The organism is Parahoeflea olei (assembly GCF_001703635.1).
Classification (GTDB): domain Bacteria; phylum Pseudomonadota; class Alphaproteobacteria; order Rhizobiales; family Rhizobiaceae; genus Hoeflea; species Hoeflea olei.
In genome coordinates this window covers 1-224,704 of sequence record NZ_LQZT01000012.1, presented here as the reverse complement: position 1 = coordinate 224,704, position 224,704 = coordinate 1, and the positions used below count along the sequence as shown (strand labels likewise).

The following is a 224,704-nucleotide window of genomic DNA, read 5'->3' as shown; positions in this document are numbered from 1 at the left end:
TCTGACCGAGCTGCATGTCACCCGCGACATGCACGAACGCAAGCACATGATGTTTCAGCGCTCCGACGCCTTCGTCACCCTGCCCGGCGGCATCGGCACGCTCGAGGAAATCATCGAGATCATGACCTGGGCGCAACTCGGCCGGCACACCAAGCCGATGGTGTTCGCCAATATCGAAGGCTTCTGGAATCCGCTCAACGCCCTGATCGGCCACATGACCGGCGAAGGCTTCATCCACACAGCCCATCTCGTGCGGCCGATGGTGATCGAGGACCCGCACCAGATCGTGCCGGCGATCGTCGCGCACACCGACGGCCGGGCCGGCGGCGACGAGGCCGTGATCCGGAAACTGTAGGCCGCGGCGCCGAAAGGCCGCCGCCCGCACAAAATCAGACGCAGCGTCTTGCATCCGGGCCGGCCGCGTTAACCCTTCGCTAATCCGCGCGGCCCTAGTCTGGTTTTCGCGACCCCCGCTGCCCGATCGCAAATGGCGACGACATTTCAAGGCACTCGGCCGGTCCGCTCTGGACATGATGTTCAGGCTGCGCCCCATTTCCGGTCCACCTCCTTTCCTCAGATATTGCGAACATGGCCATGTCAGTTTCATCGGTTTCGACCGCAACCAGCCTTTTGTCGTCCTCCTCCTCCGGCTCCACGGTCGCAGCGCTCGAATCGCAGCTTGCCGCCAAGGAAAAGGCGCTCGCCTCCGCCGGGACCGATGAAGAAAAGAAGAGCCTCAAGCAGGAGATCGCCGCGCTCGAGGCGAAGATCGCCGCAGCCAGGCTGGAGGAAGCCAGCCAGACGCAAAGCGCCGCTGCCGCACCCCAGCCGCAATCCTCAAGCTCGCAGAGCCAGCTTTCGGGCGAAAGCAGCCGCATCGGTACCGTCAATTTCGACGAGAACACGCCGTTCGGTGCGCGCGAAGCCTATGTCTGAGATGAACCGGCGCTGAGCCGGGCGCACCCGGCCTCAGCACGAAACCGCGTGGATTGGCAGAAGATGCGCCCGTTTCAACGGTGCGGAGCGCTCTTTGTGCGCACGATCGCAGGCACGGCGCCCTAGCCGGCGGCAGCCAGGGCCGCTGCCCTCCGCGCCCTGTGGCTGCGCAGGAGCGAGACCGTATAGGTCGCAAGCGCCATCCAGATCAGCACGAAGGCCGCAAGCTTCGACAGCCCGAAGGGCTCCTTGAAGACGAACACCGCGATGATGAAAATCAGCGTCGGTGCGATGTACTGCATGATGCCGATGGTGGAGAGCCGGAGCAGCTTGGCGCCATTGGCATAGATCATCAGCGGCACCGCGGTGACCACGCCGCAGCCGAGCAGCAGCAGCACATCGGTGATGCCGGTGCCGCCGAAATGGCCGGTGCCTGTTGTTTGCACATAGGCGATGTAGCCGAGCGCGGGCACCGTCAGGATCAGCACTTCGAGAAAGAAGCCCTGGTTGGGGCCGACCGGCAGCGATTTCTTGAAATAGGCATAGAAGCCCCAGGAGCCGGCAAGCCCGAGCGACACCCAGGGAAGCCCGCCCGATTCCCAGGCAAGCAGCGCCACCGCCGCCACCGCGAGCGCGATCGCCGTCTTCTGCAGCCCGTCGAGCTTCTCCTTGAGCAGCACCGCGGCCAGGAACACCGAAAACAGCGGGTTGATGTAATAGCCAAGGGCTGCCTCGACCGTCCGGCCCGCGCCGATCGACCAGACATAGAGGCCCCAGTTGAAGGTGATGATGGAGGCCGTCAGCATGCCCATCAACATCGTGCGCGGGGTCCTGAGCGCCACGCGGATGTCGTTGGTCCGCCCGAGCAGGAGCAGCACCACGGCGGCGATCGGCACCGACCACAGCACGCGGTGCGCCACCACTTCGACCGCGGGAATATGCGCCACCGCCTTCATGTAGAACGGCAGGAACCCCCACAACAGATAAGCCACCAGCGCGAAGGCGAAACCGCGCGCGGTGTCTTCATCCTGGGCGAGCGGGACCGGTGTCCCCGGGGCTGCGGTATTCTCCGCCATGTCTTTGGCCTGTCATCCTGATTTCGGATGAGAGCCCTACCCCATGCACGACGAATGGGCAAATTCATTCGGCTGAAGTGTCAGGGAGGGTGGCGCGGTTGCGGACCGCTGCCCCGCACCGCTTCGCGCAATCCGGGCCGGCCTCAGCCCTGCCGGTAGATCGCCACCGCTGCTTCCACCAGCGCCGCATTGCCGGGTGCCGGGCTTCCATCCGGCATGTGCCTGCAATCCTCAAGCCCGATGCGGGTCGACCAGGTCCGCCGCCGGGCCTCGCGCACGAAATCCCAGGCCGTGTCGTCGATCCCGTGCAGCAGGATCGGCCGCCTGACGCCGGCGCGCGCAAGAACCGAAGCGATCCCGTCCGCGACCGCAAGGGCTTCAGGCAGCGCCTGCTCCTCGATCTCGATCAGGATGCGCAGCACCTTGTGATGGCTTGTGAGCGAGACGAAGCGCCCCGCATCGGCCACGGTCGCAAGCCCGGCCTCGATGCCCACGCCCATCTTGCTCAAAAGCTCCATGACGGCCGGTGCATCCGGCTCGGAGAGATTGACCGAGGCATGGTCGGGAAGCTCCGACCAGGCGGAAATCGCCGCCCGGGTCCCTGCCGCATCCCCTTCGATCCAGGCCCCTGTGGAGACGCCGACCAGGCTTCCCGGACAGGCCGTGCGCACGGCAGCGATCGTTGCATCCACCGCCGCGAGGCTTTCGGCAAGGTCCGGTCCGCGCGGATGAATGTGGAACTCGGCCGCGCCCGCCCTTATGCAGGCCAGGGCATCGGCCGCCATGGCGTCGGGCGTGAGCGGCAGGGCCGGATGATAATCCGGCGTCCGCGCACCGTTGAGACAGGCCTGCACGATCATGAGTCCACTCCCGGTTGTCGCCCCTATTCCGCGGCCACCTGCCCTGCCAGGTCGCGGTTCTTCATCAGCTTGAAGACGATCGAATCCATCAGCGCCTGGAACGAGGCATCGATGATGTTGTCGGACACGCCCACCGTCCACCAGCGCGCGCCGGTGCCGTCGGTGGATTCGATCAGCACCCGGGTGATCGCCTCGGTACCGCCATTGAGGATACGCACCTTGTAGTCGGAGAGCTCCAGATCCCCGATTTCGTCCTGGTAGACGCCGAGATCCTTGCGCATGGCGATGTCGAGCGCGTTGACGGGACCGTGGCCCTCGGCCACCGACATCATCTCCTGGCCGTCGACCACCAGCTTGACCACGGCTTCGGAGACTGTCCGGATCCGGCCCATCGCATCGAAGCGGCGCTCGACCATCACCCGGAAGCTGGTGACCGAGAAGAATTCCGGCACCCGGCCGAGCGTGCGGTGGGCGAGCAGTTCGAAGCTCGCATCCGCCCCTTCATAGGCATAGCCGGTGGCCTCGCGCTCCTTGACGAGCGAAATCAGCTTGTCGAGCTTCGGATCGTCCTTGGCGACCGTGATCCCGCGCTGCTTGAGCGCATTGATGAAATTCGACTTGCCACCCTGGTCGGAGACCATCACCTTGCGGAAATTGCCGACGCTTTCGGGCGGCACATGCTCATAGGTGCGCGGGTCCTTGAGCAGTGCGGACGCATGAATGCCGGCCTTGGTGGCGAAGGCCGAGGCCCCGACGTAAGGCGCCTGCGTGGCGGGCGAGCGGTTGAGCAATTCGTCGAAGGAATGGCTGAGCGAGGTGAGCCCGGTGAGCTTGTCCTGGCTGACGCCGGTCACGAACCGGTCGGCGTAGACCGGTTTGAGCGCCAGCGTGGCGGCGAGCGTGATCAGGTTGGCATTGCCGCAGCGCTCGCCGATGCCGTTGAGCGTGCCCTGCACCTGCCTGACGCCGGCCTCGACGGCGGCCAATGAATTGGCGACCGCCTGGCCGGTGTCGTTGTGGGCGTGGATGCCGAGCCGGTCGCCGGGGATGCCACCCGCGATCAAAGTTGAGACGATCTCGGCGATCTCGGTGGGCTGCGTGCCGCCATTGGTGTCGCACAGCACCACCCAGCGCGCGCCGGCCTCATAGGCTGCCCTGGCGCAGGCCGTCGCATAGGCGCGGTTGGCCTTGTAGCCGTCGAAGAAATGCTCGCAATCGACCATCGCCTCCTTGCCCGAGGCGATGACGGCGGTCACCGACTCGCGGATCGAATCGAGGTTCTCCTCATTGCTGCAACCGAGCGCCACCTTGACGTGATAATCCCAGCTTTTCGCGACCAGGCAGACACTGTCGCCGGCTGCCTGGATCAGGCCAGCGAGCCCCGGATCGTTGGAAGCCGAAACACCCGCGCGCTTGGTCATGCCGAAGGCCACGAAGGAGGCCCTCCCCGTGCGCTTCTTCGAGAAGAACGCCGTGTCGGTCGGGTTCGCGCCCGGATAGCCGCCCTCGACATAGTCGAAGCCGAATTCGTCGAGCAGCTTCGCGATCGCGATCTTGTCCTCGAGCGAGAAATCGATGCCGGGCGTCTGCTGGCCGTCGCGCAGGGTGGTGTCGAAGAGATAGAGGCGTTCGCGTGTCATGGTCATTCCGGTCTGTGGCAGACGGCTTCGATATTGTTGCCGTCGGGATCGCGCACGAAGGCGCCGTAATAATTGGGGTGGTAATGCGGCCGGAGCCCCGGCGCACCGTTGTCGCTGCCGCCGGCGGCCATCGCCGCCTGATAAAAGGCGTCGACCTCGGCCCGCGACCCTGCCGCCAGGGCGACATGGACAGGCGGCGTCTGCGGCGCGCCCTCGGTGATCCAGAAGTAAGGCTTTTCGCGGCCATAGCCCGCGGTCTGGACGCCGCCCGTATACTCCTTGGGCACCGTCATCACCATCGAGCTGCCGAGCGCCGCGAAGGCGGCGTCGTAGAACCGGCTGGCAGCGGCAAAATCACGGACATGCACGCCAATATGGTCGATCATTGCATCAGTTCCCCTGTTTTCCGGCGAAGCGGTCGGTGGCGCGGATCAGCTGGTCGAGAATGCCGGGCTCGGAGAAGGCGTGGCCGGCGCCCTCGATCAGGTGGAACTCCGCCCGCGGCCAGGCCTTGCTGAGCTGCCAGGCAATCCGCGCCGGGCATGGCATGTCGTAGCGGCCATGCACGATCACGCCGTCGATATCCGCAAGCTTGGACGCGTCGCGCAGCAGCTGGCCTTCCTCGAGCCAGCCGCCATGGACGAAGAAGTGGTTCTCGATCCGCGCGAAGGCGAGTGCGAACTGGTCCTCGTGGAACTTGTCGCTGGTCGAGGGTTCGGGCAGCAGCGTGATGGTCTCGCCTTCCCAGCCGCTCCAGGCCTTGGCGGCCGCAATCTGCGCCGCCCTGTCCTCGCCGATGAGCCGCTTGCGGTAGGCCGCCATCAGGTCGCCGCGCTCGGCTTCGGGGATCGGCGCCAGGAACCGCTCCCATTTGTCCGGGAACATCTCGGAGACGCCGAACTGATAGTACCAGTCGAGCTCGGCCTTGGTGAGCGTGTAGATCCCACGCAGCACCAGTTCGCTCACCGCCTCGGGATGGGTCTCGGCATAGGCGAGCGCCAGCGTCGAGCCCCAGGAGCCACCGAACACCAGCCACTTGTCGAAGCCCGCCATCTCGCGAAGCCGCTCGATATCGGCCACCAGGTGCCAGGTGGTGTTGTTGTCGAGCGAGGCAAAGGGCGTGGAGCGGCCGCAGCCGCGCTGGTCGAACAGGATCACGTCATAAAGCGCCGGATCGAACAGCCGGCGGTGCACCGGACCGCACCCGCCGCCCGGTCCCCCATGCAGGAACACCGCGGGCTTCGCGCCCCGGGTGCCGACCCGCTCCCAATAGACCCGGTGGCCGTCGCCGGTGTCGAGAAAGCCGGTCTCGAACGGTTCGATCTCGGGGTAAAGCTTACGCAAATCGGTCATGTCCGGATCTCCGGGGGCCAGGTTTCGGTGTCGTGATCGGGGTGCTGGAACGAGGTGAGGCTCGCGTTCCAGGCGTCGTTTTCGGCCGCGTTTTCCGCGGTCACCTCCGGCAGCGCGCACAGCCCGTCGAAAAACGGTCGCCTATGGGCCGCATTGACCTGGGCCACGGGGGCCGCGATCTCCGGCCTGTCGAGCGTGCCGATGGCGATTTCCAGTCCGTCCGCGGCCTCGTAGCTGAGCGGCGTGCCGCAATCCGCGCAGAAACCGCGGCGGATCTTGTCGGAACTTTGGAAATGCGACGGCGCACCGCGCGTCCACTCGGTGCCGTGCGCGGTGACGAGCGGCGCGAAGAAGCCGCCGAAGGCCTTCTGGCACATCCGGCAATGGCAGATGGTCGGCCGGCCCAGCCGCTCGATGCGATAGCGCACCGCACCGCATTGGCATCCGCCGGTGATGCTGGTCGTGCTCATCGGTCTATCTCCCACCGAGCCAGATCACCACGCCGAGCGTGATCGCCACCACCAGCACGCCCTTGCCGATCAGCCCGTAGAGCAGCCATTTCGGCATTTCCGTGCCGGGCTTTCGGCCGGGCGCCGGTTCGCGATTGTCGTTCATTGCCCGACCTCCGGTGGCCAGGCTTCAGTGTCCCGGTCGGGATGCTGGTAGCTCACGAGCGTTTTCAGGAACGCGATCGCTTCCTCGTCCTCGAGCGTGTGGCGCTCGGGCAGATCCGGCAGCGCGTCGCACCAGATCCGCTTGCCCTCGATCCCGTAGGCCATCGTCGGCGGAACCCGGTCGGGGTCGTCGAAGGTGAGTACCGTGAGCGCCAGGCCGTCCGGTGCGTCATAGGCGAGCGGCGTGCCGCAGGCCGCGCAGAAGCCGCGCCGGGCCACGTTCGAGCTCTGGAACCAGGACGGCGCGCCGCGGGTCCATTCGAATGTGGCGTCGCCCACGGAGACCAGCGCCAGCGCCTGGGAGGCCGAGGCCTTCTGGCACATCCGGCAATAGCACACCGACGAGGTGCCCGGCGTTCCGGTCAAGCGGAACCTGACGGCGCCGCACTGGCAACCGCCCGAAAGCTGACCCGCGCTCATCTCGCCTCGCTTGCCGGCCAGTGGGCCGTGTCATGATCGGGATGCTGGTGATTGCTCGACGCGATGCTTTCAAGACCGCCCGGCAGGTCCGACCGGTCGACCGCCTTGCCGGCGAGCCCCGCCAGCGCTTCGAAGAACGGCACCCGCGTTTCCACCCCGTCATTGGAGACCGGCACCACGGCCGAGGGCTCGTCGAGGCTGCCCAGCGTCACCGCGACGCCGTCCGATTGCAGCGTGTCGAAGAACAAGGGCGTGCCACAGTCCCGGCAGAACCCACGCCGCACCGGATCGGAGGACTGGAACCAGGAGGCCTCGCCGCGGGTCAGCGTGAGACGGTCGCCCGGCGAGAAACCGAGCGGCATGAAATAATTCCCCGCCGCCTTCTGGCACATCCGGCAATGGCACAGATGCGGATAGTCGAGCCCGCCCTCGACACGGTAGCGAACGGCGCCGCACTGGCAGCCGCCGGCAAGGATTTTGGTCACGGTCATGCCCTCCCTATGACACGCAGGATATGCGTGCAGACATTGTCCATATCGTGAAGAATGTCATCGTTCCAGAAGCGGAGAACCCGCCAGCCCTGTTCTTCGAGAAACGCGGTTCGTTGAGCGTCACGCGACTGGTTCGCGGCGTGCTGGCTGCCATCGACTTCAACGATCAGTTTGTATTCCGGACATGCAAAATCAACGATATAGCCCCCGATCGGCATCTGCCGCCGGAAACCCAGACCCATCAGCCGATGCGCCCTCAACTCGTTCCACAGCTTGAGTTCCGCGTCCGTCATGCCACTGCGCATCCGGCGGGCATGGCGCCTGAGATGCGGCGGCACCTTGCTGTGTGGCAAGTTACCCCCCTCTGTCACTGCGTGACATCTCCCCCGCAAGGGGGGAGATCGGCGGGCCGACAGACCCTGCCTCGGCAACTTCACTTCATCGACGACCAATCTGCAACCGCAAACCGGTTGGAATTCGAAAGCCGCGGCGGCATGCGCAGCCCCCAATCTTCCCCCTTGCGGGGGAGATCGGTGGACCGATAGACCCTGCCCCGTCAACTTCACTTCATCAGCGACCAATCTAGAACCGCAGACCTGGTGGAATTCGAAAGCCGCGGCGGCATGCGCAGCCCCCAATCTCCCCCCTTGCGGGGGAGATGTCGGCGCAGCCGACAGAGGGGGGTGAAACCCAGAGGTCAACGCTTGACCTCCCAGGTCGTCACCCGCTCGCCGGTCTCGGGGTCCTTGCCATCCTTCAGCTGGATGCCCTTGGCGAGCAACTCGTCGCGGATGCGATCGGCTTCGGGCCAGTTCTTGGCCTTGATCATTTCGAGCCGCATGTCGACAAGCGCGCCAACCGCTTTGGCGAGGTCGTCGGCAAGCTCGACCTCCGCCTTGGTCACGCCGAGCAAGGCAGCACTTGCGGCGAATTCCGGCGCTCCGGCAGCGGCGAGCTGGTGCAGCGCCTGCACCGCGGCAACCGTGTTCAGATCGTCGGCAAGGGCCGCCACCACGCTTGCATGCGGCGTGCCGGTCGCCTCGCCGCCCGCAGGCCACTTCGCGAGCATCCGCTCGGCTTCCTCGAGCCGCTTCACGGAAAAATCGATCGGCTCGCGGTAATGCGTCATCAGCATGGCGAGCCTGAGCACTTCGCCCGGCCATTTCCGACCGCCGAATTTGTCGGTTTCGAGCAGTTCGGCGATGGTGATGAAATTGCCCTCGGACTTCGACATCTTGCGGCCTTCGACCTGCAGGAAGCCGTTGTGCATCCAGAGATTCGCCATCCGGTCGTTGCCGTGAGCGCAGCAGGATTGCGCGAGTTCGTTCTCGTGGTGCGGGAAGATCAGATCGAGCCCGCCGCCGTGAATGTCGAAGGTCTCGCCCAGGTGATGCGCGCTCATCACCGAGCATTCGATGTGCCAGCCCGGGCGGCCGTGGATGGTGACGGCGCCGTCGGGACCGGTGAATGCCGCATCCCAGCCAGGTTCGTCCGCGGCCGATTCCTTCCAGAGCACGAAATCCGCCGGGTTGCGCTTGTGCGCTTCGACCGCCACGCGGGCCCCGGCCTGCTGGTCCTCGAGCCTGCGGTTGGACAGCCGCCCGTAATCGGGCATCGAGCCGACGGAAAACAGCACTTCGCGCCCCTCGCGGCCCGTGGTCAGATAGGCATTGCCGCGGTCGATCAGTTGCTGGATCATGGCCACCATGCCGCCGATATGGGCGGTCGCGCGCGGCTCGTGCGTGGGCGTGAGGCAGCCGAGCGCGGCGACGTCCTGATGGTAGCGCACGGCTGTCTTTTCCGTGACCTTGGCGATCGCCTCGTTGAGCGGCAGGTCAGGATAGTCCCTCAGCGCCCGGGCGTTGATCTTGTCATCGACGTCGGCAGCCGGAACAGCACGTCGAGCACGATCGCCGGCCGGGCATTGCCGATATGGGCATAGTCGTAGACCGTCGGCCCGCACACATACATGCGCACGTTCTTGTCGTCGATCGGCCGAAACTCTTCCTTGGCCCGCGTCAGCGTGTTCCAGAACCTGAGTTCGCTCATGTCTGCTCCCCGATGCCGGCGCCCGGCCCGGGTCGTTTGTCCTGTGTGGTGAGAAGACGAAAACGGCCGAGCCAGCGGGACGCTAGCGAATAATAATGCCGCAAATGCAGATGGCGCGTGCGCCGTTTGCCGTTTTCATGCTGGTCTTATCCCCGATTGCATGCGTCCGGTCAAGATGATTGCGTGCCGCCTCAGCCATGGAAGAACCGCACCACGAGCGAGGCCGAAAGCGCCGCCATCACCAGCGCGATCAGCCCGTCGAGCACCCGCCAGGCCGCGGGCCGCGCAAACAGCGGCGCCAGCACGCGCGCGCCGTAACCGAGCCCGAAGAACCAGATGAACGAGGCCGCCATCGCCCCGAGCGCGAAGGCGAGCCGGCCCGCGCCCTCGTAGCGGCCGCTGAGCCCGCCCACCAGAAGCACCGTGTCGAGATAGACATGCGGATTGAGAAAGGTGAAGGCGAGGCAGGTGGCGACCGCCGCCCTGAGCGAGCCCGGACCGGCGCTCGCAGCCTTGAGCGCCGAGGGCGAGAGCGCGCGCTTGAGGGCCAGCAGCGCATATCCCGCAAGAAACACCGCGCCGCCGAGCGTCACCACAGCAATCAGGAGCTCCGAGCCGGCGATGATCGCGCCGAGCCCCGCCACGCCGAGACCGATCAGAAGCGCATCCGACAGCGCACAGATCAGGCACAGCACGAACACATGCTGCCGGATCAGCCCCTGGCGCAGGATGAAGGCATTCTGCGCGCCGATGGCCACGATCAGCGAGCCGCCGAGCAGAAGCCCGGAGAGGGCGGGAGCGAGCAAGGGCGTCATGGGGTCAGAACAGTTTCATCTGGTCGGGAGCACTATCGGCGGGTTTGGCTTTCTTCGGCTTTTGCGCGGCCCTTGCCGGGATGGCGTCAGGTTCGGGACCGGTCGCAGGCTTCTGCACCTCCGGCCCGGTATTGGCAACCTTGTTGACAAGGTCGGAGACGCGGACCGCCTCGAAACAGCCGTCCGCGGCAGGCACCATCAGATCGGCCACATGCCTGGGCTCCTGGTTGAGGCAGTCGAGCCAGCGCGCGAAATCCTCGGGCGCGATCACCACCGGCATGCGGTCGTGGATCGGCGCCATCTCCCGGTTGGGTCCGACGGTCAGGATCGCCGCGGTGTCGATCTCCGCCCCGTCCGGGCTCATATAGGTTTCCATCAGCCCCGCGAAGGCAACGATGCCGCCACCCGTCGGCCTGATCCAGTACGGGGTCGATTTCTGCTTCGAGACCTTGGGCGGCCTATGCCACTCATAGAAGCCGGAGGCCGGAATCAGCACCCGCCGGTGGCGCATCGCGGTGCGGAACGAGGCCTTCTCGGCGGCGGTCTCGGCGCGGGCATTGATCAGCAGCGGAAAGTCTGCCGGGTCCTTGACCCAGCCCGGAAGCAGGCCCCAGCGCGCGAGCAGTGCCCGCCGGTCGGTGCGGTTGTCGCCCTCGGCGCGCGGCCGGTCGGCGGCCACGATCAGGATCGGCTGGGTCGGCGCAATGTTGTAGCGCGCCGGGAAATCCTCGATCTCCTCGAGCCCGAACGGCTCCTGCACCTCCCGAGGGGTTGCGGTCAGGGAAAAACGTCCACACATTGCCCATCCATGACCGAGGACACAGGCAGGGTCAAGAATGACGCGCACGGCCAATACACCCTCCCCGCAACCGGCGCTCGCGGTTTCGGTGGCAGTCGAGCGCGACGGCCGCTTCCTTCTGGTGTTGCGCGCCAATCCGCCGGCCCAGCACATGTATGCCTTTCCCGGCGGCCGGGTCGATCCGGGCGAATCGCTCGAGCACGCGGCACTGCGCGAACTCGAGGAAGAGACGGGGCTCAGGGCTTCCAATCCACGCGCGTTCGCGCGGTTCGATCTCGGCGGCAGCGCCTCAGGCGGCTCCGCCTCCCAGCCTTTCCTGTTGACCGTCTTCCTGGCCGATGATCCCGGGGGCGAGGCGGTCGCGCACGACGACGCCCGCGAAGTGGGCTGGTTCAGCCCCGAGGAGGTGCGCTCCCTGCCCGTGCCCGAGAGCATGGTGACCTGTATGGAGATGCTGGCGCAGGGCGTCGACAAGCTGCGTTAGCCATCTCTCAATCACGTCGCGCGGCCGCGCCAGGCCGGGATTACATCGGGCCGGTTCTTGGTGTATGCAACGCACATGTTCCGCACCCTCGCGCCGATCCTGACCGTTGCGTTGACCGCTCTCCTCGTCAGCGGCGGCGTGCCCGTGCGCGCCCAGGAAACGGAGCAGGAGGCGACTGTGGCGGTGCCGAACCTCCCACCGCCGGCCTACGAGCCGCGGCTCCTGCGACTCGCCGAAATCCTGGGCTCGGTCCAGTACCTGCGCAACCTGTGCAATTCGGAAGGCGAAAGCGACTGGCGCGACAGCATGCAGGCGCTGCTCGACAGCGAGACGGCGGGCGAAGCCGACCGGCGCGAGCAGCTGACCGCCGGCTACAACCGCGGCTACCGCGCCTTTGCCTCCGTTTATACCAGTTGTACCGACGCCGCGGTCGTGGCGGAGGAGCGCTACCGTCGCGAAGGCGCAACACTTGTGGCGGAAATCGTTTCCCGCTATGGAAATTAGGGCTTTGTTAACCGATTTCGACGCAGCCCCGTGCCGGAACGGCTCAACCCGTGCTAGGCTCGTTAATGCCCTGGTAAGCAAGAGTTGGATTGAATGACCTATCCCACACCGCATACGCCCGAAGAACTCGACGACATGATCGTCCAGGAAAAGCTTCAGGTGGCGCTTGAGTTTCAGCACGATGCCTGGGCCGAAAGCACGGCCGACGGCATCGAGCCGGAGATCATCGCCGATGCCGCCATGATCACCGCCATCCGCGAAACGGTGCGGGTGCTCGGCGAGGATCAGGCCGAAGCGCTGCTGGAATCGCTCAGGGAACGCATCCTCGCCGGTGAATTCTCCCCCGAACGTGTGCTACAGTAAGGCCGGAAATCATCACGACCAGCCACGGGGAACAGACGTGATCAACAGGCGCAAGCGCGACGGGCGTACCGGCCGAAACGCGATCGCGGGCGCCCTTGTGCTTGTTCTGGCAGCCAGCTTTCAGCTCACCGCCGCCCAGGCGCTGAGTGACTTGAAGGAAGTGGCGCCGCCTGCCGCCGAAGAGGCCCCCAAGGACACCCGCCCGCCGCTCGATGAGCCCCTGACCGGCAGTGACGGCGGCCTGCCCGCGCCTGCCCCGATCATTCGCCCCCAGCCCGAGCCGACCCCGGCCGTGACCGAACCCGCGGACGCTGCCGACGCAGCCCCGGTCGAGATCCTCACCGATCCCACCCAATTGCCCGAACCCGCGCGGCGGATGCGCGAACTCATCATCGAAGCGGCCTCCAGCGGCGAGATCGAAAACCTGCGCGCCCTGCTCGGCTCCGGCCCCACCGCCACGCAACTGGCCCTGAGCGACATCGATTCCGACCCGGTCGACTATCTGCGCTCGATCTCCGGCGACGGGGCGGGCCAGGAGATCCTGGCGATCCTGATCGACCTTCTCAACACCGGCTTCGTGCGGGTCGATGCCGATGAACCGGGCGAAACCTATCTGTGGCCCTATTTCGCCGCCATGCCGCTCGATTCGCTCACCCCGCCGCAACAGGTGGAGCTGCTCCGGCTCGTCACCGCCGGCGATGTCGAGGACATGAAGGCCTATGGCGCCTATAATTTCTACCGGGTCGGCATTTCGCCCGAGGGTGAGTGGCGCTTTTTCATGGCCGGAGACTGACGCCAGCGCCCGCCAGGCGGTGCCGCCCCGGCGCGTCTGCGGCATCACCCTGCCCTTGCCCGCTGCGGTGCGACAGCCTACCTATCAGGAAACATCCTGCCCTGACTGATCCGGAGTGCCCCATCGTGCCAGCCATAGTCCTTTCCGACCGGAAAATCCTGCGTGTGGACGGCGCCGACGCCCAGCATTTCCTGCAGAACCTGATCACCGCGAATGTGGAAACGCTGCCGCCCGAGGAGGCCCGCCCTGCAGCGCTGCTGACCCCGCAGGGCAAGATCCTGTTCGATTTCCTGATCTCGCGGTCGGGCGAGGCCGCCTATGTCTGCGATGTCCGCGCCGACTGCGCAGACGATTTCGTCCGCAGGCTCACGCTCTACAAGCTGCGCGCGGCAGTCACCATCGCACAGGACACCGAGACACAGGTGATTGCCGGCTGGGACGGCGGAGCGCCCGAAGGCGCGCTCGCCGACAGGCGCTTTCCCGAAGAGGCCCATGTCTGGCGGCTTTACGGCAGCGGCGCCGTGATCGATGCCGCGCGCGCCGATTGGGAGACGCTGCGAGTAACCCATGGCGTTGCCGAATCGGGGACCGATTTCACGCTCTCGGACGTGTTTCCCCATGACGTGCTCATGGACAAGACCGGCGGCGTCGACTTCAAGAAGGGCTGCTATGTCGGCCAGGAAGTGGTCTCGCGCATGCACCATCGCGGCACCGCGAGGCGCCGCGTCGCAATGGTGAGCGCCGAGACCGCGCTGCCCGCGGATGCGAGTTCGCAGACCAGCGTGCTTGCCGGCGACAAGCCGGTCGGAACACTCGGAACGGTCGTCGGCAAGGCGGGGCTTGCGATCGTGCGCACCGACCGGGTCGCCGATGCGCTGGCGGAAGGCACGGAGCTCACGGTCGCGGGCATTCCGGTCGAACTGGCACTGCCGGCCTGGAGCGGATTGAGCTTCGACAGCGCCGAGGCCGGCGCCCGGGACGCCTGACCCGTGCCGCCCGCACAGAAGGCCGCGCGGGCCTGGCAGCGCATGCTCTCGGGCCGGCGGCTCGATCTGCTCGACCCGTCGCCCCTGGACGTGGAGATTTCCGACATCGCCCACGGGCTCGCGCGCGTGGCGCGCTGGAACGGCCAGACCCGCGGCGACCATGCCTACTCGGTGGCCCAGCATTCGCTGATCGTCGAGACGGTGGCGGGCCGGCTTACCACCGCCACCCCCGACACGCTGATGCTCGCGCTGCTGCACGATGCGCCCGAATATGTGATCGGCGACATGATTTCGCCGTTCAAGGCGGTGGTCGGCGGCGGCTACAAGACGGTGGAGGCGCGGCTGGAGGCCGCCATTCATTTGCGCTTCGGGCTGCCGCCCGCCCTTCCCGCCCCGCTCAAGGCGCTGATCAAGCGCGCCGACCGGATCGCCGCCTATTTCGAAGCCACCGAACTCGCGGGCTTTTCCGACCGTGAAGCCCGTTCCTTCTTCGGCGCGCCGCGCGGCATCTCGCCCGACATGCTCGATATCGCGCCGCGGCCGGCCTCGGAGGTGCAGGCGCTGTTCCTGCGCCGGTTCGAGGAACTGGAGATGTCTCAACCAGATCGCCCAGGCCGCCGTCATCCACAAGGCGCGGGAAATGGTGAGCCTTCTTGCGGAGCACCAGGATTTTCACCGGCCCGGCGTGATCGACCCGGGGCGCCACCTGAAGCTCGGCGTCAACGACATTTCCGAATTGCGCGAGGGGCTGACGGCGCCCGACGAGGCGCATGTCGACCGCCTGATCCGATTCGCCCGCTCCTGGGACCGGCGCGCGCCGCTGCTGGTGCATTGCTGGCTGGGGATTTCGCGCTCTCCCGCCGCCGCCGCCATCGCAGCCTTGGCGGTCGAGCCGGATCAGGACGAGATGGCGCTGGCCGAGCGGCTGCGCCTTGCCTCGCCCTTCATTTCACCCAATCGCCGGCTGGTCGAGATCGGCGACGCGCTGCTCGGCCGCGACGGGCGGTTCATCCGGGCGATCCACGCCATCGGCCGCGGCGCCGATGCCTTCGAGGGCGACTGCTTTGCCTTCGCCATCAAGCCCGGCGACGAGCTTCCTGTCCGCCCGCTGCCGGCCGGCACGGATTGAGCACGATGGAGCCCGGCCGCCTTCCGCCCCTGCGCATCGGACTCGATGCCGCGATCGTCGCGGTCACGCATCGCACCCCGAGCATTCTCGCGGTGCCGGAGGTGCCGGGCGCGGGACCGGCCGACGGATTGCCGTTCGGCCCGTTCGATCCGGTGCGCCACCGCACTTTCGAGGCGAGCCTGCGCGACAGTGTGGAAAGCCAGACCGCGCTCAATCTGGGCTATGTCGAGCAGCTCTACACCTTCGGCGACCGCGGCCGGCACATGCCCGGCGACGATCTGCACGGCGGGGAAAAGCCGCATCTGGTCTCGGTGGGCTACCTGGCCCTGACCCGGGCGGACGCGGAAAACCCGGAGGCGCTCGCTGCCACCGGCGCGCGCTGGCGCGACTGGTACGAGCTGTTTCCCTGGGAGGACTGGCGCGAGGGGCGCCCGGCGATGCTCGACACCGCGATTCTGCCGCGGCTGCTGCCCTGGGCCGAGGAACCGGTCGCCCGGCCGCGCAACCCGAGCCGCATGGCCCGCATCCGGCTCGCCTTCGGCCTCAACGACTTTCCCTGGGACGAGGAACGGGTGCTCGACCGCTACGAGCTGCTGTATGAGGCGGGACTTCTGGCCGAGGCCGTCGCCGACCAGCGCGTGGCCACCACCGGGCTCGAGTCGCCGCTCGGTCGGGCCATGCGCTTCGACCACCGCCGCATCGCCGCCACCGCGGTGCAGCGCCTGCGCGCCAAGATCAAGTACCGCCCGGTGATCTTCGAGCTGATGCAGCCGGAATTCACGCTGACGGATCTTCAGACCACCGTCGAGGCGATCTCCGGCCGGCATCTGCACAAGCAGAACTTCCGCCGCCTGGTCGAGGGCGCCGAGCTGGTCGAGCCCACCGGCGCCACGAGTTCGGCCACCGGCGGCCGCCCCGCCGCGCTCTACCGCTTCCGCGCCAAGATCCTGGAAGAGCGCCCCGCCCCCGGCCTGAGGCTCGGTGGCCGCGGCTAGCCGCCGCCGCACCTCCCGGTTTCCCGACACGTCCTTGCGACCCGATCTCGCCGGCCCTGCATGCAGCCGCCGGTGCGCCTTCGGCCGGCCAAGTGTTTCCAGTGCCCTGCGTTGAAGATCCCATCCGGGATTCTGCATGCCGTTCGTATTGATCAAGAGCTTCCCCGCGCTAGTTCATGTTCAGGCCAGACAGACAGTCCTCCTGCCTCAGCGCAATTGCTTCGCGGCGACGGGATGTGGATTGGAGACGGCCGCCCGATCTTGCAGCCGGCACTTTGACCGGCATCTTGAATTGAGAGGTTGATGAAAACGCGCCCCAAGGCCCGGGAAAATCATGGGGGAGCGGTTTGCATTCGGGACACCGTCAGGCTAGGTTCCTGTCGCTTTCAGGATGGCGTCGCCTGTTTGCGACATATCCTGGGCAGACCGGACTGACGGACGGAGGCGGAACGCGGGGGACCAGCGAACCGCCTTCATCGCCAAGGCGCGCCCCGGTCATGACCCGGGTCGAACGGCATAGCGGGTGATCCGGCCCGGTGCCGGGCCATCAGGAAGCGCAAGGGGGATCACGGCAAAAGCCGGCCCCGTCTGCGCCGAACTTTAAAACCAAGAGGGACATTTCATGACAGACGTAAGCGACCAGGGCATTCCTGCCCCAGAGGGGCCGGCCAATCTCATCGACACAGAGTATGAGATCGGCCAGGACAACTATTCCACATCCATCGGGCCGTTCGGCCTCGACATCCACAATCCGGTCTTTGCCATTTCCGGACTGACCATCATCGCCTTCGTGCTGTTGACGCTCGCCTTCCAGGAAAGTGCCGGCACGGCCTTCGGCGACCTGCGCGACTGGCTCACGGGAACCTTCGACTGGTTCTTCCTCAGCGCCGCGAACATTTTCGTGCTGCTGTGCCTGTTCCTGATCGTCTCGCCCTACGGCAAGGTGCGCATCGGCGGCAAGGAAGCGACACCGGATTATTCCTATTCCGGCTGGTTCGCCATGCTGTTCGCCGCCGGGATGGGCATCGGGCTGATGTTCTACGGCGTGTCAGAGCCGATCTCGCATTTCTCCAGTTCGGTGGCCGAAGGCGCGGGCACGGCAGACAGCTGGGCGCCGCTCGGCGGCGCCGCCGGCAACAATGCCGAAGCGCGCGATCTCGGCATGGCCGCGACCATCTTTCACTGGGGCCTGCACCCCTGGGCGATCTATGCCGTGGTCGCGCTGGCGCTGGCGCTGTTTGCCTACAACAAGGGCCTGCCGCTGACGATGCGTTCGGTGTTCTACCCGATCTTCGGGGAACGCGTCTGGGGCTGGACCGGCCATGTGATCGATACGCTGGCGGTGTTTGCCACGCTGTTTGGCCTGGCCACCTCGCTCGGCTTCGGCGCCGAGCAGGCCAATGCCGGCCTCAACCACATTTTCGGCATTCCCGTCACCGACGTTTCCAAGGTGGTGCTGATCGTCTGCATCACCGGCGTGGCGCTCCTGTCGGTCGTGGCCGGCCTCGATGCCGGCGTCAAGCGGCTCTCGGAGATCAACATGGTGCTTGCCGCCCTGCTGCTCGTCTTCGTGCTGCTGGTCGGTCCGACCATGGCGATCTTCACGGGCTTCTTCCACAATCTCTATGAATATGCCCGCTATCTCCCGGAACTCTCCAACCCCTTCGGCCGCACGGATGACAATTTCCGCCAGGGCTGGACGGCCTTCTACTGGGCCTGGTGGATTTCCTGGTCGCCGTTCGTGGGCATGTTCATCGCCCGCGTCAGCCGCGGCCGCACGGTGCGCGAATTCATCACCTGCGTGCTGATCATCCCCTCGCTGGTCTCGGTGTTCTGGATGACCGTGTTCGGCGGCACCGCCATCGACCAGCTCGTCAACGAGGGCTACCAGGTCGTCGTCGACTCGCCGCTCGAACTCAAGCTGTTCGCCATGCTCGAGGCGCTGCCGCTGCAGCAGATCACCTCCTTCATCGCCATCGTGCTGGTGATCGTGTTCTTCGTCACCTCCTCGGATTCGGGCTCGCTGGTGATCGACACGATCACCGCCGGCGGCAAGGTCGATGCGCCCGTGCCGCAGCGCGTGTTCTGGGCAAGCTTCGAGGGCCTGGTGGCAATCGCCCTGCTTTTGGGCGGCGGTCTCGGCGCGCTTCAGGCGATGGCGGTGTCGACGGGCTTCCCGTTCACCATCGTGCTCTTGCTCGCCTGCTTCGCGATCCTCAAGGGCCTGCACAGCGAGCCGCGCTGACAGGCGATCCAACGAGCAATGCAAACCAAGAGGCCGCCCGATCCCTCGGGCGGCCTCTTTTCTATCCATCTGCGGGCAGTTTCGCGGCCCGGATCAGCGGTTGGCTGGTTCGCCTCAGAGCGGCCAGACCAGCAGCAGCAGCGGCAGGCTGACCGCCACCACCAGCGCCTCGAGCGGCAGCCCGAGCTTCCAGTAATCGCTGAAGCGGAAGCCGCCGGGACCGAGGATCAGCGTGTTGTTCTGGTGCCCGATCGGGGTCAGGAACGCGCAGGACGCACCGATCGCCACCGCCATCAGGAAACTGTCGGGATTGACGTCGAGCGTCGCCGCGATGCCGATCGCGATCGGGCACAGCACCGCCGCCGTCGCCGCATTGTTCATCACGTCGGACAGGAACATGGTGGTGATGAGCACCACCGCCAGCGCCGCCACCGGGTTGCCCTGGGCGATGCTGTCGACCAGAAACCGCGCAAGCAGATCGGCGGCGCCGGTCGATTGCATCGCCTCCGCCACCGGGATCAGCGCCGCCAGCAGCACGATCACCGGCCAGTCGATGGCGGTGTAGATCTGCTGCAGCGGCACGGTGCGGAACAGCATGGTCGCCAGCACGCCGAGCGCGAAGGCGGGGGCGGCCGGCAGCACGCCGAACGTGACCAGCAGCACCGAGCACAGCATGATCGCCGCGGCAATCAGCGCCATGCGCTTGTCGGGGATGCGCAATTCGCGCTCGCCCAGCGGCACGCATCCGGTTTCGTTGACAAATTCCGAGACCACCACCTGCGGCCCCTGCATCAGGAGCAGGTCGCCGGAGCGGAGTTTGAGCGTGCGCAGCCGCGCCTTCGGGGCCATGCCGTTGCGCGAGACGGCCAGGAGATTGAGCCCATACCGGGTGCGCAGCCGCAGGTCGCTCGCCGATCGGCCGACGATGGAGGAGCCGGGCAGCACCGCAAGCTCGCGCAACACCAGATCGTCATCCGGCCCGAGCTCGGTGTCGGGGCCGGTCTCGGCGGCGGCGTCATCTTTCGCCTCGCCCTCTGCCGCCGCTGCGGCCTGTTTGCGAAGCGCGGAGGATTTGCCGGCGGATGGCGATGCCTCCGCCTCCGACGCCTCGGCTTCCCGGTCGCGCTCCTGCGAAGACCCCTTTTCCTCGAGATGAATGTCGAACACCGAAACCGCCTCGGCAAGCCCCTCGACCTCCGCCTCCATCACCAGAATGTCGCCGCTGCGGATCCGGTAGCGGCGATGCGGCGCATTGATGCGCAGGTCGTTGCGGACCAGCGCCACGATCTGCGCCCCGCTCTCCTCGATCTCGCTTTCGAATTGGTTGAGGGTCAGGCCAACCGCCTTGCTTTTGTCGGGGACCCTGAGTTCGGTGAGATAGGCGCCGGTCTCGAACCCCTTGAGATTGGAAGGCTTGCGCGCCGGCACCAGCCGAGAGGCGGCAAGGGCGATGAAAACCACGCCCACCGCCGCCACCGCGAGCCCGACCGGCGTGAAATCGAAGATCCGATAGGGTCCGAGCCCGGCTTCGGCGCGGAAGCCCGACACGATCAGGTTCGGCGGCGTGCCGATCAGCGTGGTCATGCCGCCGAGCACCGTGCCGAAGGCGAGCGGCATCAGCACCTGCCCGGGGGTGAGATCGATCCGGCCCGACAGCTGGATCGCGACCGGCATCAGAAGCGCCATGGCGCCGACATTGTTCATGAAGCCCGACAGCGCGGCGCCCAGGCACATCAGCGACAACAGGCTCACCAGCCGCCCGGCATTGCGCGGCAGCACGCCCCGCGCCAGCCAGTCGACGGCGCCGGTGGCCTGCAGCCCCTGGCTCAGGATCAGCACGCAGGCCACGGTGATCACCGCCGGGTGGCCGAAGCCGAGAAACGCGGATTCGGGCGTCACCAGCCCCACCGCCACGCAGGCCATCAGTGCGGCAAGCGCCACCACGTCGTGGCGCAACCGTCCCCACAGGAACAGGCAGACCGCGGCGACGAGGATGGCGAAGATCAGGATTTGCGGGGTGGTCATGGGGCGGTCCTTGTGGATCAATCGACTAGCATAATGCTTGCTTGATCAAATAGATCCATCGGGGAACCGGATTGTCGAGCGCCCGCGCGCGGTTCGCCCGGCCCGCGCCTCAGGCGATGTCGATATCGAGCCCGATGTCGAGCGTCGGTGCGGCCATGGTGATCTTCGAGGTCGAGATGTAGTCGACGCCGGTCTCGGCGATGGCTGCAATGGTGTCGAGACTGACATTGCCCGAGGCCTCGAGCACGATCGGGCCGCCGGGCGCGGCAAGGTTCATGGCAACCGCCTTGCGCAGCATGTCGGGGCCCATATTGTCGAGAAGGCAGACATCGGCACCGGTTTCGAGCACTTCGGCGAATTGCGCGAGCGTGTCGACCTCGATCTCGATCCGGACCAGATGGCCGGCATAGGCCTTGGCCGCGGCAAGCGCCTGGGCAATGCCGCCCGCCACCGCGATATGGTTGTCCTTGATCAGGATCGCGTCGTCGAGGCCGTAGCGGTGGGAGGAGCCGCCGCCGCAGCGCACGGCGTATTTCTCGACGCCGCGCAGGCCGGGCAGCGTCTTGCGCGTGCAGGTGACCCTGGCCGAGGTATGGGCGATGGCCTCGGCAAAGCGGGCGGTGTGGGTGGCGACGCCCGACAGGTGCATGAGAAAATTGAGCGCCACCCGTTCGGCCGACAGGAGCCCGCGCGCCGGCCCCGAAATACGCGCGATCGGGGTTCCCGGCGCGACGCGGGCGCCATCGGTCGCGAGCGCCTCGAAGCGGATCGCCGGGTCGATCAGCCGAAAGGCCGCGCGCGCCAGCGGCAGGCCGGCAATCACGCCCGCCTCACGGCTGTTCATCAGCGCGGTCGCCTGACGGTCGGGGCCGATGGTGGCGCTGGTGGTGATGTCGCCGGCGCGGCCGAGATCTTCGAGAAGCGCGTGACGCACCTGCTCCTCGATCAAAAGTTCCGGCAGGTCGGGGGCAAGGGCCTTGGTCATAGCGCGGACATCTCCATGAGATCGGGAATGATGGCGTCGGCCTGGTCCAGCGTGACCAGCGTGCGCCGCTTCCAGTCGTCCTCGGCCTCGGGACAATCGGTGCGGAAATGCCCGCCGCGGCTTTCGGTGCGGTTGAGCGCGCAGACCGCGATCAGCTTCGCGGTGGTCAGCACATTGTCGAACCGCAGCGAATGGCTCTCGCGTGCGAGCCGCATGATGGTCCTGAGCGCCACGCGCATGCCGTCGGCATCGCGCAGCACGCCGAGATTGGCGCTCATGGTCTTTCTCAGAACCGTCATGTTCGGATGGTCCTTCTCGACCAGATGCTCGGACGAGGTGACCGAGCCGTCCTGCCAGTCCTTCGGCGCATCTGGACCGATCTCGGCCTTCAGGCGCTCGGCGATGCGCGCCGAAAACACCACCGCCTCGAGAAGCGAATTCGAGGCCAGCCGGTTGGCGCCGTGCGCGCCGGTGGAGCTGCACTCGCCGCAGGCCCAGAAACCGGGCAGCGAGGAGCGGCCGTCGATGTCGGTCCAGATCCCGCCCATGAAGTAATGCGCTGCCGGGACCACCGGGATCATGTCCGAGGCCGGGTCGATCCCCGCCTCGCGGCAATAGCCGTAGACCGTGGGAAATTCCTCGGCAAAGCCCGGCACCGCCGTGCGGCAATCGAGAAAGGCGCCCCTGCCCGCGCGCACCTCGGCGAAGATCCCGCGCGCGACCACGTCACGCGGCGCAAGTTCGGCATCGGGGTGGAGCGGCACCATGAAGCGTTCGCCCGCCGTGTTGTGCAGCGTGGCGCCATGGCCGCGCAGCGCTTCGGTGGCAAGCGGCGCGGGGTCCTTGCCGACATCGATCGCGGTCGGGTGAAACTGCACGAACTCCATGTCCGCCATCCGCGCGCCGGCGCGGGCGGCCATGCCGATGCCGCCACCGCGCGCCTCGTTGGGATTGGTGGTGACCTGGTAAAGATGGCCGACGCCGCCGGTGGCCATCACCACGTTCGAGCCGCCGATCCGGTGCACCGTGCCGCTGCCGGTATGATCGCGCGCGACCACGCCGGTCACCCGCCCGTCCTCGACGATCAGGTCCTCGGCGACATAGCCTTCCAGCACCCGGATCGAGGGCGTCTTGCGCACCGAGGCCACCAGCGCCTCCATGATCGCGCGGCCGGCCATGTCGCCCCGGACCCGCACCACCCGGCTCTGCGAATGCGCCGCCTCGCGGCTGACTTCGAGCCGGCCTTCGAGATCGCGGTCGAACGGCACGCCATAGCCGAGCAGATCGTGGATCCGGTCCGCGGCTTCCGACGTCATCATCCGGATGATCGCCTCGTCGACGATGCCGTCACCGGCGACGATGGTGTCGTGCACATGGCTTTCGACGGTATCGCCCGGGGCCACCGCGGCGGCGATGCCCGCCTGTGCCCAGGCCGAGGACGCACCGCGGCCGATCGGAGCGGCGGCCAGCACGGTCACGGCCTTGGGCGCAAGCTTGAGCGCGCAGAACAGCCCGGCCAAGCCGCCGCCGATGATGATGATCTCATCCGGACGCTTGATTGCCTGCGGACGGTGGACGGCGATCGCTGTGGATGCCATGGGCATGCTCCCTGCTGGTGCGGCTGGCAGACGGGGCCGGAAGGCCTGTTCGTCAGTTCTTCAGATTGATCATCCGCTCGACGGCAAGCCGCGCGCGGCCGGCGATCGCCGGGTCGACCAGCACTTCCTCGGTCATGCCGAGCAGGCTGTCGAGGATCTTGGGGAGCGTGATGCGCTTCATGTGCGGGCAGAGATTGCAGGGCTTGATGAAGTCGACGCCCTCGACCTCGCTCTGGACGTTCGACGCCATAGAGCATTCGGTGACGAGCAGCACCCGGGCGGGCCGCGTGTCCTTGACGTAGTTGATCATGCCGGCGGTCGAGCCCGAATAGTCGCAGACCGCGATCACGTCCGGGTGGCATTCGGGATGGCCGATGATCTCGATCGTCGGGTCGGCTTCCTTGTACGCGAGCAGTTCGTCGGCCGTGAAGCGCTCATGCACTTCGCAGTGGCCCTTCCAGGTCAGGATCTTCTTTTTCGTCTGCTTGGCGACATTCATCGCCAGGTATTCGTCGGGGATGCACAGCACCGTGTCGGAGGCGAAGCTTTCGCACACGGCGACCGCGTTGGACGAGGTGCAGCAGATGTCGGTCTCGGCCTTCACCTCGGCGGAGGTGTTGACATAGGTGACCACCGGCACGCCGGGATAGCGCTCCCTGAGCAGCCGCACATCGGCGCCGGTGATCGATTCCGACAGCGAGCAGCCGGCCTTCACGTCCGGGATCAGCACGGTCTTCTCCGGATTGAGCAGTTTCGAGGTCTCGGCCATGAAATGCACGCCGCACTGGACGATGATTTCGGCATCGACCAGCGTCGCCTCGCGCGCCAGCTGCAGCGAATCGCCGACGATGTCGGCCACGCAGTGGAAGATGTCCGGCGTCTGGTAGTTGTGCGCGAGGATCGCGGCGCCGCGTTCCTTCTTGATCCGGTTGATCGCATGCACGTAAGGCGCATAGACCGGCCATTCAATTTCCGGGATATGCTGGCGCACGCGCTCGTAAAGATGCGCCGTTTCCCGCGCCACGGCGGGCGTGTATTTCAATTCCGGGCGTTCCATCACCCCGAACCGTTCCGCAGCGCTCATCACTCCCGCCCTGGCCTGCGCGGCCGTCCGTGTCTGCAACCGGGTCATGGTACCCCTCCCCATTTCACATTATGCTCAGATTGAGCATAATCGGGTCCAAAAGAAACCCGGCACTGCCGGGTTACCCTCCACATAAGATGTTGCGGCCATGATTGCAAGCGAGGCAATTGCCGCACCCTTGCATGGGACAGAACCGCCCCTGCCGCACGGGCAGCCGCGCCAACCCTTCGACGCCGGTGATGGCGCAGCCGCGACCCATCAATTTCGATGATCCTTATGTTCAAACGAAAGCACTTGTCCCGGAGATGACATTGGCTAAAGTCGCCTCCCAGCTCTGGAGCCCCCGATGTCCGAGAACCGTTCCGCATCCACCCCGCCACCCCTGCCCCTGCTGATCATCGCCGCCGGCGGCCTGATCGCGCTGATGTCCTTCGGCCCGCGCTCGGCCATGGGCTTCTTCCAGCTGCCGATGCTCGCCGACACCGGCTGGGACCGCACCACCTTCGGGCTCGCCATGGCGATCCAGAACCTGTTCTGGGGGCTCGGCCAACCCGTGTTCGGGGTCATTGCCGACAAGTTCGGCACCTGGAAGGTGCTGGCGCTGTCGTCGCTGCTCTATGCCGCGGGCCTGTTCATCATGTCGGTGGCGCCGAGCCCGGGCTGGTTCTATATCGGCGGCGGCGTGCTGGTGGGGCTTGGCATCGCCTCCGCCTCGTTCGGCATCGTGCTTGCCGCCTTCGCGCGCAACGTGGCCCCCGAGCGCCGCTCGATGGCCTTCGGCATCGGCACCGCTGCCGGGTCTGCCGGCATGTTCGTGTTCGCGCCGCTGAGCCAGGCGCTGATCGATGCCTATGGCTGGCAGGAAGCCCTGGTCTGGATGGCGGCGATGATGTTCATCATCCCGTTCCTGGCGATCCCGCTGCGCGGCAATTCCAGTTCCGGCACGCAGTCGGCGGCGCAATACCAGCAGTCGATCGGCCACGCCCTGCGCGAGGCGCTCGGCCACAAGAGCTATGTGCTGCTGGTCACCGGCTTCTTCGTCTGCGGCTTTCAGGTGGCCTTCATCACCGCCCATTTCCCGGCCTATCTGCGCGACATCGGCATCGACAGCAGCTATGCCGTGCTGTCGCTGGCGCTGATCGGCTTCTTCAACATCATCGGCTCGCTGGCCTCGGGCTATATCGGCCAGCGCTATTCCAAGACCATGTCGCTGGTCTGGATCTACCTGGCCCGTTCGGTCGCCGTCACCGCATTCCTGCTGTTGCCGCAGACCGGCGCCTCGGTGATCGTCTTCGCCATCGTCATGGGGCTCTTGTGGCTGTCGACGGTGCCGCCGACCAACGCGCTTGTCGCCATCATGTTCGGCACCCGCTATCTCGGCATGCTTGGCGGCATCGTCTTCCTGTCGCACCAGGTCGGCTCGTTCCTCGGCGTCTGGCTGGGCGGCTATCTCTACGACCTGTTCGGCACCTACGACCCGGTCTGGTGGCTGGGCGTGGCGCTCGGCCTGTTCGCGGCCGTCGTCCACTGGCCGATCCAGGAACGTGCCGTCATCCGCCCGGCACTGATGCCAGCGGAGTAGGACGGCCCGCACCTGAAGCCCCCGACGCCGGGGATCACACCCCGCAAAAGGCCGGGCATCGCCCGGCCTCCGCATTACCAGCCAGAGGGGCTTGGATCACCCCACAAGCGCGTTGTCGTCGCGCTTGACGGCGACGATCGACGAGCGCGGCAGCCCCTCGGCATCGGGGAAGCCCTTGCCCGGATGCTGGATGCCGACGAACATCGTCCGCCGGTCGGCAGACCAGCACAGGCCCGTGACTTCGCAGCCATTCGGGCCGGTCAGGAAGCGGTGGAGCTCCCCGCTCACCGGGTCGCCCGCCAGCATCTGGTTGTTGCCCATGCCGGCAAAGTCGCCCTCGTTGCTGTCGTCGCCATCGGTCTGTATCCAGATCAGGCCGGTGGAGTCGATCGCCATACCGTCGGGCGAATTGAACAGGTTGCCATCATTGACATTGGCGGAGCCGGCCATCGGCCCCTCCGCGTGAACAGCCGGATTGCCGGCCATCACATAGAGGTCCCATTCGAACACGTTGGTTGCATGGTCGTTGCGCGCCGGGCGCCAGCGCACGATCTGGCCGTAGTCGTTCTTCTCGCGCCGGTTGACCGCATTGACGCCCATCGCATCGCCGCCGGCATTGGTGCGCATCGTCCCGTCCTCGTTCCTGACGCCGCGGCGGGAATTGTTGGTCAGGCAGCAATAGGCTTCGATCGAGACCGGATTGACGGCCACCCATTCGGGTCGGTCCATGGTGGTCGCACCGACTTTCGACGCCGCCATGCGGGTGAAGACGGCGATCTCCGCCGCCGGCATTCCGGTGCTGTCTTCCGTCAGCGCGATCCAGCTTCCGGTCTGGTCGTCGTTGAACCTGGCGACGTGAAGCACGCCCTCATCCAGCAGCGTGGAGGTGTCTCCGCCCGGCACATAGATGTCGCGCGACACCCATTTGTAGAGAAATTCGCCGCGCTCGTCATCGCCGAGATAGACGACGACGCGCCCGTCGGCGGCGATCACGCATTCGGCGTTTTCATGCTTGAAGCGGCCGAGGGCGGTTCGTTTCACCGGCGTCGAACTCGGGTCGGCCGGATCGATCTCGACAACATAGCCGGCGCGATGCGGCTCGTTCGGCGTCTTCGAGACATCGAAGCGCGCGTCGAAGCCATGGTAGTTGTAGCGGCCCGGCTCGATCTCGGTGCTGATGCCATAGCGCTTGTAGCCGGCGCGCAGCGCGTCGTCCGCCGGCACCTCGGCAGTCGCGCCGAAATAGCCGTTGAAGTTTTCCTCGCAGGTCAGGTAGGTGCCCCACGGGGTCTTGCCGGAGCCGCAGTTGTTGAACGTGCCGAGCGAGGCTGTTCCGCTCGGATCCTCTGCGGTCTTGAGAAGGGCGTGGCCCGCTGCCGGGCCGGAAATCCGCATCGGCGTGTTGTGGTGGATGCGGCGGTTGAACGGGCTGTCGACCACCACCTTCCAGCCGTCCGCCTGCTCGGCGATCTCGAGAATGTTGACGCCCTGGAACTGCTGCAGGCGACGCACCTCGTCGGCCGAAGCGGGAACGCCTTCGGCATTGCCGGCGAGATTGAGCTTGTTGTTGGTGTATTCGCTGTTGACGACGAGCACCTGCCTGTCGCCGATCAGGAACAGCTCCATGCCGTCGGTGTTTTCGCCGAACACGCGGTCCGAGCCCTCCGTCGGCACGCCCGTCTCCGGGTCGAAGGCCGGTGCATCGGAAAACAGCGGATCGCCCCAGGAGACCAGCGTTTTCCAGCTATAGCCTTCCGGCACATGCACGGTGCTGTCGGTCTGCGCCGCGATCGGCGTGAAGGCAAACCGGCTCTGCTGGCCGGCAAGCGCCGTCGAGGCCTTGAGACCTGTGGTGCCGAACACGGCCGCTGCCGAGCCCATGACCAGCAGGCCGCCGAGAAAGCCGCGGCGGGAGAGCGCGCGCTCGACGACATGATCGAAATCGTGCTCGGTCGGGCGCGGAAATTTCAGTTCGTCCCACGCATCGGCGGACAATTCGGTGATGCTCACGTTTTCCATGGAAGACCCCACTGTTCGGAATGGCCCCAAGTTGATAACGCGGAGGTGTGACACCCCCTTTACATCTTTGTGACCGGGCGGAGACAGATGCTCAACCGCCCCTGCGCCCCGTGGGAGACCGCCTCAACGCCGCGAATGCCGCCTCAGCGCGAGAGCTTTTCGATCGGGAAGATCGCGCAGGTCTCGGTGCCATGCGCCAGGAGTTTGCCGGACGCGTCGCGCAGGAAGGCCTCCGATGTGGCGAGCGTCCTGCCGCGATGCACCACCCGCCCCTCGCAGCTGACCTCTTCCATGTCCGGCGCCATCGGGCGGGTGAGGTTGAGCTTGAACTCGACGGTGGTGTAACCCTCGCCCGGCGGCAGCGTCGTCATCACCGCGCAGGCGAGCGCCGAATCGAGGATCGTCGCCGCCCAGCCGCCATGGACCGAGCCGAGCGGATTGAGGTGATCGGCGGTCGGCGCGCCGGAAAAGGCGACAAGCCCCTCCTCCACGCGCGTCAGCCGGAAGTTCAGGGTCCGCGCCATGGTCGCACCCGGCAGTCGGCCTTCGAGCATGCCGCGCATCACCGAAAGCCCGCCCTCGCGCGCGACCACATCAAGCGGGATCACGCCGGTAAAGCGCTGGCCCTTCGAGGCGTCGGCGCCGCCGCTCACGTGATTGCCTCAACCGCCCGCGCTGGGCTCTCGCCCCTTTCGGGCAAGGCGCGCACCGCCGCCGCGCAAAAACTCTCGCGGCTGACCGGCCGGGCGATGCCGCGCGGCTCGAACACATGCCGGTCGAGAAAATAGCCGGTCAGGCGAAACGCCTCGGCCAGCGCCCCGGCATCGCTGCAGGGCACGTCGCGGTCGGTGAGGAAGCCCGGCAAGGCCAGGAGCCTGTCAGCCCAGGGCGCCCCGGCCCCGGAAGAGACCGCACGACCCGATTTGGGCGACACATAGACCAGGTCGGAGCGCACGCCGGTGGCGGCACAGGCACTCAGATCGAGCCCGAAGCCCAGGTCCTCGAGCACCGCGAGTTCGAAGCGCACGTAAAGCGCGCCAGCCTGTTCGGGCGCATCGAAACTGTCGAGGATGATCGCGAAGGCGTCGTGCAGCCGCGGGTGGGAATCGCGTTCGGGCAGAAGCCGCAGCAGGGCCGCCATGGTCTGCACGCCGTGCAAGCCGATGGCGCTCTGCATCAGGTGACCGGCGCGCGCGTTGAGAAGCTCGACCTGGTACTGGCCCAGATGCTCGTCAAGCCGGGCGCGCCAGACGAGGTCCACCGAATTGCCCGGCTGGAGCACCGGCTGCAGCCTTTTCGAGCGGCCGCCGCGGACGATGCCCATGTGCCTTCCATGCGCGCGCGTCATCACCTCGGCGATCACCGAGGTCTCGCCATGCTTCCTCAGACCGAGAATGATTCCCTCGTCGCGCCATTCCATCGGCAGACTTTGCCCGCTCACTGCGGAAATTCAAGCCCGATCTCGCGATAGCGCTCGGGATCGTTGCCCCAGTTGCTGCGCACTTTCACGAACAGGAACAGGTGAACATTCTGCTCGAGGATCTCGGAGATCTCCTTGCGCGCGGCCTGGCCGATTGCCTTGATGGTCTCGCCCTTGTGGCCGAGCACGATCTTCTTCTGGCTGTCGCGCTCGACATAGATCACCTGCTCGATCCGGACCGAGCCGTCCTTCTTCTCTTCCCAGCGCTCGGTCTCGACATGCGAGGCGTAGGGCAGCTCCTGGTGCAGGCGCAGGTAAAGCTTCTCGCGGGTGATCTCGGCTGCGAGCTGGCGCATCGGCAGGTCCGAGATCTGGTCTTCGGGGTAGTACCACGGCCCTTCGGGCAGCGTGCGCGCGAGATAATCCATCAGGTCGGTGCAGCCAGAGCCGTTGAGCGCGGAGATCATGAAAGTTTCGGAGAACCGGGCCTTCTCGTTGCAGGCCGCCGTCAGCGCCAGCAGCGTCTCGCGCTTGACCTGGTCGATCTTGTTGAGAACCAGGATCTTCGGCTGGTGCACGTCGGCAAGCGCGTCGAGCAGCGCCTCGGCGTCGCCCTTGATGCCGCGTTCGGCATCGATCATCACCAGCACCAGGTCGCCATCCTTGGCGCCGCCCCAGGCCGAGGAGACCATCGCCCGGTCGAGCCGGCGCTTGGGCGCGAAGATGCCGGGCGTGTCGATGAAGACCACCTGGGTGCGCTCGTGGATGGCGATGCCGCGCACGATCGCGCGCGTGGTCTGCACCTTGTGCGACACGATCGACACCTTGGCGCCGACCAGCTGGTTCATCAGCGTCGACTTGCCGGCATTGGGGGCGCCGATCAGCGTGACGAAACCCGACCGGGTGGGCGTCTGCGGATCGGGCTGGTGGTCTTCGGTTTCGGGTGTGTCAGTCATGTCTGTTTCCTGTGCCGGGCTGCCAGACGCCCTCGCGTTCGAGAAGCGCTGTCGCGGCCGCCTGCTCGGCCGCGCGCTTGGACCTGCTTTCACCGCTGGCGGGCGCGGTACCGTCCACCTCGACGCTGACCCGGAACACCGGATCATGGTCGGGGCCGGTGCGGCTCGTCACCCGGTAGGACGGCGTCACGCCGAAGCGGGCGTGAGCCCATTCCTGCAATTCCGTCTTGGCGTCGCGACGGGCTCCGTCATCGGCCAGCGAGCGCGCTTTCCAGTGGGCGTGAATGAAATTGCGCGCCGCCTCGAGCCCGGCATCGAGATAGATCGCCGCGATCAGCGATTCCACCACGTCGGCGCGCACATTGACCATGCGGCTGCCGGTCAGCTTCTTGATCTCCGAGCCGGTGCGGATGAACTCGTGCAGGCCGATCTCGTCGGCGACCTGGGCGCAGGTCTGCGCGCTCACCAGCTGGTTGAGCCGGACCGACAATTCGCCTTCGCTGGCCTCGCGGTACTGCGAAAACAGAAGCTCCGCCACGCACAGGCCCAGCACACGGTCGCCCAGGAATTCGAGCCGTTCGTAATTCCCGCGCGCGGGACTGCGCAGGCTCGCATGGGTGAGCGCACGCTCCAGCCGGTCATGATCGGCAAACCGGTGGCCGATCCGTTCCTCGACCCGGGCAAAGACCTCCGCCGACTTCTTTTGCGCCCGCTTCATCGCTGCGCGGATTTGAAGAACCGGCCGAGCCGGAGGTCGGTCGGCCATTTCCAGATCTCAAGCGGCGAGGAATCCTCGGCGATCGAGAAGAAGATGATCGTCGCCCGGCCCACGAAATTTTCGAGCGGCACGTAGCCGACGTCGAAACGGCTGTCGAGCGAGTTGTCGCGGTTGTCGCCCATCATGAAATAATGGCCTTCCGGCACGACGAATTCCCGCGTGTTATCGCCCGGCGAATTGGGATTGATGTCGAGCGTGGTGTAGCTCACCCCGTTGGGCAGCGTCTCCTTGTAGACCGGGACATCGGTGCCCTGGTTGTAGCGTCCCTCCGGCGTGTAGTTGCCGACCAGTTCGCGCTTGACCGCCTCGCCGTTGATGTAGAGCACGCCGTCCGTCACCTGCACGCGGTCGCCGGGAAGCCCGATCACGCGCTTGATGTAGTCGACCTTGGGATTGCTCGGCAGCCGGAACACGGCGACGTCGCCGCGCTCGGGGTTGCTGCTCCAGATCCGGCCGGAAAACAGGTCGGGCGAAAAGGGAAGCGAGTATTTGCTGTAGCCGTAGGAATATTTCGACACGAACAGGTAGTCGCCCACCAGCAGCGTTTCCATCATCGATCCCGAGGGGATGCTGAACGGCTGGAACAGCAGGGTGCGGATGACGACGGCGAGCAGCAGCGCCTGGATCAGCACCTTGACGTTTTCCCACAGGCCGCTGGACGGGTTCTTCGTTGTTTCTGACACGCGTAGGATTCCTCAGCTAGGGGCGCGGATGCGCTTTCTCTAACGGTTTGCATCGCCCGCCGCAACACCGCCCGCCGAACTCCGGCCGGTCCGGGGAAAAGTGCTGCAAACCGGCTCTCGGCCGTGGCCTTTGCGCCCGCCCTGCCCCGCCGTTTCAGGCGCCGGGCAAGGCCTCGATGATCACGAAGGCCTGCGCCATCGGATAATCATCGGTAATTGTCAAATGAATGACGCCTTTCATGCCCTCGGGGAGCAGGCCGGCAAACCGTTCGGCGGCGCCGCCGGAAAGCTGCATGGTGGGTTTGCCGCCGGGCAGGTTGACCACACCCATGTCGCGCCAGAACACGCCCTGCGACAGCCCGGTGCCGAGCGCCTTCGAGCAGGCCTCCTTGGCCGCGAACCGTTTGGCGTAGGAGGCGGCCCGCGTCGCGCGCCGGTCCGAGCGCTGCCGTTCGACCTCGGTGAAACACCTGTGGGTGAAGCGTTCCCCGTGGCGCTCCAGCGTCTTCTCGATCCGTCGGATATCGACCAGATCGCTGCCTATTCCGATGATCATGCGCGCGTGGCCCTGTCGGCCGTCCGCTCGCGCCGCGCCGCCGCCAGCTCCTGGATCCGGGCCTTGGCGCGGGCAGCGAGCCGCGATTTGCGGCGCGCCTGGAACGCGCGCACGCCCCAATAGGTGACGATGTAGAAGCCGATGCCGGTGATGATGCCCGGCGGAACCGCGCCGATCAGCATCGGCTTGAGCACCGGGTCCCACAGCTGGCTGATGTCGAGCCGCCCGAGCAGCGCTTCGAGATCGATCTGCTTGTGATGGGCGCCGGTCTCGATCCCGATCAGCAGGTTTCCGAGCTTGAGCGTGGAGGCCCAGATGAAGGGGAACGACAGCGGATTTCCGAAGGCGGTGCCGAGCGCGGCGGCCACCATGTTGCCCGCGAGCACATAGGCGATCGCAAAGGCCAGCACGAAATGAAATCCGAGCAACGGCGTCCAGGAGGCAAACACCCCCGCCGCCACCCCGGCGGCAATCGCATGCGGCGTGGCGGTCAGCCGCAGCACCCGCTTGACGAAGTACTGGAACGACCGGCCAAAGGATCTGCGCGGCCAGAGCGCGGTACGCACCCGGTCGAGAAATCCCTGTGGTTTGCGGCGACGAAACAGCATCTGCGCCGTTCTCCCCCTACATTGTGTCAGTCGTAAGTCAACGCAAAGCGTTTCCCGCGAGAACCCGTCCTCGTCAGGGTCCGGGACCGACTATGCACGACAACAGCGAAGAACTGGTAAAAAAAGCTTCCCCCGAAACCGGGGAGCGTCAGGCGCGGACGCCGGCCCTCCCCGGCTGGCGTCCCGCGCGATCATTCATAGACCCTTTCGACCGTCGACACCGATCCCAGATCCTTGATCTGGGCGATCAACTGGTTGAGGTGCTTCAGGTCCCAGACCTGAAGATCGATCAGCATCTCGGTGAAATCGGCCGCGACGCGGACCATCGACAGGGTCTGGATATTGGTTTCGCTGGTGGCCACCGCCTGCGCCACCTCGGCAAGCGTTCCCGGCGCGTTGATGGCGGTGACGAGAATGCGCGCGGGAAAGCGGTTGCGGTTGTTCTCGTCGATATCCCAGCGGATATCGATCCAGCGATTGGGCTCGTCGTCGAATCTGGTCAAGGCAGGCGACTGGATCGGGTAGACGGTGATACCCGCGCCCGGCTCCAGGATGCCGACGATCCGGTCTCCGGGAACCGCGCCGCCGGGCCCGAAGCGGACCACGGAATTGTCGTCCATGCCGCGGATCGGCATCGCGTCCATGTCCGGGTCGGGGCCGATCTTGCGGCTGGTGGTGCTCGCCTTCTGCGACTTGTTGAGGCCCGGCAGCTTGAAGATCAGGCCGGCGGCGCTGCGCAGGTTGAACCAGCCCTCGTCGGCGGGCTTGCGCGGCGACACCCGGGTTTCCTGGTGATTGGGATAGACCGCCTTGAACACGTCTTCCGAGACCAGCTCGCCACGCCCGACGGCGGCGAGCATGTCCTCGACCTCCTTGTGGCCCAGACGGTAGAGCACCGGCTTCAGGCCTTCGCGCGAGAGCGGTTTGCCGGCGCGGGTGAAGGTGCGTTCGAGAATCCGCATGCCAAGCCCGGAATATTGCTTGCGCACCGCGGCCCTGGTGGCGCGGCGGATGGCGGCGCGGGCCTTGCCGGTGACGACGATCTCCTCCCAGGCGGGCGGCGGCACCTGCACACCCGAGCGCAGGATCTCGACCTCGTCGCCATTGGCAAGCCGGGTCACCAGCGGCATGATGCGGCCATTGATCTTGGCGCCCACGCAGGTGTCGCCGATATCGGTGTGCACCGCATAGGCGAAATCGATCGGGGTGGCGCCGCGCGGCAGCGCGATCAGCTGCCCCTTGGGCGTGAAGCAGAACACCTGGTCCTGGAACAGTTCGAGCTTGGTGTGTTCGAGAAAATCCTCGGGATTGTCGCCCACCGAAAGCGCTTCGATGGTCTGGCGCAGCCAGGAATAGGCGCGCGAGTCCTTGGACAGCAGCGCAGCGTCGCTCCCGGTCGCGGCATCCTTGTAGAGCGCGTGCGCGGCCACGCCGCGTTCGGCGATCTCCTGCATCAGGCCGGTGCGGATCTGCAGCTCGACGCGCTGCCGCGACGGGCCGACGATGGTGGTGTGGATCGAGCGGTAGTCGTTCTGCTTGGGCGTCGAGATATAGTCCTTAAACCGCCCCGGAACCACCGACCAGCGCATATGCACGATCCCGAGCGCCCGGTAGCACTCGGCCTCGGTGTCGACGATGATGCGGAAGCCGAACACGTCCGACAGCTGCTCGAAGGAGAGCGACTTCGACTGCATCTTGCGGAACACCGAATAGGCCTTCTTCTGCCGTCCCTTGACGGTGGCCTTCAACCCCTCCTGGGCAAACAGCGCGGAGAGCTCGTCCTCGATGGTGTGGATCAGGTCGCGGTTGCGCTTGGACAGTTCGGCGAGCTTGCCGGTCACCGTCTCATAGGCTTCGAGATTGATGTTCTTGAAGGCGAGCTCCTCGAGCTCCTCGCGCATCTCCTGCATCCCCATGCGCCCGGCCAGCGGCGCATAGATATCCATGGTCTCCTCGGCGATGCGGGCGCGCTTTTCCGGCGGCACGTGCTCGAGCGTGCGCATGTTGTGCAGCCGGTCGGCGAGCTTGACCAAGAGCACGCGCACGTCGTCGGAGATCGCGAGCAAGAGCTTTCTCAGGTTCTCCGCCTGCTTGGCGCGCTTGGTGACCAGGTCGAGCTTCTTGATCTTGGTCAGCCCCTCCACCAGCCGGCCGATGTCCTCGCCGAACAATTCGTCGATCTCGGCGCGCGTGGCGGTGGTGTCCTCGATCGTATCGTGCAGCAGCGCCACGGCGATGGTGGATTCATCGAGCCGCATCTCGGTCAGGATCGCGGCCACTTCCAGCGGATGCGAAATGTAGGGATCGCCGCTCGCCCGCGTCTGCTTGCCGTGCTTCTGCATGGCGTAGACATAGGCCCTGTTGAGCAGGGCCTCGTTGACATCGGGTTTGTATTTCTGCACGCGCTCGACGAGTTCGTACTGACGCATCATCGCAATGACACTCCACGACAAGAAAATGCGCCGAATCGAACGACCGGCGCATTGTTCCGCATCAGCTGTCTTTCGGCTTCAGGACCAGGCGCCGCCGGCATGGGGCATTCCGGCGCGGCTCTCCCGAGACTTAATAGTCGTCGCTTTTCTCCGGCGGGACAAGCCCTTCGATGCCGGCGAGCAGTTCTTCTTCCGACATCGACCCGAACGACACCGATTCCGGCTGGTCGTCCTCGACGGGGGCGTCCTCGGCAGCTTCGCCAGCCGGGATGAACCGGCCCGGATCGGGCTCGGGCTCGTCGACTTCCACATGCTTCTGCAGCGAGTGGATGAGGTCTTCCTTCAGGTCGCCCGGCGAAAGGGTTTCGTCGGCGATTTCGCGCAGCGCCACGACCGGGTTCTTGTCGTTGTCGCGCGGAATGGTGATCTGACCGCCCTGCGAGATCTGACGGGCGCGATGGCTGGCGAGGAGCACCAGCTCGAAACGGTTATCAACTTTGTCGATGCAATCTTCGACTGTGACGCGGGCCATTGCCTGTCCTTTGCAAACTGCGATGGGGGAGTTGACCCTGCGATAAACATATTGTGTGGCTATTTCAAGTCCTTTGGCGCAGAGGCCGCCGCAACCGCCCCGCCAGCGAGCCGATCCGGCAACCGCACCCCATGTTCCGAATGAATACGGCCAAAGGTCGTATAGCCAAAATCGTGTTGATTAATTAGGATTGCCGCATATTTATCGGGGCGGGCACTTGAAAAATATCCCTTATCACAGCATTTGCTCACATATCTTGACCTATTGAGTCGCTGGACTGCATCGGAATGAAGATGGACCTACAAGAAACAAGTTCGAAATCGAGCTATCTTGCCTTACTTCAGCTTAAGTCCATATTACATTGGAACGACTTTTGAGAGGAATCCAATAAGTGTTTGACTCCAGAGAGAAAATAGCTCTCTTTATCGACGGCGCGAACCTCTACGCCGCTTCAAAGAGCCTCAATTTCGACATCGACTACCGCAAGCTTCTGAAAGCTTTTCAGTCTCGCGGCTATCTGCTGCGCGCCTATTATTACACCGCCCTCATCGAAGATCAGGAGTATTCCTCCATCCGGCCGCTGATCGATTGGCTCGATTACAACGGCTACAAGGTGGTGACCAAGCCAGCCAAGGAATTCACCGATTCCACCGGCCGACGCAAGGTCAAGGGCAACATGGACATCGAATTGGCGATCGACGCCATGGAGCAGTCCGAGGTGGTCGACCATCTGGTGATCTTCTCCGGCGACGGCGATTTCACCTCGCTGGTCGAAGCACTGCAGCGCAAGGGCCGCAAGGTCACCGTGGTGTCGTCGCTGACCTCGCAGCCGCCGATGATTGCCGACGACCTGCGCCGCCAGGCCGATTACTTCATCGACCTCGCGAGCCTGAAAGCCGAAATCGGCCGCGACCCGTCGGAACGGCCGGTGCGCGCGGCTGTTGTCAATGACGACGACGATTTCGACGATTGACGCGTTCGCCGCCGTCTCCCGGCCTCGCACAGGAACGGACCGGGCGGCACTCCGGCGGGCGGCCGACCAAGGCTGACGCCGATCCGGCGGGCGCTCCGGCCGGAGGCACCGGACAGTGTCCGACAGACCCCGATCACGACTGCAGCCTCTGTCCGCGGCTGCGCGATTTCATTCTCGACAACCGGCATAAGCATCCCGACTGGCACAACGGGCCGGTCCGGACCTGGCACCCGCCGGAAGGAGCGGATAGAGCCCGGCTCCTGGTGGTGGGGCTCGCCCCCGGCCTGCGCGGCGCCAATCGCACCGGCATCCCGTTTACCGGCGACCAGTCGGGCGAGCTGCTCTACGCCACCCTTCAACACCATGGCCTTGCCGGCGCAGCCCCCGGCACCGGGGACGGCCTGCGCCTCGCGGGGGTCTCGATCACCAATGCCGTGCGCTGCGTGCCGCCGGGCAACAGGCCCACGGGCGCGGAGATCACCACCTGCCGCCCCTTCCTCTCGGCCACGATCGAGCGGCTCTGCAATCTTGAAGTCATTCTGACGCTCGGCAAGATCGCCCATGACAGCACCGTGCGTGCGCTCGGCGAAAAGCCCGTCCATCACCCGTTCGGCCATGGGGCGGAAACCCGGATCGGCAACGTCCTGATCCTGTCGAGCTATCACTGCTCGCGCTACAACATCAACACCGGCCGCCTGACCGGGGACATGTTCGATGCGGTGATCGGGGCGGCAGTCCGGCGCCTTTCGGAACGCTGAGCGGTCGTGGCGCGCGCGCTGACCGGAAGGATCAGCCGCGTTCGCGCAAGAGGCGGGATTTCTGCCGGTTCCAGTCGCGTTCCTTCTGGGTTTCGCGCTTGTCGTGCAGCTTCTTGCCGCGCGCGAGCCCCAGCAGCAGCTTTGCCAGGCCCTTGTCGTTGAAATAGATCTTGAGCGGCACCAGCGTCATGCCGTCGCGCTGGATCGCCTGCGCCAGCCGCGCGATTTCGCGCATCTTCAGCAACAGCTTGCGCCGCCGCGTGGGCTCGTGGTTGAAGCGGTTGGCCTGCAGGTATTCCGGCACATGCGAATTGATCAGCCACATCTCCCCGCCCTCTTCGTTGGCATAGGATTCGGCGATGTTGGCCTTGCCTTCGCGCAGCGACTTCACTTCGGTCCCGGACAGCACCAGGCCGGCCTCGACCGTGTCGACGATCTCGTAATTGAAGCGCGCCTTGCGGTTTTCCGCGACGACCTTGCCGTGCTGCGACTTGTCTTCCTTTTTCGGAGCCATGCTCAGGCCACCACCCCCGCGCGCGCCATGGCTGCATCGAGCAGCGCCGCGGTCGTATGATCGACCGTGGTCAGGGGCGAGCGCACCACGTTCTTGATCAGGCCCATCTTGCCCAGGCAATACTTGACGCCGGCAACGCCCGGCTCGGCGAAGATCGCCTTGTGCAGCGGCATCAGCCGGTCCAGCATCTCGAGTGCTGCCGTATAATCCCCCCGCAGCGTCGCCTCCTGGAACTCCGCGCATTGGCGCGGGGCGACATTCGCGGTCACGGAAATGCAGCCCACGCCGCCATGGGCATTGAAGCCGAGCGCCGTGGGATCTTCACCGGACAACTGCAGGAAATCGCTGCCGCAGACCATCCGCTGCTCGGCCACGCGCGCCAGATTGCCAGTCGCGTCCTTGACGCCAATGATGTTCGGAAAATCGCGATGGAGCGCGGCCATGGTTTCCACCGACATGTCGATCACCGAACGTGGCGGAATGTTGTAGATGACGATCGGCAGCGTGATGGCTTCGGCCACCGCCTTGAAATGCTGGTAGAGGCCGCGCTGGGTGGGCTTGTTGTAATAGGGAGTGACCACCAGCACCGCATCGGCGCCGGCCTTTTCGGCATGGACGGCCAGTTCGATGGATTCGGCGGTGTTGTTGGAGCCTGCCCCGGCAATCACCGGAACGCGGCCGCGCGCCACCTCGACGCAGAGCTCCACCACGCGCTTGTGCTCGGCATGGGTGAGCGTCGGCGATTCACCGGTGGTGCCGACCGGCACCAGGCCGTGGCTGCCGGCTTCGATCATCCGCTCGACATGGCGCGCAAAACCATCCTCGTCGACCGCACCATTTTCGGCAAAGGGGGTAACGAGGGCCGGAATGGAACCCTTGAACATACTGCTCTCCACAAACTCTTTTCGGCGCGATCGGGCGCAATTGTTTATCTCTACCCAGCCGATACAGGAAATCGCCGATAGGGAAAAGCCTTGCGAGGCCGCAGCGCGCGCTTTTGCGGCAAATCGATCCTCGCAGTGGGACGCAGGTTTGCGGGGCACCACCCGGTGCCCAACATTGCCCGCAATTGTGTCGGAAGATTGCCTTTGAGTGATCTCGCTAAGCTTTTGTTAAGTTTTGCTTCACCGGCGCCTGTTACACCCATGGAATGACCCGTCCACTCGCCCCCGGCGCTTTGATGCCGAACGGAAGATGAAGATGTCGAAGACTGCCCTTGCAACCCTGCTTGCCGTTTCAACCGTCTTGGCGACCGTGGCCGCAGCGGCGCCCGTGCCCGGGGGCACCATCCCGCTGCCGATTCCGCGGCCGGCGATCGACGCGGAAACCACCGCGGCGGTTCCCAAGCCGCGCCTGGTCGCGAACGCCGACGCCCCGGCGAGCCGGGAACTCAAGACCGGGCTCGAGGCGCTCGGCCGCGGCGACGCGACCCGCGCCCGCGCGATCCGCGACGCCATGCGCGACGGAACGCTCGACCATCACATTCTGACCTGGGCCATCGCGCTGTCGGGCCTCGAAGGCGTGCCCTCGGGCGAGATCGCCCGCGCCGCGGCCGATCTCAAGGGCTGGCCGGGGCTCGCTTCGTTCCGGCGCCTGTCCGAGCGGGCGCTTTATTTCGAAAATCCACCGCCCGCCCAGGTGCTCGCCGCATTCGGCGCGACCGAGCCGGAAACGCCGAAGGGCGCCATCGTCCTGATCCGGGCGCTGCGCGCCTCGGGCGACCTGAACCGCGCCCGCGCCACTGCCGCGCGCTTCTGGCGCGGCGTGATGATGGACGACCAGGACGCGAAGGTCTTCCTCGGCGAGTTCGATTCCCTTCTCGACAAGAAGGACCACTTCCAGCGCATGCAGATGCTGCTCTACCGGGACCATGTCCGTGACGCCAAGGCCGTGTCCGAGAAGGCCGGGGCTCAGTCGCTGTACCGCGCCTGGGTGGCGGTCATCGAAAAGTCCGCAAAGGCCGACAGCGCCATTGCGGCGGTGCATCCGTCCTGGCACGCGGAGCCGGCCTATCTCTACCTGCGCATCCGCCACCTGCGCCATCTCGAGCGCGACAAGGAGGCCGCCGCCCTGCTCGCCAAGATGCCGCGCGATCGCGACCGCCTCGTCGACCCCGACGAATGGTGGATCGAGGCGCGCGTGATCAGCCGCGGGCTTTACGAGCGTGGCGACGCCAAGAGCGCCTATCGCATCGCCGCCGCGCATCTGGCGAAAAGCCCCGAGGAATTCGCCGAAGCCGAGTTCCATGCCGGCTTCTACGCGCTGCGGGGCCTCAACGACGCCAAAACCGCGCACAAGCATTTCGCCGCCATCCTCGGCGTCGCCCAGGGACAGATTTCCCGGGCGCGCGCCAATTACTGGCTGGGCCGCGCCGCAGAGGCCGGCGGCGGTGGCAAATCGGCGGATTACTATGCCCTGGCGGCGCAGTTTCCCTCGACCTTCTACGGCCAGCTCGCCAGCGCCAAGCTGGGGCGCAAGACGCTCAACATCGCCTACCCCTCGCCCAGCCAGGCCGACCGGGTGCGCTTTGCCGAGCGCGAGGCGGTGCGGGCCATCCGCAAGCTCGAGGATGCCGGTTTCGAATGGCGCGCGGACATTCTCTACCGGGCGCTCGCAGCGGAACTCGACAGCCCCGGCGAAGTGGCGATCCTTGCAGCCATGGCAGAACGGCGGGGCGAACACCGCGTCTCGCTGCAGGTCGGCAAGATCGCCTGGAACCGCAATCTCGACGTGGCGGCACTGGCCTATCCGCTGGGCGCGGTCCCGGCGACCGCCAATATCTCAGGCTCCGGCAAGGCACTTGCCTATTCGATCGCACGGCAGGAAAGCGCCTTTGACAAGGCCGCGGTCTCGCCGGCCAACGCCCGCGGCCTGCTGCAGATCCTGCCCGGCACCGCCAAGGGCGTGGCCGCGCGCCACGGCCTGCCCTATTCGATGGACCGGCTGACCACCGATGCGGGTTACAACGCGACCCTGGGCGCGCAGTATCTCGGCGAGCAGATCGAGCAATTCGGCGGCTCCTACATCCTCACCTTCATCGCCTACAATGCCGGCCCGCGGCGCGTGCCGCAATGGATCGAGCGCTTCGGCGACCCCCGCGGCCGGTCGCTCGAAGAGGTGATCGACTGGATCGAAATGATCCCGTTCACCGAGACCCGGCATTATGTGCAGCGGGTGATGGAAAACTATCAGGTCTACAAGGCGCGCCTCGGCCAGCCGGCGAGCATCGAGCAGGATCTGCGGTTTGGACGCCGGTAGCCCTGTCGTCGCCTGCACGACCTGGGCTATGGGTATCTGTTTGCACGAGATCACCGAACGGATTTGACGATGGCGAAACCAAAGAGCGGCACACCGGGCGCGGCAGAGACCGGGCATGACGCAGCAGCACACCAGCCGCAGCCCACCCATGACGATGTCTATTTCCTGGCAAGCGACGGGCTGAAGCTGCATGCGGCCGACTACGGCCGCGACAATGCCGCGACGCGGGCGCGGCTGCCGGTGGTCTGCCTGCCTGGGCTCACGCGCAATGCAGCCGATTTTCACGATCTCGCCGTACTTCTGTCGAGCGACACCGAGACGCCGCGGCGGGTGGTCAGCTTCGACTATCGCGGTCGCGGCCTCTCCGCCTGGGACAAGGATCCCTCGCGCTACACCATTCTCGTCGAGGCCGATGACGTCATCGCCGGAATGGCGGCCCTGGGGCTCGAACATGCCATCTTCATCGGCACCTCGCGCGGCGGCCTGATCATGCATGCCCTGGCCGCCATGCGCCCGACCCTGATGGCCGCAGGCGTTCTCAATGACATCGGTCCCGTGGTCGAAGGCGCCGGGCTCGCCCAGATCAAGGCCTATCTGTCGCGCATCCCGCAGCCGGCAACCTGGGAGGAAGCGGCACAGAACCTCGCGACCGCGCATTCGAAGAGCTTTCCGGTGCTCAGCCCGTCCGATTGGGACGATTTTGCCCGCGCGGTCTATGTGGAAAAGCGCGGGAAACTGGTGGCCAATTACGATCCCGCCCTGCTTGACGGCCTCAAGGGCATCGATCTCAACACCCCGCTGCCCACCCTGTGGCCCCAGTTCGAGGGCTTGGGCAACAGGCCGATGATGGTGTTGCGGGGCGAACACTCGAGCCTTCTGTCGGATGAGACCGTTGAGGAGATGAAGCAACGCGTGCCCACGCTCCGCTCAGCCACGATCGCCGGCCACGGTCACGCCCCGATCCTGCATCTGTCGGGCATCCCGGAGATGCTGCGCGGTTTCTTTGCCGAGGTGGACAGGCAGCGGCACCCCTGAGGATGCCGCCGGCGATCGCCTGAGCTCAGGGCTTGCGCCTGCCCTTGGGGTTCGGGTCTGCGGAGCTTTCGACTTCGCCTCTGGCCACGCGTCCGGCGAAATCGGTGGTCCCGCCCCTGGCGAGGATCTTTGCCTGTCCGACCCAGTCTTCGCGTTCGATCCGCCCCGCAAAGGACAATTGCTCGGCAAATTGCGCCTGTTCCTTGCTGCTCCAGGCGGCAATCTGGGCAAAACTGTTGATTCCGGCGGCATTCAGCTTGGCCTCGATCTGTGGCCCTACCCCCTTGATCTGCTTGAGATTGTCGGGGACCGCGGCAGGTCCGGGCTTTGCCTTGGCGGGCTTCGGCTTCGCAGGCTTGGGCGCGGCGGCGGGAGCGGCCGCCGGATCAACAACCGCTTCAGCACCCTCGATCGCCGCCGCCCCGGAGCGCTTCATCCTGGCCGGCGCCGGACTTTCGGTTGCGGCTTTCGCCGGCTTGGCTGCGGCGGGTTTTGCCGCTGGCTTCGGTGCCGCGGTCCGGACCGGCTTGGGTTTGGCGGCGACGGCGGCAGCCTCCGGGGCTGGCGGGACAACCGGCGCGGCGGCTGCAGCAGCACCCGCTGGCGGCACCACCGCCGGGGCGACCGCTCCGGCCTGGGGCGCGACCGGCGCGATGGCCGCCGCGGCAACCGGGCGCCGCGGCACAGGCGACGGGCGCTGTGCCGGTGACGCGGGCTCGTAATGCGGGCGCGAAGCGGTCAGTTCCCCCGCCGTCGTGGCATGCGCGGCGCCGCTGTGGCTGATCGCGGCGGCGGCGCCAGAGCGACGCCAGTGCGGCGTCAACCCCCACTTCAGCCAGTATCCGAACAGGCAGCCCAGCACGAAGGCCAGCGCGACAAAAAACAGTGTCTGCAAAAAGAACATCGTCATTTCCTCCCACTCCCGTCAGGCCCGACAGGCCTCATGTCCGCTTGACGCCGAAGGCTTTCCAGCCCACCAGCGCCCCAACCAGAAACGCGCACAAAACCCAAAGCCAGATATGCGAGAACACGTAGATCATGCTGTTTTCCTCTCGGTTCACTCCGGTTCGTCAAGGACACGGAATTCAATGCGGCGGTTGGCCGCCTTGTCCGCGTCGGTTTCATTGCCGTTGACGGGACGGCTTTCCCCGTACCCGACGGCGCGCATCCGATCGGCCGCCACGCCCGCCTGGCGCAGATAGGAAAGCACCGCGTCCGCGCGCCGGGACGACAGCTTGAGATTGTCCGTCTCGGTTCCGTCGGAATCGGTATGCCCTGCGATCTCGAGCCGCACGGCGCCGCATTGCCGGGCGGCGAAGGCGATCTGGTCGAGATAGCCATAGGAATGGGTCTCGATCACCGCCTGCCCGGTCTCGAACAAGACAGTATTGAGCCGGGCCAGATGGTTGAGTTCGGCCTGGCAGTCGGATGGAGCGAGCACCTCTGCCGGCACCGGCGCCACTGCAATCGCTGTGGAGGCGGCAAACCCCGCCGGCATTTCTTCGGCAAGACGCCGCGCAATGTCCCCCGAGGCCGCGTCACTCAGGGCAACACCCTTGATGCTGACCGTGTCTCCGGCAATGCGCAGCTCGCCTTCGCGCAGCCGGCTCAGCGCCTGCAGGCCGGCGCGGGCGGCGGCCTCGAGCCCGTCCGGTGCCCCGTCGGCGACCTCCCGGGAATCATGCAATGGCAGAGTGCCGAATTTCAGGCGGGCCAGGTCCATCACCCGGCCCCATGCCGCAGCACTCGGCAAGGCACCACGAAGCGTGATCCCGTCGCCATCGCGCCGCACCGTCCAGCCATCGGCAAGGCCGGCCGAACCGCCGATATCGGCGCTGCCGAGCCGCACGCCCCCCGCGAGCGGACCGGACAGCCTCTGCTGGATCCGGCGAAACGCCGCGCCATCGACGGCGCGCCCCTCGAGATCGAGCACCGCGCCAGAAAGCCCGGCCGTGCCTTCGGCAAGGTCAGCCAGCACCGCAAGCGCGCCGTCCGCGGCCTTTGCGAGATCAAGGCCAGCGGGAAGCCCGGCGGCAAAACGCATCCGATCCTCCACCGGAATGCCGGGCAAGAGGGCTTTCGCCCGCGCGACAATCGCCACCCGCGTCGGCGCATCGGGGGCATAGCCCTCGAGAACGACCCCGTCCGGGCCGCGGCTCGCTGTCCAGCCGTAGACCCCAGGCGCGGCGGCCGGCGTGATGTCGATGGATTTGACCGAACCGGCGGAGGCGGGAATCGCCTTCAGTGCGGTCAATGCAAGCTCGTGGTCGTCAGGGTTGAGGGCCTGGCCGCGCACCGTCAAGGTCCGGTCCGAGATCTCGATGGTGCCGGTGGAAAAGCGCGTGAACGCGGCAAGACCGTAGGCTGCGAGCGCGACGAGACCGTCGGGGGCACCGCGGGCCGGCTGCATCCGGTCCGACAGCGCGATGCCAGGCAGCATCCCGCTCAGAATGCCGATCAGCTCGGCGCGTACAGTGTCGTTGGGCACGACGCCGCGCAACATCACGCCATCTGCGCCCTTTTCGAACGTAAGCCGGTAGGGTTTCGCTTCCGGCAGCAAAGTGGAATTGTCCGTGGCGGTTCTGACGCCGTAGACCCCACGGACGAGCGCCAAACCGCTTGCCTGGCTGGCCTCGTCGGGTGCCACGCCCTGCAGCGTCAGGTCACGCCCCGTGAGCGAGAGCTGGGCCCAGCCATGGCCCTGGCGCAGCGCCGCCTGCGCGCGGCCTTTCAGGTCGGCTTCGACGGCCGGGGCTTCGAACCAGACCGCAAGCGCTGTCAGGCACCCCACGCTCGCCAGGCCCGGCCATATGCATCGCTTCCAGTCGCCCATGCGGTCCCCGCCGACATCTCGTTCGGGCAAGCCTAACACCGCGCACAAGCACTGGCAAAGCCCAAAGCCCGGGCGCCTGCCCGCCCGTGATCGCCCATCCGTATGCGCACAAACGAAAAACCCGGCAGCCTGAGCTGCCGGGTCTATTCAGATCAAACCGAGGTTTGATTAGAACGAGCGCTGAACGCGGAGGTAACCACCGAATTCGCCGTCTGCGTTGGCAGCGTCAACTTCGTTGACCCATGCAACACCCGGGGTGACCACGAGGCCGGGAACCACGGTGTAGTTCATGTCGGCAACAACCGACCAGCCATCGTCGATGCCGGCGATGGTGCTTTCAACCCAGTTGCCCTGGATGTTGAGAGCGAGGCGATCGGTAGCCTGGTACGAAGCACCGACAACGGCTGCCCAGGTTTCGTCGGTGGACAGGCCGATGTTGCGCCAGGTGGTGTAACCCGAAGAGTTTTCACCATACAGGGCCATTGCGAACATCGAGAACTGATCGTTGAGCGTCACGTATGCACGCAGCTTGGCAGCCCAACCACCGCGGGCGAAGCCACCGATGTCGTCACGCGAGTCGTAAGCAACGACGCCGCGCAGGTTGAACATGCCGGCGTTGTAGCCGAGACCAGCGACAACATGCGGCATGTAGTCGTCGATTGCCCAGTCGTCGTTGGTGGCAGCGCTGTTGTTCTCACCCTGTTCCAGCGAGATGATCGCGCTGAGCGGGCCGCTGTTGTAGGTGTAGCTGACGAGGTTGGTGTCGTAGGGGCCAGCCGAGAACAGCTCGTCGTCCTTGACCACGTTACCAGCGTAACCGGTGAAGGTGATGAAAGCCGACTCGTCCTTACCAACGCGCAGACCGCCGAGCTGGACCCAGGCGAAGTTCAGCGTGACTTCGTTGTCGTTGGTGTAACCACCGCCGGCAACAGCGTTGCTGTCCCACTGGAAGCGGGTCTCGGTGTAGGTCCGCAGGGTGCCGAGTTCGGTTTCCGAAGCGGTGTTGGTGCGGAGCGACAGACGGGCGCGCTTGTTGTAGGTGCCGTCGCCGGTGACCGAGGTCTGCTCGAAACGCTCGCCGACGCCGATGTCGTAACGGACGTAACCGCTGATGCGCAGGCAGGTTTCGGTGCCCGGGATGTAGAAGTAGCCGGTGCCGAAGGCGTCGCAAACGCGGACGTATTCAACGGGCTCGGGCTCGGCGGCGATGATGGCGTCGGCAGCGCGAGCGCCGGAGACAGCAACCAGAGCTGCTGCGGAGCCGAGGAGAAGGCTCTTGATGTTCATGTTCTGACCTCCAGTCAGAACATAAAAAAACCGAACGGAAAATACCTATCTATTTGTTATAATTATTTTATTAGCGTTTCATTGGAGGGCGTGGGGTTTTCCCCTTGTCACGGCTGTCCGTGGTGCCGCGCCAGCCGGGGCGATGTCTGCGGCCATGAAGCGCGCATCCGATCAAGCTCGCCGGTCTGGTCGCGGCGGCCGCACCGGCCAGTCTCCGCCGGCAGGGTTGACGCCATGCGCCAACGCAAAATGAAGCGTTCCTGCTTGTGTCATTGGCATTGATGGCTGTGCGGACGGCGCGAGCGCGAGCATCGCCCGCATCTTCCTGGTCAGGGAATCGCAGATGCCCGAGTCGCGCCCTGACATGACGCCTGATTCTCGCGCGAATGCTGGAATATCCGGCGCTTTTCCTTGGCTACTCTTCGGAGTCCGGACGCGAATCCGTCCCCAAGTCCTAACGATCCGTAAACAAAGCGCGCCCCGGCCGCCGATTTCGTGTCATTTGTGCAACAGGGTCGGTGGAAGGCGCGACGGGGATCGCTCGCGCCGCTTGATCGGCGTTGCACCCGCCGCCCCGGCGAGTATGTTCACTCTCGAAGTCACGGCGAATTTCGCCTGTCTTCTTCCATTGTGGGGATGGGACAGGAATAACTGTCCTTCAGCGACAACCCAGACCATCTAACTTTTGACTGGAGGTCAGAACATGAACATCAAGAGCCTTCTCCTCGGCTCCGCAGCAGCTCTGGTTGCTGTCTCCGGCGCTCGCGCTGCCGACGCCATCATCGCCGCCGAGCCCGAGCCCGTTGAATACGTCCGCGTTTGCGACGCCTTCGGCACCGGCTACTTCTACATCCCGGGCACCGAAACCTGCCTGCGCATCCACGGCTACCTGCGTTACGACGTCGGCGCCGGCGAACTGTTCGCAGTGACCTCGGCCACCGGCGACGACACCTACTTCAAGCGCGCCCGCTTCTCGTTCCGCACCTCGACCGCTTCGGAAACCGAACTCGGCACCCTGCGGACCTACACCGAGCTGCGCTTCCAGTGGGACACCAACGACACCGTCACCGGCTACACCAATGACAACGAGTTCTCCGTGAACTTCGCCTGGGTGCAGCTCGGCGGCCTGCGCGTTGGTAAGGACGAGTCGCTCTTCACCACCTTCACCGGCTACGCTGGCAACGTCATCAACGACGACATCGCAGGCGGCGAAGGCCCGTACGACACCAACCTGATCAGCTACACCTACACCGGCGGCGCTTTCCGCGCAGCAATCGCCCTGGAACAGGGTGATGACGACTCTTCGGTCGCTGGCGTTCGCGGCGGCTGGGGCATCGACGACTACATGCCGCATGTTGTTGTCGGTCTCGGCTACAATGCCGGCATGGTTGACCTGTCGGCTGTTGTCGGCTTCGACACCCGCGACGACATCGTCGGCGCAACCTACGACGTCGGCGGCTGGGCTGCCAAGGTCCGTGCAGACATCACCCTCAGCGAGCAGGCTTCGGTCTGGATCATGGGTATGTACGGCGAAGCTTCGTCGGCATACGCCACCTGGATCCCCTACGGCGCCGACGACTCGTGGTCGGTCATGGCCGGCGGTTCCTACAAGGCAACCGACAAGCTGACCTTCAACACCCAGGTTCAGTGGATCGAAGCAACCTCCGCTGCTGTCGACGACCGTCTGTCGGTTGTTGGCAACCTGAACTACGAAGTCGTTCCCGGCCTCGTGGTCACCCCGGAAGTTGTCTACTACGACGACGGCACTCCCGGCTCGGACGGCGAATTCGGCTTCTACGGTCGCGTTCAGCGCTCGTTCTAATCAAACCTCGGTTTGATCTGAATAGACCCGGCAGCTCAGGCTGCCGGGTTCTTGTCTAGCAAAACGATATTTCTGCATTTGTGTGCTCTAGGGGGGAGTTGCATGACAGAGTAATGTAATTTTATTTTGGCGGAAATGAAATTGGAACACGTCAAAGTGGACTCCCAATCCGTCGCCCTAAGCACAATGACTGATGACGCTATTTCCGCCCCGCGTTTGGCTCATCTATGGGAACAGCATTCCGGTGCACTTTGGGAGAATGGCTCCCATAAAGACAATTGCCGCGCCTTTATTCATGAAATAGACGAATTCATGGTTATGCATAAATATGCAACCTATGATGATGTCCTGATCGACCGCCTGATAGATCACTTCCGCAGCATCGGAAACAGAAACTCGACGATCAATCGCAAGCTTTCTGCACTTTACCGCTTGTTGAAAAAGGCTGAGAGGAGCGGACAGATAGTTAGGCTACCGTCCTACATAAGATTAAGGGAACGCAACTCGCGCGTGCGGTTTTTGACTGCCGACGAGGAAGAAATGATGTTTTCTTCCATCGGCGCCCAGAACGCGCATCACGAGCTTCTGTGCCGTTTCCTGGTCGATACCGGCGCCCGCATCGGCGAGGCCTTGGCGCTCAAATGGGGCGACATCCACAACAACACCGCGACCTTCTGGATCACCAAATCGGGCAAGAGCCGCTCCGTTCCACTGACCGATCGCGCCGCCCTGGCGGTCGAATTGGCCCGCGCCTTTGGCGGCAACGGACCTTTTTCCACAATTGCGTATCCGAATTTCAAATATAATTGGAACCGCGCGCGGGCGGAAAACCGCTTCTCCGACGACCCGCACATGGTGCCGCACATCCTGCGCCACACCTGCGCCTCGCGGCTGGTTCAGGCCGGCATCGACTTGCGGCGCGTGCAGACCTTCCTGGGCCACCAGACCATCCAGATGACGCTGCGCTACGCCCACCTTGCCACCAACGATCTCGAGCAGTGCGCCGTGGCGCTCAACGCCGCCAACCTGCTGGCCGCCGCCCGGAAAAAGGCCGCCGCGGCACAGGCGCCTGCCGCCCAGCCCAGACCGGCAAAGGCGACACGGACCGCCTCCAAGACGGCGGCGATGCACAAGCCCACGCACGGCAAACGCGGCGGATCCAACCGCCCGGGTCCTGAACAACCTTCGGCGCAAGCCTGAACGCCGCCGCCTGTTCAACCCCGCAGATCGGCCTGTTTCTCCACAGCCTTGGCCGCAGCGACGCCCGCAAAAAATTCCTGCTGCAAATCAGGTTGATTAGATCATCCCGCTGGGGTAACAGACGAGCAACGGAGAGGTGGCCGAGTGGTCGAAGGCGCTCCCCTGCTAAGGGAGTATACCTCAAAAGGGTATCGAGGGTTCGAATCCCTTCCTCTCCGCCACCCCCTCAATGTCCGACCCTGAGAGATGGTTTACACTCTTTCCCTCCGGAATGAGCTGTCAGCCATGTCCCGATAAGCTCACACCGTTTGCCGCCGAAAATAACCTATGTGCTGCCGATCGACAGGTTGGGCTCGGTCGAAATCGACAGAGCGTTGCGGCAGCCCTTGATCGCTTCGGTAACCCCCTCTTCCGGCGCGCCGTCCAAATAGACATCGGCAGTGTCGAACAGGTCGCGGCCCGCTTCCAGGCAAATTTCCAAGAGGTGGAGTATCTCGGCCACATCGTCCCCCCCGATTGCTGACTTGCAAGGCAACGGACGAGGGTTCCGGGACGCTCAATCGAACCGGATTGCTTGGGCCATGAAGTCGATGAAGGCACGAGCGCGCGGCGAGAGCTGGCGGGCGGTGGGCCATACCAGCGCCATCTCGGTCCCGCCTGTCATATGATCGGACAGGATCTGCCGCAGCTCGCCGGCGGCGATCGCCGGGTCGACAGCAAAGGGCGGCAGGCAGGCGATCCCTTTGTCTGCCCGGACGAGATGCAGGAGCGGTTCGATTGCGCTGGCGCTAATCGCCACGGGCAGATCGGGAACGTCCGGCTGCAGCGGCCACGCGTGGAGCGTCTGACTGCCAACGAAGCGTTGCCTGAGGCACGAATGCCCGGCAAGGTCGGCGGGAGACGACGGGGTGCCGTTGCGCTCGAGGTAATCGGGTGACGCGACCAGCTTGAGCCGGAAACTGCCGAGCTTGCGGCGCATCAGGCGACTGTCGCCGGGCGTCCCGCTCCTCAGTGCGACGTCGATCCGCTCTTCGATCAGATCGACCAGCCGGTCGCTGAAATCCAGATCGAGTTCGATATTCGGATAGGCGGTCCAGAAGGCCTCGATCGCCGGCATCAGCAACATCCCAACAAGCGGCATGCTGACGCGGAGACGCCCCTTCGCATCGGCGGAAGTCCGAGCGAGATCGCTCCGCGCACCGTCAACTTCTTCAAAGATTCGGCGCGCGCGATCGAGCAATAGGCGGCCTTCTTCGGTCAGCGACATCCGCCTCGTGTCGCGCTGGAACAGGCGAACGCCCAGATCCTCCTCCAGCCGTCCGACGGCCTTGCCGATTGCGGAAGACGAGAGGCCAAGCCGCTGCCCGGCGGCGCTGAAACTGCCACTTTCCGCCGCCTGAACGAAGGCCGCAAGGGTTCCGAGATTCTCCATCGCCTCTCTATACAAGAATAATATTCCGAAGTCATCGGAATTGCAGCCTCATTATCTCAACCGAGCTTCGCAGATACAAGATCGCTTCAACACAGGAGCATCCAAATGACGAGCCAACCGTCCTTCGCGACCATGCCCGAGAAAACCGTCTTCATCGTCAACGTGATGCATTGTCACGAGGGCAAACAGGCCCAAACGCTTGCGGCGATCGATGCCGTGGTCCGTTACGTCGCACAGGCCAAACCTGGGTTTCGCTGGAGTACGCTGGCGCGCAGCACTGATGGCGACACGGTCGGGAACATCGAAGCGATCTCGGGTGTGGACGATGTCGAGGCCTTCTTCGCCGATTCTGAGTTCCGGCGTTTGTGGGAGAGGGTCGGCAAAGTCAGTCGCCACGAGTTCCATACCTATGCCGCCGATGCGGTCATCCTCCCCGGAGCGGACCGATGAGCGCCTCACGCCCCATGGGCGAGGCCGTCCCTGCACCGGATCGCTTGCCCCTCGCGGGACTTCTGGTGCTGGCGACCGGCTGTTTCGTGACGATCCTCACCGAGGCGCTGCCGGCCGGACTGCTGCCCGAGATGGCCCGGACCTTCGGCGTCAGCGAGTCCTTGGCGGGCCAGGCGATCACGCTCTACGCCGTCGGCTCCATGCTCGCGGCCATCCCCATCACGATGGCCACGCGCAGTTGGCGCCGCAGGCCGCTGCTGCTCGTTGCGATCGCGGGCTTCCTGATCGCGAACGCGGTGACCGCGTCCGTCGACAGTTTCATCATCATGATGGTGGCGCGGCTGGTCGCCGGGATGTCGGCCGGACTGTTATGGGCGCTGGTGGCCGGTTATGCGATTCGCATCGCGCCATCGCATCTGGGCGGCCGGGCGATGGCAATCGCGATGGCAGGTACCCCGATAGCACTTTCGCTCGGCATCCCGGCCGGTGCCTGGCTGGGCCTCCAGACGGTCTGGCAGATCCCGTTCTTCGCCATGAGCGCGATCGCTGCGCTCCTGCTGGTTCTCGTTTCCTGGCTGCTGCCGGATTTCGCTGGCGAGCCAGATGGCGAACAGGAGCGCTTTGGCCATGTTTTGATACGGCCGGGCATTCCGGCGACGCTTGGCGTCGTGCTGCTCTTCGTGCTCGCGCACAATGCGCTCTACACCTATATCGCACCGCTTCTGGCGAGCAAAAGCGCAAGTTTCAGCGTCGACGCCTACCTGCTGGTGTTCGGCATCGCGGCGCTGGCAAGTATCGCGCTGGTGGGCGTGTGGATTGACCGGCATTTGCGGCTTCTGTCTCTGGTCAGCATCGCGCTGTTTGCGCTCGCCGCCGCGCTCTTCTGGCCAGATACCGCTGCGAGCCTGCCTGCTTACATGGCGGCGGCAATCTGGGGGCTGGGATTCGGGGGAACTGCCACCTTGTTCCAGACAGCCTCGGCACGCGCCGCCGGACCTGCGGCGGATCTCGCCCAGGCCATGCTTGTCACCGTCTGGAACGCGGCGATCGCCGGCGGCGCAATGCTCGGCGGCTATCTGCTGGACGCGATCGGCCCTCGGAGCTTCTCGCCGATCCTGCTCGCCGTCCTTCTTGTCGCGTTCCTGGTCATCGTGACGAGCCGTGGCTATGGCAAAGCCCCGGAGGTTGCCTGATCGAACGACAGCGGAAGGTTCGAACCTGGAAATGGAACGGTCGATGTATGGACGCCTGATGGAATTGCACATCAGACTGAAACTGTTCGCTCGTCCGAGACAAGCGTTACATCGTCTTGCACCCAGAGGACAGCAGCATCGATTTCACGCACTGGCGCCGTGAATCCGGTGAGGCTCCGGCGCCATTTCCGGACAGGCCCGGCAGCGCCATTCAAAGCCTTCCCACACCTCCTCGGCCGTGCCGGAACTGGCTTGCAGGCACTGGTCCGGCTCGGCCAGCTTGCGGCAGTTCGGGCAACTGCCTGGCAATGGCTCGCGCATGGGTCCTCCGGGCCCGCCATCCCAACTGACAGGTTATGGCAGTTGGGATGGCGTAGGGGTGGCGGATCGTTTAGAAAGACAAACAGGAGTATCCCATGTCCAAGAACGTCATCGAAACCGTCACCTTCACGCTCAACGACGGTGTGAGCCGCGAAGACTTTGTTGCCGCCGCCATGGCGATGAGTGCCTGGGTCAAGGAGCGGCCGGGCTTCCTTGCGCGGCGTCTGTCCTGCACCGAAGACGGCACCTGGATCGAACATGTTCAGTGGGCAGACATGAACGCCGCAAAAGCCGCCGCCGCCGAAATCGGCAAGGCGCCCGGCAATGCCGGCTTCCTTGCCGCGATCAACGGACCGACTGTCCAGCTCATGCATTCCGAGCTGGAAGTCGCCATCGGCTGACACCCCCTTGCGGCGCAGCGAGCGACTGGCGGAAATCGTGGAGATCGTCCGGGACGGGCGGCTCCACCTCGCCCGTGACATCGCCGCCGCACTTCAGGTCTCTGTTCGCACCGTCTATAGGGACATCGACACGCTGGTTGCCTCCGGTGTCCCGATAGAGGGCGAGCGTGGCGTGGGCTATCTGCTGCGCGAACCGATCTTTCTGCCGCCCATGGGGCTGTCGCTGACCGAGCTTGAGGCGCTCACGCTCGGGATGGCGATCGTCAAGGAGGCCGCGGATCCGGAACTGCAAGCCGCCGCCGCTTCTGTGCTAGCCAAGCTGGGCGAGCATGCGTCGAACCGCCGCCAGGCGCCCAAGTCCTGGGGATTTGGCGTCTATGCGTTCGAGCGCGCACAGGAGGGGTTCAAACACATGCCGCTGATCCGGCGCGCGATCCGGGACCGGCTCAAGCTCCGCATCACCTATCGTGCCCTCAACGAGAGGGAGAGCACGCGCGTGATCCGCCCGCTGCAAACCGAATACTGGGGCCGCGTCTGGACTTGCTCGGCCTGGTGCGAGTTGCGCAACCGCTTCCGGGCGTTCCGCATCGACCGGATTGAGCGTTGCGAAACGATCGGAACGAGCTTCCAGCCTGAAATCGGCAAGACGCTGCAGGACTACCTGGAACAGGTCGCTGAGCAGATGCAGCGCGACCGTTGATAGGGCTCAAGGCGGGCACCCGGGGTGCGATGGTCCCACGGCATGCTAGACGGGGTGCTGCATCCTGGAGCTCACGGCAATCCGGTTCCAGATATTGATCGTGCCGATCGCGATCGTCAGCGCGGCGATTTCGCTGTCCGAAAACTCCGACCGAACCACATCATAGGCCGCGTCGGGAATGCCCGTCTCGGCCGCCAACGTCACGCTTTCCGTCCAGTCGAGCACCGCCCGGTCGCGCGCATCGAACAGCGGCGATTCGCGCCAGACCGCGACCAGATGCAGGGTCCGGGCGTCGATGCCGTCGGCGAGCGCCTCCTTCACATGCAGATCGACGCAATAGGCGCAGCCGTTGATCTGCGAGGCGCGGAGCTTGAGGAGATGCAGCAGGCGGGCATCGAGCCCCGCGTTGGTCACGGCTGCATCCAGGGCCGCCACCGCCCGGTAGAGATCGGGGGCGAGTTTGGCGATGTTCAATCTGGCTGTCATGGTCTTTTCCGCTGGAGCTGGTTGGATTGGAATCATAGATAAGATATATCGATGATAGACCAAAGCAAGCCCGGGCGGAGAAAGGCAGGCGCGGATGCGCAGGATGAGCGACGGAGTGGAGGCGGCGCTGCACAGCGCACTGGTGCTGGCGGGACTTCCCAGGGGCAAGGTTCTTGCCGGCAAGAGCCTTGCCGAACTGCACGGCGTGTCAGGCTCCTACCTTCTCAAGCACCTGCGGGCGCTGGCGGCGGCCTCCCTGATCGAGGCGGTGCCAGGTCCGCGGGGTGGCTACAGGCTCGCGCGCGCGCCGGAGCGGATCACCCTGCTCGATCTCGTAGAGGCGATTGACGGCCCCGAACCGGCCTTCGTCTGTCGCGAGATCCGGCGGCGGGGTCCCGGAAAGGCCAAGGATCCCTGCGTCTACAAGACCGATTGCTTCATCAAGACCCGCATGCTCGCCGCCGAACAGGCCTGGCGTAGCGCCTTGCGAGGCCAGACGCTGCAGGATCTCGTCACGGACGGCGAACGGTTGATCGACGAGCACAACAAGGCCGCGGTCGCCCGCTTCGTAGCCGCGGAACAGCGCTAACAGCAAAGCACTGCCGCCCGGTTCCAGCGCCATCTCCCATGGACGGTCCGGCCCGTGTTCGGGAGCGTGCGCTCGCTCCGTCCTGCGGTCAATTCGCCTCTGACGGCCCGTCCCCTCGGAGCGGCCGCCCCGTTTCCGTCAACGGGAACTTGAGGCGGCCGGTTGGCTCTCCGCGATTGCCTTGCCGGAGAGCAGATATACTGCCCCGGCATTGATGCCGGCATACACATCATTGTCCGCGGATACGGCGATGTCATCATAGCCGTCGCCGTCAAAGTCGGTCGCATCCCAATGGTGGAACGGCGGCGCAAGCTGGCTCATCATCGGTCCTGCAACCTTGATCACGCGGCTGTCTTCGATCGTGATGTCCATGCCCTGCGAAATGTCGGCGCCCCTGAGCAGGTACATCGCCCCAGCCTCATTCATGTGACGGTGCCCGGAACATGTCAGGTCCGGCTTGCCGTCATTGTCGAAGTCGCCCGCCACCGGCGAAAGAGTGGTGCAGATCCCGTCATAATTGGAATAGGCCGCCGATCCGCGCATCTTGGCGATGGTCAGGCTGTCGATCGGGACCTCGCCCGTGGCAGCGGCAAGCGACCGACCGGAAATCAGCCGCACATGCCCGGTGGACGGAGCCGAACGGTTGCCCTGGTCGGTCTGCGAAATCCAAAAATCCGGCTCGCCATCCCCGTCGAAATCGCCGGCCGCACCCGGCATTGCCCAGGAGCCGGTCAAGCCCGTGATGCAAGGGCCCGGCGCAACGACGCCAGCGCCATAGCGGTAGATTTGCAGCCCGCATGCGCGGCGAACCAGGATCAGGTCTCCGTTTCGCGCGGGCGCGGAGGTCAAGGCATGACCGGCATTCACGGCCACGTCATGGATCTCGATCGGCGTCGCGAGGTCCCGAAGTCCTTTGGCAGGATCATACCCGGCAACCGACAGGCGGCCAGCCAATAACCGCACGATCCGGACGCCCTCCTCCGTGTCGATGAACACATGTTCGGCAGCCCTACCGCGGACCGCAAGAGGGGTGGTGAAGCCGGTGGTCGACAGATAGATCAAGCCGCCAAGCGTGAAATCGCCCATTCCGTCAGCGTCGATGTCCTTCGAGTTCCAGGACAGTGGAGCGTGATGCCCGGAGCGGTTGAAATCCTCGTAGCCGAAAGCCGCGACATGCGCCGACAACGTGGCCAGTTCCGTAACCGTTTGCGGCGAGGTGCCGATCGCACCGGCGATGTCGGCCGGGGAGATCAGGGCATCGTAGCCGGCGCCGTGAAAGGCGGCATTGCTGCCCATATAGGTCATTGCGTAAAAGGACGGCTGCCCGCCAGACGGCAGCGGCAGAAATCGCGCCCCAAAGAATGTCCATTCCAGGCCATAGGCCCCACGGGTTTCCTCAGCCGGCGCGAGCGTGGCGAGCCTGACGTCTTCCGTCTTGATGAACCCGCCGATCTGCCCAGCATAGATATCGTTGATCCCCGGTGTCGCCTGACCATACTGAATGTAGCGCAGCGTCGCGGCGTAGTGGCCGAAGAAAGTCTTGTACCATGGGCCGGTGGTGGCCGATGCAAGCCCGATGGCGGCAACGCAGAAACACAAGACGGGAAGGACGAGGCGTTTCACAGGCATTCCTCTTTCGGGTCGGTCTGCCCCTGCACCTAGCACGGCTGGCACGCAACCGGAACAGGCACCCGCGACGACCATCATCCTGCGCGGCCACGGGCACCGTGGTCCCAGGGTGGCCGCGGCCCTCCCCTCGGCGGCAGCGGGTCCACCGGCACCGGCCCCTTACAGCGACAGCATGCCGATACTCGCGCCGCCGCAGACATAGAGCGTCTGGCCGGTGACGAAACTGCTCGCCGGATCGCAGAAGAACAGGAAGGCGTTGCTGACATCCTCGACCGAACCGAGCCGGCCCACCGGAATGCGCCTGGCGAGATCGGCCTCGCGCTCGCTGCCCTTGGGCACGATGCCCCAGAAATTGTCGGTCTGGATCGGTCCCGGTGCCACCACATTGACGGTGATCCCGTGCGGCGCGAGTTCGAGCGCCCAGGTCCGCGCCATGCCGATCATCCCCGCCTTGGTGGCCGAATAGGCGGTGCGCGTGGGCACGCCCAGCGCCGCACGCGAGCCGTTGAACATCACCCGGCCGAAGCGCCTCATCTTCATCGCCGGCAGGAAGGCCTGCACCAGCGTGAGCGCTGAGCCGAGATGCAGTTGCGCGAGCCCGGTGATGTCCTCCGCGCTCGCTTCCTCCACCAGATTGGGCCAGATCAGCCCGGCATTGTGGATGAAATGCGTGACCTGATGATCGGATGCGATCTGCCGCGCTGCGGCGGCGACCGCCCCGGCATCGAGCAGATCGCATTCGACGGTCTCAAGCTGGGATGGCGCGCTTTCGGGCGCGGTGCGCGACAGGTTGATCACCCGGTAGCCGCGCGCGACCAGCTTCGCAGCGAGATCGGCGCCGATGCCCTTGCTCGCGCCGGTGATGACGGCGGTAAACTCGCTCATGGGTGTTCTCCTCGAAGCTTGCCGCCCGGCACCAGCGCCAGCACCCGGAGCGGGCTGCCGGTGCCGCCCCTGATCTTGAGCGGCGGGGCGATCAGCATCGCGCCGGTGGGCGGCAGCCGGTCGAGATTGCTCAGACACTGCAAGCCGTATTTGCCAGCGCCATGCAGCAGGTAATGCGCCGGATAGGGCGGGATGTAATGCGCGCCCTGCCCCGCGTCGGTGCCGACCGTCTCGGTGCCGAAGCCACGGATGTCGCGCGCAAGCAGAAGCTCGATCGCCGCCGGCGTCGGCCCCGGCGAATGCGGGCCGTCCTCGGCCATGTTGAGATAATCGGCGCCGCGGCGCTTCGACCAGTCGGTGCGCATCAGCACCCAGGCGCCGGCGGGAATGCGGCCATGGGCGGCCTCCCACGCTTCGATAAGCGCGGGTGTGAGTTCGAAATCGTCGTTCCCGGCAGCTCCCTCCGAACAGTCGATCACCACCACCGGACCGACGAACACCGACGGATCGATCTCGTCGATGGCGCCATTGGCGACGTCGCGGCCTGAGATCCAGTGGATCGGCGCATCGAAATGGGTGCCGGTGTGCTCGTTCATCGAGATGTTGTGCCACTTCCAGGCCGGACCCCGCCCGTCATAGGCCGAAACTTCCTCCATCCGGAACCGCGCGCACTGGCCGAATTCCGGCGGCAGCACGATCACCGGAAAATCCGGATCGAGCGTGTGGGTGAGATCGACCACCTCGACCGCACCGGTCCCCAGCGCCTGCGCCAGATCCTCAAGCACCCCGCTCATGCCCCGCCTCCCTGGAGTTCGCGTTCGAGCACCTTCGGGTCACGCCGCCAGCGCTCCTCGAGGTCCTTCGCCACATCGCCGCAAAACGCGTCTTCCAGCCCCTCGCAAAGCGCCTCGACCACGCAACTCGCGAGCGCCTTCGGGGCCACTTTCGGCGGCGGCAGCGGCTGGTGCCATTCGTCATCGGTGGGGCCGCTGAAGACATTGATCATCCTGAGGCCCGAGGCGCGGAATTCGGCCCGCAGCGTCTGGCTGATCGACAGCGCCGCAGCCTGGCTCGCCGAAAACGCGCCATAGTGCGGATCGGCGGACAGGGCATGGACCGACAGGATATTGACGAAGGCCACGGCGGAATTGACGCCGTCGGCGGTGCGGCCGGCCATGGCCGGGCCGAAGGCCTGCGCGAGCCGCATCAGCCCGAGCGCATTGGTCTCGAATTCCTCGCGCGCGAACACGGTGTCGGCGCCGAGCACGCCGCCGGGACGGACATGCCGCGCGGTGTTGATCAGAATGTCGGTCTTGCCGCCGATCTCGGCCGCAAGCTTTTTCAGCGACGTGGCATCGGTGACATCGAGCGGCAGCACCGACACCTTGTCAAGGCCGGCGATGGACGCATGGTCCGAGCCGCGCCGCCAGCTTTCGGCTTCGCCCACGAAGACATGCGCCGCCCCGGCCTTGAGCAGTGCCTCGATCAGCGGCCGGGTCACCGGCGCGCGAAGATCGGTGATCAGCACCCGCCGGTGCTTCGGATGCGCGGTCAATGTGCGCAAGACATCGTCATCGGCCATGTCGGGGGTCCTTTGCTGCGGCAGGGCGATCATCACCCCCTGCCCGGCCTTGTCGAGTTTCAAGTCCATCCGCACCCGGTCGCCGCGGCCGACTTCGCCGTGCAGATGCGCAAGCACCGTGGGCCCGGCCGCAAGCCGCACCAGCCCCGCGCGCCAGGGCAGCCGTTCGCGATAGTAGGAATCGGGCGAGGCATGGATCCGGGTTTCGGCGATGATCTGGCCGTCCCGCGCGGTCGCGCGCCAGAGGAGATCGACCGACAGGCACGCCGCGCAGGCGTCGCGCGGCGGGTACTGCACCGTGCCGCATTCGGCGCAGTGCTGGAGTTCAAACGCCCCGCGCGCCGCTGCCGCGGTGAGCCCGAGCGCTGCGCGCGAGCGCGCCTGCGGCGGCAGCGTCGGCACGCGTTGCCTCAGTTGCGGGTTCTTCTTTCTGGGGGGCGCGAGCTTGCCGGTCATCGGTCCGCTCCCGTGAGGATCGCCGCGCCCGAGCACAGGCCGCGGTCGTAATTGATCATGCCGAAGCCGGAGACGAGCGCGGTGCCGGCCTCCGCCACCTGGGTGCCGCCCGCCTGGCCGGTCACCTGCCGGATCGCCTCCACCAACCCGAGATAGCCACCCGCAGCGCCCGCCTGCCCGGCCGAGAGCTGACCGCCCGAGGTGTTGTGCGGAAAATCGCCGGAGATCGTCAGGTCATGCTCGCGCACGAAACGCGCGCCCTCTCCCTTGGCGCAGAAGCCCAGATCCTCGAACTGCATCATCGAGATCACCGGATAGTCGTCATAGGTCTCGACCACGTCGATCGCCTCCGGCCCGAAGCCCGCCATCGCATAGAGCTCGTCCACATCCATGGCCCAGCCGCCGCGGAGCTGCACCGGATCCTCCGGAAAGGCATTGTGGCGCTCGATGGTGGCGGCGATCCGCGCAAAGGGAAGTCCGCGCCGGGCGGCTTCCTCCTCGCGCATCACCAGAAAGCCCTCCGCGCCCGCGCACGGCATCACGCAATCATAAAGCCCGAACGGCTCGGCGATGGGGCGGGCAGTGAGATAGTCCTCAAGCGTCAGCGGCTTCTTCATGATCGCGTTCGGATACTGAAGCGCATTGGCGCGCTGGGCCACGGCGATACGGCCGAAATCCGCGCGCGTGGCGCCATATTCGGCCATGTAGGCGTCGGCGATCAGGGCGAAACTCGCATTCGGCCCGCCAGAGCCATAAGGATAGGACGCATCCATCGCGAAACGCGAGAACGAGGACAGGAGCTGGCGGAAACTGTCGATCCGGTTGGCGTCGCCGGCAATGCAGGCGACCATGTCGGCGTCGCCCGCCTGCACCGCACGTGCGGCACGCCTCAGCGCCACCACACCACTCGCCCCGCCCATGGGGATCGTGTCGAGCCATCGCGGGCTCAGGCCCAGATGCTGGGTGAGCCCCACCGGCGTGTCGGGAAACAGCGTGAAGCTCGACACCGACAGCCCGTCGAGATCGCGCGGGGCAAGGCCTGCGGTTTCGAGCACTTGACGGAGCGCGCGGGCGATCCACCAATGCGCGGTTTCCTGGCTGTAGCGCAGATAGGGCACCGACACCGGCGCCGTGACCACCACGCCGCTGTAGTCCTGCCGCCTCACGCCGCCGTCCGCTTCTTCATCGCGCGCGTATCCACCGTTGCAGGCTCCCCGACCAGGCTGTCGGCGAGCGCCTTGAGCACCCGCCGCTGGATCTTCTGCGTCGATGTCAGCGGCAGGGCCTCGACAAAGGCAACATAGCCCGGCGCCTTGTAATAGGCGAGCTGGGTCAGGCACCAGCCGACGATCTCGGTGGCAAGTGCTGCGCCCGGCTCGCCCTCGACCGTGAGGCAGGCGAACACCTCGTCGCCGCGCACCGGATCGGCGACCGCGGCCACGCCCGCCGCCTTGACCGCCGGATGCCGCATCAGCGCCGATTCCACCTCGACGGCGGCGATGTTCTCGCCCGAGCGGCGGATCACGTTCTTCTTGCGGTCGACGAAGAACATCGAGCCGTCGGCTTCGCGGCGGACGATGTCGCCGGTGTGGAACCAGCCGCCGGCCCAGGCCTCCGCAGTCGCCTCCTCGTTCTTGAAATAGCCCGCGAAGAAACCGTGGCGCGGGTCCGCTCCCTCGCGGCGCACCAGGAGTTCGCCGGGACCGGTCAGACTGACGTTCCCGCCGTCATCGACGATTTGAACATCCAGGCCGGGACCGGGCCGGCCGAGACAGCTTTCGCCGACCCGGCGCGGCAGTTGATTGGCGCAGATCACCGCCCCCGCCCCGGTTTCGGTCATGGCCCAGGCCTCGACCAGCGGGAAGCCGAACCGCGCCTCAAACGCGGCATGCAGCTTGGGATCGACGCCCGCGCCGAAGCCGAAGCGAACGGAATGCGCCCGATCCGAAGGGCTCTCAGGCGCCCCCATCAGCATCGACGGCATCACGCCGAGATAATGCAGGCAGGTTGCGCCGCTTTGCGCCACACTCTGCCACCAGCTTGAGGGATGGAACCGGTCGAGCACGGTCAGGCAGCCGCCGACGGCGACCATCGCCATGAAGGAATAGGCCATCGCGTTCATGTGGAAGATCGGCAGCGGCGTGATCATCCGCTCGCCATCCTCGCCGAGCGCGCAGAGACCGCCGGCGGTCGCGTACCAGCGCCCGGCTTCCAGGAAATAGCTGTTGGTGAGAATGCAGCCCTTCGGGTTTCCCGTCGTGCCGGAGGTGTAGAGAAGCGCTGCCTCCATCGCCGCGCCGTCGAGCGGGTTTCCGTCCGCATCGCGCCGGAGCGCCACCGGACCGGCGGTGCCGGGCGCGGGCAGCGCATCACCGGGTGCGATCACCGGAGCATCGAGACCCGCCTCCTTGGCGGCGGCCGCCAGGTCCGCACAGCGGTTCGGGATCGCCACGATCAGCGACGGCTCGGCATGGCCCGCCATGTAGCTCAGTTCCGCGTGCCTGAGATCCGGATTGACCGGCACCACGGCCGCGCCGATGCGGTTCAAGGCCAGCAGCCAGAGGAAGAATTCCGGCCGGTTTTCAAGAAGCAGCATCACCCGGAAGCCCGGTCCGTAGCCCGCCTGCTGCAGGGCGGCGGCGAGTTCGGTCACGCGGTCGTGCGCGGCGCGGTAGCCGGTCTCCCCCGCATCGATGCCGTAGATGGCGGCGGTTTCGGGGAGCACGTTGAACAACGCCCGCTCCGGATAGCGGCCGGCGGTGTCCGAAAAGGCCTGCCAGATCGTCTGGGCTCCGGGTGCGATCATGGCAGCAGCTGGATGTTGCGGAAGGCCGCGTCGCAATTCAAGATGTCGACGCGCTTGTTGGCGATCCGCAAGGCCCCGTCCACCAGCGCCAGCTCGTGGCGCGCGGTGAGCGCGAGCAGCTGCTGCTCGTCGAGCCGGGTCTCGACGTAGTGCATGAAGGTGGTTGCGACACAGGTGCCTGCCGTCTCGTCGATCTCGTCCACGAAGGGACGCTGGATCACGTGGTGGCAGCGGCTCTTCGGCTTCTGCGAGAAGGTCCGGGCGCCGTTCAGCCGCTCGATCCGGAGCTTGAGCATGAACAAGTCCTCATACATCAGCGAGGTCACCGTGTGCGGATCACTCTGCTTGTAATCGAGCGGCATCCAGTAATGCCCGTCCTTCAGCCACAGCGCCAGCCACTCGTCGTAGCGGCCCTCGTCGAGCATCCGCACTTCGTCATAGATGAAGTCGATCACCTGGTCCTTGGAGATGCTCATTCCGCGGCCTCCCGCACGCCGTCCATGTCCATGGTCATGAACCTGACCCAGGCGTCGAACTGGTTGCGCATCTGCCGCTCGGTGGTGCCGTTCTCGACCGCCTCCTCGGTGAAGTCCTCGCCTTCCTCGTAAAGCCGCTGGATGTTGACCCATTCCAGGCCATCAGCATGCAGCCCCTCCTGGGCGCGCTCGTACATTTCCAGATCGTCATGACCGACGATCGAGGTCGGGGCGTTGATCATGCGGTTGTACATCGCGGTGCGCGCGGTCAGTTCGTCCGGGCCGTCGACAAGCCGGTAGATATAGCTTTCGACGATGGTCCGGTCGGCGGCGAGCGGGATGAACACACGCAGCTGCTGGATCGGGCCCTTGATCATGATGTTGGGGAAATAGACCGTGTTGTGCCGGTTCTCGCCGAGGATCGCCTTCGCCTTCTCCTCACCATAGCTTGCCACCATCTTGTCCATGTAGCCCGGGATTTCGGAATAATTGGAATGGATCGAATGGTGCACGCCGGTGTGGCCGTGGCCGTTGGGCCAGGTGCGGATCCCCATCTTCTCGAAGAACTCGTAGGGCGAGGTGAAGGGCGCGATGATTTCCATCGCCGGCGGCAGCGGCGTGCCCTCGGGCATGTCGAGCTCTTCCCAGAGCTTCACCGCCGTGCCGGCCGAGCTTTCATGCGCCACCATCGGGTGGCAGGTGTCGGTCTGGTTCTCGACCAACATTTTCCAGTTGCAGTGATGCAGATACCTGAGCGGCGGTCCGGCCACTTCGAGCCGCCCGGCGGGCGAACGGTCGACCATGTTGTCGATCGAGGACAGCGAGCCGCCGAAGAACTCCTCGAACGAGATCCCCTCCTCCGCGAGACGGCAGAAGATGAAGCCGCGATAGTTCCTGACCGCACCCACCGCGCGCATGCCCTTGCCGCTGTCGGAGTTTTCGAAGCCGGTGTTCTCGTAGCCCTTCTTGAGCGGGATCGCGAGCAGGCAGCCGTCGGTCTTGAACGACCAGGCATGATAGGGGCAGCGGAAGAACTTGCCGGTGTTGCCGGAGCGGTCGATGACGATCTTGGTGCCCTTGTGCGGACAGCGGTTATAGAGAACATGCACCTCGCCGTCGCTGTGGCGCACCTGGATCACCGGCTGGTCGCCGACCTGGGTCGCGAAGTAATCGCCCTTGTTCGGGGTCTGGCTCTCGTGGCCGACGAACACCCAGGCATTGGCGAACAGGTGGCGCATTTCCAGCCGGTAGATTTCCGGATCGATATAGACGTCGCGATGCACCTCGTAGCCGCGGTGAAGCGCCCTGATCGCATCCGGATTTCCCGTGTAGTGTCCCATGCCTTCCTCCCTATAGATCGAGCACCAGGCGGGCGGATTTCGCCCGGCTCACGCAGATCTGCATGAGCTTGCCTTCGGCCTTCTCGCTGTCGCTCAACACCACGTCGCGGTGGTCGGGAACGCCCGCGATCACCTCGGTCTGGCAGATGCCGCAATCGCCGCGCCGGCAGTCGTAGACCAAGTCCACGCCGCCCTCCTCGAGCACGTCGATGATCGATTTCGCCGGCGGCACCACGAACACCTGCCCGGTCGACTTGATCTCGACCTCGAAGGCCGTGTCGCCAGCCTGGACCGCGGCTGCGCTGAACAGTTCGACATGCACCCGTTCCGAAGCCACTCCGGCCACTTCGGCCTGGGCCTTGACCGCCTCGATCAGTCCTTTCGGGCCGCATACATAGATATGCCAATCCGCTTCCAGGCCCGCCAGCAGCGCCGCGATGTCGAGGGCGGTCTCCGGCTGGTCGTCGAAATGCAGCGTCGCGTTCTCGCCGAAGCACCGCTCGACCTCCTCGCGATAGGCCATCGCCGCCCCGGTCCGCGCAGCATAGTGCAACCGGAACGGCGTTCCGGCCTGCCGAAGTGCCGAAGCCATCGAGATCAGGGGCGTGACGCCGATGCCGCCGGCGATCAGAAGCGCGGGCTTGCCGGGCACGAGCGCAAAATCATTGTGCGGCGGCAGCGCTGAAACCTCTGCACCGACGCCGAGCCCGTGCATGTGCCTGGATCCGCCCGTCCCCTCCTTTTCGAGGAGCACTGCGAAGCGGTAGCGCTGCGCACCGTCCGTTTGCGGTTCGCCGTCAAAATCGATCAGCGAATAGCAACGCTCCCCCTCGGGAAGCAGAAAGCGGACATGGGCGCCCGGGGCAAATCCCGCGAGCTTGGCGGCATCGGCCGCCACGAACACGAGTTCGCGCGCGGCGCCGGTCAGCATGCGCACGGACTCCAGCTTCAACGTGACTGGCTTGACCAAGACAATTTCCTCCCTGGCCAGAAACATGAATTTTCATATATTCCGTGTCAAGAGCTTTTTATTGATGATGCGCCCCCGGAATGCGATGTAAGCTGCCCGCCAACCTGCCTGCCTGCCCGGAAAGGTGCGGCAGCAGTGATGAGCAAGGCGACGCGGAAGACCGGATGAGCACGAAAGACGACGACCAACAGGCGCTTTTTGTCCCCAATTACCTGCTCTACCTGCTGGCCGCGGCCAGCGAGGCGGCGAGCGCGCGGTTTCACGCCCATGTGCGCACCCATGGCCTGCGCGTGCCCGAATGGCGGGTGCTTGCCTGCCTGACCGACTGGGACGGATCGATGGTGACCGAGCTCGCGCGCTACGCCATGATCGAGCAGTCGCGGCTTACCAAGATCATCATCCAGATGGACAAGCGTGGTCTCGTCAGCCGCCGCTCCGACCCCGAGGACGGCCGCCGCGTGCGCGTGTTCCTGACCGACGAGGGCCGCACCATGGCCGAGCGCCTGGTGGCCGACGCCAAAGCCAATGAGCGCGACCTGCTCAACGCCTTCAGGGACAATACCGGCAAGGAAATCAAGCAGACGCTGCGCACCATGATCGAACGCCTGGAGGCGGAGGCGGTCGCCCGCCCCGCCCCCGAGGAACCGAGCCGGACTGGAGCCGGAAAGGCCAGGTCAAAAAAAACGGAAACATGACATTGCATGTTTTTATATGATAATGCATGTTTCTCGGATCGTGGCTGACACATGGGAACGGTTGGCCACACTTACCGGGAGGAAGTGCATGACCAAGATTCGGACTCTGATTGCGAGCACGGTGATGGCCGTCGGCTTTACCGCCTCCGCCCTCGCCGCCGACATCAACCTGACCATTTCCAGCTGGCTGCCGCCCGCACATCCGATCAATGTCGACATGCTGGAGGGGCTGATCGACATGATGGAACAGGCGACGGACGGCAAGGTCAGCGGCGAGATCAAGCTGGGCCTGGCGCCGCCGCCGGCGCAGATGGACCTGATCCTCGACGGCGCCGCCGACATCACCATCCTCTTCAACGGCTATCAGCCGGGGCGCTTCATCGCCACCAAGCTGATCGAACTTCCGGGCTACCAGGGCAGCGCCGAGGCCGCCTCCGTCGCCTATTGGCGCGCGCACGAACAATTCCTGGCCAAGGCCGACGAGTTCAAGGGCACCAAGGTGATCGCGCTCACCACCCACGGCCCCGGCCAGATCCACTCCAACAAGCCGGTCAAGACGCTTGCCGACCTCAATGGCCTCAAGACCCGTCTCGGCGGCGGCGTTTCCGCCGATGTCGGCGCCGAACTCGGTCTGGTCGGCATCCAGGTGCCCGCCCCCAAGGTCTACGAAACCCTGTCGTCGGGCGCCGCCGACGCGGTGGCGATGAACATGGGCGAACGCCTGAGCTTCAAGCTCAACGAAGTCGCCAAGAATGTCTATGAAATGCCGGGCGGCTTCTACCGCGGCGCCTTTGCCGTGCTGATGAGCCAGGAAAAGTTCGACTCCCTGCCTGATGACGTCAAGACGGCGCTTGAAGAGAAGGTGTTCGGCGAGCCGGCATCGAAGATGATGGGCATTGCCTGGGACAAGAGCGACGACGACGCGCGCGCCGCGACCCTTGCCGCAGGTGACAACACCATCGTCACCGCCAGCGAGGAAGACCAGGCCAAGTTCGCCGAAATGGCCGAGCGCGTCCGCGCCAAGGTTCTGGCCGAGATTTCCGACCTCGGCATCGATGCGCAGGCCGCCCATGACATGGTGGCCGAAACAATGGCCTCCTACGGCAAGTAGGAGCCCTCGCGGAGGGGGCGAGCGTTGCGGCGCGCCCTCCGCCGATCCTGCCGGTGCCGCGCCGCCCGTTGCGCGCGCGGCCCGCGACAGGCAAACTACCCACGACAGGCTGAGTGCGTGAGGCCTGACCCCGCCGGTCTCCACGCCGCTCCGGCCGGTTATGCCCTGGGAGCCGTTCATGAAATCCATTGCCAGACTGCTGCACCGGCTGTCGGAGCTACCGATGCTGCTGGCCGCGGCGACCCTGTTCGTGCTGATGGTCCTGACCTTCGCGGACGTGATCATGCGTTCGACCTTTTCCGCGCCGATAGAGGCGGCGACCGAACTGACCCGCATCGCCATGGCGGTGATCGTGTTCTCCGCGCTGCCGGTGATCTCCGGAAGGGCCGAGCACATCGTCGTCGACCTGCTCGATCCGCTGTTCCACCGCGCCGGTGTCGAACGGGTGCTCGACGGGCTGATCACGCTCGCCTGCGGCGTGCTGCTGGTCTGGCCGGCGCTGCGCTGCTTCGATCTTGCCGACCGCGCCCGCAGCTATGGCGACCTCACGGAATATCTGGCGATCCCGGTGCATTACATCACCTGGTTCATCGCCTTCATGACCCTGATCACCGCCGCGGCCATGGCGCTGCGCGGTGTGGTCACCCTGTTCAAGCCCGACCTGCTCGGAGGCGCCCGTGATTGAATCCCTGATCGGCTTTGCCGCAGTGCTGATCCTGGTGCTGTTGCGCATGCCCATCGCCTTTGCCATGGGCGTGGTCGGCATGGTCGGCATGACCTATGAAACCGGCTTCCGGGCGGCGATCTCGCTGGTCTCGCGGCTGATCATCGACACCAGCCAGGACTACGGCCTGTCGGTGGTGCCGCTGTTCATCCTGATGGGCCTGTTCGTCAACAAGGGTGGCATCAGCCGCGAACTCTACCAGGTCTCGAACGCCTTCCTGGGCCATTTCCGCGGCGGCCTGGCGATGGCCACCATCGCCGCCTGCGGCGGTTTCGCCGCCATCTGCGGCTCCTCGCTCGCCACCGCCGCCACCATGTCCAAGGTGGTGATGCCGGAAATGCGCAAACTCGGCTATTCGGACGAACTCTCCTCGGCCTCGATCGCCGCCGGCGGCACGCTCGGCATCCTCATTCCGCCCTCGGTGATCCTGGTGATCTACGGGCTCTTGACCGAAACCTCGATCGGCAAGCTGTTCATCGCCGGCATCATTCCCGGGATTCTCGGCATCCTGTTCTATCTCGTCGCGGTGCAGATCTCGGTCTATCGCAATCCCGACGCCGGCCCCGCCGGGCGCCGCTTCAGCTTTTCCGAGAAGATGGCCGCGCTCAGGGGCGTCTGGTCGGTTCTGCTGCTGTTCTTCCTGGTGATCGGCGGGCTCTACGGCGCACTCGATTTCTGGCCGATCCACTTGACCTTCTCGCCCACCGAAGCCGCGGGCATGGGCGCCATGGGTGCCTTCCTGATCGCGCTGTTTCGCGGCAGCCTCACGGTGCGCGAAACGCTGACCGTACTCAAGGAGACGGCGGGCACCACCGCGCAGCTGTTCAGCGTTCTGATCGGCGCCTGGATCTTTTCGAACTTCGTCAATTATGCCGGCCTGCCCGAAAGCCTGAAAGAGATGATCGTCAGCGCCGAGCTTTCGCCCTGGCTGGTGATCACCGTCATCATCCTGATCTATGTCGCGCTCGGCTGCGTGTTCGAAAGCCTGTCCATGCTGCTTCTGACGGTGCCGATCTTCTTCCCGATCGTCACCGGGCTCGGCTTCGATGCGGTCTGGTTCGGCATCGTCGTCGTGGTCGTGACCGAGATCAGCCTGATCACCCCGCCGGTCGGCCTGAACGTGTTCATCCTGAGAAGCGTGGTCGGCGACATTTCCGTCGCCACCATCTTCAAGGGCGTGACGCCGTTCTGGATGATGGACATCGTCCGCCTGCTGATCCTGGTGCTGTTTCCCTGGCTGGTGCTGGTGCTGCCCTCGCAGATGTGACCCGGGCGCCAGGCCCGCTGTCCCAGCCCCGATTTGAGCCTCCTTCCAGGCCCGCGCAGGCCAATGCCCGGGCCTGCGGCTTGACGCGGTCGCGGCTTCGCCTTACTTTCTGAGTATTCACTCAGAAAAAGGTGAGCCATGAACAGCCCCGTCTTCCATCGCGATATTTCCACCCCGGAAAACTGGGATCGCTGCGGCCTGCCCGGCTGGACCTATCACAGCGATGCCTTCCTCGAACTCGAGAAGCAGGAGCTGTTCCGCAAGCACTGGCAGATCGCCTGCCATGTCTCCGACGTGCCCGATCCCGGCACCTATCTCGCCGTCGATATCTGCGGCGAGCGCGCGCTGATCCTGCGCGGCGCCGATGGCGTAGTGCGCGCCTTCCACAACATGTGCCGCCACCGCGGCGCGCGCGTGGTGGCAGAGGAGAAGGGATCGTGCAAGGGCGCGCTGGTCTGCCCATTCCATGGCTGGGTCTACAATCTCGACGGCACCCTGCGCGGGGCCGCGCGGCCGAAATCCTTCCCCGAGCTCGACAAGGAGGAATTCGGATTGCAGAAGCTCGAGGCCGAGATCTGGAACGGCTTCGCCTTTGTCCGCTTCGAGAAGGGACCGCAGCCGTCGGTCGCCGACCTCTTCAGCCCCTTCGCCGACGAGATCGCGCATTTCGACATCGAGACCATGGTTCCCGCCGGCGAGATCTGGACCATGGTCTCCAAGGTCAACTGGAAATCGGTGCGCGACGTCGACAACGAGGGCTATCACGTGGCGCTGGCCCATCCCGCGCTGCAGGATCTCTATGGCCGCTCCTACTACGACGAACCCTTCGTCGGCGGTGTTGCCCGCTCCCATGCCGAGTGCAACGAGAACGGCCGGCGCTGGAGCGTGCGCAACTATCTCAAGGTGATGCAGCCGCGCCCGGGCATGCCGGAACATCTGGCGCGCGCCTGGGTCTATTACGGCCTGTTCCCCAATGCCGTGATCGCCGCCACACCGGAACTCGTGCAGTTCTACCAGGAATTCCCGCTCTCGACCGGCGAGACACTGCTGCGTGGCGCAATCTACCGCTACCGCGAGGAGACCCGCGAACAGACCGCCGCCCGCAAGCTCGCCATGCGCATCGACTACGAGACCATGGGCGAGGACGTGCGGCTCACCGAATGGTCGAACGAGGCGATGAATTCGAAGGCCTTCCAGGGCTTCTATCTCTCCGACCTCGAATACGGCGTGCGCACCCACCACGATCATCTGCGCGCGGTGCTGCCGGTCGCCAATCTCGAAGACCGCCCGCACGAGGACGATGTCGCAAGGCTGAACGCGGAGATGGCTGCGACTGGCTAACTCCGAAGCGTTCGCAACGAAAAAGACGCCCCGCGGAGCAATCCGGGGGCGGCTTTTCCATGTCTGGTTCCAAGACTTCCGCCCCGGGCATTTTCCTGGCTCACCCGTTCCAGATGCCTTCGGCGCGCAGGTCGCGCATGGTGCGGGAAATGCCCTCGTGCAGGATGTCGGCCATGGTGTCGATCTGTTCGCGCGTGATCACCAGCGGTGGCGACATCACGCACATGTGCACGAGCGGCCTGAGCAGCAGCCCGAGTTCCTGGCAGTGCCGGTCGATCCGCACGCCCACCTCGGTGTCGAGCCGGATCGGGTTCTGGCTTTCCCGGTCGGCCACGCATTCGATGCAGGCCATCAGCCCCATGCCGCGCACTTCGCCCACCAGATCGAGCTCTTCGAGCCGCTTCAGCTTGTCGTGGAAATAGGGCGTGATCTCGCGGGTATGGTCGAGCAAGCCGCCTTCGAGAATGTCGAGATTTTTGAGCGCGACCGCGCAGCCGATCGGGTGGCTCGAATAGGTGAGCCCATGGGCATACATCGCCTCGGGATGGTTGGAATTACGCAGCGTCGACAACAGCCGGTCGGACACCGCCATGCCGCCGAGCGGGAAATAGCCCGAGGTCACGCCCTTGGCGAAGGTGATGATGTCCGGGACCACATCGAAACAGGCTTCCGAGGCGAACACATGCCCGAGCCGGCCAAAGGCGGTGACCACCTCGTCGGCGATGAACAGGATGTCGTTCTCGGTGCAGATCTCGCGGATCGCCTTGAAGTAGCCCTCCGGCGGGACGATCACCCCGCCCGAGGCCATGATCGGCTCGCCGATGAAGGCGGCGATCGTGTCGGCCCCATGCGCGGCCACCGCGTCTGCGAACTCCTTGACGAGCTGGTCGCGGAACGCTTCCAGGCTCATGCCCTTCGGCCGCCGGAACGGATCGGGACAGGACAGCCGGATCATCATGTCGTCGGCGAAATCCATCCAGTTGCGCGAGCGCTGACTGCCATTGAGGCTCGCCGACAGATAGGTGCTGCCGTGATAGCCGCCGTCGCGGCAGATGAACTTCTTCTTGCCCTCGAGCCCGCGCACATTGTTGTAGTACTGGGCGAGCCTGAGCGCGCTTTCGACCGCTGTCGACCCGCCGGTGGTGAAGAACACATGGTTGAGATCGCCCGGCGCATGCGCGCCGATCCGCCGCGCAAGCTCCGCCGACGGCTCGTTCGAGGTGTACCAGGGCGAATTGTAGGACAGCTCCATCGCCTGCTCGCGCAGCGTGTCGGCGAGCACCGCGTTGCGGTGGCCGACATTGGTGCACCACATCCCGGCCGGCCCGTCGATCAGTTTGCGGCCCCTGTCGTCATGCACATAGATGCCCTCGCCCTGCCCCAGGACGCCGCGCGCCTCCGCGCCGATCGAGCCCGCCGACGGCCAGGGCTGGATCAGGTGATCCTTGGCGTCCTGGGTGGCCTTTTTGTAAAGAGCGGCAGCGGAATGGGACATGGGAACGCTTTCCTGAAACGGAAGCAGAGCCCCGGTTTTCAACAGCTTGGAGGCGCTGCCGGACACAGTTATTGAATGGCTGTTCAGTCAATTTGGCAGAAAAACACCTTGCATTCAACTCCCTTTTGGCTTCCAATCGGACGCATGTGTTGCGCGCCCGGAGCGAAAAACCAGGGCCGCACAGGACCGGCAACGGGAACAGCCGGCGCACATCACAATCGGTGAGGAGATGCGAGTGCCGACATCAGCCCCCACGATGCCCGCCGCGCGCGCCGGGAGCCGGACACCCGGGTCCCGCTGGCTGCAAACCGAGGCGGGCAAGGGCTGGGTCACGATCTCGCCGCCGCTGATTTACGCGCTGCTCTTGCTGATCGGCCCGATCATCGTCATCGTCGCCAACAGCTTCTGGTCGCAGGATTATCTGACCATCGACCGCAGCTTCACGCTCGAGAACTACAAGGCGGCGCTCACAGAGCCGATCTATCGCGACCTGCTGTTCCGCTCGCTGTTCGTCTCCGTCACTGTCGCCTTCGTCACCGTCATCCTCGCCTATCCGGTGGCCTGGTTCGTCTCCTTCCGCGGCGGCCGCTACAAGGGCCTGTGGCTCTTCATCATCACGGTGCCGTTCTGGTCGGGCTACCTGCTGCGGATCCTGTCGTGGAAGGTGATCCTCGGCTACAAGGGCGTGCTCAACGAGACGCTTCTGTATCTCGGCGTGATCGCCGAGCCGCTGAGTTCGCTGATCTACAACGTCAATGCCGCCATCATCACGCTCGCCCACAGCTGGGCGGCCTTCGCGATCCTGCCGCTGTTCGTCTCGCTCGAAAAGCTGGATCGCTCGCTGCTCGAAGCCGCGGCCGATCTCGGCGACGGCCCGGTCCGGCGCTTCCTCCGCATCACCCTGCCGCTGACCGCGCCCGGCATCATCGCAGCCCTGATGATCGTCATGATCCCGACCGTCGGCGATTACGTGACGCCGAAGCTCGTCGGCGGCAAGGACGGCGTCATGATCGCCAACGCCATCCAGGTGCAGTTCGGCAAGGCCTCGAACTGGCCGCTGGGCGCGGCGCTGGCCGTTTCCACCATGGTGATCGTCACCATGGTCGCGGGCGCCATCGTGCTCCTGATCGCGGGCTTGAAGAGGCTCGTCAAATGAGACCCGGCGCCCTCTCCCGACGCCTCCTCGCGGCCTATGTGATCGTCTATGTGGCGATCCTCTATTTCCCGGTGCTGCTGCTGCCGGTGTTTTCCTTCAACGATTCCGCGACGCCCAAGCTGCCGCTGGTCGGCTTCACCACCAAATGGTACGCAAGCCTCGCCGGCAACGAGGCCATGCACGGGGCTGCATGGAACTCGCTGATCGTCGGCGTCTCGGCGGCACTCCTGAGCACCGTGCTCGGCATCTGCGCCGCCCGCGCCATGACGCGCCACCGCTTCCGCGGCATGGCGGCCGCAAGCAGCGTGATCATGGCGCCGCTGATCCTGCCCGAAATCATCATTGCCATTTCGCTGCTGGTGGTGCTGCTGGGCCTCGGCGTCCAGCTGTCGCTGCTCACGGTGATCCTCGGGCACCTGCTGATCTGCGTGCCTTATTCGGTGACGGTGCTGGTCTCGGGATTCGAGGGCTTCGACCCGAGCATGGAGGAGGCCTCGCGCGATCTGGGCGAAACCGGCTTCGGCACGCTGCGCCGGGTGACGCTGCCGATGCTGGCCCCCTCGATCGTCTCGAGCCTGCTCGTGACTTTCACCATTTCGCTCGACGAGTTCATCCTCGCCTTTTTCCTGAGCGGCACCGAGCCCACTTTGCCCGTCTATATCTGGGGACAGCTGCGCTTCGCCGCCAAGCTTCCCAACGTGCTGGCGCTCGGCTCGATCCTGATCGCGGCCTCGCTGCTGATGCTGACCGCCGCCGAACTCTTCCGCCGCCGGGCGGAGCGCAAGATGGAGCTTCGCCCATGACGGAAACCATGACCCATCCCAGCCTGAAGGCCGACATCGCCCCCGCCGCCGCAACCCGGCCGATGATCGAGATCCGCAATGTCGACAAGGTGTTCGGCAATTTCCGCGCGCTCGACACCTTGAACGCCAGTATCCGCGAGGGCGAGTTCTTCTCGCTGCTCGGCCCATCGGGCTGCGGCAAGACCACGCTTCTGCGGATGATCGGCGGCTTCGACGAGCCGACCTCCGGCGAAATCCTGATCGGCGGGCAGGACATGGCCGGCAAACCGCCCAACCTCAGGCCCACCAACATGGTGTTCCAAAGCTACGCCATCTTCCCGCATCTCAATGTCTCGGAAAACATTGCCTACGGCCTCAAGCGCCTGAAGCTCGGCCGCTCCGAAGAAGAAAAGCGGGTCAAGGAAGCGCTCGCCCAGGTCGAACTTTCCAATCTCGGCCCGCGCATGGGCAACCAGCTCTCGGGCGGCCAGCGCCAGCGCGTGGCGCTCGCCCGCGCGCTGGTGATGCGCCCCAAGGTGCTGCTGCTCGACGAGCCGCTCTCCGCGCTCGACAAGAACCTGCGCGAGCAGATGCAGGTGGAACTGCGGCACCTGCAGCGCCAGATCGGCATCACCTTCGTGCTCGTCACCCACGACCAGTATGAGGCATTGAGCATGTCGGACCGGATCGCGGTGATGTTTTCGGGCCAGATCGCCCAGATCGCCGAGCCCAAGGAGATCTACCAGAACCCGGCCACCCGCAAGGTGGCCGATTTCCTCGGCGGCATGAACTTTCTCACCGCCTCCGAGCTTGCCGTCGATGGCCGGCAGTTCCGCGCGACGCTGCCGGGCATCGGCGCGATCACCGGCCATCTTTCGGGCAAGGAGATCACCGATCCGGCGAGCGCCATCATCGGCATAAGGCCCGAACGCCTGCGCATCGTCTGGGAGGGCGAGACCGCCGACCACATCGTCACGGCCAGGGTGGTGGACCGCAATTACTATGGTGAAATGACCTCGTTGATGGTCGCGATCGACGGCCAGGCCGAAGAGATCTCGGTGGTCGAGACCAATGATTTCGGCGCCGACGACATTCCGGTGGGCTCGGTGATCCGCATCACCTACGACCGCGACGCCTTCATCATCATGCAGGGCTGAGACCGCGCCGGCCCCCGAGCCTCGGGATGAAAAGCCTGCCGACGCAAAGAAGGCGCCGGTTGCCCGACGCCTTCTCCAGCAGGTCCCCTCTGCCGGGGCCGGTCAGTAGCCGGCCTTGATCTTCTCGAATTCGGCGATCATCTTCTGCTTGAGCTCCACCGGCACCGGCGACTGGAACAGGGTCTTGTCGACGAAGGAAGCCACGTCGTCATAGCCCGCGGCCTTCAGCGTCTCCGCGTCGATCGCCTCCATGCCCTTGGCGTTGCCGTGGCCATAGCCCCATTCGGACACCATGTAGGACGACACCGCCGGGTCGAGGATGGCATTGAGATAGTCATAGGCCTTGTCCTCGCTGCCCTCGCCGTCCTTCAGCAGCACATAGCCGCAGACCCAGGTCGACAGGCCCTCGTCGGTGTCCTTCTTCATCACCACCGGCACGCCGTCGGCCTGAAGCGTGGTCGAGGTCTCGTTCCAGGCCCAGGCGAGGTCGACCTCTTCCCCGGCCATCGCCTGGCTGAGTTCGGTGTTGTCGGTCCAATAGAGCCGCACATTCTGGTGCACCTCGCGCAGGAAGGCGGAGGCCTCCTCGAACTGCGCATCCGTCATCTGGCTCCAGTCTGTGAGGCCGATCGCCAGCGAAGCCAGCGCATAGGCATCGTCGACATTGTCGCCGATCGAGACCCGGTCCTTGAATTTCGGATCGGCGAAGGCCTTGAGCGACTGGATCTCCGCCTCCTCGACCTTGTCGGTGCGGTAGATGACGGCGGTGTTGCCCCAGTCGAACGGTACCATCCAGGCCTTTCCGTCCGCGGTCGTCATCAGGTCCTTCATGGTCTTGAAGCCGGGCAGGATGTTGTCCCACTCGGGAATGCGGGAGGTGTCGAGCGGCTTGAGCAGGTCGGCATCGCGCCACTTCGCCACGCTTTGCGAGCAGGGATGGCCGATATCGGCCTTGAAGCCGGTTCTGAGCTTCTGGAACGCCTCTTCCTCGTCGCCGAAAAAGGCGAAGGTGGGCGAATCCCCGTGCTTCTCCACATAGGCCGGGTGGAACGCCGGGTCCTCATAGCCCGCCCAGTCGAACACGGTCAGCTCCGCGTCCTCGGCGTTGACGGCGGCCGGCACCGCGCCGAGCGCCAGCGCGAAGGCGAAGCCCGATATCAGGCTCCGGGTTGATCTGCTCTGCATGGTGGTTCTCCTCTGTTGGTTCTTATTGGGTTATTCGTCTGCCGTATCCTCGTTGTCGGGCGCCGCCACATCGGCGGCCTGCCCGGAAAAATGGTTCGGAAAGATCGTGCGCAGGGCATTGAGCACCACGCTCAGCGCCGCCTCGCGCTTGTAGCCGCGGCCGAACATCATCATCCGCAGCCACAGCCCTTCCTGCATGGCATAGATCGCGTCCGCCGTGCTTTGCGGATCGAAATCATAGCCGCCTTCCTGCCTGGCCCGTTCGCAGATCGCGGCGAGCGTGGTGCGGTACTTCTCGTCCCGTTCCCAGGCCATCTCGTGATAGGCGGGCCGGGAGCGCGCCTCGGTGATCAGCGCGAACCAGGCGGCGAGCTTGCGATGGGTGCAGATCTTGCGGTCGAGGTCGGCCGTCACCAGCGCCAGCAGTTGCGAGCTGGTGTCCGGCGCAGCCTTCTTCAGCATCGCCTGCCAGTTGGCGGTGTATTCGTCCTGCAGGAACCGGATGGTTTCCGAGAGCAGGTTGTCCTTGCTGGTGAAGTGGAAATTGACGATCCCGCGCGACAGCCCCGCCCCTTCGGCCACATCGGCCAGCGTGGTCGCCGCATAGCCGCGCTTGGCGAGCGAATCGATGGTGGCATTGATCAGCTGCTCGCGGCGCAGCGCCTTGGGTTCGCGCCGGCGCGCGGCTTCGGTGGCGGGCGCGGCAGGCGCGCGCTTCACATCCTTGCTGAGATCGTCCAATGGCCTTTTCCTTCGCGGCGTAAAACTCATCCGGCGGGCCTGGTTCCGAACACATGGGTCGGGCAGTGCTCGCCGCTGTCGAGCACCGTCTGCATGGCGCTCCAGGTCCTGATGTTCTTGTCGACATAGTCGGCGCCGACAGCCGCGGCAACGGGCGCGTAAAGCGGTCCCTTGAGGCGTTCGAGTTCGCCGCGCGCCACCTCCCGGTACCAGCCGTTGCGGTTGACGGTCGCCACGTCGACAAAGCCCGCGTCACGCATTGCCGCCGCGTAGCGCGCCGCCGAGGCCATGCCGAAACTCAGGCCTTCCGCGGCCAGATAGGTTTTCATCGCCGCCGAGGGCTCGCCGTCATGGGAGGTCAGCCAGTCGCTCGCGGCAAACTGTCCGCCCGGCTTCAACAGCCGGAAGATGTCCTGAAACAGCCGCTCCTTGTCGGCCACGTGAATGAGCGCGTCCTTGGAAAAGACGATGTCGAAGCTTTCGACCGGAAACGGCAGCGGCCCCGGCTCGCCGCGCACGAAGCGCGCCACCCGGTCGAGCCCCTGCTCTTTGGCACGCCTGCTCGCGACATCGATCACCGGCTGCTCGACATCATAGCCGACGATCTCGGCGGGAGCATATTCGCACGCCAGAAATAGCGTGATGCCGCCCGACCCGCAGCCGATATCGAGCACGCGCTTGCCGGCAAAATCGAGATGATCGACCACGCGGCGGACTTCGTCGGGCCCGCCGGGCGACAGGAAGCCTTCCCCCCACAGCGCTTCGAGAAAGCGGATCGCGGTGTCGTCATACTCGGCCACGTCCTCACCCAGGGGCGCGGCAGGCATCGCACTCGGCATCGATTCGGGGCTGCCATCTGTCATGATGGGTCGGCTTCCTTCCTCTCTCGCGGTTGGGGAAGTATTGGCGCAACCGGACCACATTGCAACATTTTTGTTGAACGTTCATTCAATAGCGAAAGCCGAATGAATGCAGCCGCGGGGCTTTGCCGGGCATGGCTGGCGCGGCGCCCTTGCGCACGCATGCAGGCGCGTTGCCTTTTTATTCCCCCCGTTCCCGGCCCGGCTCAGATCCGGTTCGCGTGATCCGGCAGCAGCAGGCGCAGATGCGCGAGCGCCTTCTCGAAGGCTGCCGCGCGGGTGATGGGCTGGCTCTGGATATGCATCTGCAGCCACAGCCCGTCGGTGAAGGCGTCGATGGAATTGGTCAGAAGCTCGGGGTCGGGCGCGCCGGCCGCGCCCACCAGATCCCGGCAGCTTTCGAGCATGGCCTGATGGCGCGCATCCTCCGCCTCGACGCAGATCCTGTTGTAGAGCGGCTGCGCGCCGGCCTCCCCCCAGAACGAAAACCACAGCGCGAGCTTCTTGCGGCTGCAGATCGACGGGCTGAAATCGGCGGCGATCAGCCCCAGGACCCGATCGAGCGGATCGGGCCTGTCGGACGCCGTGCGCCAGGCCTGCTCATATTCCTGCAGCAGCCGCGACAGTGTCTCCGTCAGCAGGCCTTCCTTGGATTTGAAATGGAACACCAGCGCGCCCTGGGAGACGCCGGCGGTCGCCGAGACATTGGCGAATGTCGTGCCGCTGATGCCGTGACGCGCGACCACGTCGACCACGGCATCGATCATCCGCGCCTGGGTGCGCAGACTGGTGGGGGAGATCTTCTGGGCATCAACAGGTTGCGGCATCGCCATTGTCTAGCGCAGGCCGCGAGCGTTTTACAGAACAAATTTTTTGACTGAACGCTCAGTTTATTCTAGCCTCGGATTTTGCAAACCGCGGAACCGCCATGAAATATGACGCCATCATCGTGGGAGCAGGACACAACGGCCTCACCGCCGCCTGCTTCATGGCCCGCGCCGGCCTGAAGACCCTGATCGTCGAAAAGGAAGACCATGTCGGCGGCGCCGCGGTCAGCCTGTCGCTGACGCCCGGCTGGACCTATTCGAACTGCTCCTATGTCTGCTCGCTGCTCCGTCCCGAGATCATTCGCGCGCTCGAACTGCCCAAGCACGGGCTGCAGGTGATCCCCTATGAGGGCGGCGCCGTGTTCAACTCGAAGGGCGATTATTTCGCCTATCTCTCCGATCATGACGCGCTCAGGCGCGAACTGATCCGCCATTCCCCGCGCGATGCCGACGGCTATGAGCGCTATGCCCGCGCGGTGATGCGCCAGTGCCGTTTCATCAAGCCGCTGCTGCTGCGCACCGCCCCCGACCCGGTCGCGCTTAAGCCGCGCGACATTTCCGAGCTGCTCTTTATCCTCAAGCGCTTCCACAATCTCGGCGCCCGCGAGATGGCCGAGACCGTGCGGTTCTGGACCATGTCGATCGCCGAGTATCTCGACCAGTTCTTCGAAACCCCGATGATCAAGGCCTATATCGCCGGCTCCGGCATCATCGGCACCGGGCTGGGTCCCTATTCGCCCGGAACCGCCTATGTGCTCTTGCACCACTACATGGGCGAGGTCGACGGCGCGATCGGCGCCTGGGGCTTTGCCCGCGGCGGCATGGGCTCGATCACGCAGGCCATGGCCCGCTCCTTCGAAGCCTCGGGCGGCGAGATCCGCATGGGCTCCGGGCTCGACCGCTTTGTCGTGCGCGACGGCAAGGTGCGCGGCGTGGTGCTGGAGAATGGCGACGAGTTCGAGGCCGAAACCGTGATCTCCGGAATGGACGTGCGGCGCACCTTCATCGACCACACCGACGAGAAGGAACTGCCCGCCGACTTCGTCAGGGGCGTCAAGCGCTACCGCTTCCGCGGCTCGTCCGGCAAGCTCAACATCGCGCTCGACGGCATGCCGAGCTTCACGGGCGCCCCCAAGGACGCCTCGTTCCTGCGCGGCGACCTGCATTTCCTCGACGACATGGAGGAGATCGAGCGCGCCTATGACGACTGGAAGGACGGCCGCTGGTCGGCGAGCCCCTATGTCGATTTCCTGATCCCGACCCAGATCGACCCGACCATGGCCCCGCCCGGCAAGCACTACGCCACCATCTTCGTGCAATACGCCCCCTATGAGCTGGCGGACGGCCAGTGGGACGACGCCAACCGCGAAGCCTTCGCCGAGACCGTGATCTCCAAGATCGAGCGCCACAGCCCGGATTTCCGCAAGCTGATCGTGCACAAGGAGATCCGCAGCCCGAAGGACATCGAGGACCAGGTGGGCTTGACCGAAGGCAATATCTTCCAGGGCGAACTCACCTTCGACCAGTTGCTGTTCAACCGCCCGGTGCCGGGCTACGCCCAGTACCGCTCGCCGATCAAGGGGCTCTACATGTGCGGTTCCTCCACCCATCCCGGCGGCGGCGTGATGGGCGCGCCCGGCGCCAACGCCGCGCGCGAGGTGCTCCGTGATCTCGGCCACCGCATCGACATGGGGCTGTCGGCATGAGCGCGCGCTACGACGCCATCGTCATCGGCGCCGGCCACAACGGGCTCGTCGCCGCCGCCACGCTTGCCCGCGCCGGCCGCAAGGTGCTGGTCGTCGAGGCCCGCGATCATCTGGGCGGCATGCTCGGCGACAAGGATTTCCGGGTCGCTCCCCTGCCTTTCGCGTTGCGGCCGGACATCGTCAAGGCGCTCAAGCTCGACACGGCCGTGATCCATGGCGCGCCTCCGCCGCCGGTGCTCGCTTTCGGCGCCGACGGTCCGCCGCTGAAGGTGCGCGGCGGCGCGGTCGAGGGCGCGGAAACCGCACTGGCCCAGGCCTACGCCGCGCTCCATGCCCGGCTCGGCCGCCAGGCCGGCGCGCTCGGCGCGATGCTGCTTGCGCCTCCGCCCGATCTCGGCCGGCTGCGGCCGGGCGACCTCGGCGGTCTCGCCCGCATGGCGCTGAAACTGCGCCTGCTCGGCAAGGCGGAGCTGCGCGACCTGCTGCGGATCGCGCTCTCCAATGTCTGGGACCTGCTGGAAGACGAGATCGGCGACGGGCCGCTCGCGGGGCTGATGGCCATGGACGCGACGCTGGGCGGCGCCATGGGGCCGCGTTCTCCCGGAACCGTGCTGACCCTGCTTTACCGCATGGCCTCGCGCTCGCCCCACGGGCATGGCTTGCGCGTGATGCCCAAGGGCGGGCCGGATGCTCTCGTCCGGTCAATTGCCGATTGCGTCAAGGCGGCGGGCGGCGAGATCCGCACCAATGCGCGCGTCGAAGAGATCCTGGTGGAGAACGACCGCGCCGCGGGCGTACAACTCGCAGATGGCGAGCAGATCGCAAGCCCGCTGGTGCTCTCGAATGCCTCGCCGAAAGTCACCCTGCTCGAATTGCTGGGTGTGAGCCATCTCGACGGCGAGTTCGTGCGCCGCTGCCGCAGCATGGCCGCGCGCGGCATGGTGGCCCGGCTCGATTTTGACGCGCCGGCCCCGCCGGCACTGCGGGGCGGCGGCACGCTCGCCTCCGGCCAGCGGCTGGTCGCGGCGCCGGACATGCGGGCGATCGAAACCGCCTTCAACGCCGCCAAATACGGCAGCCTGCCCGAGCGGCCGGTGATCGAGGCCACCTATGACGCCGCCACCGCCCGGCTCAGCGTCAGCGCCCAGTTCGCACCCTACGATCTCAAGGTCGGCTGGAGCGAAGAGGCGAAATCCCGGCTCTCCGCGTCTGTCCTGGCCATGCTCGACGAGGTGCTGCCGGGCTTCGGAGCGACCACGGGCGCGGCACGCGTGATGTCACCCGTCGACATCGAAGCAGGCTACGGTGCCGCGGGCGGGCACTGGCATCATGGCGAGTTCCGGATCGACCAGTTGCTGATGCTGCGCCCCTTCGATGGCGCCGCGCGCTACCGCATGCCGGTCGCGGGGCTGTACCTCTGCGGCGCCGGCGCCCACCCCGGCGGCGACATATGCGGTGCGCCCGGCTTCAATGCCGCACGGGCCGCCCTCGGCGCCAAAGGAGAGTGAGATGAACGCACCCGCCACTTCCGCCGCCCGCCCCGTTCCCGTCCCCCAGGTTCTATCCGGCCTCGAACCCGGCCCGTTTCATGATCGCCTTGCCGCGCTCAACCACCAGCAGGCCTGGATGAACTGGATGGGCTATGCCTCCCCGTCCGTGCTCGACACGGTGGAATTCGAGTATTTCGCGATCCGCAACCAGTCGACCCTGTTCGACATTTCGCCGATGTGCAAATACGCGATCGCCGGCCCGGATGCGGAGGCCGTGGTCAACCGGCTGGTCACCCGCGACATCCGCAAGCTCAAGCCCGGTCGCGTCGCCTACTGCATCTGGTGCGACGAGGACGGGCAGGTGGTCGATGACGGCACCGTGTTCCGCTACGGGCCGAACGAGTTCCGCCTGTGTTGCCAGGAACCTCAACTGTCCTGGCTCGAGGACATCGCCTGGGGCTACGAGGTGACGATCCGCGACGTGAGCCGCGAAATCGCGGGCCTGGCGCTGCAGGGGCCGACCAGTTGCGCCCTGCTCCGCGACCTGGGCCTTGACGGCATCGAAAGCCTCAAACCGTTCGGCATCGGCAGTTTCGACATCGCCGGCGTCGCGCTCTCGGTCTCACGCACGGGCTTTACCGGCGATCTCGGCTATGAGCTCTGGATGGCGCCCGAAGGCGCGCTTGCCGTCTGGGACGCGCTGATGGCGGCGGGGCGCCTCCGGGGCCTGCGCGTGATCGGCTACGAGGCGCTCGACATGGCCCGGATCGAGGCCGGGTTCCTGCTGCCCAAGATCGACTTTCTCTCGGCGCAGACCGTGCTGCGCGCCGACCGCGCCGTCACCCCTTACGAGCTTGGGCTCGACTGGCTGGTGGCGCTCGACAAGCCGCATTTCAACGGCCGCCGGGCGCTGCTGGAACTGTCCCGAAAGCCCCCGCGCCGAAAGCTGGTGGCAATCGAGATCGAGCGCGACAAGCCCGCGCACAATGCGCTCGTCTATCACCGCAAGAGCCGCGAGGTGGGCATGGTCACCTCGGCGCTGTGGTCGCCCACCTGCAAGCGCAACATCGCCTATGCCTGGCTCGATGCGCCCTATGGCCAGACGGCAAATGACCATCTCTGGGTCGAGATCTATCTGCAAAAGGAAATCCGCTGGCAAAGGCGCATGGCGCGCTGCCACCCAGTGGAAAAGCCGTTCTTCACCCATCCGCGCCGCACCGCGACGCCGCCCGCGGAGTATTGACGCCGTGGCCCGGGCAATCACCGGACCGATCGAGCCGGAGACGGCGGAAGACCGGGCGCAGCTCGACCTGCTGCGCCTGCCGCTCGGCACGCCCGGCTCGGGCATCCACCGCTACGGCGCGGCGATGCATTTCTACCGCCGCGGCCTGCTCGATGCGGAAACGCTCGAAGCCTATCGCATCTGCTGCAACCTCGACGCCGAGGATCCCGACGCGGTGCTGCGCTCGCGTCGCACCCCCGACAAAACCGGTTGACTCCGGCAGTCCCCAACGAATAGCTGATACCCGACCATCGTGTCGCCACGCGCCGCACACCACCGCGGCCGGTCAGGGTCCGCTTCCGGCGTCCCTCCCCGGTTTTGCGCGCCGGCAAAACCGAGAACAGGCTCTTTTCCGGCGGACACCGCCCGATGACACCGACAATCACCATTCAGACCAAGCCTTCAGGGAGGATTTCATGATTTCGACCACTCGCCGGACCGCGCTTTCGCTGGCCGCCGCCGCAGCGCTGAGCCTCGCGGCAATGCCCTTCGTCACCGCCGCGCAGGCCGCCGACAGCATCAAGATCGGCATCCTGTCGCTGACCTCGCATTCGCCGAGCATCATCGCCGAGGGCAAGGGCTATTTCGACGAACAGGATCTCGATGTCGAGTTCGTGATGTTCCAGGCCGCGCAGCCGATGGCCGTGGCGATCGCTTCGGGCGACATCGATTTCGGCATGACCGCCATTTCCGGCGGGCTGATCAGCCTCGCCGAGAAGGGCGCGATCCGCGTGATCGGCGGCGCGCTGCAGGAAACGCCGGAGATCGAAGGCCAGAAGATCCTGGTCTCCCAAAAGGCCCATGACGCGGGCGTGACCAGCCCCGACAAGCTCGCCGGCCACAGCTTCGGCGTGACCACCGCCGGCTCGTCGTTCCACTACATGGCGCACAAGATCGCCGACAAGGCCGGCTTCGACCGCTCGGAACTCAAGATCACGCCGATGCAGAAGGTGCCGGCCGTGATCGCCGCGCTGAAATCGGGCCAGATCGATTCCTGGTCGATCGTCCCCAACATCGCCGGCGCGCTGACCAAGGGTCCCGAAGTCGTCGAGATCGGCAAGATCTCCGATTACATCGAGAACTACCAGGTCACCACGGTCTTCACTTCGACCAAGCATGCCACCGAAGACCGCGACCTGGTCACCCGCTTCCTCGCCGGCCTGTCCAAGGGCATCGATGACTACAATGCTGCCTTCGTCGACAAGACCATGGGCGAGGACCAGGTCGCCGAAATCATCGGCATGGTTCACGAATATGTCTATGCCGACCAGCCGCTCGACAAGGCCGGTCCGCGCATTGCCGCCGGTGCCATGCGCATCAATGCCGGCGCCAAGCTCAATCTCGCAAGCGTCGAGGACCAGCTCGCCTGGTTCCAGTCGGAAAAGCTCGCCCCCGAGGGGGTGACGATGGCCGATCTGGTCGACAGCAGCTACGTCGAGACCTACTGATCACTGCTCCCTGAGCCAATCCGGCCCGTTCTGTCGCCATCAAGGCCGCGGGACGGGTTCCGCGTCAAAGGAAAGATCCGGGCCATGGAACTCATCCTCGACCATGTCAGCCACTCCTACGGCGACGTCACGGTGCTCGACGACATTTCGCTGTCGGTGGGATCGCGCGAGATCGTCTGCATCGTCGGCCCGTCGGGCTGCGGCAAGTCGACCCTGTTGCGGATTCTCGGCGGGCTCGAAAAGCCGGACGGCGGCGCCGCGCTGATCGCCGGCGATCCGCCGTCCGACAGCCTCAATCCGCTGACTTACGTGTTCCAGGATTTCGCGCTCCTGCCCTGGCGCACGGTCGAGGGCAATGTCAGCCTCGTGCTCGAAGATCACGGCATCGACCGCGCGCGCAAGCGCGAGATCATCGCCGATGTGCTCGCCCGCACCAAGCTCACGGAATTCGCCCATGCCTGGCCGCGGCAACTCTCGGGCGGCATGAAGCAGCGCGTGGCGATCGCCCGGGCGCTGTCGGTCAATCCGGCGGCGATGCTGATGGACGAGCCGCTCTCGGCGCTCGACAGCCAGACCCGCGACCTGCTGATGGACGACCTCGTCGATCTGTGGGGCCAGGTCGGCTTTTCCGCCTGCTACATCACCCACAATCTCGCCGAAGCGGTGCGGCTCGGCCACCGCATCGTCATGCTCTCGCGCCGCCCGGGGCGCATTCGCGAGATCGTCGAGATCGACATCCCGCTCGCCGAGCGGGCGAACCATCCCGAGGAAACCGCTGCAATCCAGCGCCGGCTCTGGGAAGCCATGCGCGACGAGGCCCGCGCCGCAGACCGGGAGCTGTCCAATGTCGCTTGACGCCACGCAGGAAACCGCAAGCCGCACGCCCGCCGACGCGAAAGGCGCGGACCGAGCGCCCGCCCGCGAACGCCTGCGCCCGGTGCCGTTCCGCGGCGGCGGCTTCGTGCACACCCGCCACCGGCTGATCGCCCCGCTCCTGTTCGTACTTCTCCTGATCCTGTGGGAGATCGGCTCGCAGACCGGCTTCATCTCCAACATCGCCCTGCCCGCCCCGTCCGAGGCCGCGGCGGCGCTCGGCGACCTGTTCGAGACCGGCATGATCTGGAAGCACCTGTCGGCAAGTCTCTACCGCCTGGTGATCGGCTGGAGCCTCGGCAGCCTGCTCGGCATCGCCGTGGGGCTTGCCATCGCGCTGTTCTCGCTGGTGCGCGCCGGCGTCGCGCCCTTCGTCTCGGCGCTGTTTCCGATCCCGAAGATCGCGCTTTTGCCGCTGTTCATCATCTGGTTCGGCATCGGCGAAGGCTCCAAGGTCGCCACCATCCTGTTCGGCGCCTTCTTTCCCACCGTCATCGCCACCTATGGCGGGGTCGACAATGTCGACCGCAACCTGATCCGCATGGGCCAGTCCTTCGGCCTGTCGTGGCTGTCGATCGTGCGCAAGATCATCATTCCCGGCGCGCTGCCGGCGATCCTGTCGGGCTTCCGCATCTCCGCCTCGATCGCCATCATCCTGCTGGTCGCGGCCGAAATGATCGGCGCCGAATACGGCATCGGCGCCTATATCCTGATGGCGGGCGCGCTGTTTGCCACCGACCAGCTGATCGCCGGCGTGGCGCTATTGTCCGTGCTCGGGCTCACCGTCGCCTGGCTGATCGGCCGCGCCGAACGGCTGCTGTTGCGCTGGCGCGGCTGAGCCGCTGCCGGCACGCCCAAAAGGCAAGGGCCGGAACCGCACGCGCGGTTCCGGCCCTTTCGTTTGCATGCGCCCGGCTTACGACTTGAGCTTGGTCCAGACCTTTTCACGCAGGTCCTTGGAGGCCGGCGAGCAAGCCTTGAAGGCACGCAGGCGGTCATTGTAGTCCTCCGGCGTATTGACCGCGGGATCGGCCTTGAGGTCTTCCCTGAGGAATTCCCCGGACCCGGACACCGCGTTCGAATAGCCGGTATAGTTCGACGCGATCGCCGCGATTTCCGGCGACATCATCCAGTTGACGAAGGTCTTGGCCGCTTCCAGGTTCGGCGCGTCCTTCGGAACCGCGATCACGTCGGTCCAGAAGCTCGTCCCTTCCTTCGGATAGACATAGACTGCGTCGGGCTTCTTTTCCTTGACCCGGTGCGCAGCACCGTTCCACTGCATGTGCGCGGCAACCTCGCCCGCAACCATCCGGTCGATGGTGCCGTCGTTGGAATAAAGCCTCACATCCGGCTTCTGCGCCATAAGCAGGTCAAGGATCTGCTGCGCTTCGGCGGGATCCTCGGTGCATTTGTCGATGCCGGTGTAGTAGGCGGCCGCATTCCACACATCGGAGACCTCGTTGAGCATGGCGATCTTGCCTTTGAGCTCGTCGCGCGGCTCGAACAGTTCCTTCCAGCTTTCCTCGAGCTTGCCGCCTGGAACCATCGCCGGATCGTAGGTGAAGCCGGTGGTGCCCCACATATAGGGTGCGGAGTACTCGCGGTTCTCGTCGCCGGCAATCGTGGTGAAGGCCGGCAGCAGGTTCTTGAAGTTCTCCATCTGGGAGACTTCGATCTTGGCCAGCAGCCCCTTTTCGACCATCACGCCGAGCGTGGTGGCGCCGGGAAAGATGACGTCATAGCCGCCACCGCCGGCCTGCAGCTTGGCCAGAAGGTCATCCTCGGAGGCGTAGTTGTCGACCGTCACCTTGGTGCCGGTTTCCTGTTCGAACCGCTCGAGCAGTTCCGGCGCGAAATAGTTGCTCCAGTTGTACAAGTGCAGTTCGCCCTCGGCGCGCGCGACGCCGCTCCATGCGGCGAGTGTCATGGCGGATGCCATCAGCAGTTTGGCGGTATGCCGTCCTACCCTGTTGTGCCTGGTCATGATGTGCTCCAATTGATTGCGGGCATTGTCGTCTCAACCGGGCCCGGTGTTCCGATTCTGGTCCCGCCCCAGGAACAGGGACAGGGAGACTAGCGAAAGCGACAAGAGCAGCATCAGCGAGGAGATCGCATTGACCTCCGGCGTCACGCCCACTCTCACCAAGCCGAAAATGTAGATGGGCAGCGTGGTCGAACCGGCCCCGCCCAGGAAGAAGGTGGTCACGAAGTCATCGAGCGAGATGATGAAGGCGAGCACCAGCCCCGACAGGATGCCGGGGATCAGCTGCGGCAGCGTCACCCGCCAGAAGGCGCGCACCGGATTGGCATAAAGATCCGCCGCCGCCTCTCCGATCTTGGGGTCCATGCCTTCGAGCCGCGCACGGATCGGCAGATAGGCGAAGGGGATGCAGAACACGATGTGGCCGATGATCACCGTGCCGAGCCCGAGCGTGAAGCCGAGGCTTGCGAAGAACATCAGCGTCGCCACCGCCGGCACGATCTCGGGCACCGTGATCGGCAGCGCGAAGACCGCATTGATCGCGCCCTTGCCCATGAACCGGTCCTTGCTCGCCATCCTCAGCGCCGCGAGCGTCGCCAGCGTGGTCGCGCTCACCGAGGCCACCGAGGCGATGATCAGCGAATTGGTCGCCGCCCCGACGATATCGCGATTGGCAAAGGCCACGCGGTACCAGTCGAGCGAAAAGCCGGTCCACACCGTCACCGTGCGGTTCTCGTTGAACGACAACGCGATCAGGATCAGGATCGGCAGATAGACAAAGGCAAAGAACGCGATCGTTGCGGTGAACAGGCCGGGCCAATGCGTGACGTCGCCGGGAAAGCGGCGCCGGCGGAACGGGTTGAGCCTCATCGCGATCCCTCCAGTTCGCCACGATAGCGCCGGGCGTAGAGGCTCAGCGACCCCAGCACCAGCACCAGCAGGAACAGCCCGAGGGCCGCGCCGAACGGCCAGTTGCGGGCGCCGCCGAACTGGAAGCCGATCAGGTTGCCGATCATCAGCGTCTTGCCGCCGCCCAGAAGCTCGGGCGTGATATAGGCGCCGAGTGCGGGCACAAACACCAGCACGCAGCCCGCGACGATGCCCGGGAAAGCAAGCGGCAGGATCACGCGGCGGATGGTCTGCCAGCGCGTGGCGTAGAGGTCGAAGGAGGCCTCGACCAGCCGCAGGTCGATCTTTTCAAGACTGGAATAGATCGGCAGCACCATGAACGGCAGGAACGAATAGGTCAGCCCCACGGCGACCGCGAATTCGTTGTGCAGCAGCGGCAGGGGTTCGGAAATGACGCCGAGCCACAGAAGCAGCGAGTTGATGGTGCCATGGTCGCGCAGCAGCAGGATCCAGGCATAGTTGCGCACCAAGAGGTTGGTCCAGAACGGCAGCGTCACCATGAACACCAGCACCGCCTTCCACTTCCGGTCCCGGGTCGCCATGAACATGGCCACCGGCAACCCGACCAGGAGCGACACCACCATGGTAACGAATGACAGCCAGACCGAGCGCAGGATGATCAGCATGTAATTGAAGTTCAGCGCCAGCGTGTCGTCGAGCTGGCGCTCGAAGAACAGCCGGATATAGGCCTCGACGCTGAACTGGTCCCAGAGGACGCCGCCCGAATAGTCCCGCCCGCGGAACGAGATATAGGCCATCAGGCCGAGCGGCACGATCATGAAGGCTGTGATCGCCAGAAGCGCCGGCCCGATCAGCAGGACCCGGAACAGGGTCGTCTTGCCAGCCCGGGTCATGGTGCCTCGTCGACCAGAACGGAGACGGACGACGGGTCCACCGACCAGCCAATCCGGTCACCGGTGGCAAAGGACTGGCGCCGGGCCGAATTGTTCTGCGAGCGGGCGCGCAGCTCGAGGCCGTCGGCAGGCCTGATGTGGAAGATCGTGTCCGTGCCGTGATAGACCACGTTGGTCACGACGCCCGGCAGGGTGCCGTCCGATGGTTCGGACAGCGTGATCCGTTCCGGCCGGACGGCCAGCATCACCTTCCCGCCCTTTTCGGTCGGGAAGGCCTCGTCGGACTTGAGCGTGCCCACGCCCGCCACCGCATAGGCGTGATCCCCGAGCGCCTCGGCCGGCAAGAGGTTGATCTCGCCGATGAAGCCCGCGACGAAGCGGTGCTGGGGCTTGTCATAGATCTCCCGCGGCGTTCCGATCTGCAGGATCTTGCCGCCGCTCATCACCGCGATCCGGTCCGACATGGTCAGCGCCTCGTCCTGGTCGTGGGTCACGAACACGAAGGTGATGCCGGTGTCATGCTGCAGCCGCTTGAGTTCGATCTGCATCTCCTTGCGCAGTTGCAGGTCGAGCGCCGACAGCGGCTCGTCGAGCAGCAGCACCTTGGGATGCGGGGCCAGCGCCCGCGCGAGCGCCACGCGCTGCTGCTGGCCGCCCGAAATCTGGTTGATGCGCCGGTCGGCCATGGAGTCGAGCCGCACCAGCCTGAGCATTTCCGCGGTCACGCGCTTGATCTCGTCCTTGGGCCGGCCGAGCATTTCCAGGCCGAAGGAAATGTTCTGCCGGATCGTCATGTGCGGAAACAGCGCATAGCTCTGGAACACCGTGTTGACCGGGCGCTGATAGGGCGGCATGTGCGACAGGTCCCTGCCATCGAGCAGGATCTCGCCGGCAGTGGGTTCCTCGAAACCGGCGATCAGCCGCAACAGCGTGGTCTTGCCACAGCCCGACGGCCCGAGAAGCGTAAAGAACTCGTTCTGGCGGATATCGACCGAAACGTCGTCCAGCGCCCGAAAGGCGTTGGCGCCGGTTCCGAACTCCTTGCTGAGCGAACGGACCGAAACCGCGCACTCCTGGGATGAGGCGGCCGGACGGGGGGCGGAGGATGATGTCGAGGTGTTCAAAGGCGCTCCCTGAAGACACTTGGTTTTTCAAGACCTACTGCGACGTTACTGCGCCGTCAGCACCAGCGTCATGATAAAACTCGATTATCACCATTTTTCAGGCTGCTCGAATTGAATGATCGTTCAGTAGATAGGCGGCGATGTCAAGTTGACCACCCCTCGCGCGCCGCTCCGGAACGGACAGCCGCCGGCAAATCCGCGGCCCGACCGGCTCCCATGGAACACCCCTTCAATTTTAGGGGTGGAATTTGCCGCGCCGGATCAAGAGTTTACCCGGACATCATCGGACATTGATTTATATCAATGATCTTTTATATTGAATTTGGCACAGCCACACGCATCACAAAAACACAGGACCCTTCACACCCATGGTCGACATGTCCGCCGCCAAGCACGACCGGCTTGAGAATTTCCCGGTCACCTTTTTCGCCGTGATGATGGGCCTCCTGGGCCTTGTGCTGTCGCTCACGGCGGCCGAGCGGGCGGCGGGGCTCGCGCACAGCGCCTCGCAGTTCGTTCTGGGCGCGGCGATCGCGGTCTTCGCGGTGCTGATCTTCTTCTATGGCCTCAAGCTCGCGCGTCACCCGCGTGCGGTGCTGGCCGAGTGGAACCATCCGGTCCGCATCGCCTTCTTTCCCACGGTGTCGATCTCGCTTCTGCTGCTCGGTACCGCCCTCGCCCCGGTTGTCCCCGGCGCTGCCTTCGCCGTCTGGAGCCTCGGCGTGACGGCGCAAGCCATCCTCGCGCTCAGCGTCGTCGGCAACTGGATCGGCCATCGCCCGTTCCAGCCGCTGCACCTCTCCCCGGCCTGGTTCATTCCGGCGGTCGGCAATGTCGTGGTGCCGCTCGCCGGTGTCCAGTTCGGCGCGGTGGAACTGTCCTGGCTGTTCTTCTCGGCAGGGCTGCTGTTCTGGATCGTGCTTCTGACGCTGGTGATGAACCGGCTGATCTTCCACGAGCCGCTGCCGTCGCGGCTGATGCCCACTCTGGTGATCCTGATCGCCCCGCCGGCGGTGGCCTTCATCGCCTGGGTGCGGCTCACCGGCGAGGTCGATGCGTTTGCGCGGATCCTGCTCAATTCCGGCTATGTCTTTGCGCTGATCGTGCTGACCCAGGCACCGCGCTTCTTCAGGCTGCCTTTCGCCCTGTCCTGGTGGGCGCTCACCTTTCCGCTCGCGGCACTTTCGGTCGCCTCCTACCTGTTCGCCTCCGAAACAGGATCGGACGCCCACAAGGTCGTGGGCTTCGGCCTGACGGGGGCGCTGGTGATCGCGGTAGCGACGCTGGTCTGGCGCACCGCGCGGGCCATCCGCGCCCGCGAGATCTGCCGCCCGGAATAGCGGAGCGCTATTCCGCCGCTTCGGGCGTTCCCGCGGCTTTCGCCTTGCCGCCAAGCCCGACGCGCGCCTTCATCCGCTGCCACCAGGCCGTCACCTTCGAGTTCTTCGAGCGCGTGACGATCATCAGCAGCGACGGTGTCACCACCAGCGTGAGGATGGTCGAGAAGGCGAGGCCGAACACGATCGCGCTCGACAGCGACACCCACCACTGGGTCGAAGGCGCCCCATAGGTGGTCTCGTGCGAAAGCAGTTCGAGGTTCAGCCCGAAGGCGATCGGCAGCACGCCGAGAATGGCGGTGATCGCCGTCAGCAGCACGGGACGCGCACGCTCGCGGCAGGTCTCCAGAATGGCGTCGAGCTTGTCGCTGCCCTCCCGGCGCAGGTGGTCGTAGGTGTCGATCAGCACGATGTTGTTGTTCACCACCACGCCCGCCAGCGCGATGATGCCGATGCCGGTCATGACGACGACGAAGGGCTGGCCCATGATGATGAGACCCAGCAGCACGCCGATGGTGGACATCACCACCGCCGACAGCACCAGCGCCACCGACAGGAACCTGTTGAAATGGGCCAGCAGCACGATGAAGATCAGGAAGATCGCCGCCCCGAAGGCCTTGCTCAGGAAGGCGCCGGCAGCCTTCTGCTCCTCGTCCTCGCCCGCGAGCTTCCAGCGGATGCCGAGCTCGTTGAGATTGGCCTTTTCCAGCTCCTGGACGATGCCGCGCCGCACCGCGTCGGCCTGAAGCCCTTCGGCGATGCCCGCCTGCACGGTGATGGTGCGCACCCCGTCGATGCGGGTGAGCGTACCGGTGCTGACCGCCGGTTCGCGGGTCACGAAATTGGAGATCGGCACGGACCCGTGGCTGGTCTCGATCCTCAGATCGTCCAGCGTCGAGAGCGTCCGCCGGTCCTCGGGCAGCCTGAGCCGGATGTCGACGGCATCGTCGGCGCCGGCAGGCCGGTAATCGGTGAGCTTGAGGCCGGTGGTGACCAGTTGGACCACGGTGCCGACCGCCGAGGGGCCGATGCCGTAACGTGCCGCGACCGAACGGTCGACCTTGATCTCCCAGTCGATCCCGGGCGGCGGCAAGCCGTCGGAGACGTCGATCACGCCGGGCGTGGCCTCGAGCTGTGCCGCCACCTTGCGCGCCACATCCGGAAGTCCTTCCGGATTGGCCGCGGAGAGCCGGATCTGGATCGCCTTGCCGGTCGGCGGCCCGCCTTCGGGCACCAGCACTTCGATATCCACGCCGGGGAAGCCCACCAGTTCGCGGCGGAAGTCGTCGAGGATCTCGCCGGCCGGCTTGCGCTCGCGCCAGTCGACGAACTCGTACTGGATGACACCGACCACGTCCTCGGCGACATCGCTGCCGCCGCCGCCGACCTTGCCCACGCGGGTGTAGACGCTGGTCAGGCCCGGCCAGCCCAGGAGCCGCTTTTCGACCGCGCGCACGGCTGCGTCCTTTTCCTCGAGCGAGAGATTGCCGCGGGCGTGGACATAGAGAAGCCCGTAGTCGGGTTCGACGCTGGGGAAGAACTCGACGCCCTTGCCGAATTTGCCATAGGCCAGCGGCACCACGACCAGCGCCACGATCGTGAAGGCCACGACGATGAAGGGATGGCGCACGGCGCGGCTCACGAACTTCATGTAGAGCCCATCGCGCTTCTGGCCTGCCTCGATCGTCGGCTTGGCGAACATCGCACCGAGCGTGGGCGTGAACACCAGCGCATAAAGCAGCGAGGCCGACAGCGTCGCAATCAGCGTGATCGGCATGTATTTCATGAATTCACCGACCACGCCGGGCCAGAACAGAAGCGGCGAGAATGCCGCCACGCGGGTCAGCGTCGCGGCCACCACCGGCCCGGCCATGCGCTTGGCCGCGAGCGAAAACGCCTCGCGCCGGTCCATGCCCTCCGACATGCGCCGTTCGGCAAATTCGGTGACGATGATGGCGTCATCGACCAGCATGCCCACCGCCAGGATCAGGCTGAACAGGACCACGATATTGACCGTCAGGCCCGAGAGCTGCAGCGCCAGGATGCCCATCAGGAACGAAGCGGGAATGGCAAAGCCGATCAGCAGCGAGGCGCGCCCCGACAGCGAGTAGAGAATGACGATGAAGACCAGGATCACCGCCGTCAGCACCGAATTCTGCAAATCGCCGAGCAGCTGCCGGATCGAGGTCGACTTGTCCTGGCTGAATCCGATCGAAGCGCCCTCCGGCAGCAACGACTTGAAGTCTTCGGCGACTGCCTTGACCGCATCGACGGTCTCGATCAGGTTCGCGCCGGTGCGCTTGGACACTTCGATGGCGATTGCCGAGCGGCCGTCGAGCCGGGTGACGGTCTCGGCATCCTTGAAGGTCGAGCGGATGGTGGCGAGATCGCGGGCGCGCACCACGGCATTGGAGCCGGCGATGATCGGCAGGTTGGCCACATCCTCGACGGTTTCGATCAAAAGCGGCACCTTGACCGCGTAGCGCCCCTCCTCGCCCTCGAGCGCGCCGGCGGCGACGACCGAATTCGAGGCGTTGACGCCGGCGATCAGCTGGTCGAGCTGCATGCCGTAGGACGACAGCTTCACCGGATCGATGATCACCTCGACCAGATCGTCGCGCGCGCCCTGCAGCGCCGCGTCGAGAACGCCGTTGACTTCCTCGATCCGGTCGCGCAGCTCGCGCGCCGCGCGCGTCAGCGCCCGCTCGGGCACATCGCCCGACAGCGTCACCACCAGCACCGGGAATTCCGAGATATTGACCTCGTTGACCGTCGGCTCCTCCGCGCCCGTGGGCAGGTCCGGCTTGGCGTCTGAGACCTTGTTGCGCACGTCGTCGAGCGCCTTGGCGAGGTCGGCCCCGGCCATGAACTCGATCACCACATTGCCGCCGCCCTGATAGGCGGTCGAGCGCATCTCCTTGATGCCGGTCACGTTCTTGAGCTTGGTCTCGACCGGGCGCAGCAGCAGCCGCTCCGAATCCTCGGGCGAGATCCCCTGATAGGTCAGGCTCACATAGATGATCGGGATCTTGACGTCCGGCTCCGCTTCCTTGGGGATCGAGACATAGGCCATCGACCCGGCAATGATGAGAAACAAGAGAACCGCGATCGTCAGCCGCGCATTGCGAATGGCGACATCGACGAAATTCATTTGGAGGTCCCCGTCAGGTGTGCCGTCGCGCCCTCGGAGAGGCGGCCTTCGGCGGGCACGGCATTGACGGTGTCGCCTTCCTTGACCAGGTCCTGGCCGGCGACGATGATCTTCGCGTCCTCGGGAACGCCGCCGAGCACGAGGCCTTCGGCGGAATCGTCGATCAGGTCGATCGGCACGAAGCCGACGGTGGAATCGGGCTTGAGAATGCGCAGGCCGAGATTGCCGTCCGCATCGAGCGTGACCACCGACCGCGGCAGCCGCACCGCGGTGACGGTTTCGGCCTTGATCATGATCTCTGCGGTCATGCCGGCGGGAACCAGATTGTCGGGATTGGCAATCTCCACCTCGACCGGGTAGGTGCGGGTGCCGGTGGTCGCCTCAAGGCTCACATGCCGGACCCGCCCCGACACCACCTCGCCGCTAATCAGGCGCACGTCCGCTTCGCTGCCGACCTCGACATGGGCGATCTCGCGCTCGCTGACTTCGCCCTTGGCCAGCACCGGATCGAGTTGCAAAAGCACGGCGGCCGCCTCGCCCGACGGCAGCCAGCTGCCCTCTTCCACCATCACCTGGTCGATCACGCCCGAGAAAGGCGCCACCACCGTCAGCCGGTCGACATCGGCCTGCGCCGCCTCGAGTTGCGACCGAGCCGAGGCCAGCGCCGAGCGGGCGCTATCGATCTGGGTTTGCGGGGCAATGCCGTCCTTGGCAAGGCGGTCGATATTGTCGGATTCCTTGAGACGCTGGTCGAGAAGCGCGCGGGCGGTCTCCACCATCGCGGCCTTTTCCGCTCCGTCGAGCACCAGCACCACATCGCCGGCCTTGACCCGGTCTCCCTTCTCGACCTTGAGTTCGCCCAGAATCCCGGCGCTGCGGGTGGCAAGCGTGGTGCGCTTGTCAGGCGCGGTCACGCCCGAAATCCTGATGATCCGGTTGTGCGCCATGAATTCCGGCTCGGCCACGGCGACGGTGCGCAGCAGCTTTGGCTGCTCCGGCTCCGGTGTCGCTGTTTCGGACGTGGCCTCCGCCCCATCGGGCGTCTTCGCATCGCTGCCGATGGCGGAAAAATCGCCCGTCAGCACCCATGCCGCCGCGACCGCGAACACGACAAAGGCAGCGACCGTGTGAAACCTTGGCTTGGCCATAAAATACCTGCTCTCAAATAGGATCCGCGCGAAGCCCCGGGCCGGAGGTCACGCGGGGGGAAGGCGAACGGGAACGGGCCTTGGTTCAGGGTCGGGCGCCATCACCCCCGGTATATAATGGCAACCGTGACAACAAAAAGGATTGTTCTCGCATTTTCACCGCGCCGATCCAAGTGCAACGCCGGCGGGTGACATCGCGGCAACATCTTCAGCATGACAGCGATGTGTTGATACGGGATCGGCAAAACCGTTAAAAGGCGAGAGACCGGACGATTTGCTCCGCATTTTCAGCGCCTTAAAGGCGAGAGAGCGGCGCCCCTAGCCGACATTCCCCCGAAAGCGTCCCAAGCGGGTGTTGGAGCGGCCGAATCCGGATAATCTGCCCCGGGGTGTGCCGGGAGGGCGGCCTGAAACGCAAGGAGGACGGGGCCATGGCGCAGATCGCGCGACCGACAGGCATCATCGGCGGATCGGGCATGCTCGGCAGGGCCATCGCGCAGGCGCTGATCGACAGGGGCGCGGTCAGCGCCGCCGACCTCTGGATCTGCAACCGCAGCGGATCGCGCGCGGGCCTCGAGCAGTTTACAGAGGTGACAGTCACCACCGACGTGGCAGAGCTTGCCGCAGCCTGCGAGATCGTCGTGCTCTGCCTCCCGCCCGCAGCGCTACCCGGGCTGTCGCTGTCGATGCCCGACCGCCTGGTGATATCGGTGATGGCGGGCGTCACGACCGACAGGCTGGAAGAAGCGACCGGCTCGGGACGCATCGTCCGGGCCATGACCAGCCCCGCCGCCGCCATCGGCCTCGCCTACAGTCCCTGGGTCGCCACCAGTGCCGTCAATGCGGACGACCGCGCCTGCGTGACCGCTCTGTTCGAAGCCTGCGGACAGACCGACGAGGTCGGCGAGGAAGCCCAGATCGACACCTTCACCGCGCTGACCGGGCCGGTGCCGGGCTTCGTGGCGCTTTATGCCCAGGCGATGATCGACTATGCCACCGGCGCGGGCATCGCCCCGGCCATCGCCGAGCGGGCGGTGCGGCAGCTGTTTTTCGCCTCGGGCGCCATGCTCGCCCACGGCGCCGACACGCCGGCCGATCATGTCGAGCAGATGATCGCCTATGCCGGGACCACCGCCGCGGGGCTCGAGGAGATGCGCAGACTGGAAATCCCCGAGCGGATCGCAAAGGGTCTCGACGCCGCGGTGCGCCAGGCGCGCGAGCCGGTTTAGCCTGGCTCGGGCCGGCGCATGGTCTCGACCAGCTCGACCTCGCAGTCGCGGCAGATCCGGCGGATTGCCTCGTCGGGGCAGCGGTCGGTGACGAAGGTGTCGACCTGCTCGAGATGGCCGATCCGGACGGGCGCGGTGCGCTCGAACTTGGTGGAATCGGCCACCAGGATCACATGCCGCGCATTGGCGATGATCGCCTGCGCGACCTTGACCTCGCGGAAATCATAATCGAGCAGCGCCCCGTCGCGGTCGATCGCGGAGGCGCCGATCACGGCATAGTCGACCTTGAACTGGCGGATGAAATCGACCGCCGCCTCGCCGACGATGCCACCGTCGGAGGCGCGCACCACGCCGCCGGCGATCACCACCTCGAACTGCGCGAAAGGCCGCATCCGGTTGGCGACATTGATGTTGTTGGTGATGATCATCAGCCGCCCGTGCCTCAGCAGCGCCTGGCTCACCGCCTCGGTGGTGGTGCCGATATTGATGAACAGCGACGCATTGTCGGGAATGAGCGCCGCCGCCGCCTCGCCGATCGCAGCCTTCTCGGCCGCTGCGATCTTGCCGCGCTGGGCATATTCGAGATTCTGCGTGCCCGACGGCAGCACCGCCCCGCCATGGATGCGCATCAGCAATTGCCGGTCGCACAGGTCGTTCAGGTCCTTGCGGATGGTCTGCGGCGTGACCTCGAACCGCGCCGCCAGGTCCTCGACCAGCACGCGGCCCTCGGTGCGGGCAAGGTCGATGATTTCGGCATGGCGCGGCGCGAGAAACATGGGGCGGCGAATCCGGGAGGCGTTGCGTTCGTCCAGAGATTAAAACGAAAGAAACGAAAGTCAAAATGCGCGCGGCCCGGTTAGGTCAGTTGCCCGCCGTGCGCCGGCGCAACAGATCGGCAAAGAACACCGCGGCATCGTGCGGGGTCTCGGTCTCGCGCGTGATCAGCCCGACCGCGCCCATGGTCGAACCGGTGTCGATCGGCAGTTCCACGAACTCGCCCGAGGCGATCTCGGCCGCGACCACACCGCGCGAAATGATCCAGATCGCGTCGCTCGCCCTCAGATAGGCCCGGCCGAAACTGTCGGACACGGTCTCGATCGCCCGCCCAGGTCGCGCCATGCCCTGTTCCAGCATCAGCCGCTCCACGAAGGGATGGATGATCGAACCTTCGGGCGGCACAAGCACCGGATGGCGGGCGAGAATGTCGGCGGTCACCTGCCGCTGCCCGGCGAGCGGATGGGTCCTGGAGACGACGAAGATCACCCGGTCGCGATAGAGCGGCTCGAACCGTAGGCTCACCATGTTCTCGGGCGCAGGCATGCGCCCCATGACGAGATCGAGATCGCCCTTGCGCAACTGGTCGAGCAGCACCCGGTTTTCACCGGTGATCACCCTGAGCGGGCTCTTGAAGCCGGAATCGAGGAATTCGGCGACCGCGCCGGGCATGATCGTGGCAGAGACCGTCGGCAGCGCGCCGACCCGCACCGGCGGGCCGGCGACGGTCGCCACATTGGCGAGGGCTGCGATCCCGCCGCGCACGGCGGCAAGACCCGATCCCGCATGCGACAGGAACACCTCGCCCTGGTGCGACAGCCGGATTCCGCGGCCCTCGCGCTCGATCAGCGCCGCGCCGACGATCTCCTCGAGTTCGCGGATGGTGCGTGTCACTGCCGGCTGTGTCAGCGACAGGGTGATTGCCGCCCGGCCCACGCTCTTCTGCCGCGCCACTTCGACAAAGGCTTCGAGATGGCGGATCTTGATGCGTCGCGAAATATCCATATCGATACAGGTATGATTAAAGCCTCAAAAAATCATTATTCATTTCCATTCCACTATGTAAACTAGAGACAGGGAGGCAGAAGATCGGGGAGGATCGGATGACCGACAGCATATCCAGGGGCGAGCGCACCCGCCGCGCCGTCCTGGGCGACGCGCATGTCGACGCGGCCGCCGCAGCAGGCACGGATTTCGACGCACCGTTTCAGGACCTGATCACCGCCGGCGCCTGGGAACGGGTCTGGTCGCGCCGAGACTGGAGCCATCGCGAGCGCTCGATGGTCACCATCGCGCTGCTCGCGGCTTTGGGGCACGAGGAGGAACTCGCCATGCATATCCGCGCCACCGCCAATACCGGCGCCAGCGAAAGCGACATTCGCGAGGCGCTGATGCATGTGGCGATCTACGCCGGCGTGCCCGCCGCCAACACCGCCTTCCGCATCGCCAAACGCACGCTGTCCGAGATGCGCAGTCCGCGCGAAGGAGACCGCTCATGAGCGCGAACCCGCCGCCGATTGCAGGCTTCTTCCCGCGCGACAGGACCTGGCATCCCAAGGCGCTCACCCCCGACTACAAGACCTCGGTGCTGCGCTCGCCCGCCCGCCCGCTGGTCGCTTTCGGCAACACCCTTTCGGAAACCACCGGACCGGCGTTCGGCCACGATATGCTCGGGCCACTCGACAACGATCTCACGCTCAATTTCGCCCGCCCCGGCATGAGCGCCATCGGCGAACGCATCATCGTCGGCGGCCGCGTGCTCGACGAGGCCGGGCGGCCCGTGCCCAATGTGCTGATCGAATTCTGGCAGGCCAATGCCGGCGGCCGCTACCGCCACAAGAAGGACGGTTACCTCGCCCCGCTCGATCCGGATTTCGGCGGCTGCGGCCGCACGATCTCCGACGACAAGGGCGGCTATCACTTCCGCACCGTCCGCCCCGGCCCTTACCCCTGGCCGAACGGGCCGAACGACTGGCGCCCGGCGCATATCCACTTCTCCGTCTTCGGCCACGGCTTCGCCCAGCGGCTGATCACGCAAATGTATTTCGAGGGCGATCCGCTGATCGCGCGCTGCCCGATCGTGCGCACCATCAACGATCCGAAGGCGATCGCACAATTGACCGCCCGGCTCGACATGAATGCGAGCGTGCCGATGGATGCACTCGCCTACCGCTTCGACATCGTCCTGCGCGGCAGCCGCTCGACGCTGTTCGATAACCGGATGGAGGGCAACTGACATGACCGGCTCCACGCTTCCGCCGCTCTATCCGTTCCGGGAATCCCCCTCCCAGACCGCCGGACCTTATGTCCATATCGGGCTCACCCCCAATGTCTGCGGCATCACAGGCGTTTACGCCGCCGATCTCGGCGCCACCATGGTCAGCGCCACCACAAAGGGCCAGCGCATCACGCTCGAAGGCCGGATCATCGACGGCAGCGGCGCGCCGCTCAAGGACGCGCTGGTGGAGATCTGGCAGGCCGACGCCGACGGCGTCTACCATGCCCGCGCCACCGAGGCGTTTTGCGGCTGGGCCCGCTCGGCCGCCGATCCCGACACCGGCGTGTTCCGTTTCGAAACCGTCAAGCCCGGCCGGGTCCCCTTCCCCGACGGCCGTCTGCAGGCGCCGCACATCAATGTCTGGATCGTCGCCCGCGGCATCAATCTGGGGCTTAACACCCGGATCTATTTCGCCGACGAGGCCGAGGCCAATGAGGCCGACCCCGTCCTTGGCCGCATCGAACACCGCGACCGGGTCGCAACCCTGATTGCGAGCGGCGACGGCCAGACCTATTGCCACGACATCCACCTGCAGGGCCCGCAGGAAACCGTCTTCTTCGACATCTAGGGACAGACACGACATGGCTCACTTCATGCCGCTCTCGGACGCGGTGGCGCAGAATCTCAAATCCGGCGACACCGCCGCCTTCGAGGGCTTCACCCATCTGATCCCGCATGCCGCCGCCCACGAGGCGCTCAGACAGGGGGTGAAGGACTTGACGCTGGTGCGGATGACGCCGGATCTCGTCTATGACCAGATGATCGGCATGGGCGCGGTGCGCAAGCTGATCTTCTCCTATGCCGGCAATCCCGGCGTCGGACTGCTCAGGCGGCTGCGCGATTCCGTCGAGAACGGCTGGCCGCACCGGATCGAGATCGAGGAGCATTCCCACGCGGCCATGGCCAATGCCTACGAGGCCGGGGCTGCCGGCCTGCCCTTTGCCGTGCTGCGCGGCTACAAGGGCGCGGACTTGGCCAGGGTCAATCCCAACATCAAGCACATCACCTGCCCCTTCACCGGCGAGGAACTGGCAGCCGTCCCGGCGATCCGCCCGGATGTGAGCTTCATCCACGCCCAGAAGGCCGACCGGAAGGGAAATGTGCTGATCGAAGGCATTGTCGGCGTGCAGAAGGAGGCGGTGCTTGCCGCCAAACGCGCGGTCGTCACCGTCGAGGAAGTGGTCGACGAGCTTCACGCACACCCCAATGCCTGCGTTCTGCCCGGCTGGACCGTGAGCGCGATTTCGGTGGTGCCGGGCGGCGCCCATCCCTCCTATGCCCACGGCTATTATCCACGCGACAATGCGAGCTACATCGCCTGGGACAGGATCGCCAGCGACCGCGACAGTTTCCTCGCCTGGATGAAGGCGAACGTGCTCGAAGCGGCGCCGCAGGATTTCGCAGGCCGCGTCAGCCATCTCCGGAGCGCCGCATGAGCGAGACGGATTTCACCCCCACCGAAATGATGACGATCGCGGCTGCGCGCGCGCTCAGGAACACCGATGTCTGCTTCGTGGGCATCGGCGCGCCCTCGGCCGCCTGCAACATCGCCCGCCTGACCCACGCACCCGACATCACCCTGATCTATGAAAGCGGCACCATCGGTACCGCCCCCACTGTGCTGCCGCTGTCGATCGGCGACGGCGAACTCTGCGACACGGCCGTGACCACCGTCTCGGTGCCCGAGATGTTCCGCTACTGGCTGCAGGGCGGACGCGTCACCGTCGGCTTTCTCGGCGCGGCCCAGATCGATCGCTTCGGCAACATCAACACCACCGTGATCGGCGACTACGACCAGCCCAAGACCCGGCTTCCCGGCGGCGGCGGCGCGCCGGAGATCGCGTCCTCCTGCGGCGAGATCTTCATCACGCTCAAGCAGTCCAAGCGCGCCATGGTCGACAAGATCGACTTCTTCACGAGCTTCGGCCATGGCGAGGGCGGCGATCACCGCGCGCGGCTCGGGATCACCACCAAAGGCCCGACGCTGATGGTCACCGACCTTGCCGTCTGGCGCAGCGATCCTGTAACACGGGAATTCACCGTGGTGTCGCTGCACCCCGGCGTCACCCGCGAGATGGTCCAGGCCGAATGCGGCTGGACCGTCCGGTTCGCCGATGCGCTCGACGAAACCCCTCGCCCGACCGAGGTCGAGCTCAAGACCCTGCGCGATCTCAACGCCCGCACCAAAGCCGCCCATTCCGGCGGAAAAACCGGAGAAGCCGCCTGATGGCCGAAGCCTATATCTGTGATTACATCCGCACCCCGATCGGCCGTTTCGGCGGCGCGCTGGCAAGCGCCCGCGCCGACGATCTCGGCGCCGCCCCGATCCGGGAACTGACCCGGCGCAACCCCAATGTCGACTGGGGCGAGATCGACGACGTCTATTACGGATGCGCCAACCAGGCGGGCGAGGACAACCGCAATGTCGCGCGCATGGCGACCCTGCTCGCCGGCCTTCCGGTCTCGGTGCCCGGCACCACCATCAACCGGCTGTGCGGCTCGGGCATGGACGCGATCCTCGCCGCCGCCCGCATGATCCGCTCCGGTGAAGCCGGCATCGTGATTGCCGGCGGCGTCGAAAGCATGTCGCGCGCGCCCTTCGTCATGCCCAAGGCCGACAGCGCCTATTCGCGCAACGCCGAAATCTACGACACCACCATCGGCTGGCGCTTCGTCAATCCGGTGATGAAGGCTCAGTACGGCATCGATTCCATGCCCGAAACCGGCGAGAACGTGGCCGAGCAGTTCGGCATCTCCCGCGCCGACCAGGACGCCTTCGCGCTGCGCAGCCAGGCCCGCGCCGGCGCCGCCCAGGCCTCGGGCCGGCTCGCGCAAGAAATCGTCGCGGTCGAGATCCCGAGCCGCAAGGGCGCTCCGGTGGTGGTCGATGCCGACGAGCATCCCCGCCCCTCGACCACGGCCGAGCAGCTCGCCAAGCTGCCCACGCCGTTCCGCGCCGGCGGCAGCGTGACGGCCGGCAATGCCTCGGGCGTCAATGACGGCGCGGCGGCCCTGATCATCGCCAGCGAAGCGGCCGCGAAAAAGCACGGGCTCACCCCGATCGCCCGCATCCTCGGCGGCGCCACCGCCGGCGTCGAGCCGCGGATCATGGGCATCGGCCCGGCGCCCGCCACGCGGAAGCTCTGCGCCCGGCTCGGATTGAAGCCCGCCGATTTCGGCGTGATCGAACTCAACGAAGCCTTTGCCAGCCAGGGCATCGCCGTCCTGCGCGAGCTCGGCCTCCCCGAAGACGCCGACCACATCAACCCCAATGGCGGCGCCATCGCGCTCGGCCATCCGCTCGGCATGTCCGGCGCGCGCATCACCGGAACCGCGGCGCTCGAACTCGGCATCCGCAACGAGAAGCTGGCGCTCGCCACCATGTGCATCGGCGTCGGCCAGGGCATCGCCATCGCGCTGGAACGGGTCTGAGATGGAGACCGGCGGACAGGGATGGATGAGCGACCTGTCCGGCGACCGCGAGATCGCCGGGCTGTTCTCGCATGCCGCCCTGTTCGCCAGCTTCGCCCGCTTTGAGCAGGCGCTGCTCAAGGGCCTGGCGCAGGCGCACCTGATCCAACCCGATGACGCCGCCGCCCTGATCGAGCAGATCGCGGCTTTCGAGCCGGATCCGGCCTCGATCGCCGAGGCGACGCTCCGCGACGGGGTGCCGGCGCCCGACTATGTGCGCCAGCTGCGCGCCCGCGTGACGGGCCCTGGCAGCGACCTGCTGCACCACGGCGCCACCAGCCAGGATCTGGTCGACACGGCCATGATCGAGGCGCTCGGCAAGGCCGGAACCATTCTGAGCCGCCGGCTCGATGGCGTGATTGCCGCGCTTGATACGCTCGCGGCCCGCGATGGCGCCCACACGCTCGAAGCCGTCACCCGCATGCAGCCCGCGCTCGCCTTCACGGCCAGCGACCGGATCGGCGCCTGGCAACGCCCGCTCGAAGACCTGCGCGCGCGCCAGACCCGGCTCCGGGAGCAGAACCGCATCCTGCAATTCGGCGGCGCCGTGGGCGACCTCAAGGCGCTCGGCGAGGCGGCGACCCTGGTCGCCGAAACGCTGGCCCGCACGCTCGACCTGCGCTGGCCCGGGCACAGCTGGCACACGGCGCGCGCGCCGATGATCGCCTATGCGACCTGGCTGTCGGAACTCACGGGCGCGCTCGGCAAGATCGGCCAGGACGTGGCGATGATGGCGCTGCGCGGCGAACCGGACATCCGGCTGTCGGGCGGCGGCGGCTCCTCCGCGATGCCGCACAAGCAGAACCCGGTGGCGGCCGAACGGCTGGTCACGCTCGCCCGCTTCAACGCCACGCTGGTGGCCGGCATGCATCAGTCTGCCGTGCACGAAATGGAGCGCTCGGGTGCTGCCTGGATGCTCGAATGGATGATCCTGCCGCAGATGTGCGAGGCCGCCGGCGCTTCGCTCGGGGGAGCGGCGGCACTGCTGCGCTCCATTGAAAGGATCGGTGAACCGGGAGGAGGTTGACCATGAGGACAGTATCGACACAGGTCTGCATCATCGGCGCCGGCCCGTCGGGCCTGTTGCTCGGCCAGTTGCTGCACGATATCGGCATCGAAACCGTCATTCTCGAACGGGTGAGCCTCGATCACGTGCTCTCGCGCGTCCGCGCCGGCGTGATCGAGCAGGGCGCCAAGCGGATGCTCGAAGCCGCGGGCGCCGGGGCCCGGATGAACGCCCAGGGCCTGGTGCATGACGGCTTCGCCATCACCCGGGAGAGCGAACACCACCGGATCGACCTGAACGGGCTGACCGGCGGCAAATATGTCACCGTCTATGGCCAGACCGAGATCACCCGCGACCTGGTCGACCGCCGCGCGGACACCGGCGGCCTCACCCATTACGAGGTCGACGCGGTCGAGCCGCATGATTTCGACAGCGACCATCCTTACGTGACCTGCCGGATCGGCGGTGAGGAGACGCGCTTCGACTGCCAGTTCATCGCCGGCTGCGACGGCTTTCACGGCGCGAGCCGTCGCTCGGTGCCGGAAAAGGCGATCCGGTCCTTCGAGAAGGTCTATCCCTTCGGCTGGCTCGGCATTCTGGCCGATGTGCCGCCGGTCAGCCACGAACTGATCTATGCCAGCCATTCGCGCGGGTTTGCGCTCTGCTCGATGCGCTCGCGAACGCGCAGCCGCTATTACATCCAGTGCAATGCCGGCGACAGCATCGACGCCTGGTCGGATGACCGCTTCTGGACCGAATTGCGCCGGCGGCTGCCGGCCGATATCGCCGAGCGCGTCACAACCGGGCCGTCCTTCGAGAAGTCGATCGCGCCGCTCCGCTCCTTCGTCGCCGAACCGATGCGCTTCGGCCGGCTGTTCCTGGTCGGCGACGCCGCCCATATCGTGCCTCCCACCGGCGCCAAGGGGCTCAATCTGGCGGTCTCCGACGTGCATTACCTGTTCGAGGGGCTGCGCAGCCATTTCCTCGAACGCGACGACCACGTGCTCGATGCCTATTCGGAACGCGCGCTGGCGCGGGTGTGGAAGGCGGTGCGGTTTTCCTGGTGGATGACGACCATGCTGCATCGGTTTCCCGACCAGGCGCCGTTCGAGGCGCGGATCGTCGAAACCGAACTCGCCTACACGCTCGGCTCCGAGGCCGCCAAGACCGCGCTTGCGGAAAACTATGTGGGATTGCCTTACTGACGCCCGGTTTGCGACGTTTGTTCAGGCTCCGTTCAGCATGTTCGGGCAATGCTATACCCCATTGTCCCAGGAGCCCCAGGTTGACCGCATGACACAGATTGCCCGCCTCCGTTTTGCCGCCGCCCTTCTGGCATTGAGCGCACTGTCCGTACCTCAGGCGCTCGCAGCCCCTCGGGATGGCGACATGGTGGTCGTCGACACCGATGGCCGGCTGATGCGCGACATTCCCGAAGCAGGCGCGGTGCGCGTGGTGGTCGACACCCAGGGCCGCCGGCTGCTGATCGATGCCTGGGACCAGGTCATCGGCTTCGAGATCCCGGCCTGGCAATACCGCCAGCAACAGGGCGGAGAGCGCGCCCGGCCCCGGGAGTGGGAGCGCGACCGGGCCTGGAACCGGGCCCCGCGCGAGCAGTGGGGCGGCCAATGGAACGATTCATGGGACCAGCCCGGGAGCTGGGACCAGGACGACGGTTTCCCCGAACGGCCGCTGCCGCCGCGCGAACGGTCGTCGCGCGATGCCTTTCCCCCTGCGCCCGACACCGCAAGCATCGAACGCCGTGACCTCAATCCGATGACCGGCACGGTGCCGACGGAGCGCGACGAGAGCGGCTCGGCCGGCGATACCGACATGCCACGGGTGATCGAGGCGCCGCGTTTTGTCGAACCCGCCATGAAGACCGAGCCGCTGCAGCCCAAGACCGCGCAGCTTTCCAAGGCGCAGGTCGCCGCCTTGCAGGTCTATCTCGACCGCAACGGCATCTCCCCCGGCGTCATCGACGGCCGCATGGGCTCCAACGTCAACAAGGCGCTCGACGCCTGGTTCGAGGAAACCGGCGAGCGCATCGACCCCGCCGACACCGACCTGATCGTCCGGCGCCTGGCGGCCGAGGGCGGGCTCGCCTTCACCACCTACACCATCACCTCGGAAGATGCCTCCGGCCCCTTCGTGGCCTCGATCCCGACCGATTACGCCGACAAGGCCAAGCTCGAGCGGCTGTCCTACACCTCGACGCTGGAAATGCTCGCCGAGCGCTTTCACATGGACGAGGATTACCTCAAGGCGCTCAATCCGGGCGTGGATTTCACCCGCCCCGGCGTCGAGATCAAGGTCGTCAACACCGGCGTCAAGAAGACCGGCAAGGTGGCCCGTATCGTCGCCGACAAGGCCCGCAAGCAGGTCCGCGGCTACGATTCGAGCGGCAAGCTGCTGGTGGCCTATCCCGCCACCATCGGCTCGTCCGACACGCCCTCGCCGAGCGGCGAAGTCACCATCGAGCGCGTGGCGCGCAATCCGGGCTACACCTACAATCCCAAGGTCAATTTCAAGCAGGGCGACAACGACAAGATCCTGCAGGTCCCGCCCGGACCCAACGGCCCGGTGGGCTCGATCTGGATCGCGCTGTCGAAACCCACCTACGGCATCCACGGCACGCCCGAACCCTCCAAGATCGGCAAGACCGCCTCGCATGGCTGCGTGCGGCTCACCAACTGGGACGCGGAGGAACTGGCAGGCCTGGTCGAACCCGGCGTGACGGTGAGCTTCCTCGACTGACGCAGCACCCGGGGACGGCAGGCAGCCGTCTCAGCGGTGCTGGTCGATCAGGATCGGATTGCCGTCGGGGTCGGTGATGACGAAGCTCGCGGGACCTGTCGCGGCCTCGTCGGCCTCCGTCTCGATCGGAACGCGCAAAGCCTTGAGCTGCCGCTGCAGCTCGCGCACATCGGTGAACCGCTCGACAGGTTCCGACCGGGTGACCCAGCCGGGATTGAAGGTCAGGATGTTTTTCTCGATGAGGCCCTCGAACAGCCCGATCACGCAGTCGTCGTTCTGCATCATCAGCCATTTCTCGCCGGTCTCTCCGCCCACCGCGCGGAAGCCGAGCTTCTCGTAGAACGCCCGCGACACCGCGAGATCCTTGACCGCGAGACTGATGGAGAATGCACCGAGCTGCATTGCGAACGCTCCTGAGCCTGATCTGCCGATCGCGGACACGATAGCGCCAAACCGCCCCGCGCCCAAGATCCCTTACCCGCGCTTCGCCCCCTGCCGGGCCTTCGCCAGTGCCGCCGCGCGGAACGCCGACGGCGCCTGGCCGAAATGCGCGCGGAAGGCGCGGCTGATATGCGAGGCCGAGGAAAAGCCGCTGGCAAAGCCGATCTGGGTGATGCTCGCCCCCGAAAGCTCCGGATCGGCGAGCCCTGCCGCAAGCGCCTCGAGCCGCCGGCGCAGGATGCGCGCGCCTGCCGTCTCCGGGGCGTCTTCCAGGATCTGGTGCAGGTATCTCACCGATATGCCCGCGCAGGCGGCGACCCACGGCAGGTCGAGATCGGGATCGGCGAAGCCGGCATCGATGATCCGGTAGACGCGATCGACGAGCCGCGCGCGCGGTGGCACCGCAGCGGGGACCACCCCGACTCGCAGCGCATGCACCAGATCGCCGAGCAGCGCCGCGCCGAGCCGGGCGCTCTCGCCCGCGTCGAAATCGGCGAACACGCCGCCAAGGCTCACCGCGCGCGCGTGCAGGAGTGCGCCGAAGCCGCGAGAACTGTCGATGAGCCCGACCGGCAGGTCGGCGAGCCCCGTCTCGCGCCGGAGCACCTCGCGCGGGATCATCAGCGTGCATTTTTCGAGCGGTTCGAGCACGTCGAACCTGGCCGGGCGGCTTGCGTCCCAGATCAGCGTCGATCCCGGGCCGAGTTCCACGGTGGTGCCACCCTGTTCGACGCGTTCGCGCCCCTTGCGCAGCATCAGCACCCCGAAACAGCCGTCATCGCCGCTGCGGATGTCGCGGCGGTCGCGATAGCCGTGACAGGGATCGCAGATGCAGTCGACGATGGAGAGCCCGCCCGCTTCGAGCGTCCGCAACGAGGCCGAAAACCCGAGCGACGCCGGCCGCCCCAGCGTCCAGGGCAGATGCGTGGCGCTGAGCACCTGGCGCCAGGCTTCGAACCGGTCGGCCGGCGCGATCTGTGCTGTCGCCCATTCCATGACGGTCCTCCCGAACCTCATCCGACAGGGCGCGCCAGCTCCTCCGCAAGGCTGCCCGCACAAAATGATGGCGTTTTGCGCACTTGCGGTCAAGCGAGGCCCTTCGCCGGTCCCTAGAGTGAACCGGTCTTGCATGCACGGGAGGAGATCGCATGAAACACGACGTCAGCTTTCACACCGAGGACGGCACCGAACTTGCCGGCTGGTTCTTTGCGGCAGCCGGGGGAACGCCCGCACCGGCCATTGTCATGTGCCACGGCTTTTCGGCCACCAAGGAGATGCATCTCGAAGGCTTCGCGAGAACCTTCAACGCGGCCGGCATGAATGTGCTGGTCTACGACAACCGCAATCTCGGCAACAGCGCCGGCACGCCGCGCGGCGAGATCGACCCGATCCAGCAGATCCGCGATTTCCGCGACGCGATCACCTATGTCCAGGGCCGCGACGAGGTCGATGCCGGCCGCATCGGCATCTGGGGATCGAGCTACAGCGGCGGCCATGTGCTGGTGGTCGCGGCCCAGGACCGGCGCGTCAAATGCGTGGTCTCGCAGGTACCGCTGGTGGCAGGCCTCGCCAATGCGCGGCGCCTCGTGCGCAGCGATCACTGGGCCGGATTGAGAGAGGGCTTTGCCGCCGACCGGGCGGCGCGCCTTGGTGGCGCGGAGCCGGCGACGCTGCCCGTCGTCTCGCCCGAGGGCGGGCCCTGCGCGCTGCCCACCGAGGACAGCCTCACCTTCTTCACGAGCCTGCCGCCCGAAAATCTCGGCAGGTGGAAAAACGAGATCACGCTGCGCTCGATGGAGATGTTCACCGAATACGAGCCGGGCGCCTCGATCGCCCGCATCGCGCCGACGCCGCTGATGATCGTGATCGGCGACCAGGATCACCTGACGCCCGCGGATCTCACGCTTGAGGCCTATGAGGAGGCGCTGGAGCCCAAGAAGCTGCTGATCCTCAATTGCGGGCATTTCGACGCCTATGTCGGCGACGCCTTCAAGATCTCCGCCCCGGCGCAGTGCGAGTGGTTCACGCGCCACCTGATGCGGTAAGCGGACAAGCCATGCGGCAACCGGACGGGCCACTCTCCGCTTGCCTCCGGCCCGCCGGCCACATCTGCTGCCGGCTGTTCGAACCCGCGTCCCTAGCTCAGCGTGCGGCGCACCGCCTCGTGCCAGCCCTTGAGCTTCTTCGCGCGGGTCTTGGCGTCCATCTGCGGCTCGAAGCGGGTGTCGCGCGCCCAGGCCTTGGCGAAGCCCTGCTGCTTGGGCCAGACGCCCGCGCGTTGCCCGGCGAGCCAGGCGGCGCCGAGCGCGGTGGTTTCGAGGATCGTCGGCCGGTCGACGGGCGCGTCGAGAATGTCGGCCAAGCGCTGCATGGTCCAGTCGGACGCCACCATGCCGCCATCGACGCGGAGCACCGTGTCGGCCCCGCTCGTCTTCCAGTCCTTGTGCATGGCATCGAGCAGGTCGCGGGTCTGGTAGCAGACCGCCTCCAGCGCCGCGCGGGCGAACTCCGCCGGCCCCGTGTTGCGGGTCATGCCGTAGATCGCGCCGCGCGCGTCCGGGTCCCAGTGCGGCGCGCCAAGCCCGGTGAAGGCCGGGACCAGATAGACATCCTGCGTGGGATCGGCGTCCGCCGCGAGCTTGCCGCTTTCTTCGGCCTTCTTGATCACCTTGAGCCCGTCGCGCAGCCATTGCACCGCAGCGCCGGCGATGAAGATCGAGCCTTCGAGCGCATAGGTGGTCTTGCCGTCGAGCCGATAGGCAATGGTGGTGAGCAGCCGGTTTTTCGAGCGCACCATGTCCGTGCCAGTGTTCAGGAGCGCGAAACACCCGGTGCCATAGGTGGATTTGAGCATGCCCGGCTCGAAACAGGCCTGGCCGATGGTCGCCGCCTGCTGGTCGCCCGCCACACCCAGGATCGGAATTTCCGCGCCGAACAGGGATTTCTCGGTCACCCCGAAATCCGCCGCGCAATCCTTGACCTCGGGCAGCATGCCCGCGGGAATCCGCAGGATCTTGAGCAGTTCCGGGTCCCACTCTTCCGTCGAGATGTTGAACAGCAGCGTGCGCGAGGCGTTGGTCGCGTCCGTGACGAAGGACTTGCCGCCGGTGAGCCGCCAGATCAGGAAGCAGTCGATCGTGCCGAAGCACAGTTCACCGCGCGCGGCCCGCGCCCGCGCGCCCTTCACATTGGCGAGCATCCACGACAGCTTCGTGCCGGAAAAATAGGGATCGAGCAGCAGCCCGGTCTTGCGGGTGAAGGTCTTTTCGAGGTCCTGGCGCTTGAGCTTCTCGCAGTAGGAAGCGGTGCGGCGGTCCTGCCAGACGATGGCATTGTGGATCGGCTTGCCGCTCTCGCGCTCCCACACCACCACGGTCTCGCGCTGGTTGGTAATGCCGATGCCGGAAATCTCGGAGGCTTCGACGCCCGCCTGCTTGAGCGCCTGGCGGATGGTCGTGACGACCGACTTCCAGATTTCCTCGGGATCGTGCTCGACCCAGCCCGATTGCGGGTAGATCTGGGTGAACTCCTTCTGGCCCACGCCGGCAACGCGCATGTCACGGTCGAACACGATCGCCCGGCTCGATGTGGTGCCCTGATCGATGGCCAGAATATAACCGCTCATGCTGTCCTCCTGTTGTGCGTCCCATTTGACCCGGTTTCGGCGCGCGCGAAAAGCCCCCGCCGACGATGCTCCACCGGATCGGATGCTAGGCCCGTCGGGCCGCCATATAGGCTTCGAGCGCCATCACTTGTTCGCGGTCGAGCCGGAGCCCGCGCTTGGTGCGCCGCCACAGCACATCGGCCGCCTCCACCGCCCATTCCTGCGTCATCAGGTAATCGACCTCGCGGGCATAAAGCCCGTGGCCGAAATCCTCGCCCATCTCCGCGACCGACCGGGCATCGCCGAGCAGCAGGCGTGCGCGCGTGCCGTAATGGCGGACATAGCGCCGGGCCTGATGCGGCTGAAGGAACGGATAGTCGGCCAGAAGCCGCGCGACCTGCGCCTCGAAGCCGTCGGCGGGAAAATCCCCGCCCGGCAGTGCAGCCCGATGGGTCCAGGGTGCCGATTTCCGGCCAAGCCGCTCCTCGACCATCGCCAGCACGGATTCGGCGAGCTTGCGGTAGGTGGTGATCTTGCCGCCGAAGATGTTGATCAGCGGCGCGCCCTCGCCCGGATCGGCCTTGAGCACATATTCGCGCGTGGCCTCCTGCGCGGCCGATGCGCCGTCGTCATAGAGCGGACGCACCCCGGAATAGGTCCACACGATCGACGCGCGCTCGACGGGCCGGGCGAAATATTCGCTCGCCGCCGCGCACAGATAGTCGATTTCGCCGTCGGTGATCGTCGCATCGCGCGGATCGCCTTCGTAATCCCGGTCGGTGGTGCCGATCAGGGTGAAATCCTCCTCATAGGGCAGCGCGAAGATCATCCGGCCGTCACCGTTCTGGAAGATATAGGCGCGGTCGTGATCATGCAGCTTCGGCACCACGATATGGCTGCCCTGCACGAGGCGCACATTGTGCGCCTGATTGCGGCCGACCACGCCCGACAGGATCCGGTCCACCCAGGGGCCGCCGGCATTGACGACCATGCGCGCCCGCACCGTCCATTCCGCGCCGCCCGGACGCGGCCGGCCCGACAGGTCGCGCAGCGTGACTTCCCAATGCCCGTCCTTGCGCTGCGCGCCAACCACCTCGGTGCGGGTGTGGATATCGGCGCCCCGTTCGGCCGCATCGAGCGCGTTGAGCACCACCAGCCGGGCATCGTTGACCCAGCAATCGGAATATTCGAAGCCTTTGGAAAACAGCGGTTTGAGCGGCGCGCCCACCGGCGATGTGCGAAGATCGAGCGTTCGGGTGGGCCCTAGCAGTTTGCGCTTGCCGATGTGATCGTAGAGGAACAGGCCGATCCTGAGCATCCAGGCCGGGCGCAGCTGCTTGTGATGCGGCAGCACGAATCTGAGCGGCCAGATGATGTGCGGCGCATTGCCAAGCAGCACCTCGCGCTCCGACAGCGCCTCGCGCACCAGCCGGAACTCGTAATGCTCGAGATAGCGCAGGCCACCATGGATCAGCTTCGACGACCAGGAAGAGGTCCCCGACGCCAGGTCGTTCATCTCGGCCAGGCACACCGAATAGCCGCGGCCGATCGCATCGCGCGCGATGCCGCAGCCGTTGATGCCGCCGCCGATGACGAACACGTCATAGAGCCTGTCCTCTGCCATTGACCTCTCCCGTGATGCGGCACAGTCACGGAATCTCTAATGTGAAACCATTTCGAATGTCAAAAGAAAACAAACGAAACCGAGCGGCCGGAGAGCGGTTTCGCGGTCCTCACCCTGCCGTGGTCACGCCCCCGAAACGACGGGGCCGGGGGCGCAAGCCCTCAGGCGCGAGCCGGGTCACAGGATGGCGTCGACGATCGCCAGCCAGATCCCGGTCGTCACCGCCGCCAGCGCGGTGCCGAGCGTCATCGAGGTCGAGGCCAGTCGTTGCCCGGTGCCGAACCGGTTGGCGATCAGCCAGGAATTGACCCCCGCGGGCAGCGACGCGGCGGCGACCACGACCTTGAGCTGGAAGTCTGTCAGGCCGAACATCAGCGCCATCGCCAGCGCCACGGCCGGCATCAGCACGAGCTTGAGCGCCACCAGGGCAAATGCCTGCCGCCCCTGCCCGCGCACGCCATAGCCGAACAGCGAAACGCCCATCGCGAACAGTGCCATGGGTCCCGCGACATTGGCCAGGCTTGCAATCACCCGATCGGCGACCGTGGGAATGCCGAAACCGCTCAGCCGCACCACCAGACCGCAGAGAATGCCGATGATCAGCGGGTTGGACCCGAGCTGACGCAGGAAGCCGGTGGCCAGCGCCGGCAAGGATTTCGGTTCGGCGGAAACGCCGTCGCGGTTGAGCGCCCATTCGAACAGGATCATCGAGGCACCGAGCATGATCGGCAGGTGGATCGACACGATCTGCGACAGCACCGCCAGCCCGGCCTCGCCGTAAAGCCCGGACATGAAGGGAATGCCGAGCAGCACCAGATTGGAAAAAGCCGCCGTGACCCCCGCCACCACGCCCGAGCGCCGGTCACGCCCGAACCCCGCACGCACCAGCAGATGCGCCGCCGTCCAGGTGACCAGCACGGCGACGAAATAGCTTGCCCACAGCGCCCAGGGCGGGCCATGGTCGAAACTCGCGGTCGCGATCGTGCGGAACAACAGCAGCGGCACCGCGATGGTGAACACGAAATCCGACAACCCGTCGCCGGTGGCAGGCTTGAGCAGCCGCAACCCCGCCGTGGCATAGCCGATGGCAATCAGCGTGAAAATGACGAGGATGGTTTCGGCAAAGGCGGGCATCGCGGACTCGGGGTAAAGGATTTGGGGCTTACACTCCCCTCATAGCCCCTGCGCGCCGGCGGCGCAAAGGCGGGGCCGGCAGGGCCGGCGATCAGAACCGGCCCGGCGCCGCGGGCACCGCAGCAACTGCATCGGGTGGAACAGGCACCCGGGGGCGACAAACGGACCAATCACGCCTGCGCCAACCGCCGCCACCCGGCTTGAAGCCGGCCGCCGTTATCGCTAGGGAATTGACTCGAAGTGAACAGGATGAACCGCCATGCCCGTTTTTCCCCGTTTTACCGCACTCGCCGAATCCCTGCCGCCCACCGTGCCGTTCGTCGGCCCGGAAGCCCAGGAACGGACCCGTGGCGCGCGGTTCATCGCCAGGCTGGGCGCCAATGAAAGCGGCTTCGGCCCCGCCCCGTCGGTGATCGAGGCGATGGAGCAGCAGGCAGGGTTGAGCTGGCGCTACGGCGATCCCGAGAACCATGACCTGCGCGAACGCCTCGGCGCCCATCTCGGGCTTGCGCCCGACCGCATCGTCGTGGGCGAAGGCATCGACGGCCTTTTGGGACTGATCGTGCGGCTGATCGTCGAACCCGGAACCCCGGTGGTCACCTCGCTCGGCGCCTACCCCACCTTCAATTTCCATGTCGCAGGGTTCGGCGGCCGGCTGGTGGGCGTGCCCTATCGCGACGACCACGAGGACCTCGACGGGCTTCTTGCCGCCGTCAAGCGCGAGAACGCGCCGCTGGTCTACCTCTCCAATCCCGACAATCCGATGGGAACCTGGCATTCCGCGGCCGCGATCAGCCGCTTTGCCGCCGCCCTCCCCGAAACCACCCTGCTGGTGCTCGACGAGGCCTACAGCGAGACCGCGCCCGTCTCGGCGCTGCCGGACATCGCAGCGCTCGCGGACATGCCCAATGTGCTGAGGTTCCGCACCTTCTCCAAGGCTTACGGCCTTGCCGGACAACGCATCGGCTATGTCTTCGGCAACCGCGAGACCGTGTCGCGCTTCGACCGGGTGCGCAACCATTTCGGCGTCAACCGGCTGGGGCAGGTCGCGGCGCTCGCCGCGATCGAGGATCAGGCCTGGCTCAGCCATGTGATCGCCCTGGTGGTCGCCTCGCGCGACCAGATCGGCGACATCGTCCGCGGCCACGGGCTCAAGCCGCTGCCCTCGGCGACCAATTTCGTGGCCATCGACTGCGGCGGCGACGGCGCGCGGGCGCGCACGATCATGGACGGATTGGTCAGCCGCGGCGTCTTCATCCGCATGCCCGGCGTGGCGCCGCTCAACCGCTGCATCCGGGTGTCGACCGGACCCGAAGTCGAAATCGACATCTTCGAGCAGGCCCTGGTCGAGGTGATGGCGGAACTCAACGGGCTGTAACCACCGGACAAGAAAAAAGCCGCGGTGACCGGGCATGGTCGATCGCGGCTTTCAGGGGAGTTTTTGGGTCCGGCCCGGACTGAAGCCCCACCCCGTTCCCCTCGGGGCATGTGTCTGTTGGCGCAGGCGACCCGCGCAGTCCGTGGCTCCGGGGCACATCCCGCGAAACCGCGTCAATGCATGGTCATCCATTCGCGGGCTGCGCGGAGCGCGGCGGCGAGGTCGGCCTTGGTCATGCTTTCGGCGAGTTCGGCGCGCAGCGTGGCCGCGCGGTCCGAGCCCTTGATGGCGGCGATGTTGAGCCACTTGTGGGCGGCGACGAAATCGACCTCGCATTCACGGCCGGTCGCATACATCAATCCCATTTCGCAAAACACATCCGCCTTGGATTCGCCGCCGAAGCTGGCCTGATCGTGATCGTGAATTTCATAACGTGCCATTGGTCCAGTCCCTGTGATCTTGTTTTCGTTTCGATGTCCCTGTCAGCTCTCAAGAGCCGTTTCATGCTGGCTGCGTCGGTTTCTTCCCGGCGCTGTTTTGTTGACCCGAGTGTGCCGTTTTCGATTAAAAAGCGAGTTAAATTGGATGCTTAACCGGAACCGAACAAAGTCCTGACGCTTGGTAAATTTGCGATTCCGTTAAACATCGCATCCCTTGCAAATCAGCTGAAACGGCGAAAAACGGCCCGCGGGCGCGATCGCGGAAAGTTACGAACGGCTAACCAAGGATAAAGCCGGCGCTCCGGCAAGCGGGTAGATTGGGTGCCGGAAAGGTGACGCCGGCCGCGTTCCGCGCGCGACGGAACCGCCACAAAACAACCATTGGGCGAAGAGAATCCGGTTTACCTTTACGTACATGCGAGTTAAGTAAGAAATGCGCTTGAGGAAGCGCTTATCCTTGGGAGGAATATGATGATCCGCAAATTTATCGCAGCCGGCGTGCTTTTTGCCGCGATGAGTGCCCCGGCGCTGGCAGATCCGATTGAAGGCAACTGGAAGACCAAGAGCGGGGAAACCGCGGCGATCTCGTCCTGCGGCAGTGACTATTGCGTCCAGCTCAAGACCGGCAAGCATGCCGGCAAGCGCATCGGCAAGATGAGCGGCAGCAACGGAAGCTATTCCGGCACCATCACCGATCCCGCCAAGGACAAGACCTATTCGGGTTCGGCATCGCTGAGCGGCAGCACGCTGAAGATGAAGGGCTGCGTCATGGGCATCCTTTGCCGCTCCGAAAACTGGAGCCGGATGTAACCCCGGCCCTCCACCTGTCAGCACCCACCTTTCTGATTGCATGATCGAACCCGCGCCGGCCACCGGCGCGGGTTTCTTCGCTCCGCCCGGCGTCGGGCTTCCGGCTCGCAGTTCCGATCCGGCGCGATCGCCCCCGCGCAATCGCCATGGCGCGGCCCGGTTAACCTGTTTGAACCGGAGATGAACGCGCCTCTCAGGGGCGGTTCAGCCTGTGCATGCGATGGTCCTTTCAAGAACAAGGAACCAGACGCATGGCCACGCTCACCCGCCGCTTCATCATCATCTGCCTGGTCTTCACGATCTTCGCTCTGCTGATGGCCGCCGCGGTCGCCAATTCGGCGCACCGGCCGCAGGGCTGGCACAACGGCGCCATCGACGCCTGCCTGTTCCGCCCCGATTACACCTGCGCGGCGCGCTGAGCCGGCGCCCGCTGAAAGGACCCATGTCATGATCGCCACCAGCCGCCGTTCGCTCTCCACCTTCCTGCGCATCGCCGCCTTCACCGCCTTTTTCGTCGGCCCCGTCGGGGCCTTCGCCTATGCCAATGCCGGCGACAAGGGCCCCGGCATGACCGGCGCGGGCCTGGTGCTCTATGTGAGCCTGCAGCGGCAGGGCCACTGACCGCAGGAGAGCTGCAGCCCCGACGCCCCCGGCGACCCCGGCGGAACGGCCTTCACTCCCCTGCCCCGGGACCGGTGCCTCCCCGGGCTTTCCTTGCCTCCGATATCGCTTGAAAGACCTTTCGGGCGCCCATGTCTTTTCCTTGTCGCGATTTCCCGTGTATAGTTGTGCATGGACCACCGAATCTTCCCCCCCGCCTTCAATAGCTTCATCTCCCCCGAGCCGATCGAGCCGCAGGAATTCACCGATGCCGCCGCCGCGGTGGCAGCGCTCGAAGCCATCTATGAGCGCAACACCCGCTTCCTCTGCGATGCCTTCCAGGGCCTCGCCACGGACAAGCCTGCCGGCCGCTACCGGGCCTACTACCCCCAGGTCAGCCTCGAGACCACGTCCTTCGGCATGGTCGATTCGCGGCTGTCCTTCGGCCACGTCGTCTCGCCGGGGCGCTATGCCGCCACCATCACCCGCCCCGCACTGTTCCGCACCTATCTGACCACACAGTTCGAACTGCTTTTGCGCAATCACGGCACGCCGCTCACCATCAGCGAATCGCATACGCCGATCCCGCTGCATTTCGCCTTTGGCGAAGGCGCCTATGTGGAAGCGGCGGTGGCCGAGAAGCTCGACATGCCGCTGCGCGACCTGTTCGACACGCCCGACCTCGCCACCACCGACGACGAGATCGTCAACGGGCTTTACGAACCCGGTCCCGGCGAATTGCTGCCGCTGGCGCCGTTCAAGGCCCAGCGCATCGACTATTCGCTGGCCAGGCTCTCGCATTACACGGCGACCGCGCCCGACCATTTCCAGAATTTCGTGCTGTTCACCAACTACCAGTTCTATATCGACGAGTTCTGCGAACACGCCCGCTCGCTGATGTCGGAAGGCGGGTCGGACTACGAATGCTTCGTGGAGCCCGGCAACCTGATCACGCCTGCGGGCCATGGCAGCCCGACCGAGGGCGTGGCCCCGCCGCGTCTGCCGCAGATGCCCGCCTATCACCTGAAGCGCAAGGACCATGGCGGCGTCACCATGGTCAATATCGGCGTCGGCCCCTCAAACGCCAAGACCATCACCGACCATATCGCGGTGCTCAGACCCCATGCCTGGCTGATGCTCGGCCATTGCGCGGGGCTCAGGAACAGCCAGAATCTCGGCGACTATGTGCTCGCCCACGCCTATGTGCGCGAGGACCACGTGCTTGACGACGACCTGCCGGCCTGGGTGCCGATCCCGGCGCTGGCCGAAGTCCAGGTCGCCGTCCAGGACGCGGTCGCCGAAGTCACCGGGCTCGAAGGCTACGACTTGAAGCGCATCATGCGCACCGGCACCGTCGCCACCATCGACAACCGCAACTGGGAACTGCGCGACCAGCGCGGCCCGGTGCAGCGCCTGTCGCAGTCGCGCGCGATCGCGCTCGACATGGAATCGGCCACCATCGCCGCCAACGGCTTCCGCTTTCGCGTCCCCTACGGCACGCTGCTCTGCGTCTCCGACAAGCCGCTGCACGGCGAACTCAAGCTCCCGGGCATGGCCTCGGCCTTCTACAAGACGCAGGTCAACCAGCACCTGAAGATCGGCCTCAGGGCCATGCAGAAGCTCGCCGCCATGCCACCCGAGAGGCTGCATTCCCGCAAGCTCAGAAGCTTCTTCGAGACGGCGTTTCAGTAGCGGGAAGCCGCGGAACCTTTACCGCATGATCTTTTCCGAAAGCGCGGGAGAGATGCGGTTGATCAGGCGGAGCAGTCTGGCCTTGCCGACCCAGACCTCCGGCCTGTGGCGGTCCAGCACCGAAAGCACCTCCGAGGCCGCCTGCTCTGCCCTGATCTTGCCCGATCCCCGGCCCCGGGTCATGTCGGTATCGACCAGCGCCATGATCGCCTCGCTGACCTCGACATGCGGCGCCTGCCGGGCGCATTGGTAGCCGAGTGCCTTGGTGAAGGACCGCACGGCGGCCTTGGTGGCGCAATAAACCGGCGAGGCCGCCTTCGGCGCAATCGCCAGCCCCGAGCTGATATTGACGATCGCTCCGTGCCGGTGGCGGGCAATGACCGGCAACAGGCCCAGCGTCAGGGTCACGACCGAATCCAGATTGGTGGCGATCTCGCGCCGCGCCAGGGCGGTGAGCTGATCCCGCTCCGGCGTGAACAGGTCGGTCTCGTACTGGACGCCGGCATTGTTGATCAGAATGTTGATCTGCGGGGCAGTCGCCGCAAGGTCCGCGACCAGCCGGTCGACCTCCTGAGCGCAGGCCAGATCCACCGCCCGGACTGTGACGGCCTGCGGATGCTCCGCCTGGACTGCCTTGAGGTGCTCCATGTTCCGGCCGACCACGATGACACTGGCGCCGCGAGCCACCAGCTGACGCGTCAGCTCACGCCCGATCCCCCGGGCGCCGCCGGTGACCAGCGCCGTGCTGCGACCCAGATCGAGCGTCATGCCGCGCGCTCCTGTTCAGCCCGCCGGAAAAGCCGGAAGCCGTTTTCGAGCGCCGGAATGATCGCAACGATCTCGAAATAGGGGGCGGAAATGAGGGCGGTGTTGCGCAACCGCTCCATCGTGAAATAATAGGCCACCATGTCGGTGGTCTCGAACACGGCCACATCCGAGCAGACCCCGCTGAAAGCCTCCGCATCGAAGAAACGCATGGTCACGCGGTCATCGACCATGACCTCTGCGAGACAGGCCGCGGCGATCGTCTCACGGTCTTGCGGCGTCTGCTGCAGCCATTGCGGCGTGGCTCTCAGGGTAACGAAGATGGTCCATGTCATGTGTCTTGCCTTTCGCTGTGATGCGGAAAATAATGAGCAATTGCTCGCGTTTTTCCACTCGCATTCGGAACCGGCCTTGGCGACACCGATAAACCCCCGCAAAGTCCCGCGTCAGGCCCGTGCCCGCGCCACCTGCGACGCCATTCTCGAGGCGGCTGCTCGCATTCTGGTGGACGGGGGATATGACAGGCTGAACACCAACAAGATCGCCGAGATCGCGGGCGTGAGCGTCGGAACCCTCTACCAGTACTTCCCCAGCAAGGAAGCGATCCTTACGGACATCATCCGGGAGAAACGCAAGCACCTTCTCGATGAGCTCAAGGCGGCAACGCGCGAGATGGCGCTGGAAAGCCCGGCGCGGACGCTCGACAAACTGCTCTGGGCGGCAGTCCGGCACCAGTTGCGCTGGCCCAGGCTCGCGCGCATGCTGGAACATGCCGACAGCTTCCTGCCGCTCGAGGACGAAACCGGCGCCCTCGATGCCGAGATCCTGGACACGGTGGCGGGTTTCCTCGCCCACGCCGGACAGGACGATGCCGAGCTGCAGGCGCGCGATCTGGTGGCCGCCCTGCGCGGAATGATCGACGCGGCCGGGCTTGCCGGCGAAACCGACCAGCAGGCACTGTTTGTCAGGACCAGGAGACTGGCGGTCGGATATCTCGGAGATGAAGCGCTGTTTGCGCCCGAAACAGATCCAGCCGCCGCCGGATCACGTCGGCTGGCGCCGGGTTCGGGCACGAAAGCGTGAGGATCGCCGGACCGCTACGGTCCGGCGCCATGGTCGCTCACATGTTCGGATAGACCGGCCCTTCGCCACCCTGGGGCGGGACCCAGTTGATGTTCTGGTTCGGGTCCTTGATGTCGCAGGTCTTGCAGTGCACGCAGTTCTGCGCGTTGATCACGAAACTCGCCTCGCCATCGGTCTCCACCCATTCATACACGCCCGCCGGGCAATAGCGCGTCGACGGGCCGCCAAAGACCCCGAGTTCGGAGGTCTTCTGCAGCTCCGGATCCTTGAGCTGCAGATGCACCGGCTGGTCTTCCTCGTGGTTGGTGTTGGACAGGAACACCGAGGACAGCCGGTCGAAGGTCAGCACGCCGTCGGGCTTCGGATACTCGATCTTCTTGTGCTTCGAAGCCGGCTCCAACACCGCATAATCCGGCTTGCCGTGCTTCATGGTGCCGAACGGCGAAATCCCGAAGAGGGAATTGAGCCACATGTCGAGACCGCCCAGCGAAATGCCGGCGAGCGTGCCGAGCCGCGACCACAGCGGCTTGACGTTGCGCACCTTCTTCAGGTCCTTGCCGATCTCGGAGGCGCGCCAGGCGGCCTCGTAGCTCTCGAGCGTGTCCTGCGCGCGGCCCTGAGCCAGTGCCTCGGCCGTGTGCTCGGCCGCGAGGATCCCCGACAGGATCGCGTTGTGCGAGCCCTTGATGCGGGCGACATTGACGAAGCCGGCCGAGCAGCCGATCAGGGCGCCGCCCGGGAAGGCGAGCTTCGGCACCGATTGCCAGCCGCCTTCGGAAATCGCCCGCGCGCCGTAACCAATGCGCTTGCCGCCCTCGAACACCGGCGCGATCGCCGCATGGGTCTTGAACCGCTGGAACTCCTCGAACGGCGACACCCAGGGGTTCTTGTAGTTCAGGTGCACCACGAAGCCGACCGCCACCTGGTTGTCCTCAAGGTGATAGAGGAACGAGCCGCCGCCGGTCTGGGTGCCGAGCGGCCAGCCGAACGAGTGCTGCACCAGCCCCGGCCGGTGATGCTCCGGCTTGACTTCCCAGAGTTCCTTGAGACCGATGCCGAATTTCTGCGGCTCGCGATCCTTGCCGAGATCGAAGCGGGCGATCAGCTGCTTGGCGAGCGAGCCGCGCACGCCCTCGCCGATCAGCACATATTTGCCGAGCAGCGCCATGCCGCGCGCGTAGTTCGGCCCGGGCTCGCCGTTGCGCTCGATCCCCATGTCGCCGGTGGCGACGCCGATCACCGCGCCTTCGTCATTGGTCAGGATTTCGGTCGCGGCAAAGCCGGGATAGATCTCGACGCCAAGCGCCTCGGCGCGGCCCGCGAGCCAGCGGCAGACATTGCCGAGCGAGACGATGTAGTTGCCGTGGTTGCCCATCAGCGGCGGCAGCAGGAAATTGGGCAGCCGCACCGATCCGGCGGGCCCGAGCACCAGGAAATGGTCGGCATTGACCGGCGTCTTGAACGGATGATCGGGATCGTCCTGCCAGTCGGGCAGGAGCTTGTTGATGCCGATCGGATCAACCACCGCGCCCGAGAGGATATGCGCGCCGACTTCGGCGCCCTTCTCCAGCACCACCACCGACAGCTCCGGATTGATCTGCTTGAGCCGGATGGCCGACGAAAGCCCTGCCGGGCCGGCGCCGACGATCACGACATCGAATTCCATGCTCTCGCGCTCCGGCAGCTCAGCAACTTCACTCATGGGCACCCTCACTCCTCGTCATGCCGCGCCCTCCCAGCCGTGGCGCGCAGGCAACCTTGTCACGCAGAGCCGGGACGCGCATCCCGAGCGCCGGGCTTTCCCGAACCGCTCCTGCGCGCCATCCAGCCTTGCGGCGAATTCACCCTGTCATGGCAAATCACTCGCGCGAAGTCGAGCCGGAATGCGACAGGAACTGCCGGTGGTCTAGCAGTTTCTAACGTTCACGTAAACGTCAACGACATTCGCGGGTGCGTACGCGACCCGTCGCGGCCTTGCGCGAGCCGGGTCCGGCAACCGTCCGGACCTCACCTCAGGATCGCGGGAGCCAGGCCGGTTTTCGGCTGGCGCCGGGGTGGGACACGTCGTCGCGCGTCAGGCGACGCGGGCGAACATCGCCTCCATCGACAGCACCACCACCGCACCGATGATCCGGCCGTCATGCCCCGGCAGCGGCGTCATCCGGCAATGGACCTCGAACAACCGCCCCGACGCGTCGGCGATCTCGTAGTCATAGGAGACATAGGCGCCGGCGAAGCACTGGTCCAGGCGCGGCTTGGCGCGGTTGTTGAACCGGTCCATGTCGATCAGTTCGAACAGCGGTGTGCCGATGAAGTCCGAGGGCTGCTTCTGGTGGAAGTCGGCGTTGCGCTTGTTGCAATAGATATAGCGATAGTCGAGACCGATGATCGCCACGCGTTCGGGCAGGCATTCGAGCGCAAGCTCATGCACCGACGGATCATATCCCTCCGGAACCGGCAGATAGGCCTGACCCTGGATCTCGGGCTTCAGCCCGGCATCGGGGTCCATGTAGCGATCGAACAGCGACATCATCAATTGGGTGTAGCGCCGGACGCTGCTGCCGTCCTCGCAGTTGCGCAGCGCCAGCCGCCGGAAAAACGCGATCTGCGCCCAGACCTCGCTGCGGTCGCGGGCGCGCAGGCGTGACAGCCGGCCGATCAGGCCCTGTATCCGCTGGTCGATCTTTTCGACCGCCGCTTCATCCTCTCTCTGGGCCGCGGCAAGAAGTTCACTGGAAAGGCGTTCAAACTGCTGGATAAGTTCAGACAGCATATGAATTTTGACCTTATATGCGGCTCCGGCCGGAGCCTTCTCAAACAACACAAATCACGGCTCGTCCGCGACCACCAGCTTTCCGGTGCCGGTTCCGATTCCGCTCGCACTCGACTTGTCTTTACTGAACACTGTGGCGTCAGGCGTCCCGAACTCCCCCCGGACCCATCCGACAACCGTCCCCCGAAATCGATGAACGGGCGACACACCGGAGTTGTAGTCGAGCCGGCACGCCACTTCAAGCGCCGTCCCCTAATGCGACGCCCGCTCCGCCAGCGTGATCAGGTCGGGCACATCCACATGCCGGTTGTTGCGGATCAGGATCACGCCGTCCTTGCGCAGCTTCGTCATCTGCCGGCTCACCGTCTCGATGGTCAGACCGAGGAAATCGGCGATATCGGCGCGTGTCAGCGGCAGTTCGAAGCTCACCGAATCGGCCTCGGATTCGGGATTGATGTGGGTGGCGATCAGATAGAGGAAGCTTGCCACCTTTTCGGACGCCGTCTTGCGCCCCAACGTCAGCATTTGATCATCCGGTCGATCACGGTCTTGGGGAAGCTGCAGATATTGACGTCGGTGGCGGCATCGGCGGTGATCCCGCTGTCGGTGCGGAACGGCCGGCCGAGAAAATCCGGCGCGAACTGCAGCCCGACGATCTGCTGGCGCCCGTCGGCCATCATCTTGGTCATCTTGACGACGCCGGAAATGATGTTGGCGTAGCTGTTGGCTTCCTGGCTCTCGCCGATCAGCTCGGTTCCCGATTCGATATGCTTGCGGGTGGACTGCTTGTTGAGGCTGATCAGCTGGTTGGCCGACAGGGCGCCGCAAACTCCGCGGTGGCGCGCTTCGCAGGCGCGACACAACGCGGGAATGTCCGAATTGTGGATATCTTTGCGCTGCGCGTCCATCACGTCCCCGATCCCGCACGCGCGCCATACGGTCCGCGCGCCAATGCGCCCAACCGCTGGCCATGCGCATGGATGTTTGGCCACAAAGAACAGCGGGGTTTGATCAAAGTCAAGGCGCTAGCACTTCGGACAGGCAATGTAACCTGACATAAATCGGAGTTTGGTTCATGCAAAAAGATTTCCTGCGCAAACACGCCGGCCCCGCGCCCCGCTATACCAGTTATCCGACTGCCCCGCATTTTCATGACGGAATCGATGGCGATGTTTACGCACGCTGGCTGCGTCAGCTCAAGCCCGACCAGACGATTTCACTCTACATCCACATTCCGTGGTGTGACCGGCTGTGCTGGTTCTGCGGCTGCAACACCAAGCAGACCCGGAAATACGAGCCGCTCAAGACCTATCTCGCGGCCCTCGAGAATGAAATGGAAACCGTTGCCGGCCTGATCGACCCGGCCTGCCGCGTCACGGCGCTGCACCTGGGCGGCGGATCGCCGACGATGCTGCACCCCGAAGACATGGTGTGGCTCGACAAGGCCCTGCGCGCCCGCTTCAATTTCGATCCCGCCGCCGAGATCAGCGTCGAGATGGACCCCAACGACCTGACCGCGGAGAAATACGACGCGCTGGCCGCCATCGGCCTGACCCGCGCCTCGATCGGCGTTCAGGATTTCGACGAAAGGGTGCAGAAGGCGATCAACCGCGAGCAGACCTTCGAGCAGACCAAGGAAGTGGTCGACCAGGTTCGCGCCCGCGGCGTCCGTTCGGTCAATTGCGACGTGCTCTACGGCCTGCCGCACCAGACCCGCAAGTCCGTCGACCGCACCATCGAACAGGTGCTGTCGCTGAAACCCGACCGGATCGCGCTGTTCGGCTACGCCCACGTGCCGTGGATGAAGACGCACCAGAAAATGATCGACGAATCGGTGCTGCCCGATGTCACCGAGCGGTTCGCACAGATGAACCGCGCGGCCTCCGCCCTCACCCATGCCGGCTACACCGCCATCGGCATCGACCATTTCGCCCTGCCCGACGACAGCCTGGCGATCGGCGCCGCCTCCGGCAACATGCGCCGCAACTTCCAGGGCTACACCAGCGACACCGCCGATGCGCTGATCGGCCTGGGGGCCTCCTCCATCGGCCAGATGCCGCAGGGCTACATCCAGAACCAGCCTTCGACCGGTGAGTACCAGCGCCAGGTCAACATGGGCCGGCTGCCGGTCGTGCGCGGCTTCGAACTGTCGACCGAGGACCGGATTCGCGCCCGCATCATCGAACTTCTGATGTGCGATTTCGCCTTTTCCTTCGCCACCATCCGCCAGGAATTCGGCGGCGATGCCGAGAGCATTCTCGACGAGGCGGAATATCTCGCAGGCTGCGACACCGAAGGCATGGTGGAGTTCACCGGCGGGATTTTCCAGGTCACGCCGAAGGGCAAACCCTTCGTGCGTTCCATCTGTTCCGCCTTCGACGGCTATTTTGGCACCGGTGCGGCGCGTCACTCCCTTGCGGTGTGAGCGCGCCCGCCTTATTGGATGATTTCACCGGGACGGCGACCTGCGGCGGGCAAACAAGCCATTGGCTTTTGCGCCGGATTTTCCTATAGGTTCGCCCAATCACTTATCCAATGAGGACATGAGCGTGACCGCAACATTTGACAAGGTCGCCGACATCATCGCCGAAACCAGCGAGATCGACCGCGATTCCATCACACCCGAAAGCCACACCATCGACGATCTGGGCATCGACAGCCTCGATTTCCTCGATATCGTCTTCGCGGTCGACAAGGAATTCGGCATCAAGATTCCGCTCGAGAAATGGACCCAGGAAGTCAACGACGGAAAGGCCTCGACCGAGGAATATTTCGTGCTCGGCAACCTCTGCGCCAAGATCGACGAGCTGAGAGCCGCCAAGGGCTGAGGCCCGGCGCGGCGGGGCTTATCCATGCAGCTTGAATACTTCCAGATGATAGACCGTATCGAGGCGATCGACCTCGAACAGGACACTCTGGTCGCAAGCTCCACGGTCCCCCACGAAAGCCCCGTCTTCGAGGGCCATTTCCCCGGGATGCCGCTGGTGCCCGGGGTGCTGCTGATCGAGACCATGGCCCAGGCCAGCGGCTTTCTGATTCTGGCCAAGACCGGCTTTGCGGCGATGCCGTTCCTGATGTCGGTCGACAGCGCCAAGATGCGCGATTTCGTCACACCGGGCACCGCCCTCACCGTGACCACCGCGCTCGAGCACGAAGGCTCGGGCTATGCGGTCGTCAAGGCGCGGATCGCGAACGGAACCAAGAAGGTGGCCGATTGCCAGCTCAAGCTCAGGACCCTGCCCTTCGAGCAGGTGCCGCTGGCCGAGATCGTGCGCAACAGAGCCCGGGAAGTGGGCCTCATGGCCGCCATGGCCACCGCCACAGGAGACCGGCAATGACAGACAATCGCCATGAGGTGGTGGTGACGGGCATCGGTCTGGTCACGTCCCTCGGAGTGGGCCGGCAGGCCCATGCGGAGGCGCTGCTCGATGGCGCCTCGCCCGCGCCGCACACCGACAGCGAAAGCTTCGCGCCCTACACCGTCTTTCCCCTGCCCGAGATCGACTGGTCGGCACAGATCCCGCGCCGCGGCGACCAGCGGCAGATGGAAAACTGGCAGCGCCTCGGTGTCTACGCGGCGGGCCTGGCGCTCGACGACGCGGGCCTGAAGGAGAACCTCGAAGCCTGCGCCGCGATGGACATGATCGTGGCCGCCGGCGGCGGCGAGCGCGACATCGCGGTCGACACGCTGATCATCGAGGAAAGCCGCAAGCGCAACGACCGCGAAGTGCTGCTCAACGAGAAGCTGACCACCGAACTGCGCCCGACGCTGTTCCTGGCGCAGCTGTCGAACCTGCTCGCCGGCAACATTTCCATCGTCCACAAAGTCACCGGCTCCTCGCGCACGCTGATGGGCGAGGAAGGCGCGGGGATTTCCGCGATCGAGACCGCGCACGCGCGCATCGCCGCGGGCCAATCCACGCATTGCCTCGTCGGCGGCGCCTTCGTCTCCGAGCGCATCGATATCCTGGTGCTGATCGAGGCGGCGCAGGGCCTTTGCAAGACGCCCGGCCAGCCCTTCTGGAACGCCGACGGGACGGCCAGCGGCGTCAATCTCGGCACCGCCGGAGCCTTCCTGGTACTCGAATCGCGCGACCATGCGGAGGCGCGCGGCGCCCATATTTATGCGCGCCTCGACGCGGTGGCCGCCGATCGCGGATCCCGCGACGCGGGCCGGCTCGAACAGCGGCTTGCGCGTCTGGCCGATGAAGCCGGCGCGCCGGCGGGCGGCGAAGACCTGATCGTCGTCTCCGGCGCCACCGGCTTTCCGGAGCTGAGCGCGCGCGAGCGCCGCTTCCTCGGCGAGCGCTTCCCGAACGCGCCGCTGCGCAGCCAAAGCGCGCTGTTCGGCCTCTCGGTGGAAGCGCAGTTCCCGACCGGCCTGGCGCTCGCCTGCCTGGCCCTCGACGCCGGCAAGCCACTCGCCCCCTTCGCGCCGGGCGAGGATGCGACCGCTGCCACGTCCCCCGGAACCGCCATCGTCACCACCATCGGCCATGCCCGCGGCGAGGGCATCGCCCGCCTGACGAGGATGTCCTCATGAGCAAAGCCGCCTACACCGACCATCTCGGCCGCCCGCTGGTCGCCGTCACCGGCATGGGCGTCGTCTCCTCGCTCGGACAGGGCGTGAGCGACAACTGGGCGGCGCTGACCGCAGGCCGCTCGGGCATCCATGCCATCACCCGATTTCCCGCCGACACGCTGTCCACCCGGATCTGCGGCACCGTCGATTTCATCGACATCCCCGTGCCCAATGCGGTGGAACGGTCCTTCGCCTTCGCGCGCGAGACCACCCGCGAAGCGCTGGCCCAGGCCGGGCTCTCGGGCGAGTTCGGCGGCCCGCTGTTTCTCGCCGCCCCGCCGATCGAGCCGGAATGGAGCGCACGCTTCGAGCTCGGCGACCGCGTCAGCCCCGAGGACATGACCGGCAACGCCTATCAGGAATTCCTGGCCGTGCTGCGTGCCAAGGCCGATCCGGCCTTTCACGAGGCGATCCTGTTCGGGTCGATCTCCGAGCGGCTCGCCGACATGTTCGGCACCCGCGGCCTGCCGGTCACGCTCTCGACCGCCTGCGCCTCCGGCACCACCGCGATCCAGCTCGGCGTCGAGGCCATCCGCCAGGGCCGCACCGACCGGGCGCTGACGGTCGCCACCGACGGCTCGGTCAGCGCCGAAGCGCTGATCCGCTTCGCGCTGCTGTCGGCGCTGTCGACCAACAACGATGCGCCCGAAAAGGCCTCGCGCCCCTTCACCAAGGACCGCGACGGCTTCGTCATCGCCGAAGGGGCTGCAACCCTGGTGCTCGAATCGCTTGAGGCGGCGCTTGCCCGCGGCGCGCGCATTCACGGCATCATCAGCGGCTGCGGCGAAAAGGCCGACGATTTCCACCGCACCCGCTCTTCTCCGGGCGGCGCACCGGCGATCGCCACGATCCGCGCGGCCCTCGATGACGCCGGCCTCGACGCCGATGCGATCGGCTACATCAATGCCCACGGCACCTCCACGCCCGAGAACGACAAGATGGAATATCTCGCGCTCTCGAGCGTCTTCGGCGAGCGCATGCCGGACGTGCCGGTGTCCTCCAACAAGTCGATGATCGGCCACACCCTGACCGCCGCCGGCGCGGTGGAAGCGGTGTTCTCGCTGCTGACCATGCAGCATGGCGTTCTTCCGCCGACCATCAATTACGACAATCCAGATCCGGCGATCCCGCTCGACGTGGTGCCCAATGTCAAGCGCGACGCCCAGGTCACCAGCGTGCTGTCGAATTCCTTCGGGTTCGGCGGCCAGAACGCATGCCTTGTCATGACGGCGGAACCCGCCTAAAGGCATGTCGCACCAGGCGGCCCGCAGGGACCGCCGTGACACCGTCGAAGAGGGGCGCATTGCGCGCCGTCTTACCGGTCCCCCCATCCGGGACCTGACCAATCAGCAGAGAGGCGGCCGCCACGGCGCCGCCGCGCGGCGAAGGACATTACCCATGCGGGCATTGCAGCTTATCGAGGATCGCAGGCTTGAGACGGTCGACCTGGCCCCGCCGCCGCCGCCGGCAACCGGGGAAGTCACGGTCGCGATCAAGGCCGTCGCACTCAACCACATCGATGTCTGGGGCTGGCGCGGCATGGCCTTTGCCAAGCGCAAGATGCCGCTCGTGATCGGCGCCGAAGCCTCCGGCGTGGTCGAAACCATCGGCCACGGCGTGGCGGGCCTGCTGCCGGGCCAGCTGGTCTCGATTTATGGCGCGCGCACCTGCGGCCTTTGCCGCCCCTGCCGCGAAGGCCGCGACAACCTGTGCGAACATGTGGGCGGCGTCCACGGCTTCCACCTGGACGGCTTCGCCCAGGAAAAGGTCAATCTCCCGGCCCGCCTTCTGGTCCCTGCCCCGCCCGGCGTCTCCGCCATCGGCGCCGCCGTGGCCCCGGTCACCTTCGGCACCGTCGAGCACATGCTGTTCGACAACGCCAAGCTTGAGCCGGGCGAAACCATCCTGATCCATGCCGGCGGCTCCGGCATCGGCAGCGCCGCGATCCAGCTCGCCAAGAAGATCGGCTGCACGGTGATCACCACCGTCGGCTCCGACGCCAAGATCGAACCCGCCAAGGCGCTCGGCGCCGATCACGTGATCAATTATCGCGAGGACCGGTTCGAGGGCGTGGTGCGCAAGCTCACCAAAAAGCGCGGCGTCGACGTGGTGTTCGAGCATGTCGGTGCCGACACCTGGGCCGGCTCGATGCTCTCTCTGAGGCGCGGCGGCCGGCTCGTCACCTGCGGCTCGACCTCGGGCGTCTCGACCCAGGTCAACCTGATGATGCTGTTCCAGCAGCAGCTCAAGCTGCTGGGCTCCTTCGGCTGCCGCATGGAGAACATGGCCAATGCCATGCAGAAGATGGCAGCAAACCTGGTCCACCCGGTGATCGACACCGAAGTCGGCTTCGACGACATTTCCGTCGCGCTCGAACGCATGGAAGGCCGCGACGTCTTCGGCAAGATCATCCTGAAGATGGATTAGGATCGGCGCTCCGGCCATGGCAAGTCCACTCCGCATGGCGCTCACGCGCATCGTCCTCGGCCTCCGGCGCGTGCGGGACTGGACGATCGCGACCGCGGTGTTCGCGCTCCTGCGGCTGATCTCGCTGCTGCCCGCCGACAAGGCGATCTCGATGGTCGACGGGCTTGCGCGCCGGATCGGGCCGATGACGCCGCGCCAGCGGCTGGCGATGGAAAACCTCGCCCGCGCCTATCCGGAAAAATCCGAAGCCGAGCGCCGCGAGATCGCCGTCGAGATGTGGGGCAACATGTCCCGGCTTGCCGCCGAATACGTGTTTCTCGACAAGCTGTTCGATTTCGATCCCGAAGAAACCGAGCCCGGCCGCATCGAGGTCAGCGGCGTCGACATCTTCATCAAGCTGCGCGACGAGAAGAAGCCGTTCATCGTCTTTACCGCCCATACCGGCAATTTCGAGCTGCTGCCGATCGCGGCCGCCGCCTATGATCTCGATGTGATGGCGCTGTTCCGCCCGCCCAACAACCCCTATATCGCCAAGCGGGTGCTCGCCGCGCGCCGCACCTCGATGGGCCATCTGGTGCCTTCGCGTGCTGGCGCCGCCTTCACGCTGGCGCGGCGGCTCGAAGCCGGCGGCGCCGTCGGCATGCTGGTCGACCAGAAATTCCACAAGGGCGCGGAAACCCGCTTCTTCGGGCTCGAGACCCACACCAATCCGCTGCTCGCCAAGCTCGTGCGCCAGTATGACTGCGATGTCTATCCGGCGCGCGCCATCCGCCTGCCGGGCGGCCGTCACCGGCTGGAGATCGAACCCGCGATCACGATCCCGCGCGGGGCCGACGGACGCGTCGATGTGGCCGCCACCGCGCAGCTGCTCAACGACAAGGTGGAAAGCTGGGTGCGCGAATATCCCGGTCAGTGGCAATGGTTCCACGACCGTTGGGAGATCAAGTACCAGCTCAAGGCCCAGGGCCGCCTCTGAGGCCGGTCATGCTCGGAACCCGCGCCGCGGCATTCCGCCGGATTGCGGTTTCGGCCCGGATCGCCTTTGATCCTCCGAAGCGCCCCCTTGCCCCCGGGGCTCAGGGTCACGGTGACCGGATATCAGCATCGGGCGCAAGGACACCCTCGAGGCATGGCCAGACCGACAACCAAAGCGCAACTGATTAACGCTGCCGAAACGGAATTCGCAAAACTTCTGGACCTGGTCGGGTCGATGGGCGAGAGCGCGGCGAGCGTGCCGCTCTTTTTCGGTCCCGGCTTTGCCGGCAAGGAAGCGCACTGGGCGCGCGACAAGAACCTGCGCGACGTGGCTGTCCACCTCCACGAGTGGCACCGGCTGTTGATCGCATGGGTGAACACCAACCAGGCCGGCGACGCGCAACCATTCCTGCCGGCGCCCTATAGCTGGAAAACCTATGGCGATCTCAACATGGAATTCTGGCGCAAGCACCAGCATACCGCCCACGCGGACTCGCTGCGCCTGCTTGGCGAGAGCCACCGTCAGGTGATGGAGCTGATCGACCGTTTCAGCGACGCGGAGCTGTTCACCCAAGGCCATTTTGCCTGGACCGGTACGACCACGCTCGGATCCTACTGCATTTCGGCGACCTCAAGCCATTACGACTGGGCGATCAAGAAGATCCGGACCCATATCAGGGCCTCGGCCCGCAAGGCCTGATTTCACCCGCGCAAACACACCCGCCCCGGCCCCCAAGGGGCCGGCGGTTCTTTCCGCATCAGTAGGAAATCACGATGCGGGTGTTGGCATTGCCGGTCTGCTGGACCATCGAGAAGAACTTGGCCGCGTTGTCCGGATGCAGGCGAATGCAGCCATGCGAGGCAGGCCGGCCGAGCCGCTTGGTCTCATAGGTTGCGTGCACCGCATAGCCGCCGCGGAAGAACACCGCATAGGGCATCGGCGCGTTGTTGTATTTGCGCGACCGGTGATGGCGCGAGAGCCATTTCGCCGAATAGCTGCCGGTGGGCGTCGAGTAGCCCTTGCGCCCGGTCGAAACCGCCCATTTGTATTTCACGCGCCCATTCTGCGTCACAACCATGGTTTGTGAGGACAAATTGATCTTCGCCTCAAGTTTCGCGGCCAGTGCCGATGCAGAAGACAATGGAATGAGCCCAAGGGCAACAAGCCCCGCCAAGAACAGTTTTCGCATTAGTGTTTCCCCAATTACCCAGACCATCAGTATATTCTGCCTGTTCGAAACAGGACAGATAAAAATTCCCAATAGAGTTAAGACAGCTGCACGAGCGGAGATCTAAACTCTAAGCACTTGATTTTAGGATATCAGAATGAAAGGAGAATGAACGCGAGCACCAGGGCCGCAAGGCCGTCGCAGGCGCGGTGATAGATCGCAAGCCCGGCGAGGATGTCGCCGGCCCCTGCCTGGCGCCGGCCCGCGGCGTTGAGGCTCGCCTCCATCACCGGCTCGCCGCCATAGCTGCGCGGACCGCCAAGCGCGAGATCGAGGCCACCCGCCATGGCTGCTTCCGGCCAGCCGGCATTGGGCGAGCGGTGCAGGCCGTGATCGGTGGCGGCGCAGCGCGCCGCCCGCCGCATCGCCGCGCCGCCCTTCGCGATCCCCGCCCCGGCGGCAATCAGCAGCGCCGACAGTCGCGAGGCCGGCCAGTTGGCGACATCGTCGAGCCGTGCCGCCGCCCAGCCGAAATCCCGGTGCCGCTCGTTCAGGTGCCCGATCATCGAGTCGGCCGTGTTGAGCATCTTGTAGGCCATCAGCCCGGGCAGGCCGAACAGCGCGAACCAAAGGGCGGGCGCGACACTGCCGTCAGAGAAATTCTCGGCGAGACTTTCGATCGCGGCCCGGCAGACACCGGAGACGTCGAGGGTCTCGGGATCGCGGCCGACAATCATCGACACCGCGGTGCGCCCGCCGGCAAGGCCGTCGCGCCTGAGCCCGTCGGCCACCGCAGCGACATGGTCAGCCAGGCTCTTCTGGGCCAGGAACACGCTCACCACGATGATTTCGAGCGCCGTTCCGAAGACGCCGAGCCCGTCGAAGAGACAGCCCAGTCCAAAGCCCGCGAGCGCGGCCAGCGCCAGCAGCGCGAGCATCGCCGCCACGCCCTTGCGGCGGCGCGCCCCGGAGCTGTCGCCCGGCCGGTTGAAATGCCTGTCGACAAAGCCAATCGCCCAACCGAACAGCACCACCGGATGGCTCACGCGCCGCCACAGCCAGGCGGGATCGCCAACGATGCGGTCGAGCACAAGCGCAGCCAGCAGGACCCAGAGATGCCCCATCACGCGCGCCGCGCAATCCGGAAGGTTTCGCGCAGACGCACCGCGGCGAGATCATCCGGCACCAGCCCGACGCGGATGCGCGAGGGGCTGTGATCGAAGGCGCGCACCAGGATCCTGTGGCTTGCCAGCGTTTCGCGCATCGCCGCCCCGTCTCCGACCTCGCAGAGGAAGAACGACGCGGTTTCGCCCGCGATCTGGACACCCGCCTTGTTGAGCGCCGAGCGCGTCATCGCATGCGCCGCCTCGATGCGGCTGCGCAGGTCGCGCACCAGGTCGAGGCGCGAATAGGCATGCGCGGCGATCGCCAGCGCCGGGCCCGACACGGCCCACGGCCCCAGCCGCTCCTGCACGATGGCCGCCAGTTTCGGTTCCGCGAACACGAAGCCGAGCCGCACACCCGCCAGGCCGAAGAACTTGCCGAAGGAGCGCAGCACGATCAGGTTCGGCTCGATCCCGGCGGCGCCGGCCATGCTCAGGTCCTGGCGCATGTCGGCAAAGGCCTCGTCGACGATCACCAGCTTGTGCCGATGCGCCCGGCAGAAGCCGAAAATGTCGTCACGCGGCGTCTCGCGCCCGTCGGGATTGTTGGGATTGGCAAGAATGACGGCCGCGACCTGAAGCTGGGCTGCGGCTTCGAGCGTCGGCACCGGCTTCGCGGCCATCCCCATCCGGCCGTAGGAGCGGGCATATTCCCCGTAGGTGGGGCTGACGATGGCGATGTTCTCCGCATGCGGCCGGAGCCAGGGCAGGAGCTGGATCGCCGCCTGGGTGCCGGGCACCGCCACCGGCAGGACCGAGCCGCCATAGTGACGCTGGGCCAGTTCGCACACCCGCGCCACCTCGGCCCGCTCCGGCAACCGTCGCCAGGCGTCGGGCGCGATCTCGGGCAGCGGCAGCGAGAAGGGCGAGATGCCAGTTGAAAGATCCAGCCATTCCGAGGCCGTGCCGCCATGGCGGGCCATGGCCTCGGCCAGCGCGCCGCCGTGATCGATGGGGACGTCGATGGGCGTCATGGCCTAGTCTATCCGGTCGATGACATGCATGAAGGAGCCCGCGATCTTGCCGCGCCTGAGCCCGACCGCGCCGATATCCGCCCCCAGCGCGTCGCGCGCCGCAAACAGCCGGTCCGCCGCGCCTTCACGCAGGATGGTCGCGTAATGGAATTCATGCGCCGACAGGTCCATGTTCCAGAAGAACCCCGGCAGCGGCGTCACCCGCCGATAGCCCAGATGCCGCTTGCGCTCGGCAAAGCTGGTCACGAGCGGCAACGCGCCGAGCATCTCGTGACGCGCGCCCTCGGCATCGATCAGGCCCTCGCCGAGCACCATGAAGCCGCCGCATTCGCCATAGACCGGCAGCCCGGCCTCGATCGCCGTGCGCATCCCGGCCTTGAAGCCGTCCGCCGCGGCGATCCGCCCGGCATGAAGTTCGGGATAGCCGCCGGGCAGCAGCACCGCGTCCGAGCCTGCCGCAGGTCCCTCGTCGGCGAGCGGCGAGAAGAAGCTGATCTGCGCACCGCGGCGCTGCCAGCCGAGCAGCATGTGCTCGTAGGCGAAGGCAAAGGCAATGTCGCGCGCCACGGCGATCTTCTGGCCGGGCGGCGGCAGACGGCTGATATTGGCGGGCGCAGGGGGGCTGGCCGCGCGCTTCGACAGCTTGATGAGCAGGTCGAGATCGATGCGCCGCTCGACGAGATCGGCCGCATCGGAAATCAGCCGGGCGAGATCGGCATTCTCGCCGGCCTGCACCAGGCCGAGGTGGCGGGCAGGCACGGAGAGCCGGTCGTCCTTCGGCAGCGCGCCGACCACCTCGACGCGCGCCTTCTCGAGCGCCTGACGCAGCATGCCTTCATGCCGGGCGCTCGCCACCCGGTTGAGGATCACGCCCGGGACCAGCACGTCGGGATGGAAATTGGCAAAGCCCTTGGCCAGCGCCGCCACCGAATGCGACATGCTGGAGCAGTCGATCACGAGAATCACCGGCAGGCCGAGCAGCGCGGCGAGATCGGCGGCCGAACCGGAGCCGTCCGCGGCCCCGTCGAACAGCCCCATCATCGCCTCGATCATCAGCATGCGGCCACCCTGCGCCTGCAGCGAGGCATTGGCGAGCAGCAGGTCCGGACGCATCGCCCAGCCATCGTAATTCAGGCATCTCTCGCCGCTGGCGGCGGCATGGAACGCCGGATCGATGTAATCCGGCCCCGCCTTGCCCGGCGCCAGCGCCACGCCGCGCCGTTTGAGCGCGTTGAGAAGACCCAGCGTCACCGTGGTTTTGCCCGAGGCCGACTGGGGCGCGGCAATCATCAATCCGCTCATGCACTGTCCTTCTGCGCGCCTGCGCGATGGCCGAGGGGGTCGGGCGAAAGCACGCGGCCCTGCGCCGCCCCCATCCAGTCAAGGGCGGCCCGCAGCCGCACCACCTGCCCGACCACGACGATGGCCGGCGGCTCGAGCCCGGAGGCAGCCACGTCGGCGGCCGCGTTTTCGAGCGTGGTTTCAAGCACGGCCTGCGCACCGGTCGAGGCATCGGTGACGAAGGCCACCGGTTCGTCAGCCGCCCGCCCTGCCCCGATCAGCCGTGCCGCGATGGTCGCGATATGCTTCATCGCCATGTACATGACGATCACCTGGCTGCCGCGCGCCACGCCGTCCCAATCGATGAGATCGGGCACCACGCCGGAGGAATCATGCCCGGTCAGGAAGGTCACGGTATGGTTCGTGTCGCGATGCGTGACCGGAATCCCGGCATAGGCGAGCCCGCCGATCCCGGCGGTGATTCCCGGCACCACCCGGAAAGGCACATGGTGCTCGACCAGCGTCAGCGCTTCCTCGCCGCCGCGGCCAAAGACGAACGGATCGCCGCCCTTCAAACGGAGCACGCGATTGCCCGCGCGGGCGAGTTCGACGAGGCGCAGCGAGATGTCGCGTTGCTTGGCCGACGGCTTGCCGCCGCGCTTTCCCGCATATTCGAGGCTCGCGCCGGGCCGGGCGAGCTTGAGACAGTCGGCATTGACCAGCGCGTCATGGACGATCACGTCGGCCTGGGACAGCGCATTGGCGGCATGCAGCGTCAAGAGACCCGGATCGCCGGGACCGGCGCCCACGAGCCAGACTTCGCCGGGTTGCATGCGCGGGAGTGTGTGTTGCCAATCAGTCATGCTCTTCAGTTCATCCTGCACCGTCGCGGCCCGGTCGGACATGCACGAACGGTCGAAACCTTCATCTTCCTGCCACACCGTCCCGCCCGGGTGGACGTGTCGGCCGGATCGCTCACCATCGCGCGAAATGCTTCGCGAAACCATGACTTACACCCGTACCAATCACACTCTATAACGGCAACAGCCAAGACACGACCAAGAACTGCGACATGCAAGCGGGCGAAAACGAAATCCGGGTGGAAAAGCCCGCCACGGCACTGCGCCGGGGCTGGACCACGGGCGCCTGCGCCACCGCCGCAACCAAGGCGGCGCTGTCGGCGCTGCTGGACGGCGCGTTTCCCGATCCGGTCACGATCACCCTGCCCGGCGGCCAGACCCCGGGCTTCGCGCTTGCCCGCGAAAGCCTTGGCGAGGATTGGGCCATGGCGGGTATCGTCAAGGATGCGGGCGACGACCCCGACGTCACCCACGGCGCGCTGGTGATGGCGCGGGTCAGGCGCCTGCCGGCCGGTGCCGGCATCGTCTTCAAGGCCGGCGCCGGCGTGGGCACGGTCACGCTGCCGGGCCTGCCGGTGCCGGTGGGCGAACCCGCGATCAACCCGGTGCCGCGCAAGATGATGCGCGGCGTGGCGGAGGAGCTGTGCAATCACCACGGATTGGCGCCCGATATCGAGATCGAGATCGCCATCGAAAACGGCGCGGAGCTGGCGCTCAAGACCTGGAACCCGCGACTGGGCATCCTGGGCGGCCTCTCGGTGCTCGGCACCACGGGCATCGTCCAGCCGTTTTCCTGTTCGGCCTGGATCCATTCGATCCACCGCGGCATCGATGTCGCCCGCGCCGGCGGCATCGCCCATGTGCTCGGCGCCACCGGCTCCACCTCCGAGCGGACCGCGCAGGCATTTTACGGCCTGCCCGACAGTGCCTGCCTCGACATGGGCGATTTCGCCGGCGGACTGCTGAAATATCTTCGCGCCCACCCGCTGCCGCGGCTCACCATTGCCGGCGGCTTCGCCAAGCTCACCAAGCTCGCCCAGGGCGCGCTCGACCTGCATTCCAGACGCAGCCAGGTGGACATGGCCTGGCTCGCGACCCAGGCGGGCACACTCGGTGGAAACCGCTTGAAGGACCGGATTCTGGCTGCCAACACCGCGCTCGAAGTGCTTGAAATGACTCGCCTCGAAGGCCTGGAGCTGCCGGCCCTGATCGCGGACAAGGCCCGCGCCGTGGCACTCGACACCTTGCGCGGTGCGCCGGTCGATGTCGACGTGATGGTCACCGACAGGGCCGGAAAGCTGATCGCCCATGCCCGCTGACCGTGAAACCATCCTGATCCTCGGCGGCACGCGCGAAGCCGCGGAGCTGGCGAAGGAGCTTGTCGCCACCCGACCAGAGGTCCGCATCATCACCTCGTTGGCCGGCCGCACCAGGGAACCTGCTCCGCTTGCCGGCGAGGTCCGCACCGGCGGCTTCGGCGGCATCGACGGCCTGGCACGCTATCTCGAAGAAAATGCCGTCACGCGGGTGATCGACGCCACCCATCCCTTCGCAAGGCAGATCAGCCTGAACGCGGTCGAGGCCTGCCGGATGAGCGGTGTGCCGCTCGAGATCCGCACCCGCACGCCCTGGCAGCGCCAGCCCGACGACACCTGGATCGAGGTCGACACGCTTCAGGCGGCCTGCGACGCGATCCCGCCCCGCGCGCGCGTGCTGCTCGCGCTCGGCTCGCAGCATATCGGCGTCTTCGCCAGCCGCGCGGACGTGCATTTCGTCGTCCGCATGATCGATCCGCCGAAGACGCCGCTCGCCCTGCCCGATCACGCGCTGGTGCTCGGCCGGCCCGGCGACACCCCGGCGGTCGAAACCATGCTGCTGATCGCGCATTCGATCACCCACATCGTCTGCCGCAACTCCGGCGGCACCGCGGCCTATGCCAAGATCGAAGCCGCACGGCAACTTGGGCTGCCCGTGATCCTGATCGGGCGGGACGACGAGGCGGGCGGCGAACCGAAAACCGCAACCGACCTATCGTGATGAGGGAGGCAACACATATGAGCCGAGAGACCGTCAATTCCATCTGCGCGACCCTGCCGGGCGCGGAAGTCTCCGACCCCTGGGGCGGCGGCCACGACGCCTGGAAGGTCGGCGGCAAGATGTTCGCCTCGATCGGCGCGACCATGCCCGGCGTCGCGATCAAGACCGACAGCGTCGAAACGGCGTCGATGCTGATCGAGATGGGCGCCGGAACCAAGGCGCCCTATTTCCACGCCTCCTGGGTGCTGCTCGACTGGAACATGGATGCGGACGAACTCCGCGCCCGCATCCTCGCCTCCTACCGGCTCGTCCGCGCCAGCCTGCCCAAGAAGGTGCAGGCAGGGCTCGACCCTCTGCCTGAAGGCTGACCATCAACCAGCCTTCGCCTTCTTCTTCTTCCCCACGTTTCTCAGCACGTGCGAATAGTCGGCATTGTAGAGATCGCTGTCGCGGAAATTGGCTTCGCCGAACACCTTGCCGACCAGGATCAGCGCCGTGCGGGTGATCTTGTGGGCGCGGACCTCTTCCTTCATGCCCTCAAGCGTGGTGCGGATGAAGAGTTCGTCGGGCCAGGTGGCGCGGTAGGCGATCACCACCGGGCAGTCGGCCCCGTAATAGGGTTCGAGCGCGCGGCGGACGTAATCGAGATTGCGGATCGACAGGTGGATGGCGAGCGTCGCCCGCGACTGGCCAAGGATTTCGAGCTGCTCGAATTCCGGCATCGAGGACGCCTTCATGCCGGTGCGGGTGATGATCACCGTCTGGGCGATCTCCGGCAGCGTGAGTTCGGTCGCAAGCCGCGCGGCCGCCCCCGCAAAGGCCGGCACCCCGGGCACCACCTCGTAGTCGATCCCGAGCGCGTCGAGACGGCGCATCTGTTCGGCGATCGCGCCATAGATCGCCGGATCGCCCGAATGCACCCGCGCCACGTCCTGTCCGGCGGCATGGGCCTTTTCCATCTCGGCGATGATTTCGGTGAGATGCATCGGCGCGGTGTCGCGCACCAGCGCGTCCTCGGGTGCGGCCTTGACGATTTCCTCGGGCACCAGCGAGCCCGCATAGAGGCAGACCGGGCAACGCTCAATCAGCTTCAATCCACGCACGGTGATGAGGTCCGGCGCGCCCGGTCCGGCGCCGATGAAATAGACGGTCATGCCGCGTCTCCCGATGTGATGTGTGTCATGGCCGTGCCTTCCTTGCGGGCATAGCCGCGCGGTGTGTAGACCCAGGTCCGTCCGTCCCCGGTCTTGACCGTCGTCGAGTTGGACGAACCCACCACCACGACGGTCAGCATGTCGACCTCGTCGACATCGAGCGACCCAAGCGGCACGACGCGGATCAGCTCGCCCTCGCGGCCGAGATTGGTGGCGAGGATAACCGGCGTCGAAGCCGGGCGGTATGTGAGCAGCTTGTCGCGCGCCCAGGCGAGCTGGGTGCGGCGCTTCTTCGACACCGGATTGTAGAAGGCGATCACGAAATCGCCCTCGCCCGCCGCCGTCACCCGGCGCTGGATGTCCTCCCACGGGGTCAGCAGGTCCGACAGCGAGATGGTGCAGAAATCATGCCCCAGCGGCGCGCCGGCGCGGGCAGCCGCCGCCTGCAGAGCCGAGATGCCAGGGGACACCGCAATCTCGATCCGCCGCGCAGCGTCGCTCAGCCCTTCGGCCCCTTCGGACTTGTCGAGCAGTTCGAACACGAGCGTGGCCATCGCGTAGATGCCGGCGTCGCCCGAACAGACCAGCGCCACCGATTTTCCCTCACCGGCAAGCTCCATCGCGCGGTGCACCCGCGCCTCTTCCTTGCCGAGATCGAAATCATGCCGCGTCTTGCCGTCGGCCAGCGGACCCAGCAGGTCGAGATAGAGCGAATAGCCCACGAGATCGGTCGAAGCCGACACCATCGCCGAGACCTCCGGCGAGCGCCAGCCATCGGCGCCGGGACCGATGCCGACCACCATCAGCTTCCCGCGCGCGCCCCCCGGCAGCGTTTCGAGCTTGAACGGCGCTGCGGCACGGCCGATGGCGCAGGTGGCGCGCTTGCTCTTGCGCTTCTCGGCCACGAGCTCGCCCGAAGCGCCTGCGGCAGCCAGAGCTGCCCCCTCGGCCACGCCATGGCAGCCGACCTCGGCAAAGACCACGTCGGACGGATTTTTCAGTCGCGGCGTCTCGGCTTCGAGCGTGGCCGCATCGAAGAAGCGCGCGGGGCAGCCGAAATACCTGGCCACCTGGTGCACCGCCGCCTCGTCGGCCTTCACGTCGATCGAGGCCACCAGTCCCACCGCCTGTTCGGACAGCCCCGCGGCCTTCAGCGTGTCGAGCGCCAGCTGGATCACTTCCTCGCCGTCCGCGCCGCGCTCGCAGCCAATGCCGAGCACCAGCGTCCTGGGGTGATAGAGCAGCCCCTGTTCGGGCGCGGCATCACCCGCCTCGGACACCCTGAGCACGAGGTCGGCATCCGCCGCGAACGGCAACCCGCTGTTTTCGAGCCAGGGCGCCGCGCCCTCGAGCCGCGCCGGCTTCCCCGCCACGAGATCGGCCATCACCTGCTTGGCCGCATCGGCATTGGCGAGCACATAGCCTTCGGGCGGCGCATCGAGCGCGACGCCAAACTTGACATCGCCCGCCGTCGTCACCGCTGCGAACCCGCCCACCTGGGCCGCGATCGCGCGGGCGAGATCGTTGGCCCCGTGATGGCCGCCGAGCAGCGGCACCACGGCCGAGCCGTCCTCGCTCACCGCGATCACCGGCGGCTCGCTCATCTTGTCGGAAAGATGCGGCGCCAGCAGCCGGATCAGGGCGCCGGCCGCCATCAGGCCGACGATCGGCCGACGCTCCGAAAACAGACGGGCCAAATGTGGTCCCGCCTCCGTAAAGGTTCTGTCAACCACTTCGGTTATACGTCGATTAAGCCCATGCACCTCGCCGCCGGTTGCCCGGGCGATGCGCCGGGCCATCGGCAAGGCAGCGTCCGAGAGGATGATGATGGCCGGAGTCTGGGTCATGATGTGCTCCCGGGCAGTGCGTGGATCCAGTCCTCGCCGCCCTTGTAGATCAGGATCATCGAAAAATACGGCGCGGTGTCTTCGGTCACCTGGGCAAGCGGCATCAGCCGCTCCGAGCCGAGCGAGACGCGTTCTGCATAAACTGCTTGAGGTAGCAGATTCAATTTTTCAATCAGTGTCCGCAAACGGTTGAAATGCCTGCCTATCTTAATGATCGCTAATGCACCCGCCGCGTTGATTCGATTTGTGAGCTCTTCGTCGCAAAGTGGCCCTGGCACGACCGTCAAAACGTCGTTGCGCGCCGCCAGCGGCCGGCCCGCGGCACTCGCCGCCGCCATGATCGAGGACACGCCCGGCACCACTTCGGTCTCGTAGGTTCCCGCCAGGCGCTCGAACACATACATGAACGAGCCGTAGAAGAACGGGTCCCCCTCGCACAGCACCGCCACGTCGCGGCCGGCATCGAGATGCGCGGCGATCTCGCCTGCCGCGGTGTCGTAGACGTCGCGTGCCGGAAAACGCTCGGTGCGCATCGGCACCACGATCGGGACCTCCACCTGCCCGCCCGGCAGATGCGGCGCGGCGATCGAGCGCGCGAAACTCTCGCCGGTGTCCGGCGCCGGCCAGGCGATCACCGGCACCTGCCTGAGGATGCGGACGGCCTTCAGCGTCAGCAATTCGGGGTCGCCCGGGCCAAGGCCTAGGCCATAGAGTTTACCGGTCATGGGATGAGCCCTTCATAGCAATTTTCAGAGTCGCCGTTGCGGCCCACCCCCACCCCAACCCCTCCCCTCAAGGGGGAGGGGCTTGGCGTGCCGCGCCTCTGCTTTCCAGCATCAAGGCTCTTTTCAGCAGGAGCCTTCCACGCGGCAACGAAGGCGCGAGGTCCGAGCCCCTCCCCCCTGAGGGGAGGGGTTGGGGTGGGGGTAAGCGGAAGGCGCTGACCGAAGAAGCCGTCGGCAAGAATGGTCACGCCCCCTGCTCCCGGATCGCCGACCAGATCGTCACCGGCATCAGCGGCTTCCAGCCGAGATAGCGGCCGACGGGTTCGGCGCGCGTGACCTGGAGCCGCACGAGCTCCCCGCCATGCACCGCCTGCAGCGCGAACAGCCGCGCCTCGCCCTCGACGGTGACCGCATTGGCGACCATCCGCCCGCCGGGTTTCAAAGCCTCCCAGGCGGCCTCGAACACGCCGTCGTTGGAGATGCCGCCGCCGATGAACACAGCGTCCGGCTGGTCGAGACCGGCAAGGGCAGCGGGTGCCGAGCCGGCAATGATGTCAAGCCCAGGTGTGCCGAGAACGATCGCATTGTGCGCCATCATCGTGCGCCGCGTCTCGCTGGCCTCGATCGCCACCGCGCGGGCACCACGCGCCGCGCGCATCCACTCGATGCCGATCGAGCCGCAGCCCGCGCCGACATCCCACAAAAGCCCGCCCGGCACCGGGCCGAGCCGGGCGAGCGTGACGGCGCGCACTTCGCGCTTGGTCAGTTGCCCGTCATGTTCGAAGGCCTCGTCCGGCAGTCCCGGCACGGCGGGCAGCAGCACCGCGCCCGGCTCCGGCTCGCAGGCGATCGCCAGCGTGTTGAAATCGGCGAAGACCGGCTTGTCGGCCGCGATCCGGTCCGCCCGCATCGCCTTGATGCGTTCGTCGGGTCCGCCGATATGCTCGAGCACCTGCATCTCCGAGCGGCCATAGCCGCGCGCGCTCAGGATCTGCGCAGCCTCGATCACCGTGCGCCCGGTCGAGGTCAGCGCGAGGATGCGCGCGCCCGGCTGGACATGCGAGGCAAGCCCGTGCACCGAGCGGCCGTGCAGCGAGATCATGGCCACATCCTGCAGCGCCCAGCCGAGCCGGGAGGCGGCGAGCGAAAACGCCGAGGGCGACGGGATCACCCGCATCTCGCGCTTGTCGAGCGAGCGCATCAGCGTCGCGCCGACACCGAAGAACATCGGATCGCCCGTGGCAAGGATCGTCACCGGCGTGCCCCGCCGCGCCATCACGAAGGCGATCGTCTCCTTGATGCCGAAGGTCCAGGGAACCACCTCGCGGTCGCCGCAGTCGATCCGGGCGAGCACGCGCTCGGGCGCGATCACCGTGCGCGACGCCTCGAACAGGGCGCGCGCCGGCGGCGTCAGGCTGTCGAGCCCGTTGTCGCCGATGCCCAGGATGGTGAGCCAGGCAGAGCCGTGGGCGATGCTCTCAGCCATGGCCTTCGAGCCCTCCGGCGAGCGCGTTGACACAGGCACTTGCGAGCGCGCTGCCGCCACGGCGGCCGCGGACCGCGAGAAACGGCACGCCGCGTGGATCGGCGATCAGCTCGTCCTTGCTTTCCGCCGCCCCCACGAAGCCGACCGGCGCACCGATGATGGCGGCGGGGCGCGGCGCGCCCGCGTCGATGAGGTCCAAAAGGCGATAGAGCGCGGTCGGCGCATTGCCGATGGCGATCACCGCGCCGGCCATGCGCTCGGCCCAGAGGTCCACCTGCGCCGCCGAGCGCGTGGTGGCCTCGCGCGCCGCGATCTCGCGCACACGGGGATCGTTGAGCAGGCACAGCACTTCATTGCCGGCCGGCATCAGCCGCGCGATCACGCCGTGACGCACCATCTCGGCATCGCAGAGCACCGGCGCGCCCTGTGCAAGCGCCGCCCGCGCGGCACCCGCGAACCCGTCGGAGACGACGATGTCATTCGCGAGGTCCACCATGCCGCAGGCATGGATCATCCGGATCGCGATCGCCTGCTCGTCCGGGGCGAAGCGGGCAAGCTCCGCCTCCTCCCGGATGATGGCGAACGACCGCCGGTAGATCTCGGCCGGATCGCGGATCGGCGCGGGCGCACTCACGCCTCAGCCCTTCTTCTTGTCCATCGACCGCGGTCCGTGCGGATGGTCGGCATGGGGATAGGGATGGTGATGGTGCCCGTGATCATGGCCATGGTCATGGCCGTGGTCATGGCTGTGACCGTGATCATGCCCATGGTCATGATCGTGGTGATGATGGTGCCCATGGTCATGGCCATGACTGTGATCGTGATCGTGATGATGATCGCCATGCGAATGACCGTGGTCGTGGTGATGGTGGTGATCATGATGGTGATGCCCGTGGTCATGCGCGGGCTCCAGCGGACCGGGGCTCGCATGGCTGTGCACCGGAGTCCAGGGCAGGCCGTGCTTGGCGCAGAATTCGGGATCGCGGCAGGAGGCATCGCAATCGCCCGCGCAGGGACAGTCTTCCAGTCCGCCGCCGATGCCTTCCACGTGGTGGTGATGGCTTTCCTGCGGCAGGCCCACCTCGGCCTCGAAGCCGAGCACCTGCTCGCGGTACTTGCACATCTGGCAGTTCATCAGCGCCTGGCCTTCGACAATTTCCTGGACCCGGTCCTGGAAGGTGTCGAGCACCAGCGGATGGTCGTTGAGATAGGACGCCTTGACGAACTGGATCTCCGGGTGCTCCGCCGCCACCACATCGGTTTCCGAATAGATCCGTTTCACCAGTACGCCGGTGAACAGGAAATAGGGAAACACGATGATGCGCTTGTAGCCGAGCCTGGCCGCATGGCTGAGCCCGGGGCCCACCAGCGGGAAGGTCACGCCCGAATAGCAGGTCTCGGCCCAGCCGAAGCCGAAGCCTTCCCAAAGCATGCGCATGACCTTGGACACGTTGGAATTGGCGTCCGGGTCGGACGAGCCGCGCCCCACCACCATCAGCAGCGTGTCATGCAGGCCCACCTCGCCCTGTTCGGCATTGGCCGCATCGATCGCTTCCTGAATGCGCGCGCCGGCGGCGCGGATCATCTTGAGGTCGATGCCCAGTTCGCGCCCATAGGTGATCTCGGTGCCGGGGTTCTGCGCCTGGTACGTGTTGAGGACCGAGGGAATGTCGTTCTTGGCATGGCCCGCGGCGAACAGCATGCCCGGCACCGCCAGCACCTGTTTCACGCCCTTGGCGCGCAGCCGGTCGAGCCCTTCGGAAATCACCGGATTGCAGAATTCGAGATAGCCGTATTCGACCGGAATGTCGGGATAGCGTGCCCGCAGGCCTTCGGCCACGGTCGCGAATTCGCGGGCGGCATTCTGGTTGCGGCTGCCATGGCCGCACACCATGATGCCGGTCTGGGCGGGAAATTCCTTGGTGTTCATGGCTCAGGCCTCCGCTGATTCGGGTTGCGTCTCGTGATCGGCGTCAGCGGCGCGGGTCTTGCGCCGGATCGCCCAGGCCGCAACCGCGCCGGCGGCTGCCGCCGCAGCCCAGCCGAGCCAATGCGAGTGTCCGGCCAGGTCGCCGAGGTGGCCGCCATGCGCGAGCGCGTCTGACGCGCCGGGACCGAGGACAAGCAGGGAAAGGACAAGGGTGCGCATGGGCGATCTCCGGACAACGTGACAAAATATCAAGCACGATACGCCGGACGACACGCCACCTTCCCCGAAGGGAGACGTTTCGCATCACCGAACCGGACAGCCCCGGGTTTGGCCCTTGAAATAAGTCGGCCGCACCGGAATTTCTCTCAGCCTGTCATCAGGCGCCGTCGCACATGGGCCTGTCTTAGGCGTTCGGCATTTTAAGGTCAAATGCAGTTTGCGCCCGATCCGGGCCGATCTGCGCCAGCCCGGAACCCACGCCGCGACCGGATGTCGACGATCAGGAAAAGCCGAGCCGGCGTGCCGTGGCTTCGAGCAACCGCCGCTCGCGCGGATCGATCTCGCCGTCGGCCCGGGCCACCAGCGCCATGTGATCGAGGATCGCGCGCTTGCGCTCAGGATCGAGCGAGGCCAGCATCCCGGCTGCCTGCGCGTCCGTCGTCTCATAGCCGAAGTCGTTGAGATATTTGAGAATATCGCCAAGCTCCTCGCCGTTGAGACCGAGCATCCGGGTGCAGATTGCGGCAAAGGCATCGGCCTCCTCAGGCTCGACGGACTTGTCCGCGAAGGACATCCGCACCAGGAGCAGAAGCTCTGCGGTCAGCACCGGATCATGGGCGACCTTGTTGACCGACGAGGCGCGATCAAGAAAGGCCCTTACCCGTTCGCCGAGCGAGTGGGTCTCGTGGGGGGTGTCGTCCCGGGGCGGATTGGTCATGGCGAGGTCCTTTTGTCACATGCCCGCCGGCAGGGCTAAAGCCCCAGCAAGGCGGCGGTCCTGCGGAGCAGCCGGTCGTCGCGCGCATCGCGCACCTTGCTGGCGTCGGCTATCCGCATCATGCCGTCAAGAAGGATGGTTCGCGCCTCCGTGTCAAGCTGCCTGAGCAGCGTGAAGGCCTCCGCATCGCAGGCCCGCGCCTTGGGCGTGTCGAGCATCGCATGCAACTCCGGCATGTCCGCCGGGGCAATGCCGAAATGGTCCGAGCAGATGCGTTCGAAGGCACGAAGTTGGGCCGGCTGAACCACGCCATCGGCCAGCACCATGCGAAACAGAACCAGGATTTCCGCCAGCGCGACCGGATCTTCGGACAGTTCGGCGAGCGGACCGGAGACGCGCGGGGTGGCGCCGAACAATCCCGCGATCGAAGCGAAAATCCCTCTCATCATCCCCCCGACGCCAAAACCGCGCGCTTTCTCGAATTTACGCGCAGGCAACCGATTGTCCAGACATCACGCGCGTGCAATAGGGTCGCATATCGCATCCGACCCGCCCTCACCGCTCCCCCACAGGCCGCCCCATGGAAGATCCCGCCCTCACCCTCATGCTGCTCCTGCTCGCGGCGGCGTTCCTGGCGGGCTTCATCGATTCGATTGCCGGCGGCGGCGGCCTGATCGCCCTGCCGGCGCTGCTGCTCGCGGGCTTCTCGCCGGTCGAGGCGCTCGGCACCAACAAGCTTCAGGGCCTGTTCGGCTCGGCCTCCGCGACCGTCGCCTATGCCCGGAAAGGCCATGTCGATCTCAAGGCGCAATTGCCCTCAGCGCTTCTGTCGGCCGCCGGCGCCGCCCTCGGCGCGGGGCTCGCAACCCTGATCCCGGGCGATCTGTTCCGCGCCTTCCTGCCGTTCCTGCTGGTCGCCATCGCGCTCTATTTCGCCTTCAAGCCCAATATGGACGATATCGACCGCGCCAGGCGGCTGTCGCCGTTCCTGTTCGGCCTACTGGTCGTGCCGCTGGTCGGCTTCTACGACGGCGTGTTCGGTCCCGGCACGGGCTCGTTCTTCATGCTGGCCTTCGTCACGCTTGCGGGCTACGGCCTGCTCAAGGCCACGGCCCATACCAAACTGCTCAACTTCGCCTCCAATCTCGGCGCCTTCGCCATCTTCGCCTCGGTTGGCGTCATTGCCTGGAAGGTGGGGCTGATGATGGGGGTTGCCCAGTTCGCGGGCGCACAGGCCGGCTCAAGGCTCGCCATGAAGAACGGCGCCCGGATCATCAAGCCGCTCCTCGTCATCACCTGCACCGCGCTCGCGATCAAACTGATCTCCGATCCGGCCAATCCGGTGCGGCTCTGGCTCGGCCTGTAGCCGGCACGCGGCCCGGTTTTTTTTCGCACTGCAGCGGAACCCACACCCTCCTCTCCCCGTTTAATGCAGCCTCGCGTGTCGGGGTGTCTTACTTGGGGGTCCATCATGGATATCCATTCTCCCGCTGTCTCCGGCGCACGCCGGACGGCGCTTCGTACCCTTGCCGGCAGCCGCTTCGCGCTTCGCCACGCCAATCCGGCCCGGCTTCTCCTTGCAGGCTATCTCTCCTACATCCTCGTCGGCTGGTGCCTGCTGTCCCTGCCGATCGCCCAGAGCCAGCCGGTATCGCCGCTCGACAACCTGTTCATGGCCACCTCCGCGGTCTCGACCACGGGCCTGGTCACCGTCGACCCCGGCAGCAGCTACACGCTTTTCGGCGAAGCGGTGCTGCTGCTGCTGATCCAGTTGGGCGGCCTCGGCTACATGACCGTCGGCTCCTTCGCGGTACTGGCGCTTGCCCGCAATCTGGGGCCGTTGCGCCAGACCACGGCACGCGCCGCCTTCAGCCTGCCGGCTGACATCAACGTCGCCGCCTTCGTCCGCTCGGTGGTGCTGTTCACGCTGATCACCGAACTGGTGGGCATGCTGGTCCTTTGGGAACTGTTTGCCAGCCGCGGCGTCGAAAACCCGCTGTGGAGCGCGCTGTTCCACTCGATCTCGGCCTTCTGCACCGCCGGCTTCAGCCTGTTCCCGAACAGCTTCGAGGATTTCCGCGCCGACGTCCCGGTCAACCTGACGATCTCCGCCCTCAGCCTGCTGGGCGCCATGGGCTTCATCGTCATCGGCGACACCTGGCGCACCATGACCGGCCGCAAGCGCATGCTCGGCTTCACCAGCAAGGTGATCGCGCGCATGACGCTGGTTTTCCTGGTCGCCGGCACGGCGCTGCTGTTCGTTGCCGAGCCCGGGATCGACGCGTTGCCTCCGGGAGAACGGTTGCTCACGGCCTTCTTCCAGACCATGACCGCCTCGACCACGGTGGGCTTCGACACCCACCCGATCGGCTCGCTGGGTCATGCCTCGCTGATCCTGATGTTCTTCCTGATGGCAATCGGCGCCTCGCCCGCAGGCACCGGCGGCGGCTTGAAGACCACCACCTTCGCCGTGCTTCTGGGGCTGGTGCGCTCGACATTGCGCGGCCGCAGGACCGTGCATTTCTTCCATCGCCGGGTGAAACCCGCCCGGATCCAGACCGCGGGCGCTGCGCTTGCCTTCTTCCTCGGGCTGCTTCTCGTGGCGCTGTTCCTGCTATCGCTAACCGAACCGCAGGCGGCCTTCGAACAGGTGATGTTCGAGGCGATCTCGGCGATGGGCACGGTGGGGCTCTCGATGGGGCTCACGGGCGATCTGAGCTATCTCGGCAAGGTCATCATTGTCGTGCTGATGATCGCCGGGCGGCTCGGGTTCCTGACCTTCGGCATCGCCCTTGCAACCGTGGACGAGCCGGACGAGAAGACCGACAACGACCTGGTGCTGTGAGTTCGGAACGTGCTCCAGCACCATCCTGGCCGCCCGGATGGCGGCCAGGGCCATCGCGCTGCTTCTCGCCGTCACCGGCACTGCGCACGATCAATCTGGTCTCCGCTCCGGCCAATCCGGTGCGGCTCTGGCTTGAATTTCAGGCAAGCAATTTCAAGGACATCGCCGCCTCCCTTGATTCAATGTCATCCCTGGGAAGCCGACATGAAGAAGGCACCGGCGGCAGACGCCGACAGTGCCGGGGCTCTTGGCGGTGATGCCCGGGGCTGTCAGTTCCCTGAAGTGCCGATTGCCGAGATCGCCACCCTGCCGAGGCTTTGCAGCGCGGCATTTCGGGTTTCAAACGGGGCTTTGACATCCGAAATGAAGATGGTGACGATCCAGGGTGCGCGCCCCTCCGGGGTAACCATCGCGATGAGATTGCGAGAGTGGCTGCCGGCTCCCGACTTGTCCAATATCTGCCAGCTTCGCGGCGCCGCGGCGCGCATCAAGTTGCCGGTAACCCCGCCGTGGCTCATCCAGTCCGCAAGCAAGTCGCGTGAAGCCGGGCTCAGCACGTCGCCGAGCAGCAAGGCATGCAGGGTCTGCGCCATCGCGGCGGGAGACGTGGTGTTGCGCGGATTGCCGGGGATGAAGGTGTTGAGCTGGGGCTCGGGATCGTCCATCCGGCTGACGCTGTCGCCGATGCTCCTGAAATACCCGGTCATCGCGCTGGGCCCGCCGATGTGATGGAGCAGGATGTTTGCCGCGGGATTGTCACTCATGTCGACCGCCGCGCGGCAAAGCGCTTCGATCGTCATGTCCTTGCCCACGTTCTTTTCCGTGACCGGGGCGTGATGCATCAGATCGGCCTTTTCGATCCTCAACACATCCGACAGGGAGATGTCTCCCGCATCGACGCGCGCCAGGACCGCGCCGCAAAGCGGCGCCTTGAACGTGCTGTTCATCAGGAATCGCTCGTCCTTCCGATGAAACCAGGTCACACCCGTTCCTGTATCGACCATGGCGAGGCCGACCCGTGCACCGAGTTGGCTTTCCACCTGGGCCACGGCTTTTTCGAGTTGGGCAAAGCGCGGTTCGGCAAAGGCCACCGCGGTGGCCGCGGACAAGCCGATGGCGATGCCCGCCGCAATGCGCGGCAGGGTGCGTAGGATAAAATGCATGAGAAAATCCCTTACGATTGCGCGCCGAGGCGCGGGCCACACATCAAATGATGTAATGATCGCAATTTATTCCGCTTCCGAAAACCGCTAAAGACGACAAAACCAATAGCCTGCCATAAGCTGAGGTACTGAAGTGGATCGCCCCGACATCCCGTTGAACGCGCTGCGCACCTTCGAGGTCGCCATGCGGCAAGGCAGTTTCACCAGGGCGGCGATCGAACTTCGCGTCAGCCAGGCCGCCGTCAGCCATCAGATCGCGCGGCTTGAGGATCTGCTCGGCGCCGTGTTGTTTCAGCGCACATCCCGGGGGCTGGTCCCCACCGACGAGGGACGATTGCTGTTCCCCGTTCTGGAATACGGTTTCGATGCGATTGCGCGCGTGCTCGACCGGCTTGAAGGACGGCGCGACGTGGAAGTGCTGAAGATCGGCGTCAACACCACATTCGCCCTTGGCTGGCTGATGCCCCGGCTCGAGATGTTCCAAGCCGCACACCCCGAAATCGATCTGCGCATTTCCACCAACAACAACCGGGTGGAGATCCTTCGCGAAGGCCTCGACATGGCGATCCGGTTTGGCGCCGGCGGCTGGACAGGACATGAGACGATTGCGCTGCTTGACGCGCCGCTCTCGCCGTTATGCGCCCCCGTTCTGGCGGAACGACTGCAAGACACGGAGGATCTCGCCCGGCTGACCCTTCTGCGCAGCTACCGCAGCGCGGAATGGCCAAGCTGGTTCGCGGCTGCCGGCGCGTCCTGTCCCCCGGCGATGGGACCGGTGTTCGACAGTTCCATCGCACTGGCTGAAGTGGCGGCCTCTGGCGCCGGCGCGGCGCTGCTGCCGGTGCGGATGTTCGAGCGTCACATTGCCGAGGGCCGGCTTGTCCAGCCGTTCAGCCACACCGTATCGGCGGGTCGCTATTACCTTGCCTGGCCATCGGAGCGCCCGTTGACGCCGGCCATGAGCCTGTTCTCGCGATGGCTGTCACAACAAGCGCAAGAGGCACAAGCAAACCCGGGTGAACGCGTGCCCGCCGTCTAATATTCCACGCCGATCTGCGCCTTGATGCCCGAGCGGAACGGATGCTTGACCATCTCCATCTCGGTCACGAGATCGGCGAAATCGATGAGTTCTTCCGCGGCATTGCGGCCGGTCAGAACCACATGGGTCATCGCCGGCTTCTCGGCCTCGAGGAAGGCCACCACGTCGGAGACGCTGATATAGTCGTAGCGCAGCGCGATGTTGATCTCGTCCAGAAGCACCATGGTGTTGCTCTCGTCGCGGATCAGTTCCTTGGCTTTTTCCCAGGCGGTCTCGGCCATGGCGATGTCGCGTGCCTTGTCCTGGGTTTCCCAGGTGAAGCCCTCGCCCAGCGTGTGGAACTGGCAGATATCGGAAAACCGCTCCTCGATCAGGTTGCGCTCGCCGGTCGCCATGCCGCCCTTGATGAACTGCACCACCGCGCATTTGCGCCCGTGCGCGATATGGCGGAAGATCATGCCGAAGGCCGCGGTCGATTTGCCCTTGCCCTTGCCCGTGTGGACGATCACCAGACCCTTCTCGCCGGTCTTGGTGGCCATGATCTTTTCGCGTGCCGCCTTCTTCTTGGCCATCTTCTCGGAATGGCGGGCGTTCAGGTCTTCCTCGCTCATGCCGTCGGTGATCTTGTCGCGTCCGCTCATGACTTCCTCATCCTTTGCTTGTTCACTGTCACACCGCTGCGCGGCCCGGAAGTTTCATTCGCCCGCGGGCGCGTCGAAGGTCTTGGCAAACCAGATCCGCTGCGGCGCGCCGCGATGCGCCGGCAGCCGACCGCATTCGCGATAGCCCAACCCCTCATAGAACCGCGGCGCCTGGAACTCGAAGGTGTCGAGATAGACGCCGACCAGGTCGCGCTCGCGCGCGAAATCTTCGGCCCGGGCCAGAAGCTTGCGACCGATGCCGCCGCCGCGCCGGCCCTCGGCCACGCCGAGCAGCTTGATGAACAGCCAACCCTGGACCACATGCGCCGTCAGCCCGCCGGCCAGGTCGCCGTCGTCATCGACCGCCTTGAACTGGCACGGCACCGGATCGAACGGAAAACCGAGCTTTGCCGCCGTGGCGTCGATCAGGGTCTCGATCGTCTCGTGAAAGGCGCGCCCCGCATCTTCGACCGCGGTGATCTCAATTCCCATGTCTATCCCTCATGCTTGGGCAAATCGTCGGCCAGACCGATCCAGCCAACGCGTTCGTTCCAGTGGTCGTGCCGCTCGACCGCGATCGCGCCCGGCTCGTCGAGCAGCATGACGTAGTAATCGATCTCGCCGGGCCGTTGCTCGGATTGGTAGCTCAATGGCGTGCCGCAGCCCTTGCAGAAACCGCGCTGCACCCCGGGCGACGAGGCGTAGGAGCCGAGCGTGTCGCCGGTCAGCGACGCATCTCCCATGGCCACCGTGAAGAAGCTCGTCACCGGCGACGAACTCGCCCGCCGGCAACTTTCGCAGTGGCAGTGGTTGGAGCCGAGGATCTCGCCCCGGACCCGGAGCGTCACGCCCCCGCACAGGCATCGTCCGGAAAGCTCAGCCATGTCCCACTCCCTCGATCAGTTCCGAGAGGGCAAACTTGGCGGAATTCGACTTCGGCGTCCACAGCCCGCGCTCGATCGCCTCGTCGAACTTCTCAGCCATCTCCTTAAGCGCATCGGGGTTCTTCTCGCGCAGGAAGGCAAGCGTGTCCTCGTCCAGGAGATAGGCCTGGTAGACCGCATCGAAATGGGCGCCGCGCACGGCGCCCGTGGTGGCGGCGAAGGCGAACAGGTAATCGACCGTCGCCGCCATCTCGAAGGCGCCCTTGTAGCCGTGGCGCTTGACGCCGTCGATCCATTTGGGATTGACCGCGCGGCCGCGCACCACGCGGGCGATCTCTTCTTCGAGCGAGCGGATCAGCGGACGTTCCGGCCGCGAATGGTCATTGTGATAGACCGCGGGGCGCGCGCCGCGCGCGACCTCCACCGCCGCCGTCATGCCGCCCTCGAACTGGTAGTAATCATCGGAATCGAGCAGGTCGTGCTCGCGGTTGTCCTGGTTCTGCACCACCGCCTCGACGGTCGCGAGCCGCTGCTCGAACAGTGTGTGCGCGGCCTGCCCCTCCTCGCCCGCACCATAGGCATAGCCGCCCCAGACGACGAAAGCCTCAGCCAGATCGGCGCGGTCGGTCCATCCGCCCTCGTCGATCAGCGCCTGCAGACCGGCCCCGTAGGCCCCGGGCTTGGAGCCGAACACCCGGAACGAGGCCTGCCGTGCGGCCTCCTCGGCGGTGAGCCCCTTGGCGGTCAGCGCCGCGATCTCGCCTTTTGCCCGGGCCGCGAGCGGGTTGTCGCCCGCATCCTCGTCAAGCGCCGCCACGGCGCGCGCGGCGCGGTCGAACAGTGCGATCTGGTCGGGGAACGCGTCGCGGAAGAAGCCCGAGATGCGGAGCGTGACGTCGACCCGCGGCCGCTTCATCTTCGCCATCGGGATGATCTCGTAGCCGGTCACCCGCCGCGAGGCCGGATCCCAGACGGGTTTGGCGCCGATCAGCGCCAGAGCCTGGGCGATGTCGTCGCCACCGGTGCGCATGTTCGACGTGCCCCAGGCCGTGAGCGCCATCGATGTCGGCCACTCGCCATGGTCCTGGATATGGCGGGTCACGAGCAGTTCGGCCGATTTCTGCCCCAGTTCCCAGGCCGCCGGCGTGGGCACGGCGCGGCTGTCGACCGAATAGAAATTGCGCCCCGTGGGCAGCACGTCGGGCCGACCCCGCGTCGGCGCGCCCGACGGACCCGGCGCCACGAAACGCCCGTCGAGCGCGGTCAGCAGCCCCTCAAGTTCGGCCCCGCCGCAAGCCTCGACACTCGGCCGCAGCTTGCCATCGATCGCCGCCATCACCGCGCGCGTCGCGGCCCAGTCCTCCGGCACCGGCAGGCGGCCGGATACGAGGTCCAGCGCCAGCAACTCGATGCGCTCCACCGTGTCGCCATTGCTGCGCCAGGGGTCATCGGTGACCGATTGCAATATCTCGGGTTTCGGCCCGGTCCAGGTCTCCCCCATGGCACAATCGAGCGGATCGAAGGACGAGCGGTCCGCATCCACTTCCGACGGTCGCAAATCCGCATCCGAGGCCTTACCCCCACCCCTGGCCCCTCCCCTCAAGGGGGAGGGGGATGTCGGTGCACCGGGCCCGTCCTCCCTCCCCCTTGAAGGGAGGGATCGAGGGTGGGGGTCACCCGCAACGCCGGTCGGAACAGCCGTGGCAGGAAGAGCCAGTGCATCCCGCGCGATCGCCCGGTGCAGGCTCTGGTCGCCGGGTGCCGCGCCGCGGTCGATGCGGGCGAGCGCCACCACCAGATCGTCGCGCAGCCCGCCTTCCGGCGACTTGCCGAAGATGTGCAGCCCGTCGCGGATCTGCATTTCCTTCAAGTCACAGAGCCAGGCATCGAGCTTTTCGAGCGCCAGATCGTCGTCGTCGCCCTCGGCGATCCCCGCATCCGCGTCGAGCCCGATGTCGCGGACGAGATCGAGGATCTGGCCCTTGAGCAGCTTGAGCCGGCGCGGATCGTGGCCGGTGGCCTCGTAATACTCGTCGACCAGCGCTTCGAGATGCTTGAGCGGGCCATAGCTCTCGGCGCGGGTGAGCGGCGGCGTCAGGTGATCGATGATCACCGCCGAGGTGCGCCGCTTGGCCTGCGTTCCCTCGCCCGGATCGTTGACGATGAAGGGATAGACATGCGGCAGCGGCCCGAGCACGGCTTCGGGATAGCAGGCCCGCGACAGCGCCAGCGCCTTGCCCGGCAGCCATTCGAGATTGCCGTGCTTGCCCATATGCACCACCGCATGGGCGTCGAAGGCTCCGCGCAGCCAGGCGTAGAAGGCGAAATAGCCATGCGGCGGCACCAGGTCCGGCGCGTGGTAGCTCGCCTTCGGATCGATATTGTAGCCCCGCGCCGGCTGGATGCCCACCACCAGATTGCCGTAGCGCAGAAGCGCCAGATGAAACGCGCCGTCGCGGACGAAGGGATCGGCTTCCGGCGCGCCCCAGCGTTCGGCCACCGCCTCGCGGATCGAGGGATCGAGGGACGCGAAAAAGCCGCGATAGTCTTCGAGTGAAAGCCGAACGCCGCCCTGCCGCTCGGGTTTGAGCGCATTGGTCGGCCCGGCCTTCAGCGCCGTCACCAGCGCATCGCCGTCTGCGGGCAGCGTGCCGGTGTCATAGCCCGCGGCTGAAAGTGCGCGCATGGCCTCGACCGTCCCCGCCGGCGTGTCGAGCCCCACGCCATTGGCGATGCGGCCGTCGCGGTTGGGGTAATTGGCGAGCACGAAGGCAACCCGGCGTTCGCCCGCGGGCGTGCGTCTCAACCGCGCCCAGCGCGCCGCCAGCTCCGCCACGAAGGACACCCGGTCGGGCTCGGGCGCGTGGGTGACGATATTGGCCTGCACCGCCTCATCGTAGCGCGCCGCGCTCTTGAACGAGACCGCCCGCGTGAGCACCCGGCCGTCGACCTCCGGCAGCGCCACATGCATGGCGAGATCGCGCGAGGCGAGCCCCTGGTGCGAGGCGGCCCAGGCCTCGCGCCCGCCACTCGCGAACACCGTCTGCAGCACCGGCGCGCCGGTGGATTCGAGCACCGTGCCCCGGGTCTCGCCGCCGGGCGAGGACACCGCAAAGCCCGTGGCGTTCAGCACCACGTCGGGCGCCGCCTCGCGGAAGATCGCCTCCACCGTGCCGGTAGAGACCGGATCCTTGAGGCTCGAGACGAACACCGGCAGCGCATTGACGCCCTTGTCCGCAAGCGCCTCGCACAGCGCCGCCACCGGCGCGGTCTGCCCGCTCTGCACCAGCGCACGATAGAAGCAGATCGCCGCCACCGGCGCATCTGGTTGCCAGTGCTTGGCGAGATCCGGAACCGACGGGTTTGCGATCTCCGGATGCCACAGCCCGGCCTTGAGCAGCGGCACCGCCGGCGCCGGCCTTTCCGCACCCGTCACCAGCGCCTCGGCGCAGGCCACGAAATCGCGCGCGTTCTCCGCCCCGCCTTCGATCAGATAGGCCCACAGCTGCTCGCGCGCGTCCACGGCAAGCGTGGAGAGCGGATCGAGGCCGGGATCGGGCCGGTCGTCGCCCGGCAGCGCCGCAAGACCGAACCCATGCGCGCGGGCAGAAGTGGCGAGGCTTTCGAGCACATAGGAAAAATAGCTCGCGCCGCCGAGGGCGCGAACGATCACCAGCTTCGCCTTCGGCGCCATCTTCATGACGAAGGTGTCGACCGACATCGGGTGCTTGAGATCGGACAGGCTCGCAAGCCGCCAGGACAAGTCGCCCACCGCCTGACGCGCCGCGGCGACACTCGCAAGCTCGGTGTCGGCGGCGCTCAGGAACAGGATGTCGCCAGGGCTCTGGCCGAGGTCGACGGCCTCGTCGCCATCGCTGAGGCTGCCCTTTTGTGCGACAAGAAGATGCATGTCCTTATCCGGCCCCTATCCGGCCAGCTCCGTGATCCTTGCGCGGATCTCCGCCTCGTCGATGTCGTGCAGGCCGATCACCACCAGCCGCGTCTCGCGTGCCTCGCCCGCTGCCCAGGGCCGGTCGAAATGGGTGTCGATGCGGCTTCCGACCGCCTGCACCACCATCCGCATCGGCTTGCCCGCGACATCGGCAAAGCCCTTGAGCCGCAGGATATCGTGCGTGACGATCAGGCTCTTGAGCCCTTCGGTGAAACCCGCCGGGTCGCGCACAGGGCCGAGCGTGACGACAAAACTCTCGAACTCGTCGTGATTGTGCTCGTGATCCTCGCCGTTCTCGTGTTCGAGCTCGTGATGCGACTTGCGGTTTTCGATGTCGTTTTCCGTGCCGATGCCGAGACCAAGCAACACCTCGGGGGCCACCTCGCCCTGTTTGGCTTCGATGAACACCGGCTTGCGCGTGAGATGCGCGGCGATCCCGTCGCGCACGCCAGTGAGATCGTCGGCGCCGATCAGGTCGGTCTTGTTGAGCACGATCAGATCGGCCGCGGTCAGTTGGTCCTCGAACAGCTCCTCGAGCGGGCTTTCATGGTCGAGACCCTGGTCGGCGCGCCGCTGGGCGTCGAGCTTGTCATGGTCGTCGGCAAAGCGGCCCGCAGCCACGGCGGCGCTGTCGACCACGGTGACGACGCCGTCGACCGTCACTGCGGTCTTGATGCCGGGCCAGTTGAAGGCGGCGACCAGCGGCTGCGGTAGCGCCAGCCCCGAGGTCTCGATGACGATGTGGTCAGGACGGTTGTCGCGCGCGAGCAGCTTCTAGACCTCGTCGCCGCAGCCCTTGAGCACGTCGCCGTCGACGCCGAGATCGCCGAACTCGTTGATGATCAGCGCGATCCGCTTGCCCTTGGCATTGGCGAGCATGTGGCGGATCAGCGTGGTCTTGCCGGCGCCCAGAAAGCCGGTGATCACGGTTGCGGGAATTTTCGAGCCAGTCATCAGTTTAACCCTTCATCTTGAGCGGCAGGCCCGCGGCGACGAAATGCACCTCGTCGGCAAGGGCCGCAATCAGTTGGTGGAGGCGGCCGGCATGGTCGCGGAACGCCCGCGCCATGGCGTTGTCGGGCACGATGCCGAGCCCGACCTCGTTGGAGACGAACACCACCGGCCCGGAAAGGCCCGGCAGTGCCGCAAGAAGCGTATCGAAGGCGGCGGTCACGTCCCGCTCGCCGAGCATCAGGTTGGTGACCCACAGCGTCAGGCAATCGACCAGCACCGGCCGGTCGGCGCGCGCATGGGTTTCAAGCGCCTGGGCAAGATCGACCGGCGCCTCGACGGTGTCCCAGCCAGCGCCGCGGCGGTCCTGGTGGGCGGCGATGCGGCTGCGCATCTCGTCGTCCCAGGCCTGCCCGGTGGCAATGTAGAGCCGGGTCGGCGACGCGGCCTCGACCAGCCGTTCAGCAAAGGCGGATTTGCCCGAGCGCGCACCGCCCAGCACCAGCGTCAGCGGTTTGAGGCCGCAGCTCATGCAATCCATCCTTCGGACAGGCAGCCGGGCGCAGTGCGGCGCCGCGCGATCGGCAGCGACGGCAAAACCGGCATCGCAGCCTGCGCGGCCGCGACCCCCGCGGCAGGCTGCACCGGGAGCAGGTTGGCGATCATCGCGTCAATCCCTCAGGGGCGGCAGAACCCGGGGAAATGGCGGCAAGCGCGCGGCGTCAGGCCGGCGGTCATGCGCCCGCCCGGCCGGCTGGTCGGAAAAACAGTGTGCGTCTTCGTAGCCATGACAACCTCCGTGAATGGCCCCGGGAGAAACCCTCTCCCAAAGGTCCGGCTCTCAACCGGTGCGAATGGCAGGTCTCCTGGCTCGCGGGTCGCGTCGACGTTGCCGTCGACAACGGCGAATGCCGGCCTTCCCGGCGTGAAACGCGGTCATGAAAACGGGACGATTCGTAGACAAAGAGGCGTCCGCGCCGGTTGATCATGCCGCCACGCCAGTGGCTTGTCCGGTCCGGGGAAAGATCTGGCGGAAGGCACCATTGCCGGCCGCAAGACCGGCCTCCGGGGCCGGTGACATTCGCCTCGCCGCTCTACAGTCGCGGGGTCGGCTGCGATAAGAATGCCCTGGGTGGGTCCATTCCGTCGCATTCCCTTTTGATCCTGAAGGCCTGTCCGGCCTTCGGGAACCATTCGAGGCCCAAGTGATAGGGGTGACGGATTGCCCTGTCAATCGCGCGTAACGCCGCCTGTGGGCGACACCGAGCCCTGGCTCAGCGCGAAGTCTCGGCCGCCATCGCCAGGATCCGGTCGAAGCCGACGAGGCGGTCGAGTTCGCCGGCGATTTCGTCGAGCGCCGCATCCACCATCGCCCGATAATCGGTCTCGCCGCCGCGGATGCCGAACCCGGCAAGCAGCTTGGCGCGGTAGGCGTCGGCATCGAACAGCCCGTGCAGATAGGTGCCCGCCACCTTGCCGTCGGCGGAAATGGCGCCGTCCGGACGACCGTCGATGATGGTCATCGGCCGGGCGCTGTCGGGTCCGTGGGTCACGCCGAGATGGATCTCGTAGCCCGACAGCGCCACGTCATGTTCGGCCGAGCGGGCCGAGCTGTTGCGCACGGTCTTTTCCGGCGCCATTTCGGTGTCGACATCGAGAAGCCCGAGCCCTTCGGCCTCGGTCACGCCGCCTTCGAGGCCCTCCGGGTCGCTCACCCGGCGCCCGAGCATCTGGAAGCCGCCGCAGATGCCGATGATCGCTCCGCCGCGGCGGCGATGCGCCGCCAGGTCCCTGTCCCAGCCCTGGCGGCGGAAATCGGCGAGATCGGAAATGGTCGATTTCGATCCGGGCAGGATCACCAGGCCCGCGTCCGCCGGCAGCGGCTCGCCCGGCCTCACGAACACGAGATCGACTTCCGGCTCGGCCTTGAGCGGGTCGAAATCGTCGAAATTGGCGATCCGCGACAGCACCGGCACCGCGATCTTGAGCGCCCGCGCCTCGCCGCGCACGAGCCGTTCGAGCGCCACCGAATCCTCGGCCGGCAGCCTTGCTGCCGCCTTGAGCCAGGGCACGACGCCGAGGCAGGGCCAGCCGGTAAAACGCTTGATCGCCGAGACGCCGTCATCGAACAGGCTGACATCGCCGCGGAACTTGTTGATGAGATAGCCCGCGATCATCGCCCGGTCGGCTTCGGGGAGGATCGTGTGGGTGCCGACCACCGAGGCGATCACGCCGCCACGGTCGATGTCGCCCACCAGCACCACCGGAACGCCGGCCCGTGTCGCAAAGCCCATATTGGCGATGTCGCCGGCCCTGAGATTGATTTCCGCCGGCGAGCCGGCACCCTCGACCAGCACCAGGTCGGCGCCTTCGCCCACGCGGGCAAAACTGTCCATCACCGCCGACATCAGTTCCGGCTTGAGCTTCTGGTAGTCGCGGCCGCGCGCCTGGCCCCTGACCTTGCCCTGCACCACCACCTGCGAGCCGGTCTCCGACTGAGGCTTCAGGAGCACCGGGTTCATGTGCACGCTCGCGGGCACCCGGCAGGCGAGCGCCTGCAGCCATTGCGCCCGACCGATCTCGCCGCCGTCATCGGCAACGGCTGCATTGTTGGACATGTTCTGCGGCTTGAACGGACGCACGGCGAGGCCGTGATTGGCCGCGAGCCGGCAGAAGCCTGCCACCAGCACCGTCTTGCCCACGTCCGAGCCGGTTCCCTGAAACATCAATGCGCGTATCATGCGCTGTCGATAGCACCGGCGGATGCAGACCGGAAGGCCCTATCCGGCCCGCGGCCCTGCCCGGTCTCGGTCCGGCTTTGGCCAGGCCCCAGGGACATGGCCCAGGTCGCGGTGCGGCGCCGGAGCTGCGACCTTTTCGCGCCATCTGAATTGCGACATCGCCTGGCGGGAATGATGCAGCCCGGCGGCACGGATCGGCCTAGAGCAGGCGTCATCAGCGACCGAAAGATCCGGGTCGCACAGTCCCAGTTTGGAAGGGCATTGCCGTGCTGTACGTCTTCAATTCCGCCAACCGCGTCCAGATCGCCTGGAATGGCGTCGTCCCCACCGAGAAGCCGGGCCAGAAGAAGTCCACCGGCGTGCTCAATCGCGTCATCCGCACGCTCTCGGCCGGCTGAGGCGCCCGCGGGCGCATCCGCACCTTCACGCACTGACACCGAAGCCGGGTTCATCTGCGCCCGGCTTTAGCGTTTGCGGCCTGCCGGCCGTTTCTGGAGCGCGGAAATGCGAAGGCCGCCCGGACCTTGCGGTCCGAACGGCCTGCCAAAAGAACGCTGGCGCCCTCGAAGATACGCACGAGGTTCGCGACATCCCGGTACGCAGTACCTGATCCGGGACGATCGGCGGTTGTCCCCCGCCGTGACCAAGGTTTAACCCGGACATCCTTACCGGACAGTTAGTGAAACCCTAAGCATTGGTGAATCGTGCGATTTATTTCGCTGATTGTGCGCGGGCCATGGCGGCACCGCCGCTCCCCGGCGGTGCATTACAAATGCCGATGCGCGGTTGATTTCTTTTGCCAAGGCCTTACCCTATCAGTCGGCACTTCAAGGGCGGGTCGGCTTCTGACAGGGTTCCTCAAGACGCACCTGCGCTAATTGATGTCGTCTTTGCGTCCTTTCGGGGGCGCAAATTGGTTTTCAATGACCCTGAGGCGAAGTGCCTTCAATTCCATCGGTGGCCGGTAGTCGCAGTAACCGGACCAACCGCACAACGGAACAAACAACTGCCTACTAAGACTGGGAGGTCTTACATATGAAGAAGCTTCTCGCTTCCACTGTCCTCGCCATCGGCCTGATGGGCTTCGCCGGGGCCGCCTCCGCAGAAGACTGCGGCCGTGTCACCATTGCCAACATGAACTGGGCTTCCGCCGAAGTCCTCGCCAATATCGACCAGATCATCCTCTCGGAAGGATATGGCTGCGATGCCGAGCTGGTCGCCGGCGACACCACCCCGACGCTGACATCCATGGTCGAAAAGCAGGAGCCGGACGTGGCTCCGGAAGCCTGGATCAACTCGCTGCGCACGCTGCTCGACCAGTCGGTCGCCGAAGGCAAGCTGCATTACGCCTCTGAATCGCTGAGCGACGGCGGCGTCGAAGGCTGGTGGATCCCGAAATATTTCGCGGAGAAGCACCCCGAGATCAAGACCATCGACGATGCGCTGGCCCATCCCGAGCTGTTCCCGGCCCCGGGCATGGAAAACGCCGGCAAGGGCGGCGTCTACAACTGCCCCGAAGGCTGGGGCTGCCGCATCATCACCACCAACCTGTTCAAGGCCTATGGCGCCGCCGACAAGGGCTGGGTGACGGTGGAAACCGGCTCGGCCGCGGGCCTCGACGGCTCGATCGCCAAGGCCTACGAGAGCGGCGATCCGTGGCTCGGCTACTACTGGGCACCGACCGCGATCCTCGGCAAATACGAAATGGTCCGGCTCGACCATGGCGTGCCGCACGACAAGGAAGAATGGGACCGCTGCACCTCGATCACCGACTGCGCCGATCCCAAGAAGAACGCCTGGTCGAAGTCCGAGGTCTACACGGTGGTCACCGACGAGTTCAAGAAGCGCGCGGGTCCTGCCTATGACTACCTGGCAAACCGCAGCTGGCCCAACTCCACGGTCAACAAGCTGCTCGCCTGGATGGTCGACAACCAGGCCACCGGCGAAGCCGGCGCCCGGCACTTCCTCAAGGAAAACGAGGATATCTGGACCGAGTGGGTGTCCCCCGAGGCAGCCGAAAAAGTCAAAAAGGCTGTGATGTAAATCATCAGGCAAATGTGGCGGGCCCCGGTCCGCCACACTTTTTTCAGGACCCGAGCGGGCACGCTCGCCGCAAGCAGGCAGTGATCAGGACACGGAAGCAAAGCGCGCGCCACCGGCTGCGTTCGCTTCGCCGAAGGCCATGACGAGGGCCGCCGCCCCTCCGCGATCGGCGTGCAGAATGTCCCGCATTTGGAGCACGGATATGGACTGGCTGACGAAATTCCCCGCCATGGACACCGACAGACTGACCGCCTTGAAAAAGGCCATCGACTTGAGTTTCCGCGAATTCACCCGCGCCTATGGCGACACGTTCGACACCCTGCTCTTTCCCGTGCAGTGGTTCATGTTCCGGGTCGAGCAGCTTCTCACCACCTCGCCCTGGCCGCTGGTCATCCTCGCCTTCGCCGTCATCGCCTGGCTTGCCAGCCGCGACTGGAAGATCACCGGCGGCGTGGTGCTGACGCTGCTGCTGATCGGCTATTTCGACATGTGGGAAGACACCATGAAGACCATCGCCATGACGGTGGTCGCGACCATCATGGCGATCATCCTGGGCATTCCGATCGGCATCCTGATGGCCCGGTCGAACCGGTTCCAGGCCGTGCTCAACCCGATCCTCGACGTGATGCAGACCATGCCGAGCTTCGTCTATCTCATCCCCGTGGTCATGCTTCTGGGCATCGGCCGTGTGCCGGGGCTGATCGCGGTCATGGTCTACGCCATTCCGCCGATCATCCGGCTCACCAATCTCGGCATCAGGCTCGTCGACAAGGACGTGCTCGAGGCCGCCGACGCCTTCGGCTCGTCCAACTGGCAACGGCTCAAGAACGTGCAGATGCCGCTGGCGCTGCCCACCATCATGGCCGGCGTCAACCAGACCATCATGATGGCGCTCGCCATGGTCGTGGTCGCTTCGATGATCGGCGTGCAGGGGCTCGGCCTGCCGGTGCTGAAGGCCATCGCCAACCAGTATTTCACGCTGGGCATCTTCAACGGCCTCGCCATCGTCGGCATCGCCATCATCTTTGACCGCACCAGCCAGGCCTATGGCAAGCGGCTGCAGAAGCACCTGGAGGTCGTCCATGGCTGAGCAACACACGGGCATCGGGATCAGCATCCGCAATCTCTACAAGATTTTCGGAAGCAATCCGTCTGCCCATATCGAGGCCGTCAAGGGCGGCATGAGCAAGACCGAGCTCAACGAGAAGCACAGCCACGTGCTGGGGCTCAAAGACATCAATATCGACATGCCCGGCGGCGGCATCCAGGTGGTGATGGGCCTCTCGGGCTCCGGCAAGTCCACCCTGATCCGCCACATCAACCGGCTGATCGATCCGACCGCCGGCGAGGTGATCGTCGGCGACGAGGACGTGGTCAAGATGAACGAGGCGGAACTGCGCGAATTCCGCCGCCACAAGACCGCCATGGTGTTCCAGAAATTCGCGCTGCTGCCGCACCGCACCGTGCTGGAGAACACGGTCTACGGCCTCGAGATCCAGGGCCTGCCGCGGGCAGAGCAGGAACGGGAAGCCCGCCGCTGGATCTCCCGCGTCGGCCTCGACGGGTTCGAGGACAACTATCCCAACCAGCTTTCGGGTGGCATGCAGCAACGTGTGGGCCTCGCCCGGGCGCTGACCAACGACGCCCCGATCCTGCTGATGGACGAGGCCTTCTCCGCGCTCGACCCGCTGATCCGGATGGACATGCAGACCGTGTTGCTCGACTTGCAGAGCGAGATCCGCAAGACCATCGTCTTCATCACCCACGACCTCGACGAGGCACTGCGGCTCGGCGACCGCATCGCCATCCTGCGTGACGGCGAAGTCGTCCAGCAGGGCTCGAAGCAGGAAATCGTGCTCCGCCCCGCCGACGAGTACATTTCGAACTTCGTGCGCGAGGTCAATCGCGGCCGGGTGATCTCGGTGGAGATGGTGATGTCGGAGTTCGCGGGCGAGCCCGGCGGCATGCCGATCAGGACCGGCACCGTGCTGGAACAGGCCGCCCGCACGATGACCGACGCCGGTGTCGACGAGGCCCATGTGGTCGATGCTGACGGCAAGCCGCTCGGCCGCCTGAAGATCGGCGATGTGATCTCCGCCATGGTCACGCCGGTCGACCACGATTCGGTCGCCGCCTGAGCCGTTCCCGGGACGAACCGGCACCAGGCCGCCCCAAGAATTGAAAGCCCCGCCGGCGTGCGCCTGCGGGGTTTTTTGCTGCATCTCCGCGTTCTTTCTTGCAATGACATAAAGACATCTTTATACGTTTGAGCAAATCCACAGGAGACATCCATGCCCGCATCCAATCCGCTTGCCGACCTTCTTGCCGAAAAGGGCGTCCTGCTCGCCGACGGCGCCACGGGAACGAACCTGTTCGCGATGGGTCTTGAATCGGGTGAAGCGCCGGAACTGTGGCTCGACTCCGCGCCTGAGAAGATCACCAGGCTGCATCAGGATTTCATCGATGCCGGCTCCGACATCATCCTGACCAATTCGTTCGGCGGCACCCGCAACCGGCTCAAGCTGCACAAGGCCGAAGACCGCGTGTTCGCGCTCAACAAGAAGGCCGCCGAGATCGCCCGGGCGGTGGCCGACAAGGCGCCGCGCAAGGTGATCGTCGCAGGCTCGGTCGGCCCGACCGGCGATCTGCTCGTGCCGCTCGGCGCCATGACCTACGAGTCCGCCGTCGACTCCTTCTCCGAGCAGATCGAAGGCCTGAAGGCCGGCGGCATCGACGTCGTCTGGATCGAGACCATGTCGGCCCGCGACGAGATCCGCGCGGCGGCCGAGGCCGCCGTCAAGCACGGACTGCCCTATGTCTATACCGGCTCCTTCGACACCGCCGGCAAGACCATGATGGGCGTGCATCCGCGCGACATTCACAAGATCGCCGCCGACATCGGCGACGGCCCGCTCGCCGTCGGCGCCAATTGCGGCGTGGGCGCTTCCGACATCCTGTCGTCGCTGCTCGACATGACCGAGGCCGATCCGGACGCCATCGTCGTGGTCAAGGGCAATTGCGGCATTCCCGAATTCCGCGGCACCGAAATCCACTATTCCGGCACGCCGCCGCTGATGGCCGATTACGCCCGGCTTGCGGTCGATGCCGGCGCCCGCATCATCGGCGGCTGCTGCGGCACCTCCTGTGACCACCTGCGCGCCATGCGCGAAGCCGTCGACAGCCACATCAAGGCCCAGCGCCCGACGGTGGAAACCATCGTCGAGCGCATCGGCCCGATGCGCAACGCCGTTGCCGGCAACGCCCCCGCCCCCACCCGCGAACGCCGCGGCCGAAGGGGGTAACAGGGGCCCGACACACCAAGGTCGATCGGCTTTTATGCAAACGCCGACATGTGAAACCGGATCTGTGCTTCGCCGTAGCGATAGCTCCTGCCCACCGGGCAGGCGTCGCGGGCCAAGCAGCCGGCCTGCATGCAACCCTGCCGCCCGGCAGCCGTCGCAAGATGTGCGCGGCAATCGGCTACGGCGAAGCCCTGCAGAGTGTAGGTGCCGACCGGGCACGCCGTGAGGCAGGGTTTGTCGGCGCAGTCGTCGCAGGGATGGTTGCGGACCTGGCCTCGGCCCGCCGTCCCCGTCTCGGCCAAGCGCCCCGCGACCGAAGAGCCGAACAGGATTGCGCCGCGATAGCCGTGCCAGAGCCCGTAATCGGGATGGATGAGCATGCCGAGCGGCGAGGGTTTCAGCCCTTCGGCCGCCATCGCCCATTGCTGGAACGGATGCCAGGGCCGGTCGGAAGGAAACACCGCTTCCCCGCCCGCCTCCGCGGCGATCGGGCCGATCACGGCCTTCGACCAGCTGTCGAGCGGATCTGCGATGCCTTCCTGCGTCGCACGCCAGGCGGAAAAATACGGCCAGATCTCCCCGCCCGCATGGCCGATCAGCGCGATCGCGGCGGCGGCCCTGCCGTCCGAGAGACGCGGGGCCGCATCCTTTGCGGGAACTACCCAGCCGCGCGTGCGAAAACCGTGGGCGCCGAGCGCCACGGCAAGCGCGCCGTGATCCCCCGCACCGCCCATGGCGGTCACCCGCCGCTTCCGCCGGAGCGGAACGCGGAGCGCCAGACCTCCTTGTGGATGAGGCCTGCGATATTGTCCCGAGCGCCTGTCTCCCTGGCTTTATCGGGCTGTGCTCACGTGAAGGCGTCGGGCATCTCGCCCTTGCGCCGGGCGATGAAGGCGGTGAGCGCCTCGTCGATCGCCGGGTCGAGATCCGGCGCCACATAGCTGTCGAGCCAGGAGCGGCAGAGCGTACGCGCGCGCTCCTCGATGCGCTTTTCGCCCTCGGCCAGCCACTGCTCGTAGGAATTGTTGTCGGCCAGCGACGAGCGGTAGAACGCGGTCTGGAAATTCGCCTGGGTATGGGCGCAACCGAGATAGTGGTTGCCGGGGCCCACCTCGGCGATGGCGTCGAGCGCCTGGCCGGTTTCCGACAGGTCCACGCCCTCGGCAAAGCGCTGCTGCATGCCGAGCTGGTCGATGTCGATCATGAACTTCTCGTAGGAGCTCACCAGCCCGCCCTCAAGCCAGCCGGCCGAGTGCAGCGCGAAATTGGTGCCCGCCAACAGCGTCATGTTGAGCGTCGCAGCACTTTCATGCGCGGCCTGGGCGTCTGGCACCTTCGAGCCGCACAGCGACCCGCCGGTGCGGAACGGCAGCTTGAGCCGGCGCGCGAGCTGTGCTGCGCCATAGGAGACGAGCGACGGCTCGGGCGTGCCGAACGTGGGCGCGCCCGACTGCATCGAGATCGAGGCCGCAAACGTGCCGAACAGCACCGGCGCGCCGGGACGGATCAGCTGCGTGAAGGCGGCGCCGGCGAGCACCTCGGCGAGGATCTGGGTGAGCGTGCCCGCCACCGTGACCGGGCTCATCGCACCCGCCAGAATGAAGGGCGAGACCACGCAGGCCTGGTTGTTGCGCGCATAGACCTTGAGCGCGCCGAGCATGGTCTCGTCGAACACCATCGGCGAGTTGGCATTGATCAGGTTCAGCGTCACGCAGTTCTGGTCGACGAAATCGGCGCCGAACAGGATCTTGCACATCTCGATCGTGTCCTCGGCGCGCTCGGGCGCGGTGACCGAGCCCATGAACGGCTTGTCGCTGTATTTGATATGGCTGTAGACCATGTCGAAATGGCGCTTGTTGACGGGCACGTCGACCGGCTCGCACACGGTGCCGCCCGAATGATGCAGCGCCGGCGCCATATAGGTGAGTTTGACGAAATTGCGGAAATCCTCGATCGTCGCATAGCGCCGCTCGCCGTCGAGATCGCGCACGAAGGGCGGGCCGTAGACCGGCGCGAACACGGTGGCCTTGCCGCCGATCTGCACCGAGCGCGCCGGGTTGCGGGCGTGCTGGGTGAACACTTCCGGCGCGGTCTTGAGCAGTTCGCGGCACAGCCCGCGGGGGAACCTGACCCGCTCGCCCTTGATGTCGGCGCCGGCCTCGCGCCACAACGCGATCGCTTCCGCATCGTCGCGGAACTCGATGCCGATTTCCTGAAGAACCGTCTCGGCATTGTGCTCGATCAGGCTCAATCCCTCGTCGTCGAGCACCTCGTAGACGCCGAGCTTGCGCATGATGAACGGCATCGACAGGCCGGGGCCGCCGCCGGAGCGGGCCGCACGCCGCGCTGCGGCCCCTCTGCCGCGCCGTCCCGGTGCGGCATCCTGGGGAGCTTCCGAAGCCGGATCCGGGGTGGGATATGTATCTGGATGAGCCATGTCGAGCCTGCGTTTTCTCATAATGCGCACCATCGCGCAGATCAGGGCATGCTAGTCAAAACCGCCCTGCGCACATTCCTCTGAGCGCCAAGGCTTGGCGCTGAAGGAATATTGCTCAAACGCGGGCCCGTCGTTTTTTTGTGTCGTGCACGTCGCATTCAAGGGACTTTTTCCAAACAATCGCCTATATCGCTACTGCGAGGGCTCAGAACCGCCGAGCCGACGGACCACTGTATTCAAGGGAGATACCGATGGCTGACGATGAAATCATTCTTTCCGAACTCTCCGATGATGAACTCGTCCAGCAGATGCATGACGACCTTTACGACGGCCTCAAGGAGGAAATCGAGGAAGGCACCAACATCCTGCTGAGCCGCGGCTGGACACCCTACGACCTGCTTACCGAAGCGCTGGTCGAAGGCATGCGAATCGTCGGCGAGGATTTCCGCGACGGAATCCTGTTCGTTCCGGAAGTGCTGATGAGCGCGAACGCGATGAAGGCCGGCATGTCGATTCTCAGGCCGCTGCTGATCGAGACCGGCGCTCCGAAGCTCGGCAAGATGGTGATCGGCACCGTCAAGGGCGACATTCACGACATCGGCAAGAACCTCGTCGGCATGATGATGGAAGGCGCCGGTTTCGACGTCATCGACCTCGGGATCAACAATCCGGTGGAAAACTACATCGAGGCGATCGAGCGCGAACAGCCCGACATCCTTGGCATGTCGGCGCTTCTGACCACGACCATGCCCTACATGAAGGTGGTCATCGACACGATGAAGGAAAAGGGCATCCGCGACGATTACATCGTGCTCGTCGGCGGCGCGCCGCTCAACGAGGAATTCGGCAAGGCCGTGGGCGCCGACGCCTATTGCCGCGACGCCGCCGTTGCGGTGGAAACCGCCAAGGAACTCATCAAGCGCCGCCACAACCGTCTGGCCGCAAGCGCCTGATTGTTCGGCATGCCACGCAGGCGCCGCATTCGGCGCCTGCGTGGGATTGCCTAGTTGATCGAATCTTCGACCGCATCCACGGACTGGTTGACGTCGCGGCCAACGCCGCGAATGGTATTGGCGCAGGACGCAAGCGTCAGGGCGAGCAACAGGACGGCGGAGATCTTGGTAAAGGTCATCGGGGTCAAATCCTTGATGGTGCGACACTGCCAGGGGTGAACACTCGCCTTCGCAAAGGCTGTTTTATGGCGAAACGAACAGCTTCGGCAAAAGTTCCACACCGCGTGCGCGTTATTGCCTGCGGGATGATCGCGCGCGAAGTGCTGGCCGTGAACGCCCAGCTTGGCCACGACCATGTCGATCTCAAATGCATCGACGCCGATTATCACCATCATCCGGAAAAGATCGCCCCCGCCGTCGACCGCGCCATCCATGCGGCCCGCGCGGACGGTTTCGAGCACATTTTCGTGGGCTATGCCGATTGCGGCACCGGCGGCGCGCTCGACCGGGTCTGCGCGGCCCATGGCGTCGAGCGAATCGCAGGGCCGCACTGCTTTTCGTTCTACATGGGCAACGCCGCCTTCGAGGCCGCCGGTGACGAGATGATGACGACCTTCTTCATCACCGACTTCCTCGCCCGGCATTTCGACGCCTTCCTGATCCGCCCGCTTGGCCTCGACCGGTTTCCGGAACTGCGCGACACCTATTTCGGCCATTACGACCGCGCGCTCTACCTGGCGCAGACCGACGATCCGGCGCTCGAGGACAAGGCGCGCGCGGCCGCAGACCGGCTCGGCCTGCGCTTCGAGCGGCGCCTCACAGGCTATGGCGATCTGGTGGGAGCCCTGGCCGGACTCTGAGCCGGCCCAGCCAAAGGCGGCCGCGCGGCAAGCGCGCCGGCTCGATAGCTTTCAGGTAGCAGGAGTTGGACAGGGTGCCTGCGCCTCAGGCCCGCTTCTGCCGAGGTGCCGGCGTCACCGCTTTTGACCCCGGATCGCCCGCCCGGACCAGCGCATCCGTCGCGTCTTCGAAACTCATCGGCCTGCCCAACAGGTAGCCCTGGCCGGAATCGCACCCCAGTTCCCTCAGTGCCACCAGTTGCCCCGGCTCTTCGATGCCTTCCGCGGTCGTCGCCACGCTCAGCCCCGCTCCCAGCGCAATGATGGCCTTGACGATCTTGTTCTGCTTCTCGTCGTGCTGGAAATCGCGAATGAAGCTCTGGTCGATCTTGAGACGGTTGAAACTGAATTTGGACATCTGCGACAGGCTGGAATAACCGGTCCCGAAGTCGTCGAGCGCCACCCGGATGCCAAGCGCCTGCAGCCGGTTGAGCACGTCAAGCGCGGTTTCGGAATCGCGGATCATTGCGCTTTCGGTGATCTCGATCTCGAGCCGGGACGGCAAGAAGCCGGTTTCGTCGAGAACGCTGACGATGCGCAGCCCGATCAGGCGATCCGAAAGCTGCGTCGGGGACAGGTTGAACGACAGCAGGATGGTGTCGGGCCAGGCCATGGCCTCCCGGCAGGCCTTTCCGAGCAGCTTTTGCGACAGGTCCGAGATCAGGCCCGCTTCCTCCGCCAGCGGAATGAAGACCGCAGGCGGCACCGCCTCCCCGCCGGGACGGGTCCAGCGCGCCAGCACCTCGAAACCGTAGATCCGCCCGGTCACGAGATCGACGAGCGGCTGGTAATGTGGCGTGATGTCGTCATTGGCCACGGCACTCTTGAGTTGCGCCGTCAGCAAGGCCCGCGCCTCGGCTTCCACGAGCAGTTCCGCCTGGTAGCCGGCGATGTTCACGCCCGGCGATTTCTTCGCGGCATACATGGCGATATCGCCAAAGCGGATTGCATCCTGCATGGTTGCCGCCTGGACCGGATAGCGCACGATGCCGATCGAGGCCCCGATTTCCGCGTGCACCCGGTCGATTGCAATCGGCGCCCGCAGTTCGCCGAGCAGTTCCTCGGCCCGGGCCGCGACATCGGTTTCCTCTTCGGTCTTCGCAACGACCAGGAACTCGTCTCCGCCCAGACGCACGACCAGATCATCCGGGAACAGCGAGATCAACCGCGCGGCGACGGTTTGCAGCAACCGGTCGCCGGCCGCGTGTCCGTGCAGGTCGTTGATCTGTTTGAACCCGTCGAGGTCGATCGAGTAAATGGCGTAGCAACCGGTTTTCCGCTCGTCCGCATCGGCGCTGTCGAAATGACGGACGAACTCGTTGAGCTTGCGGCGGTTGGGAAGTTCGGTGAGCGGATCGTAATGCGACAGCCAGGTGACGTCGGCCTGCGCGGCCCTTCTCTTCCTGAGCTCCCTGACCGCATCGGCATAGCGGCGCAGGGAAAACACGAAGCCGCCGAGCCCGACCACGCCAAGCGAGATCAGCAGTTCGTCGAGCTGCCAGCTCTCATGATCTGCCACGTAACGGGTCAGCCACTCGAAGGCGTCGAGCTTGCTGAGGCACAGAAAGGCCAGAAGGGCGATGGCGCCGAGAACCGCGGCGTCGAGCCGTGCCCTGCCTTTCAGTGTGCGGGGTGTTCCTATCATCGCCAGAGTGTCCGTCCCCCGAACAAGAATGCAGCCATGTCAGGGGCGATCCTAGCTTTGCCGCACTACCTTTCGTTTAATGCCGGTCCTGTGGAATTTGAGGGGGCAGGTCGAAACCTCAAGTCCTGTCCCGACAATATTCAGGGGCCTCTGCCACAATTGTTAAGCAATCCGTGTCTAGATGTAGCGGAATCGAAATCCAGAGTATCTCCCGTGAGTTCGCAACCCGCCGTGAAGCCCGCCCCTGTCGTCGACAGCTCCGACAAAAAGCATCCCGAGAAGCTCTCGGAACTGCTCGAGCGGCTCGCGCGCGACGCCGGCGAGCGGGTGTCGATGGGGCAGATCGCCAGCGCCTTCGACGATCGGTCTTTCGGTGCCTTTCTCATGGTGTTCGCGATCCCCAATCTCATTCCGCTGCCGCCCGGGGCCACCATGGTGCTGGGATTGCCGATGGTGTTCGTCTCCTGGCAGATGGTGATCGGCTACCAGAAGGTCTGGCTGCCAAAACCGCTGGCCAATTACTCGGTCGACCGGGAAACGTTCCAGCGCATGGTGGCGCGGGTCGCGCCCTGGCTGCGCAGTGCCGAAACCTGGGTGCGCCCGCGCAACTGGCCGCTCGACGGCGTCATCCGCGAAAGGCTGTTCGGGCTGTTTGCGCTTTTGCTGTCCGTCACCTGCGTGTTGCCGATTCCCTTCGGCAACTGGCTTCCTGCCTTCGCGGTCGGGATCCTGGGCGTCGCCCATACCGAGCGCGACGGCAATTGCCTGGCCCTGGGCGTCCTTGTCGGGCTGGTCTCGGTCGCGATCGCGGCGCTGGTGGTCATCTTCACCGGCGCTATTCTCGTCCGCCTTTTTTAACCCTTCGGCGATACCGGGACGGTTGAGCTCCCCGCGCGCGCAATTGCAGCGCCCTAGGCGGATGTTAACCCGCAAGAACTAGCCTTGCCGTCAGATCGAAGCGGAAACACCATGCCCCAAAGACCCGCAATCCTGATCATAACCGCCGGCGGCGACTATGCCTGGGTGGTGGCCAATGCACTGGCGTCGCGCTTCGACGGCGTCGAGGTCGCGCTGGAACAGCCCGAATCCAAGCGCCGCTTCCTCAAGCGTCGCGCCCGCAAGGTGGGTTGGCTGCAGACCGCCGGGCAGTTCGTCACCATGGCGGCTTCGCGCACGGCAAAGCGCGCCACCCGTGCCCGGACGGCCTCGATCATCGCCGATTACGGCCTGCAGACCACGCTGTCGCCTTCCGTCCCCGTCACCCGGATCTCCTCCGCCAACGGCGCCGACTGCCTGCAGCTGATCGCCGCGCGCAAGCCCGACCTGGTGTTTCTTGCCGGCTGCCGGATGCTCTCGGCCGCGACGCTGAAAGCCATCCCCTGCCCGGTGCTCAATTACCACAGCGGGCTCAACCCGAGCTATCGCGGCATGGCCTGCGGCTGGTGGGCGCGTGCCAGTGGCGACATCGGCCAGTACGGCACCACCGTTCACCTGGTCGATGCCGGGGTCGATACCGGCCCGACGCTGCGAAAGCACTGTTTCCCGCCCGATCCGCGCGCGTCGCTGATGACCGATGCACTCTTGATGGCGGCCGCATCCCGCGAGATGGTCGTGCGTGCCGCCGAGGACACGCTTGCGGGCGACCTCACCCCCATACCCAGCGACCTGCCTTCCGTGCAGCGCTTCCACCCGCCGATCTGGACCTATCTGTGGACCGGCGCCGTCAAGGGCATCTGGTAGGGATTGCCTTCCGGATCGGCCCGTTTGCCCTCTTGCCTTCCCTCGCATTGTCGGTCAGGTCGCTTTTGACGCGCCGCGCGTCGTCGTGAGCGAAGCGACTGAAAACACCCATGCGCATTCTAGCCACCAAGGAGACCCCCATGGCCAACCGTATCGACGTCTACTGGCGTGACATTCCCGCCCAGGTGATCATCAGGAAGGGACGCGTCACAGCCAAGCGGGAATTGTCGCTCAGGTTCACCGAGGCCATCGACATGTGTGCGATGCGCACCGGTGCCGCCGAGACCGACGACTATCTCGCCGACTGGCGGCGCGCCGACCCGGTGGAAGTCTCCGACGATCTGGAAGCCGAGGCCGACAAGGCCGCGGCAGAGCTTGAAGCGGCCTATGACAGGGAGCGGCTGGTCGCTCTGGTCAAGGCCGGAGGCAGGGAGAGCCATGGCTGACCAACCCACCAAGACGACCCAGGCGAGCCTGAACAAGAAGGCCGCGACCAAGACCGCCTACAAGCCGTCGGGCGTTTCGCCCACCGGCCGCAAGGCGCGCAGTTTCGCCATTCGCCTGTGGTCGGTGCGTCATTCGCGCCTGCTTGAGTGGTTCTATGCCCATTTCGCCGACCTGTTCCTGCTGTTGCATCCGATGTGGAACGCGATCGGCTACCAGCGCGCGGAAGCGCCGGTCAAATTCGTCGAGAAGCACGTCAAGGGCTTCCTGTTCGACTGCCGCATGTGCGGTCACTGCGTGCTGTCATCGACCGGCATGTCCTGTCCGATGAACTGCCCCAAGCAGCTCAGGAACGGCCCGTGCGGCGGCGTGCGCGCCAACGGCAAGTGCGAAGTCGAGCCCGACATGCCCTGCGTCTGGGTGCAGGCCTGGTCCGGCGCCGGGCAGATGCGCGGCCGCGACAACATTCTTGCCGTGCAGACGCCGGTCGACCAGTCGCTGCGCGAAACCTCGTCCTGGCTGCGGGTGACGGCCTCGGCCGCCGCCCGCCGCGAAGCCGAAGCCACCCCCGGAGCGCCCCAATGAGCCAGGCCGACACCAATCCGCACGATCCCGGCGGCCTGCTCGAGCCGCTTCCCGGACACTCCTCGCGCGGCCGGCTCGAGCGTATCCTCAGGCGCGGCGAATTCGCCGTCACCGCCGAGCTCAATCCGCCCGACAGCGCCAACCCGCATGATGTCTACGAACGCGCGGCGATCTTCGACGGCTGGGTCGACGGCATCAACGCCGTCGATGCCTCGGGCGCCAATGCGCACATGTCCTCGGTCGGCATCTGCGCGCTGCTCACCCGCATGGGCTATGCGCCGATCATGCAGATCTCCTGCCGCGACAAGAACCGCATCGCCATCCAGGGCGACGTGCTCGGCGCTTCCGCCATGGGCGTGCAGAACATCCTGTGCCTGACCGGCGACGGCGTGCAGGCGGGCGACCAGCCCGGCGCCAAGCCGGTGTTCGACCTCGACTGCATGTCGCTGCTCGAAACCATCCGCATCATGCGCGACAATTCGAAGTTCCTGTCGGGCCGCAAGCTCACCAGCCCGCCCAACGTGTTCTTGGGCGCGGCCATCAACCCCTTCGCCCCGCCTCATGATTTCCGGCCCTACCGACTCGCCAAGAAGATCGCCGCCGGCGCGCAGTTCGTGCAAAGCCAGTACTGCTACGACGTGCCGATGTTCCGCGACTACATGAGCCGGGTGCGCGACATGGGCCTGCACAAGGACTGCTTCATCCTGTGCGGCGTCGGCCCGCTGGCCTCGGCCCGCACCGCGCGCTGGATGCGCAGCAACGTGCCGGGCGTGCACATTCCCGACGAGGTCATCAAGCGGCTCGAAGGCGCCGAGGACCAGAAGAAGGAAGGCAAGCAGATCTGCATCGACATCATCAACGAGGTCAAGGAGATCGAGGGCGTCGCCGGCATCCATGTGATGGCCTACCGCCAGGAGGAATATGTCGCCGAGATCGTCCACGAATCGGGCGTGCTCAAGGGCCGCAGGCCCTGGCGCAAGGAGCCCAATCCCGCCGACGAACTGGTGGCGGCGCGCATGGAGGAAATTCTCGAGGAACCCAGGCAGATCCCCCACGAACTGGCGGGCGCGGCGACCGACAGCGAGGCCGCCGGCTAAGCCCGCGGGCTTGCATCTCGCGCCGAAAGGCTATAACCACATAAACAAATCTTTATGTCTTCACTGCAAGGATCGAACATGACCCGCACCATCGTCGCCTCAGCCACCCGCGAAGTCATCATCGGCTTCGATCAGCCCTTCTGCGTGATCGGCGAACGCATCAACCCGACCGGGCGCAAGAAGCTCGCCGCCGAAATGATCGAAGGCAATTTCGACACCGTGAAGGCCGATGCGCTGGCGCAGGTCGCCGCCGGTGCCACCATGCTCGACGTCAATGCCGGCGTGACCTCCGTCAACCCCAACGAGACCGAGCCCGGCCTGCTGGTCCAGACGCTCGAGATCGTCCAGGACCTGGTCGACGTGCCGCTGTCGATCGACAGCTCCGTCTCCGCCGCCATCGAGGCCGCGCTCAAGGTCGCCAAGGGCCGCCCGCTGGTCAATTCCGTGACCGGCGAGCTCGAGAAGCTCGAAGCGATCCTGCCCCTGTGCAAGAAATACGACGTGCCCGTGGTCGCCATCTCCAACGACGAAACCGGCATTTCCGAGGACCCGGACGTGCGCTTCGAGGTCGCCAAGAAGATCGTCCAGCATGCCGCCGATTACGGCATCAAGCCGCATGACATCGTCGTCGACCCGCTGGTCATGCCGATCGGCGCCATGGGCACTGCCGGCCAGCAGGTGTTCGCGCTGCTCAACCGCCTGCGCAACGAACTCAAGGTCAACACCACCTGCGGCCTGTCCAACATCTCCTTCGGCCTGCCGCACCGTCACGGCATCAATGCCGGCTTCATCCCCATGGTGATCGGCGCCGGCATGACCTCCGCGATCATGAACCCCTGCCGCCCGCAGGAGATGGAAATGGTCCGCGCCGCCAACGTCCTCAAGGGCAACGACCCCAACTGCATGACCTGGATCAAGACCTACAAGGACTACCAGCCGCATGCGCCCGGCGCCCCTGCCCCGCAATCGGCAGCCCCCTCGGGCGACGGCGGCGCTGGCGGACGCCGCCGCGGCGGCCGCGCCGGCCGTGCGGGAGCGGCGTGAGCCGGCCCATGACTGACGATCACGTCCTGCTCATGAAATCGAGCAGGTTTGGCCAGACAGATCATGGTGATTATCCAACGGAAGCATCTCCCCCCTCCCCCTTGAGGGGAGGGGTTGGGGGTGGGGGTAGAGGCGAACGCCGAGCCACACCCTCAAGGGGGAGGTGAAAGGCTCCCCTCATGACCGACCACCTCGTCCTGTTCATGCCGTCGGGAAAGCGCGGGCGCTTTCCCACTGACACCCCCGTGCTCGAGGCGGCACGCCAGCTCGGCGTGCATGTGGAAAGCGTGTGCGGCGGCCGCGGCATCTGCGGCCGCTGCCAGGTCGAGGTGCAGGAAGGCGTCTTTGCCAAGCACGGCATCACCTCCTCCAACGACCACATCACCCCGTTCGGCGGCAACGAGGCGCGCTACGCCGAAAAGCGCGACCTGAAGCCCGGCCGGCGGCTGTCCTGCACCGCGAAGGTGCTCGGCGACCTCGTCATCGACATTCCGCAGGACACCGTGGTCAACGCCCAGGTGGTGCGCAAGGAGTCCGACGGCCGCGTGATCGAGCGCAATCCGGCGATCCAGATGTGCTATGTCGAGGTCGAGGAACCCGACATGCACAAGCCGCTCGGCGATCTCGACCGCATGCTGGCGGCGCTCGAGGCGCAGTGGGGAATTCCCCGCCCGGCCATCGACGCCTATCTCCTGCCCGAAATCCAGAAGCTGCTGCGCCAGGGCGACTGGAAGGTGACGCTCGCCATCCATCACGATGGCGAGGCCGAGCGGCCGCAGCTGATCGCGGTCTATCCGGGCCTGAAGAACGAGGCCTACGGCATTGCCTGCGACATCGGCTCGACCACCATCGCCATGCATCTCAGCTCGCTTTTGTCGGGCCGCACGCTCGCCTCCGCCGGCGCGTCCAACCCGCAGATCCGCTTCGGCGAAGACCTGATGAGCCGCGTTTCCTATGTGATGATGAACCCCGATGGTCGCGAGGGCATGACCCGCGCCGTGCGCGAGGCGGTCAACGGGCTCATCGACAAGGTCTGCGCACAAGGCGAGATCGCCCGCAGCGACATTCTCGATTCGGTGTTCGTGGGCAACCCGATCATGCACCACCTGTTTCTCGGCATCGACCCGACCGAGCTCGGCGGCGCGCCGTTCGCGCTGGCCGTTTCCGGTGCGGTATCGGTCAAAGCTTCCGAAATCGACATCGTCCTCAATCCGGGCGCCCGCACCTACATGCTGCCCTGCATCGCCGGCCATGTCGGGGCTGATGCGGCCGCGGCCACGCTCACCGAAGGCCCGCACCGCCAGGACGAGATGATGCTGCTCGTCGATGTCGGCACCAATGCCGAAATCGTGCTCGGCAACCGCGCCCGCACGGTGGCGGCGTCCTCCCCCACCGGCCCCGCCTTCGAGGGCGCGGAAATCTCCTGCGGCCAGCGCGCCGCCCCGGGCGCGATCGAGCGTATCCGCATCGACCCCGAAACGCTTGAGCCGCGCTATCGCGTGATCGGCATCGAGCCCTGGTCGGACGAGCCTGGCTTCGAGGACGCGGCGAAAAGCGTGGGCGTCAACGGCGTCTGCGGCTCCGGAATCATCGAGATCGTCGCCGAGATGTATCTCGCCGGCATCATCACCGAGGACGGCGTCATCAATGGCGATCTGACGGCCAGGAGCACGCGCATCATCGGCAATGGCCGCACCTTCTCCTATCTCCTGCGCGACGGCGAACCGAAGCTCAGCGTCAGCCAGACCGATGTCCGCGCCATCCAGCTCGCCAAGGCGGCACTCTATGCCGGCATCAAGCTGCTGATGGACAAGCTGGGCATCGACCATGTCGACCGCATCGGCCTCGCCGGCGCCTTCGGCTCCTTCATCGATCCCAAATACGCGCTGGTTCTCGGCCTGGTGCCCGATTGCGATCTCGAGCACGTCAAGGCGGTCGGCAATGCCGCCGGCACCGGCGCGCGCATGGCACTCCTCAACCGCGACCACCGCCGCGAGATCGAAGCCACCGTCACCCATATCGAGAAGATCGAAACCGCGCTCGAGCCGAAATTCCAGGAGCATTTCGTCAACGCCATGGCCTTCCCCAACAAGGTCGATGCGTTTCCGAAGCTCTCCGAGGTGGTCAAGCTTCCCGAACGCTCGGTCGACACCGGTGCCGCCGACGGCCTCGAACCGGGCGCGGCGCGCCGGCGCGGCGGACGGCGCAACCGCGGCTGAGTGCTACCGGTCCGGTCAAGCCGACCGCAGCGCGCAGCATCGCTTTACCCGAATCGAAACAGCGGCTACGGCGTAAGCCATGTCCGCTGTTCTCCGCTCCCCGCTGTTTCTGGTGCTCGCCCTCTGGGCCGCCGGGCTGGGGGCCGCGGCGCAATTCGCCAAGATCGTGGTCATCTTCCCGGAACTGCAGGCCCATTACGGCGAAACCGGCGCGGCCTCGGGCTATCTGGTCTCCTTCATCTCCGTGGTCGGCATGCTGCTCGGCCTGATCGCTGGGATCATCGCCATCCATGTCGGCATCCGTAGGCTGCTGATTGCGGGGCTCGTGCTTGGCGCGGCCGTCTCCGTCTGGCAGGCGACGCTTCCGGGCTTCGAATGGATGCTCGCAAGCCGCCTCGTCGAGGGGCTTGCGCATCTGGCGATCGTGGTCACCGCCCCGACCCTGATCGCGCAGTATTCGGCCCCGCGCTACCAGGGCATGGCGCTCACCCTCTGGGGCAGCTATTTCGGCGTGGCCTTCGCCGCCCTCGCGCTTGTCGCCCCCGCCATGCTCGCGCGCTTCGGGCTCTGGAGCCTGCCGGCGTTCCATGCGGTCTACATGGCCGCGCTCGCAGCACTTCTGGCGCTGGCATTGCCGCGGGAGCGGCGCCAGCATCCGTTGTCCCTGCCCTCTCCCGGAGAGATCGCCCGGCGACACTGGGCCGTCTATTCCTCGCCCTTCATCGGCGCCCCCGCGCTCGGCTGGCTGTTTTACACGCTCACCTTCGTCTCGATGCTCGCGGTGCTGCCGCCGATGCTCGATCCGGAGGTGCGCCCCTTCGCCGCCGCCGCCATGCCGCTGTCGAGCATCCTGTCATCGCTGAGCCTCGGCAACCTGCTGCTCCGGCGGATGCCGGCCGTCGGGGTCATCATCGCCGGCTTCGCGAGCGCCATCGCGCTCGTCCTTGTGTATGTGCTGACGGGACCCGATCCCTGGCTGTTCATCGCCCTGTTCGCCGCGCTCGGGCTGGTCCAGGGGGCGAGCTTTGCCGCGGTGCCGCAGCTCAACGCCTCGCTGGCCGACCGGTCGCTCGCCAATGGCGGCATCGCCCAGACCGGCAATCTCGGCAATGCACTCGGCACGCCGGCGCTTCTGGCCGTGACCACCGCCGGCTCCGCGGCGGGCCTGCCGATCCTGCTGGTCGGCTCCTACGCAACCGCCATCGTCGTGCATGCGGCCATGGCGAGAGCACGGGCGCGAAGCACGGTCTCTGCCGACTGAAACGGACGCAACGACCGGAAATCTCTGGGCACGCGCCCGCCTCAATCCGCTTTCAGCCCCAAAGCTGCTCCGAAAAGCAGCCACCCGTCTTCTTCTTCGCAACAGGGCACGGCCAAAAGCCGACAGCCCTTGGCCGGACTGGGGTCGAAGGCCTGGGGCCTTACCGGGCAGATGCCGCAGCCTTGTCCTTTTGCGGCGGCGCGGTGAGGCGATCGCCCGGGCGTGCCGCCGTGCGCCAGTCCCTGTGCGGCTCGGGATTGGACAGCGGCGCAATGCGCGTGGCGATAAACAGCGACTGGGCAAAAGTCCCGAACATGGCATTTCCTCCTGAGATCCCTTGATCCTTGGAGAAGGGTACGCCTGCCGGACCGATATCAAAAACGAATTCCCCTGCAGCAAACGATGAAGGAAATTGATGGTTGGGGGCGCCTATTCAGGCCAGATATATTTGCCGCGCGCCCAGCCGAGTTCGGCGTCATTGGTCATCACCTGACACCAGACATTGGCCTTCTTCATCCGCGCATATTTCCATTCGGCACTGCCATGGCCGTCGATGCGGAACGACACATTCGTCGTGATGGTCTTGCAGCGGCCGGTCAGGCTGATCGGCTCGCCCGGGCCATAGGCATCGATGACCTGCGACTGCGCGCTCGGCCATTTGCGGATGTTGAGCACATCGTCAGGGGCGATCGCGGTAACGGTGCCGGCGGTAAAGGCCGACGCCAGCGCCGGGCCGGAGGCAAGCGCCACTGCGACAGCGGAAAGCGCGAACAGAATGCGATTGGACGTCTTCATCAGTCTCTCCCTGCTGATCGTGGCACCCCGTGCGCCACTGTCCGCACCCTGAAGGCGCCCGCCTGTATTCGGCCTGAATGCACCGTTCAGCCGCTGTTCACCGCTCACGGCACCCCCGTCACGGGGCGCCGAACGCGCCGGTCTGGCTGAAATGCTCGAAACCGGCGCGGAAATGATCGCTGAGCGCGACCACCTGCGGCGAGGGATCGGGGGCGACTTTCAGCACAAGCTGGTACTTGCCGGGCGAAGCCAGGCCGCAATCCTCGTCCAGGATCTGGATGTCGGGCGCGACGAAGCTCCGCCCCATCGGCGCGATCGCCAGATCCGACAGCACCGCCGCGCGCTGGCCCGCCATGTGCGACGTCATGAAGGCCACGCGGTAGCTGCGCCCCACCTTCTCGAGTGCCGCCAGCGCACTCTCGCGCCAGACGCAGCCCTCGTCCCACATCGACAGCGGCAGCGGATCGAGCAGGCAGGCCTGCCCGCCCTTGGCGCCGACCCAGACGATGTCGTCGGTCATCATCACCTCGCCGCGATCCGGCGCATCGCTCTTCATGCAACTGACCAGCGCGATGTCGAGATGGCCCGACGCGAAGCGCTTGCGCAGGCTCGACGACTGGTCGATCACCACATCCACCACCACCTGCGGATGCGACTTGGCGAACAGCTTGAGCACCGACGGCAGCACAGCTTCTCCATAGTCCGACGGCGAGCCGATCCGCACCACGCCCGCAACCTCGGACGTCACGAACCGCGATATCGCCTCGCGGTTGAGCGCGATCAGCCGCCGCGCATAGCCAAGCAGCACCTCGCCGTCATGGGTGAGCGCGACATTGCGGGCGTCGCGCACGAACACCGACACGCCAAGCTGCTCCTCAAGTCGTTTGATCTGCATGGAGACGGCAGACGGGGTCCGGAAGATCCGTGTCGCCGCGGCGGTGAAGCTGCCGGTCTCGGCGATGGCCACGAAGCTGCGCAGCACATCCGGATCCAGCATCATCAGGGGGTGGTTGAGGGGAGCATTCATATCAATCAATTCCACTGATCATTCATGTCAATTCATTTCGTTTGATTGAATGATGCCGCTGAGCGAGGCTGTTGTCAATCCAGTTCGACTGGTCAGCCCAAGCAAGGAGACGCCCCCATGTTCGGATTTTCCCGCCTCGCCCGCCGCGCCCGCCAATGGAGGGCAAGCCAGAAGCGCATCGCCCTGGAGAACAGGCTGATGGATCTGTCCTTCGAGTTGCGCAAGGACATCGGCTGGCCGGCCGCCCCGGACGCGCCCTCGACCCGGCCGGCACGCGCCGGCACCGAGGCCCGGCCGATGCTGTAATGCCCGCAAAGGCTCATGTCGCATGCAGAAAATTTTCGCTGTGCCTCCCGTGACAAATCAGGATTTTTATGGCCTGATCGCGACATGAGCCCGCTTGCGGGCGCGCACGGGAAATTGGGCATGGCCTTGCACACCAAGCACAAGCGGTCGATCGTCTTCTTCATGGTTCCCGAGTTTTCCATGATCGCCTTTTCGATGGCGATCGAGCCCTTGCGCCTGGCCAACCGCATGCTCGGCTACGAATGCTACAAGTGGCGCCTGGCATCGCTCGACGGCGAACCGGTGCCCGCCTCGAACGGGGTCGTGGTTGCCGTCAATGCCTCGCTCGCCGACGAGCGCCGCAGCCTTGCCGGCGAAAACCGGCCGACCATGGTGTTCGTCTGTTCGGGCGTCAATGTCGAGCGCTTCGACAACAAGTCCGTGCTTGCCTGGTTGCGCGAGGAGCACAATCGCGGCGTCGCCATCGGCGGCCTGTGCACCGGCGCCCACATCCTCGCCAAGGCCGGATTGCTGTCGGGGCGGCGCTGCGCCATCCACTGGGAGAACCTGCCCGGCTTCGCCGAAGCCTTCCCCAAGGCCAATGTCTATGCCGACCTCTACGAGATCGACGGCGACATCCACACCTGCGCCGGCGGCACCGCCGCGCTCGACATGATGCTGAGCCTGATCGGCGAGGACCACGATGACACGCTGGTCAACCGCATCTGCGAAATGGCGCTGACCGACCGCGTGCGCAATGCCCATGACCGCCAGCGCCTGCCGCTCAGGGCGCGTCTGGGCGTGCAGAACGCCAAGGTGCTCTCGATCATCGAACTGATGGAAGCCAACCTGTCCGAACCGCTCTCGCTGATCGAGATCGCCGACGATGCCGGCCTGTCGCGGCGCCAGATCGAACGGCTGTTCCGCCAGGAAATGGGGCGCTCGCCGGCGCGCTATTATCTGGAAATCCGGCTCGACCGGGCGCGGCACCTGCTGATCCAGTCGCCGATGCCGGTGGTTGAGGTGGCCGTCGCCTGCGGGTTCGTCTCGGCCTCGCATTTCTCCAAATGCTACCGCGAGCTCTACAACCGCTCGCCGCAGCAGGAACGCGCCGAGCGCAAGCAGTACCAGACTGCGGCCTGACCGGGACGCACGGCCCCACCGAATTCAGGAATGCATCATCCGCACGGGCTGGCGTGTGGTCGCCTCAGGCCGTGGCGGTTGCCAGCGGCTGCGCCGAGGCCGCCTTGCGCAAGGCTTCCATCTTGACCAGGATGCCGATGTTCTGCGCGATGCGGCACTGGAACTCTTCCTGCACGAAAGGCCGGTAGAGAAAGTCGCTGGCGCCGGCCTTGAGAAAGCTCGCCGACAGCGCCGGATCGTGCGAGGTCGAGATGCCGATGATGCGAAGTTCATCGTCGGAATAATGCCGTCGCAGCTTGCGGGTGAGCTGATAGCCGTCCATGTCGGCCATGTGATAGTCGGTCAGCACCAGGCTGATGTCGGGATTGGCCTCCATCGCCTCGAGCGCCTGCGTGCCGGAGGCGGCTTCCACCACCTTGAACTTCTGCGCGCGCAGCATCGAGGCGAGAATGCTGCGCTGGGACTTCATGTCGTCCACCACCAGAACCCGGAAGTTCCGGTTGGACATGATCCGGCCGACGGCGGCGACGATCTCGTCGAAGGCGCGGTCGTTGTCCTTGATCACATAGTCGAGCACATCCTTGTTGAGGATGCTCTTCCGGGTGTTGAAGTCGAACTTGCCGGTGAAGACGATGGCCGGCAGGCCGATCTCGAGCGCGTAGTCGAGCGCCTCGCAATGCGGCGAGTCCGACAGGTTGAGGTCGGTGACGGCGAGGAAGAAGCCATGGTCGGGGCCGCTCGCGGCAGTCCGCATTTCCGCCAGCGAGCTGCAGGTGACGACCTCAAGCCCCAGATCCGTCTCGAACCTGTATTTCAGCGCGGACGTGAACATCCGCGAATCCTCCACCAACAGCACGCGCAGTCTTTCCTGCGCGACCGCAAGGCTCGCCCGAAGTTCGGATTTGATTTTGGTCCGAGGCAAAACACCTACTCCAATTGCGCGCGGCACCGGCCACGCGGCCAAGACAATTCAATCGCCTTCAGGCAACCTTTGCCGCCACGCGGCTTCCCAGGGCTCGCCGCGCCGACTTGATCTGGTCGAGCGTGTCGAGGTTCTGGTTGACCCGGCAGTAAAACTCTTCATCGACATAGGGCCTGAGCATGAAATCATTGCCGCCCGCCTTCAGGAACCGCGCCGTCAGCAGACGGTTGTCGGAGGACGACACGCCGATGATCCTGAGCTCGTGGCTGCCGCGCACGGCGCGCAGGCGCCGGGTCAGCTCGAAGCAGTCGATGTCGGGCATGTTGTAGTCGGTGATCACCAGGCCGATATCCGGCGTGACCTTCAGGATGGACAGCGCCTCGGCGCCGCTCTCCGCTACGCTCACATTGAAATTGAACCGCTCGAGCCGGCTGCGCAGGAGCGCACGCGCGGTGGCGCTGTCGTCGACGATCAGCACGTGGTGACGGTGATTGGTCAGGAACCGGCACACCGATTCCGCAAGCAGGTCGATCGCCAGCACATTGTCCTTGATCACGTAGTCGACGATGTCGTGGGCGAGAATGCCCTCGCGGGTCGATTCATGGAACGTGCCGGTGAAGACGATGATGGGGATGGAAAGCTCAGCGAGATATTTCAGCGCCTCGCCATTTTCCGCGCCGGGCAGGTTGATGTTCGAAATCGCCAGCTTGATCGGCCGCTCGCCATATTCGAAGGCCAGCTGCAGCTCCTCGAAACTGCGGCAGACCTCGATCTCGATGTCGAAATTTTCCTTGAGCGTCTGCCCGATCATGGAGGTGAAGACATTCGAATCTTCAGCCACGACGATGCGATGCTCCCCAAGGGAGCCGCCCGTGTACTGCATTCCCGATAGGCCGATAAACATGCGATCATCCCGTTGATCGACCAACGCTAATCATGTGCGGATTGAATTTGAGTTAACGGTGAAGTATCAAAATGCATATGGCTGCCGCTGGATTGCCCGGTTCAAGGGAACGGCGCGGACCGATTACTTCATATCCTTCAAGGATTTGAATAGCCCGCGCCGCCAGGAGGCCTGGCATCTTCGCACCGGCTCAGGGATCGGTGAACATCCAGCGCCGCTCTTCCCAGATCTTCTCCCCGGCCAGGCAGTCGGAGCTTTCCCCCGCAGGCCTGAAGGGTTGCGCGGGCAGCGCCTGCACCGGCACGATCTCGGCACCCGCTCCCCCGGCCCGTTCCGGCGGCAGCTTCAGGCTTCCGATTTCAAGGATCAGCTTGCGGCGGACGGCTTCGGGAAACTGCTCCCAGCTTCGGACCGGCACCAGGAAGCTGCCCGGCCCGCCGATCACGCAATCGCCGTAATAGGCGTCAAGATCGGCGATGTTGAACCCGCCGCCCGGGCCGTCGCTGGTCATCAGCGGCAGGCCGTTGATGACGATGCGTTTGCCGAGCGCCTCGTCGCGCGCCGCGAGCACCGGGCCGCCCTGGTTGTTGGGACCGTCGCCGGAAATGTCGATCACCTTGCGGAACCCCTCATAGGGCGACGCGTCCAACCGCCGCATCGCATGCCGGACCGCCCCCGAGATCGAGGTGCGCCTGAGCCCGACCGGCCGGGTCGCCAGCACGAGTGCCGACAACCGGTCGGCATCGGCGCCGGTCTCCACCAGCGTCCAGTCGAACACCTGGTTGGTGGAGCCGTCGCCGGCCCATTCGAACATGGTGATGGCGATGCGCCCATAGGCGCCCTGCCCGATCGCGCGCACCACGTCGGGATGGTTGAGCGCCGCCGCATAGCCCTCGCGCTGGATCGCGAGCTCCCGCTGCGACATCGAGCGCGAGACGTCCACCGCCAGCACCAGCGACACATCCACAGGCTCCTGCGCCCGCGCGCCCGTATGCCCCGCAAGCAGGCCTGCAGCCGCAAAGAGCACCGAGATCCATCCTGCCATGGGGCAAGTCTACCACGACGCGGGCAGAGGCCGAAGCCGGTTTTGGCGCGGCAGTGGAGGAGATCAGACGGCGTCTTTGCCGGAGGGGCGGGAGTCTAGAGCGAGGTCTTGCACTCTCCGCTGCATGAAGCGACCGCGCCGCGGCTTCGCCTCAGAGCGCTTGGCTCTCCTTGTCGCCAACGAGCAGGCTTCAGAGTCCTGCAGCTTTGCGCAGGGCTGCGTTCATGCGCCCCTGCCAGCCCTTGCCTGTTTCCCTGAACTTGGCGATGACGTCTTCGTCGAGCCTCAGCGTGATCTGCTTTTTGGGATGCTCCAAGGCGGGGCGGCCGCGCGTTCGGCGCTGCTCCTCCATGGCCTCAAAGAACGCCGGCGGCAGCACTTCCCGCGCAGGGCGCATCCGTGCCAATTCCTCCTCGCTCAATTCAGGCGAAGCGACAGCATCCCAATCCTCGCGGCTGTAACCGCGTCCGGGCTCGAATACTCTCAGGGTTTTGCTTCTGGCGGCCATCGGAGCCTCCTTCTTTCTTTGTCGCTGGCGGCGCGAAAGCTGATGATCGATATCGCTTCCGATCCCAGGATCGCAAAGACGACGACCGTACTGTCTCGAAAAGTGCCAATCGCCTTGAACCGCTGCCGACCATCCGCATCCGGTCTGCCGTCTTCCACAATGGCAGTATGCCAATCGAGTTCAGCGACCTCCGCGAAGTCGAAGCCGTGTTTGTTCAAGTTTGCGCGCCGCTTGGGCTCATCCCAGACGATCTTCATGATTAAATGTAGCTACATTTAAGTCAAAGATCAAGAAAGCGCGCTCGCGCGGGGTTGGCGCAAAAACCCGCCGGCCTCTCGACCGACGGGTTAAATCGCGCCCGCTGGAGTGATCGCGCGCCTCAGCTCCGCGGCTTCAGGTTCTCCGGGTCGTAAAGCGGCTTGTAGCCGACCGCCGCCACTTCCACCGGGAAGCTTTCGTTGAAATATTCGACCGAGAGCTTGCGGCCGGGTTGGCAATAGCACCAGGGCAGATAGGCGAGCGCGATGTTCTTGCCGATGGTCGGGCCATAGGCGACCGAAGTGGTGTAGGAGCGGCGGCCGAGCGCGTCGACCAGCACCTCGCCGGTCTCCGGATCGACCACCGGCATGGTGCCGACCGGATAGCGCTCGACGCCCGACGCATCGACCGTGTCGGTCATCACCAGGGTGCACAGCATCGCCGGTTGATGCTCACGCGCCTTGTACTCGACATGCTTGTCCTTGCCGCGGAAATCCGCGTCCTTGACCTTCGGGCGGGCGAGATCGGCTTCGAGAAGATTGTACTGGGTCAGCAGGTCGGCATTCTGCAGCCGCAGGCTCTTTTCCATGCGGCGCGAATTGGCATAGGTCTCGACACCGACCGGGGTGACGCCGGTTGCGCGCAGCGCGTCCCAGACGGCGAGCCCGTCCTCGTATTTCAGGTGCAGCTCCCAGCCCTGCTCGCCGACATAGGAAATGCGGAAGGCGCTGACCGGTTTACCGGCGATCTCGATCGGCTTGATCGCTGCGAAGGGGAAGTTTCCAGGCTCGAGGCCGGCCGGATCGGCCACCACCTTCTTCAGCGTCTCGCGTGCGTTCGGCCCCCACAACCCGATGGTGGTGTAGGCCTCGCTCACATCGGTGACGGTGACGTCGAAGCCCTTGTCCTCGGCCACCCGCCGCACATAGTGGAAGTCGCGCGGGCCGGCATCGGCGCCATCGACGATGCGGCAGCGGTCGGCCATGCGGAACACGGTCAGGTCCGCGCGCACCATGCCTTCGTCATCGAGGAAATGGGTGTAGATGCCCTTGCCGATATTGCCGTCGCCGCCGATCTTCGCCGCGCACAGCCATTCCATCAGCGCCACATGGTCGGGGCCTTCCACGTCGAACATGTAGAAATGCGACAGGTTGATCAGCCCGCAATCCTCGCTCATATGCAGGTGCTCGGCATTGGAAACGCGCCAGAAATGGCGGTTGTCCCATTCGTTGCGGCGCACCGGCACGCGCTCGCCGTATTTTTCCAGAAGATGCGCATTGGCCGCGTAGCCATGCGCTCGCTCCCAGCCCCCAAGCTCCATGAAATGGCCGCCGAGCTCCAGCTCGCGTTCGTAGAACGGCGAGCGCTTGACGCCGCGGCCGGTGGCATAGGGCTCGCGCGGATGCACCGCCGGGAAATAGATCTTCTGCGCCGCCTCGCGGCAGCGGCCTTCGATGAAGTCTTCGGTCAACTGGTGGGCATAGAAGCGGGAATAATCGATCGAGTTGTGATCGATCTCGGTGCGGCCGTCGGTCATCCAGTCGGCTATCAGCTTGCCGTAGCCGGGGCCGTCCTTGACCCAGATCGCCACGCAGTACCAGAGCCCGCGCACCTTCTGGCTCTCGCCGCAGGAGGGGCCGCCGGCGGCCGAAACCTGCAACAGCCCGTTGAAGGAGTGGCTTTCGTTGTAGCCGAGTTCGCCCAGGATCGGCGTGAGTTCCATCGCCCGCTCAAGCGGCGTTATGATCTGCTCCATGTCGAGGTCGCGCTGCGAGGGTGACAGCCGCGCCTCGTGCTTTTCGAGGATATCGCGGGGATGGCAGAGCCGCGGCTCCTCGGTCTCGTAATAGCCCCATTCGATCTGGCCGCCCTCGGCGGTCGTCGGGTCGCCGGTATCGCGCATATAGGCGGAGTTGCCCTGGTCGCGCATCAGCGGCCAGCCGATATCCTTGCCGGTGCCTTCGAACTCGGTATAGGGGCCGAAGAAGGTCAGCGGGTGGTCGACCGGCATCACCGGCAAGTCCTCGCCCACCATGGCGGCGATCAGCCGGCCCCAGATGCCGGCGCAGACCACCACATGTTCGGCCAGGATCGTGCCGCGCGGCGTGACCACGCCCTTGATGCGCCCGCCCTCGACGATCAGCGACTGCGCCGGGGTGTTGGCGAAGACCGCGAGCTTGCCCGTCTTTTCGGCCTGGTCGACGAGCTTGCCCGCAACCGTCTGCGAGCGCGGGACGACGAGACCGGCATCCGGGTCCCAGAGCGCGCCGGCGACCATCTCTTCTTCGACCAGCGGGAATTTCTTCTTGACTTCCGCCGCATCGATCATCTGCGCGCGGGTGCCGAAGGCGCGGCCCGAGGAGACCTTGCGCTTGACCTCTTCCATCCAGGTGTCGTCGCCCGCGCGCACCACTTCGAGGCCGCCGATGCGGGCGTAGTGGCCCATCTTCTCGAAGAAATCGATCGAATACTGCGTGGTCCAGACCGACATGAAATCGTGGCTGGTGGTGTAGCAGAAGTCCGAGGCATGCGCGGTCGAGCCGATGTCGGTGGGCACGCCGGATTTGTCGATGCCGACGATGTCGTCCCAGCCGCGCTCGATCAGGTGATGCGCGATGGAGGCGCCGACGATGCCGCCCACGCCGATGATGACCACTTTCGCCTGCTTCGGAAACTCTGCCATTGTCCTGACCCCGGTTGCACTTCGGAAGCAGAATTTATGAGGTGACGCAGCCAAACCAATGCCTGTCTACGACATTCTCTCCATGCTGCACGACCACCGGCCAGGGCAGCGGCTTTGCCCGCCAACCTTCCGGCAACCGCCTCGGCGACCGGCACGTGCACCCCGGTCCCGTCGGCACTGGGTGCGACGCTTGGCGGAACGGATGATGGAGCAGAACCGCATTATCCGCGAAGTCAACACCAGCGTGGCGCTCAAGGCGCTCAGGCGCGGCCTGCCCGTTCCGGTGCGCGAAGTCTGCTGATCGGCAGCAAAAAGGCGCGGCCCCTCACGGGGTATCCGCGCCTTCCGATGCCCGTTGCGCGCGGGGCGCGCGCACGGGCGGGTTACTTGAGCACCGCTGCCCCGTTGACGATATCGATGGCTTCGTTGCCCGCGAAGGTTTCGCGGTCGCCCGAAGGCATGGTCACGAAGCAGCCCGCCGGGCAGAAGCTCACGGTGGCGCCGGCCTCGACCACGACTTCGATCTTGTTGCCGCTTTCGGTGACGACCAGCACCTGGGCCTGGGCATCCTTGTTGGTGACGGTGGCTGCTGCTGCGCCGCTGATCGCCGCCACACCCAGAGCCAGGCTCGCGGCCAAAACGGAAAGTGTTGCTTTCATCGGTCTCCGGCGAAATCCGCCGCTCCCTGTTAACACGTACGAGCCTTCGGATCGGCCCGGTATGGTTGATGGTCTAGCATCACTAAACTGAATACAGTCTGAACGGTTTTGGCTCAGCGGTCACCCCCTTCGTCCCCGTCCATCCCGGTTTCGTCATGGATCGTGTCGCGCACGATCCGGGGCTTCCGCCGCTTCCGGGTCGGCTTGGCAGGCGCTGCGGCGGGCTGCGGCGCTTCCGCCGCCGGCTCCCCATGCGTCGCGGACCGAACCTCGACACCGGAGATCTTCTCGGTCAGCACCGCGAGCACCCCGTCCTCGTCGTCGAGCTTGACGTTGAGATCGCGCTGCGGGAACGGAATTTCAATGCCTTCCGCCTTGAGGCGTTCGAAAATCCGCAGCCGCAACTCTGTCCGCGCCGAAAGCCCGCTGAGCACGTCGGCGAGATGCGCCTTGACCTCGAAATTGAGCGAGGAATCGCCGAAGCCCGCGAAATAGACCGCAGGGGCGGGATTGTTGAGAACCAGTTCGCAGCCGGTTGCGACCTCGTTCAGGATCTCGATCACCCGGCGCGGATCGGCGCTATAACTCACCCCGATCGCCACATCGATCCGGCCCAGGCTGTTGCGATGGGTCCAGTTGCCCACCGGCGCATTGATCAGCTCGGAGTTCGGCACGATGATCGTCTGTCGCGAGAAGGTCTCGATCTCGGTGGCGCGCACGGAAATCTTCTTGACGAAGCCCTCGGTCGAGCCGGTCACCACCCAGTCGCCGACCTTGAACGGCCGTTCGGCGAGCAGGATCAGCCCGGAAACGAAGTTGCTGACGATGTTCTGCAGGCCGAAGCCGATGCCCAGCGACAGCGCGCCGGCGACCAGTGCCAGGCTCGACAGGTTGATGCCGGCTGCGGAAATCCCCACCAGCCCCGCCAATGCCACGCCGAGATAGCCGGTGCCGGTGCGGATCGAGTTGCGCACGCCCGGGTCCATCTGCCCGCGCGCCATGACGCTGCCGTCAAGCCAGCGCTGGAACCAGCGCGTGGCCAAAAGCCCGAGGCCGAACAGCAGCACCCCGACGAAGATCCCGACCAGCGAGATGGTGATGCCGCCGATACGGATTTCCGTGAGCGCCCGATAGAGCCACAGCTCGATATCCTGGATCTGGAAGCCCCATTGCAGCAGGATCAGCGGTAGGCCGAGCAGCAGCACCATGAGATTGACCAGCAATCCGGCGGCAAGGCCGGCCTGGTCAAGCCCCGCCGTCCCGAGTTCGAAACGGGCGCCGACCCAGCGCCCGATGGCGGTGCGTGCGAAGATGCCGGGCTCGGAAATCGCCTTGCCCGACTGGTAGCCGATATACATCGTCGTCAGGATCGCGCCGGTGACGACGATCTGGGTCGCCGCGAAGCGGGCAAGCCCGACATAGCCGAGTGCGACGGTCGCCAGCAGGCCCAGCCCGCCGACCAGCAGCGTCATCGAGATCACCCGCGGCCAGGCCTGGCCGGGCAGTGCCGGATCGGAAGACGGATGCAGCATCGGCCGCACCACCGCCATGACGATCAGGATGAGCGCCATCAGGCAGACCGAGACCACGCCGTTGAACACCGTCATCACCACCGGCGAGCCGAGTGAGCGGTTGACGTCGCCGACCACGTAATCGAGGCCGTTGACGCTCACCAGCGCAACCGCCAGCACATAGAGCACGCGCGCGCCGCTGTTGGAGACATCGACCAGCCGCCAGGCCGGCATCCGCGGCGAGAGAATGCCGCGGGCGAGCTTGCTGACGAAGAACACCACGACGATCACCCCGAGCAGGCTCGAGAACACCGGCGCCACGTCGGCGCGCAGGATGGTGAAACTGGTGCCGAGCAGAAAGATCGTCATGGCGAGCGCGGCCGCAGCCACCGTCGGAATGACGGTCGACCAGAAGGCCAGCATCAGCCGGCTGGTATAGGGGGGATTTTCTATGCCCGGGTCGCGGTCGATCAGGCCGCCGAACAGCCGGTAGGCCCCCGACACCAGCACCAGCGCGGCAAGCAGCGAGAAGAACAGCCAGCCCAGCAACGCCTGCCACTTGAAGGTCCAGACGAATTTCACCCAGGAGCCATAGGTGCGGACGAAGGCATCCACTTCGCCCTTCACCGCATCGATCGCCTCCATCAGCATGGCCGGGCCGATCTCGGTGCGCTTGAGCAGCGTGGTGGCAAACAGCGTGCGGCGCGCTTCGGTGATCACGTTGCCGAGATCGGACGCCCTGACGGTGACGTTTTCCGCGCGGCCGGTCAGCGTGTTGATCAACGCCCTTTCGGAAGCAAGACGCGCGCGCTCCGCCGAGATCGATTCCGGCTCGGCTGGATCACCCTGCGCCGGCGGCGGACCGAGCTGGTCGATGCGCGACTTGATCTCGGTGAGCCGCGGCCGCAGCGACACCCCGATATCGAGCATGCTGCGCGCCAGCATATCGAGCTGCAGCTTGAGATCGACCAGCGCGCTGTCGTCATTGGTCTTGTCGTTCACGTCCTTGGACAGGCGGACGATGGCCGCCTCCGCCGCGGCGAGCTGGTTCTCGGCGGAGGTGATCGCAGGGGAGGAAAGCTCGATGCCGGCGGCAACCGCGGGGGCCGGCTGCCCGTTAGCCGTGGCGGCCGGCGCCTGGTCCGCCGTTTGCGAAAGCGCCGCAGGCAGAGACCCAGCAAGCAGGAGCCCCGCAAGAACCACGACCATCAACCGTTCGAACCGCATGAACCACCTATCCTGCCACCCATCGCCGGCTGCTCCGGGACGGAATCCTGCGCGCGCCAACCGGACCGAAAGGCGCGGCCCTGAGGCCTCGTCCCGCGCCGATTCCGCACAAGTCTGCTATGCCCTAGCGCATTCGCGCCGAAACCGGAATCACTTTGGCGCGAGCGGCAGGGATTGCCGTGGCATCGCCGCCTGACAGGGCACTGCCGGCCGCCCGACCGCAGATGGTCTAGAAGCCGGCGCCGGGTTCGGCGAGATAGGCTTCTTCCTCCGGCGTCGAAGTCCGGCCGAGGATCGGATTGCGATGCGGAAACCGGCCGAAGCGCTCGATGATGTCGCGGTGCTGCCGGGCGTAATCGAGATATTGCTCATTGCCGAGCGCCTCGCACAGGGCCACCGCGCGGTGCTGGTCGGCAAGGTTCTCGGCATGTTCGAACGGCAGGTAGAAGAAGATCCGGCGCTCCTCGGGAACGGCCGCATCGGCGCCGAGCGCAAGTGCTGCCTTGGCGGCATTGAGCGCAAGCGTATCCGTGGCGAAAGCCAGCGGCGAGCCGCGATAGATGTTGCGCGGAAACTGGTCGAGTGCGATCACCAGCGCCAGCCGCGCCTCCGCCGAGGCCCGCCATTCCGGGGGCACCTGGCGCGAGAGGGCCAGGTGCAGCTTGGCAAAGCGTTCGGTGATGGTCTGGTCGAGCGCGGGATCCTTGACGAACCACTGTTTTGGCGAAAGCTCGTTGTACCAGAATTCGAGAACTGTTTCAGGCGTTTCGGTCATGAAATATCCCGTCTTGCGTTAAATCGCTGCTGCGGAATGTGGGGCACCCGCGCCCCGGGATCAAGCGGCGGACGCGTGATTGCCCAGGGGATCGGCGACGCAGGCAGCGGTTTCGGGCGTTCAGGCGGCCTTGTCGGCGTCGCTCTCGAGCACGACCAGGCTCACGCCGTCGCTCACCTGCGCGCCCACCGCCACCATCACCTCGGCCACCACGCCGTCGCGCGGGGCGGCAAGCGTCATCTCCATTTTCATGGCTTCCATGATCACCATCGGCTCGCCCGCCTTGACGCCCTGCCCCGGCGTCACCAGCACCTGCCTGATCACGCCCGGCATGGCCGAGACGACACGGTCGCCACCCGCCGCCAGATCGTCGGCACGCGCCCCGCGCGGCCGGGTGAACAGATGCGTGAGCCCCTCGTGAAAGACGGTGACGCTGTCGGCCCCGGCCACCACGCGGCAGCGCCGCGCGACGCCGCCGGTCGAGAACGACCAGTCCGCGCCCGAGGCCTTGACCGCCTCGAGCGTCAGTGCCGCGCCGAGCCCCGGTCCCGACACACCCCAGCTGTCGTCACCCAGGCGCTCGATCACGAAGTCGCCGCTCTCGCCGCCAGTTTCGAGCGTCACGCTGCGCCGCGCCGCACCCCAGATCTCGAAAGGACCGATGGCGCTCGCGGCATCGCCGGCGACGCCGGCGGCAGGCAGCATGCCCGAGGCCGCAAGCGCTGCGAGCGCGGTGATCGGCGCGGGCGCGGGGACGGTCTGCGTCAGGCTGTCGAGATCGCGGGCGATCAGCCCGGTATCGAGCCGGCCCGCGGCAAAATCCGCGTTGCGGCAGAGCCGCGCGAGGAAGGCGATGTTGGTGACCGTTCCGGTGATTTCGGTGCGGCCGAGCGCGCCCGCAAGCCGGGCCAGCGCTTCCGCCCGGGTTTTGCCGTGGGCGATCATCTTGGCGATCATCGGATCGTAGAACGGCGTGATCTCGTCACCGGCTCGAATGCCCGCATCGACGCGCACGCCGTCCGGGGGAAAGCGCAAATGCGCGATCCGGCCGACCGCGGGCAGGAACCCCTTCGACGCATCCTCGGCATAGATCCGCGCCTCCACCGCATGGCCGTCGATCGAAAGCTGATCCTGCCGCAACGGCAGCGGCTCGCCCGCGGCCACGCGGATCTGCCATTCGACCAGGTCGAGCCCGGTAATCAGCTCCGTGACCGGGTGCTCGACCTGCAGCCGCGTGTTCATTTCCATGAACCAGAACCGGTCGGGCTTCAGTCCCTCGCTGGCATCGACGATGAATTCGACCGTGCCCGCGCCGGAATAGCCGATGGCCTTCGCCGCCTGCACCGCCGCCGCCCCCATCGCCGCGCGCATCTCCTCGGTCATGCCCGGGGCCGGCGCTTCCTCGATCACCTTCTGGTGGCGGCGCTGGGCCGAGCAGTCGCGCTCGAACAGATGCACCGCATTGCCGTGGCTGTCGCCGAACACCTGGATCTCGATATGGCGCGGCATGGTCACGTATTTTTCGACCAGCACCCGGTCGTCGCCGAACGAGGCCTTGGCCTCGCGCCGCGCGGACGAGAGCGCAGCGGGAAAATCTTCCTGCCGGTCGACCTTGCGCATGCCCTTGCCGCCGCCGCCGGCGCGCGCCTTGATCAGCACCGGAAAGCCGATCTCGTTGGCCTTGCCGGCGAGCACCACCAGGTCCTGCGCCTCGCCGTGATAACCTGGCACCACCGGCACCCTGGCCTTTTCCATCAGCGCTTTCGCCGCATCCTTGAGCCCCATCGCCCGGATCGCCTTGGCCGACGGCCCGATGAAGATGAGCCCCGCCTTCTCGACTTTCTCGACGAAATCCGGGTTTTCCGACAGGAATCCGTAACCCGGGTGGATCGCATCCGCGCCGGTACGCCGGGCGGCATCGAGGATGGCGTCGACATTCAGATAGCTTTCCGAGGCGGCAGCAGGCCCGATCAGCACCGCCTCGTCGGCCATGTCGACATGCAACGCCCCCCGGTCGGCCTCGGAAAAGACTGCCACCGTGGCAATGCCCATCTTGCGCGCCGTGCGAATGATCCGGCAAGCGATCTCGCCGCGATTGGCGATGAGGATTTTGGTGATCATGGCAGGTCCATCCGGCTCCAGAGCTTGAAATCCATGGTGTTGGCCGAGGCCAGGCGACGGTCATTGCTGACAAAGGCAGAGCACTGCACGAGATTGGCAGTGGCTATGTGAATCGCGTCCGGCAATTTCACACCCGATCCGGCCCGGATACGTGCCGCCTCCAGCAAGACATCGCGGGAGACCCCCTTCACGCGAACAAACGGGCTGTCGGCAGCGAGCAGGGACAAGTAGGCGCGGACCAGTTGTTCATCTTTCTCCGCTATCGGCTTGACGAGGCATTCGGCCAGCGTGAGTTCGCTGGTGACCGCATCAATTTCTCCTTCGTCGATCCCGCGCACGAGGGTCTTCTGGGCAGTGTCGAGTTCACCGGGTTGCTCCAGGATGGCGATCAGCGTATTGGTATCGAGATAGACACGCCGGTGTTCCGCCACCCTTATCGCTCCCATTCATCGCGCAGGGAACGGACATAGTCATCGATTTCCTGCTGGCTGCGCTTGTTGGATGCGATCCCCACGAAATCGCTGAAACGTTGGACAGGCCCGCCCCCCGCGCTGTCCGTGGGCGACAGCCCGACCGCGCTCGAAAGGATCGCGCGCACTTCCGCCTCGGTCGACCGCTTGTTCGCAACAGCGCGCAGCTTCACCGCTTCCAGCACGGCCTCGTCCAATTGCCTGACCACGATCTGAGCCATCGTCATACCTCCTTCTGATATCAAAATGATATCATTTCTGGTTCTGACTGACCATCCCACCCCGATTGGGCCAGATCCGATGCAGCGATGAGGGGTCTGGTGATGGTCATGCGATCCTCGTCTGCTGGCTGCCTAGGACAGTTTCAAAGTCAGCTTCTGGCGCTACGGCGTTCGCCGCCAATCTCCCCCCTTGAGAGGGAGAAAGCAAAATCAACATCTTGGCAAAGCCAAGTGTTGGATTTTGCAAGAGAGGGGGCAGGCAGCGCTCACGCATCCGTCACCACCTTGATGATGTGCTGCGCGGCTGCGTCGCTGTTGCGTTCGATCTCGTCATTCCAGAACCTCAAGATGCGGTAGCCTCTCGCCTCGAAATACCTGTCGCGTTCAACATCCGACCTGCTCTCGCTGTGCTGCCCGCCGTCGGCTTCTATGATCAGTTTCTTCTCGTGGCAGACGAAATCGACGATGTAAGGACCCATCGGCTCCTGACGCTTGAACTTGAGCCCCTCCAGCTTTCGCCCGCGCAACATCTGCCGGAGCATGTTCTCCGCCTTCGTCGGCGCCTTGCGCATCGACCGGGCGAAGGCTCTCATACGGTCGGATCCCTGGTCTGCCATGCCGCCCCCCTCTCTTGCGATTTCTGGCGCTTGGCCGCGCTGCGCACGTCCAAGACACCGAAATCGCTTTCTCCCCCTCCAAGGGGGAGATTGGTCACATCCTGAACACGCCGAATTTCGTGTCTTCCACCGGTGCATTGAGCGCCGCCGACAGGCTGAGCGCCAGGATCTCGCGGCTCTTGAGCGGGTTGATGATGCCGTCGTCCCAGAGCCGGGCGGAGGCGTAGAGCGGGTGGCTCTGTTCCTCGAACATCTCGATGGTGGGGCGCTTGAATTCGGCCTCCTCCTCCGCCGTCCAGTTGCCGCCCTTGCGCTCTATCGCCTCGCGCCTCACGGTGGCGAGCACGCCCGCCGCCTGTTCGCCGCCCATCACCGAGATGCGGCTGTTGGGCCAGGTCCACAGGAAGCGGGGCGAATAGGCCCGGCCGCACATGCCGTAATTGCCGGCACCGAACGAGCCCCCGACGATCATGGTGATCTTCGGCACGGCCGTGGTCGCAACCGCCGTGACCATCTTGGCGCCGTCCTTCGCAATCCCGCCGGCCTCGTATTTCTGGCCGACCATGAAACCGGTGATGTTCTGCAGGAAGACCAGCGGGATCTTGCGCTGCGAGCACAGTTCGACGAAATGCGCGGCCTTCACGGCGCTTTCGGAAAACAGCACGCCATTGTTGGCGACGATGCCGACCGGCATGCCCATCACATGCGCGAAGCCGCAGACGACGGTGGTGCCATAGCGCGCCTTGAACTCGTCGAAGCGCGAGCCGTCGACGATGCGGGCGATCACCTCGCGGATGTCGTAGGGCTGGCGCGTGTCGGCGGGGATGATGCCGGCAATCTCGGCGGGATCGTAGAGCGGCTCTTCGGGCGACTGACAGTCCATCTGGCGGAGCCCCGCCCTGCCCCGGCCATTCAGATTGGCCACGGCCCGGCGGGCCAGTTCCAGCGCATGGGAATCGTTGTCGGCCAGGTGATCGGCCACGCCCGACAGCCGCGTGTGCACGTCGCCGCCGCCCAGATCCTCGGCGCTCACCACCTCGCCGGTCGCGGCCTTGACCAGCGGCGGGCCGGCGAGAAAGATCGTGCCCTGCTCGCGTACGATGATGGTCTCGTCCGACATCGCCGGCACATAGGCGCCGCCCGCGGTGCACGAGCCCATCACCACGGCGATCTGGGCAATGCCGCGCGCGCTCATGTTGGCCTGGTTGAAGAAGATCCGGCCGAAATGGTCGCGGTCGGGGAACACCTCATCCTGGTTCGGCAGGTTGGCGCCGCCGGAATCGACCAGATAGACGCACGGCAGGTTGTTTTCGAGCGCGATCTCCTGGGCGCGCAGATGCTTTTTCACCGTCAGCGGATAATAGGTGCCGCCCTTCACGGTGGCGTCGTTGCAGACCACCATCACGTCACGGCCCGCGACCCGGCCGACGCCGGCGATCAGCCCGGCCGAGGCGATGTCGCCACCATAAAGCCCATGGGCGGCGAACCGGCCGATTTCGAGAAACGGCGATTCCGGATCGATCAGCGCCGCAACGCGGTCGCGCGGCAAAAGCTTGCCGCGTCCGACATGACGCTCCCGCGCAGCCTCGGGTCCGCCCTGCCCGTGCAGCGCCGCAACCTCCGCCGTCTCGGCGATCAGCCGCTGCATGCGCGCGGCATTGTCCCTGAAGGCCTGCGACGCGGTGGAGATGTTGGAGGGGATGACGGTCATCAGCGAATGAGCTCCACTTTGCAGGGCAGGTCGAGATCAGCCCAGTTTCTGTCGGCGGTCAGCGCCGTTGCGTTGTCGCGGATGGCGAGCGCAAGACACGCCCGGTCGCCAAGCGACAGGCCGACATGGCGTGTCGCAGCGCGCAAGAAGCCAGCCATCCCCGCGAGTTCCATGTCGAACGCCACGATGTCGAGCCGGAACCGCGACAGCGCCGAAAGCGCGCGCTCCGGCGCATATCCCAGATCGATCAGGCGCGTGATCACCTCCACCGCATTCACCGACGCCATTGCTGCCCCGAAGAGAGCCCCGGCCGCCCGATCCGCTCCGATCTCGTTGCGCAACACGGCCAGAATGACGGAGCTGTCGACCACGACATTCATTCGGACCCATCTTTCTGCCGCATGCCTTCCCGGTTCAGCCGGTCCAGCCGCGCATCGGCACGGGCTTGCTCTTCCCGGCGCTCGCGCAGGAAATCGCCCACCACATCGACGCCTTCGGGCACAAGCGTGTTGAACTCGGCCTGGATCTCCCTGATCACCGCCCTGTACGACTTGATCCGCAGCTCACCGTCGACAACCTCCAACGCCATCTCGTCGCCCGGTTTCACCCCGAGCGCTTCGCGCATGGCCGCCGGGATGACCAGCCGCCCGCCCTCGCCGAGCTTGACCCGGTCGAGCATCGGCTCTTCGCGGGGTTCGGACGCCAACCCATAGGCCGCCTGTCCGCCCTCCGAGAACCCTGCCTTTCCGCCACGCTTCGCCATTCTGCCAACTTTCGCAATGTTGCCACATATTCATTACATGGCAGCATATCAGATTTGCGTCACCCCGTCTCCGCCATCATCTCGCGGCCGATCAGCATGCGGCGGATTTCGCTGGTGCCGGCGCCGATCTCGTAGAGTTTCGCATCGCGCAACAGCCGGCCGGTCGGATAGTCGTTGATATAGCCGTTGCCGCCCAGCGCCTGGATCGCCTCGAGCGCCACCTGCGTCGCCTTCTCCGCCGCGTAGAGGATGCAGCCGGCGGCATCCTTGCGGGTGGTCTCGCCGCGGTCGCAGGCCTGCGCGACGGCATAGACATAGGCGCGGCAGGCATTCATCGTCGTGTACATGTCGGCGAGCTTGCCCTGCATCAGCTGGAACTCGCCGATCGGCTGGCCGAACTGCTTGCGCTCGTGGCAATAGGGCACGACCACATCCATCGCCGCCGCCATGATGCCGAGCGGCCCGCCGGCCAGCACCACGCGCTCGTAGTCGAGCCCGGACATCAGGATCGCGGCGCCCTGCCCTTCCTCGCCCAAAACGTTGTCATAGGGCACCTCGCAGTTCTCGAACACCAGTTCGCAGGTGTTGGAGCCGCGCATGCCCATCTTGTCGAGCTTCTGCGCGGTCGAGAACCCGGCCATGCCCTTCTCGATCAGGAAGGCGGTGATGCCGCGCGATTTCGCCTCCGGATCGGTCTTGGCATAGACCACCAGCGTGTTGGCGTCAGGCCCGTTGGTGATCCACATCTTGTTGCCGTTGAGCACATAGCGGTCGTTGCGCTTTTCCGCCCGGAGCTTCATCGAGACCACGTCCGAGCCCGAGCCCGGCTCGCTCATTGCCAGCGCGCCGACATTCTCGCCCGAACACAGTTTCGGCAGGTAGCGCTGCTTCTGCGCCTGCGAGCCCCAGCGGTTGATCTGGTTGACGCAGAGATTGGAATGGGCGCCGTAGGACAGGCCCACCGAGGCCGAGGCGCGGCTGATCTCCTCCATCGCCACCACATGGGCGAGATAGCTCATGCCGGTGCCGCCGAACTCCGGATCGGCCGTCATGCCCAAAAGGCCGAGCGCGCCCATCTCCTGCCACAGATGCATCGGGAACTGGTTCTCGCGGTCGGTCTTCTCCGCCTCCGGCGCAATCCGGTCGGCAGCGAAGCGCGCCACCGTGTCCCGAAGCGCGTCGATCTCTTCGCCCAACCCGAAATTCATGCCTGTGGTGAACATGTCAGTCCTCCTCCTTTTGTCCCACCAGCCGCTTGACCAGACGGATATAGACCGCCTCGATCTCGTCGAGCGACAGGCGCCCGGACTCCCGGTACCAGGTGGTCATGCCGTTGAGCATGGCGATGATCGCCATGGTGGTCACCTGCGGATCGAGAATGTCAAAGGAGCCGTCGGCGGCGCCCCGGTCGAGAATGGCGCGCGGCGCCTTCTCATAGCTGCGCCTGAGCCGCTCGATCACGCTGAAATTCTCGTCCTCGAGGCTTCGAAGCTCCATGTAGGAGATGAACACCTCGCGCGAGCGGTCGAGGTGATAGCGGATATGGAACCGGACGAAATTCTCGAGCGCGGCCGGCGCCGGCAGGTCCGGCCGGTCGGCCTCGGCCCAGGCCTTGAGCAGCGTCTCCATATGCACCACCAGAAGGTCCTGCAACAGGTGCTGCTTGGTCGGAAAGTGATTGTAGATCGCGCCGGCCTGCACGCCCGTGCGCGCGGCGATCTCGCGCATCGAGACGGCGGCGTAGCCTGACCGCGCGAACAGTTCGAGCGCGACCTCGCGCAGCTTCTCCGCCGTTTCCGCCCCCGATGATCCCGTTCGTCGCGCCATGGCTCCCACAATTAAATGAACGTTCGTTTATTTATCCTCTTCCCACCTGCTGCGCAAGAGGGGGCCGCCGGGAGCGCTCCACCGCCGGAACCAGGGATCCGGCAGGGTCCGCCAGGAACGCTCCCGGATCAGGCGAGCCAGCGCTTGCGGCGCTTGTAGTGCTTGACGTTCTTGAACGACCGCCGCCCCTCGCCGCCGACGCCGAGGTAGAATTCCTTGACGTCCTCGTTCTCGCGCAGGTCCTTGGCGACCCCGTCCATGACGATGCGGCCCGATTCCAGGATATAGCCATAGGTGGCATATCTGAGCGCGATATTGGTGTTCTGCTCGGCAAGCAGGAAGGAGACGCCCTCCTGCCGGTTGAGCTTCTTGACGATCTCGAAGATCTCTTCCTGCAACTGCGGCGCAAGCCCCATCGACGGCTCGTCGAGCAGGATCATCTTCGGCCGGCTCATCAGCGCCCGCCCGATCGCCGTCATCTGCTGTTCGCCGCCCGAGGTGTAGCCGGCCTGGCTAGAGCGCCGTTCCCTCAGCCGCGGGAAATAGTCATAGACCATTTCCATGTCGTGCTTGATCGCCGCATGGCCGTCGCGCCGCGTGAACGCGCCGGTCAGCAGGTTCTCCTCGATCGTCAGGTGCCCGAAGCAGTGCCGGCCTTCCATCACCTGGATGCAGCCGCGCCGCACCAGTTCGTTGGCCGTCTGCGCCTCGATGCGCGCGCCCTCGAATTCGATCGACCCCTTGGTGACCTCGCCGCGCTCGGAACGCAAGAGGTTGGAAATCGCCTTGAGCGTGGTGGTCTTGCCCGCGCCGTTGGCGCCCAGCAGTGCGACGATGCCGCCCTCCGGCACCGTCAGCGAGACGCCCTTGAGCACCAGGATCACGTGATCGTAGATCACCTCGATATTGTTGACCGCGAGAATGTTGCGCTGCGGAGACGCCTCGGTCGATGCGGAAGCGGTCATGTCTTCACCCTTTCCGGTTCAAGCCCTAGAACCCCGGCGCCGCCGCGCGAGTCGCGTGGTCTCGCGCGGCGGCAGGCCTTGCAGCCTTACTTGTTCAGGCACGGCTCCGTGCGCTCGGGCCAGGGCGAGTTGCTCGCCACATAGTCCTCGGCCGCCTTCTGCAGAAGCGGCTTAACCGTCCCGACATCGGGCGAGAACCAGTCGCCGGACTTTTGCCAGTCCTTGCCGTCCCATTCGACGATATAGACCTTGTGGTGCCCGGAATGGTCCTCGCAGGTGAGCTTCATCGGCAACGCGAAGCCTTCCATGCCGATTTCCTTGAGACGCGCCTCGCTGACGTCGAGGTTCTCGAGCCCGTTACGCATGTCCGACGCGGTGATCATCGGCTTGCCGGCGATCTCCTGGGCCTTGCGGATGCCCTCGGCGATCAGCATCGAGTTGTAGACGCCGCGGTTGTAGAGGTTGTCGGCAAACTTCGCCGGATCGACCTGGCTCTTGCCGGCATCCACCACATATTTCTTGATGTCGGCGATCACGGGATAATCGGACCCCACACCGTGGAAGTTGAGCGTGCGGAACCCCTTGGCGTCTTCGCCGCCGGCGGCCGCGTCGTCATTGCCGCCCGACCACCACACGCCATAGAACTTGTCCATGGGATAGCGGATCTTGGTGGCTTCCTTGACCGCCGTGGGGTTCATCGCCCCCCAGCCCCACATCACCATGTAGTCGGGCCGGTCGCGGCGGATGTTGAGCCACTGCGAGGACTGGTTCTGCATTTCCTTGCCGGGAACCGGGTATTGCAGAAGCTCGAAGCCCATGGTCTCGGAGAGCTGTTCGAGCAGCGGAATCGCCTCGCGGCCATAGCCGGCGTCGAGGAAGATGTAGCCGATCTTCTTGCCCTTGAGATTCTCCGCGCCGCCCTCGCGGCGGGCAATGTCGGTGATGATGGCCGAGGCGCCATCCCAATAGGTGTCCGGCGGATTGAACACCCACGGGAAGGTGTTGCCGATCGCGGCCGCGGACAGGCCATAGGCCATCGACAGCACCGGGATCTTGTCGACCGATGCCTTCGGGATCACCTGCAGCGTGATGCCGGTCGAATAGGGGTTGATGAGCAAGGCGCCCGCGCCCTTGACCTGCTCATAGCATTCCACCCCCTTCTGGGTGTCGTAGCCGGTCTCGCATTCCTCGATCCGGAGCTTGACCCCGTTGATGCCACCGTCGCGCTCGTTGAGCATGGTGAGGTAGTCGTGCATGCCGTTGGCGATCGGGATGCCCGAGCCGGCGTAGGGCCCGGTGCGGTAGCTGAACAGCGGCACGAACAGCTCGTCGGCAAGGGCCGGCAGCGCCGCGCCCGCCAGGGTGCCGGCCAATATGGATCCGGCGATCAGACGTTTCAGTCGCATGGTATTCCTCCCATTTGGCGCGGTTTCCGCACCAGTCCGGGGACCCGGTTCCTCCCGGCATGCTGGTCCGGACGGGTCCCTTGCCCGGACAGTGCCGCTTGTCGATCCCTTGCGCTCCGCCTCCTCAAACGGCCCGCAAGACACCATCGGTTCAGCCGTAGGGGAACGGCCAGACACGCAGTTTCTCCTTGCCGAGCGACCACAGCCGCGCGAGCCCGTGCGGCTCGACAATGAGGAAGAAGATGATCAGCGCCCCCACGATCATGGTGGCGATGTGAAACACGGTTTCCGCCGCGATGCCGATGCCGAGCGCAGGCAGGCCCGCGCGCAGCACGATCGGCAGGCCCCAGATGAAGGCCGCGCCGAAGAAGGAGCCGACCAGGCTGCCGAGCCCGCCGAGGATCACCATGAACAGCACCTGGAACGACAGCGTGATCGAGAACGCCGAAGGTTCGGCCGCTCCGAGATAGAAGAAGATGAACATGGCGCCCGCCACGCCGCACAGGTAGGACGAGACCGCGAAGGCCGACAGCTTGGCCGTGAGCGGCCGCACGCCCATCAGTTCGGCGGCGATGTCCATGTCGCGGATCATCATCCACTGCCGCCCGATGCGCCCGCGCACGATGTTCTTCACCGCCAGCGTGATCGCCACCACGATGCCGAGCACCACGAAATACTGCGTCATCGCCGAGGCCGACGGCCCGGTCAGGATGACGTCGCCGAAGCCGCGCCGCTCGGGCACCTCGATCGCGCCCGACGAATTGTAGTTGTAGAGCCACGGGATCCGGATGAAGCACCATTCGAGGAAGAACTGCGCCGCCAGCGTGGTGACGGCGAGATAGAGCCCCTTGATCCTGAGCGACGGCAGCCCGAACACGACGCCGATGGCGGCCGAGAACAGGCCGGAGGCCAGCACCAGAACAATGATGTTCACATCCGGAAAGATCGAGGTGAGCTTGTAGCAGCTATAGGCCCCCACCCCCATGAACGCGCCTGTGCCGAGCGAGAGCTGTCCGGCATAGCCGGTCAGGATGTTGAGCCCGATCGCGGCAAGCGCCAGGATCAGGAACGGCGTCATGATCGCGTTGAGAAAGAAATCGCTCGCGAAAAACGGGATGCACACGGCCGCAAGCCCGATCAGCCCCATGCCGATGCGGTCTTCCCGGATCGGGAAGATCGCCTGGTCGGCAATGTAGCTGGTCTTGTACTGTCCCGATTCGCGATAGAGCATTAATCCTCACCCCAGGTTTTGCCGGCAGACGGCAGCAGATGCGAATTCGGGCCGGTCAGCCGGAACCGGTGACCCGTCGGCGCTTCCATGATCACGGCATGATCCTTGACGCTGATCTTGCGCCCGCCCAGCGCCTCGACGCGGTGGATTTCGGCAGCCAGGTCATTGGTCTCGATGTCGAAATGGATCCGCGCCTCGTCCTGAACGGCTTCCAGAACCAGCGAAACGCCCTTGTCGGCCGCCATGATGGTGGCGCGCTGGCCATCGTCGTCGACATGCGAGGGCTCGCCCAGCAGCTGCGACCAGAAGCCGGCGGAATGCTCGATGTGGTCGGTATGGACATCGATGACGATGGCGGAAAGGCGGCTCTTGTGCATTTTTATACCCTTTCGATAATGCGTTCTCCGAACAGGCCCTGCGGCCTGAACAGGAGAAAGATAAGGGCAATCATGTATGCGAGCCAGCTTTCAATTCCGCCGCCGACCAGTGGACCCCAGTAAATTTCGCCGAGTTTCTCCCCGACCCCGATAATCAGCCCGCCGACGATCGCGCCGGGGATCGATGTGAAGCCGCCGAGGATCAGGACCGGCAGCGCCTTGAAGGCGATGATCTCGAGCGCAAACGACACGTCCGAGCGCGCACCCCACATGATTCCCGTGGTCAGCGCCACGATTCCGGCGGCGAACCAGACGATGGCCCAGATCTGGTTGAGCGAGATCCCCACCGACAGCGCCGCCTGGTGATCGTCGGCCACCGCACGCAGCGCACGCCCGATCCGGGTCTTGTTGAAGAACACCGCCAGCACGCCCACCATGATCAGCGCGATCACCGCCGCGGCAATGTCGATATGCTGGAGGATCAGCAGTCCGCCGTCGCCGATCTCGAAGGCGGACGAGCCGGTCGGAAGCCCGAGTTCCTGGGTGATCATCTGCTTGGGCTCGCCGCCGAAGACGAACTCGCCGAAGCCGACCAGAAAATAGGTGAGCCCAATCGTCGACATCAGGAGAATGATGTCGGGCTGGTTGACGAGCGGGCGCATCACGAAGCGTTCGACGGCGAGCGCCAGGAGCCCCATCACGCCGATGGTCAGCACCAGCGCCAGATAGGCCGGTACCCCCTTCTCGTGCAGCCCCACCAGCGTGAGCCCCGCGAACACCACCATGATGCCTTGGGCGAAGTTGAACACGCCCGAGGCCTTGTAGATCAGCACGAAGCCGAGCGCGATCAGCGCGTAGAGCACGCCCGCGACGAAGCCTTCCCACAGCACCTGCAGCAGGAAATCGGGCATCTCGGCCATCTGCACGAAGGGGTCGATGAATACGGAATAGAGCAAGTCCATCAGTGCGACACTCCCAGATAGGCGTCGATGACGTCCTGGTTGGTCTTGACCTCGTCGGGCGTGCCGTCGCCGATCTTGCGCCCGTAATCGAGCACCACCACGCGGTCGGAAATGTCCATCACCACGCCCATGTCGTGCTCGATCAGGGCGATGGTGGTGCCCATCTGGCTGTTGACGTCGAGGATGAAGCGGCTCATGTCCTCCTTCTCCTCGAGGTTCATGCCGGCCATCGGCTCGTCGAGGAGAAGCAGGTCCGGCTCCATCGCCAGCGCGCGGCCGAGTTCGACGCGCTTCTGCAAACCGTAGGGCAGCTTGCCGACGGGGGTCTTGCGGATGTGCTGGATCTCGAGAAAATCGATGATCTCCTCGACCTTCAGGCGGTGCTCGATCTCCTCGTTGCGCGCCGGCCCCACATGCAGCACCTGCCAGAAGAAGTTCCTGTGCATCTTCAGCGTCCGACCGGACATGATGTTGTCGAGCGTCGACATGCCCTTGAACAGCGCCACGTTCTGGAAGGTGCGGGCGATGCCGGATGCGGCCGCCTCGTAGGGCTGCATGCGCGAGCGGGCCTGGCCGCGGAAGGTGATCACGCCCTTTTGCGGGTGGTAGAAGCCGTTGATGACATTGAGCATCGAGGTCTTGCCCGCCCCGTTGGGGCCGATGATGGCGCGAATCTCGCCCTTGCGGATGTCGAAGGAAATGTCGGTGATCGCCTTCACCCCACCGAAGGCGAGCGAGACATTGTCGAGCTTGAGCATCACGTCGCCGGGCGCGAGCCCGTCGTCGTCGACATGCAGTTCGACATGCTTGATCCGGTTGCTCATGCCGCAGCCTCGCTGACCGGCTGCGCCGGCGGGTAGGTCTTTGCATCCTGAAGCGTCACGGTCGCACGGATCACGCCCTTGCGGCCGTCCTCGAAGGTCATGTCGGTCTCGATAAAGCGTTCGCTCGATCCGTCATAGAGCGCCTCGATCAGCGGCCCGAAGCGCTCGGCGATGAAGCCGCGACGCACCTTCTGGGTGCGGGTGAGCTCGCCGTCGTCGGCGTCGAGTTCCTTGTGCAGCACCAGGAACCGCCTGATCTGCGCGCCGGCCATCATCGGCTCGGCGGCAAGGTCGCGGTTCACCTGGTCGATATGGCCCGCCATCATCTCATAGACCTGCGGCAGGCCCGCGAGCTCCTGGTAGGAGGCATAGGAGATATTGTTGCGCTCGGCCCAGTTGCCCACGGCGGTCAGGTCGATGTTCAGGAACACGCCCACGAAATCGCGCCCGTCGCCGAAGGCCACGGCCTCCTTGATGTTGGGGAAGAACTTGAGCTTGTTCTCGATGTATTTCGGCGCATAGAGCGCGCCGGTGGTGAGCCGACCCACATCCTTAGCCCGGTCGATGATCTTGAGGTGGCCGCGCGCGTCGAAGATGCCGGCATCCCCGGTCATCACCCAGCCGTCTTCGGTCAGGGTCTCGCGCGTCTTCTGCTCGTCGCCATAATAGCCCGCGAACATGCCCGGCGAACGGAACTGCACCTCGCCGCTGTCGGTGATGCGGATCTCGACATCGGGGGCCGCCGGACCGACCGTATCGGGATGGACGTCCCCGTCCTTCTGGCAGGTGACATAGAGGAACGCCTCGGTCTGCCCGTAGAGCTGCTTGAGGTTGATGCCGAGCGAGCGGAAAAACGAAAACAGGTCCGGGCCGATCGCCTCGCCGGCGGTGTAGGCGGTGCGGATGCGGCTGAAGCCGAGCACGTTCCTGAGCGGTCCGTAGATCAGCTTGTCGCCGATCCAGTAGGAAATCCGCCCCGACAGCAGCACCGGCCGGCCCTCGAGGATCTTCTCGCCATGGGCCTTGGCCACGCCGAGATAGTGATGGAACAGCCGCTTCTTCCAGCCGCTCGCATCCTCCATCCGGATCATGACGCTGGTGAGCAGGCCTTCGAACACCCGCGGCGGCGCGAAATAGAAGCTCGGCCCGATCTCGCGCAGGTTCTGCGCCACCGTATCGGGGCTTTCCGGGCAGCTCATGCACAGGCCCACGACATAACCCTGGGCATAATTGAGATAATGGTCGCCGACCCAGGCGAGCGGCAGATAGGCCAGCACCTCGTCGGTCTCGCTCAGATGGTCGAAGCTTGCGGTGTCCTCCGCGGCCTTTACCGAGGCCGCCGCCGTCAGCATCACGCCCTTGGAGCGCCCGGTTGTGCCGGAGGTATAGAGGATGGTCGAGATCTCGCTGCCGTCCGAGGCGCGGATGCGGGCTTCCCAGTCGGAGACGGCGGAAGCGTCGGCGCTTGCGGCCTGCCGCCCCCGCTCCTGCACCGCGGCAAAATCGTGAAGGTGGTCGCGTCCGTAATCGCGCAGGCCCCGTGGCTCGTCGAAGATGATTTCGCTCAACTGCGGGATGTCGGCTGCCATCGACTGCAGCTTGTCGACCTGCTCCTGGTCCTCGACAAGGGCGAAGCGAACCCCGGCATTGTTGAGCACATGGGCCATCTCCTCGGCCACCGAGTCGGCATAGACCGGAACGGGAATCGCCTTGAGCGATTGCGCCGCGCAGAACGCCCAGTAGAGCCGCGGCCGGTTGGAGCCGACGATGGCGATGCGGTCGCCTTCGCCCAGCCCCATAGCCTTGAGGCCAAGCGCCAGGTCGCGGATTTCGTCTCGCTGTTCGGACCAGGTCCAGCTCTGCCAGATCCCGTAATCCTTGAAGCGCATCGCGGGACGCGCCGCGAAGCGCTTGGCGTTCAGCAGCAGATACTGCGGAAACGTGACCGGCTCTCTTGTGATGTCCGGAGGCGTGGTCTCCCTCCACGCCCATGGCCGTTCCCGTGGCCAGTCTCGCGCCGGTTTCCGGCGTCTTGCGAATGACCGCCGGCTCCTGTCCTCTCAGCAGCCGGCTGTCCTTCTGCGTCCTTCAAATAAATGAACGCTCGTTTACTTTATGCGTCTTTGCCGTCGTTGCAAGTGCTACTTTAGAAATAAACTCCCTCTCCGCTCAGTCCTGGGGACGGATCGCCGCCAGGCGATCGACCAGGGCTTCGACGCCGAAGCGGATCGGGTCGGTGGCGGGCACGCCGTAGTCGCCGGCCAGCTTGTCGAGCAGCGCCCGGGCTTCGTCTTCCCCGAGCTTGCGGGTGTTGACGGCGATGCCGGTGCAGGTGATGGCCGGATTGGTGAGCTTGCCCATGGCGATGGTCATGTCGATCACCTCGCCGATCGAGGGCAGCGCATGCTTGACGCCGCGCATGGTGGTGCGGGTCGGCTCGTGGCAGACCACGAAGGCATCGGCTTGCGCGCCGTGCAGCAGGCCGAGCGAGACGCCCGCGAAGCTCGGATGGAACAGCGAGCCCTGGCCTTCGACCAGGTCCCAATGGCCCGGATCCGCCGCCGGCGCGATCCATTCCACGGCGCCGGAGATGAAGTCGGCAGCCACCGCGTCGATCGCCGCACCGCGGCCGGAAATGAACACGCCGGTCTGTCCGGTGGCGCGGAAATCGGCATCCATGCCCCTCGCCCGCATTTCCCGCTCGAGCGCCAGGGCGGTGTATTTCTTGCCGACCGAACAGTCGGTGCCGACCGTCAGGCAGCGCAGGCCCGGGCGCTTGGTGCCCTTGCCGGTGTCGAAACGATGGTCGGAAAACCGGACATCATGCAGTTTCGCACCGCTCTTGTCCGCTGCCGCCTTGATCTCGGGGATCGAGGCCAGCCGCGTGTGCAGGCCGGTGGCGACATTGAGACCGGCATCGAGCGCCGCAACGATCGACGAGATCCAGTGCGCCGGCAGCACGCCGCCGGCATTGACCGCACCCACCACCATGGTCTTCACGCCCGCCTTGACGGCGTCGTCGATGCTCAGTTCGGGGATCCCCGCATCCGCCTGGCAGCCCTCAAGGCGGAGCTGGCCGATGCACCATTCGGGCCGCCAGTCGACAATGCCGAGGCCGGTCTTGGCCGCAAGCGCGTCGGGTACGTCGCCGAGGAAAATCAGGTAGGGCGGATCGATGACCATCACAGGCTCCAAACATGTCTAAAGGACTGGGCCGCCACTGTCCTGCGCGAATCCGGAACCGTCAAGCTGTCAATTCTCGGCGTCCACCACAGCGCCGCAAAGCCAGGTGCTCACCGCGTCGGCGGCAGCACATAGGCGTCGTAGCACGGGGTCAGCGCGATCCGGGTATGGCGGGTCAGGGCCGACCGGTAATGCTCGAACAGTTCCTGCCGGGCGCGGTGATAGGGACAGCCCGGCGCCAGCACCAGGTCGGTTGCGGCAACCGCGCGCCGGGTCTTGACGTCGAGGTCCGGCAGGGCCCGGCTGGGGTCGGCGCCGATCGCCACCTCGCCCGCCCCTTTCCTGTCGAGGATGTAGGGAAACGGATTGGCGAAATCGAGATTGAAGACGCGCGCGAAGGGGGCGCCCCTCTTCTTCTCCAGCGCCTTGATCGCCACGGTCGCGGCCTGCATTTCCTGAAGCAGCAGGTACTGGTAGTCGGGATCCGAGAACAGCAGGAACGAGGGAAGCGACCCGGTCGCGGCAATCGCCCGGTAGGTCTCCGGGTGCGAGATATAGATGCCACGCAGGCGGCTGGCCTGCTCGACGAACACGTCCTTGGCAGACACCCGTCCGATCGGACCGAGATCGGGCGCATCGAGATGCACATAACCCGGCGCCACCGCCGCGGCGCGCGCGGCCTTGTGGATCATGGTGGAAACATTGGGCAGCGCCGTAAACCCGATCAGCACCAGGATCGCAACCCCGAAGCGGCCATAGGCCGGGCGCGGCCGCAGCAGGATGGAAAGCAGCGCCGGCCAGACCGCGAAGAATGCCTGCCCGCCGGTGTTCTGCGTCTCGTAGAACAGACCGCAGGCGATGAGCAGGCCGAGCCAAAACCAGTCCGCATCGATCGCCCGGGCAATCGCATTGCCGGAGCGGCGGCCGCCCGCAGCCTCATGGCCCGAAAGCGCGGCAACCAGCAGCACCAGCGCCAGCAGCCCGCCCGCGCCGAGCACGTTGAAATGCTGCGATGCGGCCGTGAGGAAGCGCGGCAGGATGGCGCCGGAGTTCTCCGAAGCGAGCAGAACGATGTCGCGCACATAGGGGCTGACGAGGCCGGTGGAAAGCTCCACGACGCCCGCCACGCCAATGCACAGGAGCGCCGTGGCGATCGCGGTGCGCGGCGAGATCCGGCCGAACAGGAGCCCGAACAGGAGGATCGGCCCGCAGGCGAGGAAGGCCGTGATCTTGCAGAAGGCAAGCCCGAGCAACAGCAGGCTCAGGCAGATGGTCTGCACCAGCGGACCGCGCACGAACAGCACCGTTGCCGCCACCAGATAGATCAGGACGGAGCCGTGCCGGTTGTAGATGCCGAAGGCGTCGGTGCCCGGATAGGGGTAATAATCGATCACGTTGAACGGCAGCGCGGTGTAGATCATCCATGGTAGCAGAAGCCAGAGCGCCGCCATGCGGCTCTGCCGCGCGACGTCCCACAGCATCAAGGCCATCACCGGAACCGTCAGCGGCAGCCAGATCCACTGCGTCAGCAGCACCGGATGCGCCTCGGGAAACAGCCGGGACGACAGGTAGGCCAGGAAATATTCGAGCGGGCCGACCGGAACGAAGAAATCGATTGCCGGCCACTGGCCATGGGCGATGCGGCCGATGGCGTCGTAATAGATCAGCACGTCCCAGTACATCGGCCCGATCGGCAGCACCAGCGGCAGCGTCTGCAGCAGCGCCAGCAGCAGGACGAAGCCCGCGAGCACCGGGTAGAGCCAGAGCAGCGCGCGCCGCCCGCCGGTTCCGTCGCTGCCGGTATCCTCAATGCGCATGGCCGATCCTGTCCGTGATTCCCCGGCCCCGATATTCGGCGACAGCGCCGCACCGGGTCAATGTGCGGCTCCGGGGCTTTTGCAATTAAGGTTACGGCGCAGTCTTTCGCGACCGTTGCGCCCCAGGAGGCGAGCAACCGGCCGGAGGCCGGTCATCGCCAGGAATGTCTTGGGAAAAAGATGGTGGGCGCGCACGGGCTCGAACCGTGGACCCGCTGATTAAGAGTCAGCTGCTCTACCAACTGAGCTACGCGCCCCACCTGTTCCGTCACCGGAACGAGGGGGCGTATAGACCGGATGGGCGGGCTTGTCCACACTGTTTTTCAACAAGATGACACAAGTTTTCCATCAGCGGCACAGAAGCGCTCAGACGAGCAGCTTTCCCGCCGCGATCCGCACCGCCTGGCCGCCGATCCGGCCCCGCGTGACTTCGCTTGCCGAGCAGTCGATATGCAGGTGGATGAGCGAGGGCCGGCCCATCTCGACGCCCTGTTCGACGAGCAGCGCATGGTTGCCCTCGAGCAGCCCGTCATAATGATGGATCGCCCCCGAAAGCGCGGCGACCGCCGAGCCCGTGGCCGGGTCCTCTCCCCCGCCCTCGCGCGGCGAAAACATGCGCGCATGGAACGCGGCACCGTGGTTGAGGCCGCCGCGGCAATAGACATAGGGCCAGGACAGTTGCCCGTCGCCCATCGGCGCGATCCGCTCCCAGTCCTGCGGGCTGCAATCGGCCTTGGCGGCGGCTGCGAGATCGCGCACCGGCACCAGCACGAACGGCACCCCGGCGCTCCATAGCGAAACCCGGTGATTCTCGAAGCCGATATCCTGCGGGTCGAGCCCGAGCGCCACGCCGACATCGGCGGGCTCGATCCGGGCGTCGATCTGATGCGACAGTCTGGGCAGGTCGAATTCGGCGAAGCCGGCCGCCGACGGCTTGAGCTTGACCGCACAGCGCACCGGTCCGACCGGCTCCTCGAGCACCTTGACCATATCGATGCCCGCTTCCGGCACCTCCCCGCCCAGCCGGCGGTCGGCGAGCGCAATCGCCGCCCCCACCGTGGGGTGCCCGGCAAAGGGCAGCTCCCGCAAGGTGGTGAAAATTCTCAGCCGCGCATTGTGCACCGGGTTTTCGGGCTTGAGTGCGAACACCGTTTCCGAAAGGTTGAACTCTCGCGCAATCGCCTGCATCCGCTCACCGTCGAGGTGATCGGCATCGAACACCACCGCCAGCGGGTTGCCCTCAAGCGCGGTTCCGGTGAATACGTCGTAGATTGCGTAGTCGGTCATGCCCAGTCAAACCCCTCGTTCCCGGCGCGTTTGGCCACGCCGTTGATGCGGCGCATCCTAGTGATTTCCGCTCCCCTGCCAACCGCTAACGGGTTGCGGGCTTGCGAAATGGTAATCGATCATTGCCCGCATATAGGGCGGCACCGTGGGGCCCGCGTCACCGGGACCGCGCACCACGACCACATCCTCGATCTCGTCCTCCGTGCCTGTCCGGATATGGGCGCGCACCCGCTCGGCGATCTGTTCCGCCGGCTGGTCGAGACGGAACCGGCGAAACACGGCGACAAGCCAGCCGCTGCGCCAGGCGAACAGGCGACCTTCCGCGACCGCATGGCTGAGGTCGAGCCCGGTCTCCTCCCGGACCTCGCGCCGCATGCTGCCGTCGAGATCGACCCCGGCGTCCACGATGTCGCTTTCGTCGAGCGAACCGGCCGGCGCGTAGACCTTGCCGGCATTGGCGGTTCGGGCGGCCATGCGGATCAGGATCATGGCTCCGTCCGAGGACAGGATCAGCGCCGAGCCGAACAGATGCGCCACATCGGCACGCGGCGCGGTGCGGACCAGATGCAAGAGAGCCGCATAGGGCGCGCGGTGGCTGGCGCCCGAAAGGACGCCGTCGGTCAGTTGCAGTCCGCGGTGCAAAAGGATGGTGCCGTTGAACAGGAACGGCCGCTCCACCTGTTCGCGCGCCCAGTGCGCGGCGATGGCCTCGCGCTCGGCCGCCACCCAGGGATGCTCGCCCTGCGCCAGCCGCAGTTGCACGGCATCCAGGGCAAAGACGCGGTTCTCGGGAAGGTCCGTACCGGGCATCGGTCAGACCAGGTCGAAGGTCATGGCCACCGGGCAATGATCCGACGCCTTGGGTCGGTCCCAGCCGGTGCGGGGATAGCGGTCGACCTCCTGGCCGGGCGGCATCGGCGTGCGCCAGGGCTGGCCCGCGCGGACGATATCGGGCATGCGGCTGCGCCCGGTGCGCACCAGGGCGGGCGAAGCCAGCAGGTAATCGAGCTGGCACAGGTGCCGTTCCTGCGGCCCGCGGGTGTGGAACAGCGTCCAGCGCTCGCGTTCCGGCAGCCGCATCACCACGTTCTCGGCAAAGCCATCCGCCGTCAGCACCTCGACCGCGCCCCCCGGCTCGGCCACATGCACGAAATCGTAGCCATTGCGGCGATCGCCGGTGATCTTGAGCTTTTCCACATAGTCGTTGCAGTCGCCGGCGATCACATAGCGCTTGCCGCCGCCATCAGGGCCGAACCGGCGCGCGACGATCCGGCGCACCGCCCGGGCCTCGGCGATCCGCACCGGCATCGACGCGCTGCGTCCGTCGAGCCCGTCCCTGGGCGAGCCCATGGACTTGAAATGCACCACATAGACGGTCAGCCGGCGGGTGCCGACCTTGAGGTCGACCTCCAGGCAATCGCGCTTGAACACCTTGTCGCCGGGTTGCTGCATTCCCTTGAGCTCATGGGTGTAGAGCCCCAGGCTTTCATAGGTCTCGTGCGCATGGCTGGTGACGTTGAGGATCTCGATCGGCGCGCCGTCACGGGTCTCGTCGCGCGCCATCAGCGCCAGGTTGATGCCGCGGCCGTCATTGCCTTCGACGAGCACCTTGTGCCGGTAGCCGTCGCCGATCATCTTGAACAGATAGCCATATTCGAACCGGTGCAGCGTATCGAGATTCTCCACCTCCTGCAGGCACAGGATATCCGCATCGGCCTCGGCGATCGCCAGCGCCGTCAGCTGCCGCGTATCGTCGGTCAGCGACAGCGCCCGGGCGATCTCGGCATGGCGGTAATCGGCCTCGGAGGCGAATTCGTAAAGCTGCGCCACGCGGTCCTGGCGCAATTCGTTGCGGTATCCTGAAAAATCGAAGCGGCTCAACAGGTTCTCGGCGTTGAAGGTGGCTATGCGAAAGGTCATGCGGGGTCCTGGTTATCTGCCGCGGCACGGGGGTGAGACCCTAGGCAGCCGCGGGGACGAGGGCAAGGGCCGAACGCGCCGGCGGGCGCCCGGTCACCGGCCGTTGAGCAGCCCCAGCACCAGCCGCTGGACTGCACCGCCCTCCCCCATCTCGACCCGGTCGAAATCACGGCCGCGGGCGCGCTGTTCGTCCGACAGCCGCTTGAGATGGCCCTGCAGCGTGGCGCGGACCTTGTTGCAGCCCGGATCGCTGTCGGCGCTCAGGCCGGTGCTGACGGCCTGGATCGCCTGCACCATCTCGACGATATACTGGCCGTGAATTTTCTCGTGGGCGGCAAGACCGTCGTAGAATCGCGCCCAGGCCTGCGCGACCTCCTTCGGCAGCTTTCCGCGCGGCTTGGGCAGCGTGTAGGTGATGATCAGCTTCGGCGTGGCCGAGGCCAGCACGCAACCGCCGCCGCGCTCCTGGTAATCGCGCCGCCAGGTGAGCTTGAAGGTGGTGTGGGCGATGGTGCGGCGACCGTCGCCGATCACCGGCCCGTTCTCGCCAATGGACTGGTAGAGTTCCGGCCCCGAACTGCCGCTCACGGGATAGGTGACCACCTGCTCGACCGGTTCCCAGGCGCGCGCCGAGGCAGGCGCAAGCGCGGCGAAGGCCGCAACGGCCGCGACCAGATGACTGACAGGGTGCATTCCATTCTCCGCTTTACGCTTCACGTTTCGGTTCCGGCCGCCACCGCTATCCCGGGACTGCGGGGATTTCGCGGCGCAGGTCGGGTTCGTCATGCACGAAGGTGACGGCGAGCGCGCCGGGCAGCTCGTCATCGGCTGCCGCGGAGGCGACCCGCTTCGAAAGCGCTGCCAGGCCGGCACCGTCCAGTTGCAGGCCGGCGGCGGCGATCCGCGCGGCGAATGCCTCGAGGCCCCCCGCCGGCAGCACGAAGCGAAACGTCGCAGCAACATTGGAAAACAGCGTGTGGCCCTCGATCCAGCCGCCGCAGGACACCGCCGCATCATCGATCTCGCGCATGACGCCGTGGCGGTTTGCGCGGGTGACGGCAGAAAGCATCAGCATGCGTCTCATGGTTTCCTCGTGTCGCTGCGCGCGAAAGACCCCGGCGGCGGCGCTATTTGATCACCGTGAGATAGACCCACCAGCCGGCGAAGGCCAGTATAAACCCGATTGCGCCCCAGAGGACGGCAGCGCGAAAGCGGTGGCCGGGATTTTTCCACGCGCCGAGCGCCGCGCCCAGCACCAGGCCCGGCGCACAGCCGATCAGCACCGCCAGCACGATGTCCATGGGGGTGAAGACCAGCCCGATATCCGGCACACCGCCTCCCGCCGGCAAGACCCGGCCCTTCAGCCCCGGGCCTCGATGCCAGGGCGCGGGCCAGGATGACACGGAGCCGCCAGCCCCGCCAAGGGGAGACGCGCAGGGAGGGATCACGGCGCAAGCGGCGCTCCAGCCTTGTCATTCATCGCTCCCTGTTGCGCAGGCCGGGGCGCCGACGGGAGCGCGACTGGCGCGAGCTTTGCGGTTTCGGCTGTCACCGGAACCGCCAGGGAGACAGCTCCTGCGCACCTGCCCGCAGGCCGAGGATCGCAGCAGCGCCTTCGCCGCGACTACACTATGCACTGAAGACGACGCGGGCCACCGGGACCCGCCGGTGACCCGCGCCGCCCAGCTGCCACCTACAGGCCGAGGCCTGCAGGCACACCCTCGCCCTTGTCGCGCAAATAGGTGAGATAGTCGCGCCAGCCGCCAGGGCCGTCGTCGGCGCAGTAGGGCACGTTCGACGCCGCGGCCTGCTTTACCTTTTTCTTCTTCTTGCCAGGCGCCTTCGCCACCTTCTTGCCGCCGGGCAGCATCACCGATTTCTCGCGCGTGTCGGCACCGGCCAGCATCGGCAGGTCGCCACGCGGCTCCCAGAAGCACAGGTCGCCGATCATCTGGCTCATGCCCTCTTTCATGTAGGCACCGCAGACGGTCTTCCAGGCCTTGGTCAGCCGGCAGCCCTGTTCTTGGTGGTAGTTGAGCTTGCAGGCCCGCCAGTAGTCGTAATTCCGGTAGCAGCTCGACAGGTTCGAAGCGATCTGCTGGGGGCTGGCGCTGCCGATGGCAAAGCCGGTCTCGAGATCGTAGAACCAGCTGGCGCTGGCAGCCTTCCCGTCCTTGACGTCCTTGACGCTGGTTCCGTAGAGCCGCGCCAGCTCCTCGGCATAGCGGTCGCTGAGGCCGGCGGCACCGAGCGCGATATGGGCGGTGTCGCCGAGAATGTTGTAGACCAGCGCTGCGGGGAAGCCGCGCTTCTTGAAGATCCTGAAGGCTTCGAGCCAGTCGCTGTCGAGTTCGAGCCCGGTCGGCGCCTTGCCCTTGCTGCCCGCGGACGACGGCTTGCGCAGCGCCGCAAGGATCGGCGGCGACACCTGTTCGAACCGCTTGCGCTCGCCATCGGCATAGGAAAAGTGGATCGCGGCATAGCACTGGCACATGTCGAGCCAGACATAATGGGTCTTGGTGGTGACCCGCTCCGGGCTGTAGAGCTGGGTCGAGCATTCGCGCGGGGTGATCACGGCGGTGAAGGGCAGCGAAGTGTGGTTGCGCTTGAAGCCGTTGCTTTCCCGCTCGGAGGTGAGCTTGCCGCACTCGGAATAGCTGTCCTGGATCAACCGCATCGAGACGCCGATGCCGTTGACGCTGAAGCGGCGGTCGACCCCGGAGCGGGAGATTTTCGTGCCCTTGGGCAGGGGCAGCGCGATCTCGTAGCGGGTGCCGTTGCGTTCGAGCTCGAGCGCAGCCCCGCGCCCGCCGCCGGCAAGCCACGCCACGATCGCGACAAGACCGAGAACCATCAATCGTGACAGGATGCGCATGCGTTTTCCCCCGCGGCCGGACCATCAGACAAGGCACAAGCCTAACCCGGGAGCCAGGCGATGGAATTCCCCGGATGGGGAATGCGGGCCGGCGGCAGTCCGTGCCAGCGGGCACGCATGGCCCGCACGGCCGGGAACGGGAGATCCGGTTGTCCGGAGAGTTTGCCGGGGGCGAAGCGCGCGGCTCAGCGCCAGCGTTCGTCGCGATCCTTGGGGTCGAGCGCGCTCATCAGCGCGTCCCACATGTCCATGCCGGTTTCCATCACCGCGACATTGGCCTGATAGGCCATCTTGGTCTCGATCATGTCGACCATTTCGGCGGCGAGATCGACGCCGCCGGCTGACCGCGCCTCGCTCACGACGGCACGCACGCCCGGACCGGTCGAGACCATGTTGACCTCCTTGCGCCGGTAGTCCGGCGTGTCGACATTGGCGACGTTGGAGGCGATCGCCTCCATCCGCTTCTGCTGCGCGGCCATGCCTGAAAAGGCTGTGCTGATGACGCTCGAAATCATGACGCAATACCCGTGCTTCGATCGCACGAGACTAGCGCCGGGGTTTTAGCGTCCGGTTAGCAAAACCGGTTAACGAAGGGTTGCGATGGTGCGAGGCACTCCGGCCCAGACCGGATCACCCCGACGCCCAGGCGCAGGCGCACGCTGCCGCCTCGTCAAAGCGACAGCGCGCCGGCGTCCGCGGCGCGTCCGGCCGGGCCGCGCGCGTCAGTTGGACTCGATCGAGACCCCGCCTTCGCCGATCTTGATCTCGACGCCGGACGGCTTCTGCCGCTCCTGGTAGAGCTGGTAGCCGATGACGGCGACGCCGACGACGAGCAGGGCGATGACGACATAAAGGGCATTGCGGTTCATGGGAGGCTTCCTGCGGGGCTTGGACGGTGCGTGAACGGCTGGCGGGCTCCGCGCACGCCGGAACCGGCGCCGCACGGCCCCTCGACCGGACCGGCACAGGCTTTAGCATGTTTTGCCGGCCGGAAAAGCCCTTTCGCACGCCATCCCGCGCGGCGGCGCCAGCGCCCGCCCAGCCAGAGCGTCTGTCCAGCCACAGCGCCCGCCCAGCGACAGCGCTCGGCCGGCCCTTTCAGCCGGCCCCTTCAGCCGGAGCGCGACTCGGCCGGCAGCATCGCCGACAGGATCGTCCAGAAATCGACCCCCGACACGGCGCTCGGCTGGACCGCGGGCGCGGCCTGGACCGGGGCGGCGAGGGGACCCGGCTGGCCCGGGTGGCTCGACACCCGCGCGACATGGGTGCCGGAGAGATCGAGCAGCTTGGAGACGAGATCGACGGAGCCCGGATGCGGCCAGGCCGGCGGCTCGACCCGCGAGGGCACCGGGGCGGCGGCTCCGGTGCCGGAAAATGTGACGGTGGTGGCGAGCGGCGACTGCCGCTCCTGAAGTTGCGCCACCCGATCGACCGCGTCGGGCTGGGCCGCCCCTGAAGATGCGGCAGGTGTGACAGTGGACATCGGCCTAACGCTCCCTTTCCGGCGTTACCTGTTGATGGAGTCCATGGTGCAGGCTAGCGCGCCCCCTTTAGCGGCCGGTAAACCGGAACCGTGGCAATTAACTCAAATGAAAGGAATTGGGCGGGGTGATTTTCCGCGCCTCCGTCGCCTCGCGTGCCGCCGCGATCGGTGGGCGCCCCGCCCGCGTCGACTTGCGCCCCTCTCCTGCTGCCCCGCCCCCCTGCCCGGCGGATCGGCACACCGGCCCGGGCCCGCGATCCGGTGCGGCAGCGCCAAGGGCCCGGCCGCCCCTCGGCGCCGGGTGTCGCGTGCCTGTCTGTCGTCTCCCGATCGCGTTGGATCGGCCGGGGCGGCTTGGGCGCCTCGTGGAAGGTAGAACTGTGGCGCCCGAAGCGCCCCGTTTCGGCGTTTCTGCTTCACGCGGTCGGTGCACAACGCCTGGCTCTCCGTCGGCCCCTTGGGGCCTCGGGACATCCGCCGCCTGCCGGGTGCGCCTCAGCGAACTGCCTCGGCGCGGGCCTGCGGAGATGGGCACGAACCATGTGTGAGCTTATGCGGGCCTGGCCCGCGCGTCGGGGGGAGCCTGCCCTGCTCCTTATCCCACCGGGTCACCGTGTTGCGCAAAGCCCCGGCAGCGTCTCTTGAGGAGAAACCGATACCCGCCCGAAGGCGACCAAACCCGAAAGGCCGCGTCTGCCTCCCGAACCCGGAACCGTCCCCGCTCGCCGCCACGCCTGGCGGTGTATCCGTGCGGGACCGGGAGAGTATGGCATGGGGGGCAGAGGGTGGGGATGAAATGGGGGGGGGATTTTTGCGGGTGGGGTGTTGGCATGCTGCAAAATCACTGGCCAAGGGGATCCCCGATTACCGTATAGTGTTTCCGGCCCTCTTCAGAGATAAAAAAACCAAACCAAAAATTGTCGACAATTCCACTCGGAGACCAGACCTGCCCCCATTTACCCTCGGTGATTACAACACTCCGCGTTAAAATATCCAAGCGGAATAAAATAGCTAATCTATCTTGTTCAGTGTATCTACGGGTACTAAAATATACTTCGCCACCCACTTGCAGTAATCAAGATTTTTCTCAGCCCTTACTTGAAGGATGTAGTCTAATGTTCCATTATTGATATTCGCCCTCTTAACCCTACAATTACTCACTGACGAGAACTGATCTATTTCTCCCTTGGCCTGCCCCATCAAGAGGTTTCTGGATTTATGAGCCCGGGCCCCGTGATCCATGTATCTAAAGCCGATTACAAGGCTGACCTGATCCACATCAACATTAATCTCAATTTTTAGGCCGCTCGCGAATTCGACACTCCCTTCATCAGATACATCGTCCCATCTGTAACTACGCCCGTCAGCTACAATCGCAATAATTTCCTCGGCAACGATGTCAATTGGCACTGAGCTGGTTTGCCCCTTGGCTGGCCCCGATATTTTTTCGAAGCGGCGCCAAAAGCTAGAGAACTCCAGCCTGCTATCTTGATCTATACGGGTTGCGTCAATTATTGAACGTGCAACCCGCTGAGGCAAGCACCTCCACTCCAGATTATAATTGGCCTTAGCCACTAGCCTTACTTTAGATTCCCAATCATTGCTCATGCTCCAGCCCGCCATAGGGTGCAATGAGCCAAATACAGCGAAAGCGGTCATAGCCAATCCGTAACTATCAACCTTAGTTGACCTAGTACTTACCCGCCGCGCCGGGTCAGTTTGCTCCGGAGCTAAATAACCAAAATCGTCTCTTGATTCAAAAACTATATCTTTTTCACTAGAATTCTTATGCCAAGACATATCAAAATCAAGAACATAAATTTCTTCATATGTATAGTCATCATAATCCAGACCTTTCAACATAATATTTGAAGGCTTTATATCTCTATGAAGAATCATTTCCGGGAGCTTGTGGCACCTATCGACAATCGCACCTATGTCTGCAATAATCTTTACCTTTGCTCTCCACGGAAACTCATGAAGGAACATAAATATTTCTTGTATACTATTTCCAGACACGAGGTCCATGACAATAGTAGGAGGCATCTCGAATGATTCCACAATTGGAACGACGCCTTCAACCTTGTTTTTAGTAAGTATCTGCATGGACCTAACGCCACGCCTAAATCCACCAATCATTTCTCGATTGGCGACAATGTTGCTGTGCATTATTTTAAGGCAAACCTCCTTCCCGGAAGGTTCCCGAGCCTGAAATGCCTCACCAAAATTCCCGGATCCCAGCTCTGGAAAATTTATTTTGTAACCAAAGAATACATTATCCGGATCTACACTGTCTTTGTAAAAAGATTTTGTTTGTATTGGATATCTATATTTACGGCAAAATTCCTCAAATGCATCATACAATTCCTCACCACTCAGACTCCGAAGTTCTTGTGTAAGAAGATCAGAAAGCGTCCGCCTTACCTCTTCGCATTCTAGCAATGCGATATCGCGAGGTTCCATATTTTTTGGTATGGTCCCAAAATTACGGGTGGCCGAAACCGCTGGTGGAACTCTTGCATTATCTCTAGAATTGAACTTTTTAACATCTTCAACAAACGCGTTGATAAATTGTTCGTGCTCGGCGTCGTCCGTAGCTTTATAATTGATTTTTTGAACGTCATTCTCCCTGGCCCACTGGTCGGACAAAGAGTCTGTTCTTGTTGTCAGCCAAAATAGCCGAGGCGGAGCAAAGCCAGCGTGCCTAAGTCGCAATAAGGGTGCAGAAAGCGCGACGTCCTCTGCACTCAAGCCTACGAATATAACTGTATGATTGAGATATACCTGCGAAAGAAATAGAGAGTGCCCTTCATTAGATAAAAGCATATCTCGCTCATCTTTAGTAAGAATCCATGTTTGATGATCATTAATATGACCATGAAGATATACAAGAAATGGCCTCTCATCGTTAATAATTTGCCACTTACGCGCAATTTCGTTTCCGTATATTGGAATTACTGGAAACCTATTATGTTGAGCGAATGCCTCTCCCGCATATATGTCCAAGTTTAATGTGGCAAAACCATGAGGATCTAACTCCAAAAGTTTCCGGTATCCAATCGGAACATTGACAAACTCTGGAGACAGCACCGACCTCACAATGCCACTATAAGTAGCTCTCCCAAGTAGGTCTTTTGATAACTGAAAAAATTCCCAGTAATCCGTCGTTGAACTAGCTTGCTTGAACCGAGAATCGGAAAAACCCGGATTCATGGACTCTTTGGAGGATCTTAAATCGTTTAAACTTAACTGCATCTCCCTGCGGAGCATACTCCAGTCGGGAAGTCCACCTGATTTACTCAGACCAGAACCAGCAATTATTGTTAGCGGTGCGATACTTTCACTGATCGCCTTCTTTAGCAAAGTGTGAGAGGGTTGCTTAAATATATGATCGTACATGTCTTTCCCAAACGGCTAAATCAAAAACCTCTTGAGGGGTATTTAAATCTATCAAGCTTTTTAGCTATATTAAATTATAAATGACCTGTGGGCAACTAGGTCTTCTTATCACTTATGCTCAGTATGGCACAAGCTGATTGGGCGCCAAGCTACGATTGCTTGTCAGTCCGTACTCCAACTTCTGGAAGACGATCCCGGGATCCGTCACACCCGGTGCTTTAGCTTCCCCACACCCCTATATCGATTGTGTGCGTCAAGTTCTGCAAATTGGGCGGCCATGAAGCTGGTCATGCGGCTTTGCG

Annotated in this window: 221 protein-coding genes, 2 tRNA genes, 3 pseudogenes and 1 riboswitch (1 of these 227 cut by a window edge); of the genes and pseudogenes, 87 read left to right on the top strand and 139 right to left on the bottom strand. The window is 65.5% G+C overall.

Going from position 1 to position 224,704, the window contains the following annotated elements:
• Both AWJ14_RS09650 and AWJ14_RS09645 read left to right on the top strand, forming a co-directional pair.
• A protein-coding gene (locus AWJ14_RS09650) for an LOG family protein (RefSeq protein WP_066178592.1) crosses the window boundary here: on the top strand, positions 1-355 show its 3' portion. 260 nt of this gene lie to the left of the window's left edge; 355 of the gene's 615 nt are visible here — the last part of the coding sequence; the start codon falls outside the window, past its left edge; it ends in the stop codon at positions 353-355.
• Between the two features lie 239 nt (positions 356-594).
• Positions 595-936: a hypothetical protein gene (locus AWJ14_RS09645; RefSeq protein ID WP_139112591.1), complete on the top strand. Its 342-nt coding sequence runs from the start codon at positions 595-597 to the stop codon at positions 934-936.
• A 122-nt stretch (positions 937-1,058) separates the two neighbouring features.
• Here AWJ14_RS09645 and rarD read toward each other — a convergent pair whose 3' ends face one another.
• The 13 genes and pseudogenes from rarD to AWJ14_RS09585 form a co-directional block, all read right to left on the bottom strand.
• Positions 1,059-2,012, bottom strand: coding sequence for an EamA family transporter RarD (gene rarD / locus AWJ14_RS09640; protein ID WP_066177920.1), 954 nt, complete (start codon positions 2,010-2,012; stop codon positions 1,059-1,061).
• A 143-nt stretch (positions 2,013-2,155) separates the two neighbouring features.
• Positions 2,156-2,872 carry a 3-keto-5-aminohexanoate cleavage protein gene (locus tag AWJ14_RS09635; RefSeq protein WP_066177918.1) on the bottom strand — a complete coding sequence of 239 codons (717 nt, stop codon included), beginning with the start codon at positions 2,870-2,872 and terminating at the stop codon, positions 2,156-2,158.
• 23 nt (positions 2,873-2,895) lie between these two features.
• Complete coding sequence (gene cimA, locus AWJ14_RS09630; RefSeq protein WP_066177916.1) at positions 2,896-4,512, bottom strand: citramalate synthase; 1,617 nt, start codon at positions 4,510-4,512, stop codon at positions 2,896-2,898.
• Positions 4,513-4,514: 2 nt separating this feature from the next.
• On the bottom strand, positions 4,515-4,898 hold the full coding sequence (locus AWJ14_RS09625) for a VOC family protein (protein ID WP_066177913.1): 384 nt from the start codon (positions 4,896-4,898) through the stop codon (positions 4,515-4,517).
• A gap of 4 nt (positions 4,899-4,902) precedes the next feature.
• A complete protein-coding gene (gene pip, locus AWJ14_RS09620) occupies positions 4,903-5,865 on the bottom strand; it encodes a prolyl aminopeptidase (RefSeq protein WP_066177912.1) in 963 nt (320 codons plus the stop codon).
• Positions 5,862-6,335: a GFA family protein gene (locus AWJ14_RS09615; protein ID WP_066177909.1), complete on the bottom strand. Its 474-nt coding sequence runs from the start codon at positions 6,333-6,335 to the stop codon at positions 5,862-5,864. The genes pip and AWJ14_RS09615 overlap by 4 nt, the downstream gene beginning before the upstream one ends.
• Before the next feature lie 4 nt (positions 6,336-6,339).
• Entirely contained in the window at positions 6,340-6,480 is a 141-nt protein-coding gene (locus AWJ14_RS22400) for a hypothetical protein (protein WP_171904852.1), read from the bottom strand.
• Positions 6,477-6,959 carry a GFA family protein gene (locus AWJ14_RS09610; protein WP_066177906.1) on the bottom strand — a complete coding sequence of 161 codons (483 nt, stop codon included), beginning with the start codon at positions 6,957-6,959 and terminating at the stop codon, positions 6,477-6,479. Before AWJ14_RS09610 ends, AWJ14_RS22400 begins: the two co-directional genes overlap by 4 nt.
• Complete coding sequence (locus AWJ14_RS09605) at positions 6,956-7,450, bottom strand: GFA family protein (protein WP_066177904.1); 495 nt, start codon at positions 7,448-7,450, stop codon at positions 6,956-6,958. Before AWJ14_RS09605 ends, AWJ14_RS09610 begins: the two co-directional genes overlap by 4 nt.
• The gene (locus tag AWJ14_RS09600) at positions 7,447-7,803 is read right to left on the bottom strand and encodes an endonuclease domain-containing protein (RefSeq protein ID WP_083220195.1); all 357 of its coding nucleotides are present in this window, start codon (positions 7,801-7,803) and stop codon (positions 7,447-7,449) included. Before AWJ14_RS09600 ends, AWJ14_RS09605 begins: the two co-directional genes overlap by 4 nt.
• A 344-nt stretch (positions 7,804-8,147) precedes the next feature.
• Positions 8,148-9,499 (bottom strand): annotated as a pseudogene (cysS, locus tag AWJ14_RS09595) (cysteine--tRNA ligase).
• Between the two features lie 191 nt (positions 9,500-9,690).
• Positions 9,691-10,305, bottom strand: coding sequence for a LysE/ArgO family amino acid transporter (locus AWJ14_RS09590; RefSeq protein WP_171904863.1), 615 nt, complete (start codon positions 10,303-10,305; stop codon positions 9,691-9,693).
• A 13-nt stretch (positions 10,306-10,318) separates the two neighbouring features.
• Positions 10,319-11,113: an SOS response-associated peptidase gene (locus AWJ14_RS09585; RefSeq protein WP_066177898.1), complete on the bottom strand. Its 795-nt coding sequence runs from the start codon at positions 11,111-11,113 to the stop codon at positions 10,319-10,321.
• A gap of 37 nt (positions 11,114-11,150) precedes the next feature.
• Between AWJ14_RS09585 and AWJ14_RS09580 the strand changes: the two genes are divergently transcribed.
• The 5 genes from AWJ14_RS09580 (at position 11,151) to ygfZ (ending at position 14,243) form a co-directional block, all read left to right on the top strand.
• On the top strand, positions 11,151-11,597 hold the full coding sequence (locus tag AWJ14_RS09580) for an NUDIX hydrolase (RefSeq protein WP_066177896.1): 447 nt from the start codon (positions 11,151-11,153) through the stop codon (positions 11,595-11,597).
• 75 nt (positions 11,598-11,672) lie between these two features.
• Positions 11,673-12,101, top strand: a complete 429-nt coding sequence (locus AWJ14_RS09575) for a TIGR02301 family protein (protein WP_066177895.1) — start codon at positions 11,673-11,675, stop codon at positions 12,099-12,101.
• Between the two features lie 93 nt (positions 12,102-12,194).
• Positions 12,195-12,464, top strand: coding sequence for a hypothetical protein (locus AWJ14_RS09570; protein ID WP_066177894.1), 270 nt, complete (start codon positions 12,195-12,197; stop codon positions 12,462-12,464).
• Between the two features lie 37 nt (positions 12,465-12,501).
• A complete protein-coding gene (locus tag AWJ14_RS09565) occupies positions 12,502-13,257 on the top strand; it encodes a hypothetical protein (RefSeq protein WP_066177891.1) in 756 nt (251 codons plus the stop codon).
• A gap of 125 nt (positions 13,258-13,382) precedes the next feature.
• Positions 13,383-14,243, top strand: a complete 861-nt coding sequence (gene ygfZ, locus AWJ14_RS09560; RefSeq protein WP_066177889.1) for a CAF17-like 4Fe-4S cluster assembly/insertion protein YgfZ — start codon at positions 13,383-13,385, stop codon at positions 14,241-14,243.
• 164 nt (positions 14,244-14,407) lie between these two features.
• On the opposite strand, the gene AWJ14_RS22985 is transcribed toward ygfZ, so the two are convergent.
• Positions 14,408-14,530, bottom strand: a complete 123-nt coding sequence (locus tag AWJ14_RS22985; RefSeq protein ID WP_280949310.1) for a hypothetical protein — start codon at positions 14,528-14,530, stop codon at positions 14,408-14,410.
• 353 nt (positions 14,531-14,883) lie between these two features.
• On the opposite strand from AWJ14_RS22985, the gene AWJ14_RS09555 reads away from it, so the two are divergent.
• The 3 genes from AWJ14_RS09555 to AWJ14_RS09545 all read left to right on the top strand — a co-directional run bounded on the left by AWJ14_RS09555 (position 14,884) and on the right by AWJ14_RS09545 (position 18,612).
• Entirely contained in the window at positions 14,884-15,372 is a 489-nt protein-coding gene (locus AWJ14_RS09555; RefSeq protein WP_245304192.1) for a tyrosine phosphatase family protein, read from the top strand.
• Positions 15,373-15,377: 5 nt separating this feature from the next.
• On the top strand, positions 15,378-16,367 hold the full coding sequence (locus AWJ14_RS09550; protein WP_066177887.1) for an NUDIX hydrolase: 990 nt from the start codon (positions 15,378-15,380) through the stop codon (positions 16,365-16,367).
• A 622-nt stretch (positions 16,368-16,989) separates the two neighbouring features.
• The gene (locus tag AWJ14_RS09545) at positions 16,990-18,612 is read left to right on the top strand and encodes a BCCT family transporter (protein ID WP_066177886.1); all 1,623 of its coding nucleotides are present in this window, start codon (positions 16,990-16,992) and stop codon (positions 18,610-18,612) included.
• Positions 18,613-18,726: 114 nt separating this feature from the next.
• On the opposite strand, the gene AWJ14_RS09540 is transcribed toward AWJ14_RS09545, so the two are convergent.
• The 4 genes from AWJ14_RS09540 to nadA all read right to left on the bottom strand — a co-directional run bounded on the left by AWJ14_RS09540 (position 18,727) and on the right by nadA (position 24,352).
• Positions 18,727-20,637 (bottom strand): SLC13 family permease, encoded by a 1,911-nt coding sequence (locus AWJ14_RS09540; RefSeq protein ID WP_066177884.1) that lies wholly within the window; start codon positions 20,635-20,637, stop codon positions 18,727-18,729.
• Between the two features lie 109 nt (positions 20,638-20,746).
• Positions 20,747-21,622, bottom strand: a complete 876-nt coding sequence (nadC, locus tag AWJ14_RS09535; RefSeq protein ID WP_066177882.1) for a carboxylating nicotinate-nucleotide diphosphorylase — start codon at positions 21,620-21,622, stop codon at positions 20,747-20,749.
• Complete coding sequence (locus tag AWJ14_RS09530) at positions 21,619-23,220, bottom strand: L-aspartate oxidase (RefSeq protein ID WP_066177880.1); 1,602 nt, start codon at positions 23,218-23,220, stop codon at positions 21,619-21,621. The genes nadC and AWJ14_RS09530 overlap by 4 nt, the downstream gene beginning before the upstream one ends.
• Before the next feature lie 52 nt (positions 23,221-23,272).
• On the bottom strand, positions 23,273-24,352 hold the full coding sequence (gene nadA / locus AWJ14_RS09525) for a quinolinate synthase NadA (protein WP_066177878.1): 1,080 nt from the start codon (positions 24,350-24,352) through the stop codon (positions 23,273-23,275).
• 298 nt (positions 24,353-24,650) lie between these two features.
• On the opposite strand from nadA, the gene AWJ14_RS09520 reads away from it, so the two are divergent.
• Positions 24,651-25,886 carry an MFS transporter gene (locus AWJ14_RS09520; RefSeq protein ID WP_066177877.1) on the top strand — a complete coding sequence of 412 codons (1,236 nt, stop codon included), beginning with the start codon at positions 24,651-24,653 and terminating at the stop codon, positions 25,884-25,886.
• A gap of 96 nt (positions 25,887-25,982) precedes the next feature.
• On the opposite strand, the gene AWJ14_RS09515 is transcribed toward AWJ14_RS09520, so the two are convergent.
• From AWJ14_RS09515 to rpoZ, 10 genes are all read right to left on the bottom strand, one after another.
• Positions 25,983-27,905 carry a PhoX family protein gene (locus AWJ14_RS09515; RefSeq protein WP_066177875.1) on the bottom strand — a complete coding sequence of 641 codons (1,923 nt, stop codon included), beginning with the start codon at positions 27,903-27,905 and terminating at the stop codon, positions 25,983-25,985.
• 143 nt (positions 27,906-28,048) lie between these two features.
• Complete coding sequence (locus AWJ14_RS09510; protein ID WP_066177873.1) at positions 28,049-28,558, bottom strand: PaaI family thioesterase; 510 nt, start codon at positions 28,556-28,558, stop codon at positions 28,049-28,051.
• On the bottom strand, positions 28,555-29,325 hold the full coding sequence (gene recO, locus AWJ14_RS09505; RefSeq protein ID WP_066177870.1) for a DNA repair protein RecO: 771 nt from the start codon (positions 29,323-29,325) through the stop codon (positions 28,555-28,557). Before recO ends, AWJ14_RS09510 begins: the two co-directional genes overlap by 4 nt.
• A 17-nt stretch (positions 29,326-29,342) precedes the next feature.
• Positions 29,343-30,281 carry a GTPase Era gene (gene era, locus AWJ14_RS09500; protein WP_066177868.1) on the bottom strand — a complete coding sequence of 313 codons (939 nt, stop codon included), beginning with the start codon at positions 30,279-30,281 and terminating at the stop codon, positions 29,343-29,345.
• Entirely contained in the window at positions 30,274-30,999 is a 726-nt protein-coding gene (rnc, locus tag AWJ14_RS09495) for a ribonuclease III (RefSeq protein ID WP_066177866.1), read from the bottom strand. The genes era and rnc overlap by 8 nt, the downstream gene beginning before the upstream one ends.
• Positions 30,996-31,742: a signal peptidase I gene (lepB, locus tag AWJ14_RS09490; RefSeq protein WP_066177864.1), complete on the bottom strand. Its 747-nt coding sequence runs from the start codon at positions 31,740-31,742 to the stop codon at positions 30,996-30,998. Before lepB ends, rnc begins: the two co-directional genes overlap by 4 nt.
• Before the next feature lie 154 nt (positions 31,743-31,896).
• Positions 31,897-32,298, bottom strand: coding sequence for a holo-ACP synthase (gene acpS / locus AWJ14_RS09485; protein WP_066177862.1), 402 nt, complete (start codon positions 32,296-32,298; stop codon positions 31,897-31,899).
• Positions 32,295-32,906, bottom strand: a complete 612-nt coding sequence (locus AWJ14_RS09480) for a DUF2062 domain-containing protein (protein ID WP_066177860.1) — start codon at positions 32,904-32,906, stop codon at positions 32,295-32,297. The genes acpS and AWJ14_RS09480 overlap by 4 nt, the downstream gene beginning before the upstream one ends.
• 191 nt (positions 32,907-33,097) lie before the next feature.
• Entirely contained in the window at positions 33,098-35,338 is a 2,241-nt protein-coding gene (locus AWJ14_RS09475) for a RelA/SpoT family protein (protein ID WP_066177858.1), read from the bottom strand.
• Between the two features lie 130 nt (positions 35,339-35,468).
• A complete protein-coding gene (rpoZ, locus tag AWJ14_RS09470; RefSeq protein WP_066177857.1) occupies positions 35,469-35,870 on the bottom strand; it encodes a DNA-directed RNA polymerase subunit omega in 402 nt (133 codons plus the stop codon).
• 391 nt (positions 35,871-36,261) lie between these two features.
• On the opposite strand from rpoZ, the gene AWJ14_RS09465 reads away from it, so the two are divergent.
• Both AWJ14_RS09465 and AWJ14_RS09460 read left to right on the top strand, forming a co-directional pair.
• Positions 36,262-36,843 (top strand): LabA-like NYN domain-containing protein, encoded by a 582-nt coding sequence (locus tag AWJ14_RS09465; protein WP_066177855.1) that lies wholly within the window; start codon positions 36,262-36,264, stop codon positions 36,841-36,843.
• Complete coding sequence (locus AWJ14_RS09460; RefSeq protein WP_083220156.1) at positions 36,840-37,601, top strand: uracil-DNA glycosylase family protein; 762 nt, start codon at positions 36,840-36,842, stop codon at positions 37,599-37,601. The genes AWJ14_RS09465 and AWJ14_RS09460 overlap by 4 nt, the downstream gene beginning before the upstream one ends.
• A 31-nt stretch (positions 37,602-37,632) precedes the next feature.
• On the opposite strand, the gene smpB is transcribed toward AWJ14_RS09460, so the two are convergent.
• Together smpB and dapA are read right to left on the bottom strand one after the other, a co-directional pair.
• The gene (smpB, locus tag AWJ14_RS09455) at positions 37,633-38,115 is read right to left on the bottom strand and encodes an SsrA-binding protein SmpB (protein WP_066177853.1); all 483 of its coding nucleotides are present in this window, start codon (positions 38,113-38,115) and stop codon (positions 37,633-37,635) included.
• Between the two features lie 2 nt (positions 38,116-38,117).
• A complete protein-coding gene (gene dapA, locus AWJ14_RS09450) occupies positions 38,118-38,999 on the bottom strand; it encodes a 4-hydroxy-tetrahydrodipicolinate synthase (RefSeq protein ID WP_066177851.1) in 882 nt (293 codons plus the stop codon).
• 316 nt (positions 39,000-39,315) lie between these two features.
• Here dapA and AWJ14_RS09445 point away from each other — a divergent pair, with 316 nt between their 5' ends.
• Positions 39,316-41,373 (top strand): lytic transglycosylase domain-containing protein, encoded by a 2,058-nt coding sequence (locus tag AWJ14_RS09445; protein WP_066178584.1) that lies wholly within the window; start codon positions 39,316-39,318, stop codon positions 41,371-41,373.
• Between the two features lie 69 nt (positions 41,374-41,442).
• The gene (locus tag AWJ14_RS09440; protein ID WP_083220154.1) at positions 41,443-42,408 is read left to right on the top strand and encodes an alpha/beta fold hydrolase; all 966 of its coding nucleotides are present in this window, start codon (positions 41,443-41,445) and stop codon (positions 42,406-42,408) included.
• Positions 42,409-42,433: 25 nt separating this feature from the next.
• Here AWJ14_RS09440 and AWJ14_RS09435 read toward each other — a convergent pair whose 3' ends face one another.
• The 3 genes from AWJ14_RS09435 to AWJ14_RS09425 form a co-directional block, all read right to left on the bottom strand.
• On the bottom strand, positions 42,434-43,312 hold the full coding sequence (locus AWJ14_RS09435; RefSeq protein WP_066177850.1) for a hypothetical protein: 879 nt from the start codon (positions 43,310-43,312) through the stop codon (positions 42,434-42,436).
• Between the two features lie 153 nt (positions 43,313-43,465).
• A complete protein-coding gene (locus AWJ14_RS09430; RefSeq protein WP_139112590.1) occupies positions 43,466-45,271 on the bottom strand; it encodes an OmpA family protein in 1,806 nt (601 codons plus the stop codon).
• A 138-nt stretch (positions 45,272-45,409) separates the two neighbouring features.
• Complete coding sequence (locus AWJ14_RS09425) at positions 45,410-46,528, bottom strand: porin (RefSeq protein ID WP_066177845.1); 1,119 nt, start codon at positions 46,526-46,528, stop codon at positions 45,410-45,412.
• Positions 46,529-47,231: 703 nt separating this feature from the next.
• Here AWJ14_RS09425 and AWJ14_RS09420 point away from each other — a divergent pair.
• The 3 genes from AWJ14_RS09420 to AWJ14_RS09410 all read left to right on the top strand — a co-directional run bounded on the left by AWJ14_RS09420 (position 47,232) and on the right by AWJ14_RS09410 (position 49,771).
• Complete coding sequence (locus AWJ14_RS09420) at positions 47,232-48,350, top strand: porin (RefSeq protein ID WP_066177843.1); 1,119 nt, start codon at positions 47,232-47,234, stop codon at positions 48,348-48,350.
• Positions 48,351-48,491: 141 nt separating this feature from the next.
• Entirely contained in the window at positions 48,492-49,550 is a 1,059-nt protein-coding gene (locus tag AWJ14_RS21885) for a tyrosine-type recombinase/integrase (RefSeq protein ID WP_245304190.1), read from the top strand.
• A gap of 130 nt (positions 49,551-49,680) precedes the next feature.
• Positions 49,681-49,771, top strand: a tRNA-Ser gene (locus AWJ14_RS09410).
• A 104-nt stretch (positions 49,772-49,875) separates the two neighbouring features.
• Here the strand turns inward: AWJ14_RS09410 and AWJ14_RS22175 are convergent.
• Both AWJ14_RS22175 and AWJ14_RS09405 read right to left on the bottom strand, forming a co-directional pair.
• On the bottom strand, positions 49,876-50,052 hold the full coding sequence (locus tag AWJ14_RS22175; RefSeq protein WP_245304189.1) for a hypothetical protein: 177 nt from the start codon (positions 50,050-50,052) through the stop codon (positions 49,876-49,878).
• 54 nt (positions 50,053-50,106) lie between these two features.
• Positions 50,107-50,982: a LysR family transcriptional regulator gene (locus tag AWJ14_RS09405; RefSeq protein WP_066177839.1), complete on the bottom strand. Its 876-nt coding sequence runs from the start codon at positions 50,980-50,982 to the stop codon at positions 50,107-50,109.
• Positions 50,983-51,087: 105 nt separating this feature from the next.
• Here AWJ14_RS09405 and AWJ14_RS09400 point away from each other — a divergent pair, with 105 nt between their 5' ends.
• Both AWJ14_RS09400 and AWJ14_RS09395 read left to right on the top strand, forming a co-directional pair.
• The gene (locus tag AWJ14_RS09400; RefSeq protein WP_066177838.1) at positions 51,088-51,432 is read left to right on the top strand and encodes a hypothetical protein; all 345 of its coding nucleotides are present in this window, start codon (positions 51,088-51,090) and stop codon (positions 51,430-51,432) included.
• Positions 51,429-52,625 carry an MFS transporter gene (locus AWJ14_RS09395; protein ID WP_066177837.1) on the top strand — a complete coding sequence of 399 codons (1,197 nt, stop codon included), beginning with the start codon at positions 51,429-51,431 and terminating at the stop codon, positions 52,623-52,625. The genes AWJ14_RS09400 and AWJ14_RS09395 overlap by 4 nt, the downstream gene beginning before the upstream one ends.
• 144 nt (positions 52,626-52,769) lie before the next feature.
• Here AWJ14_RS09395 and AWJ14_RS22395 read toward each other — a convergent pair whose 3' ends face one another.
• Positions 52,770-52,946, bottom strand: a complete 177-nt coding sequence (locus AWJ14_RS22395) for a hypothetical protein (RefSeq protein WP_171904851.1) — start codon at positions 52,944-52,946, stop codon at positions 52,770-52,772.
• 95 nt (positions 52,947-53,041) lie between these two features.
• On the opposite strand from AWJ14_RS22395, the gene AWJ14_RS09390 reads away from it, so the two are divergent.
• Positions 53,042-53,347 (top strand): antibiotic biosynthesis monooxygenase family protein, encoded by a 306-nt coding sequence (locus AWJ14_RS09390; protein ID WP_066177835.1) that lies wholly within the window; start codon positions 53,042-53,044, stop codon positions 53,345-53,347.
• A gap of 7 nt (positions 53,348-53,354) precedes the next feature.
• A complete protein-coding gene (locus tag AWJ14_RS09385; RefSeq protein WP_066177833.1) occupies positions 53,355-54,047 on the top strand; it encodes a helix-turn-helix transcriptional regulator in 693 nt (230 codons plus the stop codon).
• 45 nt (positions 54,048-54,092) lie between these two features.
• Here the strand turns inward: AWJ14_RS09385 and AWJ14_RS09380 are convergent, their stop codons facing one another.
• The gene (locus AWJ14_RS09380; RefSeq protein ID WP_066177829.1) at positions 54,093-54,533 is read right to left on the bottom strand and encodes a carboxymuconolactone decarboxylase family protein; all 441 of its coding nucleotides are present in this window, start codon (positions 54,531-54,533) and stop codon (positions 54,093-54,095) included.
• Positions 54,534-54,627: 94 nt separating this feature from the next.
• Here AWJ14_RS09380 and AWJ14_RS09375 point away from each other — a divergent pair, with 94 nt between their 5' ends.
• Complete coding sequence (locus AWJ14_RS09375) at positions 54,628-55,122, top strand: Rrf2 family transcriptional regulator (protein ID WP_066177827.1); 495 nt, start codon at positions 54,628-54,630, stop codon at positions 55,120-55,122.
• Positions 55,123-55,260: 138 nt separating this feature from the next.
• Here AWJ14_RS09375 and AWJ14_RS09370 read toward each other — a convergent pair whose 3' ends face one another.
• The 9 genes from AWJ14_RS09370 to AWJ14_RS09330 all read right to left on the bottom strand — a co-directional run bounded on the left by AWJ14_RS09370 (position 55,261) and on the right by AWJ14_RS09330 (position 65,266).
• The gene (locus AWJ14_RS09370; protein ID WP_139112588.1) at positions 55,261-56,829 is read right to left on the bottom strand and encodes an FG-GAP repeat protein; all 1,569 of its coding nucleotides are present in this window, start codon (positions 56,827-56,829) and stop codon (positions 55,261-55,263) included.
• An 81-nt stretch (positions 56,830-56,910) separates the two neighbouring features.
• A complete protein-coding gene (locus AWJ14_RS09365; RefSeq protein WP_066177824.1) occupies positions 56,911-57,636 on the bottom strand; it encodes an SDR family oxidoreductase in 726 nt (241 codons plus the stop codon).
• Positions 57,633-58,430, bottom strand: coding sequence for a cyclase family protein (locus AWJ14_RS09360; protein WP_066177822.1), 798 nt, complete (start codon positions 58,428-58,430; stop codon positions 57,633-57,635). Before AWJ14_RS09360 ends, AWJ14_RS09365 begins: the two co-directional genes overlap by 4 nt.
• Complete coding sequence (locus AWJ14_RS09355) at positions 58,427-59,674, bottom strand: SDR family NAD(P)-dependent oxidoreductase (RefSeq protein WP_066177820.1); 1,248 nt, start codon at positions 59,672-59,674, stop codon at positions 58,427-58,429. The genes AWJ14_RS09360 and AWJ14_RS09355 overlap by 4 nt, the downstream gene beginning before the upstream one ends.
• Entirely contained in the window at positions 59,671-60,840 is a 1,170-nt protein-coding gene (locus tag AWJ14_RS09350) for a thiolase family protein (protein WP_066177819.1), read from the bottom strand. Before AWJ14_RS09350 ends, AWJ14_RS09355 begins: the two co-directional genes overlap by 4 nt.
• Entirely contained in the window at positions 60,837-62,480 is a 1,644-nt protein-coding gene (locus AWJ14_RS09345) for an AMP-binding protein (protein WP_066177818.1), read from the bottom strand. The genes AWJ14_RS09350 and AWJ14_RS09345 overlap by 4 nt, the downstream gene beginning before the upstream one ends.
• Positions 62,477-62,956 (bottom strand): aromatic-ring-hydroxylating dioxygenase subunit beta, encoded by a 480-nt coding sequence (locus AWJ14_RS09340; protein WP_066177815.1) that lies wholly within the window; start codon positions 62,954-62,956, stop codon positions 62,477-62,479. The genes AWJ14_RS09345 and AWJ14_RS09340 overlap by 4 nt, the downstream gene beginning before the upstream one ends.
• Entirely contained in the window at positions 62,953-64,296 is a 1,344-nt protein-coding gene (locus tag AWJ14_RS09335) for an aromatic ring-hydroxylating dioxygenase subunit alpha (RefSeq protein ID WP_066177814.1), read from the bottom strand. The genes AWJ14_RS09340 and AWJ14_RS09335 overlap by 4 nt, the downstream gene beginning before the upstream one ends.
• A 10-nt stretch (positions 64,297-64,306) precedes the next feature.
• Positions 64,307-65,266 carry a PDR/VanB family oxidoreductase gene (locus AWJ14_RS09330; RefSeq protein WP_245304185.1) on the bottom strand — a complete coding sequence of 320 codons (960 nt, stop codon included), beginning with the start codon at positions 65,264-65,266 and terminating at the stop codon, positions 64,307-64,309.
• Between the two features lie 164 nt (positions 65,267-65,430).
• Between AWJ14_RS09330 and AWJ14_RS09325 the strand changes: the two genes are divergently transcribed.
• The 5 genes from AWJ14_RS09325 to AWJ14_RS09305 all read left to right on the top strand — a co-directional run bounded on the left by AWJ14_RS09325 (position 65,431) and on the right by AWJ14_RS09305 (position 70,404).
• Entirely contained in the window at positions 65,431-65,961 is a 531-nt protein-coding gene (locus AWJ14_RS09325; RefSeq protein WP_083220152.1) for a MarR family winged helix-turn-helix transcriptional regulator, read from the top strand.
• A gap of 88 nt (positions 65,962-66,049) precedes the next feature.
• Positions 66,050-67,072, top strand: a complete 1,023-nt coding sequence (locus AWJ14_RS09320; RefSeq protein WP_066177812.1) for a TRAP transporter substrate-binding protein — start codon at positions 66,050-66,052, stop codon at positions 67,070-67,072.
• Positions 67,073-67,250: 178 nt separating this feature from the next.
• Positions 67,251-67,757: a TRAP transporter small permease gene (locus tag AWJ14_RS09315; RefSeq protein ID WP_066177810.1), complete on the top strand. Its 507-nt coding sequence runs from the start codon at positions 67,251-67,253 to the stop codon at positions 67,755-67,757.
• On the top strand, positions 67,750-69,063 hold the full coding sequence (locus tag AWJ14_RS09310) for a TRAP transporter large permease (protein ID WP_083220151.1): 1,314 nt from the start codon (positions 67,750-67,752) through the stop codon (positions 69,061-69,063). The genes AWJ14_RS09315 and AWJ14_RS09310 overlap by 8 nt, the downstream gene beginning before the upstream one ends.
• Before the next feature lie 138 nt (positions 69,064-69,201).
• Positions 69,202-70,404: an aromatic ring-hydroxylating oxygenase subunit alpha gene (locus AWJ14_RS09305; protein ID WP_066177808.1), complete on the top strand. Its 1,203-nt coding sequence runs from the start codon at positions 69,202-69,204 to the stop codon at positions 70,402-70,404.
• 100 nt (positions 70,405-70,504) lie between these two features.
• On the opposite strand, the gene AWJ14_RS09300 is transcribed toward AWJ14_RS09305, so the two are convergent.
• Positions 70,505-71,899, bottom strand: coding sequence for an aminotransferase (locus AWJ14_RS09300; RefSeq protein ID WP_066177806.1), 1,395 nt, complete (start codon positions 71,897-71,899; stop codon positions 70,505-70,507).
• Positions 71,900-72,155: 256 nt separating this feature from the next.
• Here AWJ14_RS09300 and AWJ14_RS09295 point away from each other — a divergent pair, with 256 nt between their 5' ends.
• From AWJ14_RS09295 to AWJ14_RS09285, 3 genes are all read left to right on the top strand, one after another.
• Entirely contained in the window at positions 72,156-73,055 is a 900-nt protein-coding gene (locus AWJ14_RS09295) for an ABC transporter permease (protein ID WP_066177804.1), read from the top strand.
• A complete protein-coding gene (locus AWJ14_RS09290) occupies positions 73,052-73,858 on the top strand; it encodes an ABC transporter permease (protein WP_066177802.1) in 807 nt (268 codons plus the stop codon). Before AWJ14_RS09295 ends, AWJ14_RS09290 begins: the two co-directional genes overlap by 4 nt.
• A gap of 62 nt (positions 73,859-73,920) precedes the next feature.
• Positions 73,921-74,994 (top strand): ABC transporter ATP-binding protein, encoded by a 1,074-nt coding sequence (locus AWJ14_RS09285; RefSeq protein ID WP_066178572.1) that lies wholly within the window; start codon positions 73,921-73,923, stop codon positions 74,992-74,994.
• Positions 74,995-75,096: 102 nt separating this feature from the next.
• Here the strand turns inward: AWJ14_RS09285 and AWJ14_RS09280 are convergent, their stop codons facing one another.
• The 4 genes from AWJ14_RS09280 to AWJ14_RS09265 all read right to left on the bottom strand — a co-directional run bounded on the left by AWJ14_RS09280 (position 75,097) and on the right by AWJ14_RS09265 (position 78,607).
• Positions 75,097-76,179, bottom strand: a complete 1,083-nt coding sequence (locus tag AWJ14_RS09280; protein ID WP_066177801.1) for an extracellular solute-binding protein — start codon at positions 76,177-76,179, stop codon at positions 75,097-75,099.
• A 30-nt stretch (positions 76,180-76,209) separates the two neighbouring features.
• A complete protein-coding gene (locus AWJ14_RS09275; RefSeq protein WP_171904850.1) occupies positions 76,210-76,920 on the bottom strand; it encodes a TetR/AcrR family transcriptional regulator in 711 nt (236 codons plus the stop codon).
• Positions 76,921-76,946: 26 nt separating this feature from the next.
• A complete protein-coding gene (locus AWJ14_RS09270; RefSeq protein WP_245304184.1) occupies positions 76,947-77,783 on the bottom strand; it encodes a class I SAM-dependent methyltransferase in 837 nt (278 codons plus the stop codon).
• A 203-nt stretch (positions 77,784-77,986) separates the two neighbouring features.
• Positions 77,987-78,607 (bottom strand): TetR/AcrR family transcriptional regulator, encoded by a 621-nt coding sequence (locus AWJ14_RS09265; protein ID WP_171904849.1) that lies wholly within the window; start codon positions 78,605-78,607, stop codon positions 77,987-77,989.
• A gap of 101 nt (positions 78,608-78,708) precedes the next feature.
• Here AWJ14_RS09265 and AWJ14_RS09260 point away from each other — a divergent pair, with 101 nt between their 5' ends.
• The 7 genes from AWJ14_RS09260 to AWJ14_RS09230 all read left to right on the top strand — a co-directional run bounded on the left by AWJ14_RS09260 (position 78,709) and on the right by AWJ14_RS09230 (position 86,244).
• Positions 78,709-80,313 carry a phytoene desaturase family protein gene (locus AWJ14_RS09260; RefSeq protein ID WP_066177798.1) on the top strand — a complete coding sequence of 535 codons (1,605 nt, stop codon included), beginning with the start codon at positions 78,709-78,711 and terminating at the stop codon, positions 80,311-80,313.
• Positions 80,310-81,821 carry a phytoene desaturase family protein gene (locus tag AWJ14_RS09255; protein WP_066177796.1) on the top strand — a complete coding sequence of 504 codons (1,512 nt, stop codon included), beginning with the start codon at positions 80,310-80,312 and terminating at the stop codon, positions 81,819-81,821. The genes AWJ14_RS09260 and AWJ14_RS09255 overlap by 4 nt, the downstream gene beginning before the upstream one ends.
• Before the next feature lies 1 nt (position 81,822).
• Positions 81,823-83,046 (top strand): aminomethyl transferase family protein, encoded by a 1,224-nt coding sequence (locus tag AWJ14_RS09250; RefSeq protein ID WP_066177795.1) that lies wholly within the window; start codon positions 81,823-81,825, stop codon positions 83,044-83,046.
• A gap of 4 nt (positions 83,047-83,050) precedes the next feature.
• Positions 83,051-83,299 carry a hypothetical protein gene (locus tag AWJ14_RS09245; RefSeq protein ID WP_245304182.1) on the top strand — a complete coding sequence of 83 codons (249 nt, stop codon included), beginning with the start codon at positions 83,051-83,053 and terminating at the stop codon, positions 83,297-83,299.
• A 202-nt stretch (positions 83,300-83,501) separates the two neighbouring features.
• On the top strand, positions 83,502-84,533 hold the full coding sequence (locus AWJ14_RS09240) for an ABC transporter substrate-binding protein (protein ID WP_066177794.1): 1,032 nt from the start codon (positions 83,502-83,504) through the stop codon (positions 84,531-84,533).
• An 84-nt stretch (positions 84,534-84,617) separates the two neighbouring features.
• Complete coding sequence (locus tag AWJ14_RS09235; protein ID WP_066177792.1) at positions 84,618-85,388, top strand: ABC transporter ATP-binding protein; 771 nt, start codon at positions 84,618-84,620, stop codon at positions 85,386-85,388.
• A complete protein-coding gene (locus AWJ14_RS09230) occupies positions 85,378-86,244 on the top strand; it encodes an ABC transporter permease (protein ID WP_083220149.1) in 867 nt (288 codons plus the stop codon). Before AWJ14_RS09235 ends, AWJ14_RS09230 begins: the two co-directional genes overlap by 11 nt.
• A 78-nt stretch (positions 86,245-86,322) precedes the next feature.
• On the opposite strand, the gene AWJ14_RS09225 is transcribed toward AWJ14_RS09230, so the two are convergent.
• From AWJ14_RS09225 to AWJ14_RS09210, 4 genes are read right to left on the bottom strand one after another with little or no spacing between them, the layout of a single operon-like run.
• A complete protein-coding gene (locus tag AWJ14_RS09225; protein ID WP_066178557.1) occupies positions 86,323-87,390 on the bottom strand; it encodes an extracellular solute-binding protein in 1,068 nt (355 codons plus the stop codon).
• 33 nt (positions 87,391-87,423) lie between these two features.
• The gene (locus AWJ14_RS09220; RefSeq protein ID WP_066177791.1) at positions 87,424-88,257 is read right to left on the bottom strand and encodes an ABC transporter permease; all 834 of its coding nucleotides are present in this window, start codon (positions 88,255-88,257) and stop codon (positions 87,424-87,426) included.
• A complete protein-coding gene (locus AWJ14_RS09215; RefSeq protein ID WP_066177790.1) occupies positions 88,254-89,150 on the bottom strand; it encodes an ABC transporter permease in 897 nt (298 codons plus the stop codon). Before AWJ14_RS09215 ends, AWJ14_RS09220 begins: the two co-directional genes overlap by 4 nt.
• Complete coding sequence (locus AWJ14_RS09210; RefSeq protein WP_066177788.1) at positions 89,147-90,274, bottom strand: ABC transporter ATP-binding protein; 1,128 nt, start codon at positions 90,272-90,274, stop codon at positions 89,147-89,149. The genes AWJ14_RS09215 and AWJ14_RS09210 overlap by 4 nt, the downstream gene beginning before the upstream one ends.
• 368 nt (positions 90,275-90,642) lie before the next feature.
• Between AWJ14_RS09210 and AWJ14_RS09205 the strand changes: the two genes are divergently transcribed.
• Complete coding sequence (locus AWJ14_RS09205) at positions 90,643-91,614, top strand: SLAC1 anion channel family protein (protein WP_210183517.1); 972 nt, start codon at positions 90,643-90,645, stop codon at positions 91,612-91,614.
• Between the two features lie 7 nt (positions 91,615-91,621).
• Here AWJ14_RS09205 and AWJ14_RS09200 read toward each other — a convergent pair whose 3' ends face one another.
• Positions 91,622-94,762 carry an efflux RND transporter permease subunit gene (locus tag AWJ14_RS09200; protein ID WP_066177786.1) on the bottom strand — a complete coding sequence of 1,047 codons (3,141 nt, stop codon included), beginning with the start codon at positions 94,760-94,762 and terminating at the stop codon, positions 91,622-91,624.
• Complete coding sequence (locus AWJ14_RS09195; protein WP_066177784.1) at positions 94,759-95,910, bottom strand: efflux RND transporter periplasmic adaptor subunit; 1,152 nt, start codon at positions 95,908-95,910, stop codon at positions 94,759-94,761. Before AWJ14_RS09195 ends, AWJ14_RS09200 begins: the two co-directional genes overlap by 4 nt.
• Positions 95,911-96,341: 431 nt before the next feature.
• Here AWJ14_RS09195 and AWJ14_RS09190 point away from each other — a divergent pair, with 431 nt between their 5' ends.
• Complete coding sequence (locus AWJ14_RS09190) at positions 96,342-97,139, top strand: pyrroline-5-carboxylate reductase family protein (protein ID WP_066177782.1); 798 nt, start codon at positions 96,342-96,344, stop codon at positions 97,137-97,139.
• Here AWJ14_RS09190 and AWJ14_RS09185 read toward each other — a convergent pair.
• The gene (locus AWJ14_RS09185; RefSeq protein ID WP_066177780.1) at positions 97,136-97,915 is read right to left on the bottom strand and encodes a DeoR/GlpR family DNA-binding transcription regulator; all 780 of its coding nucleotides are present in this window, start codon (positions 97,913-97,915) and stop codon (positions 97,136-97,138) included. The two genes, AWJ14_RS09190 and AWJ14_RS09185, sit on opposite strands and share 4 nt — an antisense overlap.
• Positions 97,916-98,000: 85 nt before the next feature.
• On the bottom strand, positions 98,001-98,918 hold the full coding sequence (pcaQ, locus tag AWJ14_RS09180) for a pca operon transcription factor PcaQ (RefSeq protein ID WP_066177778.1): 918 nt from the start codon (positions 98,916-98,918) through the stop codon (positions 98,001-98,003).
• Positions 98,919-99,016: 98 nt separating this feature from the next.
• On the opposite strand from pcaQ, the gene pcaC reads away from it, so the two are divergent.
• The 9 genes from pcaC to AWJ14_RS09135 all read left to right on the top strand — a co-directional run bounded on the left by pcaC (position 99,017) and on the right by AWJ14_RS09135 (position 107,425).
• Positions 99,017-99,412: a 4-carboxymuconolactone decarboxylase gene (gene pcaC, locus AWJ14_RS09175; RefSeq protein WP_066177776.1), complete on the top strand. Its 396-nt coding sequence runs from the start codon at positions 99,017-99,019 to the stop codon at positions 99,410-99,412.
• Positions 99,409-100,149 carry a protocatechuate 3,4-dioxygenase subunit beta gene (gene pcaH, locus AWJ14_RS09170; protein WP_066177774.1) on the top strand — a complete coding sequence of 247 codons (741 nt, stop codon included), beginning with the start codon at positions 99,409-99,411 and terminating at the stop codon, positions 100,147-100,149. The genes pcaC and pcaH overlap by 4 nt, the downstream gene beginning before the upstream one ends.
• 1 nt (position 100,150) lies before the next feature.
• The gene (gene pcaG, locus AWJ14_RS09165) at positions 100,151-100,759 is read left to right on the top strand and encodes a protocatechuate 3,4-dioxygenase subunit alpha (RefSeq protein WP_066177773.1); all 609 of its coding nucleotides are present in this window, start codon (positions 100,151-100,153) and stop codon (positions 100,757-100,759) included.
• Between the two features lie 13 nt (positions 100,760-100,772).
• Entirely contained in the window at positions 100,773-101,627 is an 855-nt protein-coding gene (locus AWJ14_RS09160; RefSeq protein WP_066177771.1) for a CoA transferase subunit A, read from the top strand.
• Positions 101,624-102,418 (top strand): CoA-transferase subunit beta, encoded by a 795-nt coding sequence (locus tag AWJ14_RS09155; protein ID WP_066177769.1) that lies wholly within the window; start codon positions 101,624-101,626, stop codon positions 102,416-102,418. The genes AWJ14_RS09160 and AWJ14_RS09155 overlap by 4 nt, the downstream gene beginning before the upstream one ends.
• A complete protein-coding gene (gene pcaF / locus AWJ14_RS09150) occupies positions 102,418-103,623 on the top strand; it encodes a 3-oxoadipyl-CoA thiolase (protein ID WP_066177767.1) in 1,206 nt (401 codons plus the stop codon). Before AWJ14_RS09155 ends, pcaF begins: the two co-directional genes overlap by 1 nt.
• A 25-nt stretch (positions 103,624-103,648) precedes the next feature.
• A complete protein-coding gene (locus AWJ14_RS09145) occupies positions 103,649-104,689 on the top strand; it encodes a 3-carboxy-cis,cis-muconate cycloisomerase (protein ID WP_245304180.1) in 1,041 nt (346 codons plus the stop codon).
• 2 nt (positions 104,690-104,691) lie between these two features.
• On the top strand, positions 104,692-105,873 hold the full coding sequence (pobA, locus tag AWJ14_RS09140) for a 4-hydroxybenzoate 3-monooxygenase (protein ID WP_066177763.1): 1,182 nt from the start codon (positions 104,692-104,694) through the stop codon (positions 105,871-105,873).
• A gap of 88 nt (positions 105,874-105,961) precedes the next feature.
• The gene (locus AWJ14_RS09135; RefSeq protein WP_066177761.1) at positions 105,962-107,425 is read left to right on the top strand and encodes a L,D-transpeptidase; all 1,464 of its coding nucleotides are present in this window, start codon (positions 105,962-105,964) and stop codon (positions 107,423-107,425) included.
• 30 nt (positions 107,426-107,455) lie between these two features.
• Here the strand turns inward: AWJ14_RS09135 and AWJ14_RS09130 are convergent, their stop codons facing one another.
• Both AWJ14_RS09130 and AWJ14_RS09125 read right to left on the bottom strand, forming a co-directional pair.
• On the bottom strand, positions 107,456-107,827 hold the full coding sequence (locus AWJ14_RS09130; RefSeq protein ID WP_066177759.1) for a VOC family protein: 372 nt from the start codon (positions 107,825-107,827) through the stop codon (positions 107,456-107,458).
• 72 nt (positions 107,828-107,899) lie between these two features.
• On the bottom strand, positions 107,900-108,862 hold the full coding sequence (locus tag AWJ14_RS09125; protein WP_066177757.1) for an AraC-like ligand-binding domain-containing protein: 963 nt from the start codon (positions 108,860-108,862) through the stop codon (positions 107,900-107,902).
• A gap of 152 nt (positions 108,863-109,014) precedes the next feature.
• On the opposite strand from AWJ14_RS09125, the gene AWJ14_RS09120 reads away from it, so the two are divergent.
• Positions 109,015-109,911, top strand: coding sequence for an alpha/beta hydrolase (locus tag AWJ14_RS09120; RefSeq protein WP_066177752.1), 897 nt, complete (start codon positions 109,015-109,017; stop codon positions 109,909-109,911).
• A 92-nt stretch (positions 109,912-110,003) separates the two neighbouring features.
• Here the strand turns inward: AWJ14_RS09120 and glpK are convergent, their stop codons facing one another.
• The 3 genes from glpK to AWJ14_RS09105 form a co-directional block, all read right to left on the bottom strand.
• Complete coding sequence (glpK, locus tag AWJ14_RS09115) at positions 110,004-111,491, bottom strand: glycerol kinase GlpK (protein WP_066177750.1); 1,488 nt, start codon at positions 111,489-111,491, stop codon at positions 110,004-110,006.
• Between the two features lie 85 nt (positions 111,492-111,576).
• Positions 111,577-113,094, bottom strand: a complete 1,518-nt coding sequence (gene glpD, locus AWJ14_RS09110; RefSeq protein ID WP_066177749.1) for a glycerol-3-phosphate dehydrogenase — start codon at positions 113,092-113,094, stop codon at positions 111,577-111,579.
• Positions 113,095-113,271: 177 nt separating this feature from the next.
• Positions 113,272-114,228, bottom strand: a complete 957-nt coding sequence (locus AWJ14_RS09105; RefSeq protein ID WP_066177748.1) for an AEC family transporter — start codon at positions 114,226-114,228, stop codon at positions 113,272-113,274.
• A gap of 259 nt (positions 114,229-114,487) precedes the next feature.
• Between AWJ14_RS09105 and AWJ14_RS09100 the strand changes: the two genes are divergently transcribed.
• Positions 114,488-115,606 carry a pyridoxal phosphate-dependent aminotransferase gene (locus AWJ14_RS09100; protein WP_066177746.1) on the top strand — a complete coding sequence of 373 codons (1,119 nt, stop codon included), beginning with the start codon at positions 114,488-114,490 and terminating at the stop codon, positions 115,604-115,606.
• A gap of 173 nt (positions 115,607-115,779) precedes the next feature.
• On the opposite strand, the gene AWJ14_RS09095 is transcribed toward AWJ14_RS09100, so the two are convergent.
• Entirely contained in the window at positions 115,780-116,046 is a 267-nt protein-coding gene (locus tag AWJ14_RS09095; RefSeq protein ID WP_066177745.1) for a sel1 repeat family protein, read from the bottom strand.
• Between the two features lie 471 nt (positions 116,047-116,517).
• On the opposite strand from AWJ14_RS09095, the gene AWJ14_RS09090 reads away from it, so the two are divergent.
• The 4 genes from AWJ14_RS09090 to AWJ14_RS09085 all read left to right on the top strand — a co-directional run bounded on the left by AWJ14_RS09090 (position 116,518) and on the right by AWJ14_RS09085 (position 119,148).
• Entirely contained in the window at positions 116,518-116,856 is a 339-nt protein-coding gene (locus AWJ14_RS09090; RefSeq protein ID WP_066178551.1) for a DUF2147 domain-containing protein, read from the top strand.
• Positions 116,857-117,107: 251 nt separating this feature from the next.
• The gene (locus tag AWJ14_RS22390; RefSeq protein ID WP_171904848.1) at positions 117,108-117,275 is read left to right on the top strand and encodes a hypothetical protein; all 168 of its coding nucleotides are present in this window, start codon (positions 117,108-117,110) and stop codon (positions 117,273-117,275) included.
• Between the two features lie 28 nt (positions 117,276-117,303).
• Positions 117,304-117,477 (top strand): hypothetical protein, encoded by a 174-nt coding sequence (locus tag AWJ14_RS22385; protein WP_171904847.1) that lies wholly within the window; start codon positions 117,304-117,306, stop codon positions 117,475-117,477.
• 171 nt (positions 117,478-117,648) lie between these two features.
• Positions 117,649-119,148 carry an AMP nucleosidase gene (locus tag AWJ14_RS09085; protein WP_066177743.1) on the top strand — a complete coding sequence of 500 codons (1,500 nt, stop codon included), beginning with the start codon at positions 117,649-117,651 and terminating at the stop codon, positions 119,146-119,148.
• 18 nt (positions 119,149-119,166) lie between these two features.
• Here the strand turns inward: AWJ14_RS09085 and AWJ14_RS09080 are convergent, their stop codons facing one another.
• Positions 119,167-119,916: an SDR family oxidoreductase gene (locus tag AWJ14_RS09080; protein WP_066177741.1), complete on the bottom strand. Its 750-nt coding sequence runs from the start codon at positions 119,914-119,916 to the stop codon at positions 119,167-119,169.
• The gene (locus AWJ14_RS09075) at positions 119,913-120,248 is read right to left on the bottom strand and encodes a darcynin family protein (RefSeq protein ID WP_066177739.1); all 336 of its coding nucleotides are present in this window, start codon (positions 120,246-120,248) and stop codon (positions 119,913-119,915) included. Before AWJ14_RS09075 ends, AWJ14_RS09080 begins: the two co-directional genes overlap by 4 nt.
• Here AWJ14_RS09075 and AWJ14_RS09070 point away from each other — a divergent pair.
• Positions 120,235-120,996 (top strand): TetR/AcrR family transcriptional regulator, encoded by a 762-nt coding sequence (locus AWJ14_RS09070; protein WP_210183516.1) that lies wholly within the window; start codon positions 120,235-120,237, stop codon positions 120,994-120,996. The two genes, AWJ14_RS09075 and AWJ14_RS09070, sit on opposite strands and share 14 nt — an antisense overlap.
• A gap of 37 nt (positions 120,997-121,033) precedes the next feature.
• Here AWJ14_RS09070 and AWJ14_RS09065 read toward each other — a convergent pair whose 3' ends face one another.
• From AWJ14_RS09065 to AWJ14_RS09055, 3 genes and pseudogenes are all read right to left on the bottom strand, one after another.
• Entirely contained in the window at positions 121,034-122,698 is a 1,665-nt protein-coding gene (locus tag AWJ14_RS09065) for an electron transfer flavoprotein-ubiquinone oxidoreductase (protein WP_066177736.1), read from the bottom strand.
• A 372-nt stretch (positions 122,699-123,070) separates the two neighbouring features.
• The gene (locus tag AWJ14_RS09060) at positions 123,071-123,769 is read right to left on the bottom strand and encodes a PAS domain-containing protein (protein ID WP_066177734.1); all 699 of its coding nucleotides are present in this window, start codon (positions 123,767-123,769) and stop codon (positions 123,071-123,073) included.
• 252 nt (positions 123,770-124,021) lie between these two features.
• Positions 124,022-124,677: pseudogene (locus tag AWJ14_RS09055) on the bottom strand (Crp/Fnr family transcriptional regulator).
• Positions 124,678-124,844: 167 nt separating this feature from the next.
• Here AWJ14_RS09055 and hemN point away from each other — a divergent pair.
• From hemN to AWJ14_RS09015, 8 genes are all read left to right on the top strand, one after another.
• Entirely contained in the window at positions 124,845-126,194 is a 1,350-nt protein-coding gene (hemN, locus tag AWJ14_RS09050; RefSeq protein WP_066177732.1) for an oxygen-independent coproporphyrinogen III oxidase, read from the top strand.
• Positions 126,195-126,312: 118 nt separating this feature from the next.
• On the top strand, positions 126,313-126,597 hold the full coding sequence (locus AWJ14_RS09045; protein ID WP_139112587.1) for an acyl carrier protein: 285 nt from the start codon (positions 126,313-126,315) through the stop codon (positions 126,595-126,597).
• Between the two features lie 24 nt (positions 126,598-126,621).
• Positions 126,622-127,107, top strand: a complete 486-nt coding sequence (locus tag AWJ14_RS09040; RefSeq protein ID WP_066177730.1) for an ApeI family dehydratase — start codon at positions 126,622-126,624, stop codon at positions 127,105-127,107.
• Complete coding sequence (locus AWJ14_RS09035) at positions 127,104-128,312, top strand: beta-ketoacyl-ACP synthase (protein ID WP_066177728.1); 1,209 nt, start codon at positions 127,104-127,106, stop codon at positions 128,310-128,312. Before AWJ14_RS09040 ends, AWJ14_RS09035 begins: the two co-directional genes overlap by 4 nt.
• A complete protein-coding gene (locus tag AWJ14_RS09030; protein ID WP_066177726.1) occupies positions 128,309-129,595 on the top strand; it encodes a beta-ketoacyl-ACP synthase in 1,287 nt (428 codons plus the stop codon). The genes AWJ14_RS09035 and AWJ14_RS09030 overlap by 4 nt, the downstream gene beginning before the upstream one ends.
• A gap of 154 nt (positions 129,596-129,749) precedes the next feature.
• A complete protein-coding gene (locus AWJ14_RS09025) occupies positions 129,750-130,778 on the top strand; it encodes a zinc-binding dehydrogenase (RefSeq protein WP_066177724.1) in 1,029 nt (342 codons plus the stop codon).
• Between the two features lie 16 nt (positions 130,779-130,794).
• Complete coding sequence (locus tag AWJ14_RS09020; RefSeq protein WP_066177722.1) at positions 130,795-131,754, top strand: lipid A biosynthesis lauroyl acyltransferase; 960 nt, start codon at positions 130,795-130,797, stop codon at positions 131,752-131,754.
• 153 nt (positions 131,755-131,907) lie between these two features.
• Positions 131,908-132,453: a ClbS/DfsB family four-helix bundle protein gene (locus AWJ14_RS09015; protein WP_066177720.1), complete on the top strand. Its 546-nt coding sequence runs from the start codon at positions 131,908-131,910 to the stop codon at positions 132,451-132,453.
• A 58-nt stretch (positions 132,454-132,511) separates the two neighbouring features.
• Here the strand turns inward: AWJ14_RS09015 and AWJ14_RS09010 are convergent, their stop codons facing one another.
• From AWJ14_RS09010 to cobA, 5 genes are all read right to left on the bottom strand, one after another.
• Entirely contained in the window at positions 132,512-132,943 is a 432-nt protein-coding gene (locus tag AWJ14_RS09010; RefSeq protein ID WP_066177718.1) for a L,D-transpeptidase, read from the bottom strand.
• 131 nt (positions 132,944-133,074) lie between these two features.
• Entirely contained in the window at positions 133,075-134,046 is a 972-nt protein-coding gene (gene cbiB, locus AWJ14_RS09005; protein ID WP_066177716.1) for an adenosylcobinamide-phosphate synthase CbiB, read from the bottom strand.
• Positions 134,046-135,059 carry a threonine-phosphate decarboxylase CobD gene (gene cobD / locus AWJ14_RS09000; RefSeq protein ID WP_083220145.1) on the bottom strand — a complete coding sequence of 338 codons (1,014 nt, stop codon included), beginning with the start codon at positions 135,057-135,059 and terminating at the stop codon, positions 134,046-134,048. Before cobD ends, cbiB begins: the two co-directional genes overlap by 1 nt.
• 3 nt (positions 135,060-135,062) lie before the next feature.
• Complete coding sequence (locus AWJ14_RS08995) at positions 135,063-136,361, bottom strand: cobyrinic acid a,c-diamide synthase CobB (RefSeq protein ID WP_066177714.1); 1,299 nt, start codon at positions 136,359-136,361, stop codon at positions 135,063-135,065.
• Positions 136,358-137,203, bottom strand: coding sequence for a uroporphyrinogen-III C-methyltransferase (gene cobA, locus AWJ14_RS08990; RefSeq protein WP_066178542.1), 846 nt, complete (start codon positions 137,201-137,203; stop codon positions 136,358-136,360). Before cobA ends, AWJ14_RS08995 begins: the two co-directional genes overlap by 4 nt.
• A gap of 209 nt (positions 137,204-137,412) precedes the next feature.
• Between cobA and AWJ14_RS08985 the strand changes: the two genes are divergently transcribed.
• Genes AWJ14_RS08985 through AWJ14_RS08975 form a run of 3 tightly spaced genes read left to right on the top strand, consistent with a single transcriptional unit; the run spans position 137,413 to position 139,605 of the window.
• Positions 137,413-138,519: a cobalt-precorrin-5B (C(1))-methyltransferase gene (locus AWJ14_RS08985; protein WP_066177713.1), complete on the top strand. Its 1,107-nt coding sequence runs from the start codon at positions 137,413-137,415 to the stop codon at positions 138,517-138,519.
• Complete coding sequence (locus AWJ14_RS08980; protein WP_066177711.1) at positions 138,509-139,237, top strand: cobalt-precorrin-6A reductase; 729 nt, start codon at positions 138,509-138,511, stop codon at positions 139,235-139,237. Before AWJ14_RS08985 ends, AWJ14_RS08980 begins: the two co-directional genes overlap by 11 nt.
• 17 nt (positions 139,238-139,254) lie before the next feature.
• Positions 139,255-139,605, top strand: a complete 351-nt coding sequence (locus tag AWJ14_RS08975; protein ID WP_066177709.1) for an MmcQ/YjbR family DNA-binding protein — start codon at positions 139,255-139,257, stop codon at positions 139,603-139,605.
• 3 nt (positions 139,606-139,608) lie between these two features.
• On the opposite strand, the gene cobM is transcribed toward AWJ14_RS08975, so the two are convergent.
• The 9 genes from cobM to AWJ14_RS08930 form a co-directional block, all read right to left on the bottom strand.
• Complete coding sequence (gene cobM, locus AWJ14_RS08970) at positions 139,609-140,391, bottom strand: precorrin-4 C(11)-methyltransferase (RefSeq protein ID WP_066177708.1); 783 nt, start codon at positions 140,389-140,391, stop codon at positions 139,609-139,611.
• Entirely contained in the window at positions 140,388-142,238 is a 1,851-nt protein-coding gene (gene cobJ, locus AWJ14_RS08965; protein WP_066177707.1) for a precorrin-3B C(17)-methyltransferase, read from the bottom strand. Before cobJ ends, cobM begins: the two co-directional genes overlap by 4 nt.
• A complete protein-coding gene (gene cobI / locus AWJ14_RS08960) occupies positions 142,235-142,963 on the bottom strand; it encodes a precorrin-2 C(20)-methyltransferase (protein ID WP_066177705.1) in 729 nt (242 codons plus the stop codon). The genes cobJ and cobI overlap by 4 nt, the downstream gene beginning before the upstream one ends.
• Before the next feature lie 244 nt (positions 142,964-143,207).
• Complete coding sequence (locus AWJ14_RS08955) at positions 143,208-144,449, bottom strand: bifunctional cobalt-precorrin-7 (C(5))-methyltransferase/cobalt-precorrin-6B (C(15))-methyltransferase (protein WP_066177702.1); 1,242 nt, start codon at positions 144,447-144,449, stop codon at positions 143,208-143,210.
• A complete protein-coding gene (locus tag AWJ14_RS08950) occupies positions 144,442-145,083 on the bottom strand; it encodes a precorrin-8X methylmutase (protein WP_066177700.1) in 642 nt (213 codons plus the stop codon). The genes AWJ14_RS08955 and AWJ14_RS08950 overlap by 8 nt, the downstream gene beginning before the upstream one ends.
• Positions 145,084-145,086: 3 nt before the next feature.
• Complete coding sequence (locus AWJ14_RS08945; protein ID WP_066177699.1) at positions 145,087-146,379, bottom strand: sirohydrochlorin chelatase; 1,293 nt, start codon at positions 146,377-146,379, stop codon at positions 145,087-145,089.
• Between the two features lie 3 nt (positions 146,380-146,382).
• A complete protein-coding gene (locus tag AWJ14_RS08940) occupies positions 146,383-146,598 on the bottom strand; it encodes a DUF6732 family protein (RefSeq protein ID WP_066177698.1) in 216 nt (71 codons plus the stop codon).
• A gap of 280 nt (positions 146,599-146,878) precedes the next feature.
• Positions 146,879-147,316: a tellurite resistance TerB family protein gene (locus AWJ14_RS08935; protein ID WP_066177696.1), complete on the bottom strand. Its 438-nt coding sequence runs from the start codon at positions 147,314-147,316 to the stop codon at positions 146,879-146,881.
• A 35-nt stretch (positions 147,317-147,351) separates the two neighbouring features.
• Positions 147,352-147,762: a TerB family tellurite resistance protein gene (locus tag AWJ14_RS08930; protein ID WP_171904846.1), complete on the bottom strand. Its 411-nt coding sequence runs from the start codon at positions 147,760-147,762 to the stop codon at positions 147,352-147,354.
• 134 nt (positions 147,763-147,896) lie between these two features.
• Between AWJ14_RS08930 and AWJ14_RS08925 the strand changes: the two genes are divergently transcribed.
• Together AWJ14_RS08925 and AWJ14_RS08920 are read left to right on the top strand one after the other, a co-directional pair.
• Positions 147,897-148,682 carry a TSUP family transporter gene (locus AWJ14_RS08925; RefSeq protein ID WP_066177695.1) on the top strand — a complete coding sequence of 262 codons (786 nt, stop codon included), beginning with the start codon at positions 147,897-147,899 and terminating at the stop codon, positions 148,680-148,682.
• Positions 148,683-148,787: 105 nt separating this feature from the next.
• Positions 148,788-150,161 carry a TrkH family potassium uptake protein gene (locus AWJ14_RS08920; protein WP_083220143.1) on the top strand — a complete coding sequence of 458 codons (1,374 nt, stop codon included), beginning with the start codon at positions 148,788-148,790 and terminating at the stop codon, positions 150,159-150,161.
• A 269-nt stretch (positions 150,162-150,430) separates the two neighbouring features.
• Here the strand turns inward: AWJ14_RS08920 and bla are convergent, their stop codons facing one another.
• Positions 150,431-151,270 (bottom strand): class A beta-lactamase, encoded by an 840-nt coding sequence (gene bla, locus AWJ14_RS08915; RefSeq protein WP_245304178.1) that lies wholly within the window; start codon positions 151,268-151,270, stop codon positions 150,431-150,433.
• Positions 151,271-151,457: 187 nt separating this feature from the next.
• On the opposite strand from bla, the gene AWJ14_RS08910 reads away from it, so the two are divergent.
• Positions 151,458-152,363, top strand: coding sequence for a LysR family transcriptional regulator (locus AWJ14_RS08910; RefSeq protein ID WP_083220141.1), 906 nt, complete (start codon positions 151,458-151,460; stop codon positions 152,361-152,363).
• On the opposite strand, the gene cobO is transcribed toward AWJ14_RS08910, so the two are convergent.
• From cobO to AWJ14_RS08875, 8 genes and pseudogenes are all read right to left on the bottom strand, one after another.
• A complete protein-coding gene (gene cobO / locus AWJ14_RS08905; protein ID WP_066177693.1) occupies positions 152,360-153,004 on the bottom strand; it encodes a cob(I)yrinic acid a,c-diamide adenosyltransferase in 645 nt (214 codons plus the stop codon). The two genes, AWJ14_RS08910 and cobO, sit on opposite strands and share 4 nt — an antisense overlap.
• Before the next feature lie 54 nt (positions 153,005-153,058).
• Complete coding sequence (locus tag AWJ14_RS08900) at positions 153,059-153,496, bottom strand: GNAT family N-acetyltransferase (protein WP_066177691.1); 438 nt, start codon at positions 153,494-153,496, stop codon at positions 153,059-153,061.
• Positions 153,497-153,498: 2 nt separating this feature from the next.
• A complete protein-coding gene (locus AWJ14_RS08895; protein ID WP_066177689.1) occupies positions 153,499-153,888 on the bottom strand; it encodes a GFA family protein in 390 nt (129 codons plus the stop codon).
• Entirely contained in the window at positions 153,881-157,798 is a 3,918-nt protein-coding gene (gene cobN / locus AWJ14_RS08890; protein ID WP_066177687.1) for a cobaltochelatase subunit CobN, read from the bottom strand. The genes AWJ14_RS08895 and cobN overlap by 8 nt, the downstream gene beginning before the upstream one ends.
• Before the next feature lie 15 nt (positions 157,799-157,813).
• A pseudogene (gene cobW / locus AWJ14_RS08885) lies at positions 157,814-158,794 on the bottom strand (cobalamin biosynthesis protein CobW).
• 4 nt (positions 158,795-158,798) lie between these two features.
• The gene (cobU, locus tag AWJ14_RS08880; RefSeq protein WP_066177685.1) at positions 158,799-159,323 is read right to left on the bottom strand and encodes a bifunctional adenosylcobinamide kinase/adenosylcobinamide-phosphate guanylyltransferase; all 525 of its coding nucleotides are present in this window, start codon (positions 159,321-159,323) and stop codon (positions 158,799-158,801) included.
• The gene (locus tag AWJ14_RS22380) at positions 159,320-159,457 is read right to left on the bottom strand and encodes a hypothetical protein (protein WP_171904845.1); all 138 of its coding nucleotides are present in this window, start codon (positions 159,455-159,457) and stop codon (positions 159,320-159,322) included. The genes cobU and AWJ14_RS22380 overlap by 4 nt, the downstream gene beginning before the upstream one ends.
• A 173-nt stretch (positions 159,458-159,630) precedes the next feature.
• Positions 159,631-160,001, bottom strand: a riboswitch (cobalamin riboswitch).
• Positions 160,002-160,065: 64 nt separating this feature from the next.
• A complete protein-coding gene (locus tag AWJ14_RS08875) occupies positions 160,066-161,532 on the bottom strand; it encodes a cobyric acid synthase (RefSeq protein WP_066177684.1) in 1,467 nt (488 codons plus the stop codon).
• A 266-nt stretch (positions 161,533-161,798) separates the two neighbouring features.
• Here AWJ14_RS08875 and AWJ14_RS22980 point away from each other — a divergent pair, with 266 nt between their 5' ends.
• The 5 genes from AWJ14_RS22980 (at position 161,799) to bmt (ending at position 166,877) form a co-directional block, all read left to right on the top strand.
• On the top strand, positions 161,799-161,930 hold the full coding sequence (locus AWJ14_RS22980; RefSeq protein ID WP_280949308.1) for a hypothetical protein: 132 nt from the start codon (positions 161,799-161,801) through the stop codon (positions 161,928-161,930).
• Between the two features lie 637 nt (positions 161,931-162,567).
• Positions 162,568-163,575, top strand: a complete 1,008-nt coding sequence (locus AWJ14_RS08870; RefSeq protein ID WP_066177682.1) for an ABC transporter substrate-binding protein — start codon at positions 162,568-162,570, stop codon at positions 163,573-163,575.
• Positions 163,576-163,777: 202 nt separating this feature from the next.
• Positions 163,778-164,665 (top strand): ABC transporter permease, encoded by an 888-nt coding sequence (locus tag AWJ14_RS08865; protein WP_066177681.1) that lies wholly within the window; start codon positions 163,778-163,780, stop codon positions 164,663-164,665.
• Positions 164,658-165,713 carry a quaternary amine ABC transporter ATP-binding protein gene (locus tag AWJ14_RS08860; protein WP_066177679.1) on the top strand — a complete coding sequence of 352 codons (1,056 nt, stop codon included), beginning with the start codon at positions 164,658-164,660 and terminating at the stop codon, positions 165,711-165,713. The genes AWJ14_RS08865 and AWJ14_RS08860 overlap by 8 nt, the downstream gene beginning before the upstream one ends.
• Before the next feature lie 153 nt (positions 165,714-165,866).
• Positions 165,867-166,877: a betaine--homocysteine S-methyltransferase gene (gene bmt / locus AWJ14_RS08855; RefSeq protein WP_066177677.1), complete on the top strand. Its 1,011-nt coding sequence runs from the start codon at positions 165,867-165,869 to the stop codon at positions 166,875-166,877.
• Positions 166,878-166,909: 32 nt separating this feature from the next.
• On the opposite strand, the gene AWJ14_RS08850 is transcribed toward bmt, so the two are convergent.
• Both AWJ14_RS08850 and AWJ14_RS08845 read right to left on the bottom strand, forming a co-directional pair.
• Positions 166,910-167,611, bottom strand: a complete 702-nt coding sequence (locus tag AWJ14_RS08850; protein WP_066178528.1) for a 4Fe-4S dicluster domain-containing protein — start codon at positions 167,609-167,611, stop codon at positions 166,910-166,912.
• A 113-nt stretch (positions 167,612-167,724) separates the two neighbouring features.
• A complete protein-coding gene (locus AWJ14_RS08845) occupies positions 167,725-169,335 on the bottom strand; it encodes a trimethylamine methyltransferase family protein (protein WP_245304177.1) in 1,611 nt (536 codons plus the stop codon).
• A 230-nt stretch (positions 169,336-169,565) separates the two neighbouring features.
• Between AWJ14_RS08845 and AWJ14_RS08840 the strand changes: the two genes are divergently transcribed.
• Positions 169,566-170,267: a corrinoid protein gene (locus AWJ14_RS08840; RefSeq protein WP_066177673.1), complete on the top strand. Its 702-nt coding sequence runs from the start codon at positions 169,566-169,568 to the stop codon at positions 170,265-170,267.
• 50 nt (positions 170,268-170,317) lie between these two features.
• Here the strand turns inward: AWJ14_RS08840 and AWJ14_RS08835 are convergent, their stop codons facing one another.
• The gene (locus tag AWJ14_RS08835; protein ID WP_139112585.1) at positions 170,318-170,446 is read right to left on the bottom strand and encodes an entericidin A/B family lipoprotein; all 129 of its coding nucleotides are present in this window, start codon (positions 170,444-170,446) and stop codon (positions 170,318-170,320) included.
• Positions 170,447-170,512: 66 nt separating this feature from the next.
• Here AWJ14_RS08835 and AWJ14_RS08830 point away from each other — a divergent pair, with 66 nt between their 5' ends.
• Entirely contained in the window at positions 170,513-171,127 is a 615-nt protein-coding gene (locus AWJ14_RS08830; RefSeq protein WP_066177669.1) for a DUF1638 domain-containing protein, read from the top strand.
• An 85-nt stretch (positions 171,128-171,212) separates the two neighbouring features.
• Here AWJ14_RS08830 and AWJ14_RS08825 read toward each other — a convergent pair whose 3' ends face one another.
• On the bottom strand, positions 171,213-172,811 hold the full coding sequence (locus tag AWJ14_RS08825) for a putative bifunctional diguanylate cyclase/phosphodiesterase (protein ID WP_066177668.1): 1,599 nt from the start codon (positions 172,809-172,811) through the stop codon (positions 171,213-171,215).
• Between the two features lie 213 nt (positions 172,812-173,024).
• On the opposite strand from AWJ14_RS08825, the gene AWJ14_RS08820 reads away from it, so the two are divergent.
• The 8 genes from AWJ14_RS08820 (at position 173,025) to AWJ14_RS08785 (ending at position 181,201) form a co-directional block, all read left to right on the top strand.
• Complete coding sequence (locus tag AWJ14_RS08820; RefSeq protein WP_245304176.1) at positions 173,025-173,669, top strand: exopolysaccharide biosynthesis protein; 645 nt, start codon at positions 173,025-173,027, stop codon at positions 173,667-173,669.
• Positions 173,670-173,780: 111 nt separating this feature from the next.
• Positions 173,781-174,551 (top strand): formyl transferase, encoded by a 771-nt coding sequence (locus tag AWJ14_RS08815; RefSeq protein ID WP_066177665.1) that lies wholly within the window; start codon positions 173,781-173,783, stop codon positions 174,549-174,551.
• A 140-nt stretch (positions 174,552-174,691) separates the two neighbouring features.
• On the top strand, positions 174,692-174,997 hold the full coding sequence (locus tag AWJ14_RS08810; RefSeq protein ID WP_066177663.1) for a virulence factor: 306 nt from the start codon (positions 174,692-174,694) through the stop codon (positions 174,995-174,997).
• Positions 174,990-175,580: a methylenetetrahydrofolate reductase C-terminal domain-containing protein gene (locus AWJ14_RS08805; protein WP_066177661.1), complete on the top strand. Its 591-nt coding sequence runs from the start codon at positions 174,990-174,992 to the stop codon at positions 175,578-175,580. The genes AWJ14_RS08810 and AWJ14_RS08805 overlap by 8 nt, the downstream gene beginning before the upstream one ends.
• Complete coding sequence (locus tag AWJ14_RS08800; RefSeq protein ID WP_066177660.1) at positions 175,577-176,677, top strand: methylenetetrahydrofolate reductase; 1,101 nt, start codon at positions 175,577-175,579, stop codon at positions 176,675-176,677. Before AWJ14_RS08805 ends, AWJ14_RS08800 begins: the two co-directional genes overlap by 4 nt.
• Positions 176,678-176,755: 78 nt before the next feature.
• Entirely contained in the window at positions 176,756-177,721 is a 966-nt protein-coding gene (locus AWJ14_RS08795; RefSeq protein WP_066177658.1) for a methyltetrahydrofolate cobalamin methyltransferase, read from the top strand.
• A gap of 179 nt (positions 177,722-177,900) precedes the next feature.
• Complete coding sequence (locus AWJ14_RS08790) at positions 177,901-179,940, top strand: ASKHA domain-containing protein (protein WP_066177656.1); 2,040 nt, start codon at positions 177,901-177,903, stop codon at positions 179,938-179,940.
• Positions 179,941-180,019: 79 nt separating this feature from the next.
• Positions 180,020-181,201 carry an MFS transporter gene (locus AWJ14_RS08785; RefSeq protein ID WP_066177654.1) on the top strand — a complete coding sequence of 394 codons (1,182 nt, stop codon included), beginning with the start codon at positions 180,020-180,022 and terminating at the stop codon, positions 181,199-181,201.
• 160 nt (positions 181,202-181,361) lie between these two features.
• Here the strand turns inward: AWJ14_RS08785 and AWJ14_RS22375 are convergent, their stop codons facing one another.
• The 3 genes from AWJ14_RS22375 to AWJ14_RS08775 all read right to left on the bottom strand — a co-directional run bounded on the left by AWJ14_RS22375 (position 181,362) and on the right by AWJ14_RS08775 (position 183,023).
• Entirely contained in the window at positions 181,362-181,517 is a 156-nt protein-coding gene (locus AWJ14_RS22375) for a hypothetical protein (RefSeq protein WP_171904844.1), read from the bottom strand.
• Positions 181,518-181,630: 113 nt separating this feature from the next.
• On the bottom strand, positions 181,631-181,996 hold the full coding sequence (locus tag AWJ14_RS08780) for an SH3 domain-containing protein (protein ID WP_066177652.1): 366 nt from the start codon (positions 181,994-181,996) through the stop codon (positions 181,631-181,633).
• A gap of 118 nt (positions 181,997-182,114) precedes the next feature.
• Positions 182,115-183,023, bottom strand: coding sequence for a LysR family transcriptional regulator (locus AWJ14_RS08775; protein WP_066177649.1), 909 nt, complete (start codon positions 183,021-183,023; stop codon positions 182,115-182,117).
• A gap of 117 nt (positions 183,024-183,140) precedes the next feature.
• Between AWJ14_RS08775 and AWJ14_RS08770 the strand changes: the two genes are divergently transcribed.
• On the top strand, positions 183,141-183,329 hold the full coding sequence (locus AWJ14_RS08770) for a hypothetical protein (RefSeq protein ID WP_066177646.1): 189 nt from the start codon (positions 183,141-183,143) through the stop codon (positions 183,327-183,329).
• A gap of 120 nt (positions 183,330-183,449) precedes the next feature.
• Positions 183,450-184,451: a GlxA family transcriptional regulator gene (locus AWJ14_RS08765; RefSeq protein WP_066177644.1), complete on the top strand. Its 1,002-nt coding sequence runs from the start codon at positions 183,450-183,452 to the stop codon at positions 184,449-184,451.
• 64 nt (positions 184,452-184,515) lie between these two features.
• Here AWJ14_RS08765 and AWJ14_RS08760 read toward each other — a convergent pair whose 3' ends face one another.
• From AWJ14_RS08760 to AWJ14_RS21880, 39 genes are all read right to left on the bottom strand, one after another.
• A complete protein-coding gene (locus AWJ14_RS08760; protein ID WP_139112584.1) occupies positions 184,516-185,283 on the bottom strand; it encodes a response regulator in 768 nt (255 codons plus the stop codon).
• A gap of 148 nt (positions 185,284-185,431) precedes the next feature.
• On the bottom strand, positions 185,432-186,277 hold the full coding sequence (locus AWJ14_RS08755) for a response regulator (RefSeq protein WP_083220138.1): 846 nt from the start codon (positions 186,275-186,277) through the stop codon (positions 185,432-185,434).
• A gap of 190 nt (positions 186,278-186,467) precedes the next feature.
• The gene (locus AWJ14_RS08750; protein ID WP_066177638.1) at positions 186,468-187,322 is read right to left on the bottom strand and encodes a DUF1194 domain-containing protein; all 855 of its coding nucleotides are present in this window, start codon (positions 187,320-187,322) and stop codon (positions 186,468-186,470) included.
• Positions 187,323-187,512: 190 nt separating this feature from the next.
• Positions 187,513-187,830: a BrnA antitoxin family protein gene (locus AWJ14_RS08745; protein ID WP_066177636.1), complete on the bottom strand. Its 318-nt coding sequence runs from the start codon at positions 187,828-187,830 to the stop codon at positions 187,513-187,515.
• Entirely contained in the window at positions 187,806-188,087 is a 282-nt protein-coding gene (locus AWJ14_RS08740) for a BrnT family toxin (RefSeq protein ID WP_066177634.1), read from the bottom strand. Before AWJ14_RS08740 ends, AWJ14_RS08745 begins: the two co-directional genes overlap by 25 nt.
• Before the next feature lie 122 nt (positions 188,088-188,209).
• Positions 188,210-190,771 carry a GcvT family protein gene (locus tag AWJ14_RS08735; RefSeq protein ID WP_066177632.1) on the bottom strand — a complete coding sequence of 854 codons (2,562 nt, stop codon included), beginning with the start codon at positions 190,769-190,771 and terminating at the stop codon, positions 188,210-188,212.
• Between the two features lie 383 nt (positions 190,772-191,154).
• Positions 191,155-191,430, bottom strand: a complete 276-nt coding sequence (locus AWJ14_RS08730) for a hypothetical protein (RefSeq protein WP_066177631.1) — start codon at positions 191,428-191,430, stop codon at positions 191,155-191,157.
• A 113-nt stretch (positions 191,431-191,543) separates the two neighbouring features.
• Positions 191,544-194,168: a mechanosensitive ion channel family protein gene (locus AWJ14_RS08725; protein ID WP_066177630.1), complete on the bottom strand. Its 2,625-nt coding sequence runs from the start codon at positions 194,166-194,168 to the stop codon at positions 191,544-191,546.
• 229 nt (positions 194,169-194,397) lie between these two features.
• Complete coding sequence (locus AWJ14_RS08720; RefSeq protein ID WP_066177628.1) at positions 194,398-194,943, bottom strand: DUF924 family protein; 546 nt, start codon at positions 194,941-194,943, stop codon at positions 194,398-194,400.
• Positions 194,944-195,063: 120 nt separating this feature from the next.
• A complete protein-coding gene (locus AWJ14_RS08715) occupies positions 195,064-197,064 on the bottom strand; it encodes an acetyl-CoA carboxylase biotin carboxylase subunit (protein ID WP_066177626.1) in 2,001 nt (666 codons plus the stop codon).
• Positions 197,061-197,495, bottom strand: a complete 435-nt coding sequence (locus AWJ14_RS08710) for a type II toxin-antitoxin system VapC family toxin (protein WP_171904843.1) — start codon at positions 197,493-197,495, stop codon at positions 197,061-197,063. The genes AWJ14_RS08715 and AWJ14_RS08710 overlap by 4 nt, the downstream gene beginning before the upstream one ends.
• A gap of 2 nt (positions 197,496-197,497) precedes the next feature.
• On the bottom strand, positions 197,498-197,755 hold the full coding sequence (locus tag AWJ14_RS08705; protein ID WP_139112583.1) for a FitA-like ribbon-helix-helix domain-containing protein: 258 nt from the start codon (positions 197,753-197,755) through the stop codon (positions 197,498-197,500).
• 266 nt (positions 197,756-198,021) lie between these two features.
• Positions 198,022-198,372, bottom strand: coding sequence for an endonuclease domain-containing protein (locus tag AWJ14_RS08700; RefSeq protein ID WP_066177620.1), 351 nt, complete (start codon positions 198,370-198,372; stop codon positions 198,022-198,024).
• A 94-nt stretch (positions 198,373-198,466) separates the two neighbouring features.
• A complete protein-coding gene (locus tag AWJ14_RS08695; protein ID WP_066177618.1) occupies positions 198,467-200,083 on the bottom strand; it encodes a carboxyl transferase domain-containing protein in 1,617 nt (538 codons plus the stop codon).
• Positions 200,083-200,463: a type II toxin-antitoxin system VapC family toxin gene (locus AWJ14_RS08690; RefSeq protein WP_066177616.1), complete on the bottom strand. Its 381-nt coding sequence runs from the start codon at positions 200,461-200,463 to the stop codon at positions 200,083-200,085. The genes AWJ14_RS08695 and AWJ14_RS08690 overlap by 1 nt, the downstream gene beginning before the upstream one ends.
• Complete coding sequence (locus AWJ14_RS08685) at positions 200,460-200,846, bottom strand: AbrB/MazE/SpoVT family DNA-binding domain-containing protein (RefSeq protein WP_066177614.1); 387 nt, start codon at positions 200,844-200,846, stop codon at positions 200,460-200,462. The genes AWJ14_RS08690 and AWJ14_RS08685 overlap by 4 nt, the downstream gene beginning before the upstream one ends.
• A gap of 59 nt (positions 200,847-200,905) precedes the next feature.
• Positions 200,906-202,069, bottom strand: coding sequence for an isovaleryl-CoA dehydrogenase (locus AWJ14_RS08680; RefSeq protein ID WP_066177612.1), 1,164 nt, complete (start codon positions 202,067-202,069; stop codon positions 200,906-200,908).
• A gap of 1 nt (position 202,070) precedes the next feature.
• On the bottom strand, positions 202,071-202,673 hold the full coding sequence (locus AWJ14_RS08675; protein WP_066177609.1) for a TetR/AcrR family transcriptional regulator: 603 nt from the start codon (positions 202,671-202,673) through the stop codon (positions 202,071-202,073).
• A gap of 128 nt (positions 202,674-202,801) precedes the next feature.
• The gene (locus AWJ14_RS08670; RefSeq protein ID WP_066177606.1) at positions 202,802-203,638 is read right to left on the bottom strand and encodes an ABC transporter ATP-binding protein; all 837 of its coding nucleotides are present in this window, start codon (positions 203,636-203,638) and stop codon (positions 202,802-202,804) included.
• 86 nt (positions 203,639-203,724) lie between these two features.
• Complete coding sequence (locus AWJ14_RS08665) at positions 203,725-205,044, bottom strand: ABC transporter substrate-binding protein (protein WP_066177603.1); 1,320 nt, start codon at positions 205,042-205,044, stop codon at positions 203,725-203,727.
• A 151-nt stretch (positions 205,045-205,195) separates the two neighbouring features.
• Positions 205,196-206,275, bottom strand: a complete 1,080-nt coding sequence (locus AWJ14_RS08660; protein WP_066177598.1) for a branched-chain amino acid ABC transporter permease — start codon at positions 206,273-206,275, stop codon at positions 205,196-205,198.
• Positions 206,275-206,652: a VOC family protein gene (locus tag AWJ14_RS08655; protein WP_066177594.1), complete on the bottom strand. Its 378-nt coding sequence runs from the start codon at positions 206,650-206,652 to the stop codon at positions 206,275-206,277. Before AWJ14_RS08655 ends, AWJ14_RS08660 begins: the two co-directional genes overlap by 1 nt.
• A gap of 2 nt (positions 206,653-206,654) precedes the next feature.
• A complete protein-coding gene (locus AWJ14_RS08650) occupies positions 206,655-207,614 on the bottom strand; it encodes a branched-chain amino acid ABC transporter permease (RefSeq protein ID WP_171904842.1) in 960 nt (319 codons plus the stop codon).
• A complete protein-coding gene (locus AWJ14_RS08645) occupies positions 207,614-208,438 on the bottom strand; it encodes an ABC transporter ATP-binding protein (protein WP_066177592.1) in 825 nt (274 codons plus the stop codon). The genes AWJ14_RS08650 and AWJ14_RS08645 overlap by 1 nt, the downstream gene beginning before the upstream one ends.
• On the bottom strand, positions 208,435-210,399 hold the full coding sequence (locus tag AWJ14_RS08640; RefSeq protein ID WP_066177589.1) for an AMP-binding protein: 1,965 nt from the start codon (positions 210,397-210,399) through the stop codon (positions 208,435-208,437). The genes AWJ14_RS08645 and AWJ14_RS08640 overlap by 4 nt, the downstream gene beginning before the upstream one ends.
• A gap of 208 nt (positions 210,400-210,607) precedes the next feature.
• Entirely contained in the window at positions 210,608-211,621 is a 1,014-nt protein-coding gene (gene dgcN, locus AWJ14_RS08635; RefSeq protein ID WP_066177586.1) for an N-acetyltransferase DgcN, read from the bottom strand.
• Positions 211,622-211,731: 110 nt separating this feature from the next.
• Entirely contained in the window at positions 211,732-213,438 is a 1,707-nt protein-coding gene (locus AWJ14_RS08630; protein WP_066177584.1) for a hypothetical protein, read from the bottom strand.
• A 181-nt stretch (positions 213,439-213,619) separates the two neighbouring features.
• Positions 213,620-213,695: transfer RNA gene (locus tag AWJ14_RS08625), tRNA-Lys, on the bottom strand.
• A gap of 109 nt (positions 213,696-213,804) precedes the next feature.
• Positions 213,805-214,725, bottom strand: coding sequence for a PhzF family phenazine biosynthesis protein (locus tag AWJ14_RS08620; protein WP_066177581.1), 921 nt, complete (start codon positions 214,723-214,725; stop codon positions 213,805-213,807).
• A gap of 57 nt (positions 214,726-214,782) precedes the next feature.
• Positions 214,783-215,535 carry an NUDIX hydrolase gene (locus AWJ14_RS08615; protein WP_066177578.1) on the bottom strand — a complete coding sequence of 251 codons (753 nt, stop codon included), beginning with the start codon at positions 215,533-215,535 and terminating at the stop codon, positions 214,783-214,785.
• Positions 215,536-215,538: 3 nt separating this feature from the next.
• The gene (locus AWJ14_RS08610) at positions 215,539-216,645 is read right to left on the bottom strand and encodes an endonuclease/exonuclease/phosphatase family protein (RefSeq protein WP_066177575.1); all 1,107 of its coding nucleotides are present in this window, start codon (positions 216,643-216,645) and stop codon (positions 215,539-215,541) included.
• Positions 216,646-216,738: 93 nt separating this feature from the next.
• Positions 216,739-217,338, bottom strand: coding sequence for a DUF922 domain-containing Zn-dependent protease (locus AWJ14_RS08605; protein ID WP_066177574.1), 600 nt, complete (start codon positions 217,336-217,338; stop codon positions 216,739-216,741).
• Positions 217,339-217,384: 46 nt separating this feature from the next.
• A complete protein-coding gene (locus tag AWJ14_RS08600; protein ID WP_139112582.1) occupies positions 217,385-217,729 on the bottom strand; it encodes a hypothetical protein in 345 nt (114 codons plus the stop codon).
• Between the two features lie 43 nt (positions 217,730-217,772).
• Positions 217,773-217,976: a hypothetical protein gene (locus tag AWJ14_RS22170; protein WP_139112581.1), complete on the bottom strand. Its 204-nt coding sequence runs from the start codon at positions 217,974-217,976 to the stop codon at positions 217,773-217,775.
• 362 nt (positions 217,977-218,338) lie between these two features.
• Entirely contained in the window at positions 218,339-219,520 is a 1,182-nt protein-coding gene (locus tag AWJ14_RS08595) for a hypothetical protein (protein ID WP_139112580.1), read from the bottom strand.
• 185 nt (positions 219,521-219,705) lie between these two features.
• Positions 219,706-220,035: a flagellar basal body rod protein FlgC gene (locus AWJ14_RS08590; RefSeq protein WP_066177566.1), complete on the bottom strand. Its 330-nt coding sequence runs from the start codon at positions 220,033-220,035 to the stop codon at positions 219,706-219,708.
• 207 nt (positions 220,036-220,242) lie between these two features.
• Complete coding sequence (locus AWJ14_RS22370) at positions 220,243-220,389, bottom strand: hypothetical protein (RefSeq protein WP_171904841.1); 147 nt, start codon at positions 220,387-220,389, stop codon at positions 220,243-220,245.
• A 242-nt stretch (positions 220,390-220,631) separates the two neighbouring features.
• Entirely contained in the window at positions 220,632-221,003 is a 372-nt protein-coding gene (locus AWJ14_RS08585) for a hypothetical protein (RefSeq protein ID WP_066177563.1), read from the bottom strand.
• A 1,011-nt stretch (positions 221,004-222,014) separates the two neighbouring features.
• Positions 222,015-224,402, bottom strand: coding sequence for a protein kinase domain-containing protein (locus AWJ14_RS21880; RefSeq protein ID WP_083220137.1), 2,388 nt, complete (start codon positions 224,400-224,402; stop codon positions 222,015-222,017).
• Positions 224,403-224,704: the final 302 nt, after the last annotated feature.

Bases quoted from the DNA above. Each gene is read 5' to 3' on its own strand.
- AWJ14_RS09645 (WP_139112591.1), top strand. From the start codon at position 595: ATGTCAGTTTCATCGGTTTCGACCGCAACCAGCCTTTTGTCGTCCTCC.
- rarD (WP_066177920.1), bottom strand. From the start codon at position 2,012: ATGGCGGAGAATACCGCAGCCCCGGGGACACCGGTCCCGCTCGCCCAG.
- AWJ14_RS09635 (WP_066177918.1), bottom strand. From the start codon at position 2,872: ATGATCGTGCAGGCCTGTCTCAACGGTGCGCGGACGCCGGATTATCAT.
- cimA (WP_066177916.1), bottom strand. From the start codon at position 4,512: ATGACACGCGAACGCCTCTATCTCTTCGACACCACCCTGCGCGACGGC.
- AWJ14_RS09625 (WP_066177913.1), bottom strand. From the start codon at position 4,898: ATGATCGACCATATTGGCGTGCATGTCCGTGATTTTGCCGCTGCCAGC.
- pip (WP_066177912.1), bottom strand. From the start codon at position 5,865: ATGACCGATTTGCGTAAGCTTTACCCCGAGATCGAACCGTTCGAGACC.
- AWJ14_RS09615 (WP_066177909.1), bottom strand. From the start codon at position 6,335: ATGAGCACGACCAGCATCACCGGCGGATGCCAATGCGGTGCGGTGCGC.
- AWJ14_RS22400 (WP_171904852.1), bottom strand. From the start codon at position 6,480: ATGAACGACAATCGCGAACCGGCGCCCGGCCGAAAGCCCGGCACGGAA.
- AWJ14_RS09610 (WP_066177906.1), bottom strand. From the start codon at position 6,959: ATGAGCGCGGGTCAGCTTTCGGGCGGTTGCCAGTGCGGCGCCGTCAGG.
- AWJ14_RS09605 (WP_066177904.1), bottom strand. From the start codon at position 7,450: ATGACCGTGACCAAAATCCTTGCCGGCGGCTGCCAGTGCGGCGCCGTT.
- AWJ14_RS09585 (WP_066177898.1), bottom strand. From the start codon at position 11,113: ATGTGTGGACGTTTTTCCCTGACCGCAACCCCTCGGGAGGTGCAGGAG.
- AWJ14_RS09580 (WP_066177896.1), top strand. From the start codon at position 11,151: ATGACGCGCACGGCCAATACACCCTCCCCGCAACCGGCGCTCGCGGTT.
- AWJ14_RS09575 (WP_066177895.1), top strand. From the start codon at position 11,673: ATGTTCCGCACCCTCGCGCCGATCCTGACCGTTGCGTTGACCGCTCTC.
- AWJ14_RS09570 (WP_066177894.1), top strand. From the start codon at position 12,195: ATGACCTATCCCACACCGCATACGCCCGAAGAACTCGACGACATGATC.
- AWJ14_RS22985 (WP_280949310.1), bottom strand. From the start codon at position 14,530: ATGTCGCCGATCACATATTCGGGCGCATCGTGCAGCAGCGCGAGCATC.
- AWJ14_RS09555 (WP_245304192.1), top strand. From the start codon at position 14,884: ATGGTGAGCCTTCTTGCGGAGCACCAGGATTTTCACCGGCCCGGCGTG.
- AWJ14_RS09550 (WP_066177887.1), top strand. From the start codon at position 15,378: ATGGAGCCCGGCCGCCTTCCGCCCCTGCGCATCGGACTCGATGCCGCG.
- AWJ14_RS09545 (WP_066177886.1), top strand. From the start codon at position 16,990: ATGACAGACGTAAGCGACCAGGGCATTCCTGCCCCAGAGGGGCCGGCC.
- AWJ14_RS09540 (WP_066177884.1), bottom strand. From the start codon at position 20,637: ATGACCACCCCGCAAATCCTGATCTTCGCCATCCTCGTCGCCGCGGTC.
- nadC (WP_066177882.1), bottom strand. From the start codon at position 21,622: ATGACCAAGGCCCTTGCCCCCGACCTGCCGGAACTTTTGATCGAGGAG.
- AWJ14_RS09530 (WP_066177880.1), bottom strand. From the start codon at position 23,220: ATGGCATCCACAGCGATCGCCGTCCACCGTCCGCAGGCAATCAAGCGT.
- nadA (WP_066177878.1), bottom strand. From the start codon at position 24,352: ATGACCCGGTTGCAGACACGGACGGCCGCGCAGGCCAGGGCGGGAGTG.
- AWJ14_RS09520 (WP_066177877.1), top strand. From the start codon at position 24,651: ATGTCCGAGAACCGTTCCGCATCCACCCCGCCACCCCTGCCCCTGCTG.
- AWJ14_RS09515 (WP_066177875.1), bottom strand. From the start codon at position 27,905: ATGGAAAACGTGAGCATCACCGAATTGTCCGCCGATGCGTGGGACGAA.
- recO (WP_066177870.1), bottom strand. From the start codon at position 29,325: ATGGAATGGCGCGACGAGGGAATCATTCTCGGTCTGAGGAAGCATGGC.
- era (WP_066177868.1), bottom strand. From the start codon at position 30,281: ATGACTGACACACCCGAAACCGAAGACCACCAGCCCGATCCGCAGACG.
- rnc (WP_066177866.1), bottom strand. From the start codon at position 30,999: ATGAAGCGGGCGCAAAAGAAGTCGGCGGAGGTCTTTGCCCGGGTCGAG.
- acpS (WP_066177862.1), bottom strand. From the start codon at position 32,298: ATGATCATCGGAATAGGCAGCGATCTGGTCGATATCCGACGGATCGAG.
- AWJ14_RS09480 (WP_066177860.1), bottom strand. From the start codon at position 32,906: ATGCTGTTTCGTCGCCGCAAACCACAGGGATTTCTCGACCGGGTGCGT.
- AWJ14_RS09475 (WP_066177858.1), bottom strand. From the start codon at position 35,338: ATGATGCGTCAGTACGAACTCGTCGAGCGCGTGCAGAAATACAAACCC.
- rpoZ (WP_066177857.1), bottom strand. From the start codon at position 35,870: ATGGCCCGCGTCACAGTCGAAGATTGCATCGACAAAGTTGATAACCGT.
- smpB (WP_066177853.1), bottom strand. From the start codon at position 38,115: ATGGCTCCGAAAAAGGAAGACAAGTCGCAGCACGGCAAGGTCGTCGCG.
- dapA (WP_066177851.1), bottom strand. From the start codon at position 38,999: ATGTTCAAGGGTTCCATTCCGGCCCTCGTTACCCCCTTTGCCGAAAAT.
- AWJ14_RS09445 (WP_066178584.1), top strand. From the start codon at position 39,316: ATGTCGAAGACTGCCCTTGCAACCCTGCTTGCCGTTTCAACCGTCTTG.
- AWJ14_RS09440 (WP_083220154.1), top strand. From the start codon at position 41,443: ATGGCGAAACCAAAGAGCGGCACACCGGGCGCGGCAGAGACCGGGCAT.
- AWJ14_RS09435 (WP_066177850.1), bottom strand. From the start codon at position 43,312: ATGTTCTTTTTGCAGACACTGTTTTTTGTCGCGCTGGCCTTCGTGCTG.
- AWJ14_RS09425 (WP_066177845.1), bottom strand. From the start codon at position 46,528: ATGAACATCAAGAGCCTTCTCCTCGGCTCCGCAGCAGCTCTGGTTGCT.
- AWJ14_RS09420 (WP_066177843.1), top strand. From the start codon at position 47,232: ATGAACATCAAGAGCCTTCTCCTCGGCTCCGCAGCAGCTCTGGTTGCT.
- AWJ14_RS09405 (WP_066177839.1), bottom strand. From the start codon at position 50,982: ATGGAGAATCTCGGAACCCTTGCGGCCTTCGTTCAGGCGGCGGAAAGT.
- AWJ14_RS09400 (WP_066177838.1), top strand. From the start codon at position 51,088: ATGACGAGCCAACCGTCCTTCGCGACCATGCCCGAGAAAACCGTCTTC.
- AWJ14_RS09395 (WP_066177837.1), top strand. From the start codon at position 51,429: ATGAGCGCCTCACGCCCCATGGGCGAGGCCGTCCCTGCACCGGATCGC.
- AWJ14_RS22395 (WP_171904851.1), bottom strand. From the start codon at position 52,946: ATGCGCGAGCCATTGCCAGGCAGTTGCCCGAACTGCCGCAAGCTGGCC.
- AWJ14_RS09390 (WP_066177835.1), top strand. From the start codon at position 53,042: ATGTCCAAGAACGTCATCGAAACCGTCACCTTCACGCTCAACGACGGT.
- AWJ14_RS09380 (WP_066177829.1), bottom strand. From the start codon at position 54,533: ATGACAGCCAGATTGAACATCGCCAAACTCGCCCCCGATCTCTACCGG.
- AWJ14_RS09375 (WP_066177827.1), top strand. From the start codon at position 54,628: ATGCGCAGGATGAGCGACGGAGTGGAGGCGGCGCTGCACAGCGCACTG.
- AWJ14_RS09370 (WP_139112588.1), bottom strand. From the start codon at position 56,829: ATGATGGTCGTCGCGGGTGCCTGTTCCGGTTGCGTGCCAGCCGTGCTA.
- AWJ14_RS09365 (WP_066177824.1), bottom strand. From the start codon at position 57,636: ATGAGCGAGTTTACCGCCGTCATCACCGGCGCGAGCAAGGGCATCGGC.
- AWJ14_RS09360 (WP_066177822.1), bottom strand. From the start codon at position 58,430: ATGAGCGGGGTGCTTGAGGATCTGGCGCAGGCGCTGGGGACCGGTGCG.
- AWJ14_RS09355 (WP_066177820.1), bottom strand. From the start codon at position 59,674: ATGACCGGCAAGCTCGCGCCCCCCAGAAAGAAGAACCCGCAACTGAGG.
- AWJ14_RS09345 (WP_066177818.1), bottom strand. From the start codon at position 62,480: ATGATCGCACCCGGAGCCCAGACGATCTGGCAGGCCTTTTCGGACACC.
- AWJ14_RS09340 (WP_066177815.1), bottom strand. From the start codon at position 62,956: ATGAGCATCTCCAAGGACCAGGTGATCGACTTCATCTATGACGAAGTG.
- AWJ14_RS09335 (WP_066177814.1), bottom strand. From the start codon at position 64,296: ATGGGACACTACACGGGAAATCCGGATGCGATCAGGGCGCTTCACCGC.
- AWJ14_RS09325 (WP_083220152.1), top strand. From the start codon at position 65,431: ATGAGCACGAAAGACGACGACCAACAGGCGCTTTTTGTCCCCAATTAC.
- AWJ14_RS09320 (WP_066177812.1), top strand. From the start codon at position 66,050: ATGACCAAGATTCGGACTCTGATTGCGAGCACGGTGATGGCCGTCGGC.
- AWJ14_RS09315 (WP_066177810.1), top strand. From the start codon at position 67,251: ATGAAATCCATTGCCAGACTGCTGCACCGGCTGTCGGAGCTACCGATG.
- AWJ14_RS09305 (WP_066177808.1), top strand. From the start codon at position 69,202: ATGAACAGCCCCGTCTTCCATCGCGATATTTCCACCCCGGAAAACTGG.
- AWJ14_RS09300 (WP_066177806.1), bottom strand. From the start codon at position 71,899: ATGTCCCATTCCGCTGCCGCTCTTTACAAAAAGGCCACCCAGGACGCC.
- AWJ14_RS09295 (WP_066177804.1), top strand. From the start codon at position 72,156: ATGCCCGCCGCGCGCGCCGGGAGCCGGACACCCGGGTCCCGCTGGCTG.
- AWJ14_RS09290 (WP_066177802.1), top strand. From the start codon at position 73,052: ATGAGACCCGGCGCCCTCTCCCGACGCCTCCTCGCGGCCTATGTGATC.
- AWJ14_RS09285 (WP_066178572.1), top strand. From the start codon at position 73,921: ATGATCGAGATCCGCAATGTCGACAAGGTGTTCGGCAATTTCCGCGCG.
- AWJ14_RS09280 (WP_066177801.1), bottom strand. From the start codon at position 76,179: ATGCAGAGCAGATCAACCCGGAGCCTGATATCGGGCTTCGCCTTCGCG.
- AWJ14_RS09270 (WP_245304184.1), bottom strand. From the start codon at position 77,783: ATGACAGATGGCAGCCCCGAATCGATGCCGAGTGCGATGCCTGCCGCG.
- AWJ14_RS09265 (WP_171904849.1), bottom strand. From the start codon at position 78,607: ATGCCGCAACCTGTTGATGCCCAGAAGATCTCCCCCACCAGTCTGCGC.
- AWJ14_RS09260 (WP_066177798.1), top strand. From the start codon at position 78,709: ATGAAATATGACGCCATCATCGTGGGAGCAGGACACAACGGCCTCACC.
- AWJ14_RS09255 (WP_066177796.1), top strand. From the start codon at position 80,310: ATGAGCGCGCGCTACGACGCCATCGTCATCGGCGCCGGCCACAACGGG.
- AWJ14_RS09250 (WP_066177795.1), top strand. From the start codon at position 81,823: ATGAACGCACCCGCCACTTCCGCCGCCCGCCCCGTTCCCGTCCCCCAG.
- AWJ14_RS09240 (WP_066177794.1), top strand. From the start codon at position 83,502: ATGATTTCGACCACTCGCCGGACCGCGCTTTCGCTGGCCGCCGCCGCA.
- AWJ14_RS09235 (WP_066177792.1), top strand. From the start codon at position 84,618: ATGGAACTCATCCTCGACCATGTCAGCCACTCCTACGGCGACGTCACG.
- AWJ14_RS09230 (WP_083220149.1), top strand. From the start codon at position 85,378: ATGTCGCTTGACGCCACGCAGGAAACCGCAAGCCGCACGCCCGCCGAC.
- AWJ14_RS09225 (WP_066178557.1), bottom strand. From the start codon at position 87,390: ATGACCAGGCACAACAGGGTAGGACGGCATACCGCCAAACTGCTGATG.
- AWJ14_RS09220 (WP_066177791.1), bottom strand. From the start codon at position 88,257: ATGAGGCTCAACCCGTTCCGCCGGCGCCGCTTTCCCGGCGACGTCACG.
- AWJ14_RS09215 (WP_066177790.1), bottom strand. From the start codon at position 89,150: ATGACCCGGGCTGGCAAGACGACCCTGTTCCGGGTCCTGCTGATCGGG.
- AWJ14_RS09205 (WP_210183517.1), top strand. From the start codon at position 90,643: ATGGTCGACATGTCCGCCGCCAAGCACGACCGGCTTGAGAATTTCCCG.
- AWJ14_RS09200 (WP_066177786.1), bottom strand. From the start codon at position 94,762: ATGAATTTCGTCGATGTCGCCATTCGCAATGCGCGGCTGACGATCGCG.
- AWJ14_RS09195 (WP_066177784.1), bottom strand. From the start codon at position 95,910: ATGGCCAAGCCAAGGTTTCACACGGTCGCTGCCTTTGTCGTGTTCGCG.
- AWJ14_RS09190 (WP_066177782.1), top strand. From the start codon at position 96,342: ATGGCGCAGATCGCGCGACCGACAGGCATCATCGGCGGATCGGGCATG.
- AWJ14_RS09185 (WP_066177780.1), bottom strand. From the start codon at position 97,915: ATGTTTCTCGCGCCGCGCCATGCCGAAATCATCGACCTTGCCCGCACC.
- pcaQ (WP_066177778.1), bottom strand. From the start codon at position 98,918: ATGGATATTTCGCGACGCATCAAGATCCGCCATCTCGAAGCCTTTGTC.
- pcaC (WP_066177776.1), top strand. From the start codon at position 99,017: ATGACCGACAGCATATCCAGGGGCGAGCGCACCCGCCGCGCCGTCCTG.
- pcaH (WP_066177774.1), top strand. From the start codon at position 99,409: ATGAGCGCGAACCCGCCGCCGATTGCAGGCTTCTTCCCGCGCGACAGG.
- pcaG (WP_066177773.1), top strand. From the start codon at position 100,151: ATGACCGGCTCCACGCTTCCGCCGCTCTATCCGTTCCGGGAATCCCCC.
- AWJ14_RS09160 (WP_066177771.1), top strand. From the start codon at position 100,773: ATGGCTCACTTCATGCCGCTCTCGGACGCGGTGGCGCAGAATCTCAAA.
- AWJ14_RS09155 (WP_066177769.1), top strand. From the start codon at position 101,624: ATGAGCGAGACGGATTTCACCCCCACCGAAATGATGACGATCGCGGCT.
- pcaF (WP_066177767.1), top strand. From the start codon at position 102,418: ATGGCCGAAGCCTATATCTGTGATTACATCCGCACCCCGATCGGCCGT.
- AWJ14_RS09145 (WP_245304180.1), top strand. From the start codon at position 103,649: ATGAGCGACCTGTCCGGCGACCGCGAGATCGCCGGGCTGTTCTCGCAT.
- pobA (WP_066177763.1), top strand. From the start codon at position 104,692: ATGAGGACAGTATCGACACAGGTCTGCATCATCGGCGCCGGCCCGTCG.
- AWJ14_RS09135 (WP_066177761.1), top strand. From the start codon at position 105,962: ATGACACAGATTGCCCGCCTCCGTTTTGCCGCCGCCCTTCTGGCATTG.
- AWJ14_RS09130 (WP_066177759.1), bottom strand. From the start codon at position 107,827: ATGCAGCTCGGTGCATTCTCCATCAGTCTCGCGGTCAAGGATCTCGCG.
- AWJ14_RS09125 (WP_066177757.1), bottom strand. From the start codon at position 108,862: ATGGAATGGGCGACAGCACAGATCGCGCCGGCCGACCGGTTCGAAGCC.
- AWJ14_RS09120 (WP_066177752.1), top strand. From the start codon at position 109,015: ATGAAACACGACGTCAGCTTTCACACCGAGGACGGCACCGAACTTGCC.
- glpK (WP_066177750.1), bottom strand. From the start codon at position 111,491: ATGAGCGGTTATATTCTGGCCATCGATCAGGGCACCACATCGAGCCGG.
- glpD (WP_066177749.1), bottom strand. From the start codon at position 113,094: ATGGCAGAGGACAGGCTCTATGACGTGTTCGTCATCGGCGGCGGCATC.
- AWJ14_RS09105 (WP_066177748.1), bottom strand. From the start codon at position 114,228: ATGCCCGCCTTTGCCGAAACCATCCTCGTCATTTTCACGCTGATTGCC.
- AWJ14_RS09100 (WP_066177746.1), top strand. From the start codon at position 114,488: ATGCCCGTTTTTCCCCGTTTTACCGCACTCGCCGAATCCCTGCCGCCC.
- AWJ14_RS09095 (WP_066177745.1), bottom strand. From the start codon at position 116,046: ATGGCACGTTATGAAATTCACGATCACGATCAGGCCAGCTTCGGCGGC.
- AWJ14_RS09090 (WP_066178551.1), top strand. From the start codon at position 116,518: ATGATCCGCAAATTTATCGCAGCCGGCGTGCTTTTTGCCGCGATGAGT.
- AWJ14_RS22390 (WP_171904848.1), top strand. From the start codon at position 117,108: ATGGCCACGCTCACCCGCCGCTTCATCATCATCTGCCTGGTCTTCACG.
- AWJ14_RS22385 (WP_171904847.1), top strand. From the start codon at position 117,304: ATGATCGCCACCAGCCGCCGTTCGCTCTCCACCTTCCTGCGCATCGCC.
- AWJ14_RS09085 (WP_066177743.1), top strand. From the start codon at position 117,649: ATGGACCACCGAATCTTCCCCCCCGCCTTCAATAGCTTCATCTCCCCC.
- AWJ14_RS09080 (WP_066177741.1), bottom strand. From the start codon at position 119,916: ATGACGCTCGATCTGGGTCGCAGCACGGCGCTGGTCACCGGCGGCGCC.
- AWJ14_RS09070 (WP_210183516.1), top strand. From the start codon at position 120,235: ATGGTCCATGTCATGTGTCTTGCCTTTCGCTGTGATGCGGAAAATAAT.
- AWJ14_RS09075 (WP_066177739.1), bottom strand. From the start codon at position 120,248: ATGACATGGACCATCTTCGTTACCCTGAGAGCCACGCCGCAATGGCTG.
- AWJ14_RS09065 (WP_066177736.1), bottom strand. From the start codon at position 122,698: ATGAGTGAAGTTGCTGAGCTGCCGGAGCGCGAGAGCATGGAATTCGAT.
- AWJ14_RS09060 (WP_066177734.1), bottom strand. From the start codon at position 123,769: ATGCTGTCTGAACTTATCCAGCAGTTTGAACGCCTTTCCAGTGAACTT.
- hemN (WP_066177732.1), top strand. From the start codon at position 124,845: ATGCAAAAAGATTTCCTGCGCAAACACGCCGGCCCCGCGCCCCGCTAT.
- AWJ14_RS09045 (WP_139112587.1), top strand. From the start codon at position 126,313: ATGAGCGTGACCGCAACATTTGACAAGGTCGCCGACATCATCGCCGAA.
- AWJ14_RS09040 (WP_066177730.1), top strand. From the start codon at position 126,622: ATGCAGCTTGAATACTTCCAGATGATAGACCGTATCGAGGCGATCGAC.
- AWJ14_RS09035 (WP_066177728.1), top strand. From the start codon at position 127,104: ATGACAGACAATCGCCATGAGGTGGTGGTGACGGGCATCGGTCTGGTC.
- AWJ14_RS09030 (WP_066177726.1), top strand. From the start codon at position 128,309: ATGAGCAAAGCCGCCTACACCGACCATCTCGGCCGCCCGCTGGTCGCC.
- AWJ14_RS09025 (WP_066177724.1), top strand. From the start codon at position 129,750: ATGCGGGCATTGCAGCTTATCGAGGATCGCAGGCTTGAGACGGTCGAC.
- AWJ14_RS09020 (WP_066177722.1), top strand. From the start codon at position 130,795: ATGGCAAGTCCACTCCGCATGGCGCTCACGCGCATCGTCCTCGGCCTC.
- AWJ14_RS09015 (WP_066177720.1), top strand. From the start codon at position 131,908: ATGGCCAGACCGACAACCAAAGCGCAACTGATTAACGCTGCCGAAACG.
- AWJ14_RS09010 (WP_066177718.1), bottom strand. From the start codon at position 132,943: ATGCGAAAACTGTTCTTGGCGGGGCTTGTTGCCCTTGGGCTCATTCCA.
- cbiB (WP_066177716.1), bottom strand. From the start codon at position 134,046: ATGGGGCATCTCTGGGTCCTGCTGGCTGCGCTTGTGCTCGACCGCATC.
- cobD (WP_083220145.1), bottom strand. From the start codon at position 135,059: ATGACGCCCATCGACGTCCCCATCGATCACGGCGGCGCGCTGGCCGAG.
- AWJ14_RS08995 (WP_066177714.1), bottom strand. From the start codon at position 136,361: ATGAGCGGATTGATGATTGCCGCGCCCCAGTCGGCCTCGGGCAAAACC.
- cobA (WP_066178542.1), bottom strand. From the start codon at position 137,203: ATGACTGATTGGCAACACACACTCCCGCGCATGCAACCCGGCGAAGTC.
- AWJ14_RS08985 (WP_066177713.1), top strand. From the start codon at position 137,413: ATGCAAGCGGGCGAAAACGAAATCCGGGTGGAAAAGCCCGCCACGGCA.
- AWJ14_RS08980 (WP_066177711.1), top strand. From the start codon at position 138,509: ATGCCCGCTGACCGTGAAACCATCCTGATCCTCGGCGGCACGCGCGAA.
- AWJ14_RS08975 (WP_066177709.1), top strand. From the start codon at position 139,255: ATGAGCCGAGAGACCGTCAATTCCATCTGCGCGACCCTGCCGGGCGCG.
- cobM (WP_066177708.1), bottom strand. From the start codon at position 140,391: ATGACCGTCTATTTCATCGGCGCCGGACCGGGCGCGCCGGACCTCATC.
- cobJ (WP_066177707.1), bottom strand. From the start codon at position 142,238: ATGACCCAGACTCCGGCCATCATCATCCTCTCGGACGCTGCCTTGCCG.
- cobI (WP_066177705.1), bottom strand. From the start codon at position 142,963: ATGACCGGTAAACTCTATGGCCTAGGCCTTGGCCCGGGCGACCCCGAA.
- AWJ14_RS08955 (WP_066177702.1), bottom strand. From the start codon at position 144,449: ATGGCTGAGAGCATCGCCCACGGCTCTGCCTGGCTCACCATCCTGGGC.
- AWJ14_RS08945 (WP_066177699.1), bottom strand. From the start codon at position 146,379: ATGAACACCAAGGAATTTCCCGCCCAGACCGGCATCATGGTGTGCGGC.
- AWJ14_RS08940 (WP_066177698.1), bottom strand. From the start codon at position 146,598: ATGCGCACCCTTGTCCTTTCCCTGCTTGTCCTCGGTCCCGGCGCGTCA.
- AWJ14_RS08935 (WP_066177696.1), bottom strand. From the start codon at position 147,316: ATGACCAATCCGCCCCGGGACGACACCCCCCACGAGACCCACTCGCTC.
- AWJ14_RS08930 (WP_171904846.1), bottom strand. From the start codon at position 147,762: ATGAGAGGGATTTTCGCTTCGATCGCGGGATTGTTCGGCGCCACCCCG.
- AWJ14_RS08925 (WP_066177695.1), top strand. From the start codon at position 147,897: ATGGAAGATCCCGCCCTCACCCTCATGCTGCTCCTGCTCGCGGCGGCG.
- AWJ14_RS08920 (WP_083220143.1), top strand. From the start codon at position 148,788: ATGGATATCCATTCTCCCGCTGTCTCCGGCGCACGCCGGACGGCGCTT.
- cobO (WP_066177693.1), bottom strand. From the start codon at position 153,004: ATGAGCGGACGCGACAAGATCACCGACGGCATGAGCGAGGAAGACCTG.
- AWJ14_RS08900 (WP_066177691.1), bottom strand. From the start codon at position 153,496: ATGGGAATTGAGATCACCGCGGTCGAAGATGCGGGGCGCGCCTTTCAC.
- AWJ14_RS08895 (WP_066177689.1), bottom strand. From the start codon at position 153,888: ATGGCTGAGCTTTCCGGACGATGCCTGTGCGGGGGCGTGACGCTCCGG.
- cobN (WP_066177687.1), bottom strand. From the start codon at position 157,798: ATGCATCTTCTTGTCGCACAAAAGGGCAGCCTCAGCGATGGCGACGAG.
- cobU (WP_066177685.1), bottom strand. From the start codon at position 159,323: ATGAGCTGCGGCCTCAAACCGCTGACGCTGGTGCTGGGCGGTGCGCGC.
- AWJ14_RS22380 (WP_171904845.1), bottom strand. From the start codon at position 159,457: ATGATCGCCAACCTGCTCCCGGTGCAGCCTGCCGCGGGGGTCGCGGCC.
- AWJ14_RS08875 (WP_066177684.1), bottom strand. From the start codon at position 161,532: ATGATACGCGCATTGATGTTTCAGGGAACCGGCTCGGACGTGGGCAAG.
- AWJ14_RS08870 (WP_066177682.1), top strand. From the start codon at position 162,568: ATGAAGAAGCTTCTCGCTTCCACTGTCCTCGCCATCGGCCTGATGGGC.
- AWJ14_RS08865 (WP_066177681.1), top strand. From the start codon at position 163,778: ATGGACTGGCTGACGAAATTCCCCGCCATGGACACCGACAGACTGACC.
- AWJ14_RS08860 (WP_066177679.1), top strand. From the start codon at position 164,658: ATGGCTGAGCAACACACGGGCATCGGGATCAGCATCCGCAATCTCTAC.
- bmt (WP_066177677.1), top strand. From the start codon at position 165,867: ATGCCCGCATCCAATCCGCTTGCCGACCTTCTTGCCGAAAAGGGCGTC.
- AWJ14_RS08850 (WP_066178528.1), bottom strand. From the start codon at position 167,611: ATGGGCGGTGCGGGGGATCACGGCGCGCTTGCCGTGGCGCTCGGCGCC.
- AWJ14_RS08845 (WP_245304177.1), bottom strand. From the start codon at position 169,335: ATGAGAAAACGCAGGCTCGACATGGCTCATCCAGATACATATCCCACC.
- AWJ14_RS08840 (WP_066177673.1), top strand. From the start codon at position 169,566: ATGGCTGACGATGAAATCATTCTTTCCGAACTCTCCGATGATGAACTC.
- AWJ14_RS08835 (WP_139112585.1), bottom strand. From the start codon at position 170,446: ATGACCTTTACCAAGATCTCCGCCGTCCTGTTGCTCGCCCTGACGCTT.
- AWJ14_RS08830 (WP_066177669.1), top strand. From the start codon at position 170,513: ATGGCGAAACGAACAGCTTCGGCAAAAGTTCCACACCGCGTGCGCGTT.
- AWJ14_RS08825 (WP_066177668.1), bottom strand. From the start codon at position 172,811: ATGATAGGAACACCCCGCACACTGAAAGGCAGGGCACGGCTCGACGCC.
- AWJ14_RS08815 (WP_066177665.1), top strand. From the start codon at position 173,781: ATGCCCCAAAGACCCGCAATCCTGATCATAACCGCCGGCGGCGACTAT.
- AWJ14_RS08810 (WP_066177663.1), top strand. From the start codon at position 174,692: ATGGCCAACCGTATCGACGTCTACTGGCGTGACATTCCCGCCCAGGTG.
- AWJ14_RS08805 (WP_066177661.1), top strand. From the start codon at position 174,990: ATGGCTGACCAACCCACCAAGACGACCCAGGCGAGCCTGAACAAGAAG.
- AWJ14_RS08800 (WP_066177660.1), top strand. From the start codon at position 175,577: ATGAGCCAGGCCGACACCAATCCGCACGATCCCGGCGGCCTGCTCGAG.
- AWJ14_RS08795 (WP_066177658.1), top strand. From the start codon at position 176,756: ATGACCCGCACCATCGTCGCCTCAGCCACCCGCGAAGTCATCATCGGC.
- AWJ14_RS08790 (WP_066177656.1), top strand. From the start codon at position 177,901: ATGACCGACCACCTCGTCCTGTTCATGCCGTCGGGAAAGCGCGGGCGC.
- AWJ14_RS08785 (WP_066177654.1), top strand. From the start codon at position 180,020: ATGTCCGCTGTTCTCCGCTCCCCGCTGTTTCTGGTGCTCGCCCTCTGG.
- AWJ14_RS22375 (WP_171904844.1), bottom strand. From the start codon at position 181,517: ATGTTCGGGACTTTTGCCCAGTCGCTGTTTATCGCCACGCGCATTGCG.
- AWJ14_RS08780 (WP_066177652.1), bottom strand. From the start codon at position 181,996: ATGAAGACGTCCAATCGCATTCTGTTCGCGCTTTCCGCTGTCGCAGTG.
- AWJ14_RS08775 (WP_066177649.1), bottom strand. From the start codon at position 183,023: ATGAATGCTCCCCTCAACCACCCCCTGATGATGCTGGATCCGGATGTG.
- AWJ14_RS08770 (WP_066177646.1), top strand. From the start codon at position 183,141: ATGTTCGGATTTTCCCGCCTCGCCCGCCGCGCCCGCCAATGGAGGGCA.
- AWJ14_RS08765 (WP_066177644.1), top strand. From the start codon at position 183,450: ATGGCCTTGCACACCAAGCACAAGCGGTCGATCGTCTTCTTCATGGTT.
- AWJ14_RS08760 (WP_139112584.1), bottom strand. From the start codon at position 185,283: ATGTTCACGTCCGCGCTGAAATACAGGTTCGAGACGGATCTGGGGCTT.
- AWJ14_RS08755 (WP_083220138.1), bottom strand. From the start codon at position 186,277: ATGTTTATCGGCCTATCGGGAATGCAGTACACGGGCGGCTCCCTTGGG.
- AWJ14_RS08750 (WP_066177638.1), bottom strand. From the start codon at position 187,322: ATGGCAGGATGGATCTCGGTGCTCTTTGCGGCTGCAGGCCTGCTTGCG.
- AWJ14_RS08745 (WP_066177636.1), bottom strand. From the start codon at position 187,830: ATGGCCGCCAGAAGCAAAACCCTGAGAGTATTCGAGCCCGGACGCGGT.
- AWJ14_RS08740 (WP_066177634.1), bottom strand. From the start codon at position 188,087: ATGAAGATCGTCTGGGATGAGCCCAAGCGGCGCGCAAACTTGAACAAA.
- AWJ14_RS08735 (WP_066177632.1), bottom strand. From the start codon at position 190,771: ATGGCAGAGTTTCCGAAGCAGGCGAAAGTGGTCATCATCGGCGTGGGC.
- AWJ14_RS08730 (WP_066177631.1), bottom strand. From the start codon at position 191,430: ATGAAAGCAACACTTTCCGTTTTGGCCGCGAGCCTGGCTCTGGGTGTG.
- AWJ14_RS08725 (WP_066177630.1), bottom strand. From the start codon at position 194,168: ATGCGGTTCGAACGGTTGATGGTCGTGGTTCTTGCGGGGCTCCTGCTT.
- AWJ14_RS08720 (WP_066177628.1), bottom strand. From the start codon at position 194,943: ATGACCGAAACGCCTGAAACAGTTCTCGAATTCTGGTACAACGAGCTT.
- AWJ14_RS08715 (WP_066177626.1), bottom strand. From the start codon at position 197,064: ATGATCACCAAAATCCTCATCGCCAATCGCGGCGAGATCGCTTGCCGG.
- AWJ14_RS08705 (WP_139112583.1), bottom strand. From the start codon at position 197,755: ATGGCTCAGATCGTGGTCAGGCAATTGGACGAGGCCGTGCTGGAAGCG.
- AWJ14_RS08700 (WP_066177620.1), bottom strand. From the start codon at position 198,372: ATGGCAGACCAGGGATCCGACCGTATGAGAGCCTTCGCCCGGTCGATG.
- AWJ14_RS08695 (WP_066177618.1), bottom strand. From the start codon at position 200,083: ATGACCGTCATCCCCTCCAACATCTCCACCGCGTCGCAGGCCTTCAGG.
- AWJ14_RS08690 (WP_066177616.1), bottom strand. From the start codon at position 200,463: ATGAATGTCGTGGTCGACAGCTCCGTCATTCTGGCCGTGTTGCGCAAC.
- AWJ14_RS08685 (WP_066177614.1), bottom strand. From the start codon at position 200,846: ATGGCGAAGCGTGGCGGAAAGGCAGGGTTCTCGGAGGGCGGACAGGCG.
- AWJ14_RS08680 (WP_066177612.1), bottom strand. From the start codon at position 202,069: ATGTTCACCACAGGCATGAATTTCGGGTTGGGCGAAGAGATCGACGCG.
- AWJ14_RS08675 (WP_066177609.1), bottom strand. From the start codon at position 202,673: ATGGCGCGACGAACGGGATCATCGGGGGCGGAAACGGCGGAGAAGCTG.
- AWJ14_RS08670 (WP_066177606.1), bottom strand. From the start codon at position 203,638: ATGACCGCTTCCGCATCGACCGAGGCGTCTCCGCAGCGCAACATTCTC.
- AWJ14_RS08665 (WP_066177603.1), bottom strand. From the start codon at position 205,044: ATGCGACTGAAACGTCTGATCGCCGGATCCATATTGGCCGGCACCCTG.
- AWJ14_RS08660 (WP_066177598.1), bottom strand. From the start codon at position 206,275: ATGCTCTATCGCGAATCGGGACAGTACAAGACCAGCTACATTGCCGAC.
- AWJ14_RS08655 (WP_066177594.1), bottom strand. From the start codon at position 206,652: ATGCACAAGAGCCGCCTTTCCGCCATCGTCATCGATGTCCATACCGAC.
- AWJ14_RS08650 (WP_171904842.1), bottom strand. From the start codon at position 207,614: ATGGACTTGCTCTATTCCGTATTCATCGACCCCTTCGTGCAGATGGCC.
- AWJ14_RS08645 (WP_066177592.1), bottom strand. From the start codon at position 208,438: ATGAGCAACCGGATCAAGCATGTCGAACTGCATGTCGACGACGACGGG.
- dgcN (WP_066177586.1), bottom strand. From the start codon at position 211,621: ATGGTCATCGATCCGCCCTACCTGATTTTCCTCGGCGACGTACCCGAC.
- AWJ14_RS08630 (WP_066177584.1), bottom strand. From the start codon at position 213,438: ATGCGCATTGAGGATACCGGCAGCGACGGAACCGGCGGGCGGCGCGCG.
- AWJ14_RS08620 (WP_066177581.1), bottom strand. From the start codon at position 214,725: ATGACCGACTACGCAATCTACGACGTATTCACCGGAACCGCGCTTGAG.
- AWJ14_RS08615 (WP_066177578.1), bottom strand. From the start codon at position 215,535: ATGCCCGGTACGGACCTTCCCGAGAACCGCGTCTTTGCCCTGGATGCC.
- AWJ14_RS08610 (WP_066177575.1), bottom strand. From the start codon at position 216,645: ATGACCTTTCGCATAGCCACCTTCAACGCCGAGAACCTGTTGAGCCGC.
- AWJ14_RS08605 (WP_066177574.1), bottom strand. From the start codon at position 217,338: ATGCACCCTGTCAGTCATCTGGTCGCGGCCGTTGCGGCCTTCGCCGCG.
- AWJ14_RS08600 (WP_139112582.1), bottom strand. From the start codon at position 217,729: ATGAGACGCATGCTGATGCTTTCTGCCGTCACCCGCGCAAACCGCCAC.
- AWJ14_RS08595 (WP_139112580.1), bottom strand. From the start codon at position 219,520: ATGCGCATCCTGTCACGATTGATGGTTCTCGGTCTTGTCGCGATCGTG.
- AWJ14_RS08590 (WP_066177566.1), bottom strand. From the start codon at position 220,035: ATGATTTCGAGCGTCATCAGCACAGCCTTTTCAGGCATGGCCGCGCAG.
- AWJ14_RS22370 (WP_171904841.1), bottom strand. From the start codon at position 220,389: ATGAACCGCAATGCCCTTTATGTCGTCATCGCCCTGCTCGTCGTCGGC.
- AWJ14_RS08585 (WP_066177563.1), bottom strand. From the start codon at position 221,003: ATGTCCACTGTCACACCTGCCGCATCTTCAGGGGCGGCCCAGCCCGAC.
- AWJ14_RS21880 (WP_083220137.1), bottom strand. From the start codon at position 224,402: ATGTACGATCATATATTTAAGCAACCCTCTCACACTTTGCTAAAGAAG.